This window comes from Streptomyces gamaensis, from assembly GCF_042656465.1.
Classification (GTDB): Bacteria; Actinomycetota; Actinomycetes; order Streptomycetales; family Streptomycetaceae; genus Streptomyces; species Streptomyces gamaensis.
The window spans coordinates 142,092-370,134 of sequence record NZ_JBHSPB010000006.1 but is presented as its reverse complement, the minus strand read 5'-3'; the positions used below and the strand labels follow the sequence as shown (position 1 = coordinate 370,134).

The 228,043-nt window shown below is 72.0% G+C and carries 197 protein-coding genes, 3 pseudogenes and 1 riboswitch (2 of these 201 only partly in view); of the genes and pseudogenes, 108 read left to right on the top strand and 92 right to left on the bottom strand.

Features of this window, described 5'->3' with window-relative positions; all coding sequences use genetic code 11:
- From ACFP1Z_RS12840 to cseB, 5 genes are all read right to left on the bottom strand, one after another.
- Positions 1-1,179: the beginning of an ABC transporter permease gene (locus ACFP1Z_RS12840; protein ID WP_390316264.1), read on the bottom strand. 1,191 nt of this gene lie to the left of the window's left edge; only the first 1,179 of its 2,370 coding nucleotides appear in the window; it begins with the start codon at positions 1,177-1,179; its stop codon lies off the left edge, out of view.
- Positions 1,176-1,862 carry an ABC transporter ATP-binding protein gene (locus tag ACFP1Z_RS12835; protein WP_390316263.1) on the bottom strand — a complete coding sequence of 229 codons (687 nt, stop codon included), beginning with the start codon at positions 1,860-1,862 and terminating at the stop codon, positions 1,176-1,178. The genes ACFP1Z_RS12840 and ACFP1Z_RS12835 overlap by 4 nt, the downstream gene beginning before the upstream one ends.
- Positions 1,859-2,383, bottom strand: a complete 525-nt coding sequence (locus ACFP1Z_RS12830) for a PadR family transcriptional regulator (RefSeq protein ID WP_390316262.1) — start codon at positions 2,381-2,383, stop codon at positions 1,859-1,861. Before ACFP1Z_RS12830 ends, ACFP1Z_RS12835 begins: the two co-directional genes overlap by 4 nt.
- Before the next feature lie 181 nt (positions 2,384-2,564).
- A complete protein-coding gene (locus ACFP1Z_RS12825; RefSeq protein WP_390316261.1) occupies positions 2,565-3,836 on the bottom strand; it encodes an ATP-binding protein in 1,272 nt (423 codons plus the stop codon).
- Positions 3,837-3,839: 3 nt separating this feature from the next.
- A complete protein-coding gene (cseB, locus tag ACFP1Z_RS12820; RefSeq protein ID WP_390316260.1) occupies positions 3,840-4,568 on the bottom strand; it encodes a two-component system response regulator CseB in 729 nt (242 codons plus the stop codon).
- Between the two features lie 425 nt (positions 4,569-4,993).
- Here cseB and ACFP1Z_RS12815 point away from each other — a divergent pair, with 425 nt between their 5' ends.
- The 6 genes from ACFP1Z_RS12815 (at position 4,994) to ACFP1Z_RS12790 (ending at position 11,172) form a co-directional block, all read left to right on the top strand.
- Positions 4,994-5,422: a hypothetical protein gene (locus tag ACFP1Z_RS12815; RefSeq protein WP_390316259.1), complete on the top strand. Its 429-nt coding sequence runs from the start codon at positions 4,994-4,996 to the stop codon at positions 5,420-5,422.
- On the top strand, positions 5,419-6,609 hold the full coding sequence (gene alr / locus ACFP1Z_RS12810; RefSeq protein WP_390316258.1) for an alanine racemase: 1,191 nt from the start codon (positions 5,419-5,421) through the stop codon (positions 6,607-6,609). Before ACFP1Z_RS12815 ends, alr begins: the two co-directional genes overlap by 4 nt.
- A gap of 119 nt (positions 6,610-6,728) precedes the next feature.
- Positions 6,729-7,712, top strand: a complete 984-nt coding sequence (locus ACFP1Z_RS12805; protein ID WP_390316257.1) for a D-alanine--D-alanine ligase family protein — start codon at positions 6,729-6,731, stop codon at positions 7,710-7,712.
- Entirely contained in the window at positions 7,709-8,764 is a 1,056-nt protein-coding gene (locus tag ACFP1Z_RS12800; protein WP_390316256.1) for an acyltransferase family protein, read from the top strand. Before ACFP1Z_RS12805 ends, ACFP1Z_RS12800 begins: the two co-directional genes overlap by 4 nt.
- 15 nt (positions 8,765-8,779) lie before the next feature.
- On the top strand, positions 8,780-9,499 hold the full coding sequence (locus ACFP1Z_RS12795; RefSeq protein WP_390316255.1) for a M15 family metallopeptidase: 720 nt from the start codon (positions 8,780-8,782) through the stop codon (positions 9,497-9,499).
- A gap of 317 nt (positions 9,500-9,816) precedes the next feature.
- On the top strand, positions 9,817-11,172 hold the full coding sequence (locus ACFP1Z_RS12790; RefSeq protein WP_390316253.1) for an FtsW/RodA/SpoVE family cell cycle protein: 1,356 nt from the start codon (positions 9,817-9,819) through the stop codon (positions 11,170-11,172).
- 46 nt (positions 11,173-11,218) lie between these two features.
- On the opposite strand, the gene ACFP1Z_RS12785 is transcribed toward ACFP1Z_RS12790, so the two are convergent.
- On the bottom strand, positions 11,219-11,629 hold the full coding sequence (locus ACFP1Z_RS12785) for a hypothetical protein (RefSeq protein ID WP_390316252.1): 411 nt from the start codon (positions 11,627-11,629) through the stop codon (positions 11,219-11,221).
- A gap of 7 nt (positions 11,630-11,636) precedes the next feature.
- A complete protein-coding gene (locus ACFP1Z_RS12780) occupies positions 11,637-12,668 on the bottom strand; it encodes a D-alanyl-D-alanine carboxypeptidase family protein (protein WP_390316251.1) in 1,032 nt (343 codons plus the stop codon).
- A gap of 303 nt (positions 12,669-12,971) precedes the next feature.
- Between ACFP1Z_RS12780 and proP the strand changes: the two genes are divergently transcribed.
- From proP to ACFP1Z_RS12765, 3 genes are all read left to right on the top strand, one after another.
- Positions 12,972-14,582, top strand: coding sequence for a glycine betaine/L-proline transporter ProP (gene proP, locus ACFP1Z_RS12775; RefSeq protein WP_390316250.1), 1,611 nt, complete (start codon positions 12,972-12,974; stop codon positions 14,580-14,582).
- A gap of 234 nt (positions 14,583-14,816) precedes the next feature.
- Positions 14,817-15,302: a VanZ family protein gene (locus ACFP1Z_RS12770; RefSeq protein ID WP_390316249.1), complete on the top strand. Its 486-nt coding sequence runs from the start codon at positions 14,817-14,819 to the stop codon at positions 15,300-15,302.
- A gap of 363 nt (positions 15,303-15,665) precedes the next feature.
- Complete coding sequence (locus ACFP1Z_RS12765) at positions 15,666-15,926, top strand: hypothetical protein (RefSeq protein WP_390316248.1); 261 nt, start codon at positions 15,666-15,668, stop codon at positions 15,924-15,926.
- A gap of 117 nt (positions 15,927-16,043) precedes the next feature.
- Here the strand turns inward: ACFP1Z_RS12765 and ACFP1Z_RS12760 are convergent, their stop codons facing one another.
- On the bottom strand, positions 16,044-16,628 hold the full coding sequence (locus ACFP1Z_RS12760; protein WP_390316246.1) for a helix-turn-helix domain-containing protein: 585 nt from the start codon (positions 16,626-16,628) through the stop codon (positions 16,044-16,046).
- Positions 16,629-16,747: 119 nt separating this feature from the next.
- Between ACFP1Z_RS12760 and ACFP1Z_RS12755 the strand changes: the two genes are divergently transcribed.
- From ACFP1Z_RS12755 to ACFP1Z_RS12745, 3 genes are all read left to right on the top strand, one after another.
- Positions 16,748-17,584 (top strand): EamA family transporter, encoded by an 837-nt coding sequence (locus ACFP1Z_RS12755; RefSeq protein WP_390316310.1) that lies wholly within the window; start codon positions 16,748-16,750, stop codon positions 17,582-17,584.
- 452 nt (positions 17,585-18,036) lie between these two features.
- Positions 18,037-18,741 (top strand): B3/B4 domain-containing protein, encoded by a 705-nt coding sequence (locus tag ACFP1Z_RS12750; protein WP_390316245.1) that lies wholly within the window; start codon positions 18,037-18,039, stop codon positions 18,739-18,741.
- Between the two features lie 142 nt (positions 18,742-18,883).
- Positions 18,884-19,087 carry a cold-shock protein gene (locus tag ACFP1Z_RS12745; RefSeq protein WP_390316244.1) on the top strand — a complete coding sequence of 68 codons (204 nt, stop codon included), beginning with the start codon at positions 18,884-18,886 and terminating at the stop codon, positions 19,085-19,087.
- Positions 19,088-19,433: 346 nt separating this feature from the next.
- Here ACFP1Z_RS12745 and ACFP1Z_RS12740 read toward each other — a convergent pair whose 3' ends face one another.
- On the bottom strand, positions 19,434-19,916 hold the full coding sequence (locus ACFP1Z_RS12740; RefSeq protein ID WP_390316242.1) for a nitroreductase family deazaflavin-dependent oxidoreductase: 483 nt from the start codon (positions 19,914-19,916) through the stop codon (positions 19,434-19,436).
- Between the two features lie 110 nt (positions 19,917-20,026).
- Complete coding sequence (locus ACFP1Z_RS12735) at positions 20,027-20,848, bottom strand: class I SAM-dependent methyltransferase (RefSeq protein ID WP_390316241.1); 822 nt, start codon at positions 20,846-20,848, stop codon at positions 20,027-20,029.
- A gap of 72 nt (positions 20,849-20,920) precedes the next feature.
- Between ACFP1Z_RS12735 and ACFP1Z_RS12730 the strand changes: the two genes are divergently transcribed.
- From ACFP1Z_RS12730 to ACFP1Z_RS12715, 4 genes are all read left to right on the top strand, one after another.
- Positions 20,921-21,523: a TetR/AcrR family transcriptional regulator gene (locus ACFP1Z_RS12730; RefSeq protein WP_390316240.1), complete on the top strand. Its 603-nt coding sequence runs from the start codon at positions 20,921-20,923 to the stop codon at positions 21,521-21,523.
- A 770-nt stretch (positions 21,524-22,293) separates the two neighbouring features.
- Positions 22,294-24,480 (top strand): RNA polymerase recycling motor ATPase HelR, encoded by a 2,187-nt coding sequence (gene helR, locus ACFP1Z_RS12725; RefSeq protein ID WP_390316239.1) that lies wholly within the window; start codon positions 22,294-22,296, stop codon positions 24,478-24,480.
- Between the two features lie 293 nt (positions 24,481-24,773).
- On the top strand, positions 24,774-25,208 hold the full coding sequence (locus ACFP1Z_RS12720) for a peptidase inhibitor family I36 protein (protein ID WP_390316238.1): 435 nt from the start codon (positions 24,774-24,776) through the stop codon (positions 25,206-25,208).
- 119 nt (positions 25,209-25,327) lie between these two features.
- Positions 25,328-26,278, top strand: a complete 951-nt coding sequence (locus ACFP1Z_RS12715; protein ID WP_390316237.1) for a hypothetical protein — start codon at positions 25,328-25,330, stop codon at positions 26,276-26,278.
- Here ACFP1Z_RS12715 and ACFP1Z_RS12710 read toward each other — a convergent pair.
- From ACFP1Z_RS12710 to ACFP1Z_RS12690, 5 genes are all read right to left on the bottom strand, one after another.
- Positions 26,243-27,202 (bottom strand): glycerophosphodiester phosphodiesterase family protein, encoded by a 960-nt coding sequence (locus ACFP1Z_RS12710; RefSeq protein ID WP_390316236.1) that lies wholly within the window; start codon positions 27,200-27,202, stop codon positions 26,243-26,245. The two genes, ACFP1Z_RS12715 and ACFP1Z_RS12710, sit on opposite strands and share 36 nt — an antisense overlap.
- 66 nt (positions 27,203-27,268) lie before the next feature.
- Positions 27,269-28,189, bottom strand: a complete 921-nt coding sequence (locus ACFP1Z_RS12705) for a hypothetical protein (protein ID WP_390316235.1) — start codon at positions 28,187-28,189, stop codon at positions 27,269-27,271.
- Between the two features lie 152 nt (positions 28,190-28,341).
- A complete protein-coding gene (locus ACFP1Z_RS12700) occupies positions 28,342-29,502 on the bottom strand; it encodes a cysteine desulfurase family protein (protein ID WP_390316234.1) in 1,161 nt (386 codons plus the stop codon).
- Between the two features lie 30 nt (positions 29,503-29,532).
- Positions 29,533-30,267: a hypothetical protein gene (locus tag ACFP1Z_RS12695; protein WP_390316233.1), complete on the bottom strand. Its 735-nt coding sequence runs from the start codon at positions 30,265-30,267 to the stop codon at positions 29,533-29,535.
- Entirely contained in the window at positions 30,264-31,601 is a 1,338-nt protein-coding gene (locus ACFP1Z_RS12690; protein WP_390316232.1) for a right-handed parallel beta-helix repeat-containing protein, read from the bottom strand. The genes ACFP1Z_RS12695 and ACFP1Z_RS12690 overlap by 4 nt, the downstream gene beginning before the upstream one ends.
- Positions 31,602-31,638: 37 nt before the next feature.
- Between ACFP1Z_RS12690 and ACFP1Z_RS12685 the strand changes: the two genes are divergently transcribed.
- Positions 31,639-32,850 carry a Dyp-type peroxidase gene (locus ACFP1Z_RS12685; protein WP_390316230.1) on the top strand — a complete coding sequence of 404 codons (1,212 nt, stop codon included), beginning with the start codon at positions 31,639-31,641 and terminating at the stop codon, positions 32,848-32,850.
- Between the two features lie 54 nt (positions 32,851-32,904).
- Here ACFP1Z_RS12685 and ACFP1Z_RS12680 read toward each other — a convergent pair whose 3' ends face one another.
- Both ACFP1Z_RS12680 and ACFP1Z_RS12675 read right to left on the bottom strand, forming a co-directional pair.
- Complete coding sequence (locus ACFP1Z_RS12680) at positions 32,905-35,103, bottom strand: SdrD B-like domain-containing protein (protein ID WP_390316229.1); 2,199 nt, start codon at positions 35,101-35,103, stop codon at positions 32,905-32,907.
- 639 nt (positions 35,104-35,742) lie between these two features.
- A complete protein-coding gene (locus tag ACFP1Z_RS12675) occupies positions 35,743-36,225 on the bottom strand; it encodes a DUF4188 domain-containing protein (RefSeq protein ID WP_390316228.1) in 483 nt (160 codons plus the stop codon).
- 92 nt (positions 36,226-36,317) lie between these two features.
- Between ACFP1Z_RS12675 and ACFP1Z_RS12670 the strand changes: the two genes are divergently transcribed.
- Positions 36,318-36,956, top strand: coding sequence for a MerR family transcriptional regulator (locus ACFP1Z_RS12670; RefSeq protein ID WP_390316227.1), 639 nt, complete (start codon positions 36,318-36,320; stop codon positions 36,954-36,956).
- A gap of 107 nt (positions 36,957-37,063) precedes the next feature.
- Entirely contained in the window at positions 37,064-37,591 is a 528-nt protein-coding gene (locus ACFP1Z_RS12665; RefSeq protein WP_390316226.1) for a DinB family protein, read from the top strand.
- Between the two features lie 257 nt (positions 37,592-37,848).
- On the opposite strand, the pseudogene ACFP1Z_RS12660 reads toward ACFP1Z_RS12665, so the two are convergent.
- Positions 37,849-38,586, bottom strand: a pseudogene (locus tag ACFP1Z_RS12660) (IS256 family transposase); the annotation flags it as partial.
- Positions 38,587-39,392: 806 nt separating this feature from the next.
- Here ACFP1Z_RS12660 and ACFP1Z_RS12655 point away from each other — a divergent pair.
- On the top strand, positions 39,393-41,549 hold the full coding sequence (locus tag ACFP1Z_RS12655) for an XRE family transcriptional regulator (protein ID WP_390316225.1): 2,157 nt from the start codon (positions 39,393-39,395) through the stop codon (positions 41,547-41,549).
- An 85-nt stretch (positions 41,550-41,634) separates the two neighbouring features.
- Here ACFP1Z_RS12655 and ACFP1Z_RS12650 read toward each other — a convergent pair whose 3' ends face one another.
- Both ACFP1Z_RS12650 and ACFP1Z_RS12645 read right to left on the bottom strand, forming a co-directional pair.
- Positions 41,635-43,659, bottom strand: coding sequence for a CocE/NonD family hydrolase (locus ACFP1Z_RS12650; RefSeq protein WP_390316224.1), 2,025 nt, complete (start codon positions 43,657-43,659; stop codon positions 41,635-41,637).
- 10 nt (positions 43,660-43,669) lie between these two features.
- Positions 43,670-45,169, bottom strand: a complete 1,500-nt coding sequence (locus ACFP1Z_RS12645; RefSeq protein ID WP_390316223.1) for a peptide MFS transporter — start codon at positions 45,167-45,169, stop codon at positions 43,670-43,672.
- A gap of 278 nt (positions 45,170-45,447) precedes the next feature.
- Between ACFP1Z_RS12645 and ACFP1Z_RS12640 the strand changes: the two genes are divergently transcribed.
- The 5 genes from ACFP1Z_RS12640 (at position 45,448) to ACFP1Z_RS12620 (ending at position 50,671) form a co-directional block, all read left to right on the top strand.
- Positions 45,448-46,461 carry an endonuclease/exonuclease/phosphatase family protein gene (locus ACFP1Z_RS12640; protein WP_390316222.1) on the top strand — a complete coding sequence of 338 codons (1,014 nt, stop codon included), beginning with the start codon at positions 45,448-45,450 and terminating at the stop codon, positions 46,459-46,461.
- 307 nt (positions 46,462-46,768) lie between these two features.
- Positions 46,769-48,148, top strand: a complete 1,380-nt coding sequence (locus ACFP1Z_RS12635; RefSeq protein WP_390316221.1) for a cytochrome P450 — start codon at positions 46,769-46,771, stop codon at positions 48,146-48,148.
- 418 nt (positions 48,149-48,566) lie between these two features.
- Entirely contained in the window at positions 48,567-49,394 is an 828-nt protein-coding gene (locus tag ACFP1Z_RS12630; protein ID WP_390316220.1) for a class I SAM-dependent methyltransferase, read from the top strand.
- 95 nt (positions 49,395-49,489) lie between these two features.
- Complete coding sequence (locus ACFP1Z_RS12625; RefSeq protein WP_390316219.1) at positions 49,490-49,927, top strand: VOC family protein; 438 nt, start codon at positions 49,490-49,492, stop codon at positions 49,925-49,927.
- Between the two features lie 123 nt (positions 49,928-50,050).
- Positions 50,051-50,671: a TlpA family protein disulfide reductase gene (locus tag ACFP1Z_RS12620; protein WP_390316218.1), complete on the top strand. Its 621-nt coding sequence runs from the start codon at positions 50,051-50,053 to the stop codon at positions 50,669-50,671.
- Between the two features lie 64 nt (positions 50,672-50,735).
- Here the strand turns inward: ACFP1Z_RS12620 and ACFP1Z_RS12615 are convergent, their stop codons facing one another.
- Both ACFP1Z_RS12615 and ACFP1Z_RS12610 read right to left on the bottom strand, forming a co-directional pair.
- Positions 50,736-50,954, bottom strand: a complete 219-nt coding sequence (locus tag ACFP1Z_RS12615; protein WP_390316217.1) for a hypothetical protein — start codon at positions 50,952-50,954, stop codon at positions 50,736-50,738.
- A gap of 124 nt (positions 50,955-51,078) precedes the next feature.
- On the bottom strand, positions 51,079-52,296 hold the full coding sequence (locus ACFP1Z_RS12610) for an RNA-guided endonuclease InsQ/TnpB family protein (RefSeq protein WP_390316215.1): 1,218 nt from the start codon (positions 52,294-52,296) through the stop codon (positions 51,079-51,081).
- 55 nt (positions 52,297-52,351) lie between these two features.
- On the opposite strand from ACFP1Z_RS12610, the gene tnpA reads away from it, so the two are divergent.
- Complete coding sequence (gene tnpA, locus ACFP1Z_RS12605; RefSeq protein ID WP_390316214.1) at positions 52,352-52,783, top strand: IS200/IS605 family transposase; 432 nt, start codon at positions 52,352-52,354, stop codon at positions 52,781-52,783.
- 205 nt (positions 52,784-52,988) lie between these two features.
- Here tnpA and ACFP1Z_RS12600 read toward each other — a convergent pair whose 3' ends face one another.
- The 3 genes from ACFP1Z_RS12600 to ACFP1Z_RS12590 all read right to left on the bottom strand — a co-directional run bounded on the left by ACFP1Z_RS12600 (position 52,989) and on the right by ACFP1Z_RS12590 (position 57,385).
- Positions 52,989-53,564 (bottom strand): hypothetical protein, encoded by a 576-nt coding sequence (locus ACFP1Z_RS12600; RefSeq protein ID WP_390316213.1) that lies wholly within the window; start codon positions 53,562-53,564, stop codon positions 52,989-52,991.
- A 246-nt stretch (positions 53,565-53,810) separates the two neighbouring features.
- The gene (locus tag ACFP1Z_RS12595) at positions 53,811-54,080 is read right to left on the bottom strand and encodes a hypothetical protein (RefSeq protein ID WP_390316212.1); all 270 of its coding nucleotides are present in this window, start codon (positions 54,078-54,080) and stop codon (positions 53,811-53,813) included.
- A gap of 11 nt (positions 54,081-54,091) precedes the next feature.
- Entirely contained in the window at positions 54,092-57,385 is a 3,294-nt protein-coding gene (locus ACFP1Z_RS12590) for an ALF repeat-containing protein (RefSeq protein WP_390316211.1), read from the bottom strand.
- Between the two features lie 379 nt (positions 57,386-57,764).
- Here ACFP1Z_RS12590 and ACFP1Z_RS12585 point away from each other — a divergent pair, with 379 nt between their 5' ends.
- The 6 genes from ACFP1Z_RS12585 to ACFP1Z_RS12560 all read left to right on the top strand — a co-directional run bounded on the left by ACFP1Z_RS12585 (position 57,765) and on the right by ACFP1Z_RS12560 (position 63,224).
- Positions 57,765-58,331, top strand: a complete 567-nt coding sequence (locus ACFP1Z_RS12585; protein WP_390316210.1) for a hypothetical protein — start codon at positions 57,765-57,767, stop codon at positions 58,329-58,331.
- A 1,149-nt stretch (positions 58,332-59,480) separates the two neighbouring features.
- Positions 59,481-60,005, top strand: coding sequence for a hypothetical protein (locus tag ACFP1Z_RS12580; protein ID WP_390316209.1), 525 nt, complete (start codon positions 59,481-59,483; stop codon positions 60,003-60,005).
- A 41-nt stretch (positions 60,006-60,046) separates the two neighbouring features.
- Complete coding sequence (locus ACFP1Z_RS12575; RefSeq protein WP_390316208.1) at positions 60,047-60,325, top strand: hypothetical protein; 279 nt, start codon at positions 60,047-60,049, stop codon at positions 60,323-60,325.
- A 68-nt stretch (positions 60,326-60,393) separates the two neighbouring features.
- Positions 60,394-60,762: a cupredoxin domain-containing protein gene (locus ACFP1Z_RS12570; RefSeq protein WP_390316207.1), complete on the top strand. Its 369-nt coding sequence runs from the start codon at positions 60,394-60,396 to the stop codon at positions 60,760-60,762.
- A 99-nt stretch (positions 60,763-60,861) separates the two neighbouring features.
- Positions 60,862-62,106: a wax ester/triacylglycerol synthase domain-containing protein gene (locus ACFP1Z_RS12565; RefSeq protein ID WP_390316206.1), complete on the top strand. Its 1,245-nt coding sequence runs from the start codon at positions 60,862-60,864 to the stop codon at positions 62,104-62,106.
- Complete coding sequence (locus tag ACFP1Z_RS12560; RefSeq protein ID WP_390316205.1) at positions 62,106-63,224, top strand: glycosyltransferase; 1,119 nt, start codon at positions 62,106-62,108, stop codon at positions 63,222-63,224. Before ACFP1Z_RS12565 ends, ACFP1Z_RS12560 begins: the two co-directional genes overlap by 1 nt.
- A gap of 7 nt (positions 63,225-63,231) precedes the next feature.
- Here the strand turns inward: ACFP1Z_RS12560 and ACFP1Z_RS12555 are convergent, their stop codons facing one another.
- Genes ACFP1Z_RS12555 through ACFP1Z_RS12545 form a run of 3 tightly spaced genes read right to left on the bottom strand, consistent with a single transcriptional unit; the run spans position 63,232 to position 67,365 of the window.
- Positions 63,232-65,256, bottom strand: a complete 2,025-nt coding sequence (locus ACFP1Z_RS12555; RefSeq protein WP_390316204.1) for a prenyltransferase/squalene oxidase repeat-containing protein — start codon at positions 65,254-65,256, stop codon at positions 63,232-63,234.
- On the bottom strand, positions 65,171-66,316 hold the full coding sequence (locus ACFP1Z_RS12550; protein WP_390316203.1) for a Rieske 2Fe-2S domain-containing protein: 1,146 nt from the start codon (positions 66,314-66,316) through the stop codon (positions 65,171-65,173). The genes ACFP1Z_RS12555 and ACFP1Z_RS12550 overlap by 86 nt, the downstream gene beginning before the upstream one ends.
- Entirely contained in the window at positions 66,313-67,365 is a 1,053-nt protein-coding gene (locus tag ACFP1Z_RS12545) for an NAD-dependent epimerase/dehydratase family protein (RefSeq protein WP_390316202.1), read from the bottom strand. Before ACFP1Z_RS12545 ends, ACFP1Z_RS12550 begins: the two co-directional genes overlap by 4 nt.
- 132 nt (positions 67,366-67,497) lie before the next feature.
- Here ACFP1Z_RS12545 and ACFP1Z_RS12540 point away from each other — a divergent pair, with 132 nt between their 5' ends.
- Together ACFP1Z_RS12540 and ACFP1Z_RS12535 are read left to right on the top strand one after the other, a co-directional pair.
- A complete protein-coding gene (locus ACFP1Z_RS12540) occupies positions 67,498-68,796 on the top strand; it encodes an FAD-dependent monooxygenase (RefSeq protein ID WP_390316201.1) in 1,299 nt (432 codons plus the stop codon).
- A gap of 45 nt (positions 68,797-68,841) precedes the next feature.
- Entirely contained in the window at positions 68,842-72,417 is a 3,576-nt protein-coding gene (locus tag ACFP1Z_RS12535; protein ID WP_390316199.1) for a tetratricopeptide repeat protein, read from the top strand.
- 162 nt (positions 72,418-72,579) lie between these two features.
- Here the strand turns inward: ACFP1Z_RS12535 and ACFP1Z_RS12530 are convergent, their stop codons facing one another.
- Positions 72,580-73,158 (bottom strand): hemerythrin domain-containing protein, encoded by a 579-nt coding sequence (locus tag ACFP1Z_RS12530; RefSeq protein ID WP_390316198.1) that lies wholly within the window; start codon positions 73,156-73,158, stop codon positions 72,580-72,582.
- A 245-nt stretch (positions 73,159-73,403) separates the two neighbouring features.
- Between ACFP1Z_RS12530 and qcrB the strand changes: the two genes are divergently transcribed.
- The gene (gene qcrB / locus ACFP1Z_RS12525) at positions 73,404-75,038 is read left to right on the top strand and encodes a cytochrome bc1 complex cytochrome b subunit (RefSeq protein WP_390316197.1); all 1,635 of its coding nucleotides are present in this window, start codon (positions 73,404-73,406) and stop codon (positions 75,036-75,038) included.
- A 28-nt stretch (positions 75,039-75,066) separates the two neighbouring features.
- Here the strand turns inward: qcrB and ctaF are convergent, their stop codons facing one another.
- From ctaF to ACFP1Z_RS12510, 3 genes are all read right to left on the bottom strand, one after another.
- Entirely contained in the window at positions 75,067-75,456 is a 390-nt protein-coding gene (gene ctaF / locus ACFP1Z_RS12520) for an aa3-type cytochrome oxidase subunit IV (RefSeq protein ID WP_390316196.1), read from the bottom strand.
- Positions 75,453-77,174, bottom strand: coding sequence for an aa3-type cytochrome oxidase subunit I (ctaD, locus tag ACFP1Z_RS12515; protein WP_390316194.1), 1,722 nt, complete (start codon positions 77,172-77,174; stop codon positions 75,453-75,455). The genes ctaF and ctaD overlap by 4 nt, the downstream gene beginning before the upstream one ends.
- A 392-nt stretch (positions 77,175-77,566) precedes the next feature.
- Positions 77,567-77,917 (bottom strand): winged helix-turn-helix transcriptional regulator, encoded by a 351-nt coding sequence (locus ACFP1Z_RS12510; RefSeq protein ID WP_390316193.1) that lies wholly within the window; start codon positions 77,915-77,917, stop codon positions 77,567-77,569.
- A gap of 48 nt (positions 77,918-77,965) precedes the next feature.
- On the opposite strand from ACFP1Z_RS12510, the gene ACFP1Z_RS12505 reads away from it, so the two are divergent.
- Positions 77,966-78,853: an NAD(P)-dependent oxidoreductase gene (locus ACFP1Z_RS12505; protein WP_390316191.1), complete on the top strand. Its 888-nt coding sequence runs from the start codon at positions 77,966-77,968 to the stop codon at positions 78,851-78,853.
- Positions 78,854-78,857: 4 nt separating this feature from the next.
- On the opposite strand, the gene ACFP1Z_RS12500 is transcribed toward ACFP1Z_RS12505, so the two are convergent.
- The 3 genes from ACFP1Z_RS12500 to ACFP1Z_RS12490 form a co-directional block, all read right to left on the bottom strand.
- Entirely contained in the window at positions 78,858-79,646 is a 789-nt protein-coding gene (locus tag ACFP1Z_RS12500; RefSeq protein ID WP_390316189.1) for a bestrophin-like domain, read from the bottom strand.
- Positions 79,647-79,807: 161 nt separating this feature from the next.
- Positions 79,808-80,362 (bottom strand): hypothetical protein, encoded by a 555-nt coding sequence (locus tag ACFP1Z_RS12495; protein ID WP_390316188.1) that lies wholly within the window; start codon positions 80,360-80,362, stop codon positions 79,808-79,810.
- A gap of 297 nt (positions 80,363-80,659) precedes the next feature.
- Entirely contained in the window at positions 80,660-81,352 is a 693-nt protein-coding gene (locus ACFP1Z_RS12490; RefSeq protein ID WP_390316187.1) for a DUF6256 family protein, read from the bottom strand.
- Between the two features lie 174 nt (positions 81,353-81,526).
- Between ACFP1Z_RS12490 and ACFP1Z_RS12485 the strand changes: the two genes are divergently transcribed.
- Positions 81,527-81,781, top strand: coding sequence for a hypothetical protein (locus tag ACFP1Z_RS12485; RefSeq protein WP_390316186.1), 255 nt, complete (start codon positions 81,527-81,529; stop codon positions 81,779-81,781).
- A gap of 78 nt (positions 81,782-81,859) precedes the next feature.
- Here the strand turns inward: ACFP1Z_RS12485 and ACFP1Z_RS12480 are convergent, their stop codons facing one another.
- On the bottom strand, positions 81,860-82,183 hold the full coding sequence (locus ACFP1Z_RS12480; protein WP_390316184.1) for an SH3 domain-containing protein: 324 nt from the start codon (positions 82,181-82,183) through the stop codon (positions 81,860-81,862).
- A gap of 303 nt (positions 82,184-82,486) precedes the next feature.
- On the opposite strand from ACFP1Z_RS12480, the gene ACFP1Z_RS12475 reads away from it, so the two are divergent.
- From ACFP1Z_RS12475 to ACFP1Z_RS12465, 3 genes are all read left to right on the top strand, one after another.
- Positions 82,487-83,206: a helix-turn-helix domain-containing protein gene (locus tag ACFP1Z_RS12475; RefSeq protein WP_390316309.1), complete on the top strand. Its 720-nt coding sequence runs from the start codon at positions 82,487-82,489 to the stop codon at positions 83,204-83,206.
- Between the two features lie 137 nt (positions 83,207-83,343).
- Entirely contained in the window at positions 83,344-84,420 is a 1,077-nt protein-coding gene (locus ACFP1Z_RS12470) for an FUSC family protein (protein WP_390316183.1), read from the top strand.
- A 141-nt stretch (positions 84,421-84,561) separates the two neighbouring features.
- A complete protein-coding gene (locus tag ACFP1Z_RS12465) occupies positions 84,562-86,421 on the top strand; it encodes a sugar-binding protein (RefSeq protein ID WP_390316182.1) in 1,860 nt (619 codons plus the stop codon).
- A 17-nt stretch (positions 86,422-86,438) separates the two neighbouring features.
- Here the strand turns inward: ACFP1Z_RS12465 and ACFP1Z_RS12460 are convergent, their stop codons facing one another.
- The 7 genes from ACFP1Z_RS12460 to ACFP1Z_RS12430 all read right to left on the bottom strand — a co-directional run bounded on the left by ACFP1Z_RS12460 (position 86,439) and on the right by ACFP1Z_RS12430 (position 94,494).
- Positions 86,439-86,897 (bottom strand): acyl-CoA thioesterase, encoded by a 459-nt coding sequence (locus ACFP1Z_RS12460; RefSeq protein WP_390316181.1) that lies wholly within the window; start codon positions 86,895-86,897, stop codon positions 86,439-86,441.
- Positions 86,898-87,008: 111 nt separating this feature from the next.
- Positions 87,009-87,226, bottom strand: a riboswitch (cobalamin riboswitch).
- A 134-nt stretch (positions 87,227-87,360) separates the two neighbouring features.
- Positions 87,361-88,110 carry a nucleotidyltransferase domain-containing protein gene (locus ACFP1Z_RS12455; protein ID WP_390316180.1) on the bottom strand — a complete coding sequence of 250 codons (750 nt, stop codon included), beginning with the start codon at positions 88,108-88,110 and terminating at the stop codon, positions 87,361-87,363.
- A gap of 99 nt (positions 88,111-88,209) precedes the next feature.
- Positions 88,210-89,190 carry an alpha/beta hydrolase gene (locus tag ACFP1Z_RS12450; RefSeq protein WP_390316179.1) on the bottom strand — a complete coding sequence of 327 codons (981 nt, stop codon included), beginning with the start codon at positions 89,188-89,190 and terminating at the stop codon, positions 88,210-88,212.
- A gap of 191 nt (positions 89,191-89,381) precedes the next feature.
- Positions 89,382-90,458: a hypothetical protein gene (locus tag ACFP1Z_RS12445; RefSeq protein WP_390316178.1), complete on the bottom strand. Its 1,077-nt coding sequence runs from the start codon at positions 90,456-90,458 to the stop codon at positions 89,382-89,384.
- Between the two features lie 401 nt (positions 90,459-90,859).
- The gene (locus ACFP1Z_RS12440; protein ID WP_390316177.1) at positions 90,860-92,059 is read right to left on the bottom strand and encodes a hypothetical protein; all 1,200 of its coding nucleotides are present in this window, start codon (positions 92,057-92,059) and stop codon (positions 90,860-90,862) included.
- 68 nt (positions 92,060-92,127) lie between these two features.
- Positions 92,128-92,982, bottom strand: coding sequence for an NADase-type glycan-binding domain-containing protein (locus ACFP1Z_RS12435; protein WP_390316176.1), 855 nt, complete (start codon positions 92,980-92,982; stop codon positions 92,128-92,130).
- A 699-nt stretch (positions 92,983-93,681) separates the two neighbouring features.
- Positions 93,682-94,494: a hypothetical protein gene (locus ACFP1Z_RS12430; protein ID WP_390316175.1), complete on the bottom strand. Its 813-nt coding sequence runs from the start codon at positions 94,492-94,494 to the stop codon at positions 93,682-93,684.
- A gap of 750 nt (positions 94,495-95,244) precedes the next feature.
- Between ACFP1Z_RS12430 and ACFP1Z_RS12425 the strand changes: the two genes are divergently transcribed.
- Positions 95,245-97,434 carry a hypothetical protein gene (locus ACFP1Z_RS12425; protein ID WP_390316174.1) on the top strand — a complete coding sequence of 730 codons (2,190 nt, stop codon included), beginning with the start codon at positions 95,245-95,247 and terminating at the stop codon, positions 97,432-97,434.
- Between the two features lie 103 nt (positions 97,435-97,537).
- Here the strand turns inward: ACFP1Z_RS12425 and ACFP1Z_RS12420 are convergent, their stop codons facing one another.
- Both ACFP1Z_RS12420 and ACFP1Z_RS12415 read right to left on the bottom strand, forming a co-directional pair.
- The gene (locus ACFP1Z_RS12420) at positions 97,538-98,200 is read right to left on the bottom strand and encodes a response regulator (protein WP_390316172.1); all 663 of its coding nucleotides are present in this window, start codon (positions 98,198-98,200) and stop codon (positions 97,538-97,540) included.
- A 99-nt stretch (positions 98,201-98,299) separates the two neighbouring features.
- Complete coding sequence (locus ACFP1Z_RS12415) at positions 98,300-99,451, bottom strand: sensor histidine kinase (RefSeq protein WP_390316171.1); 1,152 nt, start codon at positions 99,449-99,451, stop codon at positions 98,300-98,302.
- A gap of 544 nt (positions 99,452-99,995) precedes the next feature.
- Here ACFP1Z_RS12415 and ACFP1Z_RS12410 point away from each other — a divergent pair.
- The 3 genes from ACFP1Z_RS12410 to ACFP1Z_RS12400 all read left to right on the top strand — a co-directional run bounded on the left by ACFP1Z_RS12410 (position 99,996) and on the right by ACFP1Z_RS12400 (position 104,320).
- Positions 99,996-101,984 (top strand): glycosyltransferase, encoded by a 1,989-nt coding sequence (locus ACFP1Z_RS12410; protein WP_390316169.1) that lies wholly within the window; start codon positions 99,996-99,998, stop codon positions 101,982-101,984.
- 5 nt (positions 101,985-101,989) lie between these two features.
- Positions 101,990-103,234, top strand: a complete 1,245-nt coding sequence (locus ACFP1Z_RS12405) for an SDR family oxidoreductase (RefSeq protein ID WP_390316167.1) — start codon at positions 101,990-101,992, stop codon at positions 103,232-103,234.
- 120 nt (positions 103,235-103,354) lie between these two features.
- On the top strand, positions 103,355-104,320 hold the full coding sequence (locus ACFP1Z_RS12400) for a hypothetical protein (RefSeq protein WP_390316166.1): 966 nt from the start codon (positions 103,355-103,357) through the stop codon (positions 104,318-104,320).
- A gap of 28 nt (positions 104,321-104,348) precedes the next feature.
- Here the strand turns inward: ACFP1Z_RS12400 and ACFP1Z_RS12395 are convergent, their stop codons facing one another.
- The 3 genes from ACFP1Z_RS12395 to ACFP1Z_RS12385 form a co-directional block, all read right to left on the bottom strand.
- Positions 104,349-107,207, bottom strand: coding sequence for a M48 family metalloprotease (locus ACFP1Z_RS12395; RefSeq protein WP_390316165.1), 2,859 nt, complete (start codon positions 107,205-107,207; stop codon positions 104,349-104,351).
- A 6-nt stretch (positions 107,208-107,213) separates the two neighbouring features.
- The gene (locus tag ACFP1Z_RS12390; RefSeq protein ID WP_390316164.1) at positions 107,214-107,768 is read right to left on the bottom strand and encodes a hypothetical protein; all 555 of its coding nucleotides are present in this window, start codon (positions 107,766-107,768) and stop codon (positions 107,214-107,216) included.
- 85 nt (positions 107,769-107,853) lie between these two features.
- Positions 107,854-108,345, bottom strand: a complete 492-nt coding sequence (locus tag ACFP1Z_RS12385; protein WP_390316163.1) for a DUF1453 domain-containing protein — start codon at positions 108,343-108,345, stop codon at positions 107,854-107,856.
- Between the two features lie 55 nt (positions 108,346-108,400).
- Here ACFP1Z_RS12385 and ACFP1Z_RS12380 point away from each other — a divergent pair, with 55 nt between their 5' ends.
- Positions 108,401-109,018: a TetR/AcrR family transcriptional regulator gene (locus ACFP1Z_RS12380; protein WP_390316161.1), complete on the top strand. Its 618-nt coding sequence runs from the start codon at positions 108,401-108,403 to the stop codon at positions 109,016-109,018.
- Between the two features lie 43 nt (positions 109,019-109,061).
- On the top strand, positions 109,062-109,496 hold the full coding sequence (locus tag ACFP1Z_RS12375; RefSeq protein ID WP_390316159.1) for a VOC family protein: 435 nt from the start codon (positions 109,062-109,064) through the stop codon (positions 109,494-109,496).
- 96 nt (positions 109,497-109,592) lie between these two features.
- Here ACFP1Z_RS12375 and ACFP1Z_RS12370 read toward each other — a convergent pair whose 3' ends face one another.
- The 4 genes from ACFP1Z_RS12370 to map all read right to left on the bottom strand — a co-directional run bounded on the left by ACFP1Z_RS12370 (position 109,593) and on the right by map (position 114,527).
- Entirely contained in the window at positions 109,593-110,837 is a 1,245-nt protein-coding gene (locus ACFP1Z_RS12370) for an MFS transporter (RefSeq protein ID WP_390316158.1), read from the bottom strand.
- A 132-nt stretch (positions 110,838-110,969) separates the two neighbouring features.
- Positions 110,970-112,277 carry a DegT/DnrJ/EryC1/StrS family aminotransferase gene (locus ACFP1Z_RS12365; RefSeq protein WP_390316157.1) on the bottom strand — a complete coding sequence of 436 codons (1,308 nt, stop codon included), beginning with the start codon at positions 112,275-112,277 and terminating at the stop codon, positions 110,970-110,972.
- Positions 112,271-113,347, bottom strand: a complete 1,077-nt coding sequence (locus ACFP1Z_RS12360; RefSeq protein WP_390316156.1) for an NAD-dependent epimerase/dehydratase family protein — start codon at positions 113,345-113,347, stop codon at positions 112,271-112,273. Before ACFP1Z_RS12360 ends, ACFP1Z_RS12365 begins: the two co-directional genes overlap by 7 nt.
- Before the next feature lie 412 nt (positions 113,348-113,759).
- On the bottom strand, positions 113,760-114,527 hold the full coding sequence (map, locus tag ACFP1Z_RS12355) for a type I methionyl aminopeptidase (protein WP_390316155.1): 768 nt from the start codon (positions 114,525-114,527) through the stop codon (positions 113,760-113,762).
- 58 nt (positions 114,528-114,585) lie between these two features.
- Between map and ACFP1Z_RS12350 the strand changes: the two genes are divergently transcribed.
- The 3 genes from ACFP1Z_RS12350 (at position 114,586) to ACFP1Z_RS12340 (ending at position 116,432) form a co-directional block, all read left to right on the top strand.
- Positions 114,586-114,861 (top strand): helix-turn-helix domain-containing protein, encoded by a 276-nt coding sequence (locus ACFP1Z_RS12350; protein WP_390316154.1) that lies wholly within the window; start codon positions 114,586-114,588, stop codon positions 114,859-114,861.
- 72 nt (positions 114,862-114,933) lie between these two features.
- Positions 114,934-115,341 (top strand): DnaJ family domain-containing protein, encoded by a 408-nt coding sequence (locus tag ACFP1Z_RS12345; protein ID WP_390316153.1) that lies wholly within the window; start codon positions 114,934-114,936, stop codon positions 115,339-115,341.
- 137 nt (positions 115,342-115,478) lie between these two features.
- Positions 115,479-116,432, top strand: coding sequence for a phosphotriesterase family protein (locus ACFP1Z_RS12340; RefSeq protein WP_390316152.1), 954 nt, complete (start codon positions 115,479-115,481; stop codon positions 116,430-116,432).
- Between the two features lie 13 nt (positions 116,433-116,445).
- On the opposite strand, the gene ACFP1Z_RS12335 is transcribed toward ACFP1Z_RS12340, so the two are convergent.
- From ACFP1Z_RS12335 to ACFP1Z_RS12320, 4 genes are all read right to left on the bottom strand, one after another.
- A complete protein-coding gene (locus ACFP1Z_RS12335) occupies positions 116,446-117,006 on the bottom strand; it encodes a YbaK/EbsC family protein (RefSeq protein WP_390316151.1) in 561 nt (186 codons plus the stop codon).
- Positions 117,007-117,436: 430 nt separating this feature from the next.
- The gene (locus ACFP1Z_RS12330) at positions 117,437-117,841 is read right to left on the bottom strand and encodes a tautomerase family protein (protein WP_390316150.1); all 405 of its coding nucleotides are present in this window, start codon (positions 117,839-117,841) and stop codon (positions 117,437-117,439) included.
- A gap of 30 nt (positions 117,842-117,871) precedes the next feature.
- Complete coding sequence (locus ACFP1Z_RS12325; RefSeq protein ID WP_390316149.1) at positions 117,872-119,350, bottom strand: UbiD family decarboxylase; 1,479 nt, start codon at positions 119,348-119,350, stop codon at positions 117,872-117,874.
- Positions 119,334-119,984: a non-oxidative hydroxyarylic acid decarboxylases subunit B gene (locus tag ACFP1Z_RS12320; RefSeq protein ID WP_390316148.1), complete on the bottom strand. Its 651-nt coding sequence runs from the start codon at positions 119,982-119,984 to the stop codon at positions 119,334-119,336. The genes ACFP1Z_RS12325 and ACFP1Z_RS12320 overlap by 17 nt, the downstream gene beginning before the upstream one ends.
- 440 nt (positions 119,985-120,424) lie before the next feature.
- Between ACFP1Z_RS12320 and ACFP1Z_RS33745 the strand changes: the two are divergent.
- Positions 120,425-120,517: pseudogene (locus tag ACFP1Z_RS33745) on the top strand (hypothetical protein); the annotation flags it as partial.
- A 240-nt stretch (positions 120,518-120,757) separates the two neighbouring features.
- On the opposite strand, the gene ACFP1Z_RS12310 reads toward ACFP1Z_RS33745, so the two are convergent.
- The 6 genes from ACFP1Z_RS12310 to ACFP1Z_RS12285 form a co-directional block, all read right to left on the bottom strand.
- The gene (locus ACFP1Z_RS12310) at positions 120,758-121,402 is read right to left on the bottom strand and encodes a maltokinase N-terminal cap-like domain-containing protein (protein ID WP_390316147.1); all 645 of its coding nucleotides are present in this window, start codon (positions 121,400-121,402) and stop codon (positions 120,758-120,760) included.
- A 122-nt stretch (positions 121,403-121,524) separates the two neighbouring features.
- The gene (locus ACFP1Z_RS12305; protein WP_390316145.1) at positions 121,525-122,016 is read right to left on the bottom strand and encodes a hypothetical protein; all 492 of its coding nucleotides are present in this window, start codon (positions 122,014-122,016) and stop codon (positions 121,525-121,527) included.
- Positions 122,017-122,223: 207 nt separating this feature from the next.
- A complete protein-coding gene (locus tag ACFP1Z_RS12300; protein WP_390316143.1) occupies positions 122,224-123,759 on the bottom strand; it encodes an alpha/beta hydrolase in 1,536 nt (511 codons plus the stop codon).
- Between the two features lie 95 nt (positions 123,760-123,854).
- Positions 123,855-124,193 (bottom strand): thioredoxin family protein, encoded by a 339-nt coding sequence (locus ACFP1Z_RS12295; protein ID WP_390316142.1) that lies wholly within the window; start codon positions 124,191-124,193, stop codon positions 123,855-123,857.
- Positions 124,194-124,268: 75 nt separating this feature from the next.
- The gene (locus tag ACFP1Z_RS12290) at positions 124,269-126,275 is read right to left on the bottom strand and encodes an aconitate hydratase (protein ID WP_390316141.1); all 2,007 of its coding nucleotides are present in this window, start codon (positions 126,273-126,275) and stop codon (positions 124,269-124,271) included.
- Between the two features lie 259 nt (positions 126,276-126,534).
- Positions 126,535-126,939 carry an ArsR/SmtB family transcription factor gene (locus tag ACFP1Z_RS12285; RefSeq protein WP_390316140.1) on the bottom strand — a complete coding sequence of 135 codons (405 nt, stop codon included), beginning with the start codon at positions 126,937-126,939 and terminating at the stop codon, positions 126,535-126,537.
- A 127-nt stretch (positions 126,940-127,066) separates the two neighbouring features.
- Here ACFP1Z_RS12285 and ACFP1Z_RS12280 point away from each other — a divergent pair, with 127 nt between their 5' ends.
- Positions 127,067-129,040 (top strand): heavy metal translocating P-type ATPase, encoded by a 1,974-nt coding sequence (locus ACFP1Z_RS12280; protein ID WP_390316139.1) that lies wholly within the window; start codon positions 127,067-127,069, stop codon positions 129,038-129,040.
- 589 nt (positions 129,041-129,629) lie between these two features.
- Here ACFP1Z_RS12280 and ACFP1Z_RS12275 read toward each other — a convergent pair.
- Positions 129,630-130,082 carry a universal stress protein gene (locus tag ACFP1Z_RS12275; RefSeq protein ID WP_390316138.1) on the bottom strand — a complete coding sequence of 151 codons (453 nt, stop codon included), beginning with the start codon at positions 130,080-130,082 and terminating at the stop codon, positions 129,630-129,632.
- A 101-nt stretch (positions 130,083-130,183) separates the two neighbouring features.
- Positions 130,184-130,834, bottom strand: coding sequence for a protein-L-isoaspartate(D-aspartate) O-methyltransferase (locus tag ACFP1Z_RS12270; protein ID WP_390316308.1), 651 nt, complete (start codon positions 130,832-130,834; stop codon positions 130,184-130,186).
- A 644-nt stretch (positions 130,835-131,478) separates the two neighbouring features.
- Here ACFP1Z_RS12270 and ACFP1Z_RS12265 point away from each other — a divergent pair.
- From ACFP1Z_RS12265 to ACFP1Z_RS12245, 5 genes are all read left to right on the top strand, one after another.
- Positions 131,479-131,997, top strand: a complete 519-nt coding sequence (locus ACFP1Z_RS12265) for a toxin-antitoxin system HicB family antitoxin (RefSeq protein WP_390316137.1) — start codon at positions 131,479-131,481, stop codon at positions 131,995-131,997.
- 85 nt (positions 131,998-132,082) lie between these two features.
- Entirely contained in the window at positions 132,083-132,925 is an 843-nt protein-coding gene (locus ACFP1Z_RS12260) for a DUF4097 family beta strand repeat-containing protein (RefSeq protein ID WP_390316136.1), read from the top strand.
- A gap of 78 nt (positions 132,926-133,003) precedes the next feature.
- Complete coding sequence (locus ACFP1Z_RS12255; protein WP_390316135.1) at positions 133,004-134,008, top strand: ATP-binding cassette domain-containing protein; 1,005 nt, start codon at positions 133,004-133,006, stop codon at positions 134,006-134,008.
- Positions 134,005-134,793 (top strand): ABC transporter permease, encoded by a 789-nt coding sequence (locus ACFP1Z_RS12250; RefSeq protein WP_390316134.1) that lies wholly within the window; start codon positions 134,005-134,007, stop codon positions 134,791-134,793. The genes ACFP1Z_RS12255 and ACFP1Z_RS12250 overlap by 4 nt, the downstream gene beginning before the upstream one ends.
- A 121-nt stretch (positions 134,794-134,914) precedes the next feature.
- On the top strand, positions 134,915-135,742 hold the full coding sequence (locus ACFP1Z_RS12245; protein WP_390316133.1) for a universal stress protein: 828 nt from the start codon (positions 134,915-134,917) through the stop codon (positions 135,740-135,742).
- Positions 135,743-135,903: 161 nt separating this feature from the next.
- On the opposite strand, the gene ACFP1Z_RS12240 is transcribed toward ACFP1Z_RS12245, so the two are convergent.
- Positions 135,904-136,665, bottom strand: a complete 762-nt coding sequence (locus ACFP1Z_RS12240; RefSeq protein WP_390316132.1) for a metallophosphoesterase family protein — start codon at positions 136,663-136,665, stop codon at positions 135,904-135,906.
- Positions 136,666-136,825: 160 nt separating this feature from the next.
- On the opposite strand from ACFP1Z_RS12240, the gene ACFP1Z_RS12235 reads away from it, so the two are divergent.
- Genes ACFP1Z_RS12235 through ACFP1Z_RS12225 form a run of 3 tightly spaced genes read left to right on the top strand, consistent with a single transcriptional unit; the run spans position 136,826 to position 139,301 of the window.
- Positions 136,826-137,167 (top strand): ArsR/SmtB family transcription factor, encoded by a 342-nt coding sequence (locus ACFP1Z_RS12235; RefSeq protein ID WP_390316131.1) that lies wholly within the window; start codon positions 136,826-136,828, stop codon positions 137,165-137,167.
- Positions 137,164-138,894 carry a SulP family inorganic anion transporter gene (locus ACFP1Z_RS12230; protein WP_390316130.1) on the top strand — a complete coding sequence of 577 codons (1,731 nt, stop codon included), beginning with the start codon at positions 137,164-137,166 and terminating at the stop codon, positions 138,892-138,894. Before ACFP1Z_RS12235 ends, ACFP1Z_RS12230 begins: the two co-directional genes overlap by 4 nt.
- On the top strand, positions 138,891-139,301 hold the full coding sequence (locus ACFP1Z_RS12225) for a pyridoxamine 5'-phosphate oxidase family protein (protein ID WP_390316129.1): 411 nt from the start codon (positions 138,891-138,893) through the stop codon (positions 139,299-139,301). Before ACFP1Z_RS12230 ends, ACFP1Z_RS12225 begins: the two co-directional genes overlap by 4 nt.
- A 98-nt stretch (positions 139,302-139,399) precedes the next feature.
- Here ACFP1Z_RS12225 and ACFP1Z_RS12220 read toward each other — a convergent pair whose 3' ends face one another.
- The 3 genes from ACFP1Z_RS12220 to ACFP1Z_RS12210 all read right to left on the bottom strand — a co-directional run bounded on the left by ACFP1Z_RS12220 (position 139,400) and on the right by ACFP1Z_RS12210 (position 140,333).
- Positions 139,400-139,600 (bottom strand): DUF6126 family protein, encoded by a 201-nt coding sequence (locus tag ACFP1Z_RS12220; RefSeq protein ID WP_390316128.1) that lies wholly within the window; start codon positions 139,598-139,600, stop codon positions 139,400-139,402.
- 23 nt (positions 139,601-139,623) lie between these two features.
- Entirely contained in the window at positions 139,624-139,761 is a 138-nt protein-coding gene (locus ACFP1Z_RS12215) for a hypothetical protein (RefSeq protein ID WP_390316127.1), read from the bottom strand.
- A gap of 101 nt (positions 139,762-139,862) precedes the next feature.
- Complete coding sequence (locus ACFP1Z_RS12210) at positions 139,863-140,333, bottom strand: pyridoxamine 5'-phosphate oxidase family protein (RefSeq protein ID WP_390316126.1); 471 nt, start codon at positions 140,331-140,333, stop codon at positions 139,863-139,865.
- Positions 140,334-140,567: 234 nt separating this feature from the next.
- On the opposite strand from ACFP1Z_RS12210, the gene ACFP1Z_RS12205 reads away from it, so the two are divergent.
- Positions 140,568-141,365 carry a maleylpyruvate isomerase family mycothiol-dependent enzyme gene (locus ACFP1Z_RS12205; protein WP_390316125.1) on the top strand — a complete coding sequence of 266 codons (798 nt, stop codon included), beginning with the start codon at positions 140,568-140,570 and terminating at the stop codon, positions 141,363-141,365.
- A gap of 19 nt (positions 141,366-141,384) precedes the next feature.
- Here the strand turns inward: ACFP1Z_RS12205 and ACFP1Z_RS12200 are convergent, their stop codons facing one another.
- Both ACFP1Z_RS12200 and ACFP1Z_RS12195 read right to left on the bottom strand, forming a co-directional pair.
- Positions 141,385-142,056, bottom strand: coding sequence for a hypothetical protein (locus ACFP1Z_RS12200; RefSeq protein WP_390316124.1), 672 nt, complete (start codon positions 142,054-142,056; stop codon positions 141,385-141,387).
- A 463-nt stretch (positions 142,057-142,519) separates the two neighbouring features.
- Positions 142,520-143,062, bottom strand: coding sequence for an MOSC domain-containing protein (locus ACFP1Z_RS12195; protein WP_390316123.1), 543 nt, complete (start codon positions 143,060-143,062; stop codon positions 142,520-142,522).
- Between the two features lie 198 nt (positions 143,063-143,260).
- Here ACFP1Z_RS12195 and ACFP1Z_RS12190 point away from each other — a divergent pair, with 198 nt between their 5' ends.
- Positions 143,261-143,869, top strand: a complete 609-nt coding sequence (locus ACFP1Z_RS12190; protein ID WP_390316122.1) for a dihydrofolate reductase family protein — start codon at positions 143,261-143,263, stop codon at positions 143,867-143,869.
- Positions 143,870-143,951: 82 nt separating this feature from the next.
- Here ACFP1Z_RS12190 and ACFP1Z_RS12185 read toward each other — a convergent pair whose 3' ends face one another.
- Complete coding sequence (locus ACFP1Z_RS12185; protein ID WP_390316307.1) at positions 143,952-146,306, bottom strand: glycoside hydrolase family 65 protein; 2,355 nt, start codon at positions 146,304-146,306, stop codon at positions 143,952-143,954.
- 297 nt (positions 146,307-146,603) lie between these two features.
- Here ACFP1Z_RS12185 and ACFP1Z_RS12180 point away from each other — a divergent pair, with 297 nt between their 5' ends.
- The 12 genes from ACFP1Z_RS12180 (at position 146,604) to hypE (ending at position 160,634) form a co-directional block, all read left to right on the top strand.
- Entirely contained in the window at positions 146,604-147,119 is a 516-nt protein-coding gene (locus ACFP1Z_RS12180; RefSeq protein ID WP_390316121.1) for a hydrogenase maturation protease, read from the top strand.
- A gap of 572 nt (positions 147,120-147,691) precedes the next feature.
- Complete coding sequence (gene hypF, locus ACFP1Z_RS12175) at positions 147,692-149,956, top strand: carbamoyltransferase HypF (RefSeq protein WP_390316120.1); 2,265 nt, start codon at positions 147,692-147,694, stop codon at positions 149,954-149,956.
- Positions 149,957-149,962: 6 nt separating this feature from the next.
- Positions 149,963-150,229, top strand: coding sequence for a HypC/HybG/HupF family hydrogenase formation chaperone (locus ACFP1Z_RS12170; RefSeq protein WP_390316119.1), 267 nt, complete (start codon positions 149,963-149,965; stop codon positions 150,227-150,229).
- A gap of 97 nt (positions 150,230-150,326) precedes the next feature.
- The gene (locus tag ACFP1Z_RS12165; protein ID WP_390316118.1) at positions 150,327-153,026 is read left to right on the top strand and encodes a bifunctional acetate--CoA ligase family protein/GNAT family N-acetyltransferase; all 2,700 of its coding nucleotides are present in this window, start codon (positions 150,327-150,329) and stop codon (positions 153,024-153,026) included.
- A 33-nt stretch (positions 153,027-153,059) separates the two neighbouring features.
- Complete coding sequence (locus ACFP1Z_RS12160) at positions 153,060-153,785, top strand: CBS domain-containing protein (RefSeq protein ID WP_390316117.1); 726 nt, start codon at positions 153,060-153,062, stop codon at positions 153,783-153,785.
- An 82-nt stretch (positions 153,786-153,867) separates the two neighbouring features.
- On the top strand, positions 153,868-155,055 hold the full coding sequence (locus tag ACFP1Z_RS12155; RefSeq protein WP_390316115.1) for a 4Fe-4S dicluster domain-containing protein: 1,188 nt from the start codon (positions 153,868-153,870) through the stop codon (positions 155,053-155,055).
- Positions 155,052-155,510 (top strand): cyclic nucleotide-binding domain-containing protein, encoded by a 459-nt coding sequence (locus ACFP1Z_RS12150; RefSeq protein WP_390316114.1) that lies wholly within the window; start codon positions 155,052-155,054, stop codon positions 155,508-155,510. Before ACFP1Z_RS12155 ends, ACFP1Z_RS12150 begins: the two co-directional genes overlap by 4 nt.
- Positions 155,507-156,313: an FAD/NAD(P)-binding protein gene (locus ACFP1Z_RS12145; RefSeq protein WP_390316113.1), complete on the top strand. Its 807-nt coding sequence runs from the start codon at positions 155,507-155,509 to the stop codon at positions 156,311-156,313. The genes ACFP1Z_RS12150 and ACFP1Z_RS12145 overlap by 4 nt, the downstream gene beginning before the upstream one ends.
- Position 156,314: 1 nt before the next feature.
- Positions 156,315-157,106 carry an NADH-quinone oxidoreductase subunit B family protein gene (locus tag ACFP1Z_RS12140; RefSeq protein ID WP_390316112.1) on the top strand — a complete coding sequence of 264 codons (792 nt, stop codon included), beginning with the start codon at positions 156,315-156,317 and terminating at the stop codon, positions 157,104-157,106.
- Positions 157,103-158,419: a Ni/Fe hydrogenase subunit alpha gene (locus tag ACFP1Z_RS12135; RefSeq protein ID WP_390316111.1), complete on the top strand. Its 1,317-nt coding sequence runs from the start codon at positions 157,103-157,105 to the stop codon at positions 158,417-158,419. The genes ACFP1Z_RS12140 and ACFP1Z_RS12135 overlap by 4 nt, the downstream gene beginning before the upstream one ends.
- 11 nt (positions 158,420-158,430) lie before the next feature.
- A complete protein-coding gene (hypD, locus tag ACFP1Z_RS12130; protein WP_390316110.1) occupies positions 158,431-159,600 on the top strand; it encodes a hydrogenase formation protein HypD in 1,170 nt (389 codons plus the stop codon).
- The gene (hypE, locus tag ACFP1Z_RS12125) at positions 159,597-160,634 is read left to right on the top strand and encodes a hydrogenase expression/formation protein HypE (RefSeq protein ID WP_390316109.1); all 1,038 of its coding nucleotides are present in this window, start codon (positions 159,597-159,599) and stop codon (positions 160,632-160,634) included. Before hypD ends, hypE begins: the two co-directional genes overlap by 4 nt.
- A gap of 20 nt (positions 160,635-160,654) precedes the next feature.
- Here hypE and ACFP1Z_RS12120 read toward each other — a convergent pair whose 3' ends face one another.
- Complete coding sequence (locus ACFP1Z_RS12120) at positions 160,655-161,656, bottom strand: 2-hydroxyacid dehydrogenase (protein ID WP_390316306.1); 1,002 nt, start codon at positions 161,654-161,656, stop codon at positions 160,655-160,657.
- A 212-nt stretch (positions 161,657-161,868) separates the two neighbouring features.
- On the opposite strand from ACFP1Z_RS12120, the gene ACFP1Z_RS12115 reads away from it, so the two are divergent.
- On the top strand, positions 161,869-162,735 hold the full coding sequence (locus ACFP1Z_RS12115; protein ID WP_390316108.1) for a universal stress protein: 867 nt from the start codon (positions 161,869-161,871) through the stop codon (positions 162,733-162,735).
- A gap of 3 nt (positions 162,736-162,738) precedes the next feature.
- On the opposite strand, the gene ACFP1Z_RS12110 is transcribed toward ACFP1Z_RS12115, so the two are convergent.
- Entirely contained in the window at positions 162,739-164,070 is a 1,332-nt protein-coding gene (locus ACFP1Z_RS12110; RefSeq protein WP_390316107.1) for a nicotinate phosphoribosyltransferase, read from the bottom strand.
- Positions 164,071-164,212: 142 nt separating this feature from the next.
- Between ACFP1Z_RS12110 and ACFP1Z_RS12105 the strand changes: the two genes are divergently transcribed.
- The gene (locus ACFP1Z_RS12105) at positions 164,213-165,613 is read left to right on the top strand and encodes an MBL fold metallo-hydrolase RNA specificity domain-containing protein (protein ID WP_390316106.1); all 1,401 of its coding nucleotides are present in this window, start codon (positions 164,213-164,215) and stop codon (positions 165,611-165,613) included.
- 18 nt (positions 165,614-165,631) lie between these two features.
- On the opposite strand, the gene ACFP1Z_RS12100 is transcribed toward ACFP1Z_RS12105, so the two are convergent.
- Entirely contained in the window at positions 165,632-166,624 is a 993-nt protein-coding gene (locus ACFP1Z_RS12100; protein WP_390316105.1) for an Acg family FMN-binding oxidoreductase, read from the bottom strand.
- Between the two features lie 189 nt (positions 166,625-166,813).
- On the opposite strand from ACFP1Z_RS12100, the gene ACFP1Z_RS12095 reads away from it, so the two are divergent.
- The 3 genes from ACFP1Z_RS12095 (at position 166,814) to ACFP1Z_RS12085 (ending at position 169,067) form a co-directional block, all read left to right on the top strand.
- Positions 166,814-167,506 (top strand): CBS domain-containing protein, encoded by a 693-nt coding sequence (locus ACFP1Z_RS12095; protein WP_390316305.1) that lies wholly within the window; start codon positions 166,814-166,816, stop codon positions 167,504-167,506.
- 53 nt (positions 167,507-167,559) lie between these two features.
- Positions 167,560-168,252, top strand: a complete 693-nt coding sequence (locus tag ACFP1Z_RS12090; RefSeq protein ID WP_390316104.1) for a CBS domain-containing protein — start codon at positions 167,560-167,562, stop codon at positions 168,250-168,252.
- A 128-nt stretch (positions 168,253-168,380) separates the two neighbouring features.
- Entirely contained in the window at positions 168,381-169,067 is a 687-nt protein-coding gene (locus ACFP1Z_RS12085) for a helix-turn-helix domain-containing protein (RefSeq protein WP_390316103.1), read from the top strand.
- On the opposite strand, the gene ACFP1Z_RS12080 is transcribed toward ACFP1Z_RS12085, so the two are convergent.
- The 3 genes from ACFP1Z_RS12080 to ACFP1Z_RS12070 form a co-directional block, all read right to left on the bottom strand.
- Positions 169,036-170,313, bottom strand: coding sequence for a zinc metalloprotease (locus ACFP1Z_RS12080; protein ID WP_390316102.1), 1,278 nt, complete (start codon positions 170,311-170,313; stop codon positions 169,036-169,038). The two genes, ACFP1Z_RS12085 and ACFP1Z_RS12080, sit on opposite strands and share 32 nt — an antisense overlap.
- A gap of 179 nt (positions 170,314-170,492) precedes the next feature.
- The gene (locus ACFP1Z_RS12075; RefSeq protein WP_390316101.1) at positions 170,493-170,816 is read right to left on the bottom strand and encodes a hypothetical protein; all 324 of its coding nucleotides are present in this window, start codon (positions 170,814-170,816) and stop codon (positions 170,493-170,495) included.
- Positions 170,817-170,951: 135 nt separating this feature from the next.
- Positions 170,952-171,206: a hypothetical protein gene (locus ACFP1Z_RS12070; protein WP_390316100.1), complete on the bottom strand. Its 255-nt coding sequence runs from the start codon at positions 171,204-171,206 to the stop codon at positions 170,952-170,954.
- 319 nt (positions 171,207-171,525) lie between these two features.
- Here ACFP1Z_RS12070 and ACFP1Z_RS12065 point away from each other — a divergent pair, with 319 nt between their 5' ends.
- From ACFP1Z_RS12065 to ACFP1Z_RS12025, 9 genes are all read left to right on the top strand, one after another.
- Complete coding sequence (locus ACFP1Z_RS12065; RefSeq protein WP_390316099.1) at positions 171,526-173,319, top strand: hydroxysqualene dehydroxylase; 1,794 nt, start codon at positions 171,526-171,528, stop codon at positions 173,317-173,319.
- A 271-nt stretch (positions 173,320-173,590) separates the two neighbouring features.
- Positions 173,591-174,928, top strand: coding sequence for an MFS transporter (locus ACFP1Z_RS12060; protein WP_390316098.1), 1,338 nt, complete (start codon positions 173,591-173,593; stop codon positions 174,926-174,928).
- 90 nt (positions 174,929-175,018) lie between these two features.
- The gene (locus ACFP1Z_RS12055) at positions 175,019-176,305 is read left to right on the top strand and encodes a non-ribosomal peptide synthetase (protein ID WP_390316096.1); all 1,287 of its coding nucleotides are present in this window, start codon (positions 175,019-175,021) and stop codon (positions 176,303-176,305) included.
- Between the two features lie 117 nt (positions 176,306-176,422).
- Positions 176,423-179,593: a non-ribosomal peptide synthetase gene (locus tag ACFP1Z_RS12050; RefSeq protein WP_390316095.1), complete on the top strand. Its 3,171-nt coding sequence runs from the start codon at positions 176,423-176,425 to the stop codon at positions 179,591-179,593.
- Positions 179,590-181,479 carry an amino acid adenylation domain-containing protein gene (locus tag ACFP1Z_RS12045; protein WP_390316093.1) on the top strand — a complete coding sequence of 630 codons (1,890 nt, stop codon included), beginning with the start codon at positions 179,590-179,592 and terminating at the stop codon, positions 181,477-181,479. The genes ACFP1Z_RS12050 and ACFP1Z_RS12045 overlap by 4 nt, the downstream gene beginning before the upstream one ends.
- Position 181,480: 1 nt before the next feature.
- Complete coding sequence (locus tag ACFP1Z_RS12040; RefSeq protein ID WP_390316091.1) at positions 181,481-183,430, top strand: amino acid adenylation domain-containing protein; 1,950 nt, start codon at positions 181,481-181,483, stop codon at positions 183,428-183,430.
- The gene (locus tag ACFP1Z_RS12035; RefSeq protein WP_390316090.1) at positions 183,420-186,251 is read left to right on the top strand and encodes a condensation domain-containing protein; all 2,832 of its coding nucleotides are present in this window, start codon (positions 183,420-183,422) and stop codon (positions 186,249-186,251) included. Before ACFP1Z_RS12040 ends, ACFP1Z_RS12035 begins: the two co-directional genes overlap by 11 nt.
- Before the next feature lie 132 nt (positions 186,252-186,383).
- A complete protein-coding gene (locus tag ACFP1Z_RS12030; RefSeq protein WP_390316089.1) occupies positions 186,384-187,511 on the top strand; it encodes an NHL repeat-containing protein in 1,128 nt (375 codons plus the stop codon).
- Between the two features lie 197 nt (positions 187,512-187,708).
- On the top strand, positions 187,709-188,257 hold the full coding sequence (locus ACFP1Z_RS12025; RefSeq protein ID WP_390316087.1) for a hypothetical protein: 549 nt from the start codon (positions 187,709-187,711) through the stop codon (positions 188,255-188,257).
- A gap of 66 nt (positions 188,258-188,323) precedes the next feature.
- Here ACFP1Z_RS12025 and ACFP1Z_RS12020 read toward each other — a convergent pair whose 3' ends face one another.
- Both ACFP1Z_RS12020 and ACFP1Z_RS12015 read right to left on the bottom strand, forming a co-directional pair.
- Positions 188,324-188,698, bottom strand: coding sequence for a toxin Doc (locus tag ACFP1Z_RS12020; RefSeq protein WP_390316085.1), 375 nt, complete (start codon positions 188,696-188,698; stop codon positions 188,324-188,326).
- A gap of 2 nt (positions 188,699-188,700) precedes the next feature.
- Positions 188,701-188,940: a hypothetical protein gene (locus ACFP1Z_RS12015; protein ID WP_390316083.1), complete on the bottom strand. Its 240-nt coding sequence runs from the start codon at positions 188,938-188,940 to the stop codon at positions 188,701-188,703.
- 177 nt (positions 188,941-189,117) lie between these two features.
- On the opposite strand from ACFP1Z_RS12015, the gene ACFP1Z_RS12010 reads away from it, so the two are divergent.
- The 3 genes from ACFP1Z_RS12010 (at position 189,118) to ACFP1Z_RS12000 (ending at position 192,142) form a co-directional block, all read left to right on the top strand.
- On the top strand, positions 189,118-190,416 hold the full coding sequence (locus tag ACFP1Z_RS12010; RefSeq protein ID WP_390316081.1) for a glycoside hydrolase domain-containing protein: 1,299 nt from the start codon (positions 189,118-189,120) through the stop codon (positions 190,414-190,416).
- Positions 190,417-190,503: 87 nt separating this feature from the next.
- A complete protein-coding gene (gene aroQ / locus ACFP1Z_RS12005; RefSeq protein WP_390316080.1) occupies positions 190,504-191,025 on the top strand; it encodes a gamma subclass chorismate mutase AroQ in 522 nt (173 codons plus the stop codon).
- A gap of 109 nt (positions 191,026-191,134) precedes the next feature.
- Positions 191,135-192,142 (top strand): aldo/keto reductase family protein, encoded by a 1,008-nt coding sequence (locus ACFP1Z_RS12000; protein WP_390316079.1) that lies wholly within the window; start codon positions 191,135-191,137, stop codon positions 192,140-192,142.
- On the opposite strand, the gene ACFP1Z_RS11995 is transcribed toward ACFP1Z_RS12000, so the two are convergent.
- Positions 192,143-194,482 carry a hypothetical protein gene (locus tag ACFP1Z_RS11995; RefSeq protein ID WP_390316078.1) on the bottom strand — a complete coding sequence of 780 codons (2,340 nt, stop codon included), beginning with the start codon at positions 194,480-194,482 and terminating at the stop codon, positions 192,143-192,145.
- A gap of 257 nt (positions 194,483-194,739) precedes the next feature.
- Here ACFP1Z_RS11995 and ACFP1Z_RS11990 point away from each other — a divergent pair, with 257 nt between their 5' ends.
- A complete protein-coding gene (locus ACFP1Z_RS11990) occupies positions 194,740-195,405 on the top strand; it encodes a response regulator (RefSeq protein ID WP_390316077.1) in 666 nt (221 codons plus the stop codon).
- On the opposite strand, the gene ACFP1Z_RS11985 is transcribed toward ACFP1Z_RS11990, so the two are convergent.
- On the bottom strand, positions 195,402-196,574 hold the full coding sequence (locus ACFP1Z_RS11985) for a sensor histidine kinase (RefSeq protein WP_390316076.1): 1,173 nt from the start codon (positions 196,572-196,574) through the stop codon (positions 195,402-195,404). The genes ACFP1Z_RS11990 and ACFP1Z_RS11985 overlap by 4 nt on opposite strands.
- A 279-nt stretch (positions 196,575-196,853) precedes the next feature.
- Between ACFP1Z_RS11985 and ACFP1Z_RS11980 the strand changes: the two genes are divergently transcribed.
- Together ACFP1Z_RS11980 and ACFP1Z_RS11975 are read left to right on the top strand one after the other, a co-directional pair.
- Positions 196,854-198,068, top strand: a complete 1,215-nt coding sequence (locus tag ACFP1Z_RS11980) for a sensor histidine kinase (RefSeq protein WP_390316075.1) — start codon at positions 196,854-196,856, stop codon at positions 198,066-198,068.
- Positions 198,046-198,711: a response regulator gene (locus ACFP1Z_RS11975; protein WP_390316074.1), complete on the top strand. Its 666-nt coding sequence runs from the start codon at positions 198,046-198,048 to the stop codon at positions 198,709-198,711. The genes ACFP1Z_RS11980 and ACFP1Z_RS11975 overlap by 23 nt, the downstream gene beginning before the upstream one ends.
- A 63-nt stretch (positions 198,712-198,774) precedes the next feature.
- On the opposite strand, the gene ACFP1Z_RS11970 is transcribed toward ACFP1Z_RS11975, so the two are convergent.
- On the bottom strand, positions 198,775-200,229 hold the full coding sequence (locus ACFP1Z_RS11970; protein ID WP_390316072.1) for a hypothetical protein: 1,455 nt from the start codon (positions 200,227-200,229) through the stop codon (positions 198,775-198,777).
- A gap of 199 nt (positions 200,230-200,428) precedes the next feature.
- Here ACFP1Z_RS11970 and ACFP1Z_RS11965 point away from each other — a divergent pair, with 199 nt between their 5' ends.
- Positions 200,429-201,007 carry a nucleosidase gene (locus tag ACFP1Z_RS11965; RefSeq protein ID WP_390316071.1) on the top strand — a complete coding sequence of 193 codons (579 nt, stop codon included), beginning with the start codon at positions 200,429-200,431 and terminating at the stop codon, positions 201,005-201,007.
- Positions 201,008-201,044: 37 nt separating this feature from the next.
- Here the strand turns inward: ACFP1Z_RS11965 and ACFP1Z_RS11960 are convergent, their stop codons facing one another.
- Together ACFP1Z_RS11960 and ACFP1Z_RS11955 are read right to left on the bottom strand one after the other, a co-directional pair.
- Positions 201,045-202,010, bottom strand: coding sequence for a GNAT family N-acetyltransferase (locus ACFP1Z_RS11960; RefSeq protein WP_390316070.1), 966 nt, complete (start codon positions 202,008-202,010; stop codon positions 201,045-201,047).
- A 79-nt stretch (positions 202,011-202,089) separates the two neighbouring features.
- Positions 202,090-203,832, bottom strand: coding sequence for a pyruvate dehydrogenase (locus ACFP1Z_RS11955; RefSeq protein WP_390316069.1), 1,743 nt, complete (start codon positions 203,830-203,832; stop codon positions 202,090-202,092).
- A gap of 363 nt (positions 203,833-204,195) precedes the next feature.
- Here ACFP1Z_RS11955 and ACFP1Z_RS11950 point away from each other — a divergent pair.
- From ACFP1Z_RS11950 to ACFP1Z_RS11940, 3 genes and pseudogenes are all read left to right on the top strand, one after another.
- Positions 204,196-205,158: pseudogene (locus ACFP1Z_RS11950) on the top strand (MMPL family transporter); the annotation flags it as partial.
- A 186-nt stretch (positions 205,159-205,344) separates the two neighbouring features.
- Positions 205,345-206,595 (top strand): MMPL family transporter, encoded by a 1,251-nt coding sequence (locus ACFP1Z_RS11945; RefSeq protein ID WP_390316304.1) that lies wholly within the window; start codon positions 205,345-205,347, stop codon positions 206,593-206,595.
- A gap of 151 nt (positions 206,596-206,746) precedes the next feature.
- Positions 206,747-207,361: an Rv1733c family protein gene (locus ACFP1Z_RS11940; RefSeq protein WP_390316068.1), complete on the top strand. Its 615-nt coding sequence runs from the start codon at positions 206,747-206,749 to the stop codon at positions 207,359-207,361.
- Between the two features lie 23 nt (positions 207,362-207,384).
- Here the strand turns inward: ACFP1Z_RS11940 and narI are convergent, their stop codons facing one another.
- The 5 genes from narI to ACFP1Z_RS11915 all read right to left on the bottom strand — a co-directional run bounded on the left by narI (position 207,385) and on the right by ACFP1Z_RS11915 (position 215,783).
- Entirely contained in the window at positions 207,385-208,149 is a 765-nt protein-coding gene (gene narI, locus ACFP1Z_RS11935; RefSeq protein ID WP_390316066.1) for a respiratory nitrate reductase subunit gamma, read from the bottom strand.
- A 36-nt stretch (positions 208,150-208,185) separates the two neighbouring features.
- Complete coding sequence (gene narJ / locus ACFP1Z_RS11930; RefSeq protein WP_390316064.1) at positions 208,186-208,809, bottom strand: nitrate reductase molybdenum cofactor assembly chaperone; 624 nt, start codon at positions 208,807-208,809, stop codon at positions 208,186-208,188.
- A 253-nt stretch (positions 208,810-209,062) separates the two neighbouring features.
- Positions 209,063-210,733, bottom strand: a complete 1,671-nt coding sequence (gene narH / locus ACFP1Z_RS11925; RefSeq protein WP_390316062.1) for a nitrate reductase subunit beta — start codon at positions 210,731-210,733, stop codon at positions 209,063-209,065.
- 1 nt (position 210,734) lies between these two features.
- On the bottom strand, positions 210,735-214,445 hold the full coding sequence (locus ACFP1Z_RS11920) for a nitrate reductase subunit alpha (RefSeq protein WP_390316061.1): 3,711 nt from the start codon (positions 214,443-214,445) through the stop codon (positions 210,735-210,737).
- 156 nt (positions 214,446-214,601) lie between these two features.
- Positions 214,602-215,783 carry an MFS transporter gene (locus tag ACFP1Z_RS11915; RefSeq protein WP_390316303.1) on the bottom strand — a complete coding sequence of 394 codons (1,182 nt, stop codon included), beginning with the start codon at positions 215,781-215,783 and terminating at the stop codon, positions 214,602-214,604.
- Between the two features lie 401 nt (positions 215,784-216,184).
- Between ACFP1Z_RS11915 and ACFP1Z_RS11910 the strand changes: the two genes are divergently transcribed.
- From ACFP1Z_RS11910 to ACFP1Z_RS11900, 3 genes are read left to right on the top strand one after another with little or no spacing between them, the layout of a single operon-like run.
- Positions 216,185-216,409 (top strand): FeoA family protein, encoded by a 225-nt coding sequence (locus ACFP1Z_RS11910; protein WP_390316060.1) that lies wholly within the window; start codon positions 216,185-216,187, stop codon positions 216,407-216,409.
- Positions 216,402-218,429, top strand: a complete 2,028-nt coding sequence (feoB, locus tag ACFP1Z_RS11905) for a ferrous iron transport protein B (protein WP_390316058.1) — start codon at positions 216,402-216,404, stop codon at positions 218,427-218,429. The genes ACFP1Z_RS11910 and feoB overlap by 8 nt, the downstream gene beginning before the upstream one ends.
- Complete coding sequence (locus tag ACFP1Z_RS11900) at positions 218,426-218,749, top strand: FeoC-like transcriptional regulator (RefSeq protein WP_390316056.1); 324 nt, start codon at positions 218,426-218,428, stop codon at positions 218,747-218,749. The genes feoB and ACFP1Z_RS11900 overlap by 4 nt, the downstream gene beginning before the upstream one ends.
- Before the next feature lie 119 nt (positions 218,750-218,868).
- On the opposite strand, the gene ACFP1Z_RS11895 is transcribed toward ACFP1Z_RS11900, so the two are convergent.
- The gene (locus ACFP1Z_RS11895) at positions 218,869-219,105 is read right to left on the bottom strand and encodes a hypothetical protein (protein WP_390316055.1); all 237 of its coding nucleotides are present in this window, start codon (positions 219,103-219,105) and stop codon (positions 218,869-218,871) included.
- 548 nt (positions 219,106-219,653) lie between these two features.
- Between ACFP1Z_RS11895 and ACFP1Z_RS11890 the strand changes: the two genes are divergently transcribed.
- Entirely contained in the window at positions 219,654-220,001 is a 348-nt protein-coding gene (locus ACFP1Z_RS11890) for a hypothetical protein (protein ID WP_390316054.1), read from the top strand.
- On the opposite strand, the gene ACFP1Z_RS11885 is transcribed toward ACFP1Z_RS11890, so the two are convergent.
- Positions 219,944-220,372, bottom strand: coding sequence for a GNAT family N-acetyltransferase (locus ACFP1Z_RS11885; protein WP_390316053.1), 429 nt, complete (start codon positions 220,370-220,372; stop codon positions 219,944-219,946). The two genes, ACFP1Z_RS11890 and ACFP1Z_RS11885, sit on opposite strands and share 58 nt — an antisense overlap.
- Between ACFP1Z_RS11885 and ACFP1Z_RS11880 the strand changes: the two genes are divergently transcribed.
- Both ACFP1Z_RS11880 and ACFP1Z_RS11875 read left to right on the top strand, forming a co-directional pair.
- A complete protein-coding gene (locus tag ACFP1Z_RS11880) occupies positions 220,362-220,514 on the top strand; it encodes a hypothetical protein (RefSeq protein WP_390316311.1) in 153 nt (50 codons plus the stop codon). The two genes, ACFP1Z_RS11885 and ACFP1Z_RS11880, sit on opposite strands and share 11 nt — an antisense overlap.
- A 44-nt stretch (positions 220,515-220,558) precedes the next feature.
- The gene (locus tag ACFP1Z_RS11875; protein WP_390316052.1) at positions 220,559-221,623 is read left to right on the top strand and encodes an NAD-dependent epimerase/dehydratase family protein; all 1,065 of its coding nucleotides are present in this window, start codon (positions 220,559-220,561) and stop codon (positions 221,621-221,623) included.
- Here ACFP1Z_RS11875 and ACFP1Z_RS11870 read toward each other — a convergent pair.
- Positions 221,597-222,928, bottom strand: coding sequence for a hypothetical protein (locus ACFP1Z_RS11870; protein ID WP_390316051.1), 1,332 nt, complete (start codon positions 222,926-222,928; stop codon positions 221,597-221,599). The genes ACFP1Z_RS11875 and ACFP1Z_RS11870 overlap by 27 nt on opposite strands.
- A 281-nt stretch (positions 222,929-223,209) precedes the next feature.
- On the opposite strand from ACFP1Z_RS11870, the gene ACFP1Z_RS11865 reads away from it, so the two are divergent.
- From ACFP1Z_RS11865 to ACFP1Z_RS11845, 5 genes are all read left to right on the top strand, one after another.
- A complete protein-coding gene (locus ACFP1Z_RS11865) occupies positions 223,210-224,337 on the top strand; it encodes a hypothetical protein (protein WP_390316050.1) in 1,128 nt (375 codons plus the stop codon).
- Between the two features lie 6 nt (positions 224,338-224,343).
- Positions 224,344-224,784, top strand: a complete 441-nt coding sequence (locus ACFP1Z_RS11860) for a hypothetical protein (RefSeq protein WP_390316048.1) — start codon at positions 224,344-224,346, stop codon at positions 224,782-224,784.
- Positions 224,785-224,940: 156 nt separating this feature from the next.
- Positions 224,941-225,486, top strand: a complete 546-nt coding sequence (locus ACFP1Z_RS11855) for an RpiB/LacA/LacB family sugar-phosphate isomerase (protein ID WP_390316047.1) — start codon at positions 224,941-224,943, stop codon at positions 225,484-225,486.
- A complete protein-coding gene (locus tag ACFP1Z_RS11850; protein ID WP_390316046.1) occupies positions 225,476-226,681 on the top strand; it encodes a DegT/DnrJ/EryC1/StrS family aminotransferase in 1,206 nt (401 codons plus the stop codon). The genes ACFP1Z_RS11855 and ACFP1Z_RS11850 overlap by 11 nt, the downstream gene beginning before the upstream one ends.
- Positions 226,682-226,701: 20 nt before the next feature.
- Positions 226,702-228,043: the 5' portion of a radical SAM protein gene (locus ACFP1Z_RS11845; protein ID WP_390316045.1), read on the top strand. The gene runs 455 nt beyond the window's last position; 1,342 of the gene's 1,797 nt are visible here — the first part of the coding sequence; its start codon is at positions 226,702-226,704; its stop codon lies beyond the right edge, outside the window.

Genomic DNA, 228,043 nt, shown 5'->3' with positions numbered 1-228,043 from the left:
CACGAGCCAGGGCAGCAGCGCGGTGATGCCGACCAGGAGCAGGACGACTCCGCCGATGACCTGCGCCTGGTTGAACTGGCCGTTGTCGTTGCCATGGCCGCGCAGGGGAAGGAGCAGGGCGAGGCCGCCCAGCGGGAGCAGCACGCGCCACCACATGCGGCGCTTGGCGGGCTTGGCCGCGCGGACCACGCCGAGCGGTTCGATGACGGCATGGCGCAGGGCGAACAGGGTGACCGCGACCGCCGCCGCGGGCACGGCGAGTGCGACCAGGAGGGCGAGCCACGGGGACGGGTCGAGGTCGGCGGAGAAGACTCCGCGGTCCAGGATGGTGATGCGTTCCGCGAAGTGCCGGACGAGGAGGAAGAAGCCGGCGCCCAGGCCCAGGCCGATGACGGCTCCGGCGAGGGCCTCACCGGCCGCGATGCGGCGGGTCATGCGGCTGTCGGTGCCGACCAGCCGGAGCGCGGCCAGGCGGCGGTCGCGGCGTTCACCGCCGGTGCGGACGGCGGCGGCGACGAAGACGGCGACCGGTGTCAGGAGGGCGACGAAGACCGTGATCACCAGCAGGGTCAGCACGGGATCGAGGCGCTCGGCCTTGACGTGGTTCGCGAAGCCGGTGACCCGCTGGATCACCTGGCCGTACGGCTGGATGGTGTCGCTGCCCTGGTAGAAGGCGAGTTCGTTGGGTCCGGTCAGGCCCTGGTCGCCGATGGTCGCGGTGACTTTGCCGCTGAGGCGTTCGCGCAGCAGGGCGCCCTCGCCGGACTTCAGCAGCCTGTCCAGGGCTGGGGAGACCGCCAGTTCGCCGGGGGCGGGAAACTTCTTCAGCCCGGGCGGCAGCGGGGCGTCGGGGCCTTCGGGCCGCACCTGGCGGCCGTAGACGTGGTACTGGAAGTAGGGGGTGTCGGCGTCCGCGATGACCAGGGTGTCGTGACCCGGCCGTTCCGCGGAGGGGGCGCTGTTGGTGCTGCGGGCGTCGGCGCGCGCGTCGCGGGCGGTGAGCGCGCCGGGGAGCGCGGTGGTGATCAGGAGCAGGGCCACTCCCAGGCCCACGCCGATGCCGGTGAGGAGGGTACGGGTCCAGCCCTCGCGGCCGCCGCCGACGGCGAAGGCGGCACCCATGCGCAGGTCACGGGCCCACACCCGCAGGCGACTCGGGGACGTGTTCCGGGAGCTCATACGGCGCGCTCCAGGTCCCGCGCGTGGCCGTCCCGGACGACGATCTCACGGTCCGAGTACGCGGCCACGCGGGCCTCGTGGGTGACGAGGACGACGGCGGCGTTGGTGGACCGGGCCGCTTCGGTGAGCAGTTGCATCACGCGCTCGCCGTTGAGGGAGTCGAGAGCGCCGGTGGGCTCGTCGGCGAAGATCAGGCGCGGGCCGGTGACGAGGGCGCGGGCGACCGCGACGCGCTGGCCCTGGCCGCCGGAGACCTCGCCGGGGCGCTTGTCCTTCACCTCCTCGACCTCCAGCTTGCGCATCCACTCCAGCGCGGCGGCCCGGGCCCGCCCGCGCGGGACGCCGTTGAGGCGCAGCGGCAGGGCCGCGTTCTCCGCACAGGTCAGCTCGGGCACCAGCTGGCCGAACTGGAAGACGAAGCCGAACTCGCTGCGCCGCAGGGCGCTGCGCTCGGTGTCGTTCATGGCGGTGAGCTCGCGGCCCGCGTAGGTGACGGTGCCGGAGTCGGGGGGCACGATGCCGGCGAGGCAGTGCAGCAGGGTGGACTTGCCGGAGCCGGAGGGGCCCATGACGGCGACGACCTCCCCCGGGTGGATCGAGAAGTCCGCGCCGTCCAGGGCGGTGGTCGGTCCGTAGGCCTTGCGCAGACCGGTGGCGGCGAGCAGGGAACCGGCGGGAATCATCGGCGTATCTCCTGGGCGAGCCGGTCGAGACGGGCGGCGGTCAGTTCGAGCCAGCGAAGGTCCGCTTCGAGGTGGAACAGGGCGTGGTCGCAGACGAGTTGGTCGGCGAGGTCGCCCTTGGTCTTGCGGGCGGTGAGGGTACGCATCAGGCGCAGGTGCTCGGCGCGCTGGACGTCGAGGAGTTCGGTGGCATCACGGCCGGTCAGCAGTGCGAGGACGACCTTGGTGTAGAGGGTCGACTGGAGATACGGCTCGGGCTTCTCGGGCCGGGCCAGCCAGGACTCGACGTCGGTGACGCCGGCGTCGGTGATGGCGTACCGCTTGCGGTCGGGGCCGCCGCCGCTCTCGATCCCGTCGACCTCGACGAGACCGTGCTTCAGCAGCCGCGACATCGTCGAGTAGACCTGGCCGTAGTGCAGCGGCCTGTCGTGCCCGAACTTCTCGTCGAAAGCGCGCTTGAGGTCGTAACCATGGCGCGGACCGGTCTCAAGGAGACCGAGGAGGGTGTGACCGATGGACATACCCCGAACAATACACACCGCGTATACCCTCTATGTATACATGCCGTGTGTAGATCATGGCGGGCACAGCATTACCCCAGCTCAGAGCGGTCTGTCACGATTCGGGAACGGACATATGGTCCAGGTGAGCCGCCGCCTACAGCCGCCGCGGGACAGCGGCCGCCGCGGGGTCCGTGGCGGTCTACCTGTCGGCGGGCAGGGTGAGGGTGGCCACGGCGCCGCCTTCGGCGGCATTGGTGAAGCGGAGGGTCGCGCCGATCACGCGGGCCTGCCCCAGGGCGATGGTCAGTCCCAGTCCGTGGCCGCCGCCGCGTTCGGGGGCGCCGGTCCGGAAGCGCTGCGGGCCGTGGGCGAGCAACTCCTCGGGGTATCCGGGGCCGTGGTCCCGGACGGTGATGTCCCGACCGTCGACGACGACCTCGACGGGCGGGCGGCCGTGCCGCAGGGCGTTGGCGAGGAGGTTGGCCAGGATGCGGTTGAGGCGGCGCGGATCCGTCTGCACGACGGCGTCCCGGCGTACCGTCACCGTCACGTCGGCGCCGGCCCCGGTGACACGGACCGCCTCGGCGACAACGTGGCCGAGCGGGACCTCCTGAGGTTCGGAGATCTCCGCACCGGCGTCGAGCCGCGACACCTCAAGCAGTTCCTCGACCAGGCCGCGTACCGCCCGGACCCGGTCCTGGACCAGCTCCGTGGCCTCTCCCTCGGGCAGCAGTCCGACCGCCATGACCAGTCCGGCGAGAGGGGTGCGCAGTTCGTGGGCGACGTCGGCGGTGAAGCGCTGCTCGTCCTGGAGCCGGCCCTGCAACTGGTTGGCCATCTGGTCGACCGAGGCGGAGATGTCGGCCACTTCGTTGCCCGGAGTGCGGGGCGGTGGTGCGCCGATGCGTGCGTCCAGATCACCGTGCGAGATCCGGCGCGCTGTGTGCGCCACACGGCGCAGACGGCGGGCGGGCAGGTCGGCGGCGAGGGCTGCCAGTGGCATCGTGACGGCGAGGACCACGGCGGCGGCGAGGACCATGTGCTTGTCGAGCGACTGGAGCTTGCGGTACTGCGGCTGCAGCGTCGTGTCGACGGCGACGACGTGTCCATCGACACGTTCGGCCGCCCACATGGTCGGGCCCTGGCGCTCGGGGGCGTCGATTCCGGTGTCGGAGTAGTGGGTGAACGGGCCGTCGCCACGCGAGAGTTGTGAGAGCAGACCGGGCGGCAGGACCTTGGGAGTCCGGTCCTGGTCGTTGTTGCCGGGCTGCCCGGACCGGTGGCTGTCCACCTCCTCCTTCAGCAGGTTGAGGGTCACATGGCGGGCCTCCTCCTGGTCGCGGGAGAAGGTGAGTTGGTGCACCAGGACGCCGACCGCCGCGGCCACGGTGATGCCGACCGCCGCGCACAGCGCGGCGATTTTCCAGCGCAGGGCACGGGGGTTGGGCCACGGTTTCCGGATCGGGCTCATCGGTCAGCGCCGCAGTTTGTAGCCGAAGCCGCGGACCGTCTCGATCCGTCCCTCGCCGATTTTCTTGCGCAGTCGCTGCACGCACAGGGCCACGACCTTGCTGTCGCCGTCCCAGCCGTAGTCCCATACGTTGCGCAGCAGCGTATGGCGGCTGAGTACGACTCCGGGGCTGGCCGCGAGTTCCAGCAGGAGGCGCAGTTCGGTGGGGGTGAGCGCAACCGGCTCGCCGGCCACCGTGACTTCCATGCCCAGGGTGTCGATCGCGAGATCGCCGAAGCTGAGCAGGCCGGCTGCCGGGGTCTCCGGCTGCCCGGCGGGAGTGTCACCGGTGTCCGGGCCGACGGGTGCGTAGGCGGCCCGCCGCAGCAGCGAGCGCAGCCGGGCGAGGAGGACGAAGTCGTCGACGGGTTTGACCACGTAGTCGTCCGCGCCCGCCTCCAGGCCGGCGACGACGTCGAGGCCGTCACCGCGCGCGGACATCATCAGGACCGGTACGAGGCTCGTCTCGCGGACCCTGCGGCACAGCCCGATACCGTCCAGGCCGGGGAGCATGACGTCCAGCAGCAGCACGTCGAACGGGGTGCTCCGGAACAGCTCCAGCCCGGTCAGCCCGTCCGCCGCCGTCTCGACCTGGTAGCCGTATCTCTCCAGGACCAGTGCCACGGTACGGCGCAGTATTTCGTCGTCCTCGACCAGCAGGACTCGGACCGCTGTGGCGGAGGGTTCGGACACAGGCGGGCTCTCCTTCCGGGACAGCCGGGCAGCGAAACAGACATTTATAACGATACGGACCGGCGGGTCGGCTCTCCCTGCCGTCTGCGCGGCCCGCACGGGCGGCCCAGACGGCCACAGCTTCGCGCCGGGCCCTGTCGGGTCGTACACAGCCCGGCCAACCACAGATCGACCGTACGGGAGCGGACGGCTCCGTCGGGGCGGCGGGCTACGGGGGGCCGTCCAGCTGCCGCGCAGCCCCTCGCCTGGTTCGGCCTGCCACCGTCGGCTGCTCGGCGCGGGGGGTGTACGGCAGCTGATGCGGAAGTGATGCACGGTTGCTCGGCGACTGCGGCGCTCTCGCCCCCGGTCCGCTACTGGCCGAGCCCATCGTGTCGGGTGAAGGCGGTCTTCATGCCGCTCCCCGACCCGGTGTGAGGTGCACAGTGTCTCCCGTTCGGCAGGAACAGCAGCGTGCGGACGACACGCGGATCCGGGCCGTCGTGGTGTTCGGCGGTCGCGACCCCGACCACGACAAGCTGTGCGCCTCTGCGGCCAGTGTGATCGCCGGTCTCGATCCGCGGCGTTATGCCGTACAGATCGTGCGGGTAACCCAGGACGGGGAGTGGGTGGCCGGGCCCGACGACCTGACCGACGGTGTACGGCAGGGCGGCCCCCTGGACGCCGAGGCGCTGTGCCGGCTGACGCCGTCCACCGGCGCCGGCCCGCTCGGCTGCCTGGAGCGGGTGCTGCCCTTGCTGAGCGGCGTCGATGTTGTCTTCCCGCTGTTGCAGCAGCGCAGTGCGCAGTTCACCACCGTCATCCACGGCCTCCGTGCCGCGCGGCATGCACCGGCTCCGGGCCGGGTCCGATGACGGCGACCGAGGCGCGCCGCAGGCCGCTCCTGTATGTGGACCTCGGCGCGGTCGCGGCCAATACGGGCGCTGTCCGGGCCCGTACCCGGGCCGAGGTGATGGCCGTGGTCAAGGGCGACGGCTTCGGTCACGGCGCCATCCAGGTCGCCCGGACCGCGCTCGCCCATGGTGCCTCCAGCCTGGGCGTCACCAGCGTCGCGGAGGCCCTGCACCTGCGGCAGGCCGGCATCGGGGCACCGCTGCTCAGCTGGCTCAACACCGTCGACACGGACTTCGCCCCGGCGCTGTCGGCCGGGATCGAACTCGCCGTTCCCGGCCTTGAGCACCTCCGGGCCGTCACCGCGGCGGCGCGTGCCCTGGGGGGAACCGCCCGGATCCACCTGCACGCCGATGTCGGCATGGCCCGCGACGGCGCTCCCGCCGCGATCTGGCCCGCCCTGTGTGCGGGGGCGCGGCAGGCTCAGGGGCGCGGGCTGGTCGAGGTCGTCGGCCTGATGGGGCACCTCGGCTGCGCGGACCGGCCCACGGATCCGCACAACGAAGCCGCCCGTCGGCGCTTTGGCACCTTCGTCACCGAGGCCCGGCGGACCGGGCTGCGCCCGCGGTGGCGTCATCTCGCCGCCACGGCAGCTGCGTTGACCAGCCCGCCGACCCACTTCGACCTGGTGCGGATCGGCGCCGGGCTCTACGGCATCGATCCGACGAACGGCGCCGCCTCCCTGGACCCGCCCCTGACCCCGGCTCTGACACTCACCGCACCGGTCATCTCCGCCATGGACGTCCCTGCCGGCACACCGGTCGGCTACGGCTGCCACTACGTCACCCCCGCGGCCACCCGGCTCGCGCTGCTGCCCGTCGGCTACGCCGATGGCATCCCGCGCTGCGTCACGGGCCGGGCGGAAGTACTGCTGCGCGGGCGCCGCCGCCGGGTCGTGGGACGCGTTTCGATGGACCAGATCGTCGTCGACACCGGCGGGGACCCCGTAGTCCCGGGTGAGGTGGCCGTGGTCCTCGGCCCGGGCGACCGGGGCGAGCCCCGCGCGGCCGAGTGGGCCCGCTGGGCGGACACGCTCGAACACGAGATCGCCACCGGTCTCGGCGCGGCCCCGCGACTGACGCGCCGTCACATCCCCTCTGGCGGCGCCCCGTCGGCCACGGCCCGGATTCCGCAGGCAACCCGCACATGACCACCCCGAAGCCGGCCGCCCCGCCCACCGCGACGACGCGGACGCCGTCGCCCTCACCGGCGCCCCGCCAAGGGGACGCGTGCCGCTCTCACCCCACCGCTGATTCAGGAGATCCCCGCATGAACACCGTCCTTCCGTCGCCCGGCGCCCCGATCCGTGTCGCCGTCATCGGCGGCGGCCAGAACTGCGAACACGACATCGGCGTGGCCACCGCCGCCGCCGTGTGCGCCGCGCTCCCCGGCGAGCGGTACACCGCCGTGCCGATCACCATCGGCCGGGACGGTACCTGGCACGGCTCCGACGGCCTTCCCTTCCCCGACGGCCCGGCCGGCGCCCTGCGCCTGCTCTCCACCTGCCACGTCGTCTTCCCCGCCGTGCACGGGCCACGGGGCGAGGACGGCGCGCTGGCCGCCTGGTGCGAGCTGGCCGGGCTGCCCTACGTCGGCTCCGGGGTACGGGCCGGGGCGCTGGCGATGGACAAGCACACCACCAAACTCCTGGCCCGGGACCTGGGGATCGCCACCGCCCGGGCCGTCTGCGTCACCCGGCCCGACGGACCGGTCCCGCTGCCGCTCCCGGTGGTGGTCAAGCCGGTGGCCGCCGGCTCCAGCCACGGCGTGCGCCGGGTGGACGCGCCGCAGGAGTACGCGCCTGCCGTGGCCGCCGCGCTCGACCTGGACTCCCGGGTGCTGGTGGAGGAGTTCGTGGACGGGCGCGAGGTGGACGTCGCCGTCCTGCGGCAGGCCGACGGCACGCTGCTCGTAGGCCCCGCCCTGCAGATCGTCACCGCGCCCGGCACCCTCTTCGACACCACCGACAAGTACGACGGCACCGCCGACTTCCGCATCCCCGCCGACCTCACCCCCACCGAGCGGGAGACGCTGAAGAACGCGGCGCTCACGCTCTTCGAGGCACTGGGGTGCGAGGGCACGGCACGTTTCGACTTCTTCCTCGACGGCTCCCGGATCGTTCTCAACGAGATCAACACCATGCCGGGGATGACGGCCGAGTCACAGGTGCCCAAGATGTTCGCCGCCGTCGGACTGGGCTATGCGGAGCTGCTGACGGAACTCGTCGAGGGCGCCTTGCGGACCGTGCGATGAGCCGTGTCGCACGCCTGGACGCGCTGCGCGGCCTCGCCGTCCTGCTCGTGATGATCCGCCACGGAGCACCCGGCGCGGCCCCCGGAGCGGGGGTGGTCGGCATCGTCATGTTCTTCACCCTCAGCGGGTACCTGATCACCGGCCTGTTGATGCGCGAACTCGACACCACCGGACGGATACGGCTGGGCGCCTTCTACCGCCGACGGGCCGTTCGCCTCCTGCCCGCTCTGCTCGCGCTCGTCACGGGATTGACCGTTGTCACGCTCGTCCTCGACCCCCTGGGCGACCGGAGCGCTCTGGGCCGGACTCTGGCCGTCGCCCTCACCTACACAGCCGACCTGCCCATCACGCACGGCAGCGACGCGATCTTCCATTTGTGGACCCTGGCCGTGGAGCAGCAGTTCTACCTGCTGTGGCCTCCCCTGCTGGCCTGGGCCTGGCTCCGAGGACGGGCCACCCTCCTCGTCATCCGCACCCTCGCCGTCATCGTCGTCGTGGCGGCCGGCGTCACCCTCTGGCTGCGCGAGGACTTCGACCGGGCCTATCCCTGGCCCACCTCCTGGGCGGGCGCGATGCTGATCGGCGCCGCCGCCTCGGTGAGCAACCGCCGGCGAAACGCGGCGCGGGGAGTGGCCCACGCCCGGCCGCACCGCGGCGCCTCTTCGCGAACCCTCGCCGCGACGGCCGCGCCCGTCGCGCTCGCGCTTCTCGTCGTGGCCGGCCTGGTCCCGTGGCGGTCCTGGTCGTTCACCTACCCCTGGGTGGGCCTGTCGCTCGCGGCCCTGACCGTCGTCGTGCTCCACCACTGGGCACAGGACCCCACGCCTCAGGGGCGCGCCCTGACCACCCTGGGCCGGCTGGGCACCATCTCCTACGCCGCCTACCTCTGGAACTACCCGCTGACCCTGTGGCTGCGCCCCTGGCACCCGATCACCGGTCCAGCCCTGGCTGCTGTGCTCACCCTCGCCCTCGCGACGGTCAGCTGGTTCCTCATCGAACGCCCCGCGACCCGCCGATGGGCCGGCCCACGGCCCGTCGCCCCACTCCAGTGACGAAAGAGCATCTCCATGTCCGACCGAGCACCCGCCGGGTTCGTCGCCCTGGCCGACTTCGACCCCAGCATCCGGCAGGACCTCCGCTACGCCACCGACCGCAACTTCGTCGGCACCCCGCTGGACGGCTATCAGGACGCGACCTGTCTGCTCACCCTGCCGGCCGCGGACGCCCTCAGCCGCGCCCAACAGCTCCTCACCCGCAACGGCTACACGCTCACCGTATTCGACGCCTACCGCCCCCAACGCGCCGTCGACCACATGCGCCGCTGGGCCGGTGACCCCCGGCAGCAGTCCACCAAGTCCCTCTACTATCCGCGCATTTCCAAGGACCGGCTGTTCGGCCCCGACTACATCCACACCCACTCCGGGCACAGCCGCGGCAGCACCGTCGACGTCACCCTGGCCACAGCCGACGGCACGCCGCTGGACATGGGCACCCCGTTCGACTTCTTCGACCCGCTCTCGCACTCCCACCACCCCGACACCCCGCGCCTCGCACGCGCCAACCGCCGGGCACTCCACCACGCCATGATCTGGGCCGGATTCCACAACCTGCCCACCGAGTGGTGGCACTTCACCCTCACCGACGAGCCCTTCCCCCAGCGCTACTTCGACTTCCCCGCCACCCGCCGGTCCCTGCGTGCCAGCCAGGGCACGCGCTCAGCCCCTGGCGGACCCGCACCCCGCAGCGGCACGCAGACTTCCGTCAACGTCCTTGAGCGTGCTGGTTGACCGCCTCGGCAACCTCGGACAAGGCCTCGACGACGATCCCGGCAACGTGACGGGAAGGCCACTTCGCCGAGTACGCACACGAGTCTGCGAACGCGTCCGACCCGCAGCAACGCAAGACCACACCATCCAGCAGCCGTGCCGGGCACCCGGGCCCGCGCATACGGCCGACAACACAGCGGAGGCCCTCTGTGCGGCGACCGGTACGTCCAGCCCACCACCCCTCGTCCGCGGACGACGCCGAACATCCGCCGCCACTTGCCGTACCCGCCCACACGCGGAACCGGCGGCGCACCGAAGCACTGCTGCTCGGCCTGGTTATGGCGACCGCTGTCGGCGGCTACGCCTACACCGGCCTGTCCATACAGGGCCATCTGCCCTCCGGGCTGGGCCAGTTCGCCTTGAGTATGCTGCTGCTCACGCTCGTACTCCACCTGGCAGTACGTCGGTGGGCCCCGCTGGCCGACCCGCTGATCCTGCCGCTGGCACTGATGCTCACGGGACTGAGTTTCGCGCTCCTGCACCGCCTCGATCTCGCCTATGCCGCGAAGCCCTTCCTCAGGATCAACCCCGCCGGCGCCGACCAGTTGAAGTGGACGGCCACCGGGGGTGCCGTGTTCACCGTCGTGCTCATCACCCTGCGGGATCACCGTCGTCTACAGCGTTACGTCTACCTGACCATGGCCGTCGCCCTGGTCATGCTCCTGGCCCCGGCCTTCTTCGGCGCCGACCAGTTCGGTGCCAAACGATGGCTCAGGCTGGGCTCGCTGACCCTGCAGCCCGGTGAATTCGTCAAGATCATGATTGCGGTGTTCTTCGCCGGCTATCTCACCGTCCACCGCGACGCGCTGGCTCTGACCGGCCGCCGCTTCCTCGGCATGCGCCTGCCTCCCGGCCGGAATATGGGTCCCATCGCGGCCGTCTGGGCAATCAGCCTTCTTGTCCTGGTATTTGAGCGCGATCTGGGCACATCGCTCATCTTCTTCGGACTCTTCGTGGTCATGCTCTACACAGCGACCGAACGGACCGGCTGGGTGGTCTGCGGCGTGCTCATGGCCGTATTCGGTGCGGCAGTCGTCGGTTCACTGGAGCCTCATGTGCACGGCCGGGTACAGGCCTGGCTGCACCCCCTGGACGCGTTCACCGCCGAGGGACGGAAAGCGGGTATCTCCGAACAACTGGGCCAAGCCCTGTTCAGCTTCGGCAGCGGAGGCGTGACCGGTACCGGCCTGGGCCAAGGACACCCCGAGCTGATCGGCTTCGCAGGCAACAGCGACTTCATCCTCACCACCGTCGGCGAGGAACTCGGCCTGGCCGGTGTCATGGCCGTACTCCTGATGTACGCGCTGCTCGCCCAACGAGGCCTGCGGACCGGCCTCGCGACACACGACCCCTTCGGGAAACTGCTTTCTGTCGGCATGGCGAGCGCACTCGTATTCCAGGTCTTCGTCGTCACCGGCGGAGTCATCGGCCTGATCCCGCTCACCGGAAAAGCACTCCCCTTCCTCGCCAAAGGCGGATCATCCATGATCGCCAACTGGCTGATGGTGGCTCTGCTGATCCGCATCAGCGACAGCGCACAACGCTATCGGGATCCGATTCCTGTTCCCGATGGAAATTCCTCTTCCCCCGCCTTGCGAGGGAAACATCACCCGGGACCGGCCACGCGTCCGTGAGCGGGTACTCGTCCCTCCAGGACCACGACGCCGACGCCGGACACGATCAGGGCGCGGGCGGTGCTCCCAAGGGATCCGGGTCCTTGTCGTCGGCGTTGCGTGTGACGACCGTGAGGTCCCCGCCGGGTTTCTGCTTGCCGAGCAGCATGCCGTCGAACTGTGACGCCCACATGAGGGCGGGCACGATCACGGCGACCACCGCGAGCGCCGAGCGACGCACCAGCGCGAGGACCAGGAGCAGGACAACGAGAACACCGGTCCAGGGCAGGACGGCCTGGATGAGGTCGTCCAGCTGCCCGAACCCGTCGGGGGTCAGGTCGTTGAGGAGCAGCGCCAGCGCGAGCAGCAGGGCCGCGGCGGCGACGACCAGGCCGCGCGGCCGGGTACGGGCTGTCGGGCCGGGGCTGCGGCGGGGTCGGCCGGCGGTGGGAGGGGCGGGTTCGTGTGCGGTGGGCACGGTCCGCTCACCGGCCCCCGTCCGCGGCCCGGTCGAGGGCCTCCTGCAGTCCGCCGTTCACTGCGGCGGCCAGTTTCCCGCTGGCGTCGAGTGCGGCCTGCAGCCCCTGATCCGGCGTGGTTCCGGCCTTCTGGTGCAGGACGGCGCCGAGCACGAGCCGCTCCTTGCCGCCGGCCGTGACGGTGGCGGCCCACAGCAGGTTGCCGCCGGCCGGGGTGGTGGAGCCGGTCTTGAGGCCGATCACCCCGGAAGTGCCGAGCAGTGTGTTGCTGTTCTTGACGGACGTACCGCTGCCGGGAACGTCGGTGGCCTTCTCCGCCACGACCGACCGGAACGTTTCGTCCTTCATCGCCGCGCGGGCCAGCTTGAGCTGGTCCTGGGCGGTCGAAACAGTGTCCTGCTCGATGCCGCTCGCGCCCGTGTACCGGGTGTTCGTCATCCCGAGGTTCGCGGCTGCCTTATTCATCCTGGCGGCGAACGTCTCCTGGCTGCCCGTGTCCCAACGGGCGAGCAGCCGGGCTATGTTGTTGCCCGAGGGGATCAGCATCAGTTCGAGCAGCTTGCGTTGGGACAGCTGCTGCCCCTCAGTTGCGGGAGCGGTCGATTCGGACGCGGAACCGGCCTCGTCGGCCGCCTGCCGGTCCACGGTGACGACAGGCCCCTCGTCGCCCTTCTTGAGCGGGTGGTCCTGGAGGATCACGTACGCGGTCATCACCTTGGTGACGCTCGCGATCGGCACCGGCTCCTGCGCGCCCTGCGTCCCGAGCAGACCCACCCCCTCGACCTCCACAGCGCTCTGCCCCTCCCCGGGCCACGGCAGCGGCAGTTGGGGAACCACGCGCTCCGGGACCGGACCGGTGGGGCCGCTGCCGCGGGAGTACGCGCACCCGAATCCGGCGCCCGCGACCAGGACGGCCAAGGCCAGGGCCGAAACCCACAGCCGGCGGCGGTGCAGTCCGCGGCGCGGCCTCCCGGCCCGCGGCGGCTCGGCCGCGGAACGCTTCTGGCGCGACTCGGGAGACTGCTGGACGGCCGGCATGCGACACCTCCGGATGACCTGCGCGTCGCCTCTGCCCCGCGCTCGGCCTCCACCTTCGGTGCCGCACGCATCCGGTCCGCCGCCCTTCTGCCGCTATCAGGCAGCATTTGCCGACATTCAGGCATGGATCATGCATCAGCCGTGCATCAGCCGAAGCGCCCCCACCGACAGTCTCTCGATGGCGAACTTTTTACCTGTGTATGAAGGGGCTTACGACCCGCCTGTCCGGGTAAGCGCGCGCTGGCCCTCGTTTCACTCGGCCACGGAAAAGCGCCAAACCGCACACAGGGATTGAATAGTTCTATGGACGCCGACCGCAGGAAGCCCCCGAGGCCCGGTCAGGTCAGATCGCCGCGGGAGAGCACTCCCTCGACCGACCGGCTGGTACGCATCATGCTGCGCCGCCGCAAGAATGCGCTGAGCCTCGAAGAGGTCGTGGTCACCGACCGCCCCGAGGTACGCAGGGCCGTCTCGGCGGCCGCACTCGGCAACATGATGGAGTGGTTCGACTTCGGGGTGTACGCCTACCTGGCGGCCGTGCTCGGCAAGGTGTTCTTCGCCGGCAGTTCCCCGAGCATCCAGGTGATCGCGTCCTTCGCCACCTTCGCCGTGGCCTTCCTGGTGCGCCCGCTGGGCGGGCTGGCGTTCGGGCCGCTGGGCGACCGCATCGGGCGGCAGCGGGTGCTGGCCGCCACCATGATCATGATGGCGGTGAGCACCTTCGCCGTGGGTCTGCTGCCCAGCTACGGGACGGTCGGCCTGCTGGCGCCCGTTCTGCTGCTGGTGTGCCGTCTGGTGCAGGGCTTCTCCACCGGTGGCGAGTACGCGGGAGCCACCACCTACATCGCCGAGTACTCCCCGGACGAGCGCCGGGGCTTCCTGGGCAGCTGGCTGGACTTCGGTACGTTCGTGGGGTACGTGCTCGGCTCCGCGCTCGTGACCACGCTCACCGCGACCCTGGGCGAGAGCACCATGGTCGACTGGGGCTGGCGGCTGCCCTTCCTGCTGTCCGGGCCGCTCGGTCTGATCGGGCTCTACATGCGGATGCGGCTGGAGGAGACGCCCGCCTTCCGGGCCGCGGCCTCGGTCGGCACGGCCGGCATGGCCAAGGACCCCGACCAGTCCCCCGAAGCCCTGGCGCAGCACGCCGAAGAAGGCCGGCAGTCCGGGCACGGACGGCTGAAGGAGACCTTCACCCGGCACTGGCAGGCGGTGCTGATCTGCATGGGCCTGGTGCTCGTCTACAACGTGACCAGCTACCTGGTCACCTCCTATCTGCCGACCTATATGACCGAGACACTCGGCAAGGACCCCACCACCTCGCAGCTGCTGGTCCTGTGCACCATGATCGTCGTCGCGCTCACCATCACCACGGTGGGCCGCTACTCCGACATCTGGGGACGCCGGCCGGTCTTCATGACCGGCAGCGCCGCCCTGGTGGCCCTGGCCATCCCCGCCCTGCTGCTCATCCGCGCCCAGGGGGCGGTCCTGCCGGCCATCGGATGCCTCATCCTGGCCCTGCTGCTGGTCTCCTTCGCGGGCACCGCCGCTTCCACCCTGCCCGCACTCTTCCCCACCCGGCTGCGCTACGGAGCGCTCTCCGTCTCCTACAACATCTCCGTCTCGATCTTCGGCGGCACCACCCCGCTGGTGGTCTCCGCCCTCATCGAGAACACCCAGAACAAGATGATCCCGGCCTACTACCTGATGGCGGCCGGTGCCATCGGCTTCGTCTCCGCCTTCTTCCTGCACGAGACGGCCGGCCGCCCGCTGCGCGGCTCCGGGCCGATGGTGGAAAGCGAGGAGAAGGCCCGGGAACTCGTGGCCCGCAGCCGCGTCGAGGCCGGACGCGGGGCCCGGGACGTCTGGATACGGCTGCGTCATCCGTGGCACCGGCATCACACCGAGCGATGACGGCCTGCCGCCGCGCGGCTCTCCGTACGGGGGTGCGGGCTGGTCCTGGGGCACCAGCCCGGCAACGAGGTGATGGATACAACGTCGAGGAACTCCGGGGCAGTTAATGCCGTGAGTCATCTCACGAACTTCCGAAGAACCAGGGATTTTCTCCGCAGCGTCCTTCCACCCAACGAGTTCCCGCCGAAAGGCGTTCGGCGGACGGCGCGCCAACACATCGGAGGAGAGAAACCCTTGTCCTTTTCCACGGCATTGACCATCGGCATCGCGGGCTGTTTCGCTGTCGCAGCGGCGGGTTTCCTGCTGGGACGGCCGAGACGGATCTCGCACCGTGTGGCCGCCGCCCTGGGATGGCTGTGGGTCCTCGGCGTGATCGGGCTGACCTTCGGCACCCGGTCGGGCGGCGGTCAGGCGGTGAATCTGCGGCTGCTCGACGGGACGAATCCGGCGGACACCAAGGACTTTCTCCTCAACGTCCTCATGTTCGTGCCGGGCGGCATCGTCCTGGCCGTCGCAGGAACGCGTTTCGCCTGGGCAGCGCTTTTCGGTTTCCTCGGCTCTCTGGTCATCGAGACGACGCAGTACCTGACAAGTTCGGGACGGACCGCGGACATCAACGACCTGCTGGCCAATACACTCGGCTGCCTGGCCGGCTTCGCCTGCGCCGCGCTGGTCCGTGCGGGCCTGGGAGGATCCGGCGGACGGGCCCGGCGGGCCTGATACGGCAGGCGCCCCGTGCGGACGCACGCCAGCACGATGGTCGTGCCGGCACCCCGCGCGACTCGCTGCACATTCTGGACACCCTGCTGAACCTCGACCCGGGGCGAAGCCGGACATGGTGGCCACCGACAACGCCTCCTGTGCTGTTGCCAGGACACCTCACGCCCCGGCAGCCCGGAGGGACGGCCAAGCGGGCCGTCGGGCAGGGCTATTGCGGAGGTGGGTGGCTGTGCGGGTCGTGCGCCAGCGGCGCGAGGACGGCTCACGCCGGTCGAGCTGTTCGAGGGAGCGGACGAACCAGTCGAGGTGGTCTCGGGGTTCTTGCGGTTCCGGGCCGCACGGGACTGCTCGCCGGACAGGCTCGTGCCGTACGCGTACGACCCTCGCCATCTGTGGCGGTTCCTCGGCGAGCGGGGCCGGACTGGGGACGCGTCCGCCCTGCCGCACGTGATCCCGCTGCTGGAGTACCTGCGTTCGGTCCCGTTGCGCCGACCGCGGCAACGCATGACCCTCACCGTCGCGACGGCCGGTGGAGACGGGCGGGGCGCGAAGCTCGCGGCGACCACGGCGAACCGGATCCTGGCGGCCCTTCATCGCCCGCCGCCGAGCGCTGCGGCCCAGTGAGGAGTACCGCGCACCCACCGCGCAGGAATGGCAGGACTTCCTGGCCCACTTCGAGCTGCGGAAGGTCGCCCTCGGCGCCTGCGCGCGCGTGTTCCGCGGCCTTCGCCCCTGTGGGGGTCAGGTGGTGGAGGTGGGGCCGGGCGGCAGGTGGACCGTCATGATCAGGCGGCAGGTTTCGGTGCCGGTGCCGCGATAGGTGTGAGGAGCGTCGCCGTTGAAGGTGGCGGTCTGTCCGGCTTCGACGGGGTACTCGGTCCCGTCGACGACGAGGGTCATCCGTCCGGTGCTGACGCTGACGGTCTCGACGACGCCGGGCTGGTGGGGGTGGCTGGGGTATTCGTCGCCCGGCTGGAGTTCCCAGCGCCAGATCTCGGTCGGGGCGGGGCCTGATGTCGTCAGCATGAGGCGGGCTGTGCTGCCCTTGTCTCCACTCCACAGGGGCATCACGGTGTCGGCGGACACGACGCGGACGCGGCTCTGGGCCGAGCCCTCCAGGAGGGCGGACACGGAGACGCCGAGGGTGTCGGCCAGCCGCACCAGGGTGGCGAAGTTCGGGTTCCCCTGGGCTTTCTCCAAGGCCACCAGGGCGCCCTTGCTGACCTGAGCGCGTCGGCTGAGCTCGTCCAGGGACAGGCCGGCGCGGGTGCGGGCCGCCCGGACGTTGCCGGCGAGTGTGCGCAGGGCTGCCGCTGTCTCTGCCATCCGGATCACCTTCCTTGCCGGTGGACCATTGCAATGCACCGTACGGTCATTCGACTAGTGCAATTTCGGTCGGTCCGTTGTACGGTTCAGTCGTTCCGCTGATAGTAAGGGATGTGACCGTGATCGCTCTGCTGCTGGCCCTGGGAAGCTCCCTCGCCTACGGGTGCGCGGACTTCCTCGGCGGCCTCGGCGCCCGCAAGGCCCACGTCCTGCGCACCGTGATGATCGCCGCCCCGGCCTCGCTCGCGGTCGAACTGCTGCTGTGGCCCTTCCTCGGCGCCTCGTTCAGCGCCGGCGCCCTGACCTGGGGGGCCGCTTCCGGGGTCGCTTCGGCCGCCGCCTTCGCCCTGCTGTACAGGACCCTGGCGATCGGCCCGATGAGCGTGCTCTCGCCCGTTACCGCGCTGGTGTCCGCCGCACTGCCCGTCGGCGTGGGTCTGCTCCAGGGCGAGCACCTGGGCATGGCCGGACTGCTCGGCCTGCCTCTCGCGCTCGTCGCGGTCGTGCTGGTCAGCACCGGGCACAGCGCCGGTTCCGCGCGGCCCTCCCGCGCGGCGCTGTTGCTGGCCTTCGGCGCGGGCGCCGCCATCGCCCTCCAGCTGGTCTTCCTTCACCAGGCCCCCTCCGACAGCGGCGTGGCCCCGTTGATCGTGGGCAGGGCGGTGTCCTCGGCCGTCACCCTGGCCGCCGCGGGCCTGATGCGCCGCAGGCTCGGCCCGGAGAAGCCCGCCGGTGCGATGTCGGCCGCCGCAGGCGTGCTGGACTCGCTGGCGAACCTGCTGTTCCTGCTCGCCGCCCGCAATGGCGACCTCGCCGTCGTCGCCGTGATCACCGCCCTCTACCCGGCCGGGACCGTCCTGCTCGCCCGCGGCGTGCTGGCCGAACGCATCCACCGCGGCCAGTTCCTCGGCCTGGGCACCGCCGCCGTCGCCGTCGGCCTCCTCGCCCTCACCTGACCACCGCACCACACGAGCACGCGGGGAGAACCACATGGTCATCCAGCCCTGGGACAACGCCCTGGACGACACCGGAGGGCAGACCTGGATCGCCGAGCCGACGGCCACGACGTCCGCCTCCTCAGCGTCAACGGCCTGCTGTGCCAGGCACCCACTGCCGTCCCCACCCACGGCGACCCTGCCCCCATCACCGTCAACCAGCCGCCCTACAGACGGATGCTGCCCGCAATCCGCGGCCTGTGCCCTCAAGTCACCGACGTACGGGCCAAGTTCACGTACGACGACAACGAGCCCGTCGAGAGCACCGCACCTCCGTAGCCGACCACCCCACCGGACGCGGCCAGGCCCTCGACGCACCCACCGCACGGCAGCAGCGCCGCCGCCTGGACCGCAACGGCCTCGGAAGCGCTGAACCCCACCCACCCGCAGCACCAAGGAACGGAGCCCCCGCCATGACCTTCCGCATCAGCCCCGCTGTCGCCGACGCCTTCCCCGACACCCTCATCGCCGTGGTCACCGCCAGCGGCCTGCGCGGCCACGAGCCCTGGCCCGCCACCACCGCAGCCGTAGAGGACCTCGAACGGCAGCTCGCCGACGGCACCTGGGCCCCGGCCGACGAGACCGACCCGCGCATCGAGGCATGGCACACCGCCTACCGCTCCTTCGGCACCAACCCCCGCCGTATCCGCCCCAGCGTCGACGCGCTCGGCCGCCGTATGGCCAAGAGGGGCTCCCTGCCGCGCATCAACCCGGCCGTCGACTCCTACAACGCCGTCTCCGTCCGCCACGGCCTGCCCGCCGGCGCCTTCGACCTCGACCACGTCACCGGCGACATCGACATCCGCTACGCGGACGGCAGTGAGACGTTCACCCCGCTCGGCGAACCCGACTCCGTCGAGCACCTCAAGCCCGGCGAGATCATCTACACGGACACCACCGGTGTCCTGACCCGCCACTGGAACCACCGCGACGCCCACCGCACCCGCGTCACCGAGGACTCCACCCACGTGGCCTTCCTCCTCGAAACCCTCCACGCCACCCGCGACGGCCACCTCCTCAAGACCGCCGCGCACGAACTCCAGGACCTGCTCACGCCGCACGCCGAACAGGCCACCCTGCACTACCTCGCCCCGGGACAGCCCGCTGCCACCGTCTGAATCCCTCGCCCCGGACGACCCGCAGCACCCGGGGCGGACTTCGCTTCGGCACGCCGTACCCCTCGTTCGGACCGCGTGTGTGGCGGCTCCGCAGCGTAGGGCGAGACTGAGGGGAGAGCGTCGAGGAGACCTGGAGACAGCGATGCACCTTGGCAGGGTGAAGAGCTTCGACCCGGAGAACGGCTCAGGGTGGATCAGCCCTGACGACGGGGGCGACGACGTCTGGGTGCACTACAGCGAGATCGAGGCCGACCCCCAGACCCTGGAGGAGGACCAACAGGTCGAGTTCGACATCGGGTCGGGTCCCACAGGGCCGCAGGCCAAGAACGTACGCCCTTCAACGTGACACGGCCGCGCCCATCCCGCGCCCGGATATCTGCGTACCTCTCGACCAGCGCGTCTCCCCCAAGAGGGCTAGATTAATGAAGAGCACGCAGGAGAGGAGCGGAGATATGTCCTCGAAACGGCGCCGCAAGAAAAAGAAGGCCCGTATGAAGGGTGCCAATCACGGCAGACGGCCACAGTGCTGAACGTCGGCCCGTGCCACCCGGTGCTGTGCGGGATGATCACCGGGACGGCCGGGCCGCGGCGCTGATCAGCGTCGGCTCCGTCACCGCCGTCGTGACCGCCCGGTGGCCGACCCCCTTGCCCTGTCCCGGGCCCCGGCACACCGGGCGAGTGGGGGCCGAAGCTCAATTCTCCGTCGGCGCCGGGGCCTTCGCCGGCCCGGCCAGGTGCTCGGGTTCGAGTACGAAGACCGGGATCACGCGGTCGGTCTTCTCCTGGTATTCGGCGTACGGCGGATACGCGGCGACCGCACGCTGCCACCACTGGGCCCTCTCCTCACCGGTGAGCTCACGGGCCGTCATGCCCTGGCGTTCGGGGCCGTCCTGGAGAACCACCTGCGGGTTGGCCTTGAGGTTGAAGTACCAGACCGGGTGGCGCGGGAAGCCGCCCTTCGAGGCCACCGCCGCGTACCGCCCCTCGTGCTCCACGCGCATCAGCGGAATCTTGCGGATCTTGCCGCTCTTCGCGCCGCGCATCGTGACAATGACGACCGGCAGGCCCGTCTCCCAGAGCGTCGTGCCCTGCGTGCCACCCGAACTCTCGTACAGCTCGACCTGTTCGCGCACCCACTGCGCCGGACTCGGCTCGTACTCGCCCTCAAGAGGCATCGCCTTCACCCCATCGTCGTGTACGGATTGTGCCGGGACAGTCCAGCACAATCCTCGCGCGAAGGGGAGACCGCCACTTCTGCGGGGTGCCCGTGGGCAGCGCCCGCGGATCAAGGGGCGCCGGCGCGTACAGCGGTGGTCGCCAGAGTGGTGTAGTGCATCGTGAAGCGGCCGCCCAGAGCGTCGATGGCATGGCCAACCGCTCCCAGTATCCGGGTCAGTTGGTCGGGACGGAGTCGGGTGAGGCCGCCGGTAGTGGGGAGGAGGTCCAGCCACTGGTCGCGCGTGCAGGACTGCTCCCAGTCGAATCGCCACTGTTCCGGGTCGTTGAACTGCCCGGTCTCGCGGATCTTGTCAGCGATTTTCGCGTACCCCGCCTTGTACATCTCCAGCGGACGTCGCGCCGGCTGATTGCTGAACGGGGAGTCGGGCGCCACCTGGCGGTAAGCAGCCGCGAACGGCTCGGCCACCTCGGCGGGTGGTTCAAATACGTGCCCGAAGATCGCCAAGCGCCCGTTCGGACGCAGCACTTGGGCCGCTTTCACGGCGCCGGCGACCGGGTCCACCCAGTGCCACGACTGGGCGGCGACCAATGCGTCGAACGTTCGGCCAGCCGGCTCCCAGGCTTCGAAGGTCGCCAACTCCACCCGCAGGCCGCGGGCTTGCGCGAGGTCGGCCATCCGCGCGTCCGGCTCGATGCCGAGCACGGCGCAGCCGGCGGCCTGGAACTGACGGGCCGCGATGCCGGTGCCGCAGCCGACATCGAGCACGTCAGGCCCCGGGCTTCCGGCGACGATGCGCGCCACCAGGTCATGGGGGTAGCCCGGTCGGGCCCGGTCGTAGCGTTGTGCATCCGTGCCGAACGATTCGGCCGTCTGCCGAGCCTGATGCGGCTGCGCCGGCTCGGGTTGCTCTCGCGGAAGAGTGGGCATGCGTTCACTGTAGTGGGCAAGCGCCCACATACCTAGGGATGCCAGGAGCCTGGTGCACGAGAGGATGTGTGCATGCCGACCGGGGTGCATCTTCGCGACGCGCGGCAGCAGTTGTTCGACGCCGCCGAACGCGTGCTGCTGCGGGACGGCCCGAACGGGCTGACCAGCCGGGCCGTCACCGACGAGGCGGGCTGCGCCAAAGGCGTGCTGCACCGGCACTTCACCGACTTCGACGCGTTCCTCACCGAGCTCGTGCTCGACCGGGCCGCACAGCTCAACGCGCAAGCGCAGGCGCTGCGCGAGGCCGTCGGCACCGGCACCGTGGCCGACAACGTCACCGGCGCGCTGACCACCCTGTTCGGACCGGTTCCGGTGGCGATCATCCCGCTCATCACTTTCCGGGACGGGTTGCGCGCGCGGCTGCGGCAAGCCAGGCCCGGAGGCGGCATGGCGATCCTCGCCCAGGTGACGACCGCGGTCTCGGACTACCTGGCCGACGAGCGCGCAAGGGGCCGTATCGCGGCCGACGCCGACATCGACTCGCTCGCCCTCTCCGTGGTCGGAGGCGGGCATCTCCTGTTCGCAGACCGCGACTCCGAGCCACCGACCGCGGCAGCCGTCAACAAGCTGGTGACCACGGTGCTCGCCGACGTCGTACAACGGCGGTCACGCTGAAGTCGGTGTGCCTTGCTGGGGGCGGGGGACGGGGGCACCGTCTGCGGAGCCCTCGCCCCGTACGCGATCAGCTCCAGGTCATGTTGATCTCACGCTCGAAATTGCGTTGTTGGCCGGTCGGCTCCACCAGGCGGCCCTGGCGAGCAGGCGGTCACCGCGGAGGGCGACCCACATCCATTCCGGATGTCGGCGGCCGGCGGCAAGGTCGTCCGCCAGTTCCTCATTGAAGGCGCCCGTCCGCTCCGGGGTCAGACGCGGTCCGCACCCCGGGAGGGCGAGCCCAACGGCCCCGGCATCATGTCCGGCGGACTGACCGCATCCCGCAAATCCCTCGGGCGCTGCGCGAAGTCCGTAGCGTCCGCAGCGGTTGCCAAAAGGAAAAGGCAAGGAGTCGTCTACTCCTTGCCACTCTCAACATATAACGCATTGGGGGGCTTGCGGCAAGGCCCCCCTCGTGCCGCAGAATCGCCGCCCGAAGCCAGAAAACCAGAGAGCCAGAAATCCAGAAAGCCGTGGAAAGCGGGGGGCGCGAAGTGCGTGTGTTGTTGCGGGGACCCGGTCGCCGGCCGCGTCCGGCAACGGGCCCGCTCCCGGCCGGGCCGGTGCACCCCGGGTAGGCAGACCCCGGGCGACGAACCACCCCCTACCGGGCGACGGCCCCCGAGACCCGCGCACGAGCAGCCGCCGTGGCCGCCGCGATCCGCGCCGACGGAACGACGGCAGCCGCGCAGCTGTGCCCGACACGATCAGCCGAGAGCGGAGCTGACGCCATGAACCCCCTGACCAGCAGTGCTTTCCAACTTCCCGATCACCTCTCCGCCAAGACCGACCCGATGCTGATCGCCCGCGACGAGCAGCAGTTCGCGGCTGTCGCGGAGAACCTGGAGCTGACGATCGCCGAACTGTCGGGCCGCCTCGACGCCGAGCTCAAGGCGCCCGGCGGCACGGGCCAGCAGGCGATGGACCGGGACATCGAGGTCCACCGGCTGAGCGCTCGGCTGCGTGCTCTGCGCCGCTTCGGCCTGGACCTGTGTCTCGGGCGCATGGTCCGCGCGGACGGCTCCGAGCCCGTGTACGTCGGTCGGCTGGGCCTCACCGACAGCGAGGGCCGCCGGCTGCTGGTCGACTGGCGCTCCCCGGCGGCCGAGCCGTTCTTCGCGGCGACCCATGGCAACCCGATGGGGCTGGTGAGTCGCCGGAGGTACCGCTGGACCCGCGGCCGGATCAGCGACTACTGGGACGAGGTGTTCACCGCCGACGGTCTCGAAGGGCACGCCGCGCTCGACGACCAGTCCGCCTTCATCGCCAGTCTGGGCAGCGAACGGTCACCGCGGATGCGGGACGTACTCGCCACCATCCAGGCCGACCAGGACGCTGTCATCCGCGCGGGATCCCGCGGCGCCCTCGTCGTCGACGGCGGCCCGGGTACGGGGAAGACCGTCGTCGCCCTGCACCGCTCCGCCTACCTCCTCCACTCCGACCCGCACCTCGGTCACCGCCGGGGCGGCGTGCTGTTCGTCGGTCCGCACCGGCCCTACCTCGCCTACGTCTCCGACGTCCTCCCGAGCCTCGGCGAGGAGGGTGTGCAGACATGCGTCCTGCGGGACCTTGTCGCCGAGGGGGCCTCGGCGACGGTCGAGGCCGACCCGGAGGTGGCCCGTCTGAAGTCGTCCGCGGACATGGTGAAGGCGATCGAGACCGCCGTCAGGTTCTACGAGGAGCCGCCCGCCGGGGCAACGACAGTCACGGTCGACTGGTCCGACCTCCGGCTGAGCGCCGACGACTGGGCCGAGGCCTTCGAAGCACCGGAACCAGGAACTCCGCACAATGAGGCGCGCGAGCAGATCTGGGAGAAGCTGGTCGCCATCCTGACCGACAAGTACACCGACAAGTGCACCGACGAGTACACCGACGAGTACGAGGGCGACGTCCCGCCCGAGCAGTTCCGCAGGGCGCTGCGGCAGGACGAGGAGCTGAACGCGGCCCTCGGCCGTGCGTGGCCTCTGATCGAAGCGGCCGACCTCGTCGCCGACCTGTGGTCGGTACCGGCGTACCTGCGGTTGTGCGCTCCCTGGCTCGGTCCTGACGAGGTCCGCAAGCTCCAGCGCGCGGACGCCCGGGCCTGGACGGTCTCCGACCTGCCGCTCCTGGACGCGGCACGGCAGCGGCTCGGCGACCCGGAGGCGGCCCGTCGCAAGCGTCGGCACGAGGCCTCCGCCGCCGCCGAACGCGAGTACCGGGCCCAGGTCACCGAGAACCTGCTCAGGACCGACGACTACTGGCAAGGCATGATCATGACGATGCTGCGCGGGCAGGACATGCAGAACACTCTGGTCGACGAGGACGCGATACCCGATGCCGAACCCGACCTGCTCGCCGGCCCGTTCGCACACATCGTCGTGGACGAGGCGCAGGAACTCACCGACGCGGAATGGCAGATGCTGCTCCTCCGGTGCCCGTCCCGCAGCTTCACCATCGTCGGGGACCGTGCCCAGGCCAGGCACGGATTCACCGAATCGTGGCAGGAACGGCTGGAGCGGATCGGGCTCGACCGGATCAATCTGGCCTCCCTGAGCATCAACTACCGGACGCCGCAGGAAATCATGGCGGAAGCCGAGCCGGTCGTCCGGGCCGTGCTCCCGGACGCCAACGTGCCGACTTCCATCCGCAGCAACGGTCTCCCCGTCGTCCACGGATCCACTGCGGACCTGCACCCGATCCTCGACGCCTGGCTCGCCGCCCATACCGAAGGGACCGCCTGCGTCATCGGCGATCCCGCGTTCCGGGCGACGTCCCGTGTCCGGTCGCTGACCCCGGAGCTGGCGAAGGGGCTCGAATTCGACCTGGTCGTCCTCGTCGACCCGGAGAAGTTCGGCACAGGCGTTCAAGGAGCAGTCGACCGCTACGTCGCCATGACCCGGGCAACCCGGCAACTCGTCATCCTCACCAGCCCTTGACCCCTGGCCGATGCACGGCGGCGAGGCGGCCCCCACGCCGGCCCGGCCACCGGACTTTGTCCACGGGCACGGAGACAGGCTGCCGAACAACCGGACATCCGCGTCGCCTTCCACCGACGGCTCCACCAGGCGCAACCGAAGTTGATTAGCAGCACGGAGACGGGCTGCTAATCAAACAGCCAGGCGCTGGAATCTCTGGAGCAAGGGCGGACCACCGCGGTCACAGCGCACCGGTCCGCCGAAGCACTCAGTTCGAGACACCGACACTCCGAGACTCTGAGACTCCGAGCACGATGGAAGGCAACAAGCTCATGAACTTCCGCACACCCCTCACTCTCGCCACCGCCGCGGTGGCCCTCGGCACCGGCCTCGCCGTTGCCGCCCCCGCCGCAGAGGCCGGCCAGTCCGCCCCGCGGACGTCGGCAGCCTCGACGCAGGCTGCTCCGGGCGACTGCCCGCGCCAGTACCTGTGCGCCTACCCGCAGAACAACTACGGCGGAGGGGCCGGGCCGGTCAAGGACAACAACACCGACCTGAGGAAGTACCCGAAGTTCCGCCACGTGCAGTCCCTCTTCAACAACGGTACGCGCTGCGGCGTTTACCTGTTCTCCCAGCCGAACTACGGCGGTGTGAAGCACAGCCTCGCCCGGGGAGACGGCTACCCGAACCTCAACAACATTCCCGAGTACCGGACCACAGGTGTTCAGAGCAACAGGTGGTGCGGCTGACCGTCGATGGCGCGCACCGGGCGACCGGTGCGCGCTCGTCTCCCGGTCTCCCGGTCTCCCGGTCTCCCGGTTCTCCTGGAAGGCAAGAGATGTTTCCTGCACGCAGGACAGCGGCCGTCGTGGCCGCAGCAGTGGCCATCGGCACGGGAGTTGGCGCCTGCAATGCCGTCCGGACCGGGCATGAGGCGCCCCGCCCCGTGCACGAGGGCAGCGGGCCGACGCCGTTCCCGGAGATCGTCTTCTCACAGGCTGAGCAGACGTCGCTGCGCCGGGCGGAGGACCGGCTGGTCGAGCAGTGCATGCGGCAGAAAGGGGTGGACTATCGCACCCCGCAGGGCTGGAGCCCCTCGGCGCCTGAGAACCCCTATGGCCTTCTGTCACGTCCCCAGGCGGAATCGCGCGGCTACCCGCTGCCCACTGCCGGAGGTCCCTCGCCGGAGGCCGGCCAGCGGCTGACGGGCCGGCAGCGATCGGCGCTCCTCGGCACCGAGAAGTACCAGCGGAACATCCCCTTGCCCGAGGGGGGTGAACTGGCGGTACGAACCGACGGGTGCTTCTACTCGGCCCAGAAAGAGCTCTACGGCGAGGACTGGAAGCCTCTCCTGCACACCTTCGAAACACTCACCGGTGACGTCGTCAACAAGGTGAGAAACGACGAACGGTTCAAGAAGGCCGAACGCCAATGGGCGACGTGTATGCGCACAGCGCAGTTCCCGGTCACCGCCCTCGGATCGGTCATCCCTGACGCGATGGACGCACTGGAACGCGTGAGGAACGACAAGAAGGCGACCGCCAGGCTCAACGACGAACTGCGCAGTCAAGCCGTTCACGATGCCGACTGCCAGCAGCAAGTCCGGCTGCCGTCGCTCGCAGAGCAGGCCCAGCACGACGCCAAGAAGAACGTGCTGGGAGACAAATGGCACGCAGAACTCGGCCAGTTGCACGCTCTCCGGGAACGGGCCCTCGCTACCGCCCGGCACCTCACGCCGACGGCAGAGAGCCACCCCGGCGTGAGCCGGCCCGAGGGCAGAGTTTCAGCGGCGGGCGGCCGGCACCATGGCGTTCGGTGAGTCGACCAGGACGGCGCTGGCGCCCAGCTTCGTGGCGGTGGCCAGGTCCGCGGGGGTGTTGACCGCGAACATCACGATCGGCAGGCGGTCGCGGCGGTCGGGTGCGGAGCGGAAGCAGCTGACGGACTCGCGGGTCCACAGTTGCGCGGTGACCGGGGAGTCGCCGGTACCGAGCGTGAACTTCTCCTGGAGCGTCATCTGCCGTTTGAGCTCGAAACCCGCCCAGGAGGAGCGGGAGTCGGGCGTGCTCTTGCAGGCGTGTTCCAGGGCGACTTCGGCCAGGCGCTGACGGGTGGCGTCCCTGGACTCGGCGACCTGCGCCCCCGGCACGGCGGACAGCAGCCGGGTCACCTCGGCGTCCGTGGAGTACAGCCTGACCCTCCCCCACGCCTTCCGCTCGTCCAGCACGCGCGTGACGGCGTCGACCACGTGCCGGGCCGGGGCCTGCTTCAGGTCGAGGTACACCTGCTTGCCCTCGGGGATGGCATCCAGTGCGGCCTGGAGTGTGGGAATGGGGACGGGGCGCGAGCGGTAGGGGTACGAACCGTCCGGGCCCTTGAAGTTGTACCCGGCGTTCAGCCCGGCCAGCTCGTCCAGGGTCTTGTCGGCGACCGCCCCTGAACCGTCGGTCAGCGCGGACAGGTCCGTGGGCCGGTACAGCACCGGCACCCCGTCCTTGGTGGCCTGCACGCTCAGCCACTCGCCGTCCGCCCCGGCCGCCAGGGACCGTTCAATGGCCTCCAGGGTGTTCTCCGGGGCATCGCCCGTTCCCGCGCGGTGCGCGATGATCGCCGGCTGGGACCGCTCCTGCGCCGTGCCGGCCCGGACCGGCCGGTCCGGGACCGAGGTACTGGCCGTCAGTGCGGGGACAGCGCAGACCAGGGCCACGGCTGCACCGCTGAGGAAGAATCTGCGGGACGTCATGATGAGCTCCTGCCGACGATTCGGGATGGGCGACGATTCGGGATGGGCGGGTCACGGCCGTGCTGCTCAGAGCGGAAGTCGGTACCGCTGCCAGTGGTCGGTGATCTCCAGGCCCATGAGGGTCAACGCCTCCGCGACGACCGGGTCACCGAGGTCCTGGACCTCCAGGGTGGTGACGCCCGTGTGCTCCTGGCGCAGCCGGGTGACGAGTGAGGCCAGGAGTCCGGCCAGTTGCCCGGCCGTCGCCTCCCCGCGGTGGACGATCGCGTCGGCCTGCGCCACGTCCTTCTCGATCACCGCGATGATCTGGGCGGACGGCCGCCCGTCCGGGGTGAGGAGGTCCAGTGCCGCATACGGGAGCGAGGCGACGTCCTGGAGCAGCTCGGCGACATCCTCGGGGGTGTACGGCTGCCCGGTGACGTCGGTGAAGAAGTCCGCGTATGCCGTGAGCAGTTCGGCGTCGGGGGACGACGGCACCGGCCGGGCGCGGACGTCGGAAAGCCCGGCCGGAGGGGTCCATCCGGCCAGCGGGGTCAGCGTCCAGCGGCGGCTGAGTTCCTGGGCGGGTGCGGCTCCGAGCTCCGCCGCGGACGGGGCGTCGAGGTGGCGTTCGGGGTCGTCCCACTCCAGCGCGGTGTGTCCGGCGGCCCTGGCGGCGTCGGCGGCGGTGCGCAGGAGGTGCGTCACGACGGCCTTCTCCTCCGGTGCCACCTCGCGGGTGTTGTTGCGGCCATGGACGATGCGTTCCCGCTCACGGGAGACGACCACCCACTGGACGTGCACCTCTGCCGCGCCCTCCTGCCGGACATACACCTGCGCCCATCCGAGCAGAGCGCCGTCAGGCCGTCTGGCGACCACGATCCACTCGGGGCGTTCCCCGTCGTCGTGTGTCAGGTCGGGCACGGGCACCGGCAGTCCGGCGAACAGCTCCTCGGTCAGGCGGACTTCCGTGTCGGGGTCGCGGCCGTCCTCCACGTGGATGCTCATCGGCAGGTTCATCGGCAGGGCCCGCCCTTCGGCAATGGCAAAGAAGTCGCAATGGGTATCCGGAAGCTATTCGTCCGCATGTGCCGCCGACAACCCGGCGGCGAGGTGATCCAGGACACATATCGGCTGGAGAGGATGCCGACAGCGCGGCGTCAGACGGAATCGACGGCGGCGCTGAGGAGATCGGCCGCCCGGTCGACCTCGGCCGGGGTGGTCCAGCGGCCGAGTGACAGGCGTACGGCCGCGAGGCTGCGGGCGCGGTCCAGGCCCATCGCGGTCAGGACGGGCGAGGGCGTGTGGTGACCGCTGTGGCAGGCCGATCCGGTGGAGGCCGCGATCCGCGGGGCGGCCGCGAGGACTTCGTGGCCCACCGTGCCGTCGATGCTGACGTTCAGGGTGTTGGGCAGCCGGTTCCGGGCAGGCCCGTTGAGGTGGACGCGGTCCGGCAGGGCCTCGGCGAGCCGCCTGTGGAGGCGGTCGCGCAGAGCGGCGAGGCGGCCGGGCGCGCCGTGGGCGAGGTCGTGGGCGGCGAGCCGGGCGGCCGTACCGAGGGCGACGGCGAGGGCCACGTTCTCGGTTCCGGCGCGCAGGCCGCGTTCCTGGCCGCCGCCGTGGACCAGTGGTTCGAGGGGGACTCCGGGACGTACGTACAGGGCGGCGACGCCCTTGGGCGCGTACATCTTGTGGCCGACGAGGGTCAGCAGGTCCACGTCCAGTTCGCGCACGTCGAGAGGGATCTTGCCGGCGGCCTGTGCGGCGTCGCAGTGGAAGAGCGCGCCGTGGGCGCGGGTCACGCGGGCGAGTTCGGTGACCGGCTGGAGGGCTCCGGTCTCGTTGTTGGCGGCCATGACCGAGACCAGCGCCGTGTGCTCGGTGAGGGCGGCGGCCAGTGCCGAAGGGGCGACGAGGCCGTCGCCGTCGACCGGCAGGTAGGTCACCTCCACGCCGTGCAGGCGCTCCAGTGCCCGGCAAGTTTCCAGGACGGCGGGGTGTTCCGTGACCTGCGTGATCACGTGCCGCCGGGTGGCCTGGGCGGCCAGGACGGCACCGCGCAGGGCGAGGTTGTCGGCTTCGGAGCCGGAGCCGGTGAACACGATCTCCCCGGCCCGCGCGCCGATGAGAGCGGCCACGTGCTCGCGGGCCTCCTCCAGTGCTCTCGTCGGCGCTTCGGCGTAGGCGTGGTCGCTTGAGGGGTTTCCGAACGATTCCGTCAGGTACGGCCACATCGCCTCGGCCACCCGGGGATCGACCGGGGTGGTGCCGTTGTAGTCGAGGTAGATGGGGCCGTCCTGCAGTCCGGGGTGTGCGTCCATGGCCTGATGATGCCTTCCCCGGGCACGGATTTACCCCGATCCTTCAGGGGGGTTGACGGTCGGTACCGGCGCGGCGTCGCCCTGGGGGAAGTCGACGGTGGCCCACTTGCCGCCGGTGACGAGGGCGGCGAAGCGGCACAGTCGTCCGTCGGCGTCGACCCAGTAGCGGGTGCGGCGCTCGGAGGGGGCCGCGTCCTGTGCGGACCCGGTGCTGTCGGGGGGACGGGGGCCGGAGAACACCGTGACGGGTGTGCCGTCGATGTTCTCCTCGCCCAGTCGGCTCGCGCCGCCCTGGCGCAGGAGTTGGGCGTTCTCGGGCCGGTCCGCGCTCAGGCCGAGTACCAGCAGCAGGACGGCGTCGACCGGGTCGGTGCGGGGATCGAGGGGACGCTGCTGCCAGCCGGAGGGCGGTGGTGGATCAGGCAGTTCGGCCCTTTCGGCGGGGCGGGTGGAGGCGGTGCCGAGGTCCCAGCGCACCAGTGTGTTCTCTTGCCGGTCGGGGACGTGGACCTGTGCGTATCCGGAGTGCGCGGACCAGTCGACACGGCCGTCGAGCTTGAGGGTGCGGCCGGCAGCGGGGATGGTGGCGCGGACGATGCTGCGGGTGCGCTGGTGGTTGAGGAAGCGGACGGTGGACAGCAGCTCGGCCTCGTCCACGGTCAGCGGGCGCGGGCCGGTCGCGGGGCGCTCGTCGCCCGCGCACGCGGTGAGGACGAGGGCCAGGCCGGCCGCTCCGGCGCCGAGAAGTGCGCGTCGCCGTATCACCGGGCACCCCGGGTGTGCTCGGCGAGCAGGTCGCGTCCGGGTACCGGGACGTTGTCCGCGTCGACGGTCCCCGGCAGATGCGTGGCGTCGCGTACGGGGGCGTCGGCTCCGCCGGGCAGCTGCGGCTGGGCCGGGGGCTCGGGCACCGTACGGAAGGGGATCCCGGCGGGTGCGGCGGGTGTGGTGGGCGGTGCGACGGACTCCATGACCGGACCGTCGGCGGCGACCGGGCAACGGTACTGCGTGGCGAGTTGCTCGGGGGCCGTGGTGGACAGGGTGTTGTCCTTGAGGCAGTTGCCCCGGCCCGGGGCCCGTCCGGAGGCGGCGTGGGCGACGTCGAGGGCATTGCCGCCGAAGGCGTTGGAGTCGATGGTGTTGCCGATCGGGGGCACGTCCTCGGAGGACATCAGGACCAGCCCGGCGCGCGGGTTGTTCTCGATCCGGTTGTTGCGCACGATGTTGTGCTGGCCGCCGGCTATGCCGATCCCGATGCCGAAGCCGCCGTCGGCCTGCTGGGGGGTCTGCGGTTCGGCGTTGTCCGCGATCAGGTTGCCCGCCACGACCGAGTTGTGCTGGGGGACGAATGCCTCCAGGTAGTCGGAGTCGACGGTCATTCCGACGCGGTTGTGGGTGAAGCGGTTGCGCAGCACCCACATGTTCTCGCTGGCGTTGGTGCCTTCGTAGCCGACGGCGTTGTACTCGGCGACGTTGTCGGTGACCACGACGTTGCACGGCTTGCACTGTCCCACGTACAGGCCCGAATCGGCGCCGCCGGAGGTGTGGTTGTGGTCCAGGAGGCCGTTCTGGGCGTTGAAGGCGTAGATGCCGTACAGGCCGTTGCGTGCGGAGGTCACGTAGCTCACGCGGAAGCCGTCGAGCGGCGGGAACTCCTTGGGGTCCAGGCGCTCGTAGCCGTTGCTGCCGCGGGCCAGGCCCTGGCCGTCCTGGGAGGCCATGCCGGTGACCAGGACGCCGTTGAGCAGGTGGTCGCGGACGGTGAGGTTCTCCACCGCCACGCCCGAGCCGGTCACCACGATGCCGTTGTGCCGTTTTCCCTGGCCGTCGATGACGACGCGGTTGCGGTCGGTGCCGCGCAGCACGATGCGGTCGGTGGGGACGCGGACGGTCTCGTGGTAGGTGCCGGGAGAGATCAGCACCATGTCGCCGGGCCGGGCGCGTTCGACGGCCGCGCCGATCGTGCGGGCGTCCTGCGGCACCCGGATGGTCCGCGGGTGGTCGGCGGCGTTCTCCGCCTCGCCCGCCGGGGCGCAGCCCGCTGCGGCGAGGAGTGCGGTGAGCAGGCAGATGAGGAGTGGATTGCGGCTTCGGTTCACGGTTCCCCTTCGTCGGTCCCTGGGTCGGCATCTCTGGATGCTTGTGACAAATGCGATCAAAAAATGTCAAAATGGCGTAATGAATCAATTAACTGGCATACCGCGCAGGGGCCTGCTCATGGGAGGCGCACTGGCAGCGGCGGCCACCCTGACGGCTTGCCGCTCCCAAGACCTCTCCTCCGTACCGGCATCGCCCACGGCACCGCAGGACTCCGCTGCGCCCGTCGGGGCAACCGGCCCCGTCCAGGCGGGAGTCGACCGTCCCGGAACTCCCCAGGAACATCTCGGACTTGCGGTGTTCGACCTCGGCAGCGAGCGGGAACCGAGCGCGGTGGCACGCCTGCTGGCCGAACTCGGGCGCACCATAGGCGAGGTGACCGGTGGTCGGCACCAGCAGATGGCCGGGCTCGCCCCGGGCGATGTGACCGTGACCGTCGGCGTCGGCCCCGCCCTCGTCGCCGGCGTCCCGGGCGTACGGTCCGACCTGCCCGGTGCCGCGCAACTGCCGCGTTTCGCCCGCGAGCAGATCCCTGACGCCGCGCGCGACGGCGACGTGCTGCTGCAGGTCTGCGGTTCCGACCCGCTCGTGGTCAGCTGCGCGGAAGCGGCCTGCAGTGCCGTTCTGGCCGGTGCGGGAGCACAAGTGCGGTGGTCCCAGCGGGGTTTCCGTCCCCCGGCCGGGCCGCACGCCGGGCGCAATCTGCTCGGCTTCCCCGACGGGATCATCGTGCCCAAGGGGCCCGAGCAGATGCGGCGCGAGGTGTGGCTGGACGGCCCGGAGCCGGTGACCGGCGGCACGGTCGCCGTGGTGCGACGGCTGCGCATCGACACCGACCGCTTCCTCGCCCAGCCCGTCCGCCGCCAGGAGGAGGCCATCGGCCGCAGACGTGCGGACGGGGCACCGCTGAGCGGCGGTGACGCCGAGGCCGAGGTCGATCTCGGCGCCAAGACGCCCGACGGCCGGTACCTGGTGCCGCCCATGGCGCACGCACGCCGGGCCAACCCGCTCACCTCCGGCAGCGGACTGATGCTGCGCCGCAGCTACAGCTACCGCAACGGGCCGGAGGACGCCGGTCTGGTCTTCATCAGCTTCCAACGCGAACTCCGTACGTTCGTCGCCACCCAGCAACGGCTCGACGAGGGGGACGACCTGATGGCCTTCACCACGGCCACGGCCTCCGGAACCTTCCTGGTCCTGCCGGGATTCGACGCACAACGTCCGCTGGGATCCGCCTTGTTCGGCACCTGAGCCCGGGAGCGGTGCGCCCCCTCAGGGGGCGCACCGCCGTGGTCCGGGGCCGGTTCAGCGGGTGTAGTACATTCCCGCGTCCAGGTTGTGTTTCACCGAACCCCAGTCACCGACCGAGAAGACGGCGGTCTCGGCCGTGGTGTCGGAGTTCTTGTCGTACGTCGCCTTGGAGTCGATCTCCGAGTTGCCGCTGGCATCGTCCACATAGGGCTCGGTCCAACGCAGCTTGGAAATATCGCGGTTGTTCCCGCGGATGGGCACGGTGCTCAGGTCCGCGGTGCTCTTGTCGAACCGCACCTTGTACTTGCCGTGCGCGGTCAGCGCGGGCACGTCGAGCGAGCTGAAGTAGTACTCGCCCTTGGCGTCGGTCTTCTTCGTGGCCAGGGTCTTGCCGTCCTCGGACAGCAGGGTGACGGTGACGCCGGGGATTCCGGAGGTCTCGTCGGCGTTCTGGGTGCCGGGCTCCGGGTCGTACCACACGCGGTTGCCGATCTGGACCGGCGGCTGGTCGCACAGGTACTCCAGGTCACCCAGGCCGTTCGCCTTGGCGAAGCCGCCGCTGTTCGGGTCCTGGACGGGGTTGGACAGGTACTGGATGCCGTAGCCGTCCGCGTCCGCGGCACCGCTGACACGGTCGTGCCAGTTCACACCACCGGAGTTGGCCTGGTGCGCGGGGTCCATGTAGGTGCTGGCGATCTTGCCCTCGCGCTGGGAGAGGGCGAGCGCACCCTGGGCCCGGTAGTCGTGGCTGCCCCAGTTGTCGCCGGTGTAGAACTTGTCGCCGCTCTGGGCCTTGTGGGCCGGGCAGCCGTCGGTGCCCTCCCACACGAACGTACCGGTCGCCGTGCGGCACACCTTGTTGATGTCCCCGGCCGTCACCGTGGTGTCGACGGTGGGATGCGCCGGGTTGGGGTTGACCATCTGGTAGCCGCCCAGGTCGCCCTGGCGGTCCCGGAAGCCCAGGGCGAGGTCGCCGTTGGCCTCGATGGCGATGTCGCTGAGCATCGGCTGCGGGCGCGCGGGGGTGCCGTTCACGGACGCCGGGTACTGGTTCGGGTCGTCGGGAGTCCAGGGCGTCCACGTCGCCGATTGGCCATTGGCCATCTGCCCGCGCTTCCGGTCCAGTTTCTGGTTCAGCACCGGCTTGTCGGAGAACGCGCGCGCCCTGGGGTCGTACGTCCACACCACGGCTCGCAGATCGTCGGCCTTCTGGGTGGACTGGGCCGAGCACACCCCGCCCACGTACACGATCCCGTCGCGCACGCCCAGGCCCATCGGGCGCCAGTCGTCCGGGTTGGTGCAGCCGGGGTCGGGAATGGCGATGCTGTTCTTCGGCGCGTCCGCGGTGCTCTTGGTGGCGTCGAAGGTGTAGAGCTTGCGGTCCTTCATGTCGACCACGTACAGCTCGTCGCCCTTCTCGGAGATGTCGATGTCTCCGAGCCCCTCCTTGCCGACGGCCTTGATGAAGTCCCCGTCGTAGCGGGCGTTGTCGGCCGGGTTGTGCTTGGTGCTGCCCGCGTCCAGCTTGGTGAACTCGGTCGTCGCACCGCCGTCGCGCGGGGTCACATAGATGGCTCCCGACCCGCCCGGACCGTAGGTGGTGCCGCGCTTGGCGTACGCGCCCTGGAAGATGCGCCGCTGCTTCTTGTCGTAGGCCAGCCCGTAGGTGGTGCCCGTGTCCCCCTTGGCCGCCAGGGTCTTGGGCTGGGGCGCACCGGCGTTGCTGTTGCCGCGCCAGTCGTTGTTGAACGTCACCAGGCTGCGCGAGCCGTCCACCTTGACCTGCGCCTGCTGGCAGGTGGTCGTCAGATCCGCGTTGACCTGGCAGTAGTCCGCGGGATTCCACACCCCGAACCGCACCGTCTGCGACTCCTTGGCCACGTTGACGACAGCGATGCTGGAGGAGAGGTCCTTGCCCGCGAAGGCCGGCTGGAGGTAGTCCGGCAGGGTGTCGGGGAGCAGTTGCAGCCGGAACTGACCCGTGGTGCCCGCGGTGGGCACCTCGACGGTCCCGTCCGCCTTCGTGGTCACCGTGAAGGAGTTCTCGTCGATGTCGGTGACCCGCACCCTGACCCCGGCGACACCCAGCTCGCGGGCCGGGGTGTACAGGCCGTCGGCGTCCACGTCACGGATGACGCTGACGGTCAGCTTGCCCGGCCCGGCGGCGAAGGCGTTCGCCGGTGCGACCGAGGCGAGCAGGGTCAGCGTGGCGCCGAGCCCGGCCCGCAAAGCGTTCCTCGCGGTTCTCTTCATCGTGAGAACCCTCTTTCGCCTGCGGGCAGAAAGGCGTGCGGAGTCGGAGCACATAACATGCCCGAATTCCTTTCTCTGGTGATGGGTTGCCGTCTTCGCGATACGCGTCAGTGGCGCCGGATACGGAAAATGAAACTGCGCGCAGACATGGCGCTGTTGGCGGCAGCACACAGTGTCCGGGACGGGACGGCTCCCATGATCAACTTCTCCGGCGGCGCATCAGAATGTCAGGTACACCGCATCCCTGCAACTCATCCGGGCTTATCCAGCCAGTACCGATTGGCCGAATCCATCGCACAGAGCGGGCCGAGGAACAGGCATCTGCGTGTCGGCGAACTCGAAGCCGATTCCCAACTCATCGGCCCGGCAACGGATATGACAGGCGGCAGACAGCTGCACCGCTATCGCACGGCCGGCCGCCCGAAGCCGAGGCAGTGGCCGACACGGTGCACACGGCTTTGACCGCCGCCCGAAGGTCAGGCCCGCGCGGGACGACCTGGGGATCCCGCCTCCGCACGCCCGGCGCACCGGACTTCCGGCGGCCGCGTCCCGCACCGGCCACCGGAGCAGACGCCAAGACGGCCCCAGCCCCGACCCGGAACTCGGGGAATCCGCGAAGCTCCGCCGGAGAGGCCCTCGCTAGCCCGCGAGCCGTTCCGCGGCCCGCTCGCCCCGCCGCCCGACGGGCTCCACCCCATGGGCCGCACCGAGCCCGGTCGGCGGCATGCCGTGGTAGATCGCCTCGTACGAGCCCGCCGGCACGATGTACGTCTCGTGCCAGATGCCGACACTCCCCGCGCCGCTCCGCGCACGGCGGTTGAACGCCGCCCAGGCGGGCCGGTGCTGCCGGTCCGGGGCCGAGGCGTAGGCGAGCAGCTTCGCGCGCGACTCCCAGTACTGGACGACCGTGTAGGTGCGCGGTCCGGCCGTGTACACCCGGCATCCGAGCATCCCGGCGCCCTCCTCGCGCGCGAGTTCCTTGAGCATGCGCGGCATGGCCGTGAAGGCGGGCAGCCAGTGGCGCACCGACCGCCACCGGTTGATCCGCATGCCGATGAGGAAGACCACCACATCCCCCTCGGCCGCCGCCGTGACCCGCTCCGCTATCGGTGCCTTACCCATGTCGCGCTCCCCGTTCCGGCTGCTCCCACTCATTGGATAGCGCCACTATCCATGCTTGGATAGTGCCAGTATCCGAAGGAGGGTGCAAGAGGATGCGACTGGCCGAACTGAGCGAGCGCAGCGGGGTGTCCACCCCGACGATCAAGTACTACCTGCGGGAAGGGCTGCTCCAGCCCGGCCACCGGGTCACCGCCACCCAGGCCGCGTACGGCGAGGAACACCTGCGCCGACTACGGCTGGTACGGGCACTGATCCAGATCGGCAAAGTGCCGGTGGCCGTCGCGCGCGAGGTGATCTCCGCCGCGGAGGACACCTCACTGGACCACCATGTGCGGCTCGGCGCGGCCACCCGGGCGCTGCCGCACGACCCGGGACCCGCCGAGGACGACGAGGCGACCAGAACGGCGCGCCGCTCGGTGCACGCGCTGCTGGAGCAACTGGGCTGGCACGGCATGCGCGACGAGCCCTGCCCCGCCCTCGGCACCCTGGTCACCTCCGTCGCCGCACTCGTCCGCCTCGGCTACCCCTGCGACACCGCACACCTGCTGCCGTACGGCCGCCTCGCCGCCCAACTCGCCGTCACCGACCTGGACACGGTGCAGGAACAGCCCACGGCCGCCGGACAGATCGAGGCGGCCGTCGCGCTGACCGTGCTGTACGAACCGGTACTGCTCAGCCTGCGCAGACTGGCCCACATCCAGGAATCGGCCCGTCGGTTCGCGGGGCGCTAGCCCTCTGCGCAACGTGGTCGGCCGGGAGGAGAGGGCCGCGTCCGGCCCGGCACGGGGCTCCCGGAGGGGGCTGCCGTCGGGCGACGGACCGTGTCAGGCTGGCCCACATGCCCATGACACCCGACGGGCGGCCGGTACCGCCCCCGCACGCCGACGAACGGACCATGCTGGAAGGCTGGCTGGACTTCCACCGCGCCACCCTGGCCCTCAAGTGCTCCGGTCTCGACGACGCTCAGGCCCGTACGGCTGCCGCGGAGCCGTCACGGATCACCCTGCTGGGCCTCGTCCGGCACATGGAGGGTGTCGAACACCACTGGTTCCAGGGCGTGTTCGCCGGTCACGAGGAACCACTGCGTTACGGGCCCGAAGCGGACTTCGGCTTCGCCCTCGACCCGGACCAGGGGCTGGACGAGGCGCTCGCCGCCTGGCGGGCGGAGGTCGAGCGCAGCCGGGAGGCCATCGCCGGCCGCTCCCTGGACGACTCCGGACACCTGGCGGAACAGAACGCCGCGTTTCTGGGCAGCGAGGAGGTCTCGCTGCGCTGGATCCTCATCCACCTGACCGAGGAGTACGCGCGCCACAACGGCCACGCAGACCTGCTCCGCGAACGCATCGACGGCACGACGGGGCTCTGACGGGGGCCAGCCGTGACCAGCCGACATCCCCTGCGGGAGGGAACTCGACGTCCCGCGCGAGAGCGTGGCGGCACCACCCCCGGGCGGAGTTGCCGGCCGTGCCCCGGGCATCCCCGGAAGGGGCGGCTTTCGTTCGTGCGTACCTGTCCGATCACGCCATACACACTCTCCGGTCAGTTCAGCAGCCACGCTCAACCCATCGCGTTCGTCGTGCCGTTCACCTTGCCGGTCTCGACGCCCAAGGGCGGGAAGGGGACCTGGCGGGCGACATAGATGCACGCTCGCACCACTGTGCCCGGCCAGACGGACTCGGCCGCGGCAGGCAGGCCCTTGAGCCCGTCGCAGACGAACATGAGGATGTTCTCGACGCCGCGGTCGCGGAGTTCGGTGAAGACCTCAAGCCAGTGCTCGGTGCCCCCGCCGCCGTGGCCGGCCCAGATCCCGAGGATGTCACGGGTGCCTTCGACGGTCACGGCCAGGGCGACGTGAATGGGGCGGTTGGCGGCCCGGCCGTCGCGGGTCCGTACGTTGATGGCGTCCACGAAGACGACCGGGTAGACGCGGTCGAGCGGCCGTGACTGCCATTCGGCCATGCCCGCCATCACCTTGTCCGTGACGGTGGAGATGGTCTGCTGGGGCACCTCGGCGCCGTAGACCTCGGCCAGTTGGGCGGAGATCTCCCCGCGGGTCAGTCCCTTCGCCGACAACCGGAGCACCATCTCGTGCACCCCGGTGAGGCGGCGCCGCCGCTTCCTGACGATCCGCGGCTCGAACGTGCCGGCCGTGTCCCGGGGCACCTTGACGCCGACGGGGCCGACGTCGGTCAGCAGGGTCTTGGCCCGGGTGCCGTTCCGGCTGTTGCCGCTGTGCCGGCCCGCCGACTCGTACTTCTCGTAGCCGAGGTGGTCGGTGATCTCGCCCTCCAGGGCGGACTCCAGTACGCGCCGCGTGAGCTGCTGGAGCGGGCCGGCTTCCCCGGTCAGCTGCGGCCCGTCCGTGGTGGGGAAGGCGTGTACCGGCGGTACTTGACAGCCCCGATGACCGGTGAACAGCCCGACCTGACGGTTCGTCCCGGCCACCAGCATGGAATCCTGCCGGCCATAGGACGGGCGGCAGCAGCTGTGATGGCGCAACACCTCGGAGACTCCCGCGCGGTGGACATGGATGCGCGACACGGCCTGTTCGGACAAGCCGTCGCCGACGTCAGCGCGGGAATCCGGCGAGCCGCCGGAGATTCCTGCGAATGGAATGCTCAACACGCCTGCTTTCTCCCCGTAAAAGGAACGGACCGCTCATGACAGTGAACGCGGCCCGCTGGTCGTGGACTGGCCGTGAGCTGGTCGTGGCCCGGTCGTTCTCCGGGCGATTCCTGGCCGGGAACTGGCGCAGCACACCCCCGTACTGCTGCACTGGTCCCCGGCCCGAGGGACGCACTACCAGCACTTCCAGATGGTGGGTGAGCGAGAGCGGCCGTCCAAGGCGTTTCCCGTTTCCTCCGCCGGGAGTGGGCCGGGAAACCGCCGACGACCTGCGACAACGTGCGTGCCCCGTAACCCACCGCCTGTGCGGCGGCCTGAAGTCGCAGTTGAGCCCGGCCGACCCTGCTGGAAGGATCCTGACAGGCCGTCCACCACCCTCGTCAACGTCATCGGCATCGCCCGGCGAGACCGCTGTTCGCGTGTGACGTGCAGTCGGCCCCGGCCTGGCGATGCGGGGAAAGGCAGCCGTATCCGTGGGCAACGTACTGAACAATCACCGTGATTCCGCAGGGCTGTTCCCGCTCGTGCGGTCTGCTCCCGGCGTGCGTTTGCGCTCCCTGCGGCAAGAGCGCGGCATCTCCTTGGCCAAGCTCGCCGGACTGACCTTCTACACCAAGGGATACCTGAGCAAGGTCGAGAACGGAGAAAAGCCCCTGACCTTGGCAGTGGCACGAGCCTGCGACGACGCGCTGAAGACGGAAGGACTGCTGGAGCGTGTGGTCCTGGAAGACAACGACAGCCAGGACCAGAACAACGGCGAGCCGCTGGAGGAGTGTCCGTACCGGGGCCTGTCCGCGTACGGGCCCGACGACGCTCGCTGGTTCTTCGGCCGTGAGCGCGACACCGCCGCCCTCGTCTCCCTCCTCGGAGAACACCTGGAGTCGGAGTCCCCCGGCCTGCTGATGCTCGTCGCTCCGTCAGGGGCAGGCAAGTCCTCACTGCTCCGTGCCGGTCTCCTGCCGGCCCTGGCGCAGGGCGTACTGCCGAGGCCCGAGTGCGCGAACTGGCCCGTGGTACTGCTCACTCCGGGCGAGCACCCGGTCGAGGAACTCCTCTCCCGCGTTTCCGAGGCATCCGGGGCTTCGCGGCCCCTGCTCGCCCAGGCGCTGCAACAGTCACCGGAGTCTTTCGCCAGTGCCGTACGGGAATATGCGGTCGCAGGCCGGTCTCCTGCGGATCCCGCCCCGGCCGGGAAGCCGGGTTCGGGAGCTCCGCGTGCGGTGCTCGTGGTGGATCAGTTCGAGGAATCCTTCACGCTCTGCGAGAGCGAGGACGAGCGAAGCTCGTTCATTCAGGCACTGCACGCCCTTGCCACGGCTCACGAGCCCGCGCACAATCCTGGTCCGCCGGCCGGACTGGTCGTGCTGGGCATCCGGGCCGACTTCTACGGGCAGTGCCTGGCACATCCAGGACTGCTGGCAGCCGCGCGGTACGGCCACGTCCCCCTGGGGCCCATGACCACGGCGCAACTGCGCGACGCGATCACAAAACCGGCCGAAGAAGCCGGCCTTGAAGTGGAACCAGGACTCGTGGAGATCCTGCTCCGCGACGCCGGCGCGGTCACGGACGGCCCCCACGACGCAACCGCGCGCCCCGGCGTACTGCCGCTCGTCTCCCATGCCCTGCTCGCGACCTGGCAACAGCGCGAGGGAAAGACCCTGGCCGTCGCCGGATACCGGACAACCGGCGGAATATCAGGGGCCGTTGCGGCCACCGCTGAGCACGTGTACACCGCGCTGCCTCCAGCACGGCAACCAGTGGCCCGGCGACTGCTGCTCCACCTGGTGCGCATCGGCGACACCGGCGAGACGAGTCATCGCATGGAGCGGCAACGGCTGCTGGCACGTGAAGCGGACCCGCAGGCAACAGCGGAGGTACTGGAGGCGTTCGCAGGAGCCCGGCTGCTCACCGTCGGAGCAGCCGGGCATGCCGGGCATGTGGAACTGGCCCATGAGGCTCTTCTGGAGGCCTGGCCACGGCTGCGGGCGTGGATCGACGAGGACCGGGCCGGTCTGCGCACCCGCCAGTTGGTCCTCGAAGCCGCGGAGACGTGGGAGCGGGACGGGAGGGACAAGGAACTGCTGTACCGGGGCACCCGCCTGGCCGCCGCCCGTGAATGGGCCGACGCCCCTGTCCACCGTGCGGGCCTGGGCCCTGCCGTGCAGGCCTTCCTCGACGCCGGGGCCGAGCACGAAGCCGCCGATCAGCGCGGAAAACGCCGACGCGCGCGGCGGCTGCGGGTACTGCTCAGCTGCCTGACGGCCCTGTCCTGTATCGCCCTCGGTGCCTTCGGCATCGCCCGGCTCGACCCCGCGGACGGGCAGCGCGGCAACCGGCCCACGGACTTCGTGCGGGTGGCGGCGGGCGCGTCCGACGCCCAGCCGTCCTCGGCCACCTCGTACACGGTGACCCGCTACGGCTACCAGGGCACTTTCAGCGAGGGCTCGCACGTCATGGACGCACCGTGGAAAGAGAGCTTCGCCGTCGCCGCCAAGCGCACGATCTGGCACGCGTGGCCCGGCAGCGGAGGCTGGCAGCCGATGCCGCACAACGGATGGGCCGACGACATCACAGGCGTGTACCAGGAGAAGAACGGGTCCAGGCGCATGGTCGAGGTGTGGGTGGCACACAGCAACTCGTACTGGTGCAGCGAAAGTCCCGGCGACGGTGCGTGGGGCAGATGGCGCAACTGCACATGACGTACCGGCGGCTCGTGCGCGCATCGCGGCTCCCTCGTCCACTTACTGCCTCACACAGCGCTCGGCCTCGTCCTCCCTCCGGGTATCACCCCGCCGTGCGCGGAATGCGTCGGTCCCAGGTCCGGTGGAAGACGGTCTTGTCGCCCTCCCGGCACGTCACTTCGTTCGAGGTGATGAAGTCCTCGGCGTCGGCCCGGATCTCCGAGCGCGTCTCGATCGTGACGTCCCAGTCGAGGTCGGGCCTGTGCAGGCGGATCCTCCAGTCGGATCGGGTCCGGGCGGACAGCGGGTCGCGTTCCTGGATGGTGTAGGTCTCCAGCGCGTCCTCGGTGAACTCCAGTCCGTCGGGGTAGACGCGGGTGCCGCCGTAGCGCGGATCGACCTCCAGGGTCCAGGTGCCGGCGGCGACGTCGCGTACGACCCGGCGTTCCGGGCGCAGTTGCTCCTGGTCGGGGAAGACGACGCCGAGCGGGGCGGCTTGTTCGGGCTCGGCGAAGGTGATCGCGGCGGTGACCGCGTCCGTGGTCGCTTCGGTGGCCGCGTCACCGGTCGTGGTGCGGACCGGGAATTCCAATGCGCTGCCGTCCGGATGCAGGGAGAATCCCGCGGAGCCCGGCTGGGGCCAGATCCACGGCCAGTAGGCGGAGGAGACGGCGAGGCGGACGCGGTGGCCGGGAGGGAAGGCGTGGCCGATGGCGTTGAGTTCGAACTCCACGTCCTCCACTGCCCGTTCGGGCCATGGTGCGATGCGGTCGCGGCCGTGCCGGGCGGTGAGGTTGAGCGCGCCGCGGGTGACGAGGGTGGACGAGCCGTCCGGTGCGACGTCGCAGAGGCGGGCGACGACCTGGCCGCGGGGGGCGTGGGAGCGCAGCCGCAGCCGTACGCGCGGGCGGCCGAGGATCTCGACGGTCGCGTCCTGCGGAACGGGGAAGTCGAAACAGACGGACCTGGCGTCCTCCTCGCGCTGGTCCGGCGGCAGGTCCGCGTCGTTGCCGAAGGGGAAGAAGCGGCCTGCGTCCACGCCGGTGTGCATCGGTGAGTCCACCTCGACGGGGTCTCCGGGCAGGGCGTAGGAGACGGGTGTGACGTGCGGCGACGGCCAGGCGGGGTCGGACACCCAGCGGCCGGGCAGTTCCGGGTAGGTGGTGGCCGGCGGGTGCGAGGCGCTGATCCAGGAACGCAGCTTCGGCTCGGTCATGATGCCGGTGTCCTCGCCCTTGAGGTGCTGGTCCCACCAGCGCAGGGTTTCCTGGAGGAAGCCGATGGCGGGGCCGGGCGGCAGTCCGCGGTCGGGGTACTGGTGCGACCAGGGGCCGATCAGTCCGGCCGCCGGGCTGGGCAGGTGCTCGACGAGGCGCAGCACGGTGTCCCGGTAGGGGTCGTGCCAGCCGCCGACGGCGAGGACGGCGGCCCGTACGGCGGAGTAGTCCTCGCAGACGCTGCCGTGGCGCCAGTGGTCGTCGCGGGTCTGGTGGGCGAGCCAGGTGTGGATCGGCGGATCGATCGTTTCCAGCCGCTCCTGCCACAAGGGGCGCCATTCCTCGCCGAGGTGGGCGGGGTCCGGCGGGCGGCAGGTGAAGGCGAGCATGGTCGCGGCCCAGGCGTGCATGTCGACGCCGAGGACCGATCCGCCCATGTAGTGCACGTCGTTGTCGTAACGGTCGTCGGTGGAGCAGACCGTGACGACCGCCTTCAGCGGTTCCGGGGCGAGGGCGGCGATCTGCAGGGCGTTGAAGCCGCCCCACGAGATGCCGAACATACCCACTGCACCTGTGCACCAGGGTTGTGCGGCAAGCCAGTTGACGACTTCGACGCCGTCGGCGAGTTCGGTGGCGTCGTACTCGTCGCCCGGCCGGCCCTCGCTGTTGCCGTGGCCGCGGATGTCGACGCGGACGGAGGCGTATCCGTGGCCGGCGTACCAGGGGTGGCGCTGGGCGTCGCGGGGCGCGGTCCAGTCGGTGAGGCGGTAGGGGAGGTACTCCAGCAGCGCGGGTACGGGCCGGTCGGTGACGGGGCGCCAGACGCGCGCGTACAGGCGGGTGCCGTCCGCGAGCGGGATGCGGACGTCCTCGCAGGTGGTCGCGTACGGGAAGGAGGTGCGGATCTTCACGGGCGGCCCTTCAGTGGACGGGGTGCATGGTGCGCTTGAGCCAGGGCCCGGCGAGCAGTACGGCCAGGCCGGCGACGACGGCGGCGGTGCCGTTGAGGCCGAAGTACGCGGGATCGGGGATCTTGCCGTAGAGCTTGACGGTCTGGGCCTGGATGCCGTTGGCCAGGGCCATCGAGAGGAACCACACGGCCATGGTCTGGCTGCCGAAGGACGCCGGGGCGAGCCTGGTGCTGGCGGACAGGCCGGTGGTCTGGAGCAGCACGTCGCCGAGCCCGAGCAGCAGGTACGACAGGACGACCCACCAGGCGGCCATCTTCCAGTCGCTGCCGCTGCGCCCGAGGGTCGGTGCCACCATCGCCAGGAAGGACAGTCCGCCCAGGAGCACACCGAGCGCGATCTTCTTGGATGCGTGCGGCTGGCGCCGTCCGAGCCGTACCCACAGGGCGGCGACGGCCGGGGCCAGTGCCACCTCGAACGCGCCGAGCGCGGAGGCGAACCAGGAGGAGGGGAAGCCGAATCCCAGGATCGACGTCTCCGTGTTGTTCGTCGCGAGCAGCATCATCGTCGAATACGCCTGGAACAGGATCATGTTGAAGACGACGGAGGCGGCGAACAGTACGAGGTACGGGCGCAGCCGGCCGCGTTCCTCCGCGGTGACCCGCGGGCTCTTGAACATCACCGTGAAGTAGACGGCCGGCGCGACGGCCGCGATCAGGGTGAGCGCGTTGACGACGAGTCCGAGGGTCAGTCGGCCCGTGCTGCCGAGCAGCACGGCGGCGGCCGCGAGCGTGAGCAGTCCGCCGCCGATCAGCCTTCCGGCCCGGCGCCGCGCCTGCCGGGGCAGAACGCCGGCGCCCGCCCCTTCCCGGCCGGGCAGGTTGCGGCGACCTGCGACGTACTGGGCCAGGCCCAGGGTCATGCCGACGGCGGCGGCCGAGAAGCCCCAGTGCCAGCCCTTGCCCTGGCCGAGCCAGCCCGCGATCAGCGGGCCGAGGAAGGCGCCGACGTTGATGGCCATGTAGTAGAGGGCGAAACCGGCGTCGCGGCGGCGGTCCTCGGGGCGGTAGAGCTGCCCGACCATCGTGGAGACATTGGGCTTCAGCAGCCCCGTGCCGGCACTGATCAGTCCGAGTCCGGCCCAGGTCGCGGCGCTCGCCGGCACGGCCATCGCGTAGTGCCCGCAGGCGATGAGGACGCCGCCCCACAGCACCGCCCGGTACGTGCCGAGGATCCGGTCCGCGAGCCAGCCGCCGGCGACGGAGACCAGATAGACGAGGGTCCCGTATCCCGCGGTGACGGAGGCCGCCTCGCCGGGCGCCATTCCGAGGCCCCCCGCGGCCACGGTGTCGGCGAAGTACAGCACCAGGATCGCCTGCATGCCCAGGAAGGAGAACCGCTCCCATATTTCGAGACCGGACAGAATGCCGAGTCCTTTGGGCTGGCCGAGGAAGGAGCGTCTTCCGGCCGGCGGATCGTCCTTGCGGACGGCTTCGGCGACGGGCTGGGCCATGACCATGCTCCTCATTCGGCACGAAAAATTGCCCGTAAAGATACCACCGGCGCGTTTTGCAGGGAACCACGAGAAATGCGTCGCATAAACGCCCCAGGGGGTGGGAACAAGGGCCTTTGGTCCTTCGGCTGGTCCTTCGGCCGGCCACCACACGTCGCCGCGCGCGGCCGCGCCGCAGGCCCCGGAAGCGGTGACCAAACGCTCATATCGCGGGGACGAGCCCCTCACCTGGGTCACCGATGCTGGCAGCCAGTCGGCATCGAACACGGGACCTGCCTATGACCGAGACCTCGCAGCAGCACACCGCTCACCCCCGGCCCGACGCGCCGGCGCAACGCGAATGGTGGCGCCGTACGGCGGCATGGTTCTCCTGGCAACGGGGGCGCGTGCTCGCCGTGTTGGGCTTCTTGCTGACCCTCGTGATCGCGTTTCCCGGTGTGGTACCCAACACAGGACTGAACGCGGGCAGCTTCCTCGAATCGTTCCGTCCCTGGCTGGGGCTGCTCGTGCTGCCGCTGGCGGTACTGGCGTTCCTGCGCCGGTCAGCCCCTGCTTCTCTCGCGGCAGCTCTGTGCGTGGCGGTGTGGCTGGCCGCCTTCGGTGGCCAGCTGGTCCCGGGGAAAGGCGGCGGCAATGGTGATCTGCGGGTCGTCACGCACAATGTGGACGCCGACACCAAGGATGTCGCCGGTATCAGCCGAAAGCTGATCGCCAGTCGGGCCGATGTACTGGCTCTGGAGAAAATCGCCGAAAATTCTGCCGCCGAGTACCGGAAAGCTCTGGCATCGGCCTACCCCCACCATGCCGTGATCGGCACGGTCGGTATCTGGTCCAAGTATCCGCTCACGGAAACCCGGCCGGTGAACATGGTCCCGTACTGGGTACGGGCGATCCGGTCCGTCGTGCACACCCCCCGCGGTGATCTCGCGGTATACGCGGTGCACATGCCGTCGGTGCGTGTCCACGCGGACACAGGATTCGACGTCGATCAGCGCAACGCGGCCGTGCGCAGGCTGGGCGACGCCCTGGACGCGGACCCCGCCCGGCGCATCGTGGTCATGGGTGACTTCAACGGCTCCACGGACGACCGTGCGCTGCGGCCGGTGACCTCCCGGATGACCTCGGCATACGCGTCAGCGGGCACCGGCTTCGGATTCACCTGGCCGTCCGCCTTCCCCATGGTGCGGATCGACCAGATCCTGGTGCGCGGAGTGACCGCCGTGAACGCCGAGGTACTGCCCGCGACCGCGAGCAAACACCTTCCGCTGGCCGCGGAACTGAAACTCTCCTGAGTCCGCTCGCTCTGGCCGTGTCCGGCAGGCGGGGGTGCCGGGGCGTGCGGCGGGATCGCGGTGCGGTTCGTTGCGCGGCACGGGCGTGAACAACACGGCCGGTCAGGCGTGGTTTCCCGGTTTCCCGCCGGAGAAGGCAACGGGCAACGCCCTGGCATCCGCAGGGGTTTGGGACCGTACGATGCCCGGACCGCCCACGTCCGGGAGTACGGATGCCGGACGGCCAGGCGAATCGAACCATCCTGGAGCCGCTCCCACGCGGCACTGTGACGGGGGGTGAAGACCATGCGCTACCTCCACTGAGTCGATGGCGACGCGGCCGGTCGTGGAGGTCCGCCCGTTCCCGGTGACCCGCCGACGGGCAAGGCCGGACTCCACGTCCGACCCGGTCATGAACAAGAGCCGCCGTGCCGTCACGGCACGGCGGCTCCCCTGGTACCCCCGCTCCGATGAAGGACGCACCGTGGACGAATCATCGAGAAGCGGCCCGGTCTCCCCGCCGGCCGGCCCGTTGTACACCCCACTGCACCCGGACACCCTGCAAGACCCCTACCGGGCCTTCAGGCTGCTCCGGGAGAACGACCCGGTGCACTGGCACGCCGAACTCGATTCCTGGGTCCTCACGCGGTACGAGGACTGCGTGGCGGTCCTGCGCGATGCGCAGAGGTTCCGCTCCGACTTCCGCAGCATCGGAGAAGAGGTACCGCAGTCGGCGCTGAGCGTACAGATGCTCGATCCGCCCGAACACGCCGCCATCCGCCACCTCTTGGTGGGTGCTGTCCGCGAGCAGCGGTTCGGCGGCCTGCGGACGGAGATCAGGGAGCTGGTCCGCTCCCGGCTCGCCGAGGCGTCCACCGGCGGCACGTTCGACTTCGTCGAGCGCGTAGCCCGCCCGGTGGCACTGCGCACGATCTGCCGGGTACTGGGAGTGGACGAGCCCGGTGGCGCGGAGTTCGAGGCGATGTCCAACGCCATCGTGCGGAGCATGGACGGCGGACTCGACGGCAGCCGCCTCGAACCGGGGGCACGTGCCCGGGCCGAGTTGAGCGAGCTGCTGGCGGCCTGGGCCGGGCGGCCCGCTCCCGGCACGTTCATCGACCGTGTCATGCGCCGTCGCGAGCGGTACGGCGTTCCCGCCCCGCTGGTGATCAACTCCCTGCGGGCGATGCTCCACGCCGGCTACGAATCGGCGTCGCGGCTGCTGGGCAACGCGGTGTCGGCCCTGGTCGCCGACCCGCAGGCCGGTGCGAAGGCACTGCACGCCGGGGTGCCGGACGCCGCGATCGACGAACTGGTGCGGTTCGATCCACCGGTCCAGGCGGATGCCCGGGTGTGTGCCACCGACTGCGGACTCGGCGGCCGCCGCCTGGCCCGCGGCTCGGTGGTGACCGTGCTGATCGGGGCGGCCAACCACGATCCGGCGGTCTTCACCGACCCCGGCCGTCTGCTGCCCGACCGCTCGGCCAACCCCCACCTGGGCTTCGGAAAGGGCGTCCACGCCTGCCTGGGGGCGCAGCTGGCCCGCGTCGAAATGGCCGCGGTTCTCGGGGCGTTGGCGCAGTACGACGACCGTGGCCTGGCCCTGCGCCCCGCCGGCGATCCCGTCCGCGAGCCCACGGCCACGCTCAGGGGACTGTCCCGGCTCCCCGTACGTCTGGAGGCCGGAGCGGCGGGCGGCGAGCAGTGAGGGGCGCGGCGTCGCACGGCGCGGGGCGCCTCCGGCGGGCGGGGCTCCGTATACGGAATCCGGCGGATCTGGCGCGGGGAGCGGGCGGGCGGAGACGCCGTCCAGGCTCTCTTCGCGCGCCATTTCACCCGGCGGCATCTGCCCTTCCAGGTCGTGGACTCGGCCTCGGTGCCCTCCGACCAACTGCTGTTCGAGGACGCGGGCATCCCCGTGGGAGGTATCGATTCCGGCCTGCCGGGCGTGAAGTCGCCCGAGGAGCAGGACGTTCACGCGGTTCCGCGAGCCGACTGTACGGCCCGTGCTCCCACCAGCCCTGCGATGACCGCGCCCACATCGATCGGCGCGCACTGGCGCGCAACGCCCCGGCGCTCGCCTGGGTGCTGGGCACACTCGCGACACGGGAGGCGGTGGCGACACCATGAGCGGGCAGCATTCCGCGGCCGGCCCCGATTCCTATGAGCCGGTCGCCGGTCTGTACGACCTCTTCGCTGCCGCCCGTGGCAAAGAGGCCCTGCCGGATGCCGCCGGATTCGCCCAGGCGGCCCGGCCGGGCGACCGCGTGCTGGACATCGGGGCGGGCTCGGGCCGCGTCGCGCTGGCGGTCGCGGCGGCGGGGGCCTCGGTGTGGTGCGTGGAACCGTCGCCCGCCATGCGCTCGGTCCTGCTCGGCAAGCTCGCCGCCTCGCCCGGGCTGTGGCCGCGCGTCACCGTGCTCGCGGGCCGGGCCCCGCGCTTCGACGCCGGACGGCCCCCGGGGCGTCCCGGCTCCTTCGACTACGCCACGCTGGCCGGCGTGCTGCAGTTCCTCACCCCCGCCGAACGGCCCGTACTGTTCCGCACCGTGGCCCGGTACCTGCGCCCGGGTGGCCTCCTCGCCCTGGACATGGTGGCGGACACCCCGCTCCCGGACACGCGGCAACGGCCGGGGGAACGGACCGGTGAGACCCGTGCCGCGACGGCCACCGTCGGCGACACCACCTACGCCCTGTACGCCGCCGAGGAGACGGTCTCCGCCCGGCACAGCCGCATCCACTACCGCCTCACCACGCACGAGCGCCCGGAGGGCACCGCAGCCCGGTCGGCCGACCACACCTTCGTACGGGACCACCACACGCACCTCCTCCAGGAGGTCGTGCACGACCTGGCCGAGTGCGGCTTCGCCCAGGAACTCGTCCCCCCGGCCGCCCCTGGCCTGGCCGCCGTCAGGACATTCCGCCGGAACCACGGGCTGTACGGGCGAGAGTGAGGTGACACCGGCCCCGGTGATTGTCACGCCTGGCCACGAGTTCGGTGAGCCGTCCGTACGCGCCACGGGCGGCGGCCGGCTTCTACCATCGGGCCATGACGATCCAACGCATGGACCATGTGGGCATCGTCGTCGACGATCTCGCGGCCGCGACGGCGTTTTTCGTCGGACTCGGACTGGAGGTGCAGGGCGAGGCACCGGTCGAGGGCCGCTGGGTCGACCGTGTCGTGGGACTCGACGGCGTCAGGGCACAGATCGTGGTGGTACAGACCCCGGACGGCCACGGACGGCTTGAGCTGACGAAGTTCCACGCGCCGGCGAGCCGGAGCGGCGACCGGAACGCCCCGGCGAACGCACTCGGAATTCGCCATGTCGCCTTCGCTGTCGAAGACATTGACGCCCTGGTCGCCGGACTGCGGGCCCGCGGCACGGAGTTCGTCGGTGAGCTGGAGCGCTACGAGAACAGCTACCGTCTGTGCTTCGTCCGGGGGCCGGAAGGGATCATTGTCGAGCTGGCGGAGCGGATCGGCTGACGCCCGCCCGCCGCACGAGAGCCGGTCGGCGGGGCCAACAGCAGCGGGGCCCGCCATCGCGTCGTCGGGTCAGCGCGTCAGGGGCGCGGGAGAACCCAAAACCGACCATGCGAGACTTTTCCCATGAGTGCCTGTCGCGCCCTTCGACACCCCGGAACCCGCCGTCGTATCGCCCTGCCTGCCGCCTGCACCGCCCTGGCGGCGCTCACCCTGACCGCCTGCGGCTCGGGTGACGACTCGAAGGGCACGGCCGAGACCCGGTTCGTGCAGGGCACCGGGGTCAGCATGGTCAAGGACGCGAGCGCCCGGCAGGACGTGCCCGGGCTCTCCGGCAAGACGCTGGAGGGCAAGGAACTCGACGTCGCCAAGGAGTACAAGGGAAAGATCGTCGTCCTCAACGTCTGGTCCTCCTGGTGCCCTCCCTGCCGCGCCGAGGCCAAGAACCTCGTCACGGTCGCCAACGACTACAAGGGCAAGGGCGTGCAATTCGTTGGCATCAACACCCGCGACCCCGACCCGGCCCCCGCCGTCCGCTTCGAGAAGGAGTACGAGGTGCCGTATCCGAGCTTCTACGACTCGGACGGTCGGCTGCTGCTGCGCTTCCCGAAAGGAAGCCTCAATCCGCAGTCGCTGCCCTCGACCGTGTTCGTCGACCGCAACGGCAAGATCGCCGCGCGGGCGATCAAAGCGCTGACCGAGGACGAATTGCGCAAGACGCTCGACCGGCTGGTTGCGGAGAAGTGATCCGACGTGTCAGCGGCATCAATGACGCCCGAGGCGACTGACTCGGTTTACTCCGGCCCCGGTTCTACGCCGCGCCGCCGACGCGGACGGCGTCGCTGCCGTACAACGGCTTGGTGAACGACGAGAGGTACTGGCTGACGTCGCTGTCGGGCAGGTTGTAGGTGTTGTAGGCGCCGTAGCCGTTGTCCACGGTCTGCCGCGCCAGGCTGCCGGCCGTCGATGCCGGGGTGCTCTGGACATCGATCGCGGCGGGGGCCAGGTGCGCTGGGGGCAGGCCGGGCACGCCAGGTACGCCCCACGTGCCGTAGTACGGGTTCCAGCTTTGGCTTCCTCCGCCCCGTGAACGGGGCGGAATCCCATCCGAGTCGCAGTGCGGCCGGGTGGGTGGTTGACGCTTCACAGCCTGCCTATTGGCGAGGGCTCAGCAGTCCTGACACCGCCAGTCCGGCGGCGTGATCGATGTTTCGTGCGGCGTTGGTGTCCGCGTTCTCCACGAACCCGCAGTCGGGGTTCCTGCAGGCGAACCTGGCTTGCGTCTCCCGGCTGCCGGGGGTGATGAATCCGCAGGCCGAGCAGCGGCGCGAGGTGTTCGGGGCCGGGACCTTGACGGCCTGGCCGCCGCGCTGAGCGGCCTTGTACTCCAGGAGCGTCACGGTGCGGCCCCATGCCTGTCCGGCGATGCTGCGGTTGAGTCCGGCCTTCTGGCGGACGTTGGTGCCGGGGGCTTCCACGGTTCCCTTGGCGGACCTGATCATGTTCGAGATGGCCAGGTCTTCCACCCCGATACGCGAGAAGGTCTCGGCGATGCCGGTGGTGGTCCTGTGCTGCCAGTCGGCGGCCCGGCGCTTGGCTTTTGCGCGGAGCTGGGCGATCTGGTCGTAGGTGCGGGCGAGACGCTTGGACGTCTTCTCGCCCTTGGTGCGGGCGCGGCGCTTGCGGGCGGATGCCTTCTCCAGGCGGCGCAGTCTCTTCGTCTCGCCCTCGGTGAGCCACGGTCCGTGTTCGCGGAACGTGCCGTCGGAGAGGGCGAGGGGCTTGGCGATGCCCCGGTCGATGCCGACCGTGGGGCCGGTGTGCGGCTGGGGCTCGGGTACCTCGGCCTGGACGCGGAAGACGACGTGCCAGCCGTTCGCCTCCTTCACGAGGCGGGCGCCGGTGACCTTGTTCAGCTTGTCGGCGCGCTTGCCGACGGGCAGGTCCTTGGTCCAGCGGAACAGCACGAAGCCGATCTTCGGTGCCCACATGCGGCCCCACCGCCGGTTCAGGCGCACGATCTGGAGGTCGCGGCCCTGGGGGATGTCGATGGCCATGCGGGACCGGAAGCGGCCCTTGAAGTCCGGGGCCTGAGCCCGGCCTTCCCAGCAGTTCTGCCAGGCGCGGAAGTACGTCTTGAGTACCTGCTGAGCGGCCTGCGCGGGCAACACTCCAAGGAAGTCCAGGTCTTTGCGGCCCTGTCGTATCGCCGCGTCGGCGTCGGCGAGGTTCCGCTTGTCCTTGGGGAGCATCGTCCACCAGGAGTGGAGGCAGTTCCACATGGTGCGGGCCGCGTGGCCCTGTTCCTCAGCCGTCTTGGCCTGGGAGGGGGTCAGGTAAAGCCGGGCCTTGTGACCGCGCTGCTGCTTCAACTGCCCCTCCGATCCTGCTCGTTGACCGTTTCGGTCATCATACTGCCCTTGGTGCATGTCACCACGCTGGGAAGCTGCTCCCGACATCCGCAGGTCAGCACACGTTGTCTACAACCTTCACGTGCACTTGGCGTTTGTCACGAAGTACCGGCGCGGAGTGTTCACGCCCGAGATGCTGATGCGGGCCGAGGAGATCATGCGCGACGTGTGCACCGACTTCGAAGCAGAGCTGAAGGAGTTCAACGGTGAACGCGATCACGTCCACCTCTTGGTGCACCACCCGCCGAAAGTCCAGCTTTCCAAGCTGGTCAACAGCCTCAAGGGCGTCTCCTCACGGCGCCTACGGCAGGAATACACCGGCCAGGTCAACCGCGCCATCACGCACGGGCACTTCTGGTCACGGTCGTACTTCGCCGGAAGCTGCGGGGAAGCACGGCTGACCGTCGTACGCCAGTACATCGAGAATCAGCGGCGCCCCACGGGCTGAGGTGAACAGTGCTGACCCGTGCTCACGTGCGGGTCAGAGCAGGATTGAGATGGCCTACACCCCCGCCTGACGGCGGAGGCACTGGCCAAGATCACTGGTAGGCGGTCGTGATCGGACCGGGTGCCGTCTTGCGAGCCGCAGGTCCGTGTCCGTCGATCCCACGGCCGGGAACAACGCCGGTGCCCCGGCGGGTCGGTGAGCCGCGTCAGCGTCGGCGGAGGCCGTAACCGTGCAGGAGCGCGCCCGCCTTCCCCTCGGTCATGCCCAGGGCCCTGGCGATCTCCTCCGTGGTCTTCTCCGAGCGTGCGTTGCAGGCAGCCGTACAGCCGACGTCAGTGACGATCCGTTCCAGGACGGTCAGGGCCCTCAGCGCGGCCAGCGGAGCCTCGCAGGACAGGTCGTCCACGCTCCGCTCCACCTGTCGGATCAGCTCCTCCAGGGCGGTGGGAAGCGGCACCGTGCGCGCCCGTACGTCGGCGATGTGCCGTTCCCAGTCCCTGGAGGTGACCGCTTCGTCGAGGACAGGGCAGGGGCCGTCGTCGTCCTGAGCCCACTCGACCGCGTGCAGGGGTGTGCCGCGCCAGCCGCAGGAACACGCGCCCCGCACATGCGTCGCCCTCGGGCGGCCGCCCTCGCCGTCGTACACCCACCACTTGTCCGTCGACGGCACGAACCCGCTGCTGCCCACATCGAAGTACGCCGGCTTCGGCTCGCTGCCGTCGGCGAGGACCGCCACGGTCCGGCCCTCGTGCGACGAACCGAACTCCGAACTCCACCCCATCGCCCACGCTCCCTTGTGCATCAGTCGGAGGTCCGCACATCACGTGCGAGCTCATCCTCGCGCAGGACCGACGTGAACTGCCGGGGATTCCCGGGAACTTGGGCGGTACGGACTGGCCCGGCAACAGCAGAACGCCGGGCTGCGAGCACGGGAACACTCCCGTCTCACAGCCCGGCGTCCTGGACCCCGGGCGCACACCCGAGGGCGACTGTTCAGTCCCGGACAGTCCCGTCCGGGACGGTCAGGTCAAGGATTGCCGCGCTCGTTCTGCCGGCGCTTCATGTGTTTCCACGACACCCATGCGAGCACGAGGGACACACAGCCGATACCCAGGAGCGTCATCCTCGTCGCGAGGCCGCTGTTGGTGATCGCACCACCGAAACCGGCAACTGTGCCGCAGCAGCCGAGGAACAGTGAACGCCAGCCGAGGAGCATGCCACCGAGCATTTCACCGAGCCCGAAGACGGACCCTTTTATGAAACCTCCGCCTCTGAGCGAGCTTTCCTTTTCCGTCATCTATTTCACCCTCATGCGATCGGAGCGACGGGACGTCGCTCGAAGGGACCGGGTGCGACATATCGTACCGGACCGCCTTCGGGCAGAAGGTAGTCGACAATCGTCGCCCCGAAGGCCACCGGCCACCCGAACGCCCTCGCACCGCCCCTGCCGAGGACACCCACCGCGCCGCCCATCTCGATGTAGGAGCCGCTGACGTAACCCCCGAGCTGGCCCGCGAAGAACGGGCCGATGAATCCCTGGAAGGACTTCTTGGCCTCGTCGGTACGCCCGAGCAGGGTGAACGCGACAGCGTCGAAGCCTCCTCGCAGGCTGAAGAATCCGACGACATTGCGCACGCTGTCCGGGACTCCGCCGTTGCTGTGCTTCTCGAAGACGACGTCGTCGTTCTTCGGGTCGTCCTGCGGGCGGTAGTTGACCTGTTCGTTCTTCTGCGCTGTTTCCTTGGCCGCTTTGGCTTCCGCTTGCTGTTCCTGGCGGCGCTTCGCGACAGCGCTGGCGTACGCGTCACGTGCCGCCTGCCCGGCCTCGCTGGCTTCCTTGCCCGCGTCCAGGGCGGCCTGCCGGGCCACCCGGGCGGAGGCAGCCGCATTGCCGGCCGAAACGCTGGCCTGGGCCGCGGAGGCCGTGGCCTGGCTGGCGGAATAGTTCGCGGCCCGGCTGGCCTTGCGCGCGGTCGCAGCCGCGGACTTGGCCCGCTCGGCGGAGGAGGCCGCGGCAGCCGCGGACTTGTCGGCGGCCTGCGAACTCTCGCGTGCCCGTGCGGCGTGGTCGCCGGCCTCCCGTGCGGATTGCTGCGCCTGCTTGGCGTAGCCCTTCGCGTCGTCGGCCCGTCCCCTGGCGTGGGCAGCCGCCTCGGCTGCCGTGCTGGCGTCCTGGTAGGCGTTCGCCGCGGCCTTGGCGGCGATGCTGATCTGTGCGCGTACGGCCGCGACGTGGGCGTCGGTGTCCTGGTCGGCCTGTGCCGCCTTGTACTGGAGACGCGTCACGAAGACGCTCACCATCCAGCGGGGGCCGGCCAGGGCGACACGGGCTGCCGACTTCACGTTCGGGCCGCCCTTTTCCATGATGCGCAGCGTCTCGACCCGGTCGTCGTCGGCCTGCGCCTTCGGGTAGGCGCTGAGGAGGAAGGCGGTGAGCGCCTTGGTCGAGCCGTCGTCCATGGCCACCCTGCCGGCCGCGGTCACGGCTTTGCCCGCGTCTTCCATCGCCCGCAGGGTCTGGATGCGGTACTCGTCGCGCTGGCTCTCCATCACGCCGTCCGCCAGGAACGCTTCAACTGCCCCGGGGCCCTGGGCGAGTGCGGCCTCGGCGGCGGCAGCCGTCTTCTGCGTGCCGATGCGGGCGAGGTGGAGCACGGTCTCGCGATCGTCCTCCTGCTGTGCGGTGACGCGGTCGGCCGTGAGCCAGGCGAGCATGTCGGCGTCGGTGCCGGACAGGGCCTGGCCGGCGGCCGCGCTGGTCCAAGCGCCGTCGCTGCCGAGGAGGTTGACCGCGGCCTTACGGGCCAGGTCGGCCGCGGCAGCGGGGTCCGATGTGGCCTTGTCCGCCCCCTCGGTGAGAAGCGTCTTGGTCTCCTCGTCCATGCGGGCGGCCTGCGTCCGCGCGTACTGGTTGGTGTCCCGGGCCTCGTCGTCGAGGGCCTTCAGCAGCTCGGCGTCCGCGATCGCCTTCGCCTCCTGCTGATCGAGCATGGCCTGCTCGGCCTCGCGGGCCGTCTTCTCGGCCTGTTGGGCCTGAGTGGTCGCGGATCCGGCCTGTTCCGCTGCCTGGAGGGCCGCGTTGGCGTGTGCGGTGGCCTTCTTCGCCTCGGCGTCGGCCTCACCGGCGTGCCGAGCGGCGTCCTCTGCCGCATCGGCGGCGGCCTCGGCGTGACGGGCCGCGGCTTCGGCTGCCGTGCGGGCCTCCCGGGCCGCCGTGGCGGACTGGCCGGCCAGCCTCTGGGAGAGGTTGGCGGCATTGGTGGCCTGCGTCGCCGCTGAGCGGGCCTGGGCTGCGGCCCGCCGTGCGCGTGCGGCCTCGCCGGCGGCGACCCCGGACTGCCGGCCCGCGAGGGCTGCGGCTTCGGCGGCGGCGGCCGCGTGCTGTCCGGCGGAGGCGGCGGAAGCGGCGGAGCTCCCGGCGGCGGCACTGGCGTCTGCGGCGTGGGAGGCGGCCTGAGCCGCAGTACGGGCGCCGGCGGCGGCATCTCGGGCCGCCTGGGCTGCCTTTCGCGCGTTCGCGGCCTGGTTGCGGTCGCTGATGGCGGCGTTCGCCGAGTTGTACGCCCTGACGGCCGCCTGCCCCGCGACAGTGGCGGCATGCGCCGCGTTGGCGGCGGCCTGTGCCGCGGTGCGCGACGCGGCAACCGCCGTGTTCGACGCCTGAATCGCGGTACGGGCGGCCTCGGCCGCTCTTTCGGCGGCTTCGGCGGCGCGGGTGGCCGCGGCTCCGGCCTTGTCCGCGTTCCCCTCCGCCTGCCGGCTCTCTTCCGCGGCCTCCGCCGCGGCCTTCTTGGCCAGGCCGGCGGCCTTGTCGGCACGGTCGGCCGCCTCCTTGGCCTGCTCGGTCTCGGCCTTGGCGTGCTTCCCCGCCGCCGTGGCCGCTTCCGCGAGCTGGGTGACCGTCATCAGTTCCTGGTCACGGGCACGGGCCAGGTGCTGACCGGTCTCCAGGAACTGGACGCGGTCCTGCGGCGTTCCGCTCATGGCCCGTGTGCCGGCCTGCTCCAGCGCCGGACCGCCGGAGTTCATCAGGGTCAGTACCCGGACCCGGTTGTCCTCGTCCTCGGCCTTGGGCAAGCCCTTCTCCAGGAACGTGTCGAGCGCCTTGGCCGAACCGTCGTCCAGGGCCTTCTGGCCCTCCCGGTTCACGGCCTTGCCGCCCTCGTTCATCACCCTCAGCACGGCGACGCGCCGGTCGTCCTGCAAGGGCTTCTCGAACCCGGACTTCACGAAGTCGAGAACATCCTGGTCGCTTCCGGACAACGCTTTCTGCCCCGCGTCATTCATCCCCTTACCGGCGGTGGGGAGCATCTTGAGGATCGCGACGCGTGCGTCGTCGACGGTGGCGCGATGAAGTCCCCGCGCCAGGAAGTCCCGCAGATCCGCATCGTTTCCGGTCAGGGCCTTGGCGGCAGCGCGCTTGACTCCTGCGCCACCGTCCATCCAGGCGTCGACGGCCTGGGCCCGGGCGTTGGCCGGCAGCGCGGCCTGTGCCGGAGGGGCCGCCTCCGCGACGGCGGTGCCAACGAGAACTGCCGAGACCGTCAGTGCGGCGAGAGCAGTGGATCTCCGCCCCCGCCGACGCGGCTGACCGCCTGTCAAACTTGTCCGTTCCATGTCAATCACTCGCACCGGCTTCTTGCGTTAACGGCTGTTTTTTGAAGGCGCATTGGACGCCGAACCCGATGATCACATACGACCGCAAACAACTAAAGCCTAAGTAAAGAGTGACTAAAGTCACGATGCACCCCTGCGGCCCTCCGCAGCCGACGCCGAACGCGCCCCGCACAGCAAGAAGTTGGGGCCGGGGCCCCGATCTCCGGAACGACCCGTCGCGGACGTAAGGGAGGGTTAAATGTGAACTCGACCACTTTCCAAGGATTGTCGGCGCGGCAAGCCTGGTGATAGCTGTTGAGGCCTGCCGGTTCGGGGGTGACATCCCCCAACACGCCACTCTGGCAGGCTGGTTACACACTTCCATATGTCCATCGCCGCCACGCACCGGTGGTGGACGAGCCGTATCCCACTGAAAGAGCCTCAGATGAAGACCCCTTCGCGCTTGATGGCCCTGGCCCTGGCCGGCGGCACTCTGCTGCTTGCCGGAGCAGCCCACGCGGCCGGTACCCGGACTCCGGCAGCGCAGGCGGCACCCGCGTCCGACGATACCGCCCAAATTCCTGCCGCTATCGAGGACTTCTCCTACCCCGACGCGGATAAAATCCTCGCGGAGAAGAACCTGAAGCTGAAGCGTGGCGACGGCAACATCATGCTGGCCGAATGCGGCAGTTCTCCCGACCTGTTGAAGTTCATCGCCCGCGACCGGGATGATTTCTGTTTCCGCGTCAAGGGCAGCAAGGGCTACCTCAGCCTTGAGGTTCCCGCCGTGACCGGGGTGCAGACCAAGGAACACACCGCACACGTCGAGATGACCGTCGACAAGAAGAGCAAGTCCTACGACATCGGCAAGAACAAGTGGCAGGGCATCGGCGAGACCACGGACCCGACCGGCCGCGAGCACGTGCTCGTGGAGATCGTCACCGGTAAGTAGGGCGCACCCGCGTCACCGGACCGCCCGGGTTCCCAGGTTGCTGACAGCACGGTCGGGGCACTCACAGGGACACCGAGCTCATCGCTGCCCCGGCAACAGCCCTGAACTGCCGTGCTGGTCGAGCAGCCGTGGCTGGTCACCGCTTCCGGCTGCTTCGCCGACAAGCGGTGATGGCCGAACCGGCCCAGCCCGTGACGGGTGTCACCCCCGTCGTGGTCGGGCACCCGGCCCGTCGCGCAGGGCGAGGAGTCGCGTGTCGCCGGTTGCGGACGTACCAAGGTCGGGTGGGTGCCCGACGTCCGCGTTTCTTCCCGCTTCACCACGGGATCCGCCAAGGGCGCGCGTCCGCCGCCCTCGCGGGCTCGACCGCTGACACGACGATCCCCAGCAGCCCTTCTCCACGAAGCACAAGATCGCTCCCGCGGGCAGCTACTGGAAGGACGCCCGCGCGATCACCGGCAGGCGCTTCATCGAGAACGCGCTGCGCGACGACCTGCTCGTCCTGTGGGACAACGGCTCCATGTCGATGTCCTCCGACACCGATAACAACGGTGTCCGCCCAGGACCGGGCCTTCGCCCGCGCCCGGTCCTGCGCTCTTCCCGGCCGATCCGACAAGCCTGACGGGGACGTCACCGTCTACCGCAGCAGCCAGGTGAGAACGCCAACCGCACCCGGGCCACGGCCCGTCGCCGCCGCACTCCGATCGGCCTCCCACCCCCGTCCGGCGCAGGGGCTGATCGGCCTGCTCTCCTCCTACCAGCGGATCGGCTTCGCCGCGCCCCTGCCGCTGGTCTGCCTGCGCATGCTCCGGGGGCTCGGCCTCGGAGGCTCCTGGGGAGCCGCCGCCGTGTCGCTGGAGCGCCCGCGTCCCGCGCTACCGGCCGGCCGGCGCCGCGACGGGACCTTTCGAGGTCGGGGTCGGGTTCGACGGTCCGTCTCCCGGTCTCGGCCGGATCGTCATGAGAGCTGACGTCCAGGCCTGATTTCAGCGGAACGGGGAAGAATGTGCCGACAGCGGGGAGTCAACAGCATTGTTCCAGGGGGGATTTCATGCCGGGCGACGAGACGACCACGGTCCAGGGCAGCGCAGTCCGCAGTGGAAGCCCGGACTCGGCAGTGGACCGGGTATCCGTCGGCAGGAGTAGGTGGTGAAAGCGCCGGTGTTCGCGGGTCTGGCAGCGGATGACCCGGCGGTGGGCGAGTGGCTGGCGGCGACCGGTCGTTCCGCCGCCGCACTCCAAGACCTCGTGCAGCGGCGTCCCCGCTGCGGACTGGCGCGGGAGCAGTCCCTGGTCTGCACGATCTATCTGTTCACCCACCGGCACTATCGGGCCACCGCCGATCAACTCATCGTGCACTTCGCGCAGTTCCCCGGCGACGAGATCGCCGGGAGCATGCTGAGCGCATGTGACCTGGCCGGTTCCCTGGAGTGCCGAGAGCACGGGCAGGCGCTCGCCGAGCAGCAGTACGCACTCGCCGGGCCCGAGTCCTGGCCGTGGGCGTCCTGGCCGGCCGGGGCGCGCGCCGAACAGGGGCGGCCCGATGAAGCCTGGGCGCCGGCCGAGCACGCCCTGCGGCTGAGCCCGCGCTCGGGGCCGGCCGCCCACGCCCGCGCGCACGCCGGGCACGACCACGGCTCGGGCCCGGCCGCCATCGCCTTCATCGACACCTGACTCGCAGCCGACCCCCATGCGGTTCAACGCCGCCGCCTGCAATGGCACGCCGACCTCAGTCCATCGCCGCCGGCGACTGCGCCGACGCCCGCCGCCGCGCCGGCACCGAACTCCACCACGGCGACGTCGGCATGCACTCGGCCACCAACTGGCGCCTGCTCTTCGCCGGCCAACCACGCCGTGCCGCTCGTCTGCTTCACCACCGCAGCACCACCCGCCAGCACCACACCTACGAGGACCTCCTCCTCGAAACAAGCACAGTCACCCACGGGAACACCGACCACCCCCAACAACCCCATACAGGTCGCTCATTCGAATGAAGAGCGGTTGTTCCGGTCGATGTCGGGGATTTCCACGACACTCGCCATCGAGTTGAGGGAGGCGTGCCATGCCACGCTCATCGGTCCGTACTTCGCTTCGTGCCTTCTGTGTCCTGGCGTCGGCACTGGCGCTGGGAGGGCTTGCGGCGGGCCCCGGGGCCGCCGCGAGCCGGTCTGCCGCAGAGGTCACCGTGTTCATGATGAACGACCAGTTCGTCCCGAAGCAGGTGCAGATCCACCCCGGTGACTCGGTCACCTGGGTCAACGAGGACAACGTCGATCACACCACGACGTCCGACGCGCAAAGCGCGCAACAGTGGGACGTGCTGGTTCACCCGGGCCAACGCACCCCTCCCATCCTCTTCCCGAACGCAGGGTCCTTCCCGTACCACTGCAACTTCCACCCGCTGATGACCGGCACCGTCATCGTGCAGTAGTCCTCGGCGGTCATGCCCTGGGTGGCCTGCCGGGACTCCTCCCAGCGCCGGCCGGGTCACCGTGTTTCGCCGGACCGTCCCCCAGGCAGTATCAGGGCGATGAGCCGTTCCTTTCGTCTCTCGTTGGCGGACGAGTTCGTGGCCCGGCACACTTGCGGTCCCCTGATCTGGTGCGTGACCTTCCTGCTGCGCGGCAGCCCGCCCACCGTGGGCGAGCTATGGAGCCGGGTGGCGGCGAGATGGTCGCAACTGCACCGTTTGCGCTGGGTGTTGACGCCTGCACCGGGGGTGCCCTGCGGTGGCCGGCGGCGTTGGACGGAGCTGCCCGCGTTCGCGGTGGAGGAGCACGTCGTGGCGGATCCAGCCGGGCCGGTGTCCGAGGCGTGGGCGGCCGCGCTGCTGGTGCGTCCGTTGGCGCCCGGCCGGCCCTTGTGGCAACTGCGCCTGCTGCCGTGTCCGGACGAGGGCGGATACGCGCTGCTGCTGCGCATGCACCACGCCTTGGGCGACGGCCAGTCGGCGGTCACGCTGATGCGGCTGCTCCTGGACGGCCCCGGGGACGCGGTTCCCCGGCCGCGTCGGCGCCCGGAGGGCAGCGACCCGCGCCGGGTTCTGGAGAGCTTCCTGGGTACGGGGTTGGCCATTCCCCTGCCTGCCGGCTGCCGCGTCGAGCCGGGCTTCGCCTGGGCGACGGTCGACGCCGGCGCGTTCCGGGCGGCGCGCCGTGCTCTGCCCGACGGCGTCGCGACCACCACGGAGACGCTGCTGGCGGCGGCTGCCGGGGCGCTGCGTTCGTGCTTCGGCGATCCGGCGGGGTGGGGTACGGGGCGTGCTCGGGGCCGTGTCTTCGCGTGGGTCCCGGTGAGTCTGCGCACCGCCGGCAACGCGGACGAGCTGGGGAACCTCGCGAGCGCGCCGCGCCTGCCCCTGCCGGTCCACCACGGGACGCCGCTCGCCCGGCTCGTGGCGTGCCGGGGCCTGGTGGACGCCTTCGGCCGTCGTGCGCTGGCACTGCCCTGGAGGCTGGCGCGCGTGGTGTCTCTCGCGGGGCCCGGGGCCATGGACGCCGTGCTCGCGCGCGCCATGCGGCCCTCGCATGTCGCTGTGAGTTGCACGAGCCTGCCGTGGGGGCGTACGCGGTGGGTGTTCGACGGGCATCCTGTGATCCGCGTCGTCGCGTCGTCCGTCGTACCGCCTGTCGGCTGCTGCCACTTCGTCCTCAGCAACTACGCCGGTACGTCCACCGTTTCCGTGTCCACGCACCGTCTGCCCGGTGACGCCGGACGGCTCGCCGCGGCCTTCGTCCGCGAGGTCGTCCGTCTCGCCGAGAGCGGAGTGGTCTGATGCCGGCGCCGGGAGCCGGTGGTGGTGGGCCGGTGCGTGGGCCGGTGCGTGTGCTGGTGGTGTCGGGCAGCATGGGGGCCGGGCACGACGGGGCCGCGCGGGAGCTGGTGCGCCGGCTCCGGGGTCTGGGGGCGCAGGCCGTTGTCCGTGACTTCCTCCACGCGCTGCCCGGCTCGTACCGGCCGCTGCTGCGGGGCGGGCACGCGTTCACGGCCCGGTACTCGCCCCGGGTTTTCGAGTGGCTGGCCCGTAGTGAGGAACGCGAGTCGGCTGTGCGTGAGTTCACGCTCGGGGTGTGCCGTGCGGCCCGTCGTACGGTGGCCCGGTGGGCGGCGGGCGGCTGTGATGTCGCGGTCTCGACGTTCCCGCTGGCCACCCAGACCCTCGGCATGCTCCGGGTCGACGGAGGGCTGGGGGTGCCCGCGGTGTGCTGTCCGACCGATCCGGCGCCGAACCGGCTGTGGCTGCACCCGGGCATCGACGCCTACCTGACGGTTTTTCGGGCGACGGCGGTGGAGGCCGCGGAGCGTTACGGGGTCACGATGGCGGTGGGCGGGCCGCTGGTCGCGCCGGCGTTCCGGCGGCCGGTGGGCGAAGATGAACGCCGTGCGGTGCGCAGCGAGTTGGGGATACCGCCGGACCGGAGGATGGTGCTGCTGACGGCCGGGGCGCTGGGCAGCGGTGACGTACTGGCGGGTGTGGTCGCGGTGCGTCGGGTGCCCGGGACGGTGGCTGTCGTGCTGTGCGGCCGCAACAGTCGGCTCAGGCGCAAGGCCGCGGCCCTTCCGGGTGTGGTGGCGCTGGGCTGGCGCGAGGACGTGCCGCTGCTGATGGCCGCGGCCGATGTCCTGGTGCACAACGCCGGGGGCCTGTCGCTGACCGAGGCGCTGGTCGCCGGGCTGCCGGCGGTCAGTTATCAGGTGCTGGCGGGGCACGGCAGGCGGAACGCCGAGGTCCTCGCCCGTGCGGGGCTCGCGCCCTGGCCGCGTACTCCGCGGGAACTGGCGGAGGCGCTGCACCGGCAGGCGTCGCGGGGCCGGTTCTTCCCGTTGCCGGTGGCGGAGTCCGGGACGGCGGAGGCGGTCGAGGTGCTGGCGCGGCGGGCGCGTACGAGCTGACGTTGCGTCAGCGGTGGGCGGGCCCGTCGAGGGCGGCGAGGTGGGCGCCGAGAGCCCAGCAGGGGAAGTAGTCGGCGTAGCGGCGGTAGTCGAGCATGGCCGTGCCGAAGAAGACGCCGGTCACCGCCTCCTGGCGCCAGGAGCCGTCGGGTGCCTGCCGCTCGCACAGCCAGCGGACGCCCGCGCGCACGCTCTCCGTCTCGGGGCCGGTGAGCTGCAACAGCGCGAGCAGGGCCCACGCGGTCGACACGGGCTGGCTGTCGGGGTGTTCGGCGTAGCGGTCCTCGGTGCATCCGCGGTGGTGTTCGCCCCAGCCGCCGTCGGCTCGCTGCACGGTGTGCAGCCAGTGCGCGGCGCGGACGAGCTGCGGGTGGGCGGGCGGTGCTCCGGCGGCGCGCAGGCCGCGGACGGCGAAGAGGGTGCCGTAGATGCGGTTGACGCCCCAGGCGGCGCGCCAGGAGCCGTCCCGGCACTGTGTGCGCAGCAGGAAGCGGGCGGCCCGCCGGACGGACCGGGCCACGGCCTCGCGGTGTGCCCGCCCGTGCAGCCGCCGGAGTTCCGCGAGGGCGACCAGGGCGGAGCCGGTGCATTCGGTGTAGGAGTCCTCCACCATGCAGCGGGAGAACATCTCGGACGGGTTGGCGGCCTCCAGCAGGCGGCTGCCGCGGCGCGGCTCGTAGGAGCCGAAGCCGCCGTCGCGGTTCTGCCGGTGCAGCAGGAACGCGGTCGCCTGCCGCAGTCTGCGCGTGTCGGGGACGGGGACGTCCGGGTGGTGTGCGGCGGCGTGCAGGAGCGCGGCCGCCGCCTCGGCCGTGCAGTCGCTGACCGGCCAGCGGTGGCCGGGGTCGGAGAAGCACCAGCCGCCGGCGGCGGGCGCGCGGGCGGTGGTCTTGGGGCACGGCACATTGTCGGTGATCTGGGCGTCGTTCAGGTAGGCGCAGGCGCGTCGGAGGGCGGCGTCGGCGGCGGCGTCCGGTGCGGTGGTCCGGCGGGCCAGCAGGGTCTCGACGGCGAAGACGGTGTCCCAGGTCTGGGAGCGGGCGCCGGCGTAGCGGAGGCCGCGTTCGGTGTCCTCCCAGCGCCAGTGGTCGACGGCTGCCAGGGCGCGGTCGACGGCTTTCGGGTCCGCTCCGGAGGCGTGCAGCACCAGGATGTTGAGCAGTGAGCTGACCGGGGAGAGGCCGAGGTCGTGCGTGGTGTGCTGTTCGTGGGTCACGCGCTCCAGGCAGCGGGCCAGGGCGCGGGCCCGGGTCCGGCGCGGGGGCCTGCGCTCGTACAGGGCCAGGATGTCGAAGGCGGCCCGCAGTGTCCGGCCCGGGGGGACGACGGCGTCGGTGCCCAGTTGGCGGCGCTGGGTGCGCGGCGGCGGTGGCGGGCCGAGCTGTTCCGTGTCCAGCAGGTCGTGCCGGAGTTCTTCGGTGAGGGGGTGTCCGAGGTCGTGGTGGAAGCGGGTGCCGTAGAGGTGGGCCATGGCCTGGTAGATGGTGCGGGTGTGGCAGTAGAGCCGGTCGGGGTGGACGGGCAGCCGGCGTGGCAGCAGGAAGAGTTCGGGGGGCAGCGGATTGACGGCCCGGTAGTCGTGGAGTCCCACGACAGCGAGCCAGAGTTTGCCCCAGGTGGGCAGGGCCCGCGCGGCCGCCGGCCGGTCGCGGAGCCAGGCCGCCGAGCGGGCGCACAGCACCTCGTCCCTGGGGTGGCCGAGCAGCCGTAGTGCGAGGTGGGCGAGGACGGTGCAGTACGGGGAGGGGCCCGATTCCGGGTGCAGGCCCCAGCCGCCCTCCGGGGTGACCGTGGCCCGGTAGTGCCGCGTCATCGCCGCCCGGGTCTCCTGCGGGAGCTCGTGCCCGACGACGCGGCACACGACGACGTACTGGGAGAGGAGCATGGTGTTCCACACCATCTCGCCCTCCCAGCAGCCTTCGGGCTCCTGGAGGGACAGCAGGTGGTCAAGGGCTCTGCGGTGTGCCCGGTCCGGGTCCGGGGCGGGGCCGGTCGCCGGGGCGGGGCCGGGCGTCGGTTCCGTTGCGCGCAAGGTGTTCCCCCCATTTGCGGATGGTGAGGTCCTGGCAGAGCCGGACGGCCGGGTTGAGTTCGACGGCGGGTGCGGCGAAGTGCCGCTCGTAGCCGCGCTGTTCGCCTTCGACCGCCGCCCCGTCCTGGCTGAGGGTCGGGCGTGCGGTCAGGGCGCTGACGGCGCGCATCAGGGGGGCGGTCAGCCGGTAGGGGACGGTCAGGGCGGTGCCGGGGATCCGGATGCCGTCGGCCTTGAAGTAGAAGAGGAAGAACACGCGCGTGGTGCGGCGGTCCATGGGGAGCAGGAAGAGCCAGTGCTTGATGTATCCGCCGGTGTCGGAGCACTGGTAGGGGTAGTGGTAGGTGATGTCGATGGACGTGGTGTCGGCGCGCTCGCGGTTGACGAAGTGCCGGACGAAGCGGCCGCCGCCGATGAAGGCGTCGTAGGAGATCTCGACGCCTTCGCGGTCCGGCGTCGGGCGGTGGCGGGTGAGCCTGGCGTCCCAGAACGGCCGGTACTTGCGGTGCAGATAGGCGTGGGTGAAGTCGCTGGTGTTGTCGATGATCAGGGAGTGGTGGGCCCGCCACACGTAGGAGATGTCCATCCGGGGCCAGGGCCTGGGGCCGGTCAGCTCGGGGATGTCCGGGACGGGCCGCTCGCCGGCGCGGGCGGGGTCGCCCGGGAACACCCAGATCAGTCCGTGACGCACCGTCACCGGGTAGCCCCGCACGCGTACCTCGGGTTCGGCGCGCCCGAAGAGGTCGTGGGCGTAGTGCACCACGCGGCCGTCGCCCCGGTAGGTCCAGCCGTGGTACTCGCAGGTGAGGTGGCAGCCGTCCACCACGCCTGCGGACAGGCGCAGTTGGCGGTGGGCGCAGCGGTCCTCCAGTGCGTGCAGCGAGCCGTCGTGGCCGCGCCAGACCACGATCGGCCGGTTCCAGAAGGAGGTGGCGAGGGTGGTGCCGGGGCGCAGGGCCCGCTCGTACTCGACGGGGTACCAGTGGCCGGGGTCCAGGCCGGCCGCCAGGACCTTCTGGCGCCTGCCCCGCGCCTGGGCGAAATCGGGCGGGCCGGTCACGGCTGGTCCGCCGGGCGCCGGGCGGCCCCGGGGGTACGGCCCCGTACCGCCGTGGTCCGGCGGCGGCCGTCGACCAGTCCGCGCCGGGCGAAGCACGCGTACGCCTCCTCGACCGCCCTGGCCACGCTCGTCGGCCGGTAGCCCAGCTCCGTGACGGCGCGGGAGCAGTCCGCGCGCCGCCGGGAGCGCAGGAAGCCCACGGCCGCCGGGGTCAGCCGGGGTTCGTGCCGCGGGGCCAGCCGGGCGGCCAGCGGCGCGGCGGCCCTGGCGACGCCCGCCATCAGCGGGGACGGCAGCCGCAGTCGCAGCGGCCGGCGTCCGCAGACGGCCGCGTAGAGGTCGAGCATCTCCCCGACCGTGTGGAACCGGGTGGAGAACAGGTACTTCCGCCCGGCGGCTCCGCGGCGCATCGCCAGCAGGTGCCCGGCGACGAGATCGGTGACGGAGACGAACTCGAAACCGCCGGGGACGTAGAGCAGCACCCGCCCGTTGGCGAAATCGAGGAGCAGCCGGCCCATCCGGGACGGCCGGTAGTCGTGCGGGCCGACGATCGCCGTGGACGTCGCGACGACCACGTCCAGCCCCTGTGCCGCGGCCTTCGCGCACTCGTGCTCCGCCAGCATCTTGGTGACGGTGTAGGGGGTGTGCTCCGCGAACGGGTAGAAGGGCTCCTCCTCGGTGCTCGGGACGCCGGGGCGCCAGCCGGTCGCGCTCAGCGAGCCGGTGACCACGACCCGGCGGACTCCCGACCGCCGCGAGGCGGCCAGCACATGGCGGGTGCCCGCCACGTTGACGTCGTAGGTCTCGCGTGCGCGGCCGCTTCCCGTGGAGACCAGGGCGGCGCAGTGGTAGATCTCCTCGCAGCCGGAGACGGCCCGGCCCACCGCCCGCGCGTCCCGCAGATCGCCCCGCACGCGGTGCACCGCGAGACCGTCGAGAGCGGGCCCGGCCTCCCCCTTGAGCAGCACGCGCACGTCCTGCCCCTCGGCGAGCAGCGCGCGGACCAGGTTGGCTCCCAGGTGCCCGGTGGCACCCGTGACAAGGATCATCTCCGCCCCAACTCCCCTATTTCTGACGAGCTTTCAGGCAGCGGGTATATACGATCACATCTCCCATATCGCAGTTTAGCGACCGTCCAGCATGAGCAGAAGTGGGCCAGGAGGACGGCCGAGGAGGGTGCCGTGCGCACCGTGGACGTGCTGGTCGCGGGGGCGGGGCCGGCGGGCTGCATGACGGCGCTGGCCTTCGCCCGGCGCGGCGCCACGGTCCTGGTCCTGGAGCCGCGCCCCGCTCCCGCCCGCCAGTTGGCGGGCGAGTGGCTCCACCCGGCCGGGGTGGGCGCCCTGCACCGGATGGGAATCCGCTGCCCCGGCCGGGAGTTCACGGCCAACCTCGGTTTCCGGCTGCACGCCGCGGACGGCAACCCTCCGCTGCACTGCCCCTATCCCGGCGGCACGGCGCTGAGCATGCATCACCACACCCTGACCGCAGTGCTGTTGGACACGCTCCGTGGCACCCCCGGTATCACGCTCCGCCAAAGCGAACGCCTCACCGCCGTCACCACGGACGGACGGGCCCGTACCACCCGCGAGGAGATACGCGCCGGGCTGGTCGTCGGCGCCGACGGACGCGCCTCCACCGTGCGCCGCCTGCTGCGCCCCGGCGAGGCGGCGAGCGCCCCCCTGTCCCGGATCGCCGGACTGCTGCTGCCCGGCGCCCGCCTGCCCCGCGACGGCTACGGCCACGTCTTCCTCGGCGGACCGGGGCCCGTACTGGCCTACCGGGTGGCACCGGACACCGTCCGCCTCTGCCTCGACATCCCCTTTCCCTGTCCCGGCCCCGCGGAGGTCCACGGCTATCTGCGGCACGGCTACGCCGCCGCCCTCCCCGGCCCGTTGCGCCCGCACTTCTTCGAGGCACTCGCCGCCGGCAGGCTCCAGTGGGCGGCCGCCCGCTTCCGCAGGCGCTCCTTCTACGGACGGGGGCGCTGCGCCCTGGTCGGCGACGCGGTCGGGCACGGACATCCCCTGGCCGCCCAGGGCATGACGCTCGCGCTCCTCGACGCCGAGTGCCTCGCCCGCCGGGCCCCGGACCTCGCCGCCTACGCCGCCGAACGGACCGCGCGTTCCTGGTCCGCCGAGCGCCTGGGAGCCGCGCTCCACCGCACCCTGACCGCACACGACCCCGCCTCCCTGCTGCTGCGCCGGGCGGCCCTGGGCCTGTGGCGGCACGACCCCCGCCAACGAGACCTCGCCCTGGGCCTGTTGGGCGTCCTGGACGACCGCCGCAGCGCGTTCTGCGGGGCACTCGCCCGTGTCACGGCCCACGCGCTGACCGACCCCAGCCTGGCGGGAACCGGCACCCGGCTCGCCGACCTCGCCGACTGGCTCCTGTGGCTGACCGGCCCCGCCGTCGGCACCCCACGCACGCCACGGGCACTCCGCAGGAGGCTGCCGGCGCTCGCCGTCATGGGGCTCTGACCGCAGCCGTACGCGTCATGCGAGCGTCGATCGCATACTGGTCGCATGGGTGCAGCCAGAATGTCGATGCAGGAACTGATCCGGCGCCGCAGGCGCGCCGGCTTCGTGGGACGCAGAGACGAACTCGCCGTGTTCCAGGAGAACTTCGACTGCCCACCGGAGGACGAACGCCACCGCTTCGTCTTCCACATCCACGGGGACGCGGGCGTCGGCAAGACCTCGCTGGTGCGGGAGATGGAGTCGGTGGCCCGCGAACGCGGCGCGGTGACCGCGTACATCGACGAGTCGGTCAACAGCGTGCCCGAAGCCCTCTCCGTCATCTGCGACCACTTCGCACAACAAGACGTACCTCTCAAGCCGTTGGAGAAGCTGCTGGCGAGGTACCGGGAACGGCGGCACGAAGCGGAGTCGGCGGCCCAGGAACCGGGCGACGAGTCCGGCGGCCCGTCGCCGGGCGCCACGGTGATCGCGCAAGCCGGACTGGCGGGCCTGGGCATGGTGCCCGGCCTCGGCCCCGTCGCGGGCGCGCTGGACGCGTCCTCCGTGGCGCGTACCACCGATCGCCTCCGGGGCCTGCTCAGCGCGCGGTTCGGCAAGCAGGAGGACGTCCAACTGGTCCTCGACCCGCTGCGGGCGCTGACACCGGCCCTGGCGGAGGAACTGGCCGAGGCCGCAGAAGAAGTGCCGTGGCTGGCGATCTTCTTCGACACGTACGAACGGACAGCTCCCTTCCTGGACAGCTGGCTGCGCGACCTCGTCACCACCGAGCGGTACGGTGCGCTGCCCGCCAACACGGTCATCACGCTGGCCGGGCAGCGCCGCCCCGACCCCGCCTGCTGGGCGGACAGCGCCGACCTGGTCAAGGAGCTGCCCCTCGACCTGTTCACCGAGGCCGAGGTCCGGCAACTCCTCGCGGCCAAGGGAGTGGTGGAGGAAGGAGTGGTCCGCGACATCCTGCGGCTGTCCGGTCGGCTGCCCGTCCTCGTCTCGACACTTGCCGAGAATCCCGGCGATGTCGCGGCGCCCAGCGCGACGGCCGTCGACCGCTTCCTGAAGTGGGAGCAGGACCCTGCCCGCCGCGCCACGGCCCTCGCCTGCGCCTTGCCGCGCCGCCTCGACGAGGACATCTGCCGAGCGGCGACCGGGGCCACGGACGAAGACGGCGAGCAGTTCGGCTGGCTGCGCTCACTGCCGTTCGTGAGCGAACGCGACGGCCTTGTGCGCTACCACGACGTGGTACGTACCGCGATGCTCGCGATGCAGCGCGCAAGCGGACCGCAGCGCTGGGAACAACGCCACCGAGAGCTGGCCGCCGCCTTCAGCGAACGGCGCGCCGCGGCCGACCAGGGGCAGACCGGGGAGCGGCCGTGGTCCCTGCCGGAGTGGCGGGAGGAGCGCCTGGACGAGCTGTACCACCTGCTGTGCGCCCGCCCGCGCGCCGAGCTCGGCGCCGCACTGCTTGACGGCGTTCACGCCTGCGACGAAAGCCTGGAGATCGCCCGGCGCTGGGCTCGTGTCCTGGCCGAGGCGGGTGAGGACGCGGACTCGGAGCTGCTGCGCGGCTGGGGAGACGACTGCCTCGGCGCGCTGTCCGATGAACAAAGCGATTGTGCAAGGCTGTTGAGCCTGCTGATCAACCGGGCAGGCTTCAACGATGCAGAAAGGGCCCACGCGCATGTGATCCGGGGACGGGAATTACGTGAGACCGGATCCCTGCAAGAGGCGCTCGGCGACTACGACCAGGCCATAGCTCTCGATCCGGCGAATGCCAGGGCCTATTTCGGGCGCGGGGTCACCTACCTCCGGCTTCAGGACTTCGAACAGGCCTTGGCCGATCTCGACAAGGCTCACGAACTGGAGCCGGAAGATGCGGATTACCTCACTGCACGTGGCGAGGCGCGCAGCCGGTCGGGACACTCCAGTGAGGCGTTGGCGGACTACAGCCAAGCCGTGGGGCTTGACCCGGGGAACAGACTTGCCCTGGTTCTCCGAGGCCTGCTCCTCAGGGACATGGGTCAGTATCGGCGGGCACTCGCGGACCTCGATCGGGTCATGGACCTGGAGCCGGGCGACTGGTGGACGCTGGTCTCACGCTCCTGGCTCCGGCAGGTGCTCGACGATCCAGCAGGCGCACTCGATGATCTCCAGCGTGCCGCACTGATGGAGGACTCCGCGTGGGTGCAGAGCGAATTGGGCGATCTCCACCGCTTTGCAGGACGGTACGACGAAGCACTTGCCGCATACGACAAAGCACTGGCCTTCGGTACGCGATCCGCGTGGATGGTCAGCTTCCGTGCCCGCATCCTGGCGGACCTCGGACGTACCGAGGACGCTCTGGACAAGCAAGCGCGAGCTTATGAGCTCAACCCGCAGTACTTCTGGGCTCTCCGCAGGAGGATATTGCTCAACGAGCGGCTCGGCAGACTGGAGCACGCCCTCACGGACTGCGACCGGTTGCTGACCGCTGACCCGGACGATGTGTGGAACCTGCGTACTCGGGCTCGGCTGCTGGTCGGCAGCGGTGATGGCGAGGCGGCGTTACAGAGCATCGAGCGAGCCGTGGCCCTCGGCCCCGAGGATCTGGACGTGCTGAGTCAACGTCTCGACACGCTGGAATTCCTGGGGAAGCTGCACGAAGCATGCGCCACGATCGAGCAGTTGCTTGAAGTCCGGTCCGACGACCCGTTTCATCTCTTCGAACGTGCATGGATACGGGCGCAGTCAGGTGAGGTGGAAGGCGAACTCGCCGATCTGGACGCGGCGGTGGCGGCCGCCCCGGGCAACCTCGGCTTCCTCTTTCACAGAGGGGAGTCCTATCGGCGCCGCGGCTGGTACGAACGAGCGCTTACCGACTTCGACCACATCATCGCGGCTGAACCGCGCAGCGGGGTGGAAATCGGGAGCCGCGGCCAGGTCCTGCGCGCCGTGGGGCGCCATGAGGAGGCACTGGCGGATGTCAACTGGGCCCTGCAGCTCGTCGGGGAACAATCCTGGCTCAGGGGCGAACGCGCCGCGACACTCCTCGCACTCCGGCGCCCCCAGGAGGCCCGCGCCGATCTCACTCGGGCAATCCGTCTCGACGCCGACTTCGGCTGGGCACGGGGGCGCCGCGCACTGGCGTTGCTCGACTCCGGTCACCTGGCGGAGGCTGCCGCCCAACTCGACACGTGCCTTGGACTCATGTTCGGAGATACCTGGACCGCTGCCTGGATGTCACCGGACGAATCGGCGGAGAGCCTGGCCCGGCGGGCCCCAGCCTGCCGGTGTGCGGGGTGGTTCACCATGGCCCGTACGCTCGCAGAGCGTCTCCGCGCGGTGGACCGGGACCGGGGCACCTTCCATCTGGCCATGGCCGTCAGCCGTGCGAAGGGCCCGGCCGCAGCCGCTGCCCTGTGGAGGGAGCTGTATCCGAGTCCGATAGCAGCAGCAGCCCTGGGCGAGTGGAGCCTGGTCGACAGGCACGTGGCGCCCCTGCTCGACAGCGGCTGTGCGTGGACACGGAAGGCCGAGACGGCCGAATCCCTGGAGGAACTCGCCCTGTGTCCGGGCACGGACGTGCCCAGGCTGCGTGGCCTCGCCGACTCACTGTGGAAGGCGGTGTGCCCCATCACTCTGCCGTGATGAAGAACGGGCACGAGGAAGCCACACGAACCTGCGACGCCCCGACGGCTGCGAGCCCGACCTGCGCCTCCAGTCCGCCGAGTAGACCACGCGCCTCGAACCGTACGCCCTGTGGCGGACCGTGGCCGCAGGCCACCGCCCGCAGCGCGCAGCCCGCGCCGCTCACCCGTCGGCATGCCGCCCCCGCGCCGTGAGGAAGCCCCGGATCCGCCCGAGGATCCCGGTCGCAGGTGTTTCCGGCTGGTGAGCCGGTTCGAGCTGTGGGGCGGACGGGCGGGGGCGGGCAGGGGCCGTCGGGCGGTCAGTGCGGGTCTTTTCCCCCAGTTCCCGCAGCAGCTCGGCCGGGCAGGCGGCCTGCAGCCGGGGGAAGAGCCGCTGTTCCTCGTCCAGGGTGTGGGCGGTCACCCGCGTGATGAGTTCCACCAGCAGGTGGTCGAACTCCGCCTCACCGGGCTGCTGTTGGCCCAGTTCCCGCAGGACGCGCTCGATCGCGGCGTGGTCCGCCAGGTCCTGCTCGCACCATCGCGCCCCGCGCGGCAGGTGCCGGCGCAGGGCCGGGTGCAGGTGCTTCTCCTCGACGGCCCCGTGACGTACCAGCTCGGCGGTCACCTGGTCGGCCAGTTCCTTGCGGGCGGTGCTGCCGGGAGGGGCAGCGCGGATGCGGTCGAAGAGCCGCCGCACCTTCCGGTGGTCGGCGGTGAGTTCGCCGATGAGGTCGGCGTCCCGCGTGTTGTGTGGCACCGTGCTCCTCCGCAGGGTGTGATCCGCGTGTGCCTCCCCTTCCCCGTGCGGTCGGTGGGCGCTCGGCCGCTGGTCCGATCGGCAGCACCCTTTGGGGGGAACATCCGGCCCGTCGGGCCCGGGCTGTGCGGCCTGCGGCCGGGGCCGTGCCGTGATCTACCTGCCGGGAGGCGGGTTGCCCGGTCGGCCGCCCGTCGCTCCGGATGCCGGTGCGTGGTCGATCCGAGAGGGAGCGTGAGGGGCGCATGCTGCTGGGCAGAAGGCGGGAGATGCTCGGTGCCCGGGCGCGCCAGGCCGCGTTCACGGGGTACGTCGGGGCCGACCGCCGTGCTCCGGTCTCGGAGGCGGTCGGGCTGCTGTTCAGGAAGGCCTTTCCGGACCACTGGTCGTTCCTGCTGGGCGAGATCGCGCTGTACAGCTTCGCGGTGCTGGTGCTCACCGGCAGCTATCTGACGCTGTTCTTCGACCCCGGCATGGCCGAGAGCGTCTACCGGGGCTCGTACGCGCCGCTGCGGGGTCTGCCGGTCACCGGCGCGTACGCCTCCACGCTCCGCATCACCTTCGATGTGCGCGGCGGGCTGCTGATCCGTCAGATGCACCATTGGGCGGCTCTGGTCTTCGTGGCCGCCGCGGGTGTGCACATGCTGCGTGTCTTCTTCACGGGGGCGTTCCGCCGCCCCCGCGAACTCAACTGGGTCATCGGTGTGACGCTGTTCATGCTCGCGATGCTTGAGGGCTTCTGCGGTTACTCGCTGCCCGACGATCTGCTGTCCGGTACGGGGATGCGGACGGCCAACACGATCGTGATGTCGATTCCGGTCGTCGGCACGTATCTGAGCAGCTTCGTGTGGGGCGGTCCGTTTCCGGGGGAGGCGGTCATCCGACGGCTGTATATCGCGCATGTGCTGTTCGTGCCGGGGCTGTTGATCGCGTTGATCGGGGCGCATCTGGTGCTGATCGTGTATCTGAAGCACACGCAGTGGCCGGAGCGGGGGCGGACGAACCGGAATGTCGTCGGACGGCCGATGTTCCCGCAGTTCACCGCGAAGTCGGTGGGGCTGAGTCTGACGGTTTTCGGGGTGATCACGCTGCTCAGCGGCTTCGCCCAGATCAATCCGGTGTGGGGTTTCGGGCCCTACCGCGCCGACCAGGTGTCGACCGGTGCCCAGCCCGACTGGTACGTGGGGTTCCTGGAGGGCGCGTTGCGGCTCATGCCGCCGTGGGAGAACACGGTGGGCGGGCACACGCTGATGTGGAATGTGTTCCTGCCCGCGGTGGCGTTGCCCGGTGTGCTCTTTCTTGTGCTCTACCTCTACCCGTTCTTCGAGAGGTGGGTCGTCGGTGATGTGCTGGAGCACCATCTGTGCGACCGTCCCAGGGACCGGCCTGTCCGTACCGCGTTGGGGGCGGCCGCTGTCGTGTTCTACGCGGTGCTGCTGGCCGCGGGCGGCGATGATGTGGCGGCGATGGTGTTCCGGGTCTCGGTCGACACGCTCGTGTGGATCTACCGTGTGGCGGTGGTCGCCGGACCGGTGGTCGCTTTCCTGATCACCAAGCGGGTCTGCCTGGCGTTGCAGGCTCACGACCGGCGGCTGCTGGAGGAGGGCGAGGAGACGGGAAGGGTGAGTCAGTCGCCGGAGGGCCGCTTCAGTGAGAAGAACCGGCCGCTGGACGCCGCGTTCCGTTACCGGGTGCTGGTCCGTGACGTTCCGGTGCCGCTGGCGCGGCCTGCCGCGGGGGCGCCACGCCGGCAGCGGCTCCGGGCGGCGCTGAGCACCTGGTTCTACCGGGACCGGGTGGAGATGCCGGCCACTGCCGAGGAGCGGTTGCAGGTCTCGGGCCGGACGGCGGGGCCGCTGCCCCCGGCGGAGGAGGAGTAGCGCACTCCTTGCGCCATGGTGGTGGGCGTCAGTCCTCGGCGTCGACGAACTGGAGGGTCATGCCGAGGATTCCGGTCATCGCGATGCCGGCGCCGATGATGAACAGCCACAGCCCGTAGACGATCCCGAGCATCAGCAGGGTCGCGCCCACGGCGGTCAGCGGCGGGTATCCGCTGTGCGGCGGGAAGAAGTCCACCACTCCGGCCCGCTGGTGGATGCGCGCGTCGCGAAGGTCCTCGGGCCTGCGGCCCTTGCGGCGGTAGGTCACGGTGCAGAAGAAGGCGATGACCGAGGCCATGAGGAAGGCGACGGTGAGTGCGGCGCCGCCGGCCGGTTCCCGGGACCACCAGATGTAGGCGGCGTCGGAGACGAGGAAGAAGGCGGCGACGCCGGCGAAGAGATGCGCCTCGGTCTTCATGCGTTCCGCTCTCCGCGCGAGTCGGTGGCCGTCTCCGCCGTGGCGCGGCCGGCGGGCAGGGCGGGTACTTCCGGGTGGTGCAGGTCGAAGGCGGGCGAGTCGGAGCGGATTCGCGGGATGGCCTCGAAGTTGTGGCGTGGTGGCGGGCAGCTGGTGGCCCATTCCAGGGAGCGTCCGTATCCCCAGGGGTCGTCGGTTCCGACCTTCGTGCCGAATCGCGTGGTCTTCCACACGTTGTACAGGAACGGCAGCGTGGACAGGCCGACGAGAAAGGCTCCGACGGTCGAGACGGTGTTGAGCGTGGTGAAGCCGTCGGCTGCCAGATAGTCGGCGTAGCGCCGGGGCATGCCCATTTCGCCGAGCCAGTGCTGGACGAGGAAGGTCGTCTGGAATCCGGTGAACAGCGTCCAGAACTGGATCCTTCCGATGCGTTCGTCGAGCATCTTGCCGGTGAGTTTCGGCCACCAGAAGTAGAAGCCGCCGAACATGGCGAAGACGATGGTGCCGAAGAGGACGTAGTGCAGGTGCGCGACGATGAAGTAGCTGTCGGTGAGGTGGAAGTCCAGTGGCGGTGACGCGATGACGACTCCGCTGAGCCCGCCCAGCAGGAAGGTGACGAGGAATCCGATCGCCCACAGCATCGGTGTCTCGAACGAGATGCTCCCCCGCCACATGGTGCCGATCCAGTTGAAGAATTTCACGCCGGTCGGAACGGCGATGAGGAAGGACATCATGGCGAAGAACGGCAGCAGTACGGCCCCGGTGGCGAACATGTGGTGGGCCCAGACCGTGGCCGACAGCATGGTGATGGCGATGGTCGCACCGACCATTCCGGCATAGCCGAAGACCGGTTTGCGGCTGAAGACGGGCAGGATCTCCGTCACCACGCCGAAGAACGGCAGGGCGACGATGTAGACCTCGGGGTGCCCGAAGAACCAGAACAGGTGCTGCCAGAGCAGGGTCCCTCCGTTCGCGGCGTCGAATACGTGCGAACCGAATTTGCGGTCCGCCTCCAGGACCAGCAGGGCCGCTGTCAGTACGGGAAAGGCCGGCAGGACCAGGATCGCGGTGAACAGGATGTTCCACGTGAAGATGGGCATCCGGAACATGGTCATGCCGGGGGCCCGCAGGCACAGGATCGTGGCGATGAAGTTGACCGAGCCCAGGGTGGTGCTCAGCCCCGCCAGGACCAGGCCCGTGGCCCACAGGTCGGGTCCCGCGCCCGGCGAGAAGACGGCACTGTTCAGCGGGGCGTAGGCGAACCACCCGAAGGCGGCCGCACCGCCGGGGACGACAAGCCCGGACACCACCATCAGCCCGCCGAAGAGGAACAGCCAGAAGGTCAGCGCGTTGAGGCGGGGGAAGGCGACGTCGGGTGCGCCGATCTGCAGCGGCATGAGGGCGTTGGCGAATCCGACGAACGTCGGGGTCGCGAAGAGCAGCATCATGACGGTGCCGTGAATGGTGAACAGCTGGTTGTACTGGGTCGTGGTGAAGAACTGCAGACCGGGCCGGGCCAGCTCCGCCCGCATCAGCATCGCCAGGAGCCCCCCGACCAGGAAGAACCCGAACGCGGTGACCAAGTACATGTTGCCGATCGTCTTGTGGTCGGTCGTGGTGAGGTAATCCCTGATCCTGCCGCCCTGGCGGACACGCGGATTGGAGGAGGGGCCGAGGCCCGGGTCCTTGAGACTCTGGTCGTCTTCCACCTGCGGCATGGCCCCTCCGGAGGGCTCGGTACCGGTGACGGCCGTCTCTCCGTGACGCTTCCGCGAGCGGCCGTACCTCTCTGGCCCCGGCATGCCTTCCACACACACGCGGCCGGGCAAACAGGGGTGTGCGGCGGTCGGGGCAACGGACACCGGGGGGAACGGGCCGTCGACGACCCTGTCACCAGGGGTGACGGTGCCGGTCCGCTGCTCGGCCGTGAGCCGGGGCTTTGCGCGAGGGCTGAGCCGGAGGGACAGTCACGCGGCTCCCCCGCCCCCGCGCCGCCCGTCGAGTACCCACTTTTTTGTGGGTACTTGGCAGGGAACGGCCCGGGGGCGAGTCTGGTGGTGCGGCGGTCACGGGGCCGTCGCACACGGAGGGGACAGGGGGTGACGTCGTGTCAGGAGGCCGGCCGGGTCTCGGCGAGCATGTCCAGGCGGCGGTGGCCCCAGTCGGACACGGGGGCCAGTGCCTCGGAGAGTTCGCGGCCGAATGAGGTCAGGGAGTACACGGTCTTCAGGGGCCGCACGTCGTGCACTTCGCGGTGCACGAGTCCGTCCGTCTCCATCTCGCGGAGCGCCTGGGTCAGCACCTTCTCGCTGAGGCCCGGCAGCTGCCGGCGCAGCTCGCCCGGACGGTGCGGGCCGGATTCCAGGAGCCAGAGCAGGGCGGTCTTCCACTTGCCGTCGATCACGGCGATCGCGGCGGTCACTCCGCAGACGTTCGGGTCCTGAGCACGACTACGCGTCATTTTCATCCACCTCTTCACTAATCGCAGCATTTGTACGGGAGTTGAGTCATGTCCACGCACTCTGATCAGTCTGCCGTCACCGTCCTCGGTCTCGGCCCCATGGGCCGGGCCCTGGCCGGCGCCTTCCTGGACGCGGGAGTACGTACGACCGTGTGGAACCGCACGCCGGGCCGGGAACGCGACCTGGTCGAACGGGGGGCCGACGGCGCGAGGTCGGCGCACGAGGCGGTCGCCGCGAGCGGACTGACCGTGGTGTGCGTGGTGGACTACGACGCGTCGGACGCCGTCCTGCGCTCCGACGCGGTCACCGCGGCGCTCAAGGGCCGCACGGTGGTGAACCTGAGCGCCGACACCCCCGGACGGGCCCGGGAGACGGCGGACTGGGCCGCCGCGCACGGCATCCGGTACCTGGACGGCGCGATCATGACGCCGACCACGACCATCGGAACACCCGCCGCGGTGTTCCTCCACAGCGGCCCGGAGGAGCTCTACCAGCAGCACCGGCCGGTGCTTGAGGCGCTGGGTGGCTCCCACACCCACCTCGGTGAGGACATCGGCCGGGCGGCGGCGTACGACATCGCGCTGCTCGACATCTTCTGGACCGCGATGGCGGGATACGCGCACGCCCTCGCGGTGGCACGGGCGGAGGGCGTCACCGCGCGGGAACTGACACCCTTCGCCCAGGGCATCGCCGGCATCCTCCCGCCGCTCTTCCAGCAGTCCGCGGAGGACATCGAGAACGGCGGCTTCTCCGGCGAGGGCAACCCGATCACCTCGGCGGCCTCGTCCATGGCCCACATCGTCCACACCTCCGAGGCCCACGGCATCGACGCGGGCGTGATGCGCACGGCCGAAGGCATGGTGCGCCGCGCCATCGGACTGGGCCACGGTACGGACGGATTCAGCCGGATCGCCGAGGTCCTGGGACGCCGCTGAACGTTCAATGCCAGTACTGGGCCAGCACCCCCTCCTTGAAGGGAGCCGGTGGCACGCTCAGGCTCCCGGAGAACGGCCGGTCCAGGGTGAGGACGAGCAGCACGCTCACGCCGATGAGTGCCGCGACCGAGGTGACGAAAAGGATCTGCACCCGGATGCTCCGGATTCCGTACAGGAAGGTCAGCGGGATGACGACCATCGCACCCCCGTACACCAACGCCGTGAGGAGCACGGGAAGTTGCTCCTGCGACGTGGCGAGCCGGGTGCGGCGGGCGGAGGCGACGCCGCCGAGGTTGGTGACCGCCTGGCTGTAGTAGGCCTTCTGGGCCTCGGTGGTGGGCTCGTACTCCTGGAAGGCCCGATAGAGGCCCTTGACCTGGGGGTCGGTCAGGTTCGGGTCCGGGTTCCCCCAGCGCATACGGGGCCACTGCTTCTCGACGATCGCGTGCACGTACTCCCCTATGGCGGCGGAGATCCGCTGCTGCTGCGCCGCCGGGAAGGCGGTGGAGTCGCGCAGGACTTCGGCGGTCTGGGTGGCCTCGGTGGCCACATTGTTGCGGGCCGCGCCCAGGGCCTCCCACTCGGCGACGACGACGAAGGCGAGGATGATGCCGTAGATCGCGCCGTACATCCCGAGGACGACACCGATGGTCTCGTTGTGCCGCCCCTCGACGAGGTGCGGGAAACGGCGGCGTGTCAGCAGGCTGCCCGCTATGGAGAGGATCACGATGCCGCCGACGAACACGATGGCGAGGGACGGGGTGTCGAAGGTGTTGAGCAGCCAGAGTTCCAACGGCTTCCTTCCGCGTGAGCAGGGCCTCCTCCGTATGACTGCCCCGGCACGGCCGCCCGCATGAGCTGCGCCATGGATGGTCCACAATGCCTCCGCACCGGCTTTACCGACCTGGGCCCCGCGCAGGGGCCCAGGAGCACCAGCGTGGGGCCGGGCAGCCGTCAGTAGTGCCAGCGGGGGCGGCCGCCGCCACTGCCGCAGGTGATGAACTGGCCGTGGGCGTCGTGGGTACTGGCGCCCACATCACGGGAACGGCAGAACTCGCCCGCCTGATAGCAGTTTCCGGCGTTGGAGCGGATTTCGCAGGCCGCCTTCCCGGAGGAGCCGGTGCCGGTGTGTGTGCGCTTCGGGGCGGGCGGGGCGGCGGTGTCGTCGTTCGCCTCCTGTGCCGACGCGGCCTTCGTGGGGGCGGGTGGTACGGGGGCGGGCTTCGTGGGAGCCGAGGTCCGCGCTTCCGCCGTCGGCGACGGCGGCGTTGCCGACGGCGTCGCGCTCTCCGTGGGGGTCGGCGACGGTACGGCCGACGCGGTGACGGACGGTGAGGCGGTCGAACCCGTCGGCGTCTTGTCGTCCCCGGTGCAGCCGGTCAGGGCGAGCGTGGCGGCGAGCGCGAACCCGCACGGTGCGGCGAGGCGGCGGGCGAGGGAGCGGCGGAGGGCGGGGCGGGGCGCGGTGCGTATGAGCATGCTGCGCATGGGCTCGGTGCGTATGGGCAACGGGAACTCCACGTTCGGGTACGGCAGACAGGTCGAGCCGCGTCCGGCACTCGGCGCCCGTACGCGTCGCACACGGGTACGCCGAAGTCACCACCGACACGTGGGGGGACGGCCGTGCTCACCTTAACTCCCTGCGCGGCGCCTCCCCCTGCGCCGGAAGGTGCCTCTTGGTGTCGCGAACCATCCAGCCTCTCAACCCCCTTGCTGCGGACAGCAGGTAGCCCGCTGACGACCGGGCCCGGCCGGCCGGAGCCCGAGCCGGAAGGCGGCAGCAGCAGCGGCGCTTCCCAGACCGGTTCAGGGTCCGGCCTTCCGGTGTCGCCGCCGCCTTCCTGGGACGCCGCCGGGGCGACGCCGCTGTTCCGCGCACCAAGAGATCAGGAGGAAGACGGGCACGGCCAGGGCGATGAGCAGGGCCGCTCCGGTGACCGCGCCGGCCAGGAACTGGCCGCTCTCGCCGGCCACCGCGTAGTAGTACGCCAGCACCACTGCCATCAGCAGCAGATAGCCTCCGGCAGCGGTGCCGAGCACCCGCCGGATCAGCGCGGGCCAGCCGCTGCCGTAACCCGCTGCCGCCTGCCCGTTTGCGTCCTGGCCTGCCTCGTGCCGCCGGGCCGCGCGGTCCCGGAGCCGCCAGCCGATGGCGAGCGTACCCATGACCAGCGCGTATCCGACCACCATGGGCAACAGGTCGTGCCGGATCAGTGACCCGGCGCCACCCGTCGGGCCCGGCTGCGGACCCGCGGCCTGGCCGCCCGCGGGTCCGCGCAGCAGGAAGTGCCAGCCGCGTACGAAGGCGTGCCAGCCGAACCACAGCCACAGGGCGAACAGCGCCCACCGGCCCACGGGGTAGCGCATCACGGCGCGGACCGCGTCGCTGAGGGTCGGCAAGCCGCCGCCCGCCCGTGCCAGCCCCATGCCCTCCCAGGCGAAGCCGATCCCGAACAGCGCGGCCCACACGAGATACCCGATCCACCGATGTCCAGCCATCACGGCCTCCCGGTCCTGAGCCTGCCCCTACGACTCCATGGTCCCGCCGCACGCGCGACGAAGCGGAGGAGTGCCAGCCAGTTGCCCCGGGGAGCGGGTTGCCCGGTGTATCCGGTCCCGGACGGGTCAGGAGAAGAGGAAGCGAACTCACGGCGGTGAAAGGGGGCAATTGTCATGACATTGCCGTGGCGTGAGGACGAGCGGTGGCGCCGTCGGTACCCACAGGCCGGGCCCGACTGGACGCAAGGGATGCCGCAGGGGCAGACGGATCCACTCACCCCCATGGGGCGGGTCGAGCAGTACGGACGGATGGGCAATGCGCTGCGCGGCGGCTATATCGCTCCCTGGCAGCGGAAGGTGATCTGGGGCTTCGTGATAGGCGCGCTCACCCTCACCACGGTGTGCGTCCTCCTGGCGCTGTTCGGCTGAGAAGCCGTGGGCCGCGGAGCGGTCCGGGCGCTGCGGCGGCGCCCCGCGTACGGGGCGCCGCCGCGTTCAGCACTTGCTTCAGCACTTGCTGAGGAACCGGTCCTGGATCCACACGCTCTTCTGGCCGCCCCACAAGTCCCCGTGGTACCAGCCGGACTTGGCGTCGTAGACGCTGAACCACTGCCCCTTGTCGACGTACCGGATCAGCGTGTGCCCGGTACCCGCACCCGAGTAGACCGGGACATGGTCCTGGTTGACCTCGCACGTACGCACGGCCCTCAGCGAGGCGGCGCTGTGCGCCTGTTCGGGCGAGTGGGCTTGTGCCGACGCGGCGCCCAGTACGCCGAGGGCCAGGCAGGCGCCGCCTGCCAGGGAGGCGACCAACGCATTCGTGATCCTCATGTCCTTCACCCTTCTTGGTCGTTCGCGTGGGGACGGGCGTCCTTCGCGTGGGAACGGACGCGGTCCGCCCGTCTGCGGACCCCGCACAGTGCAGCACCGACCGCGACTGTCCGGCCACGTCCGGACACCCCCGGACCTGCACGTTCACAACCGGACGGGGCGCGCACGCAGTTCCGCCCGGCGAAGCGGGCGTACGTCAGGTTTCGTCCGCCGTTCTCGTTCGGGTGACTCCGGGACGGGCTCGGACGTGCGGTGTCACTGCCGACGGCTATAACCGCAGCACCGGAACCGGACTTGGGGGGAGTGATCACCATCGACAGCGACATCGCGCAGCAGCCGCTGCCCGCACCGGCCGGCATCACCACCCCGGCCGAGTTCGCCGAGGCGCTGCGCCTGCTGATGGCCCGGCGGCAGTTGAGCTATCGCGCGCTGAGCGAGGCGGCCCGCCGACTTCCGCCGCGCGGCGGCGACGGGCCACCGCACAGCCTGCCCCGCAGCACCACCAGTGACATCCTCAACGGCAGACGTCTGCCTTCCCAGGAGAAGCTGGAGACCTTCCTGGCCGTGTGCGGGATCACCGGTGAGGAACAGCAACCGTGGACAGCTGCGTGGCGGCGTCTGGCCGTGCCCGCGACGGCCTCACCGCACTGCCGTCACACCAGGACCCACCTTCTCCTGCGCACCGGGGCCACGGTCGTCGCCTCTGTCGCCGCGACCCTCCTGGCCCTCTGGGGAGCCGGCTCCCTGGAACGGGCGCGCACGCTCGGCCCGCAGAGGCTGATGGTGATCTCCCGGAGCTGGACCCACACCGCACCCGACGCCAAGGACGCCACCCACCTGGGCGAGGTGGGGCCGGGCCCCCGCTGGTTCTCCTGCTGGACGCACGGCGAATGGCTCGCCGACCGCGGTCACTTCAGCGACATCTGGGTCAGGACCGACAACGACGACGGCCGCAAGGGGCTCTACATCAGCGTGGACTTCGTCCAGCACAACGACGTCGGTGATCTGCCGCCCTGCACGTGAAGCCATCATGCATTTATCTTGAGACCACGCTTGCATCTATGATGTACTCAAGGTGGCCCCGCCCGGGGCCTTGGTGATCGCGAAAGGCATACCCCTTGGAATCCCTCTGTCCGCTGCGGTTCGGGAAGGCCTGACCGGTGGCAGCCCCGCGACACCGCTTCCCCTGGCAGCGCACGCTGCGCGCGGCCGTCTGCCTGGCGGCCGCGCTCGCCATGACCCTGGCCACCGGTACGGACGCGCCCGCTCTCCTCGTCGTCGGCGCCCTGACCTGCGTCAATGGCGACGACACAGGCCCGCTGCGCCGACGCGCCCTCCGGCTTGCCTCCGTACTGGCCGGAGGCACCGCCGGTGCCCTGCTCGGCAGCATCGCTTCCGCGTCGGGCTGGGGACAGGTCGCGGCGATGGCGACGACCGGTCTCGTCGCCGGGGCGCTGTGGCGGCACGGGGGCACGGCCCAGCTCGCCGGACTGACGCTGATGATCCTCACCTGTATCGGTTTCGGGCTCGGCGGCGGCATACCCGCGACGCAGGCCGTCGGTCTCTACCTTCTCGGATCCCTGCCGATGCTCGGCATCCTCGCCGGTACCGCCCTGGCCACCGTCCGGCACCGCCGGCGGCCGCGGGCTGTGCTCCCGCCGGACACGGAAACGGACCGCACCGCTCCGAGCGGCCTCCGCGAAGCTTCCGCGGATCCCGCCCCGGTCCCGGCACCGGACGACCGGAGCGGCGTGCACCGTCGGCAGGTTCTCCGGCTCGCCTCGTGCATGGGGCTCGCCGCCGCGGTGGCGGTCGTGCTCCATCCGCGTCACTCGTCCTGGCTCCCGCTCACCGCGTGCCTGGTCTTCCGGATCGACGCCGTGCCCCTGCACCGCCGGGCCCTGCACCGGGCCGCCGGGACGACCGCCGGTGTCCTGCTCGCCCTCGGGCTGACGGCACTCGCCCCGCACGGCTGGACGCTCGTCGTCCTCGCCCTCGCGGTGGGCGCGCTGGTGCCCGTACTGACCGACTGGTCGTACGCGGGGCACACCGCCATGGCCACCGTCATCGTCCTGGTCCTCGCCAACCCCGCGGCCGTCGGCGACACCCGCGAGATCACCGCCCGTCTCCTCGACACCGTCCTCGCCTGCCTGATCGCTCTCGCCTTCGGACACCTCGTGTGGCCCGCGCACCTTCCGCATCCGTTCCGCGCGAGGCGCCGCGCGCAACAGCTGTGAACGGCGGGACAGTTCGTTCCCGTACAGAGGGATCCCCGGTCCGACGCGGGTGTCGCGGGGCAAGCTGTCCATGTGACGTCTCGGCACCGCCGACGTCGGACACGATCACGTCGCCGCGTTCCCGGGGAAGGATGGATCGCCTTGCCGCAGATCGCCTTGCCGCACCGCAGACCCGGGCGTGCTCTCTCGGCCGCCTTCGCCTCGATCGGGCTGGTCGCAAGCGCGCTCACCGTCACGTCCTGCAGCGCGGGCGCCGGGCCGGACACCCCCGTCGGCCCGTCCCTGGCGGCGTCCGGTCCGGCGCACACCGACGTGTTGTTCGTCGGCGCGCATCCGGACGACGAGTTCCCGTCGCTGGCCACGTTCGGGCAGTGGGGCGAGCGGCAACGGCCCCTGAGCACCGGGGTGGTGACCATCACCCGGGGGGAGGGCGGGGGCAACGCCCAGGGCGAGCAGGAGGGCCCCGAGCTGGGGATGATCCGCGAGACGGAGGAGCGGAGAGCCGTCGGTCGCGCCGGGATACGGAACGTCTTCTACCTCGACAAGCCGGACTTCTGGTACACGCTGTCGGCGCCACTGACCGCCAAGGTCTGGAACAAGCCGCCGCGGCCGTCGGCGGACACGCTCTCCGGACTGGTCCGGCTGATCCGCGCGACCACGCCGCGGAAGGTCGTGACGATGGACCCGCGACCGTTCAAGCAGCACGGCGGCCATCAGGAGGCCGGGCGTCTCGCGATCGAGGCGTTCCGCCTGGCCGGTGACGAGAAGGCGTTCCCCGAACAGATCACCAAGGAGAGGTACCGGCCCTGGACGCCGTCCCAACTGCTCGCCCAGAACGGGGGGTTCACGACCGGTTCCGTGGGCGCGGAGTGCGCCAGGAAGCAGGAGAAGGACGAACGTACCGGGCTCCCCGTCATCGGTTACTGGACCGGGACGCGGTCGGGCAGGCAGAACAAGACGTGGGCCCAGATCGAGCGCGACGCGGCACGCGACTACGTCACCCAGGGCTTCGGGTCCCTGCCCGCCACCGTCGACACCCCCGCGGACAAGCTGCCCTGCGAGTGGTTCACCGTCCTCGCCGACCGGGGGAAGCCGGTGAGCCGTCCTGTGCGCGAACAGTCCGGGCTGCGCCCCCTGTACGCCGAGTTCCGCGACTGGGCGCGCGGGGCGGGCATGCCGTGGCTGGCGAACGACGCCCAGCCCGACTACCCGGCCAACCCGTCCACCGTCGTCCCCGAGGTCGACAAGGCCCCTGACGTCGACGGGGTGGCCGGTCCCGGCGAATACCCGGGCCCGGAGCTGACGTTGCAGCAGTGGGAGGGCGCGAAGTGCCGGGACAAGAGCGACTGCTCGGCAACTGCGCGGTTCTCCCGCCACGGTGACGACCTGTACGTGATGATCCGCGTCACCGACGACATCAAGGGCTACGCGCTCGACGCCGCCAAGGACTGCAAGCGCCACTGGCGCACCGACTCGGTCGAGATCGACCTCGACCCGCAGGGCCGCTCCGACGACACCTCCACCACGTTCAAGGCCGGCATCCTCCCCTTCACCGCCCACGGCGGCGGTCCGTGCGCCGAACGCGACGGCGACAACCGTCAGGGGCCGGCGAAGAACACCGCGCCCGGCATGACCGTCGCCTCCGTGGTGACCGACGACCCGTACACCGGCTACTCGGTCGAGGCGAAGATCCCGCTCGCCGACCTGCCCGCCCCCGTCGACCCGGACCGCCTCACCGCGAACGTCCTGCTCTACGACTCCGATTCCCAGGACAGGACCGGCAGGACGCGGCTGGCCTGGTCCCCGTACGGCAGTGCCCAGGCCGACCCCTATGTGTGGGGCACCCTGCGTCTGCCCGGCTACGTCCCCCCGCCCGGGCGCCCGGCACTCGCCCCCGTGATCCCCCAGGACGCCGCGCGGAGCGCGCGGTCCCCGGCATCCCGCGACCAGGCCGAGCGCACGGGCGTACGAGCCGACGGCCGTGGGCCGTTCCCGCCGTGAGCCGATCGTGGCCCGGGTCAGTCGCGGGACGCGGTGTCGTCCTCGGTGTCGAGGGCGGGTACGGACCTGGGGCGGCCGTCCGCGGTGACGGCGACGAACGTCAGCCGGGCCGTGGCGACTTCGGAGGCGGGGCCGGAGGCGTTCCAGCGTTCGGCGGTGACGCGCACGGCGACACTCATCGAGGTACGGCCGACGCGCAGCAGTGCGGCGTGGGCGCTCAGGAGGTCTCCGGCGCGGACGGGAGCGAGGAAGGTCATGCGGTCCACGGAGACGGTGACGGCCGGGCCGTCGGCATGCCGTCCGGCGGCGGCCGCGGCCGCGTCGTCGATGAGTTTCATCACGACACCGCCGTGGATGGTGCCGTAGAGGTTGGTGTCGTGCTCGCTCATGATGTGGGCGAGGGTGACCCGGGAGTCGGCGGGGGTCTTGCGGGTCCGGGCCGGGGTGGTGTCCGTGCCCAGGGGGCTCGTCGTCATGGCAACTCTCCTTCGCGAGCTGGCCTGTGAGCCCGCGAGGAGGTGCCGGCACGGCGCGGCCGCCGCGCTGCCGGCCCGCCCTCGAAGGTCACCGGGTGGTCCGCGTGCGAACGCCGCACGCGGGCAGTGGCAGGTCTTCGGACTCGCGGGCGTCTCTCGTGGGGCACGAGCTGCCTAGTGGCCGTCGCTTCCCGGACCGGGGTCCAGTGCGTATGACGGCGGTCGTTCCCGCTCACCGCTGCGGGGCAGTCCCGGATTTCCACCGGGTTCCCTCTTGCGACGCCTCCCGCCTGGCGGACGGGCGCGAACCAGCTGCGTGATCAGCATAACCGCCGCGTGCGGGGCCGGACGGTCCCTGGGCAGGCAGCTCTCCGTCGACGAGAACAGCAGTACTTTCGTGCCGTATCCGGTCGAGCCGTGAGCTCTGCTGCATGTGTACGGGTGCCGTCTCCCGCGAGGGAGTTCAGCCGGCGGCCTCGAACAGCTCCCGTGCCGCGGTGAAGGCCCGGGCGAGGGATGCCGGGTCCGGTCGCAGGTCCGCCGTGATCGTGTCGAGGCCGCGCAGGCCCGCGCGGTCCAGCAGTCGTTTCTCGTTGGTGGCCCACTCGCCGCGCGCGGCGAGGACCGCGTGTGCCGTCTCCAGTGCGGCGGTTGCCAGTGCGCCGGCCGCCTCGGTGGCCCGGCCGCGCGGTACGTACGCGCCCTGGGCGTACTGGAGGGTCAGGGCTGCCCGGCTCCTCCACCACGGCGGGGCCGACTCGCGCAGGGCTTCCGGGTGGTCGGGGCGGGGCAGGGTGCCGCGCAGGACCCGGCCCAGGGCGAGTTCGGCGACGATCAGGTAGCTGGGGATGCCCGCGAGGTGGAACATCAGCGGTTCCCAGTGGAAGCGGCCCTCGCGTGCTTCGGCGAGTTCGTGCTCGACGGCGTCGAGGTCGCGGTAGTGGACGTCGACGTGTCTGCCGTCGATCGTGAGCCAGGCTCCCCCGTTGAAGACGCCACCGCCCCAGGCGCCGAGCTCGGACACCTCGCCGTCCCAGCCGACGGCCCGCAGTGCGGCCGGGTCGAAACCGCCCCGGTAGTAGACGGCCAAGTCCCAGTCGCTGTCGGGGGAATGGGTGCCTTCGGCGCGCGAGCCGCCGAGGGTGACGGCGTGCACGGTGGGCAGGGCGGCGAGCCGGTCGGCGACGGCGTCGAGGAACTTCTCGTCGGTCATCGGGATCCGATCTGTGCGGCGGGCGGGCAGGACGTCGGCCCATGATGCCCGAGCCGGTACGGCGGCCCGCCTCCGCCCCCGGCCGCTCGGGGGGGCGGGTCAGTGCGTGCCGGGTGAGGTATCGCCCGTGGCGATGCGGGCCATGGAGGTCAGGGCCACGGAACCCGGTCTGAGGTAGTTGTCGTGCCGGGCCCGGCCTGCGTCGAACCGGCGGGCCCCGAAGGTCGCCGACGCCGGATCGGCGCCGAGCCCCAGGGTGGTGCACAAGAGGTTGACGCTGGCGTTGGGGACGTGGGCGATCCAGTCGTTGCTGCCGACGCCCGCCCACACTCGTGCCTCCGTGCGCAGTTCGGAGGCGCGGTCCGCGCCCGTGCCGGGGCTCGCGTAGAAGACCATGTCGGCGGCGTGCAGGCCGTGCGCGGCCCGGCCGCAGACCACGGAACCGTAGGAGTGGCACAGCAGGGAGATCCGCGCCGAGGGCGCTACGCGTTCCAGGTCGCCGACGAAGCGGCGGAGTTCAGGGGCGCCGCGCTCGGCCCGGTCCGTGGTGAGCAGTTCGACGCTGAAGGCGGCGGGTGCCCGGTACCCCAGCCACGCGACGACGGCCACGGGGGTGTCCGGGCTCTGCCGGCGCATCTCCTCGTGCAGGACGCGGGCACCGCCGGCCAGGTGCTTGTACGTCCCGAGGTCGGCCGAACCGAACGTGTCGAGCGTGGTGTTCGCCCCCGGGACCAGCACGGCTACGCGTCGGGCGGCCGCGAGGTTTCCGACGACCTCGACGGCGGTGCCGTGACGTGCGTCGAAGGCGAAGAACGTACGGTCCCGCGCGCTCATCGCACGCAGCGTGCCGGCCCGGCCGGTGGCGTCGGCTCCCGCTGCCATGTCGGCGGCTGCGGCGATGTTGGCGCGGTTCGCGCCGTACCGGGCCTCCAGCGTGGCGGCGGTGGCGGCCGGCAGGACGGGAGGTTCCGGTGCCGGAACCGGCGTGCCGGCGGAGACGGGCTGATGCGGCGCGGCCAGTGAGGCGGCGCACGCGAGGGTCAGGAGACTGCGGCGCAGCCAGGCACGAGGACGGGGCACGGGCTCCTCTTGGTGCACGACGACGTAGTTTTCAGCGTTTTCAGCGTTTTCAGCGGTCGCGCTCACGCCGTTCGGGCGGGGCGCGCGACCATGTCGGGGTGGGGGACGGCTTCGGCCGGGACGCTGCGGCGCCGCGCGGCCGGGCAGGGGGGAACCCTGGGGAGGCCGTCCCCCACCCCTGCGTCCGGGGGCTACGCGTTGTCCGTCGCGGACGCTGCCGCCCTGCGGCGTCGGGTCGCGACGGCCACGGCGCCGCCGGCGCCCAGGAGCAGCGCGGCGCCGGCGGCGAGGCCGACGACGTTGCCGCCGCCTGTCTCGGCCAGTTCACCCGCGACCTCGGTGTCGCCCACGGGGGCCGCGGACAGGGCATCGGACGGGCTCGGCGTGCCGTCCGAGTCCGGGGCCGCCTCGGGGTCGCCCTCGGTGGTGGACCCGGCGGGCGGCTCGGGCTGGGGCTCGGAGGGGTTCTGCTGCTCGGGAGCGCCCCCGGCGGGGGAGACCGCACCCGACTTCCCGGGCGGGGTCGGGGACTTGTCGGGGCCGCCCTCGCCGGTGCCGTCCTTGGGCGGCTCGGGCTCGGACTTGGAGGGGTCCGGGGTCACCGATCCGGCGGTGCCGGGGGCGGGCTTCTTCTCGGTCGGCTTCTCGGTCGGCTTCTCGGTCGGCGTGGAGCAGTCCTTCGTGCCGCCGTTCCAGTGCGCGATCTTGTCCTTGATGACCGGGTGCTCCGGTCCCTTCGGCAAGTCACCGTGTTTGAAGCCGTCTTGAGCGTTGAGTTTGCCGTCGTACTTGACGTTGCCGCGGTAGAGGTCGACCTGCGCGTAGCAGCCCGCGGCCGGCACCCCGACGTCGAGAGAACTGGGGGCGGCACCGGACTTGATGTTCACGGTGTCGAAGTCGTGGAACACCTGCTGACCGGAGGTCGACCAGGTTGCGCCCTGTGTGCTGTACGAGGCAAGGGATGCAGCGCACTTCTGGGATCCTGGCGCGGTACGCACCTTGATATGGACCAGACCGTCGTCACCGGGCTTGCTGATGTCGCCGGCCTTGAGGGAGGGGCGCCAGTTGTCTCCGTCGAGGGAGAACTCGCAGCGGTCGGCAGGGGACTGACCGCCGGGCAGTACGGGCTCCTGCCCCTTGCCGGTACCGGCGAATGCCGGCCCCGCGCCGAGCGCGACCACCCCGATGCCGCTGCTGAGGATCACGGCCGCCCTGCGGGCCAGCCGGTTGCGCCGTGCTGTGGATGAATTGATTGACGTAGTGGACACTCGTATCTCCTCGAAGGAACCTTCCTTGAGACATCGATTCTTACGTGGTGCACACCCCGGCGATATCGACCATCGCACCTTGCCTGTAGTCACGCCGCCCCGATGCACAAGACGAAAGTCCACATTGTCGAATGCGGTGTTCAGCGGCGCGGGTGGTGCGTCCTGACGGCGAAGTCGAGACCATGCGCGGCACGGAATTCCTCATGGGCGCGGACGACTTCGGCGCTGTTCGGAACTGTCGCGCGGAGGCCTGCGCGTACACCATGCGGAACAGGGTCAGGCTGACGGCCCCGGAGGCGGAGACGAGGGCTCCCATGCGCCCCGACGTACGCACCGCTCGGCACCCCGCCGTTCGGCGAACGCGCCATGTTCAACGCGGCGGGGCAGTCCGGGCAAGCGCATCATCCCTGGGACTCCTTGCGGGCCTTCTTCTCGAACCATGCCGCGGCGTCCGGATGGAGACGGCGGCGCGGGGCATGGCCCGCGACCGGGTCGTGGTAGGCGGCGTACGCCTCGGCGAACCACTCCTCCGCGCAGGAGAACTGGTACGGGGACACGACGTGTTCACGGGCTGATGCCAGGTAGCTGCACCATTCGCCGTAGTGGCTGACCTGATAGACGCGTCCGTCACGGGTGAGGCGGTCCGCCCCGCCATCGGGAAGCATCCAGGGTTGCGCGGTCGCGAACTTCAGGTCCGCGAGCAGCTGCCGGAGGGCTTCGTGGCCCATCTGCTCCGTGGCATCGGGCCAGTCGCGGGTGAATTCGCCGATCAGCGCGTCGCTGAGTGCCGGTGGGTTGCCTTCGGGGTCAGGGGCGATACGGTCTGCCAGCCAGATGCGGACCTCGTCGTCGGTGATGCCGTACGGGGCGAGGAAGGCACAGGCGACCTGGTAGTGCCCGAGCTGGCCCTCGTGGAGGAGCCAGCCGCCGAATTCCGGCTTGCGGGCCTCCACCATTTTCCATTGGCAGCGCTCGTCCACGCTGTGGCCGATCTCGTGGCGCATGGTCCAGGAGAACAGGCTGCCGTGGGCCAGCGCGCCGCCCATCACCTGGCGACGGTTGTGCGAGCACCCCATGACCGAGCACTTTTGGCCCATACTGAGGCCCTGGTAGTTCAAGGCGGCACCGAGGTCCATCAGCCGGCGCTGCCACCCGGAGCCTTTCTGCAGCTTGGTGTAGAGCCAGCCGGGCATGCCCCAAGGGTGCTGGACATGGACCTTGCGGGTCTCGCCGTCGTAAAGGCTGGCCGGGCCCATGTCTCCCCCACCACGCACAATGCCTTCCAGGGAATGGGCGTCGTACTCAAGGTCGTTCCTGGGGAGACCGCCCAACACCTTGTCGAGCTTGTTGAGTTCGGAGTGGCTGAAGTGCCCGCCGTTCTTGCTCGCGGGGCCGATGGTGAGGCCGTACTTCTCGCTGAGTTCGCGCTCGCGACGCCCGGCACCCCGGTTCCACAGCAGCCCGGGCAGTCCCCGCCCACCGGTGCCGAAGCGGTCGCCCTGTTTCCGCTGCGGTGACTGCCTCCCCTGCGGTGCCTGCGGCACGGGCCGTGACGCGGTGGCGGGCCTGGGGGAAGGGGCCCGCAGAAATTCCTGTTCCATGTGCGTTCCTGTCTCTTGAAGGCCGTCGGGGGCAACGGCCTTGGGGGATGGGGTTTCTGCCCGTACGCTCATGACGCCTGTCGGCTGAAGAACTGGATCTCGGCCAGGGCCACCGGCATGTCCGGCTTGAGCCCGGGGTGGACCGCCTCGATCGTCACCCGCACCCGGGTCACGTCGTCGACGCCCAGGTCGAAACGCTGCGGACCGGGCTCCCCGCCCAGCTCGACCGTCTCCTCCACGGTGCCCTGTCCGACCGTGGTCATGGCCACATTGACCCTCGTGGGCCTTCCGGCTTCGAAGAACTGCGCCGGGGTCCTGGACCCGCCGCTGATGATCACGAGGGAGGTCAGCCGGAACGGGCGGTCGAACTCGGCCGTCCAGTACTGGCCGATGGCGTCCTTGCCGCTGCCCTGCGGGGCCCAGGCCCGGTTGTCGACCCCGTCGGAGGCCAGTTCCGGCTCGAAACCCTTCGCCGAACTGGAGGCCGCGACCGCGGCCGGGGACACCGCGTGGTGCGCCAGGAAGCGGTCCTTCACCGCCGGTACCACGCGCTGCACGGCCGCGGCCGCACTGCCCAGCGAGATCCCCGTGACGGCGCACAGCGGCAACACGCCCAGCCACACGACCCAGCGGCGGTCCCAGTGCCATACGGCGGGCCGCTCCCAGTACTTCTCGCGCAGCCGCTGCCAGCGCGTGAGCTCCGGCCCCGGGCGCAGCAGGGCGCCGCAGGGGTGACAGTACGTGCGTGCCTCCGCGTTGGCGTTACGGCACTCGGGGCACGGGAGCAGGCGTGGCGCCGTGTCGGCGGAGGCGGCCGGGAACACCGCTGTGGGCGCCGGATCGCTCAGGGCTGGTTCGGGCGGGACCGCGAACTCCGGGCCGCCATGGGTCGGTTCGATGCCGTCCGCAGGCGACGTGGGCATCGGGGACGGTGCCGCGGACAGGGGGTCCGACCGCTCCGGCTGTACGGGCTGCGTATCGGCTGGCCACGTAGTCGCCGACTCCCCTCCCTCGTGGGGAGTTTGACCGGCCTGCGAGGTCGTCGGGCCGTCCGGCCCGGACGGGGAAAGCAGCTCCCCTGCCACCGCTGACGCACCGTCGCTCGCGTCCCACCCGAGATACACGCCGCACGACACGCAGAAGTCCTCGCCGGGGTAGGACACCACTCCGCAGTTGTGGCAGGCGCCCTGCCCCTCGGGGCCGTAGTGGTGGGAGGAGGCCATGCCCATCAGCAGCCACCGCTTGTCGAGTCACGCACCCGCGCGCTTTCCACCATAGAGGGACGATCGGCGGCCTCTTTCGCCGACACTGCGGGAGACAAACGATTTTCCATCCAGAACTCCCTTCAGATGTCTCACCCCGGCCGGGAATACGTGAATTCCACTTCTGATCATGGCCAGGCGGAAGGATCCGCGTCAAACTCGGAGAAGGAATCCGGGAGTTCGGTGAAAAAATGACGACCACGGTCCAGCCGGTAACCGTCTTCGGTCGACATGAGCCCCGTTCTGCCGGGCCCCGGGGATATCAGGGACATCAACCCAGGACGACACCGTGAGCGTCGGCTGCGACAGCGCTCACGCGGGGAACCGGCCCGTGGGTACCGCCTCCCCGGCGTCCCCGGCTCACCGGGCCGTGCGTGACGCGTGCGCGGGCTCGTCCTGCTCCTGTGTCCCGCCCCCGGCCGGTGCCGTGGCCTCGGTGACCCGGGAGATCCCGTACAGGGCCGTGGCTGCCGACACCGCCTCCCCGGGCCGGAACCCGGGGTTGAACGCGGTCCGGGCCCAGTCGGGCTCCGACAGGCCGTCGACCGTTCTGAGGGGCACGGCGGCGTGTACGAGGTCGGAGCGGATCCCGCCATGGGCCACCCATTCGTCCTGGCTGCCGTACCACTGGAGCGCTTCCTCGGCTGCCTCCGGGACGCCCTCGGCGGCACTGTTGACGGCGTGTTCCAGACTGGCCCGCACACCGTAGAAGTCGCTGTCGGGCCGGACGACATAGATCCAGGACTCGCGGCCGTTCTTCAGAAGCCCGGTGTAGTTCCTGACGTACTCCGGATCGGTGGAGACAGAGATGAAGTTGGTGGTGCCCTTGAGCTCGCCGGCCGCCTGCCGGCCGCTCCGCCCCGTCACATGGTCCAGGAGATTGTTGTTGGCGCCGGACCCGCGCACCGCGAAGCCCTCTGCGAAAACCTTCTCGGGCGGTCGCCGGTCGAGCAGGTAGACGCAAGCCGACGCCTCCGTGCCGGTGCAGGACTCCGGCGGTCCCGGTACGCCCGGGCTGCTGATGAACAGTGCTTCACTGCGCTTCATGGGGAACACTTCTCCCACGGCCGGAGCCAGCAGCCCCACAGCGACCGCGGTCGCCACGGCGGGGCAGGCCCACCTCAACTCCTCGACGAGCCTGTGTGCGCGCCCGGGCCTCGCGTCGAATTTCATGCTGACTCAGAACCTTCGCATTCCTGCACACCGGGCAGCCGAATGGGGCTGATGGTGGTGTGTGAAGTGATGGGGTGAACGGAGGGTGCCGATCTGAACTCGCGCCCGGCCGCGGATGCGTTCACAGCCCAACCGGGCAACCGCTGCCGCTCAGAACCGGGGGCACAGGCAGCCCCTCGGGCCGCGGTGTCCGGACACTCGAAACGAAGAGGAACTCTTCCCGGTCCGGGGGCGGCCCATTCCCTCTACCTTCTCAAACCGTCGGCATTCTCCGCAAAACTCACCTCCTCCCCCGGACCCCGGAGGTGTCGCCAGGACTTAGGTCCCGCGGACTGCGGGTCGAAAGGCCCCCGCGAGGAGGCCTTTGGTTCGACGGTGGGGTGTCGCCGGTCTGCGAAGGTGGGGTCTGTGCGGGCCGAGCCGGGCCGACGTGTCCTCATTTTCCGTCGATCGCCCGGCAGTTACGGCAAGGGGCTTCCTGTCCCCCGGTTTTGCATGGTCAGCGGTTGCCCCGGAGGGCTGTGGACGCGTCCGCGACCGGGGTGTGTTTTTCAGGGCCGTACGCCACGAGGACCAATAACCGTGCGGTACAAGCGGTTTCCTCGTCCCGCACCCCCTGAACACATCCATCACTTCATCACTGGTCGGCAGGTACGCGGATTTCCGCACGCGCTCTGCCGGCGGACAGGAGACTTGGTGTCCACAAAACCCGACAGGACCGGGCGCAATCGGCTGGCGTGCAGAGCAGCCGTGATGTTCGGAGGCAGTATCGGGGCGGCCGTCCTCGGCGTGGGCGTGGCGCACGCCGCCTCGAACGAGACGGTCGAGCACCGCAGCGCGAAGCAGGCGGTGGAGCCTCTGACGACCCACGGAGAAGACCCGTCGGCCGCCGGACAGCAATCCGCGGGCACCCCCGCGCACCGGCAGTCCTCCACACCCCCTGCAGCCTCGAAGCAGACCGCAAGCAGTTCAGAGTCCTCCGCCCCGGCACAGCACAACGCGCCACGGGCGGAGCAACTCGTGGACACGCGGGGACGCCACGCCGGTACTGCCCTCCGTTCCGACACCACCCATTCCCGGAGCACCCACAGCACACAGGGCCGACCGACCGTCCAGCAGCCGCCCGAGGGCAACGCGTCCGGGGCGGGGATACGGCCGGACACCGAGCCGCGACAGCCGGTCCGTGCGCAGCCCACTGCTGAGGACTTGAGGTCCGTCCCGCGGCTCGACCGCGACGAGAAGGTCCGCCCGACGCCACTGCACAGGACCCACCGCGCCCTCGAAGCCGCCCGCGCCCAGAGCGAAAGGGCGAACGAGCCCAGCGACTACGGGTTCAAAAAGTTCTCCGAGCGCCTTCCCAAGGACTTCGGTGACGACCTGCGAGCCTTGCAAGACGTCGACCTGCACGTCCACCGGGTCGCCGAACCGGAGGCACTGGCAAAGGAGTTGGCCCGGGACCTCGACAGGGCACCCATCACGGCACCGAAGGCAGCACAGTCCGCGACGCAGGCCGGCACACAGTGGTACAACTCCACGGCATATCTGGCAGCGGAACGGGATCGGCAGTGGCGCGCCCATGTCGATTCCGTGTTCAAGGAGAAGCTCTACCCGTATCTCGACAGGGCTCTCGGCAACGCCCTTGCCCATGACGAGAAGGCCCTGGCCAAGTCGGTCCGGGCGACAAAGGCGGAGATCGCCGGGATCGCCGATCAGGCGCTCGCCCGCGCCGCCTCGGACTACGAGCGCCAGCGCATCAGGCTCCACCGGGCCAGGCTGGAAGAGAAACTCGACGAACTGGTACGCGCCCACAGCACTGCCCGCAAGACGGCGTACCGGAAGCAGCACTACGACATCACCAAGCGCACGATCCGAGCGCTGGTAGAGCCGGACGAGAAGGGCACAAGCGCTCACAGCACCTTCACCGAGCGGTTCCTCAATGAGGCTGCCTACCCGTATCTGATCAACGTGCACCAGCAGTTCTACGGAAAGCTGCCGGCGCGCTCGACGAGCCCCAACTGGCTCCCCCGCTGGAAGGCCGTGCAGAGCAGCCTGCGCCCGGGCAACACTCTCCAGGCGCCACAGGCCGTGCCCCAGGGGGACCGGCTCTCCACCGGCAGGCCGACGGGCGCCGGCCCGTACGAGAACACCGGCGGCGTACAGGAACAGCAGCTCAACGCCCGCGAATTCGAGGAGACTTCCGGACTGATCTACCAAGCACTCAACCGCGGACTGCGAGAACCGCAACCCACGGCTGACACCGCCCAGGGGAACCCCAAGGCAGGCCCCGACGCGACGGAATGGGTCAAGCAGCATGCCCAGCGCATAGGCAGTCACGGCGCCATCACGAGGCCGACAGCAGCGGAGCTGCCGGAATTGGTCGCCTACCAGTGGGACAAAGCCGATAAGTATCTGGCGGCGGAGATGGAGCGGCAGTGGGAAGACCATGTCAAGTCCACGGCCAAGGACGAGATCGACCGATTCGTCGAGGCGAACCCCAGTGCTGAATTCCGGGTCGACCTGCGTACCCTCGACCAGCGGGTCAAAGCCGCGAAGACGAGCATCGCCCATGTCGCCGAACATGCGCGTGCCCGCAGTACCACGTGGCAGGAGCGGGACCTCATCAGTGACCGTGAGGCCGCAGCCATGCAGAAGATCGACACTCTGGCCCGTGCCTACACCGCAGCGTACAAAGAGACGCGCCAGCTGCGCACCGAGCTGTATCTCGACGAGCTGGTGAGAGCCAGCATGGACAGCACGGCCTTCACCGAGACCTTCAGGTGGCGGTTCTTCGTGACAGTCGGCGTCCCCTACCTCCAGGATCTGTACCACCAGATCCACGGCAGGGGGCCGGGGTGGGTCAAGACGGATCCCGTCTATCTCCGTAAGTACGGGAACGTGCTGAAGGGTCTCTCCAGTCAGGGGCAGGCTGCCCGGGCCTGACGGCCCACTGACAGCCCACAGACCGCTGGTTCTCGCCGCCGCCCGGCGTCGAGAACCAGCGGTCACTGCGTTCCGTGAGCGCCCGCCGGGTGAGAGCTTCGCCCTACCGCCCGGCGGACGTCTGAAGGTCGAGTTCGAAGGCCATGAGCGCGGCCTGGGTGCGGTTGTCCACTTCGAGCTTGCTGAGGATCCGGGAGACGTACGTCTTGACGGTGGACGTGCTCATGTGGAGCTGTGCGGCGATGTCCGAGTTGCCCAGGCCCTGCCCGAGCAGCATGAAGACCTCGCGTTCCCGTTCGCTGAGCCTGTCGGCGAGCCCGCGGAGCCGCTCCGTGCGCTGGGAGCCGGGCTGGGAGACGTGGGTGAGGAGCTGCTGGGTGACCGTGGGGGACAGGACGGTGCCGCCCGCCGCGACGGTGGAGACGGCGTGGATGAGCTGTTGCGGGGTGAGCTGCTTCATCAGGTAGCCCGAGGCCCCGGCGTGCAGGGCGCTGGTGATGTTCTCGTCCATGCCGAAGGTGGTCAGGACGAGGACCTTGGGCGGGTCGGGCTGGGTGAGGAGGCGGCGGGTGGCGGTCAGGCCGTCGCAGCCGGGCATGTCGAGGTCCATGAGGACCACGTCCGGGCGCCACTGCCGGACCTGGGTGATGGCCTCGCCGCCGTCGCTCGCCTCGGCGACGACCGTGATGTCGGGGGAGGTTTCCACGATGGCGCGGATGCCCGCGCGCACCAGGGCGTCGTCGTCCGCTATCACCACGGTGATCATGTCGTTCTCCTCGCTGCGCGGGCGGAGCCCGGATGGGGTTGCCGGGGCGGTAAGGGGCGCGTGGTCGTCGCTTCGGCGAAGGTGCCCGCGCCGGTGGGGCTAGGGGGCGTCATGGTCGGTGGCCGGCAGCCGGGCCTCCAGGAGGAAGCCCCCGCCGGGTTCGGGGGCGGCGTACAGGGTTCCGCCGGCGGCCTTGATCTCCTGCCGGAGCCAGGTGAGGCCGTGGCCGGTGCCGGGGAGGGAGGCGCTGCCCGAGGGAGGTGCCTCGTTGTGCACGGCGGTGACCAGGGCGGTGCCGTTCTGGGTGATCCGGACCTCGATCGCGGCCCCGGCCGCGTGGCGCACCGCGTTGCTCAGGCCCTCGGCGATGACCTTGTAGGCGAGGTCCTGCGCGGTCGGCTCCGGCGGTTCCGGGGTGAAGTGGGCGCCCACGGTGATCATGTGGCCGCCGCTGCGGTACCGCGTGAACAGGGAGGAGAGGTCGGACAGGGTGTGTTTGCCGTCGGCCGCGGAGGTACCCGGGTGAGGGGTGTTCGCGAACGTGACGATCTCGCGCAGGGAGTTGACGGCCTCGCGCCCGGCCTCGGAGATGAGTGCGCACCGTTGCTTGATCAGTGTCGAGGCGTCGTCACGGACGGCGATCGCACCGGCTTGCAGCACCATGAGGGTGACCTGCCGTCCGACCCCGTTGTGGATGTCGCGCACGAGTCGCTCGCGTTGCTGCATCGCGGCCTCGCGGAGCCGGCCCTCCTGGAGCAGGGCCTCCTTGGCCTGTTGTTCCGCGGTGAGCTCGGCCATCTGCTGGTGCGCCTTGGCCAGACAGCCCAGGAGCACCGGGATGAAGACGATCACCGCGCTGTCGGCCAGGATGGCCTCCGCGTGCGGAGCCCGCGCGATCAGCGCTTCGGGGGAGGCCAGGGCGAAGGCCAGGGAGACGATCACCAGCATCGAGGCCAGGGCGTAGCGGCCCTTGCGGACCGCGGTGTAGCAGGCGCCGGTGGCGCTCAGCAGATGGCCGGTGATCAGTACGCCGGCGGCCGAGACCAGGGAGTACGGGACAAGCAGGCGCTCCCGCCAGACGGTGGCCAGGGCGATGACGACGGAGACCGCCACGCCCAGGGGGGTGCTCGCGACGAGGCCCGAGTAGGGCAGGGTCACCGCGATCTCCACGAGCGGCACTCCGTAGAGCACCGCGAGAATCGTGTTCTTCCAGCGGCTGTTGCAGAACGCGCTGTACCAGCTCATGACCATGCCACGAGGCTCGGAGGCCCTCCGCTGCGCGAAGCGGCCGCCCGTTCCCGGGGGCTCTGCAACGGCCTCCCGGGATTTCTGCTCCGACATGGATTCCCTTCGACTTTCTCGCCGGCCGGACCTCGGTGACGGGTCCGGCGTGCCACACCGACAGTGTCACGCCGTATGGCCGGTCCGAAAATTCCTGCGCCCTGTGCGGGTCGTTCAGGCTCCGGCTCTCCGATGCATGGTATCGGCGCGAGGTGTCGTCGATTGTGGACAGCCGTGTAGTCCCAGGTGCCGAAGAAGACCGACGCGGCCGGAATTCCGGGCCGGGCCGCCCGCTCCTCGGTCCCGGCGTCCGTCCGGGCCCCGGCACGGGCCGGTCGGAGGGGGCCGGAGTCGTCCGACGGCGACATGTGCGCCCGTAGGACAGCCCCAAAGTCCACGGGCCCCGGCCCTGGGTCCGTAGCCCGCCCGGCGATCTCCCGCTTGACTGCTGTGGCACAGGACGCCTGCCGGCGGCGGGCGTCCCTGTAGCTCCCCCCACACGTCAAGGCAACCGGTGAACATCTCCTTCCTTCTCCACAACCGCTACGGAATCACCAGCACCACACGCACGGTGCTCGACCTGGCGGCGGCACTCGCGGCGCGCCATGACGTCGAGGTCGTCTCCGCGCTGCGCGACCGGGAGAGGCCGGCGCTGCCCGCCGATCCCCGCGTCCGGACCCGCGACCTCGTCGATCTGAGTGACGCGCCGCACACGTACGACGGCGACGATCCGCTCGTGCTCCAGGCCGCCCGGATCTTCCCGGTGAGTGATCAGGAACATTGGGAGGAGTACAGCCGCCTCACCGAGAAGCGGCTGGCCGAGTACCTGGCCACCACCGATGCCGACGTGGTCGTCGCCACGAGTCCGGGGCTCGCCGTGTGCCTGGCCCGGCTGGGCTCGGACCGCTGTCTGCGCGTCGTCCAGGAGCACGTGCGCCACGACCAGCACCCGGAACGGCTGCGGGCCGACCTGGCCGCGGCCTACCGCGGCCTGGACGCCGTGGTCACCGCGTGCGAGCAGGAGGCCGAGCGGCGGCGCGCCTCCCTGCGTACCTGCGGTATCGCCGTGCACTGCGTCCCCCACTGCGTGCCGGCACCGCGGGTCCCTCCCGCCACCGGGGAGCACCCGATGGTCATGGCGGCCGGGCCGCTCACGCAGCGCAGACAGTACGACGTGCTCATCGAGGCCTTCGGGAAGGTCGTCGCGCAGCGCCCCGGCTGGACGCTGCGGATCTTCGGCCGGGGCCCGGAGCAGTCCCGGCTCCGCGAGCAGATCCACCGTCTCGGCCTCCAGAACAACGTCCACCTCATGGGTGCGTCGCCCTCCCTGGAGACGGAGTGGCCCAAGGCGGCTCTCGGTGTCTGCTCCTCCCGGTCCGAGTCCTTCCCCACGGCCATCGTGGAGGCCATGTACGCCGGGCTGCCGGTGGTCAGCACCGACTGCGACTTCGGACCGCGGGAGATCGTCCGGCACGGCGACAACGGCCTGCTCACCCCGGCCGGTGACGCCGAGGCCCTGGCCTCGTCCCTGCTCGCGCTGATCAACGATCCCGAACGCCGGGCCCGCATGGGGCAGGAGGCGCGCAGGAGCGTCCAGCGGTTCTCCCCCGACGTCATCAGCGCCCAGTACGAGGCCCTCTTCGCCGAGCTGGCGGCGCAGCGGGACCTGCCGGCACGTGCCGACTGCTGGGTGGAGGGCCCGGGCGACATCGTCGTCCGTATCACCTCGGACAGCGCGCCCGTCGACTCCTACAACCTTCTGTGCGTGAACCGCTCGGACTCCGGCGTCCCGGAGTCGGCACGCTTCCCGCTGCGGCTCACCGTCACCTCCGGCGACGCCCCCGGTGGTGCCGTGATCCCGTGGCAGGGCGAGTTCCTGCCCGAGGGGATATGGGACGTGTACGTGGAGTCCTTGGCCAGCGGCCTGCGCCGCCGTGTCCGGGCCACCGTGTGCGACCAGCGGGGACTGCTGGCGGTCAACGGTCCCCGTGCCCAAGGAGCCGTCCTGCAGACCAGGATCCCGTTCACGACGGACGAAGGGTTTCTCTCGGTGCGCAGCTGGGTCCGGGATCCCCATGTGGAGGCGGACCGCATCGAAGTGCGCGCAGGGCACATCGGTATCGCGGCCGAGGTCTGGGGTACGGACCTCGGCTCCACCGCGACCGTCGTCGCGCGCTCCCGGCAGCGGCGCGACCGCACCTTCGAGATACCGGTCACGCACGTTCAGGGGACACGGTTCCGCGCGGTGATCCCGTGTTCCGAGCCTGCGCGTCTGAGAAGCAGCGCGTACGACGTCTGGAATCTGTATCTGCGCCCCTCCGAGGGGGGCAAGCCGATTCGCATCGCGACCCTGCAAGGGGATCTGCTCTCACGCAAGAACGTGTGCTCCTACCCGGCCGAGGACATCGACCTGGGCGCGGACGGAGGCTCCCGGGTGCGTGCCTTCTACACCGTGAACAACGAACTGGCCCTCAGCGCGGGCGAACTCCCCGAACGGCGGTGAAGCAGATGCACCAGCACACATCCCAGGTCCCGGCCCCCCGTACCACGGCGGTCGTGCTCGCCGGCTGTGCCACGGCCCCGCCGTGCCTGCCCGTCCCCCGGGAGTTCGTGAGAACCGCCGGCCGGACCACCATCGAGCACACACTGCGGATTTTCGAGAGCGCCAGGAATGTCGACGAGGTCATCGTGATGATGGCGCCCGACCGCGTTCCCGACGTCGAGCGGATCATCCTCAACGCGGCTCTGCGGAAGGTCCGTTGGGTGCTGCCCGCGGCGGCGACGTACGGGGAGAACGTCCGGCGTGCCATCGACGCCCTCAGCGCGGGACTGGACGACGGGCAGGACCCCGGCGTCCTCTTCCACGACGCGGTCAGTCCGCTGGTGTCCCCGCAGATCATCGCGGACTGCGCGGCGGCGTTGCGCGAGCACGAGGCGGTGGCCGTGGCCCTGCCGACGGAGAGCCCTGACGGAGCCGGCGGGGCCCGCGCGCCACAGGCCTTCCGGCTGTCCACCGTCCGCCGGGCGTACGGCATCGCCGCCCGCAGCGCGCGCCACGACGGCACACACCACGACGCCGACGACGCGCGCGCCACCGTCGAGCGGTACCTCCCGGACGTCCCCGTCCACGCCGTCGAGGCCGACGAGCGGACCCTGACCGCCGCGCACCCCGTGGCGACGGCGCACCGGCTCACCCGGCTCGTCTCCGCGCTCGGCACCAGCGGCGGAACAGCCCGGCCGGCGAGGCCGACGAGGAGGGCCATGGTCGTCTTCGGCACCGACCACGGCTTCGGCCAGGACCTGGCGGCCCTGTGCGGCATGGACGTCTTCACCCACGGCCACGCGGGGACGGGGTCCCACGCGGAGGCGTCCGCGTACGTCGAGAACGCCCTTGCCGAGGCGTACGAGCGGGCGGGACGCGTCGACTGCGTCGTCCACGTCGCCGACGGCCTCGCGGACGTGGTCCGCCGGGCGACCACGGAGCAGAGCATGCTCGTCACCCACCTGGCACCGCTGCGGATCGCACGCCTCGCGTACCGCTATCTCACCGCGTCCAACGGCCAGTTGCTGCTGTGCACCGCCGACGGCCGCTCTCCCGGCGGACCGGGGAGCCGGCTGACCGCGGCGGGCGCGTCGGCGACGGTCACCTTCGCCCGGAGTCTGGCCGAGGAGTGGGCCGAGGACGGCGTCCGCGTCACCTGTACGGCGCTCGGGCCGGGCGCTTCCCCGTCTCCGCCCGCAGGATCACGCTGACGATCAGCCGGATTCCGGCCACTTCGACCGCAGCTGTCACAGTACGGCATCACTCGCGCGATCCCAGGAAAGGAATAGTCCCGCCACCGCCTCCAAGGGGGGTGGCGGGAGGGGGAGTCCGTGCGCAAGAACGAGCTGAGCACGCTGCTCGGCGACGGCCAGGAGACCCGGCGCACCGTCCACGACACGATCGCCGCGCTCCAGCAAACCGTCACTGCGGGCCATGCCACTCTGCGGAGCAGTGTCGGCGAGGCCCGCGCGGAGGCCGTGCGCGCCATCACCGGTGAGATCAGCACCGCCGCCGGTTCCACCGTGCAGGCACTGCGCGACGACGTCCGCGAACTCCGCGCGCTCATAGAGGCGTTGGCCGCGTCACTTGCGCACACGGCACCGTCGCCCTCGGCCGCCGGCCCCTCGCCGACGGCGGCGCCGCTCGTCGCGAGCCCCGGCTCCGACACGTCCCCGGCCGACGATCACAGCGAACCGCCCACGGAGGAGGAGCACGAGGCCGCGCCGGAGCAGCCCGCCGGGCCCACCGCGCCGGAACTCGCCGATCTCGCGCGTCAGCTGACCGCGCTGACCGCACAGCTCCACGAGGCCATCACCCACGGCATCCCCGAGGCGTTGCGCAACGCAGTGGACCAACTCGTGCGGGAACACCGGGAATCGTGCGACAGTACCGCACCGCTGCGGACGGACAGCGACGCGCCCGACGCCGCGGAGGGCGAGCTGCTGCGCGCGGCGGCACGGATCGCCTCCGCGACTGTCGTGTGCCACCGCGACACCTGGGACTTCGTGCTGGCTCATGTCGCCGCGCAGCCCCATTTCCGGAGCCCCGAAGAGGTCACCGACCACCACGCGGGCCGGGTCCGGGCCGATCTGTCCGGACGGTCCCTCATCGCCGTACTGATCGCCCTGTCGGAGGTCCTCCGACGGAATGCCGACGCCGCCGACTGCGCCCTGGCCGGCACCGTCCACCATCGCATCGCCGAACAACTCGGCAGCCTGGGCCCCGGCGGACACCCCGTCACCATCGTCCTCGACGACCGCGCCGCCGACCTTCCCGAGGACGGCGAACGCCCGTAGCGAGCCGCGCCGGTTGCGGCCCGCCGGGCTATGGGTGGCCCGTCCCCCGGGCCACGGTCTCCAGCCGTTGGCTCGCCGACTGTCCCAGCCGGGCGGTCTGCACGAGTTCTTCGTCGGCCTGGAGCAGGAGGCGGCCGTCCGAGCGGTCCACGGCCTGGAGGCACGTCCGGCTCGTCCGCCCCAGCTGCGCGACGAACTTCTTCCAGTACGCCTGGCCCTGCGCGTCCGGGATGCGGAAGAAGGCGTCGGCGTCCCGCGCGATCCGGTCGAAGTCCGTGCAGAAGGCGCGGACACGGGATGCGTCGACTTCACCGTGCCCCTGGTCGAGGAGCCTGGCGAATCCCATGGTGGCGTTGATGAACCGGGTGAGCAGTTCCTTCCCTCCGTGGCTGTGCCAGGCCAGCACCTGGATCCTCCGGGTCTGCGAGGCATCTGCGGCAATGGGGCCCGGTTCCCGGGCAGTTGCCGGGTTCCGTACGATCGCGGGGTCGGCCTGCCCCGGGCCGTCCTGCGCCGAGGACGTCCTCGCCGTCACCGTGGCCGCCACGGCCACGGCGCACAGCACGCCCACCACGAGGCGCCGGACGAGCGGCGCGTACCGTGACCGCGCGGCCGGGCGTACCGCGGCGTCCCGCACCCGGCGCCGGCGCGCCCTGCCGGCCACCGACACCACGGCGGCCGCGACGACAGCGGCGGCGACGCCGAGCAGGAGGGCAGGGCCCAGGACGACGTTCCGCAGGAGCGGCCAGATCGCGGCGGAGTGCCAACCGCAGCTGTGGGCAACGACGTTCAGCGGTCCGACACAACCGTCCGCCGAGGCGAGCACATAGCTCCCGGCGAGCGCGACCACCACTGCGGCCTCGGCCGCGACGAGCGCCACGAGCAGCCGGCCGCGCCCCGCCCACGCGCTCGCGACCACGGCGGCGACCACGGCCGCCACTGTCAGGGCCACCAGGATCCACCCGAGGTAGCGCAGCAGCCACAGGTCGGTCAGCTCCCCGACGGGTGGTTGCCGCGTGTGCAGGAAGGCCATCGCCCCCGCGAGGGCCGCCCACCCCGACACCCCGCCCGCCGACACGGCCGCCAGGACCCGTCGCAGCGGGGGCAACAGCCGTACGGGCACACCCTCTTGCCCGCCGCCCCGCACGACATCACGCACCCAGCCGGCAGCGGTGGCGGCCGGACGCACGGCCCAGCCCAGCAGCGGCACGGCCCACAGGGCGGCGACGGCGGGGAGCACGAACGGTTCGCCGGTGACCTGGCCCAGATTCACCAGGACCACCGCGGGTACGGACCGGTACTGCGCCCGTACGGTCCCCGTACCCGACGCCTCCAGGAACTCCCCCACGTCCAAGGGGTAGCCGTTCGCGTACAGCCCTCCGCTGCGCTGCCACCACGCGAACCACGCGGACAGCACCAGGCACATGGCCGCCAGCCCCAGCAGCATCGCCGGGCGGATCGTCCGCCGCCGCCACACCCGCACCCACACGTGCGCGCACTCGGCGCACCACCACGTGACCACTACTCCCGCGAGCACCACCAGGGCCAGGACCCAGGGCCGGGCGGGCAGCCACCCGAAGACCGTCACGTCGTTGACGACCAGTTCGCCCAGGGCCATTCCGGCCCCCAGGCACAGGCCGGCCCGTACCCCGGACGGCACCCGGCGCGACGTGAGCACGGCATGGGCGACGCCCCGCCACAGGGCCACCCCGGCGACTCCGACGACGAACGCGGCCGGAAGCAGCGCCTTGAGCTCGTCCACCCCCGGCGCGTCGAACCGGGACGTCTCCCCCGCCACCTGGGAACTGATCAGCGTGGCGGCCACCCCGGTCAGCAGCAGGGGCAGCGCCTGCACGCCGAACAGGACCACGGGGTCGTCCAGGGACTCCCGCCGCAGATCCCAGCGCGGATGCGTGCGCCACACCTCCGTGAAGGCGGCGAGCGCCCGCCCCCGCCTGCTCCTCGGCGGCTCCGGGGCCGTCACGGCCCAGCCGTGCGGGTCCGCGCCCCAGCGCACCGCCGCCCGGTCCGCGTAGATCTCCCGGCTGCGCAGCACGTCCGAGCGGGCGAGATACACCAGCACGACGAGGAAGGCCAGGAAACCGAACTCCCGCACCATGGTCGGCACTTCGACGGGCCGATAGATCTCCGGCATCGTGACGGCGTTGCGGATGTCGCGCGCCAGCGCGGGCACGAGCGCCACGGCGACGAACGCTCGCCACACGGCGACAGTGACATACGTGAGGGTCACGTCCCCGTTGCGGATGTGGGCCAGTTCGTGCAGGAGCACGGCCCGGAAGCCCTCCGGGTCGGTGTGCCTGCGGGTGAGGAGACCACCGTGCAGACACACCGTCGGGCGCCGGTTGCTGCCGAAGACCACCGCGCCGGTCGAGGCCGCCGCCGGATCGACGACGACACGGGGGACGCGGGTCAGGCCCGCCACCGCCGCGTACTCCTCCACCAGCCGCCGTACCGCGCCGTCCTCGTCGACGGCCGCGAGCGGGACGACCCGGCCGCGCCTCGTCCGCCAAACGGGCAGCAGCCAGAACACGGCGCAGGCCACGACCAGCAGCAGGACCGGCCAGCCCAGCGCCACCCACCAGGGCAACTGCGGCTCGTAGCGCGCCGTGCAGGTGTCGACCGCCTGCTGCTGGGCGTGCGTGAGGACCATGTTCTCCGCGAGAGTGCCGTGGAAGGGATCGCCCCCGGCGGCGAGCAGACAGCCGAAGCGGTCGAAGGCGTCCGCGCCCGTCTCGCTGCGGGTGATGCCCGCCATTACGTGCCAGCAGCTCACCAGGAGCAGGACCACCAGCAACGCGAAGCGCACCGTCGTGCCCGCGCCCATCACCCGCTCGTCGACCCGGGTCCGGGGCAGCGTCGTGGCCATCCTCCGCTAGCCCTGGGGCCGGCGCCGGTCCTGGACTCCGGGCCGCGGCGCCGGAGCCTCCCCGACGGTCAGGGCCAGCCGGGCCACGACCGCGTCGGCGATGGCCTCCGCGCGTGCGCTGTCCAGCCCGCGCCGCGCGGCGGTCTCCAGGACGCGCGCCTGTATGTCGGCGAGTTGTTCCCGGGTGAGTGCCGGGACGGCGACCGGGGGCTGCCTTCTCCTTGTCCGTAAGACCTTGCGCAGCGCGGTTTTCCCCTTCGCGGCCGCGCCGTCGACGGCGGCGCCCGCGAGTTTGCGCGCGGCTTCGTCCAGCACCAGCCACACCACGGGGGCGACCATGGTCGCCACTTCGCCGAGCCCGAAGCCCAGGGGCTCGCGGCGCCCTCCGGTGCGGCCCAGGCGCCGTACGACCGTCGCGTCGTCGAACCGGAACAGGGCGGTCACCAGGGGGAGTTCCTCCGGTGCGACCTCGCTGACGACATCGCGCACCACATCACGCACCGTGGTCCCGACCGACGCTGCTCCCGAGCCCATCGCGTCCTCCTGAGAACCGTGTTCCACACCAGCACGCTACTGCGGAACCAGGACTTCCGGGCTGGTGCGCGGAGGAGTTGGCGCAACTTCGTTCGGGGGGTACGGCCGTGAGTCAGCGCGTGCGTGCCGGGGCGAAGGGGATCCCCGAAGCCACGCCGCGCAAACCGACCATGAGGGACTCGCCGAGAAAGCTTGCCCCGATGGCGAGTTGGAGGGGCCGCGCCTCCTCGTGCATGCCCATCTTCACCGCCAGGACGTTGAAGCCGGCCGTGGCCACCAGGGTGCCGATCAGGGTGAGGAACGTGCGGCCGGAGTATCGCTGCCACAGGACGCCTCCCTTGTCGAGGAGTTGAACGGTGGCGCCGCGGACCGCGCCGAGTGCCGCGCTGACAACGGCGCCCGTGATGATCCAGGCGAGGTCGGTGCCGGTCAGATCCGTCTTCTTGGTGAGGGACAGGACGCCGATCCCGATCAGGATCGCCGGGGTGATGAAGAGTTCCTTCGTGGTGACCGGTTCGCCTTTCAGGCGTTTGATCACGACCACGATCACGACCGCCGCGATGATCGCGGCGAGCAGCCAGGGGTTCACGCGGATACCGCCCATCTTCGTAGCACGATTGCGCTAAAAAATATTAGCCCGGTCGTGCTATAAAGACAAGGTGCCAAAGATCGTCGACCCCGTGGCCCGCCGCAGGGCAGTGGCGCAGGCCGTCCTGTCCGTCACCGCCCGGCACGGGCTGGAGCACGCCTCGCTGCGCAACGTCGCCGACGAAGCCGGACTCGCCATCGGCTCGGTCCGCCACTACTTCGCCGACCACGACGAGTTGATGACCTTCACGATGAGGGAGCTGAGCCGACGCATCGGCGACCGCGTCCGCACCCACGCCGAACGGCTCCTGGATCCCGACAGCGACATCGACCGCCGGGCCGGAATGGAAGAACTCCTGGCCGAGTTCCTCCCCCTGGACGAGACCCGCCGCCAGGAGTCCGCACTCTGGCTCGCCTTCACCACCGCGGCACACACCCGCCCCGAACTGCGGCCCTGCGCCGCCGACATGCAAGCCGACCTGCACACCCTGATGACGCGCGTACTGCACGAAGCCCAGGGCGCCGGAGGGCTGCCGGACGGTATCGACGTCGAACTGGAAAGCACACGGCTGGCCGCCCTCCTCGACGGACTCACCCTCCAGGCCACGCTGCTGCCGGACCGCTATCCCCCCACACTGCTCCGGCAGGTACTGCGACGGCACCTGGACGCCCTCAGGGCCGGGAACTGACTTCCGGGAAACGCGTTCTGCCCGGGCGGGCTATGGTGAGCCGATGGCATCGGTCAAGCAGGTCCAAGTCACCTTCGACTGCGCGGAACCTGAGCGCGTCGCTCGTTTCTGGTGCGAGGTGTTGGGGTACGTCGTACCGTCGCCGCCGGAAGGCTTTGCCACTTGGGACGATTTCAATCGCTCGCTGCCGCCTGAGCGACGGGGTTCGGCATTCGCCTGCGTCGATCCCTCGGGTGTGGGCCCGCGACTGTTCTTCCAGCGCGTTCCCGAAGGGAAGGTCGTCAAGAATCGGCTGCATCTTGACGTGCGGGTCGGCACCGGACTCGTCGGTGAAAAACGTCTGGCCACACTGGAGGCCGAATGCGCACGACTGGTCGCGCTCGGCGCGGTGCGCGTGCAACTGCTGACTGCCGATGACGAAAACGAGTCGTGCATCGTGATGCAGGATGTCGAGGGCAACGAGTTCTGTCTCGACTGAGCGTCCTGCGGGACGGCGAGGTGGAGAGCTGTCTGCACAGACGTCTCGCCACCGGCCCGCCCGCCGTCACGCGTCCCCGGTGTGGTGGGCCCCTGCTCAGGTCCGGCGCAGCCGTACGGACAGGGCGGCCATCGTCGCTGTCAGGACCAGGGGGACGAGCATGGCCGCGCGCAGTTCCACTGCCTCGGCCAGGCCTCCGATCACCGGGGGGCCGGCGAGGAAGCCGAGGTAGCCGACAGCGGAGACCGCGGCGATCGCCGGGCCCGGCCGCTCGGGGCGCAGGGCTGCCGCGTGGCTGAAGACCACGGGGATGACAGCGGCGAGGCCCAGCCCCAGCAGCGTGTAGCCCGCGAGCCCCGCGGCGGGGACGGGAAACACGACGGGCACCACGGCGCCGACCGCCGCGAGCAGGGCACAGCCCCGTACGAAGCCGGCGGTGCCGGTGCGGGCGCGGATCCGGTCCGCGGACAGGCGGCCGAGCACCATGCCGGCGGAGAACACCGCGAAGCCGGCTCCCGCCGTGCCGGGGGAGGCTCCAGCCGTGTCGCGGAGGTAGACGGCGCCCCAGTCGTTCATGACGCCCTCGCCCATCAGCGCGCAGAAGGCGACGAAGCCGGGTATCCACAGTCCGGGGCCGGGCAGGGCGAGCAGCGGCGCGCGGTCCGCGGCGGCCGGGACGGGCGCGCGCCGGTCGGGCAGCAGGGCGGTCGCGGCGAGCGCCGCCAGGGCGGCCAGGGCGAGGGCGACGGCTGTGAAGTGCCGGTCTGTGCCGAGGCCTTGAGCGGCAGCGAGGCTGCCGAGCGCGGCGCCCGCTATGCCGCCCAGGCTGAACATCGCGTGGAAGCCGCCGAGGACGACCCGGCCGTAGGCACGCTCGACGAGCACGCCCTGCGTGTTCATCGCGACATCGACAGCCGTATTGCCGAAGGCGAACAGGGCCAGCGTCACAGTCAGCAGCGGCAAGCCGGGCACGAAAGCGAGCCCCGCAAGAGCCGACAGATACAGCGTCAGCCCGGCGAAGAGGACGGGCCGGCTGCCCAGCCGGGCCACCAGGCCGCCCACCAGGGGCAGTCCGAGAAAGGCGCCGCCGCTGAGCCCGACCAGGGCCACGGCGAGCCGGCCCTCCGACAGATCAAGCCGGTCCTGCACCGCGGGCACCCTGGCCGCCCAGGTCGCGAACGCGGCACCGGTGACGAAGAACACCACGGACACGGCCGCCCGGGCGGCCCGCGGCGGGGCCGGGCCCGCCTGGGCGGACGAGCCGGCCGGCAGATCGCCGGACCGGCGTTTCGGGGGGCCGGAGCGCGCGGTCCCGGCATCGGTCCCGGACTGCCGGTCCATGGGCATGTCTCCCTCCCGCTGTGAACGCTGGTGGAACGCTGGGCGCTGCACGCTGGGCTCCCGGGGTCCCCGCCCGGTGCGGCCGCTGTGGCGGTCGCGCCGTGCACGGTCCCGACAGGTCTGCCTGTCCGCTCACGGCGCCCCGTGCGGTCCGGAGCGGGCGAGGGCCACGAGCCCGTCCCGTTCCTCGACGAGCACTTTGTGGAAGACGTCGGCGAACAGCTGCATCGTGCGGGTGTCGTTGGGCGGTCCGAGGGAGCTGAAGCTCTGTCCGAGGACCAGTCGGCGTCGGCAGATCTCCTCGGCCACGGGGTACTCCTCCGGTGTGTAGGTGTGCCCGGGGCGGGCGTGGCCGCAGGACCAGGGGCAGCCGCGCCCGTAACCGCGCCGCTCCTGGAAGAGGGTCTGTGCCGGTACAGGCCGGGGCTGCCAGCGCATGATGCCGAGCCCCTCGGCGTTCACGGCGCGCTCCAGCGCGTCGCGGAAGGCGGCCACCGGCACGTCGTCCAGGCCGAGTTCCTCCGGCTGGACGAGCAGCGGGTAGAAGAAGTAGACGTGGGTCAGTCCCTCGGGCACCACCGGTGGACGGATGCCGGGGATGCCGTCGAGTGCCGCGGTGAGGGCGGCCCCGTTCTCCCGGCGGGCGCGTGACATCGCGGGCAGCCGGGTCAACTGTGAACGGGCGAAGGCCGCCGCGAGCACGTCGATGCGGTAGTTCCAGCCCATGATGCGGGCGTTGTAGTCGCGGCCCTGGCCCGGCAGTTCCTCGCCGAACATCAGCACCCTGCGGGCGAGCCGGAACTCCTCGGCGTCACGTGTCGCGAACAGGCCGCCTTCGCCGAGGGCCGACAGGCACTTCGAGCCGTTGAGGCTGGCACCGCTCATGGTGCCCAGGGAGCCCACCGGCCGGCCGTGGTAGGTGGCGCCGTGGGCCTGCGCGGCGTCCTCGATCAGGGCCAGGCCGTGCCGGTCGGCGATCCGGCGCAGCGCGTCGTGGTCGGCGGGCAGGCCGTTGAGGTCCACGGCGATGATCGCGCGGGTGCGGTCGGTGATCCGCTCCTCGACGAGCCGGGGGTCGACATTGAATGTCGCGAGGTCCGTGTCGACGAAGACGGGCACGGCGTTGGCCTGGAGGACGCAGGAGGCCGAGGCGAGGAAGGTGTCGGCCGGTACGAGCACCTCGTCGCCCGGCTCGACGCCTGCGGCCGCGATCGCCATATGCAGGGCGGCCGTGCCGGAGTTTGCCGCGAGGACGTACGGCATGCCGGTGAACTCGGCCCAGGCGGCCTCCAGTTCGCGCACCGTGTCCATCGGCCAGTGCCACGGGGTGGCCCGGTCCAGGGCATGGAGGACGGCTTTACGGTCGTCGTCGGTGATGTGCGGCCAGGGCGCGACCGCGTCGTCGGTGATGACCGGGCGGCCTCCGTCGACGGCTAGCACGGGACCACCTGCTCCCGCTGCGCAGGACTGTCCGGGAGGGGGCGCTCCCCGGTCCGCTCCCTGCGGAAGACCGCTGTGGTGGTGGGGAGCTGGGGGAAGGGGCCCAGCTCGGCGGCGAGCCGTGCGAGGCCGTCGCGCAGCGGGACCCGGGGGACGAAGCCGAGCCCGGTCAGCGCGGAGATGTCGGCGACCAGGGAGAAGCTGTCCTCCAGGCTGCTCTTGTCGGCTTCCAGCAGGGCGGGGCGGCCGGTGGCCTCGGCGACGGCGTCGGCGAGTTCGCGCATCGACACCTCGGTGCCGCTGCCCAGGTTGTACACCCCGCCCTGCGTGCCGCGCGCGGCGAGCGCGAGCAGGGCCCGGCACAGGTCCTCGACGTGGATGAAGTCACGGGTCTTGCGGTCGATGTCGCCGACGACGAGGATCGGCCGTTCGTTGAGCTGCCAGCGCAGGAACTGGGAGACCTCCCCGCCGGCCCGGGACGGGTCCTCCCCCGGTCCGTACACCACGAAGGACCGGCCGATGACCACCGGCAGGCCAGCCGTCTCGTGCAGGCTGCGCAGGGTCAGCTCACCCGACAGTTTGGAGGCGCCGTAGGGCAGGAAGGGGCCCGTGGGGTGGTCCTCGCGGATGGGCGAGTGCCGGGGCGTGCCGTAGACGATCGCGGAGGAGAGATAGACGAGCCGCTGGGTGCCCAGCTCCAGGCAGGCGTTGCCGACGTTGCAGGTCGCCAGGGCGTTGAGCTGGAAGTCGTGCCGGGGGCTCTCGACGGAGAGCGTGCCGCTGGCGTTGCCCGCGAGGTGGAAGACGGCCTCGGTGTCGCGGAAGGCCAGCAGCGTTTCGCCGTAGTCCCGTAAGTCCGCCCGGACATGGCGGACTCCGGGCAGAGCTGTGATGTCCTCGCCGGGCGTGGTGATGTCCACGACGGTCACTTTTCTGCCCGGGCGCGCCAGCGCCCGGACCAGATGACGGCCGACGAAGCCGGCTCCGCCGGTGACCGTCACCTCGGCGTACTCGGGCAGGGCGTCGTCGTGCGCCGGCAGCGCGCCGGGCGCGGCAAGTACAGGATGCAAGGGATCCCCCGTTTCCCGTCGTTCCTGGAGCGCGGTGTCTCGCGCTGCGCACCACTTTCGCGCCGGAAGGAAGGGATGCGCCACCGGGATCCCCCCGACCGTCCCCCTGAAATGGCCGACTCCGGTGTAGTGGACAGGAGTTGAGGCCGGAGCGCCGCACCGGATTCCCGCGGCACGGTCCGCCGGACGCACGTCGTCATGCGCCGTCGTACGGCGTCCGGGGGCAGCGGGTTTCGGCGGAGGGAGCGGTCGGAGATGTCGGCGCGGCGGGCGGAAGACGGAGCGGCCGTCGTGCTCCGTACGGCTGCGCGAAGTCGGCCGAAAACCGACCAGTCGGTTGCCTTGGTCGCTCCGTCCCGGGCGGCTCCCCGCCCGGGGCGCCCGGTACAACCGGGCCCGGAATCCGGACAGTTCACGGTAGGGTCAGGATCCGGGGCCCGTCGTCGGTGATGGCGACCGTGTGCTCGATGTGGGCGGCGCGGCTGCCGTCGGTGGTGCGCAGGGTCCAGCCGTCGGGGTCCGTGCGGTAGGTGTCGCTGCCGCCTGCCATGAGCATGGGTTCGATGGCGAGGGTCAGGCCGTGGCGGAGGGGGAAGCCGCGGCCGGGGCGGCCCCGGCCGGGGACCGCGGGGTCCTCGTGCATGGCGCGGCCGATGCCGTGGCCGCCGAAGTCGGACGGCATGCCGCAGCGCACCGCGCGGGCGACGGTGTCGATGGCGTGCGAGATGTCGCCGACGCGGTTGCCGGGCACGGCGGCGGCGATACCGGCGTCGAGGGCCTGCTGTGTGGCCTTGATCAGTTCGAGGTCGGCGGGGCGGGGCGTGCCGACGGTGAAGGTGATGGCGGCGTCGCCGGTCCAGCCGTCGAGTTGTGCCCCGCAGTCGACGCTGACCAGGTCTCCGTCGCGCAGCCGGTAGCCGGTGGGTATGCCGTGGACGACGGCGTCGTTGACCGATGTGCAGATCACGGCGGGGAAGGGCGTGGGCGCGAAGGAGGGCCGGTAGCCCAGGAAGGGCGAGCGGGCCCCGGACTCGGCGAGGACGCAACGGGCGGCTTCGTCGAGCTCCTTGAGCGGGACCCCGATGCCGGCCGCCTTCCGCGCGGCCGCGAGCGCGCGGGCCACCACGCGCCCCGCCTCGCGCATCGCGTCCAGTTCCGCGTCCGTCTTGATACTGACCATGAACTGTCGACCCCCTGAGCGTTGCCCCAATTCTTATACCGGTATTAGTATCACGGTCATGGTGCGGACTCCACTGACCCCTTGGGAACGACAGCGCGGCGAGCTGTTCGGCGCGCTGCTGCGTCAGGCGCGCGGCGAGCGCAGCATGGTCGAGGTGGCGGCAGCGGCGGGAGTCTCCGCCGAGACGCTGCGCAAGATCGAGACCGGGCGGGCACCGACCCCCGCCTTCTTCACCGTCGCGGCCCTGGCCTCGGCCCTGGACCTGTCCCTGGACGAGCTGGCCGTGGCGTGCGTACCGGACGAGAATGGGGAGCAGCAGGCGCTGTCGGCCTGAATCCCCTTGGGAGGAATCGACGTCGCCGAGGGACGGAGTCCCTGCGGCAGCGGTGGGCGGAAGGAGCGCGCGGTGGCCGAGCGGGAGCGCAGGGTCGCGGACTTCGAGTCGTGGGCCGACCGGCAGATACGCGAGGCCGAGCAGCGGGGCGAGTTCCGGAGTCTGCCGGGCTTCGGCAAGCCGCTGCCGGGCATCGACCGGCCCTACGACGCGGACTGGTGGATCAAGGAGAAGATGCGCCGCGAGAAGGTCTCCTTCCTGCCGCCGGCGCTCGCCCTGCGCAAGGAGGCCGAGGACTCGCTGGCCGCGGCGATGGCGGCCCGGACGGAGAGCGAGGCACGGCGGATCCTCGCGGAGATCAACGACAAGATCGCCGCGGCGCTCCGCAGGCCGCCGCCCGGCCCGCCGCTCGGTCTCACCCCGTTCGACGTCGACGCCGTCCTCGCCGCCCGGCGGGAGAGCGGTGGGGACGGCGCGTAGGTGGGGGATCATCCGGGCTGTTCACTGTCGAGGGCCGCAACCGCTCGTCCTCCTCGCACGTACAGCCAAACGGCGCCGGACACCGTCGCGTTACGGCCCCGTGCTGGTGACGGTGACCACCCTGCCCGGAGACAGCCGTGAGGCCCGTCCAGACCGTAGCCGGTCCCCTCTCCCCGTCGGCCGTGCGCGGCCCGGTCCTCCCCCATGAGCACCTGGCCCTCGACCTGCGCCGTGCCGGGAACCGGGAGGCCGTCCTGGACGGCTCGCACGTCCCGGACATCGCCGGTGAACTCTCCTTGCTGCGGGAGCGGTTCGGGCTGTCTCTCGTCGTCGACCAGACGTGTCGCGGGATGGGGCGCGACACAGCCACGCTGGGCCGGATCTCGGCCGGGTCGGGGGTCGCGGTGGTGGCCGCCACCGGGTGGTACTGCGAGGCGTTCCACCCGCCGGAAGTACGTCGGACGGACAGTGGCCGTCTCGCCGACGTGATGGTCCGTGAAATCGTCGACGGGACAGGCCCGTTGCGGATCCGTCCCGGTCTCATCGGCGAGATCGGCAGCCACGGCGAGCAGCCGAGCGGGGCGGAGGCCAGGGTGTTCACCGCCGCCGCGCGGGCCGCTGTCCGGACCGGGCTCTCCGTGGCCACGCACGCCCGTCTCGGTGCCGGCGGTCTCGCCCAGCTCGGCCTGCTGACCGGCCGGGGGCTGGCCCCGCACCGTGTCGCGATCGGTCATCAGGACCTGCTCGACGACCCGGTGACCCACCGGCGTCTGGCGGCCGAGGGCGCCTACGTGTCCTTCGACACGATCGGCAAGAGCGGCTATCAGGACGACACGGTCCGGCTGCGGCTCCTGCTCGCTCTGCTCGACGCCGGGTACGCCGGCCGCGTTCTGCTCTCGTGCGACGTCTCGCGCCGCACCCATCTGAGCGCGCGGGGCGGGACAGGGTACGGGCACCTGTTCCGTACTTTCCTGCCCCGGGTTCGGGCCGCCGGTGTGACCGACGCCGTGATCGATCTGATGACCCGTCGCAATCCGCTGCGTTTCCTGACCGGCGCGGGCGACGAGGACGGGGCCGACGCCCTGCCCTGATCCAGGGCCGGTCTCAGACGGCCAGTCCGGGAATCACCGCGGCGCCCGGCAGTTGGGCCAGTGCGGATCCCGGCAGGATCAGTTTGCCCCTGCGCCGTCCGCTGCCGACGAGGACGAACGGGGCGGCGGCCACGGCCTCGTCGACGAGCAGGGGCCACGCCTCGGGCAGCCCGAGCGGGGTGATGCCGCCGAACTCCATGCCGGTCTCGGCGACGGCGGTGTCCATCGGGGCGAACGACGCCTTGCGCGCGCCCAGATGCTTGCGGACGGTCTTGTTCACGTCGACGCGGGTGTGCGCGAGCGCGAGGCACGCGGCGAGCGTGACGTCCGTGCCCCGCTTCGCGGCGACGACCACGCAGTTCGCGGACGCGTCCTGCGGCACGTCGTAGGTCTCGCAGAACACCGCCGTGTCCGCCTTGGCGGGGTCGGTGTCCACGTACAGCACGGACTCGGCCGCCCGGGCGTCCCAGGTCTTCAGTGCCTCGGCGACGGGGGTGGCCAGTTGGTCGGACACGTCGAGGGCTGGGTGGACGGTCGTGAAGTCTCCGAACGGAGCGTGCGGGGAATGGCTCATGGCGCGGACTGTAATACACGGGGCCGACGGTGGGGGGCGGCCCGAGACCATCTCGCTGCCCCTCTTCGGCTCGCCTTCTTACGCTCGTACCTGTACCTCGGCCACCCACGCACGCCGGGCACTCACGCATTCGGTTTGCGGAATGCCGGGCTGAGGTCGCGCACTTCCACGGAGGCATGCACGTTCAGGTGACCTACAACGGTCTCCTCGATCCGGCGAAAGCGGGTTTTGCAGTCCCCAATGTCCGCGCCAGGGACGCTCCCGAGGATCAAGGGTGCAGCTCCAACGCGAAACGGCGTTGGTCGAGGAGGGTATCGAGCGAGGCGGAATAGTCAACGGCGGTCTGCGGCATCGTGATCTCCAGGATCGGAAGTATTCGAGCCATCTGGGACGGGGTGCCGAGTCCGGGCCATGTGAGTGCCCTGTGGTGTCAGGTGTTTTTCCCTTTGCCGAGCCACTGGGCGTCTTCGCCGGGCTCGGGGGCGAGTTTGTCGCCGTTCATGATGTACGTGGCGGGGACGTCCTGGAACACCGCGATCGTGTCGTCGAGCGGCAGCCCGCTGATCCGGGATGCGGCCGCGGTGAGCTCCCTCATCATGGTGTGCTTCGTCTCGTCGGTGCGTCCGGCGCGGATGCGGGCAAAGATGGTGCCGAGTTTCTGCGGCCGGCCTGCGACGTAGCCGTCTTCCGTACGGACGTCGGTCATGAAGACGTGGACGAAGTATTCGGCCGCTCCGGTGTTGCGCACGTGGATGTCGGTGATGGCTTTGGCCAGTTCCGCCTTCTGGTCCTTGTCCAGCATTCCCTCGGTGAACCGGCATTCGTAGAACGGCATGGGGCTCACTCCTTCGTATCGCGCGGCCGCTCAGTGCGAGGCGGTGGGTGCGGGGTAGCGGGTTTCCAGGTCGAGGACGCGACGGCGGATGTGTTCGGGGTAGGCGCTGGCGAAGGTGCACAGGCCTTCGGGGTCTTCGGGCCGCAGGGCGTCGTGGATGGCCAGTGCCCCGTGTCCGTTGGCCGTCTCCTCGGCGGTGAAGCAGGTCAGCAGGTTGAGGATCCTGCCTTCGCGGATGACGCGGCGGTCGGCGGGGTGCACGCGGGTGGCCAGGGCCCACAGCAGCTGCGAGGGGTCCGAGGGGTCGAAGTCGTCGTCCAGGAGATAGGTCTTGGGGATCTTCGTCCGGCCGTGCACGGTGTCCAGGACCCGGCCGACGCGGCGGGCGAACTCGATGCTGCTCACCCCCGGCATCCGTGCGCGCCAGTCCGCCAGGGCGGTCACCACCAGTACGTGGTTGGCGGCTTCGAAGGGCATCAGGGCCGTGGCCACCGGCAGTCCGGCTTTGCGCAGGCCGGCCAGCGCGGATACGGCGTTTCCGGTGCCGGTCACGCTGTGGTACTCGTCGGTCGGGTACCCTTCGGCGACCACCGGCCAGATGGGGTCGTCCCGGTGACTGATGGCCTCGATGGTGTAGGTCGGCTGGCGTGTGGTGCCCCTGGGCATGTAGCCGGGGAACTCGCCCATCGGGCCCTCGTCGAAATCACGGTGGGGTGAGACATGTCCCTCGATGAGGATCTCCGCGCTGGCCGGCACCTCCAGGTCGCTGGTGCGACAGCGCACGACCTCGATGGGCTCACCGAAGTAGCCGCCCAGATACGGGCCTTCGGGCACCCCGGTGGGCAGCGGCGTTCCGGAGATCACCGACACCGCCGGCTCGGGCCCCTGCACCAGCGCGAACGGCATCGGCTTGCCCAGTTTCGCCCACTCGTGCCAGATCATCCCCAAGTGCTGCTGGGGCCCGACGATGCCGGACATGTGCCGGCCGTCGATCTGCATGATGCGGGCGATGGACCAGTTCGTCAGCGACCCGTCGGGGGTGCGGACGATCAGCGTGCCGTAGGTGTTGACGTACCGTCCGCCGTCGTCCTGGTGCAGCAGCGGCGTGGGAAACCGGTCCAGGGTGGCCCGCTCACCGTCCAGGGTGTTCTGGAACACCGGTGCGTCGTCGATCAGTTGCGGGGCGATCGGCGTCTTGTCCAGGCCGTCCGTGATCACCTCGACGATCTCGCGCAGTGTCGCGGTGGCCGGCAGACCGAGCCCGAGCGCGACGCGGGCCATCCGCTTGCCGGGCAGGGAGCTGAGCGCGGCCGGAGCACCCAGTGCCCGGAACCCCGGTGCCGCCCCCTGAACCGAGGTGAACAGCCGCGCCGGGCCGCACGTCTCGGTGGTGCGCCGTACCAGGGCACCGAGTTCGAGAACCTCGTCGACCGGCTCGGTGATCTCGGTCAGGTCTCCCAGGTCCTTCAACGCATCGATATAGGCGCGCAGGTCACGCAACCGGTTCATGGGGCACTCCTTGCCTGGCTTCTTCCCGGCGACGGGGCGCGGCCGGACCCTCCGGACGGTCTGCGGTGTCGCGGCGGATGCCGGTCCAGCGCCGGGCCCGGCTGTGGTCCAGGCCGAACTGGTCCAGTACCCGCGTGACGACGTGATCGGTGATGTCCGTGAGAGTGGTGGGGCGGTGGTAGAAGGCCGGCATCGGCGGCAGCACGGACGCGCCCATGCGCGCCAGGGCCAGCATGTTGTCCAGGTGGATCTCGCTGAGCGGGCTCTCCCGGGGCACCAGCACCAGCCGCCGGCGCTCCTTGAGCGTGACGTCGGCGGCCCGTCCGATCAGCCCGTCGGCATAGCCCGAGCGGATGCCTGCCAGGGTCTTCATGCTGCACGGGATGATCACCATGCCGTCCATGCGGAACGACCCGGAAGCGATCGCAGCGGCCTGGTCGTCGGGCCCGTAGGACACGTCCGCCAACGCGGCCAGCGACGCGGTGGTGTGCTCCGTCTCCAGCGCCAGGTTCGCACGGGCCCACCGCGACACGACCAGATGGGTCTCCACCTCGGGATGGCCCCGCAGTTCCTCCAGCAGTCTCACTCCCAGCACAGCCCCGGACGCGCCGGTCATCCCCACGATCAACCGCATCCCTCTACCTCGTTCCGGCGTAGTCGCCCCGACGGGAGTGCCCGCCGTCATCCGGACCTGATCAGCACCAGCATCACCACCGGTCGGCACGACGGCAACCGCGGCAGGGTGCTTGGCCGACTGCCGGTCAGGGGTACCGGCGGAGGCTGTCCCGTCGAGAGCGCCCGTGGCCACACCGACGGCTACCGGCTGGCCCCCGGCACCGATCTGCCGCCGCTCCTGCTCGACGTCGCCGTCGCCCTGCGCACCGCCGCGGGCGGCCTCACCGGTATCGAGGAGACCGCGCTACGGGCCTTGGCCAAGCTCGAACAGGTCCTCCCCCGCCGGCTGCGCGGCCAGGTCACCGCTCTCCAGGCGTCCGTCGCCGGTATCGCGCGGCCCCCGCGCCGACCCGGCGCTCCTGAGCACCCTGGCCGTCCGTCGTCTGCCGCGACCACGAGATCATCGCCTTCGACTGCACCATCCGCCGGGGCACCACGTCGGCGCGGCGCCTCGAACCCTGCCACCTGGTCGCCTCGGGGCACCTGTGGCACCTGCTGGCCCACGACTGCGACCGAGAGAACTGGCGCGTCTTCCGCCTCGATCGCATCACGGGCTCGTTGCCGACCGGCCGGCGCGTCCCGCCCCGCGAGACACCCGGCGACGACCCCGCCGCCTTCGTCGCCGGCCGGCTCTCGACCGCGCCCACCAGCTACCGCGCGATCACCACCGTCCACGCCTCCGCCGACCACGTCCGCTCCCGTACGACGGGGTCGGCCACCGGCCGGCCCGCCTCAGCCCTCCGTGTGCAGAACGGCGAACACGCCGCGCACCCGCGTACCGTCCAACTGCCGCCACCAGCCGGTGACCTGACCGGCCGCACCCTCCCCATGGGCGTCGGTGCGCAGGACGCGGTGCAGACGCAGCGTCGCGGAGTGCGAGGCGGCCGTGAGCGCGGTCGACCCGTGGTCGTCGGTGACGGCGGAGAAATCCGTCGGAAGCGGGCCGCGTCCGGTGAGGGCAGCGGTGATGTCGGGGTCGGCGGTGTCGCTGACGTTCTGGTCCTGTGCCTGGGCGCGGCCTTCGATCAGGGCGAGCAACCCGGCGACGAACACCGGGTCGTGGCAGCCGTCGTAGGCCCAGCGCTTGCCGAGCACCCCGTGGTCCATGGTCCCGACGAGGGCGTCCTCGGCGCCGTCCAGCGGGGCGCCGCGGTACGTGAGCGGCACAAGGTAGGTGACGGGCTCCGCGCCCGCCGTGTCGGTCATCGCCATGAACTCGATGCCGACCTCGCCCGCCGGGTCGTCCAGCCGGAAGCCGCCCGCCCGCCGCAGCTGCGGGGCGCCGGTGCCGGGGCGGTACCACGGCCGGGACGGCAGCCAGGCGGTGAGCAGTTCGTCCTTGCCGGGGGTGAGGACGGTCTTGTGGATGACAGCCATGCCGTGGGTTCTCTTTCGCCGAGGTTTGCTGAGGTTCGCTGAGGGGTGTTCGACCCCTCATCCTCTCCCGCCGAATGGGCATGTGCCAGAGCGTTTTCGACCGGGGGCAGGTGACTCCTGGTTCAGCCGCCGTTGTCGCCCGTCTCGCCGTCGGACGTCTCCTCCGACATCCCGCTCGCGCGGGCGATGCCCTCGACGGCCTGCTCGTCGCGCCGTCGGCGCGCCTGCTCGGCGTCGATCTTGTCCCGCATGGCGCGCAGCCGTTCCGGGTCGGCGGCGACGTCGGGGGGAACCAGCGACATGACGCCCTTGGCGTGCTCGCCGTCGCCGAGCTGGGCGACGACGTGGTCGGCGCGGTCCTCGTGGCCGGGCTGCATCGCGCCGATCAGGCCCATGAGGTTCAGCAGTTCCTGCCGGAGCTCCGGGGTGAACAACTCCTTCTCGCGGCCGTCGAGTCGCAGCCGTACGGTGCCTCCTCCGACTTCGGCCCACGTACGGATGACCTCCATCAGGAGCTCGTACTGCTCCTGGGGCATCCTGGCCCGGAGCGTGTGGAGATAGAGCGCGTACCGCGCTCGCGCGAACTCCTGCGGGTCCTCCTGTGCGTCAGGCATCGTGGGCCTCCCGGCGGATGTGCGGCGTGCTCCGACCGTACAGCAGGATGCCCGGGAGGGGCGGGGCTCAAGGCCGTTGCGAGGGCGCACTCCCGCCGGAAGCCGCCGCGTGCGCCGGGTCCGCGGCGTTCGCCCGCGAGCGTTCTTGACTCACCCCCTGGCGGCCGCCGGGCCGGCGGCCGCCAGGGGGTGCGGTCGGGGTCGGGGTCAGGGGGTGCGGACGCCCGGGCAGGTCGCGCCGGCGGGCGGGAGTTCGGTGGTGGTGAGGTAGCGGCTGACGGCCTCGGCGGGGCAGGTGCCGCCGACGGTGAGGATGCCGTGTCCGGCGCCCTGGTAGGTCAACAGGCGTGATCCCGGGAGCTGTCGGGAGACGCCGGTGGCCCAGTCATGGCTCGTGGCCGGGTCCAGGGTCGCGTTGACGAGCAGGACGGGCGGCAGGTCCGGTGCGTGCGGGGCGTGTTGGGGGTTGCTCGCCGGGCGGGGCCATCCGGCGCAGCGCGCGGACCATTCCTGGTACCAGGTGTTGCCGCGGGTGTGGGGCGCGGCTTTCCGGCCGGCGGCCCACAGGGCGGCCGACCGGTCGGGGCCGTCCGGTCCGAAGTCCCAGTCGGCGCAGATCAGCGGTGTGGGGCGGCTTTCGGGCACGGGGTCGCCGGGGGTCGGGGGGAGCTCCGGGCGAGGGGCGGGACCGACGGGCCGGTCGTGGACGGTGAGGGAGGTGAGCAAGGAGAACCAGCCGGGCCAGTCCTCTTCGGTCTGGTTGCCCAAATAGGTGCGTTTGAGGAGGGCGTTGACGTCGACGGGGTCGTCGCCGTCCGTCAGGCGTCCTTCTTCCGCGGCGGTGAAGAGCCGGTCCAGGAGTGCGTCGACGTCCTGTCCGTGCAGGGCGCAGGACGTGGTGCGCGCGCACCAGCGGGCAGCTGCGCGGTAGGTGGCCTCCTGCGCCTGTGCTGCGGACGCGATGAGGGACTCGGGGCGCAGACTGTGGTCGACGACGCTGTCGAGGACCATGGTGCGGACGTTCCGGGGGTAGTGCTCGGCGTACATCTGGCCGATGAGGGTGCCGTAGGAGATGCCGTAGAAGTTCAGCTGCGGCTCCTTGAGCAGGACCCGCAGGGCCTCCATGTCCCGGGCGATGCTGACCGCGTCGACGTGGTCGAAGAGTGCGCCGCTGGCCTTCCGGCAGCTGTCGGCGAGGGCCCGGTTGAACCGGACCCGCTCGTCGTGGGCGGTGCGGCTGTCGAGTACGACGGGCATCCGGTCGGCGTGGACGACGAGGTTCTCGCCGCACCGCAGCAGCGTGTCCCGGGTGTCGAACGCCACCAGGTCGAAGCGTTCGCCCAGCGCGGCGAACGGGCCCGCGTCCCAGAGCAGTTGCTGGGCGTGTGCCTCGCCGGGGCCGCCGTAGTTGATGACGAGCGCTCCCAGGCGCCGCCCGGGATCGGAGGCGGGTCTCTTGACCACCGGGAGGTCGACGCGCGCGGCGTCCGTGGTGCTCGTGGTGCCCTGGGTGTCGGCCGCCTGCCAGTCGACGGGCACGGAGAGTGTCGTGCAGAGCAGCCCCGGCTGGTCCGGGCAGTCGGTCCACCGGGCTTCCGCCCCTGCCGCGCCCGGCGGTTGCCGGTCGCGGGGGGCCGCGTGGGCCTGCGTGGCATACGTGACCGTCAGTACGGCCACGACGAGAGCGGCCAGCAGGCGGCGCGTACGCCCCGCCGAAACCGCTATAGCGGATGAATCGTTCATACCGGGCAACTGTAAAGGACTGACGCATGACACGGCGTCACGAGCCGCGCGCCGCCCGTCCCCGCGCGCTCAACAGCCGCCCGGTGACCGGCTGTTCAGCTGGAGCCGGACTTGCTCGCGTTCTCGACGAGCGCCCTGAGGGCCTCCGGGTCGGGGGCCACGGATTCGTCGAGTTTGATGCCCTTGCGGAAGACCATGAAGACGGGGACGGGCCGGGTGCCCGTCTCCCGGACGATGTCGCGCTGTTCGTCGATGTCCACCCGGTAGAAGCCGACGGTGTCGGCGAATTCGGGGGACTCGGCGAGCCGCTCGAAGACCGGGGTGATCGACCGGCACAGGGCGGCCCAGGTCGCGCAGAAGCAGACCACCGCGGCCCTGTCACGCGTGGTGACCTCGGTGAACTCGGCCAAGCCCGTCAGCGGTGTGACAGCCATGCTCGTCGCCCTCCAGGGAGCAGCACTACCGGACCGCACCACCCTTGCACAGCCCGCGCGCGTCCGCACGCGGCGTCAGCCGGTGTTCGGCCGGTCCTCTCGCGCCAGGGCGGGGATGATGCCGCCGGCCAGGACGGTGCGGCGGCGGCCGTCGGAGAGGCGGTGGCGCACGGCGTACGTCTCGTCCTTGGTGGTGTTGCGCAGGCTCAGCCGGGGCTCGGCTCCGGGAGCCAGCGCCGCGTGCAGCCCCTCCAGGCGCAGCCGGTCGCCGGGGTCGATACGGTCGTAGTCGTCCGGGTCGGTGAACTCCAGCGCGAGGACGCCGAAGTTCGCCAGGTTCTGCCAGTGGATACGGGCGTAGGACTTGGCGACGACCGCGCGCAGCCCGAGGTAGCGCGGGGTGATCGCGGCGTGCTCGCGGGAGGATCCCTGGCCGTAGTTCTCGCCGCCGACCACGAAGTGGGCGCCCGGTCCGCCGTCCGTGGCGAGTTCGGCGGCGCGCCGCGGGTAGTGGGGGGCGATGCGGGTGAAGGTGAACTCGGCGAGCTTGGGGATGTTCGACCGGTAGGGCAGCGCGCGGGCCCCGGCCGGGGAGATCTCGTCGGTGGAGACGTTGTCGCCGGTCTTCAGCAGGACGGGTCCTTCCAGGACGTCGGGCAGCGGGTCGAGGTCGGGCAGGCCGGAGATGTTGGGGCCGCGTTCGAGTTCCACCCGGGCCGCCTGCCCGGGCGGCAGGGGCGGCTCCAGCATCGCGGTGTTCACCGACGCGCGGGCCGGCGGTCGCGGCCGGGGGCAGGGGACGTCCTCGCGCCGCGCCCAGTCACGGGGATCGGTGATCTCGCCGGTGAGGGCGGAGGCGGCGGCCGTCTCCGGGGAGCACAGCCAGACCGCGTCGTCCTCGGTGCCGGAGCGGCCGGGGAAGTTGCGCGGGAAGGTGCGCAGGCTGTTGCGGCCGGCGGCCGGGGCCTGTCCCATGCCGATACAGCCCAGGCAGCCGGTCTGGTGGATCCGGGCCCCGGCGGCGATGAGGTCGAAGGTCGCGCCGTCCCGGGTGAGGTCGGCGAGGATCTCGCGGGAGGTGGGGTTGATGTCGAAGCTGACGGCGGGATGCGTCTGCCGCCCTCGCACCATGGCGGCGGCGACGGCGAAGTCGCGCAGGCCCGGGTTGGCGGAGGAGCCGATGACCGCCTGCCCGACGGGCTCGCCCGCGACCTCGCGCACGGGCACCACGTTGCCGGGTGAGGAGGGGCGGGCGATCAGCGGTTCCAGCGCGGACAGGTCGATCTCCTCGTCCAGGTCGTAGACGGCGTCCGGGGCGGCGGACAGCTCCCGGAAGTCGCTCTCGCGGTCCTCGGCGCGCAGGAAGGCGCGTACGGCGTCGTCGGCGGGGAAGACGGAGGTGGTCGCGCCCAGTTCGGCGCCCATGTTGGCGATGACGTGCCGGTCCATGGCGGACAGCCCGGCCAGGCCGGGCCCGTGGTACTCCAGGACGCGGTTGACGGCGCCCTTGACGCCGTGCCGTCGCAGCAGTTCCAGTACGACGTCCTTGGCGCTCACCCAGTCCGGCAGCCGGCCGGTCAGCCGGACGCCCCAGATCTCCGGCATGGTCACGTACAGCGGCCGGCCGGCCATGGCGAGCGCCACTTCCAGACCGCCGGTGCCCAGCGCGAGCATGCCCAGCGACCCGGCGGCGCAGGTGTGCGAGTCGGATCCGGCCAGGGTTCTGCCGGGAACGCCGAAGCGCTGCATGTGGGTGGGGTGGGAGACGCCGTTGCCGGGCTTGGAGTACCAGATGCCGAAGCGGCGGCAGGCGGATCTGAGGAAGGCGTGGTCCTCGGCGTTGCGCTCGTCGGCCTGGAGCAGGTTGTGGTCCACGTACTGCACGCTGACCTCGGTACAGACCCGGTCCAGGCCGAGGGCCTCGAACTCCTGCATCACCAGGGTGCCGGTCGCGTCCTGGGTGAGGGTCTGGTCGATCCGCAGCCCGATCTCCCGGCCCGGCTCCGCCCGGCCGTCGACGAGGTGCTCGGCGATCAGCCGGTGCGACAGCGTGCCGTGCGAGAGCTCGGATTTCTCGCTCATGAGCGTGGGAGTACCCGGGCGGGGCGGGGCCATGCGCGGGCGGCGTGTCCGGTGCGGTGCAGGGGGTGCCGGGGACGGCAGCCGGGCACAGCGCGGGCCGCGCGGCTGCCGGGGTGGGTGCGAGGCCCGCCGGCCGGGTCCTGTGCCCGGGACGGCCGGCGACAGCCCCGTCGGCGGGGCCGCTTTCGCTGCCTGCCCCGCGCCCGCCCGGCCCGTGCGCGCACGAGCAACGCCCCTGGCTGCCAGGAGCGTTCGGCCGTCAGGCGCCCGGCGCGCCCAGCGGTTCGTCCCCCGCGTCCGCGGCCCGGGCCGGTTCGTCGGTCAGTCCCAGGCGCAGGTGCTCGACGTGGTAGAGGGCCTGGTCGAGGAGTTCGGCCACGTGGTTGTCGTAGAGGGCGTAGACGACGGAGCGGCCCTTGCGGGTGCCGGTGACCAGGCCGAGGTTGCGCAGCAGGCGGAGCTGGTGGGAGCAGGCGGACTGCTCCATGCCGACCTCGGCGGCCAGTTCGGTGGCGGGCAGGGGGCCCTCGCGCAGGCGGGCCAGGATCAGCAGCCGGGAGGGGGTGGCCAGCGCCTGGAGGGTGGTGGCCACTGTGGCGGCGCTGTTGGCGTCCAGGCGGCTGCGCGGGACGGCGTTCTTCGCGGGAGCGGCTCCATGACCCATGCACTCATGGTACCGGCCGGAATGAACACATGAATCGATGTTCATGTGTTCCTGTATGGTGGGAGGGTCGGGCCGCGTTCCGGTCGGCCCTGCCCTTCCCTCCCGCATGCGAAGGACCACCGCTGCGATGTCTTCCACCCTGACCCCCACGGCCCCGCCCGGGACCGCCGTCCGCGAGAGCGCCGCCCCCCGGCGCCGTACGAGGATCTTCGCCCTGCCCGAGGCACGCTGGGCGGCGACCGCCCTGGCGCTCTTCCTGCTCGCACTGCCCCTGCACCTGCTGGGCGCCCCCGCGTGGACATGGGGCCCGCTGTACGCGGCGACGTACGTCACCGGCGGCTGGGAACCCGGCTGGGCGGGGCTTCGGGCGCTGCGCGAGAAGACCCTGGACGTGGACCTGCTGATGGTGGTCGCCGCGCTCGGGGCGGCGGCGATCGGCCAGGTCCTGGACGGTGCGCTGCTCATCGTCATCTTCGCGACCTCCGGCGCCCTGGAGGCCGTCGCCACCGCCCGTACCGCCGACTCGGTACGCGGACTGCTCGACCTCGCTCCGGAGACCGCCACCCGGCTGCTCGACGACGGCAGCGAAGAGACCGTGCCCAGCGCCGAGTTGAGGACCGGGGACACGGTGCTCGTCCGGCCCGGGGAGCGGGTCGGCGCGGACGGCCGGGTCGTGTCCGGCGCGAGCGAGGTCGACCAGGCCACCATCACCGGCGAGCCCCTGCCGGTGGCGAAGGAGGCCGGGGACGAGGTGTTCGCCGGCACCCTCAACGGCACCGGCGCGCTGCGGGTCAAGGTCGAACGCGATCCGTCGGACTCGGTGATCGCCCGGATCGTGGCCATGGTCGAGGAGGCGTCCGGCACCAAGGCGCCGACGCAGCTGTTCATCGAGAAGGTCGAACAGCGGTACTCCCTCGGCATGGTGGCCGCCACCGTGGCCCTGTTCGCCCTCCCGCTGCTCTTCGGCGCGGCGCTGCAGCCGACGCTGCTGCGCGCGATGACCTTCATGATCGTGGCGTCCCCGTGCGCCGTGGTACTGGCCACCATGCCGCCACTGCTGTCGGCGATCGCCAACGCCGGACGGCACGGTGTGCTGGTGAAGTCGGCGGTGGTCATGGAGCGGCTCGGGCAGGTGGACCGGGTGGCGCTGGACAAGACCGGCACCCTGACCGAGGGCACCCCACGCGTCACCGACGTCCGTCCCCTGCCCGCCTCGGGACTGGACAAGGACGCGCTGCTGGCCCTGGCCGCAGCGGCCGAGCACCCCAGCGAGCACCCGCTCGCCCGCGCCGTCGTACGTGCCGCCCACGGCCTGGCCGTCCCCGTGGTGGAGGACTTCGCCTCCGCCCCCGGCACCGGTGTCACCGCCACCGTGGAGGGCCGCCGAGTGGCGGTCGGCAGCCCCGCCCGGCTGCTGCGCGGCCGCGCCGAGCACCCCGCCGCCGGGCTCGTGGCACAGCTGGAGGCCGAGGGCCGTACCGCGGTGCTGGTCGAGGTGGACGGCGTACCGGCCGGGGTGCTCGGCATCGCCGACCGGCTGCGCGAGGACGCCGCCGCCACCGTCACCGCCCTGGCCGCCCTCACCGGGACCGGGCCGCTCCTGGTGACCGGCGACAACCCGCGCGCGGCCGCCCGGCTCGCGGACGAGGTGGGCATCACCGACGTACGGGCCGGGCTGCTCCCCCAGGACAAGGTCGCGGCCGTGCGCGAGCTGGAACAGGCGGGCCACAAGGTGCTGGTGGTGGGCGACGGCGTCAACGACGCCCCCGCGCTGGCCGCCGCCCACTCCGGCGTCGCGATGGGCCGTGCCGGCTCCGACCTGGCACTGGAGACCGCCGACGCCGTCGTCGTCCGGGACGAACTCGCCACGATCCCCACGGTCGTCGCGCTCTCCCGCCGGGCCCGCCGGCTGGTCGTGCAGAACCTGGTCATCGCCTCGGTGTTCATCACCGGCCTCGTCGTATGGGACCTCGTCGGCACCCTGCCCCTGCCGCTCGGCGTCGCCGGCCACGAGGGCTCGACCGTCATCGTCGGCCTCAACGGGCTGCGGCTACTGGCGGATTCGGCCTGGCGGCGGGCCCGTACGGGGGGCGGGAGGTAGGGGGCGAACGTCCGCCGACCGGCGATCGGAGCGCCGCCCTCCACCCGGAGCCACCACCGGCACGGGCTGCCCCGATCCGGCGCATCGCGTCTCGGCGGCACGTGCCCGCCGCGCCGGGCCGGGCCGGCTCCCGGACGCGGCGGCGCGAGGCCGTTCGCCGCCGGGTGCGGTGGCGGCAGCCATACGGGCCGCCGAACGTCCGCCGACCGGCGATCGGAGTGCCGCCCTCCACCCGGACCCACCACCGGCACGGGCGGCTCCGGTCCGGGGCATCGCGTCTCGGCGGCTCATGCCCGCCGCTGCCGGGCCGGGCCGACTCCCGGACGCGGCGCCGGTCCCGGGCGCCCCGGCGCAAGGCCGCTCGCCGCCGGATGCGGTGGCGGCAGCCATACGGGCCGCCGAACGTCCGCCGACCGGCGATCGGAGTGCCGCCCTCCACCCGGACCCACCACCAGCACGGGCGGCTCCGGTCCGGGGCATCGCGTCTCGGCGGCTCATGCCCGCCGCTGCCGGGCCGGGCCGACTCCCGGACGCGGCGCCGGTCCCGGGCGCCCCGGCGCAAGGCCGCTCGCCGCCGGGCGCGGTGGCGTCAGCCGTGCGGGCCGCGGACGACAACCACCGGGCAGGGCGCGTGCTGGACGCAGTGCTGGCCGACCGAGCCCAGCAGGGCCTCGGTGAACCCGCCGTGTCCCCGGCTGCCGACCACCAGCAGCGCTGCGCTGCGCGCGTGGCGCAGCAGCACGTCGGGGGCGGTGCCGTGCTCGACGACGGTCCTGACCCGTGCCCCCGGCCGGGTGCCCACGACCTCCTCCACCGTTTCGGTGAGCACCTGGCGGGCGATCTCCTCCGGCTGGAAGTCGCCGGTCGGCGGCAGCCAGCCGAGCGCGCCGACGTACGGCGGGAACTGCCAGGCCATCACGGCGTCGACGGTGGCGCCGGTGAGCCCCGCCTGGCGCAGGGCCCAGCGCAGGGCCTCCTTGGACGAGTCGGAGCCGTCGACTCCGACGACGATGCGCTCGGTCTTCTGCTGCTGTTCGGACACGTGGGCCTCCACGACATGTCAGGGTCCGGCCGCCCCGGTCGTCCCATCGTCGGCCACGCGCCCCCGCCGGGCCCGCAGCCGGGCGCGTCCGCCCGTGTCGGTCACTCCGGGAAGCCGTAGCGGCCCCGCAGGCGGACGAAACACGCGAGGGTCAGGATCTGTTCGCGCTCCAGACCTTCGTCGGTGCGCCGGAAGGCCATCACCTGGTCGTGGCCGCCGGGGCCGATCGGCTGGACCAGCCGGCCGCCGGGGCGCAGTTGCGCGGCCAGGGGTTCGGGGACCTCGGGGAAGGCGGCGGAGACGAGGACGGCGTCGTAGGGGGCGCGGTCGGGAACGCCTTCGCTGCCGTCGCCGACGCGCAGTTCCACCGTGCGGATGCCCTGTCGGGCGAGGTTGTTCCGGGCCTCCTCGGCGAGGTCCGGCCGGATCTCGACGCTCACCACGTCGGCGGCGAGCCGGGCCAGCAGGGCCGTCTGGAACCCCAGACCGGTACCGACTTCCAGGACGTGCTCGTCCCCGGTCAGCCGAAGCCCCTCGATCATCAGGGCGGACAGCGACGGCTGTGTGGTCACCTGTCCGTGACCGATCGGTACGGGTACGTCCTGGTAGGCGACGGTCTCCTGCCCGGCGGGTACGAACGCCGCCCGGGGCGTGGCACGTACGGCGCCGAGCAGACGCTCGTCGCGGATACCGGCGGCCCGGAGGGCACGTGCGAGGTCGTCGGGGGACTGCTGTGCGGTCACGTTCCGCATCCTGCGGGGACGGGCCGGCCTGCGCCAACTCGGCGGCAGGCCCAGGCCGGCGGTGACCGCGCCGAGCGAGCTGATCGACAAGCAGGTGCGGGCTTCTGCGCGCTGGAAGCCCACACGCCGCCCTCCAGCGGCGGGCCGTGGTGTGGCCGGCAGCGGTCCCGGGCGACGATTCCGCGCAGGCCCGGCGCCCGGCCGTCCCCGGCAGAAGGCGGCGGCGCCGAGCGGGCTGATCGACAGCGGGCGTTGGCTTTCCGTGCGCTGGAAGCCCCGCACGACGCCTTCCAGCGCCGGGACGTGGCATGGCCGGCAGCAGTCCCGGGACGATTCCGCGCAGGCCCGGCGCCCGGCCGTCCCCACAGCAGAAGGCGTCGATGTCGACGGCAGCGATCCCGAACCGGCGTCGGCGTTGCGGGCGACACCGCACGGCATCACATGACACCGGATGGCACCACTTGGCGTCTTCCGGTGCCATCCGGTGCCTTCCGGTGCCTCCGCCAGCACATGCACACGCATGACACCCCCATAACTCAGGCCACTCCTTGCCCCTTTCACCAGTTCTCGGCGGCCACCCCGAAGCAAGTCCAACCCCTACACAGGCGCCACCAGACTTGTGCATGGCGCCACCATGGTGCCATCATGGCGCCATGGACCTCACCCCGTATGTCGACACCCTGCGTCGCGAGCTCGCCGTGGCCGCCGAAGCCGGCGGGGAGGATGCCCGCGAGCTGGCCGAGCGGCTCACCGCTCCCCTGGAGTCGGCGACCCGTCTGGCCATGCTCCATGTGCTCTCCGCCGCGATGGACGAGATCACCCGCGAGCTGGCCCCCGGCTCGGTCGACGTACGGCTGCGCGGGCTCGACCCCGACTTCGTGGTGACGCCGCCGCCCGCCGAGGGCGGCGCCCCCGCGGAGCCGGCCGCGCCCGTCGAACCGCTGCGAGCCCCGGCCCCGGCCGACGGTGACGAGGGCGGCACCGCCCGCGTCAACCTGCGTCTGCCGGCCCACCTCAAGGCCCGCGCCGAGGAGGCCGCGGCCCGCGAGGGCCTGTCGGTCAACGCGTGGCTGGTGCGCGCCGTGTCGGCCGCGGTCGACGGCGGCACCCGGCCGCGTACGCCGGAGCGGGCCCGGAGCGTCGGGCAGAGCTTCACGGGCTGGGTGCGCTAGCCGCGCCCGGTCCCGCACAGAGCCACAGCACCCACCACGTCCCACTTGCGGGGACGACCCAAGGACTGATGAGGACGGTACAGCCATGCCTTCTTTCGACACTCCCGAACCGATTTCGGTCACCGCCTATGTGTACGCCGGTTCCATCCGGTTCACCGCGGACGACCGCTGCGACACCGTCGTCGACGTGCGGCCCCGCGATCCGAGGAAGGACCAGGACGTACGGACGGCCGAGCAGACCGAAGTCGCCTACGTGGGCGGCATCCTGACCGTCACCACGCCCAAGGCCAGTCTGCTCGGGCGCGGCGGCACCGTCGACGTGACGGTCGGGCTGCCCACGGGTTCGCGCGTCGACATGACCGGCGCCGGGGTCAGTGTGCTCGGCGACGGCCGGCTCGGCGAGGTCCGGGTGAAGACCTCGGCCGGTGACGCCCGCCTCGGCACCACCGGTCCGCTGAAGCTGACCGTGTCGCACGGCTCGGTCACCGTGGACCGGGTCGAGGGCATGGCCGAGATCACCAGCAGCACCGGAAACGTGCGCGTCGGCACCGTCGACGGCCCCGCCGTTCTGAAGAACTCGAACGGCACCACGGCCGTCGGCACCGTGACCGGCGAGCTGCGGGTGCACGGCGCCAACGGCGGCATCGACATCGCGCGCGCCGAGGCGTCGGTCACCGGCACCACGACCAACGGCCACCTCCGCATCGCCGAAGTCGCCAGTGGCAGCGTCCAGTTGGAGACCTCCAACGGATCCATCGAGATCGGTGTCCGCGAGGGCACCGTCGCCTGGCTCGACGTCAGCTCCAACCGGGGGCAGGTGCGCAACACGCTCGCCGCGTCCGAGGCCCCGGAGCGGACCGAGGACACCGTCACGGTCCGCGCGCGTACCAACTGGGGGAACATCGACATCCTCCGCGCCAAGGCCTGAGCGCCGGGCCCGCCGGCTCGCCCACACCCCAGCCACCCAGCCACTTCAGCCACTTCAGCCTTCGAACAGGAGGGCTCCATGCCCTTGTCTGTCATGCCCACGCCATCACAGGCGGATCCGCGGTCGCCCGCCGCCGTCTCCGCCGTCGGTCTGCGCAAGTCGTACGGCGACAAGACCGTCCTCGACGGCATCGACCTGCGCATCCCGGCCGGCTCGGTCTTCGCGCTGCTCGGGCCGAACGGCGCCGGCAAGACCACCACGGTGCAGATCCTGTCCACCCTCGTCGCCGCCGACGGCGGGCAGGCTCAGGTCGCGGGCCACGACGTCGCCACGGCACCGGACGGGGTGCGCGCCGCGATCGGTGTCACCGGGCAGTTCGCCGCGCTCGACGACCTGCTCACCGCCGAGGAGAACCTGCTCCTCATGGCCGACCTGCTGCGTCTGACCAAGCGTGAAGGGCGTCTCCGCGCACAGGAGTTGCTTCAGCGGTTCGGCATCGCGGACGTCGCGCACAAGCGGGCCGCGACCTTCTCCGGCGGTATGCGGCGCCGCCTCGACATCGCCATGACGCTCGTCGGCGACCCACGGGTGATCTTCCTGGACGAGCCGACGACCGGGCTCGATCCGCGCAGCCGCCGCACCATGTGGGACACGGTGCGCTCCCTGGTCGCGGGCGGCACCACCGTCTTCCTCACCACGCAATACCTGGAGGAGGCGGACCAGTTGGCCGACCGGATCGCCGTGCTCGACGGCGGCCGGATCGTCGCCGAGGGCACCGCCGACGAGCTGAAGGCGCGGATCCCCGGCAGCCACGTACGGCTGCGGTTCACCGACTCCGCCGAGTACGTGCACGCGGCGGCCGCCTTCCCCGGCGCGGCCCGGGACGACGAGAACCTCGCCCTGCGCGTGGCGGGCGACGGCGGTATCGACGCGCTGCGCGCCCTGCTCGACCGGCTCGACGCCGCCGGCGTCCGGGCCGCCGGCTTCTCCGTGCACACCCCCGACCTGGACGACGTGTTCCTCGCCCTGACCGGCGAGGGCACCGCCGCCGGCCCGCTTCCCGTCGAGGAGACCCTGCGATGAGCACCCTCGCCCACGCCGCGCACGACTCGGTGACGATGCTGCGGCGCAACCTCAAGCACGCGATCCGCTATCCGTCCGTGGGATTCGGCAGCGCCATGACGCCGATCCTGATGCTGCTGCTGTTCGTGTACGCCTTCGGGGACTCGATCGGCGCCGGGCTCCCGGGGGGCGGCGGCCGGGACGCGTACGTGAACTATCTGACGCCCGGCGTCATCGTCATGGGCGTGGCCGCCGGCTCGATGTCGACCTCGATCGCAATCTGTTCCGACATGACCGAGGGCATCGTCAACCGCTTCCGGACCATGAACATCACGCGTTCGTCGTTCATGACGGGGCATGTCGTCGGCAGCGTCATCCAGACGATGGTGTGCGCCGTGCTGGTCGTGGGTGTCGCGCTCGCCGTCGGCTTCCGCTCCGGGGCGAGCCCGCTGGAGTGGCTGGCGGCGGCCGGTCTCCTCACGGCCGTCGCGTTCGCGGTGACCTGGCTGTCGGCAGCCCTCGGCCTGATCTCCAAGACGGTCGAGTCCGCGAGCAACAAACCGCTGCTCGTCCAGTTCCTGCCGTTCCTCGGCTCGGCGTTCGTGCCGGCCGGCTCGATGTCACCGGGCCTGCGCTGGTTCGCCGAGAACCAGCCGTTCACACCGATGACGGAGACGCTGCGCGGGCTGCTGACCGGCACGGAGATCGGCGACAACGGCTGGATCTCGCTCTCCTGGTGCGCCGGCATCGCCCTGGCCGGCTACCTCTGGTCACGCTCGCTGTTCAACAGCACCACCAAACGCTGAGAGCCGGGCGAGGCACCACCCCGGGGCCGGCGCCCCGGGGTGCGCCGTGCCCGCTCGCGCACGAGAATCCAAGGCACGGGAACAGTGCCCCCGCGCACCCCGGCCGGCAGGAGGTGGAACCGTGGTACGACCGGTGGCCGTCGGAGTCGACGGCTCCGCCGAGAGCCTGGTCGCCGCCGCCTGGGCCGGCCGGGAAGCGGTGCTGCGCGCGCTGCCGCTGCGGATCGTGCACGCCCTGGAACAGCGGGGCGGCGGGCCGCACTTCGCGGCGGAGGTCCCGGACGGGCGGGACTGGGCGGAGAGCCGGATCGAGGCCGCGGCCGAGGAGATCCTGGAGGCCCATCCGCGGCTGAGGATCACCGTCGACCGGATCGCCGAGCCGCCCGCGCAGGCCCTCGGCGAGGCCGCCCGGGAAGCGGAACTGCTGGCTGTCGGCTCCCGTGGCCTCGCACCCCTCCAGGGTTTCCTCCTCGGACCCGTGAGCCTGGCCGTCCTCGCGTACGCCCTGCGGCCCGTCGTCGTGGTCCACGAACCCGAGTCGCTGCCCGGGCCGGGCGACGTCAGCCCCGTCACCGTCGGCCTGGGCCACCACGAGGCCTACGGGCAGCTCCTCGCCTTCGCCTTCGAGGCCGCCGCCGTCCGGGGCACGATGCTGCGCGTCGTCCAGACCGACGAGCCGGAACCCTCCGGGGAGCGGCCGCCGCACGACGCCGACGCGCTGGCCCGGTCCCTGGCCCCCTGGCGCAGACGGTGGCCGACCGTCGAGATCGAGGAGTGGCTGTCCTCCGGCTCCCCGGCCCAACGGCTGGTGGCGGCAGCCGACGACGCCCAGCTGCTGGTGGTCGGCCGCCGCGAGCACCGGCCCGTCCCCAGCGCGCTCATCGGCGCGGTGACCCACGGAGTGCTGCACCACGCGCGCTGCCCTGTGGCCGTGGTCCCCCACGGCTGAGCCGGCGCGCGCCCCGGACCCCGTACGCGGGAACGGCCGGCCCATCTCCTCGACGAGACCGACGAGACCGACGAGACCGGTCAACGTCCCGGCGACGCCCCGGACTTCGCCGCGTTCCCGGTGCGCGCGGGCACCGCATCCGTCGTCCGGTGAGCGCGCCCTCAGGGCGCCGTGTCGCGTCCGTCGCGGGGCCCGAAGGCTTCGAGGGCGTCGGTGTCCGTGGCGCGGGCGCGCAGGAAGCAGTCGGCCCAGCCGGCGATTGCGGGGTAGGAGGAGTCGCGGACGAGCCGGGCGACGGCGGCGTCGGTGTCGAAGTCGGTGGTGCGCAGTTCGACGCCGGGGCCCAGGAGGGCCCAGTGGGCGCCGGCGCGTCTGTAGGGCATGCCGACGCTGCCGGGGTTGACCACGAGGCGGCCGTGGGCGAGGCGGACGTACGGCATGTGCGTGTGCCCGCACACCACGGTGCGGACGCCGGGGCCGAGCCCGCCGAGGACCTCCTGCCAGCGGTCGGGGCGTGAATCGACCAGGACGACCTCCTCGTCGTCCCGGGGCGTGGCGTGGCAGAACAGGACGTCGCCGAGGCCGCGCACGGGCAGGGAGCGGGTGTGCGGCAGCCCGGCGAGTAGGGCGAGGTGGTCGTCGCGGAGCTGTCGCGCGGCCCAGGGGGCGATGGGGTCGGGGAGGTCGCCCCGGTGGCCGCGGCGGTGTGCGAGGAGTTCGCGGTCGGCGTTGCCGCGGAGCCACACGGCGCGGTCGCCGAGTCCGGTGAGCAGGTCGAGGACTTCGGCGGGCTGCGGGCCGGCGGTGAGGTCGCCGGTGAGCACGATGCGGTCGGCGGCCTGTAGGTCCGGCTCGGCGAGCACGGCTTCCAGGGCGGGCAGGACCCCGTGGATGTCGGACAGGACGGCTACGCGGTTCGGCATGCCCACCACCGTGCGCCCTCGTCCCGCCCCCTGGACCACGAATTGCAGAATTCTTCAATTCACTACATGATGCATTGGTCGTGTTCGCAAACAGCGGACGCGATCACGTGGGTGCGCCCCGCGCCGGCGGGGCCGGGCGACGAAGAGATCGAGGTAGTCGGTGTCGGTTCCGCTGTATCAGGCGAAGGCCGAGTTCTTCCGGATGCTGGGGCATCCGGCCCGTATCCGGGTGCTGGAGCTCCTGCAGGACGGGCCCATGCCCGTACGGGATCTGCTGGCGGCGATGGAGATCGAGCCGTCGGCGCTGTCCCAGCAGCTGGCGGTGCTGCGCCGGTCCGGGATCGTCACGGCCACGCGCACCGGGTCGACCGTGGTCTACGAGCTCGCCGGCGGGGACGTGGCCGAGCTGATGCGCGCCGCGCGGCGGATCCTCACGCACATGCTGCACGGGCAGCACGAGCTGCTGGAGGAGCTGCGGGAAGCCGAGGTCGGCGCCGAGTGAGCACGTTGGCTGTCCGGGCGTGGTCCCGGGTGCGTACGCTCCTGCCCGGCCGCGACGACCTCACGGCGGCGCGCCGCGACCCCAAGCGTGATCTGCTCGCGGGTCTGACCGTGGCGATCGTGGCGCTGCCGCTCGCGCTGGGCTTCGGCGTCTCCTCCGGTCTCGGTGCCGAGGCCGGGCTGGCCACCGCCGTGGTGGCCGGCGCGCTGGCGGCGGTCTTCGGTGGTTCGAATCTTCAGGTGTCGGGCCCGACCGGGGCGATGACGGTCGTACTGGTGCCGATCGTCGCCCAGTACGGGCCCGGCGGTGTGCTGACGGTCGGGCTGATCGCCGGGCTGATGCTCGTGGCGCTCGCGTTCGCCCGTGCCGGGCGGTACATGAGCTATGTCCCGGCCCCCGTCGTCGAAGGGTTCACGCTCGGCATCGCCGGGGTGATCGGCCTGCAGCAGGTCCCGAACGCGCTCGGGGTCGACAAGCCCGAGGGCGACAAGGTCCTGGTGGTGACCTGGCGGGCGGTCGAGGAGTTCGTCAAGGCCCCGAACTGGACGGCCGTCGCCCTCGCCGGCGCCGTGGCCGCGGTCATGCTGCTGGGCGCGCGCTGGCGGCCCGCCATCCCCTTCTCGATCGTCGCCGTGATCGGCGCGACCGTCGCCGCCCAGGTCCTCCACCTGGACGCGGCCAAGCCGATCGGTGACCTGCCCGCCGGGCTGCCCGCTCCCTCGCTGGCCTTCCTCGACCCGGGCGCGCTGGGGTCGCTGCTGGCCCCGGCGGTCGCGGTGGCGGCGCTCGCCGCGCTGGAGTCGCTGCTGTCGGCGTCCGTCGCGGACGGCATGACGGTGGGTCAGAAGCACGATCCGGACCGGGAGTTGTTCGGGCAGGGCCTGGCGAACATCGCCGCGCCGCTGTTCGGCGGGGTCCCGGCGACGGGCGCGATAGCGCGGACGGCCGTCAACGTCCGTACGGGCGCGGGTTCCCGGCTGGCCGCGCTCACGCACGCCGCCGTGCTCGCGGCCATCGTCTTCGCCGCCGCCCCGCTGGTCTCCCGGATCCCGCTGGCCGCCCTGGCCGGTGTGCTGATCGCGACGGCCGTGCGCATGGTCGAGGTCGGCTCGCTGCGGGCGATGGCCCGGTCGACCCGCTCCGACGCGGTCGTCCTGATCCTGACCGCTGTCGCGACCCTGGCCCTGGACCTGGTCTACGCGGTCCTCATCGGCCTGGTGGTGGCGGGCGCGCTCGCGCTGCGCGCGGTGGCGAAGCAGGCGCGGCTGGACCAGATCCCCCTGAAGGCCGACCTGTCGGGCGAGCACAGCGCCGAGGAGCACGCCCTGCTCGCGGAACACATCGTGGCGTACCGCGTCGACGGGCCGCTGTTCTTCGCGGCCGCGCACCGCTTCCTGCTGGAGCTCTCGGAGGTCGCCGACGTGCGCGTGGTGATCCTGCGCATGTCGCGGGTGTCCACGATCGACGCGACCGGCGCCCTGGTCCTCAAGGACGCCGTGGCCAAGCTGCACCGCCGCGGCATATCCGTGATGGCCTCGGGCATACGCGCCGAGCAGCGCCAGGTCCTGGACTCCCTCGGCGTGCTGGAACTGCTGCGGTACGAGGGGCGCGAGTTCGCCTCCACACCCGAGGCCATCGCGGCCGCCCGCGCGCATCTGCACGGTGCCGGGGTGCTGTCCGTCCCCGCGCAGAAGACCACCACGACCAGCGAGGAGCCGGCCCTGTGACCGCTTCCCGGGCGCCCCGGCGCATGATCGACGTCTCCGGGGAGGAGGCCTGGTACCTGCTCGGCGGCGCCTCCCAGGGGCGGATGCTCTACGAGCAGCGCGACGCCCTCGCGGTGCGGCCCGCCTGTCACGTTCTGGAGTACGGGCGGCTGATCGTGCGTACTCCGGCGCCGGGGGCCGCGCTCTCGGGGCGGGTCCACGTCACGTACCACTGCGACCAGCTCCACCCGGCGACGGGTACGGGCTGGGCGGTGACCGCCGCCGGCCCGGCCGAGCCCGTCACCGACCCCGACGAGGCCGCCCACTACCGGCGCACCCTGTCCGGCTGGGCGCACGGCCCGCACGACACGCTCCTGCGGATCCGCCCGCAGAGCATCACGGGGTTCCGCTTCACGCACGCCTCGTGAGGTGGGAACAGAAGTGAGCGGTGCGGGCCTGTCCGGCCCGCACCGCTCACTTCTGTTCACTTGTCAGCGCTCATTTGTCCGCGCTTACTTGTCCGCACTCACTTGTCCGCGTGGCCGCCCAGGTAGAACAGCAGCCAGATGAAGCCGGCGATGAGGTGCGTGACGAAGACGTAGACGCAGACGCGCAGGGCGACTTGCCGCTCCGCGCCCTTCTCGCTCTTGTCCCGCTTCGTGCTCCTGGAGCCGGGGCCGGCCGGGGCCGGTGCAGGGGCGGAGCCTTCGGGCGTGCCGTCGCTCATGGGGAGGTTCCTCGCCGTTCCGGTCACGACTCGTCGTCCGTGGCCACACCGTGCTCGTGGGCCATGCGCAGGGCATCGTCCAGCTCGTCCTCGGCCACGGCGGACTCGTACGCGTCACCGGCCTCACGCGCGGCCCGCAGGGCCGCTCGGGCACGGCTCACCCGTTCCCGTATCGCATCGGCGAACCCGCCCACACCGCACCCTCCGCCCTCGGACCGAATTGACCACCACGACACATCATGAATTGAAGATTTCTTCAAGTCTAGGGCACCAGGCGGACGCCGGTGACCATGTCGGGACGGATACGGACGGTGCAGTCCATGGCCTTGTCGACCCACGGGTGGAGCCGCGCGCGGTAGCGGGCCAGCTCGTCGGGGTCGGTGACCGGCTGGGCGTAGCCGGTGACCACGACGCTCCAGCCCAGCCGGGTGTCCGGATCGATGCAGTCGGCCTCGTAGGCGACGACGACACCCGGGTCCCCGGCCTGCTGGCTCTGGCCGACCAGGGCGGCGCCCTCGTGGGTGCGGATGACGACGTCCTCGCCGTCCAGCAGGTGGTTGACGGGGCGGATGGCCGGCAGGGCGTGCAGGGTGAAGACGATCCTGCCCAGCGGGACGCTGCCGAGCAGCCGGAGGGCCTCGCTGCGGTCCAGCTGGACCATGCGCCGGGCGGCGGGTTCGGCCGCGCCCGTCCACGGGACCGTGACGACCCGGCGGACGTTCTCATCGCTCACCGTGTGCTCGCTCTCACCTCGTGCCACCTGGGTGCCGGTGCTCCGGGGCGCCTCGCGCGCGGGTGGGGAGAACCGGCTGATGAGGCCAGTACAGGCAGCACCCGCCGCGCGCCGCTAGGGCCGTTCGGTCCCCTTTTCCGCCGGTACCGCCCGGGGCCCTTCCTGACGGGAGGCGTCCGCCCGGCTCCGGAAAAGGCCGCGCCCCGGGGCCGCCCCGGCTCGTAGTCTGACCGCATGACCCCCTGGAGCCTCGACCGGTACCGCGCCGAACTCCTTGCCCAGACCGGCCTGTTGCGCGCCCTGGTCAGGGACGCCGACCCGGCTGCCCCCGTGCCCACCTGCCCCGCGTGGAACCTCGGACAGCTGCTGCGGCACGTCGGCGGGGCCCACCGCTGGGTGGAGACCATCGTCCGGACCCGGGCCACCGGGCCCGTGCCCCACGACCTGGTCGACGAGGTCTTCCACTACGGCGACCACGACATGGCCGCGCTCGACACCTGGCTGGACGAGGGCGCCCGGCAGCTCTCGGACGCCCTGGACCGGGCGGGCCCCGACGCCCGCGTGTGGACCGTGGTCCCCGGCCGGCCCCTGGCGTTCTGGGCGCGGCGCATGCTGCACGAGACCGTCGTCCACCGCGCCGACGCCGCCCGGAGCACCGGCGCCCGCTACGAGGTCGACGCGGCGGTCGCCCGGGACGGCCTCGACGAGTGGATGGCCAACGCCACCGTGCCCGAGGCGTACGACACCGCGACCGGCCCGCCCCTGCTCGGCGCCGGCCGCACGCTCTGCTTCCGGGCCACCGACGACCCGGCCGGGCGGTGGCTCGTCGACCTCACCGGCACCACCCCCGTGTGGCACCGCGTCGCCGACGACGCGGCCGTCGGCGACGCGGCCGTCACCGTCGACAGCCCGCTCGCGGACCTGCTGCTGCTCGTCTACGGCCGGCCCGTCGACGGGCGCGTCGACGTCCACGGCGAGCGCGCCCTGCTCGGCCTGTGGCTGGAGCGGACGGGCTTCTGGCTGCGCGAGTGAGCCGTCAACCGGTCATCGGTCACCGGTCCGCGGAGACCGTGACGGAACGGGCCGGGTCCGTGGTGTCGTTGACGCTGTACGTCGCGTGGAACGTGGCCGTGGTGACGGACTTCGGGCAGAAGAAACCGCCCTCGATCTTCACCGGGACGTTCACCCCGTCGAAGGCGACCTTGGACGGCTTGCCGTTGGTCCACGTCCCGTCGAGGACCGCCGGGGAGGCCGGCGCGGCGGTAACCGTACAGTTCACCAGGCCCTTGGTGGTCAGCCGGAAGCCTCCGACGGGCATCGTCAGACTCGCGGCGGCCGGGGCGCCGTTCCGCACGGCGAGGCTCCACTCTCCGTTGCCACTGTTCGTGGTGATCTCGGCCTTCAGGCCGGGCGCGTCCGTGGTGCAGGAGCCGAAGGACGGTGCGGCGATGGCCGCGTGCACGGGGCCGGAGTTCCCGGATGCCCCGGGGACCGTGTTCGTGCCCGGGGCCGGCAGCGAGCGCGAGAGGGCACAGGTGACGGTCACCGGTCCCGCCGCGAAGACTACGGTGCCGTCGGCCACGGCCGAGAACCGGTGCCCCGCCGGCGACATGACCGTGCCGCCGTCCGCGGCGGCGGCCTGCGCGGGCGGCAGTACGGCCATGGCCACTCCCACGCACGACACTGCTGCCATCCCCTGTGACATCCGGCTGCGGAACGACATCACGACTCCTCACACGGTGAGCTGAATACGAGTCAGGGCCGCGAAGGCCCCGCAGCAAGATCATCTCCGGGCGGCCACGGGCGGCGCAGGGACCGAACAGCCCTCTTCGGCAAGGCCGATGGTCCCTCCGCTGTGCCTGTGCCTGCGCCTATGCCCGCGGCGGCGGCAGCGGCGTCTCATGACACGGCGGAACGGAATGCCGCCCGGTGGCCGACCGCGTGAACGGCCAACGGGTGTGGCTCGTAGGCGCGTTGGCGGCCGGCGTCGGCCGCACCCGTCTGTTCCGCGCGCTCGCCCCTTACGTACTCGGTGTGCGCCGACGGCCGCTGGACGCCCAGCCGGGCCTTCCTGCCCACGGTCCTGCTCACGGACCGGCTACTGACGCCGGATCAGTTGCGCGCGCCGAGCGCCCGGCTCGTCCCCGCGGCGGCTCCCGGGGACACGACAGCGCGCTCCCTGACGGTCAGACGACGTCGAGCGCCCGGTGCGGCCCGGCCGGGAGCTCGGCGCGGATGGCGTCGCCGGGCCGTACCTCGCCGCCCTCGACGACGACCGCCATGACCCCGGCCTTGCGCACGACCTTGCCGTCCTCACCGCGGCCGACCACCTGCTTCAGCAACCCCGCCCGGAAGTCCTCGATCTGCCGGCAGGGGTTGCGCAGACCGGTGACCTCGACGACCGCTTGCCCGCCGATGTGCAGGCGCGTACCGACAGGCAGGCCGAGCAGGTGGATGCCGCTCGTGGTGATGTTCTCCCCGAGCTCGCCCGGGGCGACGTCGAATCCCTTCTCGCCGACCTCGGTGAAGAGTTCCTCGTGGATGAGGTGGACTTGACGCAGATTCAGCTGGCTCGGGTCCTGGGCGACGCGTGAGCGGTGCTTGACCGTCACCCCGGCGTGCACGTCCCCCTCGACGCCGAGCCCGGCGAGCAGTCTGATGCTGTCCCGGTTCGGCTTGGTGAACGAGTACACGCCGTTGCTGCTGACTGCCGTCACCGTTGCGGTCATCGGGACACCTCTCCCCCATCGACGATGCGTCCCCCGAGCGTACATAGCTTCACCGTGCACCGGTCAACGGCTTTCGGGAACGGGCAGACCGGTGACCGCCGGGCGTTGTCAGTGGCCGATGCGACGATGCGCGTACACCATGAACGCGAGCCCCTGCCGCGATCACGCTCCCGGAGACGGGGGAAGAAGGAGAGACCCGTGCGCATCGTCATCAGCGAGTTCATGAGCCTGGACGGCGTCGTGCAGGCGCCCGGCGGGCCGGAGGAGGACACCGACGGCGGCTTCGCCCACGGGGGCTGGTCGCATCCGTTCTTCGACCCCGAGGTGCTGGGCGGCGCCGTCAGCGAGGCGCTGGAGAGAGCCGAGGCGCTGCTGTTCGGGCGGCGCACGTGGCAGACCATGGCGGCGGCGTGGCCCGGGAGGGCCGGTGATCCCTTTGCCGACCGGATGAACGCGATCCCGAAGTACGTCGTCTCCCGGACGCTGGGCGAGGGCGAGTTGACGTGGGAGAACACCACGCGCATCCCCGGGGAGGAGGCCCTTGCCCGCATTCGCCGGCTGTGTGCGGCCGACGGCGGCGATCTGCTGGTCATGGGGAGCCCCACGCTCGTCCGCAGTCTGCTGCGCGAGGGCCTGGCCGACGAGCTCCGGCTCATGATCATGCCGGTGCTGCTCGGCGGCGGGAAGAAGATCTTCCCTGGCGACGGCGCGCTGCGCAGACTTGAGCTGGTCTCCGCGGTCACCAGCGGCACGGGGGTGCAGGTGTGCACCTACCGACTTCTCAAAGAAGGGAGTCGAACAGCTTGACTTCGAGTCGACTCAAGCGAATATCAGGGCCATTGGGCAGGCGATGCGGTCGCTGTGGGCGAGCCCCCGCGCCGAGCGGAGTTCAGCCGCGGTCGTGCCGTACGTCGAGCGTCTTCGTCTCCCCCGGCGCCAGGGACACCGTCCGCCCCGGCAGGACGATCCGCAGCGCCGTCTCCTCCGACTCGGGGACGCTGACGGTCAGCCGGCCGCCGCACAGGCGCACACCGATGCCCCAGTGCCCGCGATAGCGGAGGGTGAAGCCGGACTCGGAGAGTTCCGGAAGTTGCACGGGGTCGAGCCACAGGGCGTCCTCGCGGGTCTCCAGTCCGGTCAGTCCGCGCTGGACGAGATCGAGGGTGCCCGCCATGGCGCCGAGGTGGATGCCCTCGGCGGTGGTGCCGCCCTGCACGTCGCAGACGTCCTCTTCGAGGGCCTCACGGCAGTAGCGCCAGGCGTCGGCGCGGCGGGCGCGGGCGAGCACCCAGCCGTGCACCAGGCCGCTCAGGGTGGAGCCGTGGCTGGTGCGCCGCAGGTAGTGGTCCACGGTCCGCTGCCACAGCTCGTCGGTGAGCGCGTACTCCAGCCTCCTGAAGACGGCGGAGAGTTCGGCCGGTGAGAACAGGTAGCCGAGCATCAGCACGTCGGCCTGTTTCGACACCTGGTAGCGGTTGACGGAGTCGCCCTCGGCCTCCAGGACGCGGTCCAGGCGGCGGATGTCGCCGTAGCGCCGGCGGTAGGCGTCCCAGTCGAGCTCGACGAGCTGCCCGTAGCCCTCGAACTGGCTGATGACGCCCTGGTGGAAGGGCACTCGCAGCCGCCGGGAGACCTCCTCCCACAGGGGGAGCCGCTCCCTGTCCAGGATGCCGCGCTCGACGAGCTCCTGGCGGCGCCGGGCGGGCAGGCCACGGACCAGGTCCAGGGCGCGGGTGAGCACCCAGGCGGCGGTGACGTTGGTGTAGGCGTTGTCGTCGATGCCGGGGCGGGCGGCGTCGGGGTAGGAGTCGTGGTACTCGTCAGGGCCGACGACCCCGCGCACGCGCCAGCGGCCGCTCGCGGGGTCGGGTTCGGCGCGGTCCGCCCAGAAGCGGGCGATCTGCAGCAGCATCTCCGCGCCCCTGGTGTGCAGATAGTCCGTGTCGCCGGTGGCCTGGCAGTACTGCCACACGTTGTAGGCGACGGCCGAGCCCACGTGGTGCTGGAGGCGGGAGTGGTCGGGCAGCCAGCGGCCGGAGTGCGGGTTGAGGTGCAGGCTCTGGGTCTCGTCGCGGCCGTCGCTGCCGCTCTGCCACGGATACAGGGCCCCGTCGCGGCCCGCCCGCCGGGCGGCCAGCAGGGCCCGGGGCAGCCGGCGGTGCCGGTAGTCCAGCAGGGCCCGGGACACCTCGGGGAAGCGCAGGTTCAGGAAGGGCAGGACGAACAGCTCGTCCCAGAAGACGTGTCCCCGGTAGGCCTCGCCGTGCAGTCCTCGCGCCGGTACGCCCGCGTCGAGTTCCGCCGTGTGCGGGGAGAGGGTCTGCAGAACGTGGAAGATGTGCAGCCGCAGGACGCGCCCCGCCTCGCCGGGGACGCGCAGTTCCGCGCGCCGCCACAGCTCCTCCCAGGCGATGGTGTGGGTGCGCAGGAGTTCGGTGAAGTCCGGTGCGGTGGCGGCGCGTTCGACGGGGGCGGTGAAGGGGTCGCTGATGGCGCGGTCGCGGGAGGTGTGCAGTGCGACGGTCTTGTCGACGGTGACGGGCCGGCCGTCGCGGACCTCCAACTCCAGGCGGTGCACGGCCCGGTGGCCGCAGGCCCCACGGGTGTCGTACCGCTTCCCGCAGCCGGTCACGGTGGTCCGCTGGGCCATGCCGATGCCGATGTCCGAGGTCCTGGTGCGGCAGCGCAGCCACACCGTGTGCGGGTCGGTCACACCGGTGCGGAACCCGGTGAGGTGGCGGCCTTCGAGGTCCCGGTAGCGCTCGACGCCCGCGTTGACGACGGTCCCGTCGAGAGCGGACTCCACCTCGATCCACCCGGACCAGCCCTCGGCGGTGAGGACGGTGCGCAGGGCCGCGAGGTGCGGGTCGCCCATGTGCACCAGGCGGAGCTGCTCGACGGCGAGGAGGCGGCCGTCGGCCGCCCGGTGGCGGAAGGTGCGGCGCAGGGTGCCGTGCCGCAGGTGCAGGACGAGCCGGTGTCCGCTCACCTCGCCGGTGTCCATGGCACACCACGGTCCGGGCGGGCCGTCGGCGGGCAGCGCCCGAAAGCGCAGGGGCAGCCAGTTGGGGAGGTTGACCAGGTCCTCGTTCTCGACGTGACGGCCCGCCACGGCCGAGACGAGGCGGTCGTAGCAGCCGGCGGCGTAGGTGCCCGGGTAGTGGCCGTGTCCGGCGGTGCTCTCGGGGGCGGCGCCGCGGGTGGCGAAGCGGCCGTTGCCGAGGGTGCACAGCGCTTCCCGCAGCCCTTCCGTGGCCGGGTCGTAGCCCTCGTACTCCCAGGTCCACTCCGGCATGGTCGGCCTCGCTTCCGTCCTTGCGTTCCAGGAGAGCAGACGGAGCCGCGGGACGGGGTGCTGTGTCACTCCGCCGGACCCGTACCGGCTCGTCCGGACGTACCGTCGCCCGCCCTTCTCCGGGGCGCGCAGGGCGCGGATCGGGGCGGTTCGGCCCCCGGCCCGGTCCGTTCGGCCCCGGGCGGGGCGGGCCCGTCGCGGGGAGGATCGGAAGTGGACGCCCATGCCCAGGACGGGGAGAGAGCCATGACAGGTGCCACCCGTATCGCGGTCGTCGGGGTCGGCAACGAGTTCCGGCGGGACGACGGCGTGGGTCTGGCGGTCGTCGCCCGGCTGCGGGAGCGTGCGGCGGTACGGCCGCTGCCGGCCGGGACCGTGCTGTCGGCGTGCGACGGGGAGCCGGGGCGGCTGATCGGCCACTGGGAGAACGCCGGGCTGGCCGTGGTCGTCGACGCTGCCCACGCTCATCCGGGACACCCGGGCCGGGTGCACCGCGTGGACCTGGACCGGCACGGTGCCTGGCGGTCGCAGGCGGCCGGCACGCACGGGCTCGGCCTGGGCGAGGCCGTGGAACTGTCCCGCACGCTCGGCAGGATGCCCGGGCATCTGGTCGTCTACGCGGTCGAGAGCGCCGACACCTCGCTGGGCACCGGGCTGACCGAGGCCGTGGCGGCGGCGGTGGAGCCGCTGGCGGAGCGTATCGAGGAGGACATCGCGCGGCACCGCGGGGCGCTCGCCCGTGGGGAGTTCCCGGCCCGGTGAGCGCTCGACCCGCCCGGCCGGAACGGGCGCCGCGCCCGGGGGACGAGCGGCCCGCGCCCGCGAGCCGGGGCGACGAGCCGGCCGCGGTCGCGCCGGCGCCGTCGCGCCCTGAGGGCCGGCGGTCGGGGCGTACGGGGCGGCCGCCGGACCCCGGCCGCGAAGCGTCCGCGCCCACCGGGCGGACACCGCACCGGCAGCGCGCGACGGCCGCACCGGCGCAGCCGGTATCGCCCCCTGGGTGCCGACGGCCCGGGCCCGCAGGAGGTCCACGGGACCCGGGAGAGAAGCGGCTCCCGCCCTCGGGGCAGGCACCGCCCCCGGAGCCCGAGCCGACCACGCCCTCTGACCGGACACCACCCCCGAAGTCCCACCGGCCCGCACCCAGCCCGGGAGAGAAACCGCTCCCGCCCACGGGACAAGCACCGCCCCCGGAGCCCGAGCCGACCACGCCCTCTGACCGGACACCACCCCCGAAGTCCCACCGGCCCGCACCCAGCCCGGGAGAGAAACCGCTCCCGCCCACGGGACAGGCACCGCCCCCGGAGACCGGGCGCAGCGCGCTCGCCGTCACCGTGTCCGGCCGGGTCCAGGGTGTCGGTTTCCGGCCCTTCGTGCATCGGGCCGCCACGCGGCTGGGGCTCGACGGGTGGGTGCTCAACGCGGGCGGTCACGTCGAGTTGACCGTGGCGGGGGCGCCGGGCGCGGTGGAGCGGATGGTCACGCTGGTGCGGGAGGACGCGCCGCCGCTCGCCGAGGTCCGTCGCGTGGAGACGGCCCCGCCGCGCGCGCCGCTGCCGGAGGCGGGTTCGGGGTTCTCGGTGCGGGCCAGTACCGGGGCGGCGGGCTTCAGGGATGTTCCCCCGGACGCCGCGACCTGTGAGGCGTGCCTGGGTGAGCTGTTCGACCCGGGGGATCGCCGTTACCGATATCCGTTCGTCAACTGCGCGGACTGCGGCCCACGTTCGACGGTCATCGAGGATCTGCCGTACGACCGTGAGCGGACGACGATGCGTCACTTCCCGCTGTGCGCGCCGTGTGCCGCGCAGTACGCGGATCCGCAGGACCGGCGCTTCCACGCCGAGCCCGTGGCCTGTCCCGCGTGCGGTCCGCGGCTGTCCTGGGAGGGGCTCACCGGGGAGGCGGCCCTGCGGGCGGCCGTGGCCGCCGTCCTGGGGGGCGGGGTCGTCGCGGTGAAGGGGCTCGGCGGCTACCAGTTGGTGTGCGACGCGACGAACGCCGCCGCCGTGGCCCTGCTCCGCGAGCGCAAGCGGCGCCCGGCGAAGCCGTTCGCCGTCATGGTGCGGGACGTGGCGGCCGTACGGCGGCTGGCCCGGCTGCCGCGTGCCGCGCACCGGGCGCTGACCTCGCCCGCCCGGCCGGTCGTGCTGCTCGCCGCGCGCGGCCGTACCGAGGTCGTGGCGGCGGTGCGGCCGGGCACGGACCGTGTCGGGCTGTTCCTGCCCACGACGGGCCTGCACCATCTGCTGGCGCACGACGCGGGCCGGCCGCTCGTCGTCACGAGCGGCAATCTCTCCGGTGAGCCCATCGCGATCGACGACGTCACGGCCAGGAGCCGGCTGGGGGCCGTCGCCGACGGTTTCCTCACGCACGACCGGCCGATCCGGGCGCGCTACGACGACTCGGTGGTGCGTCCGGCGGGCCGTACGGTCCTCACGGTGCGCCGGGCCCGCGGGCTGGCCCCCGCGCCGTTGCCGCTGCCCGTGGCCGCGGCGGTGCCGCTGGTGGCGGCGGGCGCGCAGCTCAAGCACGCCTTCGCGCTGGCCGAGGGGGAGCGGGCCGTTCTCGGGCCGCACACCGGGGACTTGTCGGACGCGGGCACCCTGGAGGCGTTCGAGGCGTCGTACGCCGGTCTGGTGCGGTTGACCGGGATCGCGCCGCGGGCCGTGGCGCACGATCTGCACCCGGACTATCTGTCGACCCAGTGGGCGCGGGCCCTGCCGGTGGGCCGTCGGATCGCGGTGCAGCACCACCACGCGCACGTGGCGGCCTGCGCCGCCGAGCACGGGCTGCGCGGCCGGTTCCTCGGGGTCGCCTACGACGGGCTGGGCCTCGGTGACGACGGCACGCTGTGGGGCGGCGAGATCCTGCTCGCCGACCTGGTGCGCTACCGCCGTGTGGGACGTTTCGGGGCCGCGCCGCTGCCGGGCGGGGCGGCGGCCGTGCGCCGGCCGGCGCGTATGGCGCTCGGATACCTCTACGGCGCCGAGGAGTTGGGGACGCCGCCGCCGTCGGCCGCGATGGTGCGCTCGTTCACCGAGCGCCTGGATGCACGCGAGGCGGCCGTGGTGCGGGCGATGGTCGCACGTGGTGTCAACTGTCCGCGTGCCTCCAGCGCGGGCCGGCTCTTCGACGCCGCCGCGAGCCTGCTGGGGCTCGGCGACGACGTGAGCTACGAGGGGCAGGCGGCCGTGGCCCTGGAGGCGGCGGCGGGCGGCACGCGGGCGGAGGCGCTGCCCTGGCGGCTGGCCGAGGCCGGGGGGCTGTGGGTGTACGACCCCGTGCCCACCCTCACCGCGCTGCTGGAAGGGGCCGCCGCCGGCGAGCGGGCCGGGCGGCTGGCGGCGGCCTTCCACACCACGGTCGCCGAGGTGACGGCCGCCCTCGTGGAGCGGGCCGTGCGGGAGGGGGCGCCGCGCACGGTGTGTCTGGCGGGCGGCTGTTTCCAGAACGCCCGGCTGCTGGGGGAGGTACGGGCGCTGCTGCGGGCCCAGGGGCTGCGGGTCCTGGTCGGCCGCGCCGTGCCGGTCAACGACGGCGGGATCGGTTACGGGCAGGCGGCGGTCGCCGCGGCCCGGATCGCGGGCGGAGGAGAGTGAGCGCGTATGTGTCTGGGCATTCCCGGCAGGGTTGTGGAGGTCCGTGACAGCGCCGGGCTGCGGCTGGCGACGGTCGACTTCGGCGGGGTGCGCCGTGAGGCGTTCCTGGACTACACGCCGGAGGCGGACGTCGGCACGTATGTCGTCGTGCATGTCGGGTTCGCGATCACGACGGTCGACGAGGCCGAGGCGGAGCGCACGCTCGATGTGCTGCGGGCGATGGCCGACGCGGTGGAGGGCGAGCTCGGCGAGCCGCTCCCGCCGCGCCCGTGAGGAGGGCCGGTCGGCCCCCGGCCGTGCCCGGTCAGCCCATCCGCCGCGCGGCGGGAGCGGGAACAGGCTGGAGGTGACCGAGGGAGGTGACGGGAGGATGCCGGACACCCGGGTTCTGCCCTCCGCGCCTGTTCACGTGCTGCTGACGGACGGTACGACCGCGCGGCTCCGGCAGGCCGTGCCGGAGGACCGGGCGGCCGTGGCGGGGTTGTACGAGCGGATGTCGCCGGAGAACCTGCGTCTGCGGTTCTTCTCGGCGGGCTCCCGTGCCGCGCGGCACGGCGCCGATCAGGTGTGCGGCGCGGGGCGGCCGGGCGAGCGGTCCCTGCTCGCGGAGGTGGACGGCGCTCTCGTGGGCGTCGCCGAGTACCACGCCGACGCGGGGCGGCCGGACCGGGCCGAGGTCGCGCTGGCCGTGGCCGACGACTGGCACGGCCGGGGCGTGGGCACCCTGCTGCTGGAGCACCTGGTGGACGCGGCCCGTGCCGACGGCCTCAAGGAGTTCACCGCCGACGCGCTCAGCGAGAACCTCGCGGTCCTGAAGGTCTTCGCGGATCTGGGTCTGCCGGTCCGGCGGCGCTTCGACGGCCCGGAGGTGCGGGTGCGGGTCGGGCTGCGGCAGGACGAGGGCTATCTGTCCGCCGTGGCCGAGCGGGGCCGCACCGCCGATGTCGCCAGCCTGCGGCCGCTGTTGCGGCCGGGTTCGGTGGCGGTCGTCGGGGCGGGGCGCCGGCCGGGGTCGGTGGGGCGGGCGGTGCTGCGCAATCTGCGGGCCGCCGGGTTCAGCGGTCCGGTGCACGCGGTCAATCCGCACGCCCGGGCCATCGAGCACTGCCCGTGCCGTCCGTCGGTCGCGTCCCTGCCGCAGGCGCCCGAACTGGCCGTGCTCGCCGTGCCCGCCGCCGCGGTGCCGGAGGTCGCCGAGGAGTGCGGCAGGAGCGGCGTGGGCGCGCTGCTGGTGCTGACCTCCGGGCTCGACGCCGGGCAGGCCGCCGCGCTGCGCGCCGCCTGCCGCCGGTACGGGATGCGGCTGGCCGGCCCCAACTGCCTGGGCCTGGCCAACACCGAACCGGACGTGCGGCTCGACGCGACGTTCGCCGCCCGGGTGCCGCTGCCCGGTACGGCCGGTGTGGCGACGCAGTCGGGCGGGGTGGGCATCGCGCTGCTGGCCGGTCTGTCCCGGCTGGGCGTCGGTGTGTCCACGTTCGTCTCGCTCGGTGACAAGTACGACGTGAGCGGCAACGATCTGCTGCAGTGGTGGGAGGGTGACGGCCGTACGCGGCTGGCGGTGCTGCACCTGGAGTCCTTCGGCAATCCGCGGGCGTTCTCCCGTACCGCGCGCCGGGTGGGGCGCCGGATGCCGGTGCTCACCGTGGACGCGGGCCGTTCGGAGGCCGGGCGGCGCGCGGCGGCCTCGCACACGGCGGCGGCCGCCACGCCCACGATGACGCGGCAGGCGCTGTTCGCCCAGGCCGGTGTCGTCGCGACCCGGACGATCGGTGAACTCCTGGACTGTGTCGCGCTGTTGCACGCGCAGCCGCTGCCGTCGGGCGGTTCGGTGGCCGTGGTCACCAACGCCGGTGGCGCGGGGGTGCTGGCCGCCGACGCCTGCGCGGAGGCCGGGCTGACGGTACGGCAGCTCGATCCGGGGCTCGCGGCGGAACTGGCCGCCGTGCTGCCGGACGGGGCCGTCGTCGGCAATCCGGTCGACGCCACCGCAGCCGTGTCGGAGGATCGACTGCGGGCCTGTGTGGACCGCTTGGCGGCGCACCGGGGCGTCGACGCCGTGCTCGGTGTCCTCGTTCCGACGGCGCTCGCCGAGGCCACGGGCGACGATCTGGTGCGGGCGTTCACGCACGGCCCGGGCCGCCGGCCGTGCACCACGGTGGCCGTACGCCTCGAACAGGCCGCCCGTGTCGAGTTGTTGGGCGCCGGGGACGGGGGCGTTGTTCCCGCTTATGCCGACGCGCAGGACGCCGCGCGTGCCCTGGCGTACGCCGCGGCCCACGCGCGCTGGCGCGCCCGCCCGCAGGGCGAGGCGCCGGAACCTCCCGGGATCGACACGGAGGGAGCGCGCGCCGATGTGGCGTCCTGGCTCGCCCGCAATCCCGAGGGCGGCTGGCCGGACCCGGTCGTGTGCGCGCGGCTGCTGGACCGTTACGGCGTCCCGCAGATCGCCTGGGAGTGGGTGTGCGACGAGGAGGGCGCGGTCGCGTCGGCCCGGCGGCTCGCCGGGCCCGGCGGGCGCGCGGTCCTCAAGGCGCACTGGCCGGGGCTGGTGCACAAGACGGCCGAGGGCGCCGTCCGGCTCGACCTGCGGGGCGAGGAGGAGGTGCGGGCCGCCTACCGCGAGCTCGCGGGCCGGTTCGGGGAGCGGCTGTCCGGGGTGGTCGTCCAGCCGCAGGCGCCCCATGTCCTGGAGTTGGTGGCGGGGGTGGCGCAGGACGAGGTCTTCGGGCCGCTCGTGCTGTTCGGGCAGGGCGGCACCGCGACCGATGTGCTGGCCGACCACGCCGCCCGGCTGGCTCCGCTGACGCCCTACGACGTGGACGAGCTGATCGGTGCCCCGCGCTGCTCGCGGCTGCTGTCCGGCGTCCCGGGCGGGACGCGCGTCGACCTGGGGGCGCTGGAGCAACTGCTGCTGCGGCTCTCCCGGATGGCGTGCGACCTGCCGGAGCTGGCGGAGGCGGACCTCAATCCGGTGGTGGCCGCCCCGGGCGGCGTCATCGCGCTGGACGCGCGGCTGCGGCTGCTGCCGCGCCGCGCCCACGACCCGTACGTGCGACGGCTGCGCTGAGACCGGCGCGGCCGGAGGAGAAAGGCCACGATCATGAGGCAGAGCAAGGTGGGGAACCTGATGACACCCGATGTCGTGTCCGTGCGTCCCGCCACGCCCTTCAAGGAGGTCACCAGGCTCCTCGCGGAGCACGACATCAGCGGTCTGCCCGTGGTGGACGACGACGACAAGGTCCTGGGGGTGATCTCCGAGAGCGACCTGATGCTGCGCCAGGCCGCTGTGCCGGCCGGGCCCGCCCCGCCGCGCCGCCGGGAACGGCGGCCGTGGTGGTACGGCGGCCGCCGCGACGAGACGCCCGAGCGGGTCGCGGCACGGACCGCGGGAGGGCTGATGTCCCGGCCCGCGATCGTCGTGCACGCCGCCGACAGCGTCGCCGAGGCCGCCCGGACGATGGCGCGGCACCGCGTCGAGCGGCTGCCCGTGGTCGACGAGGAGGAACGTCTGGTGGGCATCGTCACCCGCCGGGACCTGCTCCAGGTGTTCCTGCGGCCGGACTCCGACATCCGCCGCGAGGTGGTCGCCGATGTGGTCGTCGGCACCATGTGGCTCACTCCGGACACGCTCGACGTGCACGTCCTCGACGGTGTGGTCACGCTGAGAGGGCAGCTGGAGCTGCGCAGCGAGATCCCGGTGCTGCTGCGGCTGACGCAGCAGATCGACGGGGTCGTCTCGGTCGTCGACGGGCTGACGTACCGGGTGGACGACTCCCGTCCCGTGCGGCCGCCCGAGCAGACCCTGCTCGGTCTCGCCGACCAGTGAGCCGGGAGACGAACCGGCCAGGAGGCCGGCCCGTGACCGGCCCGGCCGGCCGGGCCGCGTACGAGCGGACAGGAGCAAGGCCATGGCTGCCATGACCGAGACGCGGACCCCCGGCCCCGGCGACGGCGGCGCCGCGTACGTCCTCGACCGTGCCGGGCTCGACGCGCTCGTCGCGGCCCTGCGCGCCCGCGGCCGCACGGTGGTCGGTCCCACGGCGCGGGACGGCGCGATCGTCCTGGCCGAGCTGGAGTCCGCCGGTGAACTCCCCTACGGGTGGGGCGTGGAGCTGGAGGCGGGCCACTACCGGCTGGTCCGGCGCGCGGACGGGGCGGCGTTCGCGCACAGCGCCGGCCCGCAGTCGTGGAAGAACTTCCTGCTGCCGCAGCGGGTACGGCAGTGGACCGCCGACCGGGAGCCCGACGGGCGGCTGACCGTCCGGGCCGAGCGGCACGACCCCGCCTCGTACGCCTTCCTGGGGGTGCGGCCCTGCGATCTGCGGGCGATCGCGGTCCAGGACCGGGTGCTGCTGGGCGGCCGGCACCGCGACGACGCCTACTCCGCCCGCCGCACGGGCGCCTTCCTGATCGTCGTGGAGTGCACCGAGCCGGGCGCGACCTGCTTCTGCGTCTCCATGGGCACCGGCCCGGCCACCGGCCCCGGCTACGACATCGCGATGACGGAGGTCCTGGACGAGGCCGGGCACCGCTTCCTGGCGCGCGCGGGCACCGCCGAAGGCGCCGAGGTGCTGGCCGAGGTGCCGCGGCGGCCGGCCGACGCCGCCACGCGCGCGGCGGCGAGCGGGAGCGTGGCGGCGGCCGCGGACCGCATGGGCCGCACCATGCCGCCGGTGAGCCTCAAGGCGCTGATGGCCGGAAGCCTGGCCGCCGAGCGCTGGGACGACGTCGCCGCCCGCTGCCTGACCTGCGGCAACTGCACCATGGCCTGTCCGACGTGCTTCTGCACCACCAGCGAGGACACCAGCGACCTCACCGGAGACCACGCCGAACGCTGGAGCCGCTGGGACTCCTGCTACGACCTGGACTTCTCGCACCTGCACGGCGGCCCGGTCCGCGCCTCCTCGCGCAGCCGCTACCGCCAGTGGCTCACGCACAAACTCGGCACCTGGTACGACCAGTTCGGCAGTTCCGGCTGCGTGGGCTGCGGCCGGTGCATCGTGTGGTGTCCGGTCGGCATCGACATCACCGAGGAAGCGCACGCCCTGCACCAGGAGGCGCTCGCGCGCGGCGCCGCTCCGGAGGAGACCCCATGATCACCAGGACCGGGCTGTTCGCGGCGCTCCCGGAGGGCCGCCGCGAGTCACTGATGGCCGCCGCCCGCGAGGTGGCGTTCCCGCTCGGCGAGCGGATCTTCGAGGAGGGCGGTCACGCCGACCGGTTCTGGGTGCTGCACACCGGGACGGTCGCCCTCGACCTGCACGTGCCCGGCCGCCGGGCCGCCGTCATCGAGACCCTCGGGGCGGGGGAACTGCTGGGCTGGTCCTGGCTGTTCCCGCCCCGGCAGTGGCACCTGGGCGCCGAGGCCACCAGCCCGGTACGGGCCTGGGAGTTCGACACCGACGCGGTCCTGAGGCAGTGCGCGAAGGACCCGGCGCTCGACCACGCGCTGCTGCTGTACATCGCCGAGGTCATCGGCAAACGGCTGCGGTCCGCCCGTACCCGGCTGCTGGACCTGTACGGTCCGGCGGGGAGCGGCGAACCGCGATGACGGCCGTGCCGCTGCCCTACCGTGTGGTGGAGGCCCGCCCCGAGACGGCCGACACCGTGACCTTCCGGCTGGAGCCGGCCGGCGCGGCGCTCCCGCCGTTCACACCGGGCCGGTTCGCGATGGTGTACGCGTTCGGGGTCGGCGAGATCCCGGTGTCCGTGGCCGGGATCCTGCCCGGCGGGGGGCTGCTGCACACGGTCCGCGCGGTCGGCGCGGTCTCCCGCGCGCTGCACGGGCTGCGGCCGGGCGCGACGGTGGGGATGCGCGGCCCGTTCGGCACGGGCTGGGACCTGCCGCTCGCCGCGGGCGACGACCTGCTCGTCGTCGCGGGCGGCATCGGGCTCGCGCCCGTACGGCCGCTGGTGCTCGCCGCCCTGGCGGCGCCGCGGGACTTCGGCCGGCTCAACGTGCTCGTGGGCGCCCGCACCCCCGGCGACCTGCTCTACCGGGACGAACTGGCCGGCTGGGCGCGGCCGTACTGCGGTGTCACCGTGGACCGTCCGGGGCCGGGCTGGCGCGGCCGTGTCGGCGTCGTCACGGCCCTGCTCGACGACGCGCGCTTCTTCCCGCCGCGGACCAGCGCCTTCGTGTGCGGGCCCGAGGTGATGATCCGCGCCACCGCGCGGGAGCTGCTGCACCGGGGCGTGCGGCCCGGGCGGATCCTGGTCTCCCTCGAACGCAATATGCGCTGCGCCACCGGCCACTGCGGCCACTGCCAGCTCGGCCCGCTGCTGCTGTGCCGCGACGGCCCCGTCGTCGGCTGCGACCGGGCCGAACCCCTCCTCGCCGTCCGGGAGTTGTGAGATGACGACCAGCACGCCGGACCGGCCCCGGCTCGGTGTCTTCAAGTTCGCCTCCTGCGACGGCTGCCAGCTGACGCTGCTGGACTGCGAGGACGAACTCCTGCCCCTTGCCGGGCGGATGGAGATCGCCTACTTCCTGGAGGCGTCGAGCACGGCCGCGCCGGGCCCCTACGACCTGGCGCTCGTCGAGGGCTCGGTGACCACCGCCGAGGACGCCGAACGCATCCGCCGCGTCCGCGCCGACTCCCGGCACCTGGTCACCATCGGGGCCTGCGCCACGGCCGGCGGTGTGCAGGCGCTGCGGAACTTCGCCGACGTCGAGGAGTTCCGGTCCGTGGTCTACGCCCGGCCCGAGTACATCGACACGCTCGCCGACTCGACGCCGATCTCGGCGCACGTGCCGGTCGACTTCGAGCTGCGCGGCTGCCCCATCGACCGGGGGCAGCTGCTGGAGGTCATCACGGCCTTCCTCGCCGGACGCAGGCCCGGCATCCCCGACCACAGCGTGTGCTTCGCCTGCAAGCGGCGGGGCACGGTGTGCGTGACGGTCGCCCACGGCACCCCGTGCCTGGGGCCCGTCACGCACGCCGGCTGCGGGGCGCTGTGCCCGGCCTACGGGCGCGGCTGCTACGGCTGTTTCGGCCCGTCCGCGTCGACGAACATGCCCGCGATGCTCCCGCTGCTGCGCGAGGACGGCATGAGCGGTCCGGACATCGGCCGGATCCTGCACACCTTCAACGTCACCCAGTTCAGCGCACTCGAACCGGACCGGCCGGAGGGGGAGGAGCCGTGAGCCACCGGGGATCACGCGTCCTGCACGTCGGCGCCCTGGCACGGGTCGAGGGCGAGGGGGCCCTGCGCCTGCGCGTCGAGGGCGGCACGGTCACCGCGGCCCAGCTGCGGATCTACGAACCGCCGCGTTTCTTCGAGGCGTTCCTGCGCGGCCGGCGCCACACCGAGCCGCCCGACATCACCTCGCGGGTGTGCGGGATCTGCCCCGTCGCCTACCAGATGAGCTCCTGTCAGGCCGTCGAGGACGTGTGCGGGGTGACGGTCGACGGCCAACTCGCCGCACTGCGGCGCCTGTTGTACTGCGGGGAGTGGATCGAGAGCCAGACCCTGCACATCTACCTGCTGCACGCCCCCGACTTCCTCGGACACGACAGCGCCATCGACCTCGCCCGCGTCCGCCGCGCGGACGTCGAACGGGGACTGCGGCTCAAACAGGCCGGGAACGCCGTCATGGAACTCCTCGGCGGCCGCTCCATCCACCCCGTCAACGTGCGTGTCGGCGGCTTCCACCGCACGCCCGCGCGGTGCGAACTGCGACCGCTGGCCGAGCGGTTGCGGCGCGCCCGCGACGACGCGGAGGAGACGCTGCGCTGGGTGGCGGGCTTCGACTTCCCCGACGCGGAGTGCGACGCGGACTTCCTCGCGCTGGCCGCGCCGGGCACGTACGCCATCGAGCGGGGAACACCGACCGTACTGCGCGCGGGCGGGGAGCCCTTCGCCTTCCCCGTGCGGGACTTCACCGCGCACGTGGCCGAGGAGCAGGTGCCGTACTCCACGGCGCTCCAGGCGCGGCTGGACGGCCGCCGGCACCTGACGGGCTCCCTCGCCCGGTACGCGATCAGCGGGCACCTCCTGCCGCCGGCCGTGCGGGAGGCCGCCCGCGCGGCGGGCCTCGACGGCGCCTGCCGCAATCCCTTCCGCAGCATCGTCGTCCGCGCCGTCGAGGTGCTCTACGCGGTGCAGGAGGCCCTGCGGCTGATCGAGGCGTACGAGCCGCCGCCGCACCCCGCCGTCCAGGTGCCGCCGCGGGCCGGTACGGGGCACGGGGCGACCGAGGCCCCGCGCGGCACCCTCTACCACCGCTACGTCCTCAACGCCGACGGCGTCGTCACCGACGCCCGCCTCGTCCCGCCCACCTCCCAGAACCAGGGCGCCATCGAGGAGGACCTGCGCCGGCTCGTCCAGGACGAGCTCGCCCGCGGGGACGCCACCGACGCGGAGCTGACCCGGCTGTGCGAGCGGGCCGTCCGCAACCACGACCCGTGCATCTCCTGTTCGGCCCACTTCCTCGACCTGACCGTCGAACGAGCGTGAGGACAGCCCGCGTGAAATACCTCGACGAATACCGTGACCCGCGGCTCGCCCGCCGTCTGCTGGACGAGCTGTGCCGCACCGCGACCCGCCCCTGGCGGATCATGGAGGTGTGCGGCGGCCAGACCCACACGCTCGTCCGCCAGGGCATCGACGAACTCCTGCCGGCCGGCATCCGCATGGTGCACGGCCCCGGCTGCCCGGTGTGCGTCACCCCGCTGGAGACCCTCGACCGGGCCATGGCCGTCGCGGCCCGCCCCGGCGTGATCCTCACCAGCTTCGGCGACATGCTGCGGGTGCCCGGCTCGCACACCGATCTGCTCGCGCTGCGGGCACGCGGCGCGGACGTCCGTGTCGTCTACTCCCCCATGGACGCCGTGCGCCTGGCGGAGCGTCACCCCGAGCGCGAGGTCGTCTTCCTCGCCGTCGGCTTCGAGACGACCGCGCCCGCCAACGCGATGGCCGTCCTGCACGCCGCCCGGCTGGGGCTCGCCAACTTCTCCCTGCTGGTCAGCCACGTCCTCGTGCCGCCCGCCATGACGGCGCTGCTGGACTCGCCCGAGTGCGAGGTCCAGGCGTTCCTGGCGGCCGGTCACGTGTGCGCGGTGATGGGCTGGACCGAGTACGAGCCCATCGTCGCCGAGTACCAAGTCCCCGTCGTCGTCACCGGGTTCGAGCCGATGGACCTGCTGGAGGGCATCCTGATGGCCGTCCGGCAGCTGGAGGAGGGCCGGGCCGAGGTGGAGAACCAGTACGTACGGGCCGTGCGCCGCAGCGGCAACGACGCGGCGCGGGCCGCCGTCGCCCGGGTCTTCCGGGTCACCGACCGGGCCTGGCGGGGCGTGGGCGAGCTGCCCCGCAGCGGCCTCGAACTCCGCCCGGAGTTCGCCGGGTTCGACGCGGCGCGCCGCTACGAGGTGGACACCCTGCGCTCCGCCGAGCACCCCGAGTGCATCGCCGGCGGCATCCTCACCGGCGCCAGGCTGCCCACCGACTGCACCGCGTACGGCACCCGTTGCACTCCCCGGCACCCCCTCGGCGCGCCCATGGTGTCGGCCGAGGGCACCTGCGCGGCCTTCCACGCCGCCGGCCGGACCGCCGACGCGCCGTCCGGCACGCCGTCCGACGATCCTTCGGGCTCCTCTTCCGACGCCCCTTCCTTCCAAGGGAGTTGTTCCTCATGAGCACGAGCTGTCCCCTGCCGCGCGCGGAGAACGAGCGCGTCCTGCTCGGCCACGGGGCCGGCGGGCGGCTGACGGCCGAACTGCTGGCCTCCACCGTCCTGCCCGCCACGGGAGGCCCGCGGGGCCCGCTGGAGGACGCCGCGCTCGTTCCCGGCTGCCCGGACCTGGTCCTGAGCACGGACGGCTTCGTCGTCAGCCCGCTGTTCTTCCCCGGCGGCGACATCGGCTCCCTCGCCGTGCACGGCACCGTCAACGACCTGGCGATGCGCGGCGCCGAGCCCGTCGCCCTGTCGGTGGCGCTGCTGCTGGAGGAAGGGCTGGAACTGGCCGAGCTGGAAGCGGTGCTGGCCTCGCTGGGCAAGGCGGCCCAGGAGGTGGGCGTACCGGTGATCACCGGGGACACCAAGGTCGTGGGCCGGGGCGCGGCCGACAAGGTCTTCATCACCACGACCGGCGTCGGCCGCCGGCTGCCCGGCCTGTCCGTGTCGGCGGCCGCGGCCCGGCCTGGGGACGCCGTCCTGCTGTCGGGGCCGCTCGGGCTGCACGGCACGACCGTGCTCAGCACCCGCGAAGGGCTCGGCTTCGAGGCCGACATCGCCTCCGACACCCGTCCCCTGCACCGGCTGGTGGCCGCCCTGGCGGGTCTCGGCGACGCCGTGCACGTCCTGCGCGATCCGACCCGGGGCGGGCTGGCGGCGGCGCTCAACGAGATCGCGCAGGACTCGCGCGTGCGCGTGGAGTTCGACGAGGGCGCGCTCCCCGTGCCGGAGCCGGTGGCGGCGGCCTGCGACATCCTCGGCCTCGACGTGCTGCACGTCGCCAACGAGGGCTGCATGGTCGTCTTCGTCGCGGCGGACGCCGCGGACGCGGCCCTGGCGGCCCTGCGGTCCCTCCCCGAGGGCGGCGGGGCCGTGCGCCTCGGCGAGGTGACGGCGGCCGACGGGCATCCCGGGCGCGTCGTGATGCGCACGGCCGTGGGTGCCCGCCGGGTGGTGGACATGCCGCTCGGTGAGCAACTCCCCCGCATCTGCTGATCCTGTCCCGCATCTGCCGGTCAACAGCGGCGCGCCACCAGCGTGTTCTCACCGGTCCGCCCCGCGAGATGGTCGGCGATGTTCTCCGCCGTGGCCCGGACGATCTGGCCGACCGCGTCCTGTGTGAAGTACGCCTGGTGCGAGCTGATCAGGACGTTGCGGAACGTCATGAGCCGGGCGAGGGTGTCGTCGGTCATGACCTCCAGGGACCTGTCGAAGAAGAAGACGCCGGCTTCCTCCTCGTACACGTCCAGCCCGACGCCGTCCAGCTTTCCGGCCCGCAGGGTCTCGACCAGCGCGTGGGCGTCGAGGAGACCGCCGCGGCTGGTGTTGACGACGATGGCGTCGTCCTTCATCAGCGCCAGCGCCCCGGCGTCGACGATGTGATGGGTCTCGGGGAGCAACGGCGCGTGCAGGCTGAGGAGATCGGCTTCGGTGAACAGGCGCTCGCGGTCGACGTACTCCATGCCCAGCGCCACGCACTGCGGGTTCGGCTCGACGTCGTGGCCGAGCAGTCTCATCCCGAATCCCGCGGCGATGCGGGCGAACGCGGTGCCGATCCTGCCGGTGCCGAGGACGCCGGCGGTGCGGCCGTGGAAGTCGCGGCCCATCAGACCGTCGAGGCGGAAGTCGAAGTCGCGGGTGCGCGAGACGGCCCGGGGGATCCTGCGGTTCACGGCGAGGGCCAGGGCCCACGCGAACTCGGCCACGGAACAGGGGGAGTAGGACGACACGCGGGAGACGGCCAGGCCCAGCTTCCGGGCCGCGGCGAGGTCGATGTTGTTGTATCCGGTGGCCCGTTGCGTGATCAGCTCGGTGCCGCCGTCGGCCAGGGTCCGCAGGACGCGCTCGTCCAGGATGTCGTTGACGCTGCTGCACACGATCGCGCGGCCGGCCGCCGTCAGCGCGGTGTCCGGGTCGAGGACGAGGTCCAGGCACCGCAGTTCGTGCGCGTGGCCGAGGGCCCGTTCCAGCAGCGGCCGCTCGTCAGTGGTCACTCCGTAGGCGACGATGTCCGCCATCTTCTCGTGCTCCTCACGGTCGCCCCCTGTCACGATCATGCTCCCGTGCGGGGCGTACGGCCCGGCCGCGGGGCCGGGTGGCCCATGACCGGAAGCGCGCCCGCGCGGGATGGTGGAAGGAGAGGACGCACCACGGAACGGCACAGCACGACACGCACAGCACAGCACCCCGAGGACGCATTCGATCGTCACTGAGCGAGGCGGTGGGAACGATGGCACTTCCCCTGGTCGTGGGCTTCGACGGGTCCGACAGCGCGCTGCGGGCCCTGGACTGGGCGGTGGACGAGGCGGTCCGCCGCCGCCTGCCGCTGCGGATCGTCTACGCGTCGCTGTGGGAACGCTACGAGCCGGCAGTGCCGATCTTCGGCAGTGAGCGCCCCGACGACGACGTCATGACCGAGCGGATCATCGCCTCCGCCCAGGAGCGCGTCCAGAAGCTCGCCCCGGACGCCGAGGTGCAGTCGGTCCTCACGCCCGAGGACCCCGTCGCAGCGCTGGTGCGCGAGTCGCACGAGGCCGCCGCCGTGGTGACGGGCTCGCGGGGGCGTGGGGCCGTCACGGGCCTGCTGCTGGGCTCGGTGAGCCTGTCGGTGGCCGGCCGCGCGCACTGCCCCGTGGTCGTGGTACGCGGCGAGGACAGCGAGGTCCACGGCCGGATCGTCGTCGGGGTCGGGGATCCGGACGAGGCGGCGTCGGCGGTCCGCTTCGCCCTCCGCGAGGCGGAGGCGCGCGGGTGCGAGGTGCGGGCCGTACGGGCCTGGCGCTGCGCCGAGCAGTACCCGGCGAACGGTACGGCCGCGGCCGGGGACACCGCCTTCGCGCACGAGCAGCGGGCGCTGGCCTTCCTGGCCCGGGCCCTGGACGTGCCGGAGAGCGAGCACCCGGAGGTCACCGTGCACCGCGAGGCGGTCGAGGGGCCCGCGCACAAGGTGCTCCTCGCGCGCTCGGCCGGTGCCGACCTGCTGGTGCTGGGGGCCGCCCGGCGGGCGGGCGGCCTCGGTCTGCAGCTGGGCCGGGTCAGCCACACCGCGCTGCACCACGCGGCCTGCCCGGTCGCCGTGGTCCCGTACACCGTGTGAGTCTCAACCGGCCAGAACGTCCCGCTCGATCCGGTGCCGCTCGCGCGCCGCGAGCACGGTGAGCGGCCCGGACAGCAGCGGGACGGGCGGTACGGGCGAGCGGATGCGCCGGGCTTCCGACGGCAGGGCGTCGAGGTCGGCCCGGAACCGTTGCCGGGCGGCCTCCAGCGTGGGCGGTGGCGCGGTGCGGCGGCCGTCGCGCATGACCGTCTCCAGCAGTGGTTCGGCGCCGGCGGGCGGCGGCTCGTCGGCCAGGGCGATCAGATCGGCGTGGCCGGGGCGGCGGTGGACCTGTTTGCGGCCGGGCGCGGTCACCTTCGCCGAGGACAGCTTCATCACGGGGCGGCCGTCGTACTCGACGAGTTTGTAGGCGGAGTCGAGGTAGGGGGCGTCGGCGGAGGTGCCGACGCGGGTGCCGACGGCGTAGGTGTCGATGGGGGCGCCGGAGCGTACGAGGCGGTCCACGGCGAACTCGTCGAGGCTGCCGCTCGCGGTGATCCGTACCTCCGGCAGGCCGGCCGCGTCGAGCAGGGCGCGGGCCCGTACGGCGAGCGCTCCGAGGTCGCCGCTGTCCAGCCGGACCGCGCAGCCGGGGCCGAGGCCCAGGGAGCGCAGGACGCGGGCGGCCGTGGTCACGCCTTCCTCGGTGTCGTAGGTGTCGACGAGGAAGGTCACGGGGCCGGGGTGGGCGCGGGCGAAGGCGCGGAACGCCTCCTCCTCGCTGCCGAAGGCCTCTATGAAGGAGTGGGCCATCGTGCCGACGGCCGGTATGCCCAGGGCGTGGGCGGCCGCGACGTCGCTGGTGCCGGCGAAGCCGACGAGGGCGCCCAGCCGGGCGGCCCGGTGTCCGGCCTGCGGGCCGTGGGTGCGGCGCAGGGAGAAGTCCACGAGCGGGTGCCCGTCGGCCGCCAGGACGCAGCGGGCGCACTTGGAGGCGACGGTGGTCTGGTGGTTGACGAGATTGAGCACGCAGGTCTCGACGAGCTGGGCCTGCGGCAGGGGGGCGGTGACCTCCAGCAGGGGTTCACCGGCCAGGACCACGCGCCCTTCGGGCACGGCGCGGACGTCCCCGGTGAACGTCAGGCCCAGCAGCGGCTCCAGCTCGCGCACCGGCCGTCCCAGGACGGAGACGAAGGTCTCCACGTCGTCGGCGCCGACGCGGTAGCCGGAGAGGAAGTCGAGGACGCTCTCCAGGCCCGCGGCGACCAGGAAGCCCCGGTCGGGCGGCAGGGCCCGCACGAACAGGCTGAACGTCGCCGGGCGGGTCATCTCCTCGCGCAGGTACGACAGGGCCATGGTGACCTCGTAGAGGTCGGTGGCCGTGGCCTCGGACATCGCCGGCACCTCCTCGGCGGGACTTCTTCCAGCCTCTTCCAGGCTCGTCCAGGATCGGCCGCGCGGCACCCGTCCGCCCTGGCGCGAGGCCGCGCCCCGTGATGTGCTGCAAGGAGTCCGGTCACCTCGCGGAGGTGGTCACATGACAACGAGCAGGCCCGGTCTGCTGTCGTTCCTCGGCGGCGTGGGCACCGTCACCGGCAGCAAGTTCATGGTCGAGACGGATCACGTGCGGGTCATGGTGGACTGCGGGCTCTTCCAGGGCCTCGCGGACCTGCGGCGCAGGAACTGGCGGCGGCTGCCCGCCGAGGCGTCCACGATCCACGCGATCGTCCTCACGCACGCCCACCTGGACCACTGCGGCTATCTGCCCCGGCTGGTCCGGCAGGGGTTCCACGGCGATGTCTTCTGCACCCCGTACACGGCCCGGCTCGCGGAGATCGTGCTGCGGGACAGTGCCCGGCTGCAGCAGGAGCAGGCCGAGCACAGCAACCGCCACGGCCACTCCAAGCACCGCCCGGCCGAGCCCCTCTACGAGGAGACGGACGTCGACCGGGCGATTCGGCTGTTCCGGCCGGTCCCGGCCGGAGAGGACACCGGGATCGCCCTGGACACGCGGCTGCGGCTGCACCACGCCGGGCACATCCTGGGCTCGGCGTGGGCGCACCTGACGCTGGAGGACGGCCACACCCTGGCCTCCAGCGGTGACCTGGGCAGGCCGGTCCATCCGCTGCTGCGCCCGCCGGAGCCGTTCACCGGCGCCGACGTGCTGCTGCTGGAGTCCACCTACGGCAGCCGCCGGCACGACACCGGTACCAGCCGCGCGGTGTTCGCCGACGCCCTGAGCCGCACGCTCGCGCGCGGCGGGCAGGTGGTGATCCCCTCGTTCGCGGTGGACCGCACCGAGGTCGTCCTCAACGAGCTGGCCCGGCTGCGCGGTTCGGGGCAGCTGCCCGCCGACGTGCCCATCCACGTGGACAGCCCGATGGCGCTCGCGGCACTGCGGGTGTACGAGGAGGCGCTGAGCGGCGGGGCCGCCGAACTGCGCCCGGAGGTACTGGCGGCGGGACCGGCCGTCCTGGACCCGGCACCGTTCTCCGCCGCGCGCTCGGTCGCCGAGTCCATCGCGGTCAACGAGGCCCGCGGGCCCTGCGTCATCGTCTCCGCCTCCGGCATGGCGACCGGCGGCCGCGTCCTGCACCACCTGCGCCGGCTGCTGCCCGACTCCCGCAACACGGTGATCGTGGCCGGGTTCGCCGTCGAGGGGACGCGGGCCCGCGATCTGGTCGACGGTGCGCGGACGTTGAAGATGTTCGGCGAGTACGTGCCGGTGCGCGCCGAGGTCGTCGACGTGCCCGGTTTCTCCGCGCACGCGGACGCGGACGAGATCCTCGGCTGGCTGCGGGGCGCGCCCGCGCCGCACGCGACGTATCTGGTGCACGGCGAGCCGGAGGCGGCCGAGGCGCTGCGGGAGCGCGTCGACCGCGTGCTGGGCTGGACGGCGGTCGTCCCGCGCTCCGGGGAGCGGGTGCTGGTGCGCTGACGCCCCGCTGCCCGGGAGTCAGTCGATGTCCAGGACGTCCTGGACGGGCCGGCGCGGTGTCCTCGGGCCCCTCGGCCCGTACCCGAGGCGCAGCACCATGTGCACCGGGCCCGTCCCGGAGGCCGGGTCGCGCAGGGGCCAGCGCAGGTCGGTCCATTCGAGGGCCTGCGTGGAGAACGACGTGGCCAGTCCTTCGAGCGTGGCCAGGAGCAGGACGCGCTCCATGGCCTGTCCCGCGCGCAGCCAGTCCGCGCGGTGGTCGCCGTCGGTGGACAGCAGGGCCAGGTGCGGGTGGTTCTCGAAGGGGGTCGAGCCGAAGTCGACGCCGGGGTCGCCGTCCGAGAAGTCGCGCACGGGGGCCCTGCCGCCGTGTCTGCGCGGCCCGAAGGCGTAGTCGGGGACGCCGTCGACGGCCGTGTCGGCCTCGGCGACGCCGACGCGGGTCCACTGCCGCAGTTCGTCCTCCCGGCGGCTGTCGGTGAGGTTGCGGGCCTCGGCCTCCTCGATGAGCTCCTCCATCCACCGCAGGTGCCAGGGGGACGGGAAGGACAGCGTGGCGCCTTCCTGCCGGGCGGCGTCGGTCAGGGCGTCCCGCAGATCCTGGGGGATGTCCGTTTCCGTGAACGGGTAGCGGCTGGTGTGCCGTTGGGCGATCGCCGGGTGGAGCAGGGCCAGGGCGGCGTCGTCCGCGCGGTGCCCGGCCGGCCGTACGGTCGCGAGCAGCGCCGGGTCGTCGGGGTCCGGCAGGAGCGCGACGTCGGGGTGGGCGCCGGCGTGGGCGAGGGCGACGCGGAGGTTGAACAGGGCCGCGCCGCATCCCAGGTGCAGGGCGCGGTCGTCGGGGTCGGAGTGCGGCATGCGCCGTGCGAAGTCGGCGTGGAGCCGGAACGTCCGGCTGCCGCGCGTGCAGCGGAACCGCCAGGGCTGCGCGTTGTGCATGGAGGGGGCGGCGGTCGCGTCACGCACCAGCTCCGTCACGCGGATGTCGTCCCTCGTCAGTGGTGCGGTCACCGGACTCTCCCTTCCGGAGGGCGGCGGGCCCGGCCAGGGGCCCGTTTCCAGGGTCTGCGGCCGGGCGGCCCTGCGGGGAGAGGCCGAGTGTCCCCCGGGCCGGGCCGTCCGGCTCATTCCGGTTCCGCGGCCGCCTGCCAGGCTGGGATGCGGGGGCCCGTGGCTTCGTGGGGAAGGAGCGGGACCATGCTGCAGCACCGTACGGTCGACGAGCTGATGACCCGGGACGTGGTCCAGGTCCGCCCGGACACCCCGTTCAAGGAGATCGTCAGGACGCTCGCGGAGCACGATGTGACCGCCGTGCCGGTGGTGACGGCCGACGGCCGTGTCGTCGGTGTGGTGTCCGAGGCGGATCTGATGCGCAAGTCCGCGGACCAGCCCGACCCCTTCGGCCGGGTCCCGGTCCCGGACCTTCAGGAGTGGGAGCGCGACAGGGCCGAGGGAGCCCGCGCGGAGGAGCTGATGTCGGCGCCCGCGGTGTGCGCCCGGCCGGAGTGGAACGTCGTGGAGACGGCCCGGCTCATGGCGGTGCAGGGCGTGAAACGGCTGCCGGTGGTCGACGAGACGGACAGGCTTGTGGGCATCGTCAGCCGGGGCGACATCCTGCGGGTCTTCCTGCGGGAGGACAGTGCCGTCCGTGAGGAGATCCGCCGCGACGTCCTGGAGCGGACCCTGGGCCTGGACCCCTCGGCGGTGGCCGTCGAGGTCGTCGAGGGACAGGTCACGCTCACCGGGACGGTCGGGGCACGGAGCGTGATCCCGGTCGTCGAGCGGCTGTGCCGCTCGGTGGACGGTGTGGTCTCGGTGCGCCGGCACCTCACGTACACCGCCGACGACACGGGCAGCCCCTTCCCCGCCGTTCCCGCACCCATGGGCATGTAGACCGGCAGGCATGTGATCGGCACCGGCAGTGGCCGGCCGACGAGGAGGCACCGATGAACAGCACCCAGCGCACCGTCAGTGACGTCATGACGCAGACGGTCGTGGCGGTGAGCCGCAACGCCCCGTACAAGGAGATCGTGAGGACGCTCGCGGAGTGGAAGGTGAGCGCGGTGCCCGTGCTGGAGGGCGAGGGCCGCGTCATCGGGGTCGTCTCCGAGGCGGACCTGCTGCCGAAGGAGGAGTTCAAGGGCCACGACCCGTCCCGCGCCGAACAGCTCCACGACGTCGACGAGTTGGTGAAGGCGGGCGCGGCGACCGCCCAGGATCTGATGAGCACGCCCGCGGTCACCGTCCGCGCGCACGCGACGGTCGCGGAGGCTGCGCGGGCGATGGCCCGCCGGGGCGTCAAGCGTCTGCCCGTGGTGGACGCGGAGGGCATGCTGACCGGGATCGTCTCCCGCGCCGACCTGCTGAAGGTGTATCTGCGCGACGACGAGGCGATCGCCCGGGAGATCCGCGAGGACGTGCTCGCGCGGTTGTTCCGCAACCGGCGGCCGAGTGTGGAGGTCCATGTGGAGGAGGGCGTCGTCACCCTGTCCGGTTCCCTGGCGGACCCGGGCCTGGAGCCCCTGCTGGTCCGGCTCGTGCGGGCGGTCGACGGGGTCGTGAACGTCGACGCGCAGCTCACGGTGCGTCCGGTCAGGGCGAGGATCCCCGAGCCGCCGGTCGTCGGCCCGCTGTTCTGAGGCGCTCGGCCGGCTCTTCCGCGCTGGCACGACGCGGGCCCGTCTGTTCCCCTGGGGGTGAGCTGCCGGGCGGCGTCGTGGACGCCCACCGGTGACGTCACCGGTGGGCGAACGCGCGGAGGAACGGCGTGCACGGCGAAGGGATGCCGCGGGACGGGGCGGACGACTCCCCGTCGCAGCGGGACAGCGTGGCCACGCGGGCGGCCCTGCGGCGCCGTCAACTCGGGCTGTCGCAGGAGGAACTGGCCCAGCGCGCGGGCATGTCCGTCGCCTATCTTCGGCAACTGGAGGGCCTGCGCGAGGACTTCGACCCGGCTGCCCTGATGCGGATCGCGGCCGCGCTGGGGATGCCGTACGAGGAGTTGCTGCGCGGCCGCGACGACGCGCCGCCCGGCGGCGGGCCGGCGGCGACGCATCCGGTGCTCATGCGGCTGTCGGAGGCGGAGTGCTGGGAGCGTCTGGGCACGCACGGCATCGGGCGGGTGGCGCTGTCGGCCGACGCCGGTCCCGTCCTCTTCCCCGTCAACTTCCTCGTCGACGCGCGTACGGTCGTCTACCGGACGGATCCCGAGGGCGCGGCGGCCGCGACCGCCGGGGAGCGTGTGGCGTTCGAGACCGATCACCTCGACGAGCAACTCAGCACCGGCTGGAGCGTGCTGGTGACGGGGGCGGCCGAGCACGTGACGGACCCGGAGGCGGTGCGCGCGCTGGCGGCGCGGCCGGGTGCGGAGCCCTGGGCGGGCGGGGTCCGCACGCTGTGGGTGCGGGTGGTGCCGGGGCAGGTCAGCGGTCGCGTGATCCGTACGAGGGGCTAGTGCCGCGCAGCCGACGGAGCAGGAGGCGGGCGCCGGACCGCAGCGGCCGTACGAGCGCGAGGGTCAGCCCGGCGACGGGCAGCGCGAGCAGCGCGATCTGCAGGACGGCCGAGGCCCAGGCGAGGACGGGGCTGCCGGAGGCACCGGCGTCGGCGACGAGTCGGGTGGCCCGCTGCCAGTCGGCGCGCAGCAGCTGCGGCAGATTGGCGAGCACCATGCCCAGTTGCAGCAGGAGCACCGGCAGCAGGAACAGGACCCAGACGGTGACCACGGTCTGGGGCCATCGCTTGAGGGCCCGCAGCCGTCGGTCCGGCTGCTGCCGCAGCAGGACCCGCTTGAGGATGGGGCCGATGTACTGGAACAGGTCGGGGATGCCGACGAGGTCCGCGACGATGTAGTAGCCGTCGAACCGCAGGGTGGGCAGCAGCTGTTGGACGATTTCGAGGTTGACGGAGAGCAGGGCGACGAGCAGCCACGGTGTGCCCGTCGATGCGTACAGGGCGAGCAGGGCGAGGACGCAGATCGCGTTGAAGTAGACGCCGCCGAGGTCGGCCCGCAGGCGTCCGGCGCGGCCCAGCCGGTAGGAGTTGGTGATGTCGGTGTAGAAGGCGGGCCAGACCAGGTAGATGCCGCAGCCCATGGCGCCGGGCCGCACGCCTGCATACCGGCAGGCCGCGCCGTGGCCCAGCTCGTGGAAGACGCAGGAGAGGACGGCGACGAGGAGCACGAGGAGGACGTCGGCCGGGGAGGAGAGCACTGCCCGCAGGGCCGTCCCGGTCTCCTGTGTCGTCCACGCCCATGCCTCGCCGGCGAGGAAGGCGCAGACGGTGAGGGCGACCACGGGCGGGCGGAACAGCCAGGCGAAGAGGCCGGAGAGGGTCCAGGTGAGGTGTTCCGGTACCACTGCCAGCCGGAAGCGGAAGGCGAGGAAGGGGTCCTTGCGGGGAGCGGGTGACGGCGGGGAGCCGTCGGTGTGCGTGGTGATGCCCAGGGGGGCGAGTTTCCGGTCGACGAGGTAGGCGATGTGCTCGGCGGTGAATCCCCGTCCCGTGCGGTGGCTGACGTCGGCCGCCACCCGGGCGAGCACCGTCTCCCGGTCGTCCCCGTCCGGTCCGTCGAGGGCTCTGGCGACTTCGTAGAGCAGGGCGGGGAGCCGCACGAGCTGTCCGTCGGGGCGGCACACGAGGCGGGGAGGCTCGCGGTAGCCGGAGCCTTCGAACTCGCCGACCAGTTCGGTGCCTGCCACCAGCGCGGGCCTTTCGGCGGGAACTTTCGTGTCGGGGCCGCTTGTTGAGGCTGCGTCACCTGCGCGTGGGGACATGGGCGCTCTCCAGGGGGCGAGGGGCGGGGTCCTGCGGGGAGGCGGGGAAGGGCCGGGTGCCGGTGTCCCTTCCCCGCCGGTCGGTGCGGTGACCCGCTAGCGGATCAGTGGCTGGAGACCGCCGCGGGCGTGCAGGTCACGCCGCTGGCCGGGTTCTCCGAGCCGATGCCGACCGCGCCGATCAGGCCCGGGGTGCCCTGCCGGTCGATGGACTGGCAGGACGAGAGCATGGTGGTGCCGTGGTCGTGCGGCACGGGGGCGTTGACCACTCCGCCGCCCGACGTGGCCGCGCTGCTGCTGGCGCTGCCGGCGCCGGCGCCGCCGTCGCCGTGGCCGAACGGGGTGGCCATGACGCCCATCACCGTGCGCTCGGGCAGTACCTCGCCCTCGATCCCGGCCAGTTCCTCGAAGCTGACAACGTTTTCCATCCTGTTCCCTTTCTCTGGTGTCCGCCCCCGGGCCGCGGGGCGCGGTCCGGGGGTGTCACCCGTGCCCGGCCTCAAGGGGCCGTGGTCACGGGCGAGTTCGGTTGCGGCTGGAGGATCTCCGGATGCGACGCGGTGTCAGTTCCTGGAGACCGCCGCGGGGATGCAGGTGACGGTGTGTCCGGGGGTGCGGGGCGCCAGTCCCAGGGCGGCGAGCAGGCCGGGGCTGCCCGGGTCCTGCCGGTACTGGCAGGCGTACGCCACCGTCGTGCCGTGCTCCGACCGCACCAGCAGCGGATAGAGCTGCTCGGCACCGGCCGGGGCGACGCTCGACAGCACGGTGCGCGGGGGAAGCTCCTCGCCGGAGAGCCGAAGGAGCTCTCCGAACGTCACGGCCGTTCCCATCCCTGTTTCCCTCCCTCTGTGGACGACACCGTCGTCCCTCCGCGTGACTAAACGGCGCATATGACTACAGGACACGTCATCCATGCGCTGATCACCCAGTCGGGTAACCGGTACGCAATGACTCGCACAAATCCGCTGGTCAACGACAAGGGCGTGCTGGCTCACGGGAGTTGGGAAAAGGCTCCGGAACGCTCCGGTAGACATGGTCCTCCGATCGGTGGACTCACTCCCGCCACCGCCCCACAGCACTGCGGTCGGCGCCTAACGTCCGTCAAGGGGCCGGGAACTCCGGCCCGGAGGAGGACACGTGGCCGAGGTCGAGCACAGGGCGGGCATCCCACGACGCACAGTGGCGCGCTACGGCGCGGCCGGGGCCGCGGGCCTCGGCGTACGGGGCGCGCGCCGACGGGCGGGGGACGGCCGCCGGGTCGCGGTGCTCGGCGCGGGCGTCGGCGGGCTGACCGCCGCTCATGAACTCGCCGAGCGGGGCTTCGAGGTGACGGTGTACGAGCGCCGTGCGGTGCCCGGCGGCAAGGCCCGTTCCCAGTACGTCCCGCACAGCGGCACCGGTGGCCGCCGCGACCTGCCCGGGGAGCACGGCCACCGGGCGGTGTTCGGCTTCTACCACAACCTGCCGGACACGCTGCGCCGCGTTCCCCGGCCGGGCGGCGGCAGTGTCTTCGACAATCTCGTGCCCGTCACCTGGATCGAACTCGCGCGGGACGGCGACCGCGTCAACACTCCCGTTCCGGTCAGACCGTGGCGGCCGCGACTGGGCGACGCCGGGCGGCTGGTGCGCACGCTCGCCGGGGTCCTCGACGAGCAGTTCCGTCTTCCGGTCACGGAAGCGCTGTTCCTGGCCAAGCAGTTCGTGATGCTGTTCACCAGCTGCGAGGAACGGCGGTTCGGGCAGTGGGAGTACGTCGACTGGTGGCACTACATCCAGGCCGACCGCATGTCCCTGGACTACCAGCTGATCTGGGGCAACAGTGTCCAGCTCCTCCAGGCGCTGCGGCCCTCCACTGCCAGCGCCCGCACCGCCGGGCAGGGGTACGCGGCCGTCTTCAACGACCTTCTCGGGCGGGGCAGCGACGGGCCCGCCGACCGGATCTTCAACGGCCCGACCAGTGAGGCGTGGCTCGATCTGTGGGCCGCGCATCTGCGCCACGGGCTCGGCGTGCGCTTCGCCCACGGCTGTACGGTCGAGCATCTGGAGGTGCGCGACGGCCGGATCGCCTGGGCCGGGGCCCGCGCGCGGGGCGGTGAGCGGGTCCTGATCGGGGCCGACTGGTTCGTCGTCGCCGTCCCGGCCGAGCGGGCGGTGCGGCTGTGGAACCCCGCGGTGCGGGCCGCCGATCCCCGGCTCGTGGCCATGGACCGGCTCCAGTACTCGTGGACGAACGGCGCGCAGTTCTTCCTGCGCCGTCCGGCCGCCGTCACGCCGGGGCACATCGTGCACGTCGACTCGCCGTGGAAGCTCGTCTCCGTCAACCAGTCGGCGTTCTGGCGCGCGCCGTTCGCCCGTACCTGGGGCGACGGCGAGGTCGGCGGGTCGGTGTCGGTGGACATCTCCGACTGGGACACCCCCGGCATCCTCTACGGCAGGCCCGCCCGGAAGTGCACGCGCGCCGAGGTGGCCCGCGAGGTGTGGGCGCAGATGCAGGCGCACCTGAACAAGGGCGGCCGGCGGGTGCTGGACGACGCGATGCTGCACTCGTGGTGGCTGGACGAGGACATCGTGGAGGGCGGGGGCGAACTGCGCAACGAGGAGCCCTTCCTGATGAACAGCACGGGCTCGTGGGACCTGCGCCCGGAGGCCTCGACGGCGCTGGCCAATCTGTTTCTGGCCGCCGACTACGTCCGCGTGCACAGCAACATCGATCTGGCGTCCATGGAGTGCGCCAACGAGGCCGGCCGCCGTGCCGCCGGGGCGGTGCTCCGGGCCGCCGGGGCGCACGGGGTGCCGGACGTCCCCACGTTCCGGGGTTTTGAGCCGCCGGAGCTCGCGCCGCTCAAGGCGGCGGACCGGGCGCGCTGGCGGCGGGGTCTGCCGCACGTCCTCGACACCGAGCGCCGTGCGGCGCCGTCCGTGGCCGGCTGACATCCTCCGCCACGCCGTGTTCCGGCCGGACCACCCTATGTGTTTCGGCCAACCGGCCCGCATCAGGGCGCACGGGTGGGCCACCACCCAGAGCAGCCACAGCTCCCCCTGGAAGTCTTATCCCGTAGCGACTCCGAGCCTTCGAATCATTCGCGATACACCGTCCGTCACCAAAGAACCTTTCAATGTTTGAGTAAATGCCCGGAAGAGGTGACTCAAAGCGTTCTTCCCGTTTTGACGCGTGATCGGTGGGCCAGCGATGGTCTGCCGCATGTCCGCATCACCCCGTGTCGCACCACCCTTACCGCGCGTTGCCCCCCACAGCCCCTGGCGGCTGCGTGACTTCCGGCTGCTGCTCGCCGGGGCGGCGGCCGGCCAGGCCGGGGCGCAGGTCACCCTGGTCGCCCTGCCGCTCGTGGCCGTACTGGAACTCGAAGCGCCCGCCTTCCAGGTCGGGTTGCTCACGGCGGCCGAGACGGCGGCGTTCCTGCTCGTCGGTCTGCCGGCGGGCGCGTGGGTGGACCGGATGCGCAAGCGGCCGCTGCTGGTGCGCGCCGACGTGGTCCGGGCGCTGGCCATGGCGAGCGTTCCGGTGGCGGGCGCGGCCGGGGTCCTGACGATGGCTCAGCTGTACGCGGTGGCCCTGGTGACCGGCGTGGCCACGGTGTTCTTCGATGTCGCCCACCAGAGCTGGCTGCCCCAACTGCTGCCCAGGGAACGCCTGGTGGCGGGCAACGGGGCACTGGAGGCGGTGCGTTCGACGGCGCAGGTGGCCGGCCCCGGGCTGGGCGGCGGGCTGGTGCAGCTCGTCGGCGCGCACCTGGCGATCGTGGCGGACGCCTGCGGCTACGCCCTCTCCGCGCTGTTCCTGCTGGGCGTGCGCAAGCCCGAGAGCCCGCCGGAGCCCCCGGCCGCCGGGACCTCGCTGCGCGGGGAGGTCATGGAGGGGCTGCGGTTCGTCCTCGGCCACCCCCTGCTGCGGGTGATCGCCGCCGCGACCGCGCTGGGCAACTTCTTCACGGCCGTGCTGATGGCCACGCAGACGGTGTTCCTGGTGCGGGTGCTCGGGCTCGGGCCGGGGGCGGTCGGGCTGATGCTGTCGGTGTCGGCGGTGGGCGGGCTCGTCGGCGCCCTGTGCGCGGGGACGCTGGCGGGCCGGTTCGGGCAGGCCCGGATCATCTGGCTCTCGGCCGCCGCGAGCGGCCCGTTCGCCCTGCTGTGGCCACTGACGGGCCGGGGCACGGTCGCGCTGTTCGCGGTCGCCTCGGGCGCCGTGTTCTTCGGCGCGGTCGTCTACAACGTCGCGCAGGTGAGCTTCCGTCAAGCGCTGTGCCCGACCCGGCTGTTGGGCCGCATGAACGCCACGCTGCGCTTCCTGATGTGGGGCACCCTGCCACTGGGCGCACTGGCCGGCGGCGCCCTGGCGGAGGCGTTCGGGGCGCGGGCCGCGCTGTGGCTGTGCGCGGCCGGTTTCCTCGCCGTCCCGCTTCCGCTGCTGCTCTCGCCGCTGCGCCGCATGCGCGAACTGCCCGTGGCGGCTACGGTCGAAGAACCCCCGCACGAGGCCCCGGGGACCGGAGAGCGCGACGGGACCGTCGCCGCCGGCTGAGTCGTGCCCCCGCATCGCCGTATTTCGCCATGCGTTGACCTCGCATCCCGTTGACCTCGCATCCCACAGAGAGCCCGGAGAGAGACCGACATGTCCACCAGCATCACGAGCCAGTACCTGGCGCGTTACCGGCGCCTGGGCGCGGACGGCGCGGCGGGACCGCTGCCGCTCACCGGCGCACAGCGGCGCTTCGTCCTGGTCCGTTCCCTCGATGCCGCCGGGCGCCCGGACCTCGTGCCGATGTTCTTCGCGTTCCCGCGCGGCACGGTGGACCCGGCGCGGCTGCGGTCCGCGGCGGGCCGTCTGGCGGCGCTGCACCCGGTGTTGCGGGCCCGTCCGGCCGTGGTGCGCGGTACGCCCGTCCTGCGCCTCGCGGAACCGGACATACCGCTGACGGTCCTGGAGTGCGCGCCCGGCGAGCAGCCGCAGGACGTCCTGCGGCGGGCGCTGGCCGGCTGGGCCGCCGCCGGCCCGCCGCTGCGGCTGTACGTGGCGCGGGGCGGCGAGGAGGACGTGCTCGCGGTGGTCCTGGACCACATCGCCTGCGACGGGCAGTCCCTCGCCCGCGTCGTGGAGGAGCTGGGTGCCGCCTACCGGGACGGGCTGGGCCCGGACGGCGTCCCGCCCGCCATGGCGGCCGGTGAACTGGCCGCCTACCGGGAGGCGGTGCTGCTGCAGCTCGACGCCGAGCACCGCGCGTCCGCGCCGGAGGCGCTGGCGTACTGGGGCGGCCGGCTGCGCGCGGTCCGCGAACGGGCGCCGCTCCCCCGGCCCGCGACGGCGCCCGCCGATGCCCAGCCCTCGGGCGCGGCCGCGCTGCGGATACCGGCCCCCGCCTCGGGCGCCCCGTTCCCCGTCCTGCTCGACGCCTGCCGCGCCGCCGCCGAAGTCCTCTACGGAGCCGGTCACTTGCTGCCGTTCGGCTACCCGTGGGGCGGGCGTCCGGTGGGCGCCGCGCCCGTGCTCGGCTGCTTCCTGAACACGGTGGTCTTCCCCGCCGACACCACTGCCGTACCCGGCACCGGCACGCCGTCCGAGGCGTGGTGGGACGATCTGGACCGGGCCGACGCGCCCTTCGACGAGGTGGTGCACGCCGCGCGCGCGGCCGGTTCCGCGTGGTCCGGCCGGCTCGACGGCATGCTGACCGTGGACGCCGCCGCACGCCGCGCCCCCTTGGTGCTCGACGGTGTCGCCGGGCGCGAAGTGCGCGTCGACGGGCGGCCGGTACGGGCCCCGTTCGCGGTCTCCGTCACCCAGGGGCCCGAGCTCGACCTCCACATGGTCTGGGACCGTACGGTCCTCGACGACCGGACGGCCGAGGCGGCGTTCGCCGCCCTCCACGGCGCGCTGCGCCCGGCCGCCCTCGCCACTCACTGACTTCCCGACCCGTCCGGCCCGGCGGCGTGACCCGCCGCCGGGCCGGTCCTCCCGCGAGCGCGGGCACCCACCACGTCCCGCCCCGCACCCCCGACCCTTCAACCCCAGGGATCAGCCATGCTTCCCCTCTCCTCCTCGCAGGAGATCGTCTGGCTGCACGAACAAGTGCAACCGGGCAGCCGTGCCTACAACTTCACCGCCGTGCTCGACCTGTGGGGCACGCTCGACGCCGAGGCCCTGCGCCACGGGCTGCGGACGGCGCTCGACCGCCATCCCGGGCTGCGTCTCGAACTCGTCGCCGTGGACGGCGCGTTGCCCCGGCAGCGGGTCGCCGAGGTCCGCGAGCCCCGGCTGCGGACCGTGGACGTGTCCGCCGAGCCCGACCCGGAGGCCGCGTTCGAGGCGCTGCTGCGCGCCGAGGCCGAGGCACCGCTCGACACGTTCGCGGCGCCGCTGCTGCGCTGGACCCTGGTGCGGCTGGCGGAGACGGAGCACCGGCTGATCCACGTGGAGCACCATCTCGTCCACGACGGGCGCTCGTTCGCGATCCTCCTCGGCGACGTCTTCGGCGCGTACCGGGCTCATGTGCTGGACGAGCCGTATGTGCAGGAGCCCGCCCCCTCCTACGCCGACCACGTGCGCGCGGAGGCCGGCGGCGCGCGGGAGGAGGAGCGGCGCGCGAGCCTCGCGTTCTGGTCGCGGGAGCTGCGCGACGCCGAGTTCGACATGCCGCTGCCGGGTCTGGTCCGGCCGGGCGCGCGGCGCCGGCACCGGGGCGCGCAGTTGCGGCAGTCGGTGGGCGCGGATCTCGCGGAGCGGCTGCGGGAGCACGCGCGGGAGCGCGGTCTGACGCCGTTCGCCGCGCTGCTCGGGCTCTTCGCCGAGCTGCTGCGCCGGCACAGCGGCCGGGAGCAGCTGGTGATCGGCACGGCGGTGGGCAACCGGCCGCGCGGCTGCGAGGACACCGTCGGCATGTTCGTCAACACCGTTCCGCTGCGGCTGCGCCTGGATCCCGGGGCGCCAGCGCAGGACGCGATGGACGAGGTGACCGACACCCTCTTCCGTGCCCTGCCGCACCAGGGGACGCCGGTGCAGGAGCTGACACGGGCGCTGGGCCTGCACACGTCGGGCGCGGACAACCCGCTGTTCAGCGTCATGTTCAGCGCGCACGACGCGGAGCTGCCCGAGATCGGGGTCCCCGGTCTGGAGGTCTCGCTGTTCGAGGGGTTCAACACCGGCACGACGCGCTTCGACCTCGACGTGGTGCTCATCCCCGACGACCGGCGCGGGGTCGGCCCCCGGTCCGGGGTGCCCGGGATGCTGCTGGTGTGGGACTACGACGCCGACCTCTTCGATCCGGAGACGGTGCGGCTGCTGGCCGACCGGTTCCTGGAGCTGCTGCGGGCCTATCTCCGGGCGCCGGGCACGGCGCTCGCGGAACTCGCGCCGCCCGCCGCCCCCGGGCCGCTGCCGCCCGTGCACCCCGCCGTGGGGGAATCCGGGCCGCTGGATCCGCTCGCCGCTCACGACCCTTCCCTGCCCGCGCTGTTGGCCGGGGCCCGCCGCGTGACGTACGGGGAGCTCGACGAGCGGGTCGCCGCGCTCGCCGGGCGGCTGCGGGCTGCGGGGGTACGGGCCGGGCAGCCGGTGGCGGCGGTGCTGCCGCGCGGCGTGGACTCGGTGGTCGCGCTGCTGGCCTGCCTGCGGACCGGTGCCGTGTACTGTCCGCTCTCGCCGAACGATCCGCCCGCCCGGCTGCGGCTCCTGCTGGAACGGCTGCGCCCGGCCCTGGTGTTCGCCTCCGCGCAAGGGGCCCCGTCCCTGCCGGGCCACCTGCCGACGGCCACGGTCGACGACGCCGAACTGCCGCCAGCGCAGCCCGCCGAGGCCGTGCCCGGCGTGTACGTCATCCACACCTCGGGCTCGACCGGCGTGCCCAAGCCCGTCGCCGTCGGCCGGGCGGCGCTGGTCAACCACATGACGGGTACGGCCGAGCGGTTCGGAATGACGGCCGGGGACCGGGTGCTGCTGTTCGCGCAGCCGTCGTTCGACGTGGCGCTCGAAGAGGTGCTGCCCTCGCTGTACGCGGGAGCCTGCCTGGTCGTACCCGATCGGGACGTGCCCACGGGGTCCGAACTGGCGGACCTGCTGGTCTCCGCGCGGGTGTCGGTGGCGAACCTGCCGACGAGCTACTTCCTGGCCACCCGCGAGGAGTTGCTGGCCCCGCTGCGGGAGGGCCACTGGTCGCCGAGGCTGCTGGTGCTGGGCGGCGAACGCGTCCCAGCGGACGCGCTGCGCGACGTGCTCGGCACCCGGGTGCGGGTGCTCAACGTCTACGGGGTGACGGAAGCGGCGATCAGCTCCACCGTCCACGAGATCACCGAGGACGATCTCGCGACGGGCGGGGAGATCCCGCTCGGCACCGAACTGCCCGGCGAGCGCGTCCTCGTGCTCGACGCAGGGCTGCGGCCGCTGCCGGACGGCGCCGTCGGTGAACTGGCCGTCGCCGGCGCGGGGCTGGCCGACGGCTACGTCGGCAATCCCGAGGCCACGGCCGCCCGGTTCGTGCGCGTGGACGCGCTCGGCGGCGAACGGGTCTATCTGACGGGCGACCTGGGCTACCGGGGCCGCGACGGGCGTCTGCGCTTCCTCGGCCGCCGGGACAACCAGGTCAAGCTGCGCGGCTACCGCATCGAGCTGGAGGAGGTCGAGGCGGCGGCCTCGGCGGTGCTCGGCGGCCGTTCGTGCGCCGTCGTCCTGGACCGCGAGGCCCCCGGCGGCCCGCGCCTGGTCGGCTTCCTCGACGGTACGGACCACCAACAGGCCGTGGACGAGGGCACGTTGCACACCGAGCTGGGCCGGCGCCTGCCCGGCGCGCTCGTGCCGGGCACGTGGGTGCGGCTGGAGAGCATGCCGACGCTGGCCGGCGGCAAGCCCGACCGGGCGGCGCTCGCGCGGCTGGCGGCCGGCCTGAAGCAGGCGCCCGCAACGGAGCCGACGGGGCAGCGGGCTTGCCGCGGCTTCGCCGATCCCGCCGTCGCGCTGCTCGCCGAGGGCTGGCGCGAGGTGCTGGGCCACGACGGCTTCGAGGAGTCCTCGGACTTCTTCCACAGCGGCGGACACTCGCTGCTGGCCGCGCAGTTGGCGTCCTGGCTGGAGCCCCGGCTGGGCACACGCCCGCCACTGCGGCTGATCTTCCGCCACCCGGTGCTGGCCGACCAGGCCCGCGCTCTCACCGGTCTCGCCCCGCAGGCCGTCCCCGCTTCCCTTTCCCAGGAAACCCGATGAACGACATACGCACCACCACTGATCCGCGCGACGGGCTGCCGAGCGTGGCCCACGGCGCGCCCCTGCCCGCGTCCGCCGCGAGCGGGGTGCTCGCCCTCTTCGAGGAGTGGGTGAGCCGCTCCCCGGACGCCCCGGCCGTGATCGACGGCCCGCACCGCTGGACGTACCGCGAACTGTCCGTCGCCGCCGACGAATTGAAGGGCGCACTGGACGGGCGGGTGGGGCCCGGTGAGCTCGTCGGGGTCTGCCTGGACCGCTCGGCCGCGCTCGTGGTGACCGCGGTCACCCTCGCCCGGATCGGCGCCGTGTATCTGCCGCTGGGCCCGCGCCCCGGTGAGCGCCGCGTCGCCACGGTCGCCGAGGACATCGGTGTCGTCTGCCTCATCGGTGACCCCGCCGTCCTGCCGGAGCGGCACCGCGCGGCCGAGCAGGTCGCGCTGCCGCTGCCGCGCGAGGGCGCGAACGCGGCCGCCACCGTGGTCGCCGCCTTCGCCCCGCCCGCGCCGGACGCGCTGCCCGCCCCGCCCGGCGCCCTGTACGCGGTCCTCACCTCGGGTTCCACCGGGCGCCCCAAGGCGGTCGCCGTCGCGGAACCCGCGCTGGCCGCGCTCACGGCCTGGTGGCGCGCCGAGACGGGTCTGGCGCCCGGCGACCGGCACACCCTGCTGATCGGTGTCGCCTTCGACCCGCACGTCCTGGAGGTGTGGGCCGGGCTGACCTCCGGCGCGGCCCTGGTGCCCGCGCCGGACGCGGTCCGCTGGGACCCCGCGCTGCTCGTCGACTGGTGGCGCGAGGCCGGTATCACCGTCGCGGTCACGGCCACGCCCACCGTCGAGCCGCTCCTGGACCGGCCCTGGCCGCAGGACCTGCGCGTACGGCACATCTCCGTCGGCGGCGACCGCCTGCGCCGCCGGCCGGGCCGTGACGTCACCGCCACCGTGCACAACGCCTACGGGCCGGCCGAGGCCACCGTCATCACCACGCACCAGCCCCTGCGGGCCGGCGACCCGGACGTCGACAGCGACACCCCGCCGTCGATCGGCCGCCCCGTAGCGGGCGCGACCGTCGCCGTCACCGACACGTCCGGGCAGGTCGTCCCCCGCGGCGAGCAGGGCGAACTGCGCATCGGCGGCACGGGACTGGCCCTCGGCTATCTGGACCCGGAGCTCACCGCACGCCGGTTCGCCGCGCCGCCCGCCTGTCCGGACCTGGCGGGCACGCAGCGGATGTACCGCACCGGCGACCGGGTCCGGATGCTCGCCGACGGGCGGCTGGAGTTCCTCGGCCGCCTCGACGACCAGGTGAAGATCAGCGGGATGCGGATCGAACCGGCCGAGGTGGAGGCCGCGTTGGAGCAGGACCCGGCCGTGCGCTCCGCCGTCGTCACCGCGCCGCGCTCCGAGGACGGACGCGCACGGCTCGTCGCCCACGTCGTCCCCGCCGCCGGGGCCGCCCCCACGGCGGAGCGGCTGCTCGCCGCCGTACGGGCGTGGCTGCCGGAGCAGGCGGTGCCCTCGGCCGTGCGGATCGTGGACGCCTTCCCGCTGGACGCCAACGGGAAGGTGGACCGCGCCGCCCTGCGCAAGGCCGAGGAGACGCCGACTGTCGCGCCGGCTCCCGCACTTGCCGTCGCCGACGCCGACGCCGCGTCCGACAGCGAGCAGCTGATCCTGCGCACGGCACGCGACCTGCTCGACCGGCCCGGACTCGCACTCGACGAGAGCCTCGCCGGGGCGGGCGCGACGTCCCTGACCGTCGCCCGGCTCCTGGCCGCCGTCGAGCAGGAGACCGGGACACGGCTGCGGGCCCCCGAGGTGCTGCGGCAGCCGGACCTGCGCGCGGTCGCGGCCCTGCTCGGCAAGCGCCGTACGGACGCGGGGAGCTGACATGCCGTACACCGCACCCACCCCTGCGAAGGACGCCCCCATGGACCGGTCGCACCTCACCGACATGCCGTCACTGGTCGCCCACTACGCGCGGCACACCCCCGACGCGCTGGCCGTCGCGGACGGCGACACCGCCCTCACCTACAATCAACTCGACGTCTTTTCCCGTCAGTTGGCCGCCCATCTGCGGGAGCAGGGCGTGCGCCCCGGTGACCGCGTCGCGCTGCTGATGCCGCGTTCGGCCCGTACGGTCGTCGCGCAGCTCGCCCTGTGGCGGGCCGGCGCGGCGTGCGTACCACTCGATCCGGCGCACCCGCGCGCCCGTACCGAGGCGATGCTCGCCGGATCCGGGGCCGGGCTGACCCTCGGCGACAGCAAGCTGCTCGAAGCCGCCGAGGGCCTCGGGGCGTGTCTCGCCCTGCCCGAGGCGCCGCTGCCCGCGTTCCCCGGCATCCCGGAGGCCGCGCCCGGCCCGGACGCCACCGCGCTCGTGCTGTTCACCTCCGGCTCCACCGGTACGCCCAAGGGGGTGGCCCTCACCCACGGCGCCGTCGCGCGCATGGCCTCGGACGCGTCCTGCATCACCGTCACCGCACGGGACCGGGTGCTGCTGCACTCCCCCGCCACCTTCGACGCCTCCACCTTCGAGACGTGGGCGCCGCTCGCGCGCGGCGCGGCCGTCATGGTGTGCCCTGTGGCACGGCCGTCGCTGGAGGATCTGGCCCGGCAGGTCGAGCGGCAGGGCGTCACCGTCGCCTTCTTCACCACGGCGCTCTTCCACCAGCTCGCCGCCCGCCGTTCCCGGCTGTTCTCCGTGCTGCGCACCGTGGTGGTGGGCGGCGAGACCCTGTCGCCCCGTCATGCGCGCGCCGTACTGCGGGAGTTCCCCTGGATCCAGCTCGTCAACGGCTACGGCCCGACCGAGGCCACGACCTTCGCCACCACGCACCGGGTCACGGACGCGGACTGCGACGGGCCCGTGCCGATCGGCCGGCCCGTGGCCGGTGCCACGGCCCGGGTCCTGGGCCAGGACGGGCAGCCCGTCCCCGCCGGTGAACGCGGCGAACTGTGGGTCGGCGGCGGCCGGCTGGCCACCGGGTACAGGGGGCAGCCGGAGCTGACCGCCGAGCGCTTCGTCGACCACCCCGTGTACGGGCGGCTGTACCGCACCGGCGACGTGGTGTCGGTCCGCCCGGACGGCGTGCTCGACTTCCACGGGCGCACCGACGACCAGGTCAAGGTGCGCGGCTTCCGCATCGAACCGGGCGAGATCGAGCACGCGTTGCGCACACAGCCCGAGGTGGACGACGCGGCCGTCACGGTACGCCGCCCCACTCCCGACGACGCCCGCCTGGCCGCCTTCGTGGTGGCGGCACCCGGCCCGGTACCCCGCGCGCACACGCTGCGCTCCCGGCTCGCCGGACTGCTGCCCGCCCATCTCGTACCGGACGAGATCACGGTCGTCGAACGGCTGCCACTGACCCCTTCGGGGAAGGTGGACCGCCGAGCCCTCGCCGAGGGCAGAGCGGGGGGCACGGCACGGACGGGGCTCCGCCCCGAGGAGGCGAGGCGCGCAGCGGCGCCCACGACACCTGCCCGACCCGCCACGACCGGGCCCGAGACCCCACAGGCCGCACCCCCGCCCGCCCCGGCCACCGCCGGGCCCGGCTCCCCCCTGTCCCCGCTCCAGCAAGTCGTCGCCGGCATCTGGAGCCGTGCCCTCGGTCGTGACGTGTCGTCCCCCGACGACGACTTCCTCGCCCTCGGCGGGCACTCCCTGCTCGCGCTCGGTATCGCCGACGACCTCCGTGAGGATCTCGGTGTCGAGCTGTCCCTCGCCGATTTCTTCGCCACCCCCACGGTCGCCGCGCACGCCGCACTGGTCGAACGCGCCCTGCTGGCCGTCCACAGCGATCCGCGCCCCACCTCCGAGGACTCCGATGGCCACTGACACCACCGCCGCCCTGCAGGAGGAACTCCTGCGCCGCGCCCGCGCCGCCGCCCGCCCGCAGGCCCCGGAGGCCGCGCGGCCCCGTGCCGGCGGGCCCGCCCCGCTCTCGCGTGCCCAGCGCCGCATGTGGCTGATGGAACGTCTCGGCCCGGGCGGCGACGCCCGCTACAACGTGCCGTTCGCCACCCGGCTGCGCGGACCGCTCGACCTCGACGCTCTCGCCGCGGCGCTGACCGCGCTGGTCGGCCGGCACGAGATCCTGCGGACGCGGTACGGACAGCGCGACGGCGCCCCGTACCAGGAGCCGCTCCCCGCGCCGGCCTCGTTCGCGGTGCGCGTGGTGGAGACGGAGGGTGACGGAATGGACCTCCTCGCCGAGGAGGCCGACCGGCCCTTCGACCTAGCTCAGGGCACGCTCCCGCGTGCCCTGGTCCTGCGGCACGGACCGCAGGACCACACCCTCCTCCTGATGTTCCATCACATCTCCATCGACGGGCCGTCGTTGGAGACCGTGGCCGAGGAGCTGGTCCGGCTGTACACGGCGGCCCGGGAGGGCCGTCCCCTCCGGGAGCCGGAGCCGCCGCAGTACGGGCCGTACGCGCGCCGCGAGAACGAGCGGGCCGGCGCCCTCGGCGCGGGGCTCGACCACTGGGCCGGCCGGCTGGCCGGAGCGACCCCGCTGCCCCTGCCCCAGCCGACCGGGACGGGCGCGGCGGGAGCCGCGACCCGCGTCGTGCCGCTGGACACGCACGTCCTGCCGGCGCTGCGCGAGCTCGGCACCGGGCACCGCGCCACGTTGTTCACCGTGGCCCTCGCCGCCGCGTTCGCCGCGCTGCACCGGCTGACGGGCCAGGACGACCTGCTGATCGGCTGCGCGGGCACGCACCGCGAGGGCCGGGACATGCGCGGTCTGGTCGGCCTGTGCGTCAACACCCTTCCGGTGCGCGTCGATCTGTCGGGCGACCCCGCGTTCGGCGAGGTGCTGGACCGGGTGCGGGACGCGCTGCTCGACGCGCAGCAGCACCGTGCCGTGCCGTTCGATCTGATCCTGGAGCGGCTGGGCGCCGGGGCGCGGGACGCCTCCGGCACGGCGCTGGTGCGGGTGACCTCGGACGTCCTGGGCGAGCCCACCGCGCTGCGGCTGCCGGACACCACGGCCGAGGCCGTCGAACTCGACCAGTCCGACGCCAAGTTCGACCTGTCGTTCGGGGTGCTCGACACCGGTCGTCCGGCGGCGCTCGTCCACTATCGCCGCTCCGCCCTGGACGAGGCGACGGGCAGTCGGCTGGGTGAGGCGTTCGCCGGGCTCCTGGAGGCGGTCGCGGCGGACCCCGCGATCCGGTTGTCCCGGCTGCCGGGCGCGGTGGCGCCCGTAGGGGCGGACGGCGACGGTCATCCGGCGGAGTCCCTGCTCCGTTCCCATCCGCAGGTCGCCGAGGCCGTCGTGCCGCAGCCTGCCCCCGAAGGTCCGCTGCTGGCGTACGCGGTGCTGCGGAGCACCACGGACGGCCCGTCGCCCGCGCAGTTGCGGGCCCGGCTGCGGGCCGCGCTCGCGCCCGGGCTCGTACCGGCCGCGGTGATGCTGCTGGACTCGATGCCGCGTACGGAGCGGGGGACGGTGGATACGGCGCGGCTGCCGGGCGCCCCGGTGGCGCCCGTTCCCGAGGGCCCCCGGGCCACCGCCGTGACAGCGGCTTTCGCCGCACTGCTGGACCAAGTTCCCGGCCCCGACGACGACTTCTTCGTACTCGGCGGGCATTCGCTGACGGCCGTTCAGCTGGCCGAGCGGCTGCGGAAGGAGCTGGGACTGCCGTTGAACGGGCTGGACGTCATGCAGGCCCGCACCCCGCGCGGCCTGACCGCGCTGCTGGAGGAACGCGCGCGGCAGCGGGCGGCCACGCCACGGGCTGCGGCCCGGCCGCGCGCGACGCGTCCCGGCACGGTGCTGGTGACCGGTGCCACGGGCGGCGTGGGCTCCTTCGTCCTGCGTGAACTCGCCGCCCGGGGACGGCCGGTGCTCGCCCTCGCCCGCCCGGAGTCGGCCCATCTGGTGGCCGGTGACGGGGTGGAGGCCGTCGAGGGCGACCTCACCGACCTGGACTCCCTGCGCGCGGCCGTCGCCGGCGCCGACGCGGTGATCCACGCGGCCTGCACCTTCACCCGCCCCGAGGTGGACGTGGCGGCGATGGAGGCGATGGTCGGGGCGTGGTCCCGCGGCCCGTTCGTCTTCGTCAGCAGCGTGGACGCCTACGGGCGCCCCACGGCGTCGGAGGTGGCCGAGGAGTCCCCCTCCCACGCGCCCCTGAGCCCGTACGGGCAGGCCAAGCTCGACTGCGAGCGGATGCTGCTGCGGGCGGCGGGCACCGGGGGCCGGGGCGGCGCGAGCGCGGTGCGCTCCCCGCTGGTCTGGGGCGCGCACGACCGGCTGCGCGACCAACTCCGCTGGGGCGCCACCGGGTTGCTCTACCAGGCCGCCGCGCACGGCCGTCCGATCGTGCTGCCGGGGCCCGGCGCCGGCGGCCGCGACTGGTACGGCGCGCCGTGGGTGCACGGCGCGGCCCTGGCGCGCGCCGTCACCGCGTGTCTGGACACGCCCGTCCACGGCGTCGCCAACGCGGTGAGCGGACACGTCGCCTGGCCGGACCTGGCCGCCCGGCTCGTGGCCCTCCTCGGCAGCGACAGCCGCGTCGAGTGCGGCGACGAAGTGCACCCGGACCTCGACCACCCCTGGCACTACCGCACCGACCGGCTGGCGGACGCGCTGCGTCCGCTGCCCGGTGAGGAGTTGGACGCGGTACTGGCGTCGATGATCTCCGGGTGAGGATTCGGGGTGGCCTCACTCACACGAGTGAGGCCACCCCGATCCGGGCCTTTTATCGGCACATTGCCGCTTCCATGGACGAGTTGCCCAGAGGCCGGGAACGCGTCGGGAGGGGCCGGTTTGGAACGCCGCATGTTTCACCGTCGACTGCTCGCACTGGGCGGACTCACCGCGTCCGGTGGGCTGTTGGGGATGCCGCCGGTCATGGCGGCCGCCACGGAGCGCCTGAGCATGGTGTGCCGCCGGTCGGTGGTGGAGTACGGGCTGCCGCCCGCCGAGGAGACGCACGAGATCGTCAAGGTGCCCGGCCGGCCGATGGCGCTGGTGTCCCAGATGTCCAGCAGCCGTCTGGTGAAGCTGGCTCTGGACCCGGGCACCGAGCGGGTGACGGCCGTCAGCGCGTTCCCGCTGGGGCCGCCGGCGGCGATGCTGCACGGCCTGGCGGTCTCCGCCCGCCACCCCGGGAGGATCTGGGCCACGCACGAGGGCGGCGACCGCCTGCTGCTGGTGGACCCGAGGGCGGACGCGCTCGATGCCGCGCCGCGCGTCGAGCGGGAGATCGCCGTTCCGGGCGGCGGCCGGGGCCCGCACTACGTCAGTGAGTACGGTGACGTGCTGTGGGTGACGCTCAAGGGGAGCGATCAGGTTCTGGCCCTGGACCACACGCGTCCCTCGCGCTTCCGGCTCTTCCCCGCCGCGCACCAGCCCATTTTCGCCGCGCGGCACCCGGTCAGCGGGGACTTCTACGTCAGCCAGGACAGCGCGGGTTCGGTGCTGCGCATCGACCCGCGCAACGGGCGCACGGGGCAGATCCCGGTCCGTACGGAGCGGGGCGGGACGCCCGTCGGGCTGGTCGGCGGGGCGGGGGCCGTCTGGTTCGTCCTGCTCGGCTCCGCGGAGGCCGGGACCGGGACGTTCGGCCGGATCGACGGGGACGGGCGGATCGCCTGGTACCGGCTGAGCAGTCCGCTGGGGCGTACGGCGTCGCTGCTGCACCTGGCCTTCGATCCACCGGGCGCGGCGTACGGGCGGGAGCCCGGACTGTGGCTGCTGGGTTCGTCGATCGTCTGCGACACGGCGCGGGACGTGATCATCCGCGTGCGGTTCGATGCGTCATGGACGCGGGTCGTCGGGGAGGAGTACGCGGCACTGCCCACGCAGCTGTGCAAGGCGCACCGGCTGCTCCCGCTGCAACGGAGCGTGCTGGCAACGGAGTTGACGACCGCCACGGTGGCGCAGCTGACGATGTCCCGGCACTGAGGGCTTCACTGAAGGTCCGCTGAACCGGCTGCGGGTGGAGTCGCGGCCGGGTGCGCCCGGCGGGGCGACGGCGTGCGTCCCGGCCCGTACGCCGCGGCGTTCACCTCCGCATCGCGCTGTACCACCGCACGCGCCGCGCCGGAACCCCGGCTCCCGTGGACACTCGGAGCGCCGGGTTCCCGACACCGAGGAGGCGCATGATGCACGGCATAGCCAAGAGGCTGGGGACGTGGGCGGGTTCGGCCGCCCTGGTGGGAGCGGCGGTGCTGACGGGGCCCGCCGCCGGGCAGGCGCACGCGGCCGCAGGTGACCTGGCCTGTTCCGGGCAGTTCACGATGACGTTCACTCCGGGGCTCACGCCGGGCGGTTCCGCGACGCTCAACGTCTCGGCCTCCCTGAGCAAGTGCTCCTCGCCCAACGGCTACTATTCCACCCTGCAGTCCGCGACCGCCACCGCGAGCGGGACCGCCACCAGCAACAGCAACGGCAAGGGCCCGTGCGGCGTCCTGTTCAGCGGCAGTGGCACCGGCACCCTGACGTGGTCCCCCGCGAACACCAAGAGCTCGATCCAGTTCACGGTGAACACCGACCCCACCAACGGGACCGTCACCTTCCACTGCGTCATCACCAACGGCACGCTGGTGAACGACTCGGACGCGGTGGCGCCGGCCATCTCCGGGATGCGGTGCAGCACCAACGGCGGGCTGCAGAGCCTGAGCGCGACCGTGGGGGTCGCCTTCTCCTGACCGCCGCCCCCTGACCGCCTGCGCGGCGGGGCCCGGCGGCCGAGGTGCCGCCGGGCCCGAGGGGCGTCACACGCGCCACGCGCGCAGCCGTACGGCGGCTTCGTGGAGGTCGGCCTTGCGGTCCTGGATCTCGCGGACCAGCTCGACCAGCCCTCCGTACGGCGGGTCGATCCCTTCGCCGGACTGGTACAGGTACGCGACGGCGACCTGGCAGGCGTACAGCGAGTTCCGGTGCGGCAGCGGCTCCAGGCGGACCAGCGTGTGCAGCAGCGCCGCCGCCCGCCACGCGGCGTCGGGTTCACCTGCCGAGGGGTGCGGGATACGGGTCCTGTGCCGCGCCACCGCCGCGACGAGCGCCGAGTAGTCGGCGACCGTCACGTCCTCGGGCACGGCCTGCTCCTGGACATCCAGCAGCCACGCCACGTCCACATGAAGGACCACGCTCAGGCCGCCTCCGCACCGCGGGCGCCACGCGCCGGGGGCACCTCGTCCGGAAAGGCCCGGTCGAACTCCTCCCGGTGCTCCTGCCCCCACGCCACGGCGTGGCGGACGAACTGGCGCCGCTGGTGCTCGCGGACCGACAGGTCGTGCACGTACTGCTTCAGGGACTTGCCCTCGGCGGCCGCCGCGGCGCGGACCGCTTCGAGCTCCTCCTCGGTGAAGGTCACGTTCAAGGACGGCATGCCGCGATGGTACCTACTTGGTACCACCGGGGCCAGCCCCTCCCGCCACCCCGCCGAAATGTCCGGCATTTCAGTAATTGACAGCGTGTCAGCCGCACGTTTGACTCTGTGCCCGCCGACGGCGCGGCGACGGAACCGCACCGGCGCCCCTTCCGACCCACCCCCTGGAGGCAAGCCGTGCCCGGACCCCGACACCGCGGACCGCGGCGGCGTTTCCGTGGCCGGGCGGCCTTCGTCGCCGCGCTGGGTCTGGCCGTCCTGCCGGTACGGCCGCTGCCGGCCCAGGCCTTCGCCGCCGAGGCCCTGCCCGCCCTGGTGGCCGACCCCGCCGCGCTCGTCGATCCGCTCATCGGGACGTCCGGCGGCATCAACACCTTCCCCGGGCCCGACATGCCGTTCGGCATGCTGCAGTGGGGTCCGGACACCGTGCCCGACCGCCCCGACGGCGGCGGCTACGCGTACGGGGCCGACAGGCTCTCGGGTTTCAGCCTCACGCATCTGTCGGGGCCGGGCTGTCCGGCGGCCGGGGACGTTCCCGTCCTGCCGGTCACCGGACCCCTCTCGGGTCAACTCACCGACGCCTCCACCGGGTTCCGGCACGCCGACGAGCACACCGGTGTCGGCTCGTACGCCGTGACCGACGCCTCGGGCGTCACCACCGAGCTGACCTCGGCCACCCGGGCCGGGCTGGGCCGCTTCACCTTTCCCGGCGCGGACGCCTCCCGGCTGCTGTTCAAACTCAAGGGCGGCGCGACCCGGATCGACGGCGCCCGCGCCCGTCTGGTCGGCGACCGCGAACTCGTCGGCTCGGTCGACAGCGGCCACTTCTGCGGCGCCGGAAACCGCTACACCCTCCACTTCGACTTCCGCTTCGACCGGCCGGTCACCGGCAGCGGCAGCCGGCAGGGCCGGGTCGTCGACCCGGGCGCCACATCCGCCGACGGGCCGGCCGACGGCATGTACCTGGACTTCGACACGTCCGGGAGCAGAACGGTCACCGCGGCCGTCGGCGTCTCGTACACCGACGACGCGGGCGCCGCCGCGAACCTGGAGCGGGAGATCGGAAGCCGGGGCTTCGCTGATCTGCGGCGCGCGAACCGGGACGCGTGGAACTCCCTCCCGGGCTTCTGTCCGGAGGCGCCCGGTACGGACACCCTGGTGCTGGGCAGTCCGGCCTCCCCCCCCCGTACGGAGATCGCCCTGGCCGGCGGCCGCACCCTGCGCATCCTGGCCCCGCAGGCGGCACCCGACGCCCCGTACGTGCGGGCTCTGCGCGTCAACGGCCGCTCCTGGCAGGCCCCTTGGCTGTCCTTCGCGGCCCTGCGGGACGGCGCCACCCTCGACCACACCCTGGGCACCACGCCCGACACCCGCTGGGGCTCCGCCCCGCCGCCGCGCCGCCCTCGGACTCCGGGTCGGCCGAAAGTTGACACGGAAACGGCCAAAAGGCCGAGGACCGAGGTTCTCGCCGCGTGAAACCCTGGTTCTGCCCCTACCCGGCCCCGTACCCGGCCAGTGCGGCCCCGTACGCGGCAGGACAGGAAGAACCGAGAGCCGACCACGATGGAATCCACCCGAGCCTTCGGCGTCCTCGCACGCCTCGCCGCGCGGCGCGTACTGACCGCCGACCGTGTCGCCGCCGCGAAGTGGGTCTCCGGCCGGAGCATCGACGACCCGGCCCGTGAGCGGCAGGTCCTCGACGCCGTGGACGTCCGGGCCCGCGAGCTCGGTATCGACCGGGCCGACGCGCGGCGGATCATCGGCGACCAGATCGAGGCCAGCAAGCTCGTCCAGCGGCGCCTGCACGAGCACTGGCGGAACAACCCCCGGGAGGCCCCGACAGCGGGCCCGGACCTCGGGCGGGTCCGCGAAGAGATCAGCCGTATCGACGCCGAGCTGCTGACCGCCCTCCGCCGGGCCCGGCCTGTCCCGGCGGCGGCCGGGGCCGCGGGCGCGTGCGCCCGGACCAGGGCCGACGTGGCCGGGGAACTCCTGCTCGGCGACCCCTACCGGCAAGGGCTGCGCCGCGCGCTGCGCGGGCTCTGCGGCACGCGGGACCCGGGGGCCTCCCCGGACGGGCGCTGACGGCCTGCCTTCCGGGCCGGCCCGCCCGCACCGCTCTCCGCACCGCTCTCCCGCGAGCGACAAGAACTTCTCCGACTTCTCCAGCTTCTCCACGCGAAGGATCGAGGAAATGGAATTCCGGCGTCTCGGCCGCAGCGGCCTGTCCGTCAGCGCCATCGCCTACGGCAACTGGTTCACCCACGGCTTCCAGCTCCAGGAGGAGCAGGCCCGGTCCTGCGTGCGGGCCGCGCTCGACGCCGGCATCACGAGCTTCGACACGGCGGACATGTACTCCGAGACCCGCGCCGAGGCCGTACTCGGCCGTGTCCTCGCCGGTCAGCGGCGGGAGGGCGTGGAGATCTTCACCAAGGTGTTCTGGCCGACCGGGCCCGGGGCGAACGACAAGGGCCTGGGACGCAAGCATGTCGTCGAGTCGTGCCACGCCTCCCTGCGCCGGCTGCGGACCGACTACGTCGACGTCTACCAGGCGCACCGGTTCGACCGCACGGTGCCGCTGGAGGAGACGATGCTGGCCTTCGCCGACCTGGTGCGGCAGGGCAAGGTCCTGTACATCGGGGTCTCGGAGTGGACGGCCGAGGAGATCTGCCGGGGCGCCGAGCTCGCCCGTGAGCTGAAGGTCCCCTTCGTCTCCAACCAGCCGCAGTACTCGATGCTGTGGCGGGTTCCCGAGGCCCAGGTGATCCCGGCGTGCCGCCGGGCAGGGGTGGGGCAGCTGGCCTGGTCACCGCTCGCACAGGGGGTGCTCACGGGCAAGTACGCGCCGGGGCAGCGGCCGCCCGCCGGCTCCCGCTGCTCGTACGACGCCTACAACCCGTTCATCGACGCGCTCGTCAAGGACGAGGTACTCGCCGCGGTGCAGCGGCTGCGGCCGCTGGCCGAGGAGGCGGGGCTGACCCTCGCGCAGCTCGCCCTGGCCTGGGTGCTGCGCAACCCGGACGTCTCCTCGGCGGTCATCGGCGCCTCCCGGCCCGAACAGATCGCGGAGAACGTGAAGGCCGTCGGCGTGCGGCTCGACGAAGACCTGCTGAGCGCGATCGACGAGGCCCTCGACGGCGTCGTCCAGGACGACCCCCGCCTCACGGTCTCCGTGGGTTCGCCGTCCCGCACCACGGAGTGACTACTGGGCTGTCAGTGCGGAAGAAGGCACGAGGCTCCGGAGGGGATGCCGGGCGAATTCGGGACTGTCCACGCACTCCAGTATCCGGGTGATCCCGGCAAGGTTCTTCCGGTCGGCTTCGAGGCGGCGCTCGACTTCGCGCAGGGTCTCCTCGCACTCCTTGGCCTTGTGCGAGAGGCAGAACGTACGGAAGAGATGCAACTCCTTTCGCAAGGACCGGGCCGTCTCCTCGCCCTCGTCCACCGCTTCCTGGTACGAGATCCGTGCCTGGCGGGCGCTCCCGATCCCTCCCGGTTTGTGGAGGAACACCACCGCGTCACAGATGTCCAGCTCCTGCCGTACCCGCTCAAGGAGGGCCCGCAGGTCGGGCGAGCAGTCCTCCGCACCCGACATGCCCTGGTAGTGGAGCAGCAAGTCACGTGTCTTCGTGAGCTGTCCGGTCCTCTTCCTGAGGTCCGCGCGGCTCCTCGCCACCCAGAACTTCCCCTCCCCGAGCCCTTTGTGCACGGCCAGCACGGTGCCGAGGCGTTTCGCCTCGTCCCTGTCGAACTTCTCCAGGGCATTCAACTGGGCCCGGTACCCCTCCCGTTGCTCCCAGTACACGCTCGCGTTCGGGAAATCCCGCGTCTTCTGCGCCTTCTTGTAGCGCTTGTCCCACATGATGAATCCGTCGGAGACCGTCTTGCAGTACTCGGGATATCCGAGAAACGCCACCTTGGTGATCGCCTCGTATGCCTGAAGGAGGTCGGTCTTCTGCTGCGCCAAGGGCTCCTGGCTGCTGGACAGTTCCTTGTTCAGGGCTCGCAGCCGACGTCTGTCGGCGAGTATCAGGGAGGCCCAGAACCGGTCGAGCTCAGCGCGCTCGTTCTCCTGCCGCAACGTGGCCGTGTCCACTCCGCGCGCTCGCGCCTCCATGACCGTCCGGACCGTCTCACTGGTGGGCTCGAAGCCCGCGTGCAGACTGCCACGAGCGGGAACGTCCGAGATCCGCGGCAGGTCCAGCACGGGAAAGATCCCGCCGACCGCCGTGAACGGCCGGGTGGTCAGCAGCGAGCCGTACCGGAAGTCCTCACCGTCCAGCCAGTCACCGGCCGCGTCGACCACGTCCCAGGCGCCGAACAGGTCGACGAGACCGGCCGGAGTCAGGGAGCGGAGCCACTCCGCCGCGGCGAGCACGGCCCGTACCGCATGCTCCCCCACGTGCGCGACCGCACCCGCCCCCTGCCCCAGCAGGGCCTGTACACCCTCGGGATCCAGCCCCGCTCGTCGCAGCGCACCGCTCCCCGCCCGCGCCACGACGCCTGCACCCGGCATTTCCGCGATCCGCTCCGCCAGATCACCGGCATCCACGTTGCGGGCCGCGTACGCCAGCGGCAGGGCCAGCCCCGACCACGGCCCCAGCCAGCGGCTTCCGGCGAACGCGGCCAACCCCCCGGCGAACGGCGCCCAGTTGCTCCTGTGGAACGCCAACGCCCCCGCCGCCCCCAGCGCGGGCCACCCACCGCCCAGTACCGGCAGGTGGTACAGCCCCCACGCCACCCCCGCACCACCGACGGCAGGCAACTCCACGCCGCTGCGCTCCACCGCGCCCTCGGCCCACCCCACGGCCTCCGCCAACGGCCACAGATTCCAGTGGTCGATCAGCTGCCACGCCAGCCGGTCCCCGTTCGCGGCCGCGCTGAAGAGGCCCCGGGCCCACGTGCCGAGGCAGTCCGCCGCCGCGAGTCCGGCAGTCGCCACGTGCTCCCCGGCCTGCGCGGCAGCAGCACCGGCCCCCTGCCCGAGCAGCCGCAGCAACTCCCCGAAGCCCGCCGGGTCCACGCCCGCCCGCTCCAGCCCTCCCCGCACCGCCCCGGTCACGGCTCCCACGCCCGGCAGACCTCCGGCGAGTCCGGCCGCTCGACCGACGTCGACGTTCCGCGCCGCGTACATCAACGGCAGTGCGACGCCTCCCCACGGCCCCAGCAGTCCGCTCCCCACGAGCGCCGTCGCTCCCCCGGCCAGCGGTGCCCACGTGCTCCTGTGGAACGCCAGGGCCCCCGCCGCTCCCAGAGCCGGCCACCCGCCGCCCAGCAACGGCAAGTGGTACAGCCCGAGCGCCAGCCCCGCACCACCGATGGCAGGCAGCTCCACCCCGCTCCGTTCCACCGCCCCCTCGGCCGAGTCCACGGCCTCCACCACCGGCCACAGATCCAGTCGTTCGACCAGCCGCCACGGCAGGCTGTCCTGTTCTGCCGTGGGCCCGGCGGGTTGTTGCGGACGGGGCCGGTGCCGGTGGACCGGCCCGGGTTGCCGGGTGCTGCGCGTGGGCGGCGATACGTGGACGAGTTCGTTCGGCATGAGGCTGCACCTGCCCGGAGTTCCGGCGATTTCCTGTCAACGGCGGGAGAACACAGTGGACTTGTCCACCGCACCTCCACTGTCGCCCACTCAAATCCACCGTGAGCTCGGCATTTCGTCTCGATGCGCCTCCACCTTCCGACAGATGCAAGGGCGACGATGGACGGATCGTTCGCCCGCTTCGCGCACGTGAGAGTTGAGGAAGGTCCTGCGCATCGCCGAAGGGACGGGAGCAACGTCCCGAAGGAAAGAGAGAGATGATCAAGGTAGTGCTCGTCGACGACGACAGCATCATCCGACAGGGTCTGACGACCATTCTGGAATCCGCCGCCGGCATTCATGTGGTCGCCCAGCTCAACGACGGGACGAAAGTCCTGGAAGCCGCCCGCGCTCTGCAACCCGATGTCGTGCTGATGGACATCCGGATGCCGCACACGGACGGTCTGGCGGCCACGTCGGCCCTGACGTCGGAGCTGAGCGACGCTCCCGCGGTCATCGTGCTGACCACCTTCGGCCAGGACGAGTACGTGCGCTCCGCCCTGCGCGCCGGCGCGGCGGGTTTCCTGCTCAAGGACAGCGAGCCGGAAGAACTGGTACGGGCGATCCGGACCGTTCACGCGGGTGAGGCGATGCTCTCCCCGGCCGTCACCCGGTGTCTGATCGAGTCGTACACCGCCCTCCCTTGCCCCACCGAGACGGAACAGCGGGCGCTGGCCTCGCTCAGCCGCCGGGAGCGGGAGGTCCTGGAGGCCGTCGCGGACGGTCTGTCCAATGCCGAGATCGCCGCCGTACTGACCCTGAGCGAGCCCACGGTGAAGACGCATGTGAGCCGGATCCTCGCGAAGCTGGGTGCCGCCAACCGGGTCCGGGCGGCGCTTCTCGCCCACAACGCGCGGCTCAGCAGGCCGCCCCGCGTCCCTTAGCCGGTCCTGCTGCCTGGGCCCGTCTCCGGCAGCGGGATCTCCGCCACCACGCGGAAACCCCCGCCCTCCACCGGCCCCGCGCTGAAGCTCCCCCGCAGCCGCTCGACCCGCTCGCGCAGACCGGCCAGCCCGTGCCCTCCGCTGGGGACCGGGCGGGCGGGGTGGGGGGAATGGCCGTTGCTCACCCGCACCCTGTACACCGTCGAGGAACAGCGCAGCCACACGGTCACCGGTGCCTGCGGGGCGTGCTTGACGGCGTTCGTCAGGGCCTCCTGCACGATCCGGTACACGGTGTGCCGGACGTCGAGGGGGATGCCGCACGTCGGCCGTTCGGCGTCCAGTTCCACGGGGGTGCCGGTCGCCCGGGTGCCCTCGACCAGGCGCTCCAGGGCACGGACGCCCGGCGGCTCCAGCAGCGGCGTCTGTTCCTCGTCGGACGGCCGCAGCACGCCCAGCACGGCGCGCAGTTCCTCCAGGGCCTCGACTCCGCTCCTGCGGATGAGTTCCGCGGTGTGGGCCACCCATTGCGGGCCGCGGTCCGCGCCCATCCTCAGCGCGCCCGCGTGCACCACGGCGTGGGTGACCCGATGGGCCACCACGTCGTGCATCTCGCCCGCGATACGGGCGCGTTCCTCCACCTGCGCGCGTTCGGCGAGCAGCGCCTGTTCGCGTTCGAGACGGGCCGTGTGCTCGGCGAGCGAGACGATACGGATCTCTCCCGCGCGGACGTGGGTGCCCACGACGACGGGGACGACCACGAAGGCGATGGTGTGGGCGACGTGGTAGGAGACGTCCGCGAGCGCGTACCGCGCTCCGTCCAGCCAGGGCGTGAGCACCCCCGTCGCCCCGGCGAGGGCCCCCAGGGCCCAGGCCGAGCGTGCCGAGCCCCGCTGGGCGACGGTGAACAGCGAGCAGACCAGCGCTCCGGGGGCGTGCACCACCCAGTCCCCCGCCAGGGCCGCCGCCGCCACCGCCACGGGGTGGCGCAGCCGGAAGAGCATCAGGGCTCCGAGCGCGGCCGCCGCGAGGGTGGAGAAGCCCGGTGTGCGGGAGACCTGCCAGTGGTCGAGTTCGGAGGACACCTCGGCCACGTTGTAGACGACGGCGCACAGGGCGGGCAGGAGTTCCGCCCGGGAAAACCTCCGGTCGGTGGGAGAACGCGGGATCATGGACCGTTTTTCTGCGGGGTGTCACGGGTGCGGTGCGTGCTGTCGGTGAGCACTCACCTCATCTTCCCGGGGAAAGCCTGCGTGCTTTTTCCTCCTTACGGTTGCCCGTCGTCGTCCGAAGGTCCGGCCTGTTCTCCGACGAAAGTGGCAGAAAGCCGATGCCGGTCACCCGCGGGTGCGCCGAGTTCCGCTGTTCCCGTAATGCCTGCGTGCCGTGTGCCGCGCCGTTCGCTTACGATGCCGCGACGGTCCGGGAGTCCGAGGGCAAGGAACGCGATGATGCCTCTGTCTTTTCCGGCGGGGTCGGGTCTGCGGTTCACCCGGGCGGAGACCCTGCCGGCCCTCGGGGCCCTGGTCTACAGCCTGGCCAGGGTGCTCTCCGGCCCCACCAGCGGGCTGCTCGCGCACCGGCTCGGCGTCGCGGCCGCGATGGCCACGGTGCTGAGCCTGCTGATGGTGTTCCGACTGCGGTATCCCGTGCCGACGGGGGTCGTCGCCGTCGCGGGCGACTGGCTCGTCTACGCGCCCGGGGTCATGCTGCTCGCGCTGTTCACCGTCGCCCAGCAGGGCCGGGTCCGCAGCGCGTGGGCCCTCGGCTCGGTCGCCGCGGTGGCCGGTGCCTGCACGCCCTGGCTGACCGGTGCCACGCCCTACACCCTGACGTTCTGGGGCTATTACCTGGCCCGGACGCTTTCCTACGTCGCCATTCCGGTTCTCGTCGGTGACTTCTTCCGGGCCGGACATGTCCGTATCCTCACGCTGTCCGAATACACTGACCAGCTCGTACGAGAACAACAGCTCCTCGCCGAACGCGCGCAGGTGCAGGAGCGGACCCGGATCGCCCAGGAAATGCACGACGTCGTCGCCCACCGGCTCACCCATGTGGTGATCCACGCCGGGGCTCTGAAAATGCACCCCGACCGGGGGCCGCAATGGGTCGCGGACAAGGCCGAGCTGATCCGCAGATCCGGGGTGCAGGCACTCGACGAACTGCGGGTCGTCCTCGGCCTCCTCCAGGAGCCCGGCGGGACCGGCTCGCCCTCACCCCTGGGGCCTCCGGGCGTGCACGCGCTGGAGCGCCTGGCCGAGGGGACCCGGGCGACGGGGACCGAGGTGACGCTGAGCCTGGCGGAGCCGCCGGGTCCGGTCCCCGGCGCCGTCCAGGCCGTCGTGTACCGGCTGGTGCAGGAGGGCCTCACCAACGCGGTCCGCTACGCTCCGGGCGCTCCCGTACGGGTCGAACTGCGCTACGGCCCGGGCGTCCTGGACATCGGCGTCACCAACGGGCCCGCGACGGGGACCACTTCGCCGCTGCCCAGTGGCGGCCACGGCCTGGCCGGGCTGCGCAGCCGCGTCGAGTCCCTGGGAGGGGAGTTCAGCGCCCGGCCCCTGCCCGACGGAGGTTTCCGCCTCGGCGCGAGGGTGCCGCTCATCATCGAACCGGGCCCGGCCGGGCCGTCCAGGGAGAACAATGATCAAAGTAATGCTGGTTGACGACGACAGCATCGTCCGCCAGGGACTCGGCTCGATCCTGGAGGCGGCCGCCGACATCCATGTGGTGGCCCAGGCCGGCGACGGGCTCCAGGCCGTGGAAGCGGCGCGCACGCTGCAGCCCGACGTCGTCCTCATGGACATCCGCATGCCGCAGATGGACGGCCTCACCGCCACGGAGATGATGATGTCCCAACTGGCCGACCCGCCCAAGGTCGTGATGCTCACCACCTTCGGCCAGGACGACTACGTGCGCTCCGCGCTGCGCGCCGGGGCGGCCGGTTTCCTGCTCAAGGACAGCGAGCCGGAAGAGCTCATCCGGGCCATCCGGGTCGTGCACGCCGGTGACGCCATGCTCTCGCCCGCCGTCACCCGCCGGCTCATCGAGTCGTACACCGCCGTCCCGGCCGTCGACGAGAGCACTCAGCAGGCACTGGCCAGGCTCACCGAGCGCGAGCGGCAGGTCCTGGGCGCCGTAGCCCGCGGCCTGTCCAACGCCGAGATCGCCCAGGAGCTGTTCATGAGCGAGGGCACCGTCAAGTCCCACATCAGCAGTATCTTCGGGAAGTTGGGCACGACGAACCGCGTTCAGGCCGCGCTGCTCGCGCACACGGCCGGGCTGGGCGGCAGGGGAGCCGAGGGCTGACGCCGGAACCTGCCCCCCTGTTCGCCCGCACGAACAGGGGGACACAAGCCGGACCCGTAAGGGTCAGGACGCGATTCCGGACCGGAGCAGGGACGGCCAGGTGTGCTCGTCGACGGCCTTGGCTCCGCCGGTGGTGATGAGGGCGGGGTCGGGACGGTCGATCTTGCGGTACGACCCGCCGCTGAAGATCCAGCGGCTGTCGCTGCCCGGCTGCGGGATCACGGCGTCGACCTTGACGCCCCGGGGCAGGGTACCGGCCTTGCCCGCGACGGCCGCCGACAGGTCCCCGTCCTTCACGGTGATGTAGCGGTAGGTGCTGCCCGAGAACACGACGAACGTCTCGGCGTCGACATTCATCACCGCGTCGACGGAGGCCATCCCCTTCAGGGCCGGAACCTCGCCGATCTTCTGCACACTTCCCTTCCGGGTGACCTGGACGTCGGTGCCGGACAGTCGCGCGTCTACCGACGCGTACCGGTCCCCGCTGAAGACGTAGTAGGTGTACTCGTTCCCACCGGACTTGGTGGGCTTGCCGCTGAAGCTCGCGATCGAGTCGAGGGAGTCGAAGGCAGCGCCCTTGGTGAACGCCGCGAGGGGACGGCTGCCGCCGACCTCGCTGTCGCGCGCGCCGTCGAAACGCACGGTGGCGACGCGGTCCTTGGTCATCACCGCGTACTCGTTCCCGCTCCCGGGCAGGGGCGCGGCGGCGACGACCTCGATGGCCTTCTTGTACACCGGCTTGTCGGGGCTGCCGTTCGCCACTCCGATGGCGTGGCCGATCTGCCCCGGCGTCGCGAGGCCGGAGACACCCAGCTTCGTGAAGATCGTGTCGGCGAGACCGCCCGTCGCGGGCTGCTGTTCATAGCCCAGCTGGTGCTTGCCGTCGCCCGCCGCCATGATCCTGTTCCAGGCCCGGCCGGCGAATTCGGTGCAGTTGTCCCGCCACGTATAGGGGTTCGCGGCCTCCTTCTCCTCCTCCCCGATCTTCTTCCACTCGGCTTCCTGGGACCGGTCGACCGGCACGCACAGCCTCGCCACGTGGTCGCGGGCCGGGTTGTCCGAGGTGCCGTGGTTGATCTGGAAGGCCGGGATCCGGTCGTTGTGCGTCCCGTACGACTCGTACCGCTTGCCGTCGTTCGGGAAGTAGGCCAGCCACGTGTGACCGAACGAGCCGCTGCCGAAGTTCTTCTTGGCCGTATCGAAGAAGTCCTCCTGGGCCTTCTTCAGATTGCCGGAGTACTGTGCGAAGACCCACTTGTAGATCTTCCCCGCATCGCCACTGCCCAGGACTTCAGCGGGCACACCGAAAGCGCTCTTCAGCAGGTCCAGCGCTTCCTTGTCCAGGTCGAAGGGCTCGCTCCTGCGGCTGTAGACGCACAGTTCACCGGCCATCGCCGCGTCGGCCCGCTGCTGCGCGGAATCCCGTTCCTGGGCAACGGCCTGCACCGCGGGTGCGCACGTGAGGACGACGGCGGCCGCGGTCGCCGACAGGGTGAGCCTTCTGAGGACAGGCTTCATGGACCAACTCCATTGAATACATGGGGATATGCAGAGGACATGGCGGTGTGACGCCGCGTCAATTCTCCTATGGCCGAACCGCTTCCGACCGGAACTTATGGTGGATTTCCTCACCACCCCATGGGCGGGGGAACAGTCCGACGAAAGATGCAGTGTCCTGGCCGTCGCCTGCCACGAAAGGTCCGCGTATGGTGGCCGGATGCAATTGTTCGGAGAGATCTCCCCTGCCCGCCCGCTGCTCGTCCTCGCGGTGAAGGAGGAGGCCGCCCACCTCGACGGCTCCCTGCCCGTCCTGCTCACGGGCATGGGGAAGGTCAACGCCGCGGCCGCGCTGGCCACCGTGCTGGCCCGTGGCCCGCTGCCCTCCTGTGTCGTGAATCTCGGCACGGCCGGGGCCCTCGGCGCGGGCTGGAGCGGCACGCACGAGATCTCTGTCGTGATCCAGCACGACCTGGACACCGATGTGCTGCAGTCGCTGACGGGCGAGACGTACGGCGCTCCCCTGAAGCTCGCGGGCAGCGGCACCGGGCCCACCCTGGCCACCGGGGACCTCTTCGTCTCCGAGGAGGCCGCGCGCGAGCGGCTCGCGGCCCGGGCCGACCTGGTCGACATGGAGGGGTACGCCCTCGCCTCGGTGGCCGGGCGGGCGGGGGTGCCGGTGCGGCTGGTCAAGCACGTCAGTGACGAGGCCGGTGAGGGCGCGGCCCGTTCCTGGCGCGAGTCCGTCGACGACTGCGCGCGGGCGCTGGCCGCGTGGGCCGGGGACCACCTGTCGTAGGCGGAGTGTTCCTGGACCGGCCGTGGGGGCGCTCGGCTCAGCGCAGCGGGCCCGCGTAGGTGACGAACATCCGGTCCGTCGCGAATCCCAGCCGCTCGTACAGGCCGAGCGCCCCGGTGGGGTTGGCGCTGTCCACGACGAGCTCCGCGCGCTCGCAGCCCTGCCGGCGGGCGGCCCGCAAGGTGTGCGACAGCAGGGCACGGGCCGCGCCCCTGCCCCGGTGGGCGGGCAGGGTGCCGAGGAATCCCACGGTGCAGGAGCGGTGTCCGGTGGCCGCCGTGTCGGCGGCGTACTCGTCGGCCAGCAGGTACGCGGCGACGCGGCCGACGGCGTCGGAGAGCACCGCGGAGAGTTCCGGCCGGAACGAGCGGGCGCCCGTTCCCCAGGCGCGCCAGTCCGCCCGGTCGGCCCCGGTGAAGTCCCAGTGGTCGGCGAACGCCTCGTTGTGCGCGAGCCGGACGGCCTCGTCGTCCTCCCACGCGAAGGGCGTGAGCCGCAGGCCGTCCGGCGGGGTGGCGTGCGGCAGGGGCTCGGTGCGCAGGTCGCGCGACATGCTGAACCAGTACCGGCAGGGGGCGAAGCCCGTCCGCTCGGCCAGCGCGGCCAGGCCCGTGTCGCCGGCCACTCCGGCGAGCAGCAGCTCGCCGGGGACATCGGCGGCATGCTCGGTGTGCATCGCCCGGGCCCGGTCCCGCATCCAGCGGATCAATTCCGTGCCCAGTCCCCGGCGGCGCCACGCGGGGTGGACGGCCCCGGCGGTCTCGAAGCGCAACACCCCTCGTACGGGCTCCGGTTCGTACACCGTGGCGTACGCCGCCAGGTGTCCGTCGTGCCACGCGGCGACCGCGTTGCGGGTCAGGTCGAGCTTGGGGTCGGTGATCTGCTCGCGGACGTCGGCCGCGTCGCAGTGCATGCCGGTCCTGTCGGCGCGCTCCACTGCTGCCCGCAGGCCGGCGAGGGCGGGAATGTCCGCCTCGGTGAGCGGACGGAACACGATATCCATCCGCCAAAGCGTACATAAAGGGCCGAGCGGGGGTCGCCCCGGGTGACCGGCCCCGGTCCCGGCACACGCGGCCGTCCCGCTAAGGCCGGGGAATATTGCGCAAGTTGGACCGCGCCATCTGCACCATGTTCCCCACTCCGCCCGCGAGCACCATCCGGCCCGCCGACAGCGCGAAGCCGCTGACCATCTCCGCGCTGATCCTCGGCGGGATCGACAGGGCGTTGGGGTCGGTGACGATGTCGACGAGCGCCGGGCCCTTGTGCCGGAAGGCGTCGCGCAGCGCGGAGCGGACCTGGCGGGGTTTGTCCACCCGGACGCCGTACGCCCCGGCGGCGGTGGCCAGGGCCGCGAAGTCGGGGTTGCGGTTGGCCGTCCCGTAGGAGGGCAGGCCGCTGACCATCATCTCCAACTGGACCATGCCCAGGGAGGAGTTGTCGAAGAGGACGACCTTGACCGGCAGGTCGTGCTGGACGAGCGTGAGGAAGTCGCCCATCAGCATGGCGAATCCGCCGTCGCCGGACATCGAGACGACCTGCCGGCCGGGGTACAGGAGCTGTGCCCCGACGGCTTGCGGGAGGGCGTTGGCCATCGAGCCGTGGGTGAAGGAGCCGATGACGCGGCGGCGCCCGTTGGGGGTGAGGTAGCGGGCGGCCCACACGTTGTTCATGCCGGTGTCGACGGTGAAGACCGCGTCGTCGGCGGCCTCCTCGTCGAGGACCGAGGCGACGTACTCGGGGTGGATGGGCGTGTGTTTCTCCACCTTGCGCGTATATGCCTTGACGACTCCTTCGAGGGCGTCGGCGTGCTTCTTGAGCATCCTGTCGAGGAACCTGCGGTCGCTCTTGACCCGCACCCTGGGGGTCAGGCAGCGCAGGGTCTCACGGACGTCCCCCCACACGGCGAGGTCGAGCGCGGTACGCCGCCCCAGGTGTTCGGGGCGCACGTCGACCTGCGCGATGCGCACGTCGTCGGGAAGGAAGGCGTTGTACGGGAAGTCGGTGCCCAGCAGGAGCAGCAGGTCGCACTCGTGGGTGGCGTCGTAGGCGGCCCCGTAGCCGAGGAGGCCGCTCATGCCGACGTCGTAGGGGTTGTCGTACTGGATCCACTCCTTGCCGCGCAGCGCGTGTCCGACAGGGGACTTGACGCGTTCGGCGAAGGCCATCACCTCGTCGTGGGCGCCCGCCGTGCCGCTGCCGCAGAACAGGGTGACCCGGTCCGCCTCGTCGACGAGTTGGGCGAGCGCGGCGATCTCCGCGTCGCCGGGCCGCACCGACGGCCGGGCCGTGCCGAGCGCGTGCTCGCCCGTACGGGCCGGGGCCGGCTCGCCCGCCACGTCGCCCGGCAGCACGATCACGCTCACCCCGCCGCGGCCGAGGGCGTGCTGGATGCCGGTGCGCAGCACGCGCGGCATCTGCCGTGGACTGGAGACGAGTTCGCAGTAGTGGCTGCACTCGCGGAAGAGCTGGTCGGGGTGGGTCTCCTGGAAGTAGCCGGTGCCGATCTCACCGCTGGGGATGTGCGAGGCCAGCGCGAGGACCGGGGCCATGGAACGGTGCGCGTCGTACAGGCCGTTGATCAGGTGCAGGTTTCCCGGTCCGCAGGAGCCCGCGCACGCGGCGAGCCGCCCGGACAGCTGGGCCTCCGCGCCGGCGGCGAAGGCGGCGGTCTCCTCGTGGCGCACGTGCACCCAGTCGATCGCGGCGTTGCGGCGGACCGCGTCCACGACCGGGTTGAGGCTGTCACCGACGACGCCGTAGATCCGCCGCACCCCGGCGTGCACGAGGATGTCGACGAACTGCTCCGCAACGGTCTGCTTCGCCACGGGTCCCCCTTTCCTGCGTGCCGGTGCCGGATCCTTCCCCATCCACCCACACCGCGCGCGGGTACGCATCTCCGGCTGAGCCACCGTTCGTGGCCCGGCGGCCGGTCCGGTCCATGATGCCGTCCGGGGTCCGTGGGCACAGGGGGCATCCCGGCCACGCGGGTCACCCGTTCACCGGCGCCTGGGGTGCTGTGGCCGGGCGGGTGGATTCCACTGGAGTCCGGGGCCGGTTCCGCCGGTTGACGATCTCCCCTTGTCCCCGGAGGCTTCGTGTCCGTTGCGGGTGAACCGTCCGCCGCGGTGCCCGCGCGGGGGCGGCTGGGGTCCCTCGGCGAGTGGTGTGCGCGGCACTTCGTCCTGGTCATGGTGGCGTGGCTGGTCCTCGTGGGCGCCACGCAGGCGCTGGACCGGGCGTTCGGCGGAGCCTACTCCGACGATGTCACGCTCTCCGGGGCGCAGTCGGTGCGCGGGATCGAGGTGCTCAGCGCCCACGAGCCGGCCGCCGGCGGCTACGCCACCCCGGTCGTCCTGCACAGCGGCACACGGCCGTTGGCTTCCGCCGCCCCTGAAGTGGCCGCCGTCGCCGGCGATCTGCGGCACCTGCCGCACGTGCTGTCCGTACAGGACCCGCTGCGTACGCCGGCCGCGCGGCCCGCGCCCGTCGTGCCCCGGGCGCTGCGGCCGGTGTCGGCGGACGGCAGGACCGCGTACCTCACCGTCCGCTTCGACGTGCTGCCGCTGCTGCTGGGCCAGGACTATCTGCGCGGTATGGACCGGGTGGTGGCGCCGCTGCGGGCGAGCGGGGTGGAGGTGGAGTACGGCGGGACGCTGGGCGAGCTGGCCCGGCCCCTGCCGAACGACACGGTCAGCGAGCTCATCGGCTACGGCGCGGCCGTCGTGGTCCTGCTGGCCGGGTTCGGCAGCGTCCTGGCCGCGTTCGTGCCGCTGCTGACCGCGCTGGTCGGCATCGTCACCGGGCTGGCGTGCCTGGGGCTGGTGGCGGCCGCCTTCACGTTCTCGACCGTCTCGCCGTCCCTGGCCACGATGATCGGCCTCGGGGTGGGCATCGACTACGCCCTGTTCCTCATCACCCGGCACCGGCAGAACCTCATCGACGGGATGCCCCCGGCGGTGAGCGCGGGGCGCGCGGTGGCGAGCAGTGGGCGGGCGGTGGTGGTCTCCGGGTGCACGGTCGTCGTGGCGCTGGGCGGCCTGTGGGCCAGTGGCCTGTCCTTCATCGGGAAGCTGGGCACCGCCGCCGCCTTCACGGTGGTCACCGCCGTGCTCGCCGCCCTCACGCTGGTCCCGGCGCTGCTCGGCCTGCTCGGCCGCCACATCGACCGCTTCCACGTCCGTACGCCGGTCGCGGAACGGGACGCGGGGGCCGCCGGCGGGGAGCGGACCGGCCGGCGTCCGCTGTTCGTCCGGCGTGGCGGACATGACCGCGATCCGGAACCGGGCACCGGGCCCGGGCCGGAAGTCCACACCGAACGGCGGCACCACGCGCGGCACATGGAACACCCCACCCGGCCCGCCTGCGGGACCACGGCCCGCTTCGGCAGCCGTTCCCCGGACGCGGAGCGGGACTCCGCGCGGCACGCGCAACGCCTCCCTGACGCCGCCCGCACCCGGGCGCACGGCGCCGGACCCCGGCGGGAATCCCGCCTCGGCTGGCGCCGCTACGCCCAGCGCGTCGAGTCCCACCCCTGGCGGTACCTGGCCGCCGGTCTCGCCGCGACGCTCGCCCTCTCCGTCCCGCTGTTCTCCATCCAGCTGGGGCACATCGGCGACGGCGCCGACCCCGTCTCCTTCACCGACCGGCGCGCCTTCGACCTGATGTCCTCCGCCTTCGGTCCCGGGTCCAACGGTCCGCTGACCGTCGTCGTCGACCAGAGCGGGGTCCCCGCCGGGGAACGGCCCGCGCTGGCGGCCCGTACCCGGCGCGCCCTGGACCGCCTCCCCGGCACGGCCGCCGTGACTCCGGTGCGGCCCACCCGGGACGGCTCCGTGCTGACCGCGACGGTCGTCCCGGCGACCGTTCCGCAGGACGCGGCCACCACGCACCTGACCGACCGTCTCAAGGACGGCGTCCTGCCAGGGGCGGTGGCCGGTACCGGGGCCCATGGCTATGTCACGGGCCCCACGGCCGTCCAGGTCGACTTCCTCGACATGGTCGCCGACCGTCTCCCGGTGATCATCGCCGTGGTCGTGGGCCTGGCGTTCCTGATCGTCCTGGCCGTCTTCCGGGGCGTACTGCTGGCCCTGAAGGCGGCCGTGCTCAATCTGGTCTCGATCGCGGCCTCCTACGGCGTGCTCGTCGCCGTCTTCCAGTGGGGGTGGGGCAGCCCCGCCCTCGGCGTGCACGACACGGTGCCGATCGAGAGTTTCGTGCCGATGGCGATGTTCGCGATCGTCTTCGGCCTGAGCATGGACTACGAGGTCTTCCTGCTCTCGCGGGTCCACGAGGCGTGGCTGCGCACGGGGAACGCGCGGGGCAGCGTCGCCCACGCCCTGGAGACGACGGCCCGGGTCATCACCTGTGCCGCGATCGTCATGACCAGTGTCTTCGCCGCGTTCATCGTCAGTCCGATGGTGGTGGTCAAGATGCTCGGACTCGGCCTCGCGGTGAGCGTCCTGATCGACGCGACCCTGATCCGGCTCGTGCTCGTCCCGGCGACGATGACGCTGCTCGGCGGCTGGAACTGGTGGCTACCGGGCTGGCTCGACCGCCGTCTGCCCCGGATCAGCGCCGACATGCGGTGACCCGGAGGGCGGTCGCCCGGCCGTCCGTCCCGGGCCGGTCGGCCGCGGGCGGGGACGGTCGGCCCCTGACCGGGGGCGCCTGGCGGGGGCACGGTGGCGGTGATGCCGGCGCGAGGCCGCCGACGCTTCGCGGCACGAGGAGGGCGAGGTCATGAGCGCACGTCCGCCAGGTCCGGAGTCGGGTCCGGAGTCGGGCTCGTGCCCCGGCGGGGCGCGGGGCGCCGGGTCCCTGGTGCGCCCGTGCGACCGGGTGCGGCGCTGGTTCACCGGGCTGCTGCTGGCCGGGACGTGCGTGGCCGCCCCGGCCGCCGGGGCGGTGGCGGGTCTCGGCTGCTACCGGGCGGAGCTGCGTGCCGTGGACCCGGACGCGGGGGTGTACGCGGCGGACGCCCGCCTGACGCGGGATGCCGGAGGGGACGCCTTCGGCGGCCGGTCGCCCCGGCTCGTGACCGTTCCGGTGAGCTGGACAGCGCCGGACGGTACGGTCCGTACGGCCTCGGTGAAGGTCGACCCGGGCAGCCCGCGCGGGGCCGGGGTGCGGGTGTGGGTGGCGCGGGACGGCTCGGCGACCGCCTCCCCGCCCAGGACCGCCGCGCAGGCCGCGACGGCGGCCTGGCTGGCGGCCGGCGGCGCCGCGGCCGGGGTTCCGCTCCTGGCCTGGGGCGGCTGGCGGGTCTTCGTGCTGGTCACGGACCGCAGGCGGGCCGCGCAGTGGGAGGCGGAGTGGAGGCAGAAGGAGCCGGAGATGTCGGGACGCGTCCGGTGAACCACCTTCCCGTGCAAGGTGGTTCAGCCGACGCGTTCCCAGCCGCGCCGGGGCGGCCGTACCCCGAGCCGGGGTTCGCGGCTGCGGTAGACGATGTACGGCCGCCACAGGTAGCCCACCGGCGCGGTCAGCATGTGCACGAGCCGGGTGAAGGGCCAGAACGCGAACAGCAGCAGGGCGCTGAGGGCGTGGAGCCGGAACAGCAGGGGGGCTCCGCTGATCAAGCCGACGTCCGGGCGCAGCGTGAACAGGGAGCGGAACCAGACCGAGATGGTGCTGCGGTAGTCGTATCCCTCGCCGACGAGGTTGGCGACGACGGTGGCGGACAGGCCGAGCAGGATGGTCACGGTCAGCGAGAGGTACATGGCCTTGTCGTTGCGTGTGGTGACGGAGAAGACCGGACGGACGGTGCGACGGCGCACGACCAGGATCGCCAGCCCGCCCAGGGTGCACACGCCGGCGGCGGTGCCCAGGGCGACGGCGGTGACGTGGTAGCTGTGCTCGCTGATGCCGGCCGCCTCGGTCCAGTTCTTGGGCACGAGCAGTCCGCCGATGTGTCCGAGCAGGACGAGGAGGATGCCGAAGTGGAAGAGGGGGCTTCCGATGCGCAGCAGGCGTCTTTCGTACAGCTGGGAGGAGCGGGTGGTCCAGCCGAACTTGTCGTAGTGGTAGCGCCAGATGTGGCCGAGGACGAAGACGGTGAGGGAGAGGTAGGGCAGGACGACCCACAGCAGGGTGTCCCAGGTGGCGGGTGTGGTCGGGGCGTCGGTGGGGAAGTCGTTGTTCATCGCGGGGCTTTCGTGGGGCTCTTGTGGGGGGGGCGGTCAGGGGCTCGGGGGCGGCGCGGAAGGGGCGGCCGTGCCGACCTGTTCCTCGGGGGGTCCTTCGGCGGCGAGGCGGGCGACGGCGGTGTGTTCGTCGCCGCTGAGCGCGGGCAGGGTGGCGTGCAGGGAGTCCAGCACGTGGTGCCAGGGGGAGCCGGCCCCGTGCAGGGCGAGCCGCAGGAGTTCGATGCCGGCGCGGTGCTCGCCGAGCAGCCGCCGGCCCTCGTGGGTGCCCGCGGCGGCGGCGAACTCCAGGACGACGGCGAGGTGGTCGGGCAGTTCGTCGCCGACCAGCCGCCAGCCGGCGGCGACGTAGGTCTGTTTGAGCCGCAGCAGGGCGGGGCCGCGGCGGCGGGTGTCGCCGTGGGCGTAGTAGGTCAGGTAGGGGCAGCAGCGCCGGCGCTGGTCGAAGGTGGCGACGTAGTCGGCGGCGAGGTCCTGCGGAGCGCGGGTGCCGACGTGGTCGGCGAAGACCAGCAGGGGTGCGGCCACCCGCTGGGGGAGGGTGGCGGCGGCCCGGCGGGCCAACGGCAGCCAGTGGCGGTGGAATTGCTCGTCGGGATAGGCGAGCAGCAGGGACTGGGCCTGCCAGGCCCGGGGCGTGTGGACGTCGGCTCGGGTCACGGCGCGGCCCCGCTCGCATCGTCCTGGCGGACGGCCTCCCGCGGGGAGCGAGCCTGCCGGACACGGCACACCCAGGCACCAGCACGCATCACGGACGCGGCCCCGCTCCCATCGCCCTCACCAACAGCCTTCCGCGGGCATCGCGCCCGCCGGGCGCGGGTCACGGCACGGCCTCGTCCCTGCCGTGCTCGGCGGCGGCCTTCCGCGACGACTCGGCTCGCCCGGCGCCGAACTGTCCGCATGGCGGCGCGCGTCACGGTCCCGGCTCGCTCTCGCCGGTTTGCCCTTCAGGCCGTTCGGGCCGTTCCGGCGGGAAGAGTCCGGGTGGTTTTCCTCGGCCATCCCAGGCGAGCAGGTTGACCCGGCCGCTGTCGGTCGTCTGGCGTTCGCGCAACGCCCGGTAGTTCTCGACGGCGAGTGGTGTCGGCTCGCCGGAGGACTCGCCGAAGGGGCCGTAGCCGCCCATGCCGGGCCCGCCGGTGTAGTCGAGGCTGCACTCGGTGGCCAACTCCTCCAGGGCGTGGGCCTGTTCGGCGTGCGCGGGCGGGATCACGTACCGCTCGTCGTACTTGGCGAGGGCCAGAAGCCGGTACATGGCGCGCAGTTGTCGCCCCGTCATGCCGACGGCGCGGGCGATGGTCTCGTCGGGTTCGCGGCCGAGGTTGATGTCGCGCATGTACGCGCGCATGGCGGCGAGCCGTCGCAGGACGGCGTCGACGGGGGCCGGGTCCCCGGCGGTGAACAGGCCCGCGAGGTAGTCGACGGGGATGCGCAGGGCGTCGATGGCGGCGAAGAGGTTGCGGTGGTGCTCGGCGTCGTGGCCGGTGTCGCGCAGGGCGTCGGCCACGGGTGAGAGCGGGGGGATGTACCAGACCATGGGCAGGGTGCGGTACTCGGGGTGCAGGGGCAGGGCCAGCCGGTACTCGTTGATCAGGGAGTGCACCGGGGAGCGGCGGGCGGCGTCGATCCAGTCGCGGGGGATGCCGGAGCGCTCGGCCGCGGCGGCGACCTGCGGGTCGTCGGGGTCGAGGAGGACGGACCGCTGGGCTTCGTAGAGGTCCTTGGGGTCGGGGGTGGAGGCGGCGGCGAGGACGCGGTCGGCGTCGTAGAGGACGAGGCCGATGTAGCGGAGCCGGCCGACGCAGGTCTCGGAGCAGACGGTGGGCAGGCCGACCTCGACGCGGGGGAAGCAGAAGGTGCACTTCTCGGCCTTGCCGGTGCGGTGGTTGAAGTAGACCTTCTTGTACGGGCAGCCCGTGACGCACATGCGCCAGCCCCGGCAGCGGTCCTGGTCGACGAGGACGACGCCGTCCTCCTCCCTTTTGTAGATGGCGCCGGAGGGGCAGGAGGCGGCGCAGGAGGGGTTGAGGCAGTGTTCGCAGATGCGGGGCAGGTAGAACATGAAGGTCTGCTCGAACTCGAAGCGGACCTTGTGCGAGAGCTTGTCCAGCAGAACGTCCTTCTCGCCGTGGTCGGTGGAGCCGCCGAGGTCGTCGTCCCAGTTGGCCGACCAGGTGATCGCGGTGTCCTGGCCGGTGATGAGGGACTTGGGGCGGGCGACGGGGATCTGGTCCTGCAGGGGGGCGCGGGTGAGGGTGTCGTAGTCGTAGGTCCAGGGTTCGTAGTAGTCGTCGAGGCCGGGCAGCCGGGGGTTGGCGAAGAGGGTGAGGAGTTTTTTCAGGCGGCCGCCACCCTTGAGGACGAGTCTGCCGCGCCGGCCGAGCGTCCAGCCGCCGCGCCAGGTCTCCTGGTCCTCGTAGCGGCGGGGGTAGCCCTGGCCGGGGCGGGTCTCGACGTTGTTGAACCACACGTACTCGACGCCGCCGCGGTTGGTCCACGCCTGTTTGCAGGTGACGGAACAGGTGTGGCAGCCGATGCACTTGTCGAGGTTCATCACCATGGCGATCTGTGCCAGGACGCGCACGTCAGTACTCCACCTTCTGCGAGCGGCGGCGGATCACGGTGACCTCGTCGCGCTGGTTCCCGGTGGGCCCCAGGTAGTTGAAGGCGTAGGACAGCTGGGCGTAGCCGCCGATGAGATGGCTGGGTTTGATCAGCAGCCGGGTCAGTGAGTTGTGGATGCCGCCGCGGCGGCCGGTGGTCTCGGCGCGGGGGACGTCGACGACGCGGTCCTGGGCGTGGTGCATGTAGACGGTGCCTTCGGGCATGCGGTGGGAGACGACGGCGCGGGCGACGACGACGCCGTTGCGGTTGACGGCCTCGATCCAGTCGTTGTCGTGGATGCCCACTTTCTCCGCGTCCTTGGGGCTCATCCAGATGGTGGGGCCGCCGCGGGAGAGGGACAGCATGAAGAGGTTGTCCTGGTACTCGGAGTGGATGGACCACTTGCTGTGCGGGGTCAGATAGCGGACGGTGACGCCGAGTTCGCCGTGCTCGCCGACCTGGGGTTCGCCGAAGAGGGCGTGCATGTTCAACGGCGGCCGGTAGACGGGGAGTTGTTCGCCTAGGGCGGCCATCCAGTCGTGGTCGAGGTAGAAGTGCTGGCGTCCGGTGAGGGTGTGCCAGGGTTTGAGGCGTTCGACGTTGACGGTGAAGGGCGAGTAGCGGCGGCCGCCGGTCTCGGATCCGGACCATTCCGGGGAGGTGATGACGGGGACGGGGCGGGCCTGGGTGTCGGCGAAGGTGATCTGTTTGCCCTCGTGTTCGGCGGCGAGGTCGGCCAGGGGGGTGCCGGTACGGGCCTCCAGGGTGCGGAAGCCCTGGGTGGCGAGGTGTCCGTTGGTGGTACCGGACAGGGTGAGGATCGCCTCGCAGGCGTCGGTGTCGCGGGCGAGGGAGGGGCGGCCGTCGGCGGGTCCGCCGCGCACGGTGCCGTTCTTGCGGCGCAGGTAGTCGACTTCGCGGTCGACGCGGTAGGTGATGCCCTTGGTGGTCAGCCCTTGGGCGTCCGGGAGGGGGCCGAGCGCGGTGAGCTTGTCGGCGACGGCGGCGTAGTCCCGCTCGACGACGGCCAGTTTGGGAAAGGTGCGGCCGGGGACGGGCTCGTGCGTGCCGTCCTTCCAGTCGGTGACGCGGCCGTGCGGGGTGGCCAGTTCGTCGGGGGTGTCGTGGGTGAGGGGCGCGGCCACCAGGTCCTGGCGGGTACCCAGGTGGGTGGCGGCGAGGCCGCTGAAGGCGCGGGCGAGGGCGGTGAAGGCGTCCCAGTCGGTGCGGGTCTGCCAGGGCGGGGGGATCGCGGGGTTGAAGGCGTGCACGAAGGGGTGCATGTCGGTGCTGCTGAGGTCGTGTTTCTCGTACCAGGTGGCGGCGGGCAGCACGATGTCGGAGTGGAGGGTGGTGCTGGTCATCCGGAAGTCGAGGGTGAGCAGCAGGTCGAGCTTGCCGGTGGGCGCGGTCTCGTGCCAGACGACGTCGCGGGGGCGGGCGCGGGGCGGGGTCTCGGTGGCGCGGACGGCCGCCTCGGTGCCCAGCAGGTGGTGGAGGAAGTATTCGTTGCCCTTGGCGGAGGAGCCGAGGGGGTTGGCGCGCCAGACGGTCAGGACGCGGGGGAAGTTGGCCGGGTCGTCGGGGTCCTCGCAGGCGAACCTCAGCCGCCCTGCCTTGAGTTCGTTCAGGACGTGGTCGGCGGGGGCGCGGCCGGCGGCCGTGGCGTCGTCGGCGAGGTCGAGGGGGTTGCGGTCGAAGGTGGGGTAGGAGGGCATCCACCCCATGCGGGCGGATGCGGCGATCACGTCGGCGGTGGACAGTCCGGCGAAGATTCCCCCGTGGCCGGCGGCGGCGAGGGTGTCGGCGCCGAAGTGGTCGTAGCGGTACTGGTCGGTGTGCAGGTACCAGTAGGCGGTCTGGATCATCTGCCGGGCGGGCCGCTGCCAGTCGGAGGCGGTGGCCAGCGTCGCGTGTCCGGTGAGCGGGCGGACCTTCTCCTGGCCGACGTAGTGGGCCCAGCCGCCACCGTTGACGCCCTGGCAGCCGGTGAGGGTGGTGAGGGCGAGGAAGGCCCGGTAGATGGTGTCGGAGTGGAACCAGTGGTTGGTGCCGGCCCCCATGACGATCATTGAACGGCCTTGGGTCTCCTCGGCGTTGGCGGCGAACTCGCGGGCGATGCGGGCGGCCGTGGCGGCGGGCACGCCGGTGAGGGGTTCCTGCCAGGCGGGGGTGCAGGGCTGCTCGGGGTCGTCGTAGCCGGTGGGCCAGACTCCGGGCAGTCCCGTACGGGCCACGCCGTACTGGGCGAGGAGCAGGTCGTACACGGTGGTCACGAGGCGTCCGGCGACGTGGCGGACGGGGACGCCGCGCAGGACGACGCCGGCGGCGCCGTCCGGGGTGTCGAAGCGGGGCAGCCGTACCTCGACGGCGCCTTCCGCTCCCCCGGCGGCGGACAGCAGCGGGTCGGTGCCGCCGAGGTCGAGGTTCCAGCGGCCGGCGCCGGACTCGCCCCAGCGGTCCCCCAAGGTGCCGTTGGGGACGACGGGTTCGCCGGTCGCCGCGTCGAGGAGCACCGTGCGGAAGGCGGCGTGCTCGGCACGGGCGGCCTCTCCCCCGAGGCCCTCGGCGGTGAGGAACTTGCCCGGCGTGTACGACTGTTGGCCGCTGTCGTCCAGGGTCACGAGGAACGGCAGGTCGGTGCAGCGCTTGACGTAGTTCTCGAAGCGCTCGCACCGCCGGTCGACGAAGAACTCCTTGAGGATCACGTGTCCCATGGCGAGGGCGAGGGCGCCGTCGGTGCCGGGGCGGGCGGGCAGCCACTCGTCGGCGAACTTGACGTTGTCGGCGTAGTCCGGGGAGACGGCGACGACCTTCTGTCCCCGGTAGCGGGCCTCGGCCATCCAGTGGGCGTCCGGGGTGCGGGTGACCGGCAGATTGGCGCCCCACATGATCAGGTAGCCGGCGTCCCACCAGTCGCCGGACTCGGGGACGTCGGTCTGGTCGCCGAAGACCTGCGGGGAGGCGACGGGCAGGTCCGCGTACCAGTCGTAGAAGGAGAGCATCACGCCGCCGAGCAGCGAGTAGAAGCGGGCCCCGGCGGCGTGCGAGACCATCGACATGGCCGGGATCGGGGAGAACCCGGCGAGCCGGTCCGGCCCGTACGCCTTGATGGTGTGCACGTGGGCGGCGGCGGCCAGCTCCAGTGCCTCGTCCCAGCCGGCCCGCACCAGGCCGCCCCGGCCGCGGGCGGCCTTGTAGGCGCGGGAGCGTTCGGGGTCGGAGACGACGTCGGCCCAGGCCAGCACCGGGTCGCCGAGCCGCTGTCTCGCCTCGCGGTACATCTGGAGCAGGACGCCGCGCACGTAGGGGTGGCGGACGCGGGTGGGCGAGTAGGTGTACCAGGAGAAGGCGGCGCCGCGCGGGCAGCCGCGCGGCTCGTACTCGGGGCGGTCGGGGCCGGTACTGGGGTAGTCGGTCTGCTGCGACTCCCAGGTGATGATGCCGTCCTTGACGTACACCTTCCACGAGCAGGAGCCGGTGCAGTTGACGCCGTGGGTGGAGCGGACCACCTTGTCGTGCGACCAGCGGTCGCGGTAGAAGGCGTCGGCCTGGCGGCCGCCGGAGCGGTGGACGGTGCGCAGGTCGTCGGAGATGTCGGCGCGGGTGAGGAAGCGGCGGGCCCGGACGAGGGCCTCGGTCAACTCGCCGTCCAGGCCCGGTGATTCGACGGTCGTGGCGGGGTCTGGCACTGCCTCGTCCTCCTCCGGGCCGTACCGGCCCGCTCGTACGCGGCTCGCGGCCGGTGGTGCGCGCGTCTCACGCGCCACCTTGCCGCACCGCCCCGTGAGGGGAACGCACGACGCGCCTTCAAACCTCCGTTTGCCGGGCCGGTTCCGGCCGTACGGTCACCCGGCCCCGGCGGCCGCCGCGCTCCGCGTTCCGGCCATGGCCCGGCGTACCCGGGTGAGGGTGAAGGCGAGGGCACTCGCCGCGACGAGCGCCAGGAGGAGCAGGCCCACGGCGTACGAGCCGGAGGCCCCGTAGATGCCGCCCATCACCAGCGGCGGGACGAAGCCGCCCAGGCCGCCGGCCGCGCCGACCACGCCCGTGACGGAGCCGACCATGTTCCCCGGGGAGAGCAGGGCGACGAGCGCGAAGGTGGCGCCGCTGCCCGCGCCCAGCGCCGCGGCCATCGCGAGGAACGCGATCGTGCCGACCGGCATCAGCGGCGGGGTCGCGGACTGCACGGCCGCCCCGGCCACGACCACCGCGAGCGAGCCGGCCAGGACCCGGACGGGTCCCACGCGGTCCGACAGCCAGCCGCCCACGGGCCGCATCGCGACCGCCAGCAGCACGAAGCCGGCCATGCGGTTGGCGGCGTCGGCCTGGGTGAGGCCGTAGCCGGTGCGCAGATAGGTCGGCAGGTAGACGGAGAAGGCCACGTAGCCGCCGAAGGTCACCGCGTACAGGGCGGACGCCTCCCAGGTGACGCCGAGGCGGGCGGTGGCGGCCAGGCGGCGGAGCAGCGGTTCGGCGGGCACGGTACGGCCGGGCGCGTCCCGCAGGAGGGCGAAGGACAGGACCGCGTACGCGAGCAGGACGGCGGCGGTGATCAGGAACGGGTTGGCCATGCCGTGGGCGTCGACGAGCCGCACGGTGGTCAGCGCGCTGACGGCCGTACCGCCCATGCCCACGCCGAACAGGCCGATGGCCAGCCCGCGCCGCTCCGGCGGGAACCAGGCGTTGGTGAACGGCACGCCCACCGCGAACGAGGTGCCGCCGATACCGAGGAAGAAGCCTCCCACCAGCAGCCCCCACAGCGAGGAGTGTCCCGACAGGCCCAGGTACAGCACCGGTACGACGGTCGCGGCCGACACCAGGGGGAACATCACGCGGCCGCCGAAGCGGTCGGTGAGCGCGCCCACCGGGATCCGGCCCACCGAGCCCACCACGACGGGCACCGCGACGAGCAGCGACTGCTGGAAGGAGTCGAGCGCCAGGATGTCCTTGAAGCGCGGGCCGAGCGGGCTGAGCAGCGCCCAGGCCCAGAAGTTCACGGCGAAGCCGAGCGTGGCGAGGAACAGCATCAGCCAGGGCCTGCCCGCCGGGGCGGCCCCGGCGGCTCCGGCCCCGGTCTTCTCGTCCTCGGTCATGTCCTGTGGTCCGCTCATGGCGACCCCTTCCTTCGATGGTGCAGCGGGCTGCCGCGCCGCTCCGGGAGCGTGAGTCCCGTACGGCCCAGCGGCCTCCTCTGAAGCATCGGCGGAAGGCGACGGGGCGGACATGGGCCGAACGGGGCCGAACCCGCGGCCGGAGGTCCGCGCGGACGCTCCGCGCCGCGCCATCAGGTCCGGGGCCGTGGGTCCGGCCGGACCCACTCCCTTGGGACGAAAGTCCCTTAAATGCCAACTTTCCCCAAAGTCATGCCATCTACGGGTAATTCCGAGTCAGGCGAGCCTTACCTTGGTCGCGATCTGGAGGTACGGACATGACGTTGCGGGACTGCGCACCGGACGCGCGGATACGGATCGACGGCCTTTCCCTCCCCGCGGGGGACCGTCTCAGACTCACCGAGCTGGGGTTCGTCCGGGGACAGGAACTGCGCGTCGTCGCGCGGGGCGCGGCCGGCGGACTGCTGGTGGCCCTCGGGGACGCGCGCATCGCCCTCGACGCGGACACCACTCGCGGGATCCGGGTGAGCGCCGGTGGCTAAGGCGTGCTGCGCGACAGCCGACAGCGATCACCCGCTCCCCGGCGCGGCGGACGGCGGACAGCCCCCTGTCGTCGCGCTCGTCGGCAGTCCCAACGTCGGCAAGTCGACCCTGTTCAACGCGCTGACGGGCGCGCGGGCGCGCGTCGGCAACTGGCCGGGCACGACGGTGCACGTCGCCCGGGGCACCTGGCGCCCGTCGGGACACACCGGCGTCGGACTCCTCGATCTGCCCGGTACGTGCAGCCTCGTACCGCGCTCCCCCGACGAGGCCCTCACCCGGGACCTCCTCCTGGACCCGCAGGCCGCCGGGCGTCCCGAGCTCGTCGTCGTCACCGCCGACGCCGCGAACCTGGCGCGCGGCCTGTGCCTGTTCGCCGAGGTGCGCGAGACCGGTGTGCCGTGCCTGGTCGCGCTGACCATGACGGACGTGGCGGCCGCGCGCGGCATCGAGATCGACACCGGCGCTCTGGCGGACCTGCTGGGGGTACCGGTCGTGCCGGTCGTCCCCCGCAGACGGCAGGGTCTTGACGGGCTCGGCGAGGCGGTGTGCCGGGCGCTCGCCGAGGAACGGGCGGGTCTGGCCGCGACCGCCGCCGTGGACGACACCGCCGGGGGCGGCCCTGCCGTGGACGTCCCCACCGCCGACGACCCCGCCGCTGGGGACGCCACCGCTGAGGACGCCGACATCGCGCGGGCCGAGGCGCGCTTCGCCTGGGCGCACGAGGTGCTCGCGCGGGTACGGACCCGGCGCGGCGCCGGAGCGCAGACCCTCTCCGACCGGGTCGACCGCGTCCTGACCTCCCCCTGGCTGGGCGGCCCCTTCTTCCTCGCCGTCATGTGGCTGGTCTTCACCGCCACCACGACCCTCGCCAAACCGCTCCAGGACGGCCTGACCGCCTTCTTCTCCGGGCCGGTCGCGAGCGGCGCCGGATCCGTACTCGGCACGGCGCACGCCCCGGACTGGCTGTCCGGCCTGGTCGTCGACGGCCTGATCTCCGGAGTGGGCCAACTCCTGTCCTTCGTCCCGCTGATGGGCATCATGTTCGTGCTGATGGCCGTCCTGGAGGACTGCGGCTATCTGGCACGCGCGGCCTTCCTCGTCGACCGGCTGATGCGGCGCCTGGGCCTGCCCGGCCGCGCCTTCCTGCCCATCGTCGTCGGCTTCGGATGCAACGTGCCCGCGCTGTCCGCCGTCCGCGTCCTGCCGAACCGGCGTCACCGCCTGCTGGTCGGCATGCTCATCCCCTACGCGTCGTGCAGCGCGCGGCTGACCGTCTACGTGCTGATGGCGAGCGTCTTCTTCGGCAGTGCGGCGGGCACCGTGGTGTTCGCCCTGTACGTCCTGTCCGTCCTGCTCGTCGTCGGCGTCGGCATGCTGCTGCGGCACACGCTCTTCCGTGAACTGCGCGGAGAGTCCCTGGTGCTGGAACTGCCGCCCTACCGGCTGCCGACCGTGCGCGTGGTGGGCACGCAGACCTGGCAGCGGCTCCTGGCCTTCCTCAAGACCGCCGGCGGGGTCGTGGTCGCGACCGTCACCGCCGTGTGGCTGTGCGCGGCCGTCCCCGTGGGCACCGCGCCCGGTACGGGCTTCGGTGCCGCACCCGTCGAGCACAGCGCCCTGGGCGCCGCCTCCCGCGCCGTGGCGCCGCTCTTCGCTCCCGCGGGCTTCGACGACTGGCACGCGGCGGCGGCGCTGGGCACCGGGTTCGTGGCCAAGGAGGCGGTGGTCTCCACCATGGCCCAGACGTACGGCACCGACGCGCCCGAAAACCCTTCCCCCGAGGGCGGGTTGAGCACATCCCTGCGCGAGACCTTCGACCACGCCTCGGGAGGCCATCCGCTGCCGGCGGTGCTGGCCTTCCTGGTCTTCCTGCTGGCGTACACCCCGTGCATGACCACGATCGCCACGCAGTGGCAGGAGATCGGCGGCCGACTGACCCTCACCGCCACCGTCCTGCAAGTGATGGTCGCCTGGCTGCTGGCGGTCGCGGTGTTCCGGATCGGGGGGCTCTGGTGGTGAGCGCTTCCGTCAGCCCACTGCGGCACATCCTGCGACTCGTCCAGGAGACCCGGGGCAGCCTGCGCCTGGAGGAGCTCGCGGAACGGGCGGGCGTGGCACCCGACGAGGCGGCGTCGATGGTCGACTACTGGGTCGCCCGGGGGGTGTTGACGCGCGAGGAGGTGGGCGGCGGCTGCCCGGCGGCGGGGTGCGGCGGCTGTGCGCTCAAGACGTCCTGTGCCCCGTCGGGCCGGGCCGGGGGCGGGGGCATCGCACCGGTGCTGTATGCCATCCGGCCTGCCCGGCCCGCCGACGGAGGGGCGGGGCAGCGCGTCGGCTGATCCGCGCCGCCCCTCGGGCCGGACGACCCTGCCCCGCTGACGGGCAGAGCCGTCCGGCCGAGCGGTGCGAGCCGTTGTCGGCGGCCGTCTCCCGGGCGCCCGGGAGACGGCCGCGCACGTCACCGCAGGACGGAGTCGGCCGTGGTGCCGGAGCCCGAAGAGAGGCTCTGCGCGGCGGAGTTGACGGTGTCCTTGACGTTGGTGACCAGACCGGACTCGACCGTCTTGGTGGCCGCGGCCGGCGACTGCGCGCTGTGGTGGTGCTCGGCGGCCATCGCGGTGCCGGCCTGACCGAGGACCACCGCCGAAGCGGCGACGGCCAGGGTCGCGGACAGGACGGTACGGGAAACGGACATGGTGACTCCTTGTCGTGCACGGGGAAGAGTGCGGTGCTCACCGGGAAGGTCTCGCCGGTGAGGGCCCCGATAGCTACCGACCGCACCGGCCGCCGGTCAAATGCCGCCCGCACCAGCTCACTTGACTCCTGACGGACAGACGACCGGTGCCAGAACACCGGCGCGGAGCGGGCTCTCACGACCGGGGGACGCGGGGTCAGCGAAACCCGCTGTCCGGTCCCTCAACGGAATGACGCCCGCCGGACAGTGAACACGACGGCCTCCGCTGACCGTACGAGGGAACGCCGTCCATCCGGCAAGCTGATCACACTGGTTCGGGGGACGCGCCCCGTCGACCAGCGGCACCGGAGAAACCGCGAAGGCGACACCGGCACAAGGGAATCAATACGCACATCAGTGCCACACATCGCAGCAGCCCCACAAGTCCCGCTGTGATCACGAACACCCCGAACTGGTTGCCCAATACAGCTAGTTGGCCGACGGGCCTTCGGTAGCGACTGCCGGATCTCCATTCGGGGCCCGTCGAGGCCCCCCAGACCGTCACCGCCATGAACGCAGAGCTCGCCACCTACAACGAGGCATCCCGCGCGGCAGCCGCTACCCACGGCGCGCTGCTCCTCGACGTGTGGACCCCGTTCACCGCCACCGCCCGGCATCTGCCCCCCCTGGACGGTGACGGTCCGATCAGCCTGTGGAGCGACGGCGCGCACCTGACCGAGCTCGGGGACACCGTGCTGCTCCAGCAGGCCGAACGGCTCCTCGCCGAGCAGCGCATCGTCGAAAAGCTCCTCGACTCCCCGCTCCTGGAACGCGACTGCCGGATGCCCCGGCCACCACCTCACCCTGATCGCTTCGTTCCCCGAGGGAGCACTGGCCGCCAGACCATGCGCTGGTAAGGGATGGGCCGGAAGCCGAGCTCTTCGCAGAGGCCGACGCCGGACTCGGTGGCGGTGAGCGCGGCCGAGGAACAGCCCTGGGCGGCCAGCCAGTCGCGGGCGGCCCGGGTGACGCGGCGGGCGTAGCCGCGCCGCCGGTATGCGGGATCGGCGGCAACTTGGTGGATCTCCCCGTGCCACAGGGCGGTGGAGCTGTGGCCGGGCAGCCGCAGGGAGAGACCGGCGCACGCACGAGGCGAGCCTGCCGGGGACACCGGGAGCGTCGATGACGAACACGGCGAAGTGCGGGTCGTTCTGGAGGAAGGCCCGGAATGCCTGCTCGCACTCCTTAATCCAGGTTCCGCCGGGGGTGGGTTCGTCGTGGTTGGCATCGAGCATGACGCGACGCAGCCGGACGAGTTCGGGGACGTCGTCGGGTATCGCGCGACGGACGATCGGCATGGGCGGGATGCTAGCGGCGTACTGCTGTTGCGGGCAGTTGAATCCCTGTACTTCGCCGACGTCGGCACATGACGGGTGGTGGCGGGGCGTACCCCAGAGACGGCAGGATCGTCCCCATGCGGATTCTCATTCTGGGCGGGACCTGGTTCTTGGGGCGTGCAGTCGCGCAGGAGGCTCTCGCGCGGGGGTGGCGAGTGTCGACCTTCAACCGAGGAGTGTCAGGCACTGATCTCCCGGGCGCGGAGGCGGTCCGCGGCAACCGTGAGGATGCGGGCGACCTCGCCCGTCTTGCGGCGCAGGGGCCCTGGGACGCCGTGGTCGATACGTCCTCGTCAGCGCTCGCGCCGCGCAGCGTTCTCGCCGGGGCGCGGGCGCTTGAGGCGGCGGCTGGTCGGTATGTCTATGTTTCGACGGTCAATGCGTATCGCGGCTGGCCTTCCGAGCCGTTGACGGAGAGTTCGGAGCTGCTGGACGGGCCTGCGGATGCGGATGCTGACTACGGGCGTCAGACGAAGGAGGGGGATGGCCCCAATCTGCATTACGGTCGGCAGAAGGCCGGTGCCGAGCGCGCGGTGTGGGAGGCGTTCGGAAAGGATCGTGTCGCCGTGCTGCGACCCGGCGTGATTCTCGGGCCTGGAGAGTATGTGGGCCGACTGCCGTGGTGGCTGCGTCGAGCCGAGCGCGGCGGTGCGATCCTTGCTCCGGGTGAGCCGACGAAGAGCATCCAGCCCGTGGATGTCCGAGACGTTGCGATCTTCGCTCTGGACCAGGCGATGGCTCGTGACGGCGGCGCGTACAACGTGACGGCACCCATCGGGCGGGAAACGATGGGGGGCTTCCTGGAGGCGTGCCTCGACGCCACGGGCCGCCGGGGGCACTTGGTCTGGACGCCCGATGACCTGCTTGTCGAGCACGCTGTGGCGCAATGGACAGAGCTTCCGCTGTGGCGTACGTACCCCGGGGTCTGGAATGTCAGCTCGGAACAGGCCCAGGCGGCCGGGTTCGTGTGCCGGCCGCTGGCCGAGACTGTCGAGTCGACGTGGGCCTGGCTGAACCAGGGTGGCATCCCTGTACAGCACCCGCGGTGGAGCGAGCACGGCATCGACGAACAGAAGGAAGCGGCGATCCTCGCGGCGGCGAGCGGCGGCGAGATCTCAGCCTTCAATGGCGAGGTGCGCTGAACCACCGAGTCCCCGCGATACAGCGTTGGCGGTGAAGTCCTCGATGCGTTCGCCGAGTTCGCGCGCTTCGGAAGCGTCACGGAACGCAGGCTGCGTGAGGTGTTTTCTGGTGGTCAGCAGGCGTTCGGTGATGCCTGTGCCCCGCCATTCGCTGCCCACGTCGAAGACGGGGTTCAGAGCCTCGGCCGCACCCGCCAGTTCCCCGCGCAGCAGCCGGGCGCGTGCGAGGTCTGCGGAGGCTTTGCAGCTGATGACTATGGAGCGGGCGGACTCCGGTGTATCGGCCAGCAGTTGCAGCGCGTGGGTGGCGGACTGTTCCGCATGGTCGGAGTCGCCCAGGAGGAGGTAGCTGGTGGCGTTGCTCATGGCGAGGCGTGCAGCGTGGAAGCCGAACTCACCACCGATGTCGTCGTGCAGCTCGTCCCGGTCACTGTTGCCGGGTTCGAGGGACTTGGCCAAGGCTCCCTCTGCGCTGTCGCGGTCGCCCAGGTGGGCATAAGCGCGAGCTTGAATGGCAGACAGGCGTGTGATCGCGGTGGCGCCGAGCCCGCCGTACCGTTCCATCGCCGAGCCGGCCAGCCGCACCGCCTCCGTCGGTCGGTTTTCCCAGAAGGCGATGTATGCCAGCAGGCCCGTTGCGTAGGCCTGAAGGGGGCCGTCCTCGATGACCTCTCCGTAGAGGGCCGCCGTGCGGGCGAGTTGCACGGACGGCCCGAAGAATCCGAGGTCGAAGGCCGCAACCGACATGATCGCCGAGGCTTCACCAGCCGCCAGGTACAAGTCATGGCGCTGCCTGGGCCGTTGCGTACGGTCGAGCAGGGTCTGGGCCAAGCGCTGCAGCTCTTCGCCGTGGCGGTGCGCGTCGCCCGGAGAAGTACTGTGGTACGTGCGCGCCAGGGCGATGACGTCGTCTTTCAGCTGATCGAGGGTGATGTCGGACACGGAAAGGGAGGCGGCATTCGACGCGTGGGCGGCGGCGTCCCGAGCAGTCATGGCAGATTCGCTTTCGTCGAGCACAGACACTGGAGTTGGCGGCGGGACCGCGTCGGCCGGCCCGAACAAGATGCGGGCGGCATAGCCGTACATGCGCTCCAGGATCAGCGGCGCGGGATGCAGCGGCAGCTTGACGACTTGGCCGCCCGTCCAACGCCGGTAGGTGGGCTCACTGACCGTGGCTGAGGCGATCCTCGGATCGGACCGCTCTTTCGCAAGCTCCTTCGCGTTGTCTTCGTAGTCCTGGACGAACTGCCGGAAGGGCACCCCGGCCTCCACGGTCAGGACCCGCAGCAACGACCTCTCAGCCACATGACTCCCCTCACCGGCCGACTGGTGGGTCGAGCCAGGAACGCTGGCCCCGCTATGTCAACTCTCCCCGAACACCGGGGAAGAACAACCCACTTACGTCATGTGAGACCCAGGTGATACTCCGGTGATCGCATCAGCCTCGAACGAGTACTCAGGTGAGACCCGCCACGATATGGCTGTGACGGGCCAAGGACAGCGAATCTATCGACTCGCCCAGCAGTCGGGACGGCAATCGGCCTCCCGGCGACGCGGGCAACGCATCGCCCTTGGAGGCAACTTCCATGCCCGCCGTTCTCGACGTCGCCAGTTCGACGCTGATCAACAACGTGCCCTACATCACGGCATGGTCCGGGGAACTGCCCATCAAGACGGCTGTGATCACCACCCGGAGGGGGATCGCCTACCCGCGCGAGACCATCTACGACCGCGACGAGCACGGAGTGCTGTGGAGCGCGTACGGCCTACGGCAAGGCCGGGGGAAGCCCGACTTCGGCAAGATCCATCCGCAGCGGCAACGCCGCGCCATGGGGGCGTTGCGCTGCCAGGTCTGCGGGAGCCCGGCCGGTGAGACTCAAGCTGGCGCCCTGTGGCTCTTGGACAGAGAAGGTGTCGAGGGCGAGTTCCCGTCAGAAGGCGAGGTGACGACGCACCCGCCGGTGTGTGCGCCCTGCGCCGGCAAGGCGGTCACACTCTGCCCCACCCTCCGCCGCGAGCACAGCTTGGTACGCGTGAAGAAGCCGACGATCGCGGGTGTCCATGGTGTCCTCCACAAGCCCGGCTACCCCTATGCCGTGGCCGGCGACAAGGCGTACGTCTCCTACGACGACCCCAAGGTCCGCTGGGTGCTTGCCGGACAGCTCTACGCGAAGTTGTACGGGATCACTCCGGTGTCACGAAAAGAGCTGGCAGCGGTCAAATCGGAGCGTCTGACGCTTCAGCAGCGTCTCTACGCCTCCGTGGCCGGAGTGTCCTTCGAGGTAATGCACCTCGATGGCGACCACCAGGCCACGCTCCCCCAGCTCAACGCCGACACGATCCGGGCGACCATCGACACCGTCCTCAACTCCGAACCGGGACCGGATCTCGACCTGGACAACCTCGCGAAGGCCGTCCAGGACCTGAAAGGCCACCTGGGGCTGCTGATGCCGATGGTCGCCGGTGTGCACCCGGAGCTGGTGGCGTCGGTTGGGCGCCGGCTGCAGTACGAGCCGCCGGACGCGCACCGGTACCCGGCGTGCGCGCGGCAGTGGGCGGAGGAGTCGGCCCGTACGGCCCGCCAGCTCCTTGCCCTGGCCTGTGCCGACGAGATGACCGAGCAGCGGCACGCCGGTGTGGAGGAAGGTCCTGGTGCCCTGGCACCCGGAAGAGAAGCCCGTCCCCACCCGCCCGTCGATCACGCGTCGGGGTGACCTTGCATGGCTGGTGCGGTGAATGCCGCGCGGGGATACTGGTGCGAGGTGGTCTACGGCGGCGCCGGATGGGGCCGGATCGTGCTGGGCACGCTCCCGACTCCCTTCCTCGGCCGGGCGCTGCGGTGGCTGCGCCGTCAGGCCGTGCGTATCGCTGACGGACTTGACCCCGACCCGGATACGGCACCGTCACCGCACGGAGCCCTCCACAAGGTCAATACCGAATTCCAACTCGGAGATGCACCCGCCGAGTTACGCGCCTGGGCGAACGACGATCGGTCGCGTCAAGCCGCCTACGACCAACTGCGCGGCGGGACACCGTTCGCTCTGACAGCGACCGACCACACGGGCCGGTACGTACTCGCCGCCTGGCCCGTGGACGTCCCGGCACGCCTCGACGCACTGCCCGCGCAGTCCACGAACTCCCACTCTGGTCACCTGAAATAAAGGAAGCATCGCCGTAGTAAGCGGTTTCCTCTTTCGGTGATCAGAGTGGGCCAGATGTCCGCCACTGACCTGCCCAGTCCGTGGCGGATCGCTCGGCCCCGCCCCCGGAGCCGGCGCCCGTGACGACGCCGACCCTTCCTGTAGAGGAGTGACACCGTGGATGGTCATACGTGCCATGAGCACCCCCAGTCCCACCGGGGTGAACGGGTATTACAGCAGCTCCGCATCGCCGTGGGATCCGACAAGGCCGGCCGCGATCACGCGACGGCGTTGACCGACGACCTTCGAGCGAGCTCTCTCGTCTCATCCATCATCGACATCAGCGCGCTCGACGGCCAGGGACGGGCGGCCTACCCGGAGATCGCGTTCGCAGCGGCGCAGCTCGTCGCGGACGGCCGCGCGGACCGGGCGCTGCTGGTGTGCCATACCGGTCTCGGCATGGCGATTGCCGCCAACAAGATCCCCGGCATCCGCGCGGTGACGGCTCACGACTCGTGGTCCGTGCGCTGTGCGGTGCTGTCGAACAACGCGCAGGTCCTCACTTTGGGCCAGGGCATCGTGGGCCTCGGCCTCGCGCGGCGTCTGGTCGAGGAGTGGCTGACGTACCGGTTCGACGACACGTGCTCGGCCGCCGCGAAGATCGAGACGATCAGTGCCTTCGAAGACCGCTGGCAGGGACGGAGCGCTGCTGATGCCCACTGACCCTGCCACCGTGCCGAGTACGGATGCTGTGCTGCGCTGGCCTGTTGAGCCCGCGCAGGGAGGCTGGTACACCCGTGCGGAACGTGAGGCGGTTCGCGCCGTGTTGGCGGAGTCGGACGACTGGCACGTGGGCTGGAAGCCGGCCGGGTACGTCGGGGCGTTCGAGGACGCCTTCGCAGGGTTCACCGGAAGCCGGTTCGCCGTCGCGTTCAACTCCGGCGGTACCGCGCTGGAGATGCTGCTGCACTACCTCCAGCTCGATCCGGGTGATGAGGTGATCTCCTGTGCGGTGAACTTCGTCGGTCCCCTCATCGCGATCATCGGCCAGGGCGGCAAGCCCATCCTGGCCGAGCCCGAGCCGGACACCCTCAACCTGGACCCTACCGACGTCGAGCGGGTGATCAGCCGCCGCACGCGGGCGATCCTCGTCACGCACTGGAACGGCGCCGTCGCCGACATCCGCCCCTTCCTCGACCTGGCCGACCGGCACCCCAACCCGGTCCACGGGGCACCCCTGATCATCGTGGACGCTGCCCGCGCGTGCGGAGGCCGTACGCCCACCGGTGCCCGGGTCGGAGCTGAGGGGTGGGCGACGATGTTCAGCTTCGAGTCGAAGAAGCTGATGACCACCTTCGGCCAGGGCGGCATGGTCACCACCGACGACCAGGCCCTCGCCGAGCAGCTTCGCTGGCTGCGCACCTATGGGGGGACGGAGCACTGGGGCACCAACCAGATGATGACCAAGGCCCAGGCAGCAGTGGGACTGGTGCAGTTGGCACGCCTGGACGAGATGAACGACGCGCGCATCGCACGGGCCCACCAACGCACCCGCGGTCTGGCCGACACCCATGAGCTCACCATGCCACCGGTCATCGACGACCGCCGGCACCTGTACTACCGCCACAACCTGCTGGTGCCCGAAGCCTGGGCCGGCGAGGGCCGCGACGAGCTGATGAACACCCTGGCCGCCGAGTACGGCCTCGGGAGCATCATCAACGACCGCCCCCCGTACCTCTTCCACCGCCTGATCCGGGCCCACACCGCCGGCCAGCGCTGCCCCCGCGCGGAACAGCTCACCGCCCGGCTGCTGTGCCCCTGCCTGCACCCCCGCATGAGCGTCGCCGAGGAAGACGAGATCACCGACGCCGTCAGGGGCGCCACCGCACAGATCGCCCGCACCCGCAGCACGTCCTGACTGAGAAGGGCAGAAGCCAGATGCCGGTGCTCACGCAGGAAATCGACTCCCTCCTGGCCAAAGAACTCCACCTGACCACCCCCTACGAGCCGAAGGACCCGGCCGGCCTGCTGCGGATGGTGTTCCTCATCCCGTTCGGCCACGCCTTCTCCCTGATGTGCAACGGCCCCATGGGCCTGTACGACCTGATCAACCGCAGCCCCCACATCCCCGCCGTCGCCGAACGCGCCCTCCAGTACGACTGCCTCACCCGCGACGGGAACCGCCTGCACACTCCCGGGGGCGAGCCGTACCGCAGCATGGAATCACCCCGCCCGGTCAACGAGGCGGACATCGTCGGCGTCTCCATGATCAACGCCGGAGACCTCCACAGCCTCCTGCGCCTGCTCGATCTCGCCGGGATCCCCCGGCGCAGCGCCGACCGCATCCCCGGCCGGGACCCGCTTGTCGTCGGCGGCAATCAGGGCCTCGCCGATCCGGAACCATTAGCCGACTACCTCGACGTCGTGGCCGTCGGCGAAGCCGAGCGCTCGCTCGCCGAGCTGATCCGTATCGTCCATGCCCACCGCCAGGCAGGCAGCGGCTCGCTTCTCGAAGAGCTCTCCCGCGTTCCGGGGCTGTACGTGCCCTCGATGTATGCGTGCGACTTCCTTCCCGGCGGGGGTGTCCAGGCAATCCGCCCGCGGACTCTCCAGGTGCCAGCCGCCGTGCACGCCCAGTACCTCCAGGCCGGTGACCTGCACGACGCGCACTTCGTCTACCCGATCACCGACGGCACCGCAGCCGGCTGCCACCCGGTCGTCGGCTGCCTCCACAGCTGCCACTACTGCAATCTCGGCGTCCCCCCGTTCCGGCAGGCCCCGCTCGAACTGCTCCTGGCCTACGTCGACCGCCTCGAAGAACTCCAGGTGCCGAAGATCATCATCAGCGCGCCGACGTTCACCCAGTACCGGCACCGCCAGCAGCTCCTCGACCGCATCCTCGCCTACGCCAGGCGGGCCGAGGCCGAGGGGCGCCGGGTCACCACGATCATCGGCTCGATCCGCGCGGATGAGATCAACGCCGACTACCTCGACGCCGTCACCAAGCTCGGCGACTTCGGGCACCTGTTCACCGAGCTGCACCTGGCCCAGCCACGCGGCGTCATCACCGTCGCCCCGGAGTGGGCCGCACCCGACCTCGTCGCCCTGTACGGCAAGACACAGAAGAAGGAACGCGTCGACCGGGCCCTGGACCTGTGCCGCGAGAACGGCCACATCAACACCGTCATGCTCTACTTCATCATCGGCGCCCCCGGCGAACGCCCCGAGGACCGGCTGGCCATCGCCGCCTACGCCCGAGATGTCCGCCGGCGGCTCGGCG

Excerpts from the sequence above, each read along its gene's own strand:
- ACFP1Z_RS12835 (WP_390316263.1), bottom strand. The coding sequence starts at position 1,862 with ATGATTCCCGCCGGTTCCCTGCTCGCCGCCACCGGTCTGCGCAAGGCC.
- ACFP1Z_RS12830 (WP_390316262.1), bottom strand. The coding sequence starts at position 2,383 with ATGTCCATCGGTCACACCCTCCTCGGTCTCCTTGAGACCGGTCCGCGC.
- ACFP1Z_RS12825 (WP_390316261.1), bottom strand. The coding sequence starts at position 3,836 with ATGAGCCCGATCCGGAAACCGTGGCCCAACCCCCGTGCCCTGCGCTGG.
- alr (WP_390316258.1), top strand. The coding sequence starts at position 5,419 with ATGACGGCGACCGAGGCGCGCCGCAGGCCGCTCCTGTATGTGGACCTC.
- ACFP1Z_RS12805 (WP_390316257.1), top strand. The coding sequence starts at position 6,729 with ATGAACACCGTCCTTCCGTCGCCCGGCGCCCCGATCCGTGTCGCCGTC.
- ACFP1Z_RS12800 (WP_390316256.1), top strand. The coding sequence starts at position 7,709 with ATGAGCCGTGTCGCACGCCTGGACGCGCTGCGCGGCCTCGCCGTCCTG.
- ACFP1Z_RS12795 (WP_390316255.1), top strand. The coding sequence starts at position 8,780 with ATGTCCGACCGAGCACCCGCCGGGTTCGTCGCCCTGGCCGACTTCGAC.
- ACFP1Z_RS12790 (WP_390316253.1), top strand. The coding sequence starts at position 9,817 with ATGGCGACCGCTGTCGGCGGCTACGCCTACACCGGCCTGTCCATACAG.
- ACFP1Z_RS12780 (WP_390316251.1), bottom strand. The coding sequence starts at position 12,668 with ATGCCGGCCGTCCAGCAGTCTCCCGAGTCGCGCCAGAAGCGTTCCGCG.
- proP (WP_390316250.1), top strand. The coding sequence starts at position 12,972 with ATGGACGCCGACCGCAGGAAGCCCCCGAGGCCCGGTCAGGTCAGATCG.
- ACFP1Z_RS12760 (WP_390316246.1), bottom strand. The coding sequence starts at position 16,628 with ATGGCAGAGACAGCGGCAGCCCTGCGCACACTCGCCGGCAACGTCCGG.
- ACFP1Z_RS12750 (WP_390316245.1), top strand. The coding sequence starts at position 18,037 with ATGACCTTCCGCATCAGCCCCGCTGTCGCCGACGCCTTCCCCGACACC.
- ACFP1Z_RS12745 (WP_390316244.1), top strand. The coding sequence starts at position 18,884 with ATGCACCTTGGCAGGGTGAAGAGCTTCGACCCGGAGAACGGCTCAGGG.
- ACFP1Z_RS12740 (WP_390316242.1), bottom strand. The coding sequence starts at position 19,916 with ATGCCTCTTGAGGGCGAGTACGAGCCGAGTCCGGCGCAGTGGGTGCGC.
- ACFP1Z_RS12735 (WP_390316241.1), bottom strand. The coding sequence starts at position 20,848 with ATGCCCACTCTTCCGCGAGAGCAACCCGAGCCGGCGCAGCCGCATCAG.
- ACFP1Z_RS12730 (WP_390316240.1), top strand. The coding sequence starts at position 20,921 with ATGCCGACCGGGGTGCATCTTCGCGACGCGCGGCAGCAGTTGTTCGAC.
- helR (WP_390316239.1), top strand. The coding sequence starts at position 22,294 with ATGAACCCCCTGACCAGCAGTGCTTTCCAACTTCCCGATCACCTCTCC.
- ACFP1Z_RS12720 (WP_390316238.1), top strand. The coding sequence starts at position 24,774 with ATGGAAGGCAACAAGCTCATGAACTTCCGCACACCCCTCACTCTCGCC.
- ACFP1Z_RS12710 (WP_390316236.1), bottom strand. The coding sequence starts at position 27,202 with ATGACGTCCCGCAGATTCTTCCTCAGCGGTGCAGCCGTGGCCCTGGTC.
- ACFP1Z_RS12705 (WP_390316235.1), bottom strand. The coding sequence starts at position 28,189 with ATGAGCATCCACGTGGAGGACGGCCGCGACCCCGACACGGAAGTCCGC.
- ACFP1Z_RS12700 (WP_390316234.1), bottom strand. The coding sequence starts at position 29,502 with ATGGACGCACACCCCGGACTGCAGGACGGCCCCATCTACCTCGACTAC.
- ACFP1Z_RS12685 (WP_390316230.1), top strand. The coding sequence starts at position 31,639 with ATGCTTGTGACAAATGCGATCAAAAAATGTCAAAATGGCGTAATGAAT.
- ACFP1Z_RS12680 (WP_390316229.1), bottom strand. The coding sequence starts at position 35,103 with ATGAAGAGAACCGCGAGGAACGCTTTGCGGGCCGGGCTCGGCGCCACG.
- ACFP1Z_RS12675 (WP_390316228.1), bottom strand. The coding sequence starts at position 36,225 with ATGGGTAAGGCACCGATAGCGGAGCGGGTCACGGCGGCGGCCGAGGGG.
- ACFP1Z_RS12670 (WP_390316227.1), top strand. The coding sequence starts at position 36,318 with ATGCGACTGGCCGAACTGAGCGAGCGCAGCGGGGTGTCCACCCCGACG.
- ACFP1Z_RS12665 (WP_390316226.1), top strand. The coding sequence starts at position 37,064 with ATGCCCATGACACCCGACGGGCGGCCGGTACCGCCCCCGCACGCCGAC.
- ACFP1Z_RS12645 (WP_390316223.1), bottom strand. The coding sequence starts at position 45,169 with ATGGCCCAGCCCGTCGCCGAAGCCGTCCGCAAGGACGATCCGCCGGCC.
- ACFP1Z_RS12640 (WP_390316222.1), top strand. The coding sequence starts at position 45,448 with ATGACCGAGACCTCGCAGCAGCACACCGCTCACCCCCGGCCCGACGCG.
- ACFP1Z_RS12635 (WP_390316221.1), top strand. The coding sequence starts at position 46,769 with ATGGCGACGCGGCCGGTCGTGGAGGTCCGCCCGTTCCCGGTGACCCGC.
- ACFP1Z_RS12630 (WP_390316220.1), top strand. The coding sequence starts at position 48,567 with ATGAGCGGGCAGCATTCCGCGGCCGGCCCCGATTCCTATGAGCCGGTC.
- ACFP1Z_RS12625 (WP_390316219.1), top strand. The coding sequence starts at position 49,490 with ATGACGATCCAACGCATGGACCATGTGGGCATCGTCGTCGACGATCTC.
- ACFP1Z_RS12620 (WP_390316218.1), top strand. The coding sequence starts at position 50,051 with ATGAGTGCCTGTCGCGCCCTTCGACACCCCGGAACCCGCCGTCGTATC.
- tnpA (WP_390316214.1), top strand. The coding sequence starts at position 52,352 with ATGTCACCACGCTGGGAAGCTGCTCCCGACATCCGCAGGTCAGCACAC.
- ACFP1Z_RS12600 (WP_390316213.1), bottom strand. The coding sequence starts at position 53,564 with ATGGGGTGGAGTTCGGAGTTCGGTTCGTCGCACGAGGGCCGGACCGTG.
- ACFP1Z_RS12595 (WP_390316212.1), bottom strand. The coding sequence starts at position 54,080 with ATGACGGAAAAGGAAAGCTCGCTCAGAGGCGGAGGTTTCATAAAAGGG.
- ACFP1Z_RS12585 (WP_390316210.1), top strand. The coding sequence starts at position 57,765 with ATGTCCATCGCCGCCACGCACCGGTGGTGGACGAGCCGTATCCCACTG.
- ACFP1Z_RS12575 (WP_390316208.1), top strand. The coding sequence starts at position 60,047 with ATGGCACGCCGACCTCAGTCCATCGCCGCCGGCGACTGCGCCGACGCC.
- ACFP1Z_RS12570 (WP_390316207.1), top strand. The coding sequence starts at position 60,394 with ATGCCACGCTCATCGGTCCGTACTTCGCTTCGTGCCTTCTGTGTCCTG.
- ACFP1Z_RS12565 (WP_390316206.1), top strand. The coding sequence starts at position 60,862 with ATGAGCCGTTCCTTTCGTCTCTCGTTGGCGGACGAGTTCGTGGCCCGG.
- ACFP1Z_RS12560 (WP_390316205.1), top strand. The coding sequence starts at position 62,106 with ATGCCGGCGCCGGGAGCCGGTGGTGGTGGGCCGGTGCGTGGGCCGGTG.
- ACFP1Z_RS12545 (WP_390316202.1), bottom strand. The coding sequence starts at position 67,365 with ATGATCCTTGTCACGGGTGCCACCGGGCACCTGGGAGCCAACCTGGTC.
- ACFP1Z_RS12535 (WP_390316199.1), top strand. The coding sequence starts at position 68,842 with ATGGGTGCAGCCAGAATGTCGATGCAGGAACTGATCCGGCGCCGCAGG.
- qcrB (WP_390316197.1), top strand. The coding sequence starts at position 73,404 with ATGCTGCTGGGCAGAAGGCGGGAGATGCTCGGTGCCCGGGCGCGCCAG.
- ctaF (WP_390316196.1), bottom strand. The coding sequence starts at position 75,456 with ATGAAGACCGAGGCGCATCTCTTCGCCGGCGTCGCCGCCTTCTTCCTC.
- ctaD (WP_390316194.1), bottom strand. The coding sequence starts at position 77,174 with ATGCCGCAGGTGGAAGACGACCAGAGTCTCAAGGACCCGGGCCTCGGC.
- ACFP1Z_RS12510 (WP_390316193.1), bottom strand. The coding sequence starts at position 77,917 with ATGACGCGTAGTCGTGCTCAGGACCCGAACGTCTGCGGAGTGACCGCC.
- ACFP1Z_RS12505 (WP_390316191.1), top strand. The coding sequence starts at position 77,966 with ATGTCCACGCACTCTGATCAGTCTGCCGTCACCGTCCTCGGTCTCGGC.
- ACFP1Z_RS12490 (WP_390316187.1), bottom strand. The coding sequence starts at position 81,352 with ATGGCTGGACATCGGTGGATCGGGTATCTCGTGTGGGCCGCGCTGTTC.
- ACFP1Z_RS12485 (WP_390316186.1), top strand. The coding sequence starts at position 81,527 with ATGACATTGCCGTGGCGTGAGGACGAGCGGTGGCGCCGTCGGTACCCA.
- ACFP1Z_RS12480 (WP_390316184.1), bottom strand. The coding sequence starts at position 82,183 with ATGAGGATCACGAATGCGTTGGTCGCCTCCCTGGCAGGCGGCGCCTGC.
- ACFP1Z_RS12460 (WP_390316181.1), bottom strand. The coding sequence starts at position 86,897 with ATGACGACGAGCCCCCTGGGCACGGACACCACCCCGGCCCGGACCCGC.
- ACFP1Z_RS12455 (WP_390316180.1), bottom strand. The coding sequence starts at position 88,110 with ATGACCGACGAGAAGTTCCTCGACGCCGTCGCCGACCGGCTCGCCGCC.
- ACFP1Z_RS12440 (WP_390316177.1), bottom strand. The coding sequence starts at position 92,059 with ATGGAACAGGAATTTCTGCGGGCCCCTTCCCCCAGGCCCGCCACCGCG.
- ACFP1Z_RS12435 (WP_390316176.1), bottom strand. The coding sequence starts at position 92,982 with ATGCCCACGTCGCCTGCGGACGGCATCGAACCGACCCATGGCGGCCCG.
- ACFP1Z_RS12430 (WP_390316175.1), bottom strand. The coding sequence starts at position 94,494 with ATGAAATTCGACGCGAGGCCCGGGCGCGCACACAGGCTCGTCGAGGAG.
- ACFP1Z_RS12420 (WP_390316172.1), bottom strand. The coding sequence starts at position 98,200 with ATGATCACCGTGGTGATAGCGGACGACGACGCCCTGGTGCGCGCGGGC.
- ACFP1Z_RS12415 (WP_390316171.1), bottom strand. The coding sequence starts at position 99,451 with ATGGTCATGAGCTGGTACAGCGCGTTCTGCAACAGCCGCTGGAAGAAC.
- ACFP1Z_RS12405 (WP_390316167.1), top strand. The coding sequence starts at position 101,990 with ATGCACCAGCACACATCCCAGGTCCCGGCCCCCCGTACCACGGCGGTC.
- ACFP1Z_RS12395 (WP_390316165.1), bottom strand. The coding sequence starts at position 107,207 with ATGGCCACGACGCTGCCCCGGACCCGGGTCGACGAGCGGGTGATGGGC.
- ACFP1Z_RS12385 (WP_390316163.1), bottom strand. The coding sequence starts at position 108,345 with ATGGGCGGTATCCGCGTGAACCCCTGGCTGCTCGCCGCGATCATCGCG.
- ACFP1Z_RS12375 (WP_390316159.1), top strand. The coding sequence starts at position 109,062 with ATGGCATCGGTCAAGCAGGTCCAAGTCACCTTCGACTGCGCGGAACCT.
- ACFP1Z_RS12370 (WP_390316158.1), bottom strand. The coding sequence starts at position 110,837 with ATGGACCGGCAGTCCGGGACCGATGCCGGGACCGCGCGCTCCGGCCCC.
- map (WP_390316155.1), bottom strand. The coding sequence starts at position 114,527 with ATGGTCAGTATCAAGACGGACGCGGAACTGGACGCGATGCGCGAGGCG.
- ACFP1Z_RS12350 (WP_390316154.1), top strand. The coding sequence starts at position 114,586 with ATGGTGCGGACTCCACTGACCCCTTGGGAACGACAGCGCGGCGAGCTG.
- ACFP1Z_RS12335 (WP_390316151.1), bottom strand. The coding sequence starts at position 117,006 with ATGAGCCATTCCCCGCACGCTCCGTTCGGAGACTTCACGACCGTCCAC.
- ACFP1Z_RS12330 (WP_390316150.1), bottom strand. The coding sequence starts at position 117,841 with ATGCCGTTCTACGAATGCCGGTTCACCGAGGGAATGCTGGACAAGGAC.
- ACFP1Z_RS12325 (WP_390316149.1), bottom strand. The coding sequence starts at position 119,350 with ATGAACCGGTTGCGTGACCTGCGCGCCTATATCGATGCGTTGAAGGAC.
- ACFP1Z_RS12320 (WP_390316148.1), bottom strand. The coding sequence starts at position 119,984 with ATGCGGTTGATCGTGGGGATGACCGGCGCGTCCGGGGCTGTGCTGGGA.
- ACFP1Z_RS12310 (WP_390316147.1), bottom strand. The coding sequence starts at position 121,402 with ATGGCTGTCATCCACAAGACCGTCCTCACCCCCGGCAAGGACGAACTG.
- ACFP1Z_RS12305 (WP_390316145.1), bottom strand. The coding sequence starts at position 122,016 with ATGCCTGACGCACAGGAGGACCCGCAGGAGTTCGCGCGAGCGCGGTAC.
- ACFP1Z_RS12300 (WP_390316143.1), bottom strand. The coding sequence starts at position 123,759 with ATGAACGATTCATCCGCTATAGCGGTTTCGGCGGGGCGTACGCGCCGC.
- ACFP1Z_RS12295 (WP_390316142.1), bottom strand. The coding sequence starts at position 124,193 with ATGGCTGTCACACCGCTGACGGGCTTGGCCGAGTTCACCGAGGTCACC.
- ACFP1Z_RS12290 (WP_390316141.1), bottom strand. The coding sequence starts at position 126,275 with ATGAGCGAGAAATCCGAGCTCTCGCACGGCACGCTGTCGCACCGGCTG.
- ACFP1Z_RS12285 (WP_390316140.1), bottom strand. The coding sequence starts at position 126,939 with ATGGGTCATGGAGCCGCTCCCGCGAAGAACGCCGTCCCGCGCAGCCGC.
- ACFP1Z_RS12280 (WP_390316139.1), top strand. The coding sequence starts at position 127,067 with ATGTCTTCCACCCTGACCCCCACGGCCCCGCCCGGGACCGCCGTCCGC.
- ACFP1Z_RS12270 (WP_390316308.1), bottom strand. The coding sequence starts at position 130,834 with ATGCGGAACGTGACCGCACAGCAGTCCCCCGACGACCTCGCACGTGCC.
- ACFP1Z_RS12265 (WP_390316137.1), top strand. The coding sequence starts at position 131,479 with ATGGACCTCACCCCGTATGTCGACACCCTGCGTCGCGAGCTCGCCGTG.
- ACFP1Z_RS12260 (WP_390316136.1), top strand. The coding sequence starts at position 132,083 with ATGCCTTCTTTCGACACTCCCGAACCGATTTCGGTCACCGCCTATGTG.
- ACFP1Z_RS12255 (WP_390316135.1), top strand. The coding sequence starts at position 133,004 with ATGCCCTTGTCTGTCATGCCCACGCCATCACAGGCGGATCCGCGGTCG.
- ACFP1Z_RS12250 (WP_390316134.1), top strand. The coding sequence starts at position 134,005 with ATGAGCACCCTCGCCCACGCCGCGCACGACTCGGTGACGATGCTGCGG.
- ACFP1Z_RS12240 (WP_390316132.1), bottom strand. The coding sequence starts at position 136,665 with ATGCCGAACCGCGTAGCCGTCCTGTCCGACATCCACGGGGTCCTGCCC.
- ACFP1Z_RS12220 (WP_390316128.1), bottom strand. The coding sequence starts at position 139,600 with ATGAGCGACGGCACGCCCGAAGGCTCCGCCCCTGCACCGGCCCCGGCC.
- ACFP1Z_RS12205 (WP_390316125.1), top strand. The coding sequence starts at position 140,568 with ATGACCCCCTGGAGCCTCGACCGGTACCGCGCCGAACTCCTTGCCCAG.
- ACFP1Z_RS12200 (WP_390316124.1), bottom strand. The coding sequence starts at position 142,056 with ATGTCGTTCCGCAGCCGGATGTCACAGGGGATGGCAGCAGTGTCGTGC.
- ACFP1Z_RS12195 (WP_390316123.1), bottom strand. The coding sequence starts at position 143,062 with ATGACCGCAACGGTGACGGCAGTCAGCAGCAACGGCGTGTACTCGTTC.
- ACFP1Z_RS12180 (WP_390316121.1), top strand. The coding sequence starts at position 146,604 with ATGACAGGTGCCACCCGTATCGCGGTCGTCGGGGTCGGCAACGAGTTC.
- ACFP1Z_RS12170 (WP_390316119.1), top strand. The coding sequence starts at position 149,963 with ATGTGTCTGGGCATTCCCGGCAGGGTTGTGGAGGTCCGTGACAGCGCC.
- ACFP1Z_RS12165 (WP_390316118.1), top strand. The coding sequence starts at position 150,327 with ATGCCGGACACCCGGGTTCTGCCCTCCGCGCCTGTTCACGTGCTGCTG.
- ACFP1Z_RS12160 (WP_390316117.1), top strand. The coding sequence starts at position 153,060 with ATGAGGCAGAGCAAGGTGGGGAACCTGATGACACCCGATGTCGTGTCC.
- ACFP1Z_RS12155 (WP_390316115.1), top strand. The coding sequence starts at position 153,868 with ATGGCTGCCATGACCGAGACGCGGACCCCCGGCCCCGGCGACGGCGGC.
- ACFP1Z_RS12150 (WP_390316114.1), top strand. The coding sequence starts at position 155,052 with ATGATCACCAGGACCGGGCTGTTCGCGGCGCTCCCGGAGGGCCGCCGC.
- ACFP1Z_RS12145 (WP_390316113.1), top strand. The coding sequence starts at position 155,507 with ATGACGGCCGTGCCGCTGCCCTACCGTGTGGTGGAGGCCCGCCCCGAG.
- ACFP1Z_RS12140 (WP_390316112.1), top strand. The coding sequence starts at position 156,315 with ATGACGACCAGCACGCCGGACCGGCCCCGGCTCGGTGTCTTCAAGTTC.
- hypE (WP_390316109.1), top strand. The coding sequence starts at position 159,597 with ATGAGCACGAGCTGTCCCCTGCCGCGCGCGGAGAACGAGCGCGTCCTG.
- ACFP1Z_RS12120 (WP_390316306.1), bottom strand. The coding sequence starts at position 161,656 with ATGGCGGACATCGTCGCCTACGGAGTGACCACTGACGAGCGGCCGCTG.
- ACFP1Z_RS12115 (WP_390316108.1), top strand. The coding sequence starts at position 161,869 with ATGGCACTTCCCCTGGTCGTGGGCTTCGACGGGTCCGACAGCGCGCTG.
- ACFP1Z_RS12110 (WP_390316107.1), bottom strand. The coding sequence starts at position 164,070 with ATGTCCGAGGCCACGGCCACCGACCTCTACGAGGTCACCATGGCCCTG.
- ACFP1Z_RS12105 (WP_390316106.1), top strand. The coding sequence starts at position 164,213 with ATGACAACGAGCAGGCCCGGTCTGCTGTCGTTCCTCGGCGGCGTGGGC.
- ACFP1Z_RS12090 (WP_390316104.1), top strand. The coding sequence starts at position 167,560 with ATGAACAGCACCCAGCGCACCGTCAGTGACGTCATGACGCAGACGGTC.
- ACFP1Z_RS12075 (WP_390316101.1), bottom strand. The coding sequence starts at position 170,816 with ATGGAAAACGTTGTCAGCTTCGAGGAACTGGCCGGGATCGAGGGCGAG.
- ACFP1Z_RS12060 (WP_390316098.1), top strand. The coding sequence starts at position 173,591 with ATGTCCGCATCACCCCGTGTCGCACCACCCTTACCGCGCGTTGCCCCC.
- ACFP1Z_RS12055 (WP_390316096.1), top strand. The coding sequence starts at position 175,019 with ATGTCCACCAGCATCACGAGCCAGTACCTGGCGCGTTACCGGCGCCTG.
- ACFP1Z_RS12050 (WP_390316095.1), top strand. The coding sequence starts at position 176,423 with ATGCTTCCCCTCTCCTCCTCGCAGGAGATCGTCTGGCTGCACGAACAA.
- ACFP1Z_RS12045 (WP_390316093.1), top strand. The coding sequence starts at position 179,590 with ATGAACGACATACGCACCACCACTGATCCGCGCGACGGGCTGCCGAGC.
- ACFP1Z_RS12040 (WP_390316091.1), top strand. The coding sequence starts at position 181,481 with ATGCCGTACACCGCACCCACCCCTGCGAAGGACGCCCCCATGGACCGG.
- ACFP1Z_RS12035 (WP_390316090.1), top strand. The coding sequence starts at position 183,420 with ATGGCCACTGACACCACCGCCGCCCTGCAGGAGGAACTCCTGCGCCGC.
- ACFP1Z_RS12030 (WP_390316089.1), top strand. The coding sequence starts at position 186,384 with ATGTTTCACCGTCGACTGCTCGCACTGGGCGGACTCACCGCGTCCGGT.
- ACFP1Z_RS12025 (WP_390316087.1), top strand. The coding sequence starts at position 187,709 with ATGATGCACGGCATAGCCAAGAGGCTGGGGACGTGGGCGGGTTCGGCC.
- ACFP1Z_RS12015 (WP_390316083.1), bottom strand. The coding sequence starts at position 188,940 with ATGCCGTCCTTGAACGTGACCTTCACCGAGGAGGAGCTCGAAGCGGTC.
- aroQ (WP_390316080.1), top strand. The coding sequence starts at position 190,504 with ATGGAATCCACCCGAGCCTTCGGCGTCCTCGCACGCCTCGCCGCGCGG.
- ACFP1Z_RS12000 (WP_390316079.1), top strand. The coding sequence starts at position 191,135 with ATGGAATTCCGGCGTCTCGGCCGCAGCGGCCTGTCCGTCAGCGCCATC.
- ACFP1Z_RS11995 (WP_390316078.1), bottom strand. The coding sequence starts at position 194,482 with ATGCCGAACGAACTCGTCCACGTATCGCCGCCCACGCGCAGCACCCGG.
- ACFP1Z_RS11990 (WP_390316077.1), top strand. The coding sequence starts at position 194,740 with ATGATCAAGGTAGTGCTCGTCGACGACGACAGCATCATCCGACAGGGT.
- ACFP1Z_RS11985 (WP_390316076.1), bottom strand. The coding sequence starts at position 196,574 with ATGATCCCGCGTTCTCCCACCGACCGGAGGTTTTCCCGGGCGGAACTC.
- ACFP1Z_RS11980 (WP_390316075.1), top strand. The coding sequence starts at position 196,854 with ATGCCTCTGTCTTTTCCGGCGGGGTCGGGTCTGCGGTTCACCCGGGCG.
- ACFP1Z_RS11975 (WP_390316074.1), top strand. The coding sequence starts at position 198,046 with ATGATCAAAGTAATGCTGGTTGACGACGACAGCATCGTCCGCCAGGGA.
- ACFP1Z_RS11970 (WP_390316072.1), bottom strand. The coding sequence starts at position 200,229 with ATGAAGCCTGTCCTCAGAAGGCTCACCCTGTCGGCGACCGCGGCCGCC.
- ACFP1Z_RS11965 (WP_390316071.1), top strand. The coding sequence starts at position 200,429 with ATGCAATTGTTCGGAGAGATCTCCCCTGCCCGCCCGCTGCTCGTCCTC.
- ACFP1Z_RS11960 (WP_390316070.1), bottom strand. The coding sequence starts at position 202,010 with ATGGATATCGTGTTCCGTCCGCTCACCGAGGCGGACATTCCCGCCCTC.
- ACFP1Z_RS11945 (WP_390316304.1), top strand. The coding sequence starts at position 205,345 with ATGGAACACCCCACCCGGCCCGCCTGCGGGACCACGGCCCGCTTCGGC.
- ACFP1Z_RS11940 (WP_390316068.1), top strand. The coding sequence starts at position 206,747 with ATGAGCGCACGTCCGCCAGGTCCGGAGTCGGGTCCGGAGTCGGGCTCG.
- narI (WP_390316066.1), bottom strand. The coding sequence starts at position 208,149 with ATGAACAACGACTTCCCCACCGACGCCCCGACCACACCCGCCACCTGG.
- ACFP1Z_RS11915 (WP_390316303.1), bottom strand. The coding sequence starts at position 215,783 with ATGCTGTTCCTCGCCACGCTCGGCTTCGCCGTGAACTTCTGGGCCTGG.
- ACFP1Z_RS11910 (WP_390316060.1), top strand. The coding sequence starts at position 216,185 with ATGACGTTGCGGGACTGCGCACCGGACGCGCGGATACGGATCGACGGC.
- ACFP1Z_RS11895 (WP_390316055.1), bottom strand. The coding sequence starts at position 219,105 with ATGTCCGTTTCCCGTACCGTCCTGTCCGCGACCCTGGCCGTCGCCGCT.
- ACFP1Z_RS11890 (WP_390316054.1), top strand. The coding sequence starts at position 219,654 with ATGAACGCAGAGCTCGCCACCTACAACGAGGCATCCCGCGCGGCAGCC.
- ACFP1Z_RS11885 (WP_390316053.1), bottom strand. The coding sequence starts at position 220,372 with ATGCCAACCACGACGAACCCACCCCCGGCGGAACCTGGATTAAGGAGT.
- ACFP1Z_RS11875 (WP_390316052.1), top strand. The coding sequence starts at position 220,559 with ATGCGGATTCTCATTCTGGGCGGGACCTGGTTCTTGGGGCGTGCAGTC.
- ACFP1Z_RS11865 (WP_390316050.1), top strand. The coding sequence starts at position 223,210 with ATGCCCGCCGTTCTCGACGTCGCCAGTTCGACGCTGATCAACAACGTG.
- ACFP1Z_RS11860 (WP_390316048.1), top strand. The coding sequence starts at position 224,344 with ATGGCTGGTGCGGTGAATGCCGCGCGGGGATACTGGTGCGAGGTGGTC.
- ACFP1Z_RS11850 (WP_390316046.1), top strand. The coding sequence starts at position 225,476 with ATGCCCACTGACCCTGCCACCGTGCCGAGTACGGATGCTGTGCTGCGC.